The organism is Pseudomonas sp. EL_65y_Pfl1_R83 (assembly GCF_963970695.1).
In the GTDB taxonomy this organism is placed as follows: Bacteria; Pseudomonadota; Gammaproteobacteria; order Pseudomonadales; family Pseudomonadaceae; genus Aquipseudomonas; species Aquipseudomonas tritici.
This window is the reverse complement of record NZ_CAXAQI010000006.1, coordinates 108696-339381: the sequence shown is the minus strand read 5'-3', so window position 1 is coordinate 339381 and position 230686 is coordinate 108696. Positions and strand designations below refer to the sequence as shown.

Below are 230686 nucleotides of genomic sequence, written 5' to 3'. Positions count from 1 at the left end.
ATGCTCTGGGTGGCATAGAGGTTGAGGAACGCCGCGCAGCCACACAGGAACAGGGCAAGGCGGGCACAATGCAGGCGCGGTTTCATGAAACCTCTCGTTTTATTTTGTGAGGTCTTTATAGAATGGCCGGCGGATCTTAAACCAATACCGATTTCGAACCGATCGATACCCAAGGATCAGGATGCTCGATCTACGCAAGCTGCGGTACTTTCTGACGGTAGCTGAAGAATTGCACTTCGGTCGCGCGGCCATTCGCCTGCATCTGGCTCAGCCACCGCTGACCCGGCAGATCTCGGCGCTGGAAACCGAGCTGGGCTTCAAGCTGTTTGATCGCACCAGCCGCAGCGTCACCCTCACGGCTCAAGGGCGGTCATTCCTGCCCTACGCGCGCGGCGTGTTGGAGCAGGTGGAGTTGGCGCAGGTGATTGCCAGCAAACTGGCTACGGGCACCGCCGGACAGTTGGCCTTGGGGTACGTCAGCTCCATCGCCCTGTCGGACCTGTTCAGCCAGACGATCCAGGCGTTTGCGCAGCGTTTTCCCGACGTTCAGCTGACCTTGGTGGAGTGCGCCTCCGGCAGCCTGGGCGCACAAGTGGCGGATGGGCGGCTGGATATCGGGTTGAGTCGCCTGCTGCCGCAAGCCCAAGAGGTGCAAGTGCTGTCGTTGGGTGAAGAAAGGCTGGTCGTAGCAGTGTCCAGTGAAAGCCCTTTGGCCAGTCTGCCAAGCGTCAGCCTGGCGCAGCTCAGCGCCTATCCAGTGATTCTGTTTCCTGCGGATTATGGATCGGGGCTCAACCAGTCCATCGAGCAACTTTACCGACGCCACGGCCAGCCTTTACGGCTTGGACCGACTGGGCGGCAGATCACCTCTATCATCGCGCTGGTGGCGGCTGGGCAAGGTGTGGCGTTGGTGCCGACGTGTACGCAGAGCCTGATGAATAAAGGCGTGACGTACAGGCCGTTGATGGAGGGGGATGCGTATGCACCGTTGTTGGTGCTGACTCGAAAGGAGGAACAGAACTCATCGATCCGAGCCTTTATGAGCGTGATTGATGAGGTGGTGCGGGCTGGATAACGCATCAACTTTCCAAAGCTGATTCACTCGCCGCTATCGGAAAGTTCGTTCAAAACAAATGGGGATCGTGGCGTTGATCACCGAACGTTGGTGGTTACAGTAAGTACCCTTTTGAGGGCTAAACGATGCACTACCCCATCGCAATATCGACCGGCGATGAAAACTCCGCTTGGAGCGTGGAAGTGCTTCAGCAGGGCATTGATTAAGCTCATTCCTACAGGGACGAGAAAGTTCGCCTATCACCATGGGAAACCTTAACCAGAACAGGACACAGCAGGATGCTCGCGTGCGGACAAAAAACGCCAACGCAGGTCTTTAGAAAAGTCGTAGGGCTGGTGCTGATCATCCCACTGCGGCCCCACTGATGCCTATTCCCACGATAGGCCTGGGCCGTTTTGTATTGATAGCGGCAGTTGCCGGGTCTATCTATGGCGCTTGGTACGCCAGGCAGCACGCTGGTCGAGGCCTGGCAATCGGCGCGGCCATCATCGCGCTACTCAATCTTGGCTCACTGGTCGCACTGTCAACGCCCTCGATAGCCTGGTTTGTCTACCTGGTCTCCTGGGTCTATGGGTCGGGCAATTGGATTCACTGGCGCTTTTAGCGGGCCTAAAATTACACCGCAAGAAACAAGGTTCCCCCACGGCTAGCAAGACGGATAATGGCGCCATACAGCATCAAGGATTATGCCCATGCCTTATGAATACAAGCTCATGCCCTCCCCTGTGGGCCAACTGACCCTGGTGGCGCGCAATGGCAAACTCGGCGCCATCCTGTGGGAAACAGAGCGCGCCAACCGTGTGCGCCTGGGTGAGTTGCACGAGGCCAATGACAGCCCGGTGCTGTTGGAAGCCGAACGCCAACTCAAGGAATACTTCGCCGGTAGCCGTAACCGATTCGAGCTGGAACTGGACTTCGATGGCACCGACTTCCAGAAACAAGTCTGGCAAGCGCTGCTGACCATTCCTTTCGGCGAAACCCGCAGCTACAGCCAGATTGCCGAACAGATCGGCAACCCAAAAGCAGTGCGTGCGGTGGGTGCTGCCAATGGCCGGAACCCGATCTCGATCATTGCACCCTGTCATCGCGTCATCGGTGCGTCGGGCGGGCTGACCGGGTTCGCCGGGGGGCTGCAAGCCAAGCAGTATTTGCTGGCACTGGAAGGCACGGGCCAGGCGCAATTAGCCTTCTAAAAACAGCCGCCGACAAAAACGTACAACGTTGTTCACCGGGCTAAATGTAAAAAGAAATTTCAGAGAATTCCTGCGGTCCAGTCTTTCATCACCCCCTACCAAGGAAACCGGTCATGAAATTCTCCACAGTCTCCCAATCCCTGTCCCGCTGGGCGGGCAGCCCACGCACGTTCTACGCGGCGGTGGCGTGGAGCCTGAGCGGGCCGTATTTTCACTACAACGACACCTGACAACAGATCATCAACACCTCGACCACCATCATCACGTTTTTGATGGTGTTCCTGATCCAGAACACGCAGAACCGCGACAACGACATCCTGCATATCAAGATCGATGAACTGCTACGCGTGTCCAAAGATGCTCAAAACGCTGTGCTCCGTCTGGACGGCCTGGACCGAATAAAACTGATTTGAACCAGGCATGAAAAACGGCGGTTGGAGAACATCCAACCGCCGTTTTTCATTTCAAGTGACGGATTCAGCCGTCGCCTTGATGACCTTTAGCATGGGTCGAAGCCAACGCACGGGCTTTATGCAAACGCTCCTCCAACTTAGGCAGCGTCTCGTCCACCAAGGCTTTTATTTCAGGTACATCCGATGCCGCGCCTTCCCGTTTGAACAGGGCGATGGCGTCTTCGTTTTCCTTCACCTGTTGCGCGGTGTACGCCGCATCAAAAGAGTCGCCGTCCTTGAGTTCAGGCATCAGCGTTTCGGCTTTATCGACGATTTTCTCCCGCGGGGCCACAGGCAGATCGAGCTTCTTGGCGATGGCCGCCAGATGCTGGTTGGCCAGGGTGCGCTCGTTGATCACCTCAATGGTGTAGTCCTTGATTTCCTGGGACGACGTTTTGGCGTGGGCCATGCGACTGGTTTCGATATCGGCCATACCTTTGGCCGAAGCCTGCTCAATGAATTCAGCAGGCGACTGGGCGAAAGCATTGCTGGCGCCGAGGCCCAGCAGCATCGCGAAACTGGCGGTGCGTAACCGGATAGCCATGCGGCTCATGATGGGTTCCTCCAGGGCAAGAATAGGTGCGGGAGAACACAGCCCGCCCTTAATTCGAATTTTCAGGGCAGCAAAGGTTTAGAAAAAACTTTTCAGTGCGACGAACGGTCATCTTCGAATCCAGCTGGTTTGCTGCCTGCACGACCTGCCAACACGTGCGCTTAAGCGTTTACGCACGTGCCCGCCCTACGGGTAAAACGTCATTCCGGCATAAGGCTTTTCGCGGCACGCGTGTAGCCGTGAGGCCAGGTCGCCGACATGGGCTTCGAGCTTGTGGCCATCGGGGTCGAGGAAATAGAACGAAGCGCCTTCACTGCGGTTGTCGCGCCACTCTTCAACATCAACCGTTCGCAGGCGCTCGATCAGCGCCGCGAAATCAGCCGCAGCGACGGTAAACGCATAGTGGGTGTAATCGGCGGCTGGATTCGCGTCGCGCAATGGATCCAGCGATAAACACAGCCATAAACCCGGCAGTGAGAGGTAGGCGCCGGCGTCCCATGTGGCGTCGAGCTGAAGGTGCAACAGCTCATGGTAGAAGCGGACGCTGCGATCCAGATCGGTGACGGCCAGGGTCAGGTGGTTAAAGCCTGAGAGCATGTTGTTTTTCCTGTCAGCGGTGATCTTCGGACAATACACCCTGCACCTGCCCAATCAACCACTGCAACCCCGAATCCCCACCCCGCCGCGCATGCCACACCAATTCAAATGCAAACGACGGAATATGAAACGGTGGCAGCACCGCCAGCAAGTGCTGATGATCGATATCGAGCAAGCCTCGGGACGACACCGTAAGGATCAGGTCAGTGCCCCGTATCAACTGCGGCGCCACGCCCCAATGCGGCAGGCTGATCGCCACATGCCGACGCTCACGAATCGCTGTCAGCGCTCGCTCGATTTCCGGCGTGCCGCTGCCGCGCATCTCCAACAACACGTGCGGACGTGACAGGTAGGCGGGCAAATCCAGCGTGCCGCGCTCCGGCAGGCTGCTGCGGTCCACCAGACAGGTGTAGTGCTCTTCGAACAACGGCGTAGTACGCAGTTCGGCGGGCATGTCGGGAAACACGCCGGCGGCCAGGTCGAGGTCGCCATTGAGCACCCCCTCCACCATGCCTTCACGGCTGGCCTGGATGATTTGCAGATCGATACCCGGCGCCTCACTGCGCAGCGTACGCACCAGATCGGGTAGGAAAATCGCCGCACTGTAGTCAGACATTGCCACACGAAACCTGCGCTTGGCCGATGCCGGCTCAAAGCGATTCGGCGCCAGCAGGGCTTGCACCTGAGCCAGGGCTTCAGCCAGTGGCGTGGCCAATTCCAGCGCGCGAGCGGTCGGCACCAAACTACCGCCCTGACGCACCAGCAGCGGATCGCCGAGCAGGTCACGCAAGCGCGCCAGCGCATGGCTGACTGCCGGTTGGCTCAGGTGCAGACGCTCGGCGGCACGGGTGACGTGTTGCTCGCTGAGCAAGGCGTCAAGGATCACCAACAGATTGAGGTCGATGCGGCGCAGATCATTCATCAGCTGCATGTTCACCATAAGAACTTGGAATTTAAATTTGCGTGACGAATAACCTAGAGTCCAGCAAAACCTCTGGGAGAGTCGAAATGACAACGTTGCATTGGGTAGGTTTATTGGCGCTGGCCTTGATTGCCGGGGCCGTGGTGCCGTTTCAGAGTGCGATCAACGCCACGCTCGGGCGCGGGCTCGGCCACCCGTTGTGGGCCACCCTGGCGTCGTTGCTGGTGAGCATCATCGTGTTGCTGCCGGTGATTATGGCGATGCGTCTGCCGCTGCCGAGCCTGACGTTTATCACCCAGGCGCCACTGTAGATGTGGGCGGGTGGCGCGTTCGGCGTGTGCTTTATTTCCCTGGCGTTGATGTTATTGCCTAAGCTCGGCGCCTCGGGGTTTATCGCGTTGGCCATGGCCGGGCAGATTCTTGCGTCGCTGGTCCTTGATCACTTTGCCCTGTTCGGCCTGGCTGAGCGCCAACTGACAACGCCCCGCGTGCTGGGGGCGTTGTTGTTAACCGGCGGCGTGGCGTTGATTCAGTTCAGCGCCACACCCGCCCCCGCTCTGGCAACGACGGGTTGATCAACCCTTATCGAGGGTGCGCAATTTTTGCGGCAGGCCCCACAGCAAGAGCGCCGCCGCCAACAGCGCGCACACGCCGATCACATACAGCGCCGGGGTGGTGCTGCCGGTGAGGTCCTTGATGCGCCCCACCATCACCGGGCTGACAATCCCACCAAACTGTCCGAGGGTGTTGATCACCGCAATACCGCCCGCCGCGCCTGCGCCGGCGCCCGCCAGCAACTTGGGTGGCAGGGTCCAGAAGGTCGGGATCGACGCGATGATGCCAGCGCCCAACATGCCCAGGGCAATGATCAGGAAGGTGGTGTGGTCGGCGAAAAACCCGGCGCTGAAAAAGCCCACCGCACCGAGTACCACCAGGCCGCAGACAAACTTGCGACGCTCGCCGGTAGCGTCCGATAGTCGCCCGATCACCACCATGCTGATGGCGCCGCAAACATAAGGAATCGCCGTAAGCAGGCCGATCATCACCGGGCTCTGGGTGCCCGCGCTGCGGATCAGTTGCGGTGCCCAGAAGTTGAGGCCGTACGACGCCACCTGAATCAAAAAGTAGATAAAGCCGAGCATCAGGAACCCCGGAATACGGATTGCCGACAGCAACGAGCCACCGTGCTGGTTCGGCTCATGCTTGGCGATACGGCTCGACAGCAACGCTTTCTCCGCCGGCGTCAGCCAATGGGCGTCTTCGATACGGTCCTTGAGCAGCGTCAGCACCAGGAACCCCAGGCCGATGCACGGCAAGCCGCCAAGCAGGAACAACCAGTGCCAGCCGCGCATCTGCAACACACCGTCGAGGTGTTCCAGTACCAGGCCGGAAAACGGTGCGCCCACCAGGCCCGCAAAAGCCGAAGCCAGAAATAGCATCGAGGTGATGCGCCCACGGAAATGCTGCGGGAACCACAGGGTCAGGTAATACAGCACGCCAGGTGCGAAACCCGCCTCCATCGCGCCGATGATGAAGCGCAGGCCATAGAACTGCCATTCGGCGGTGACAAACACCATGGCCGCCGTCGCCAGGCCCCACGACATCATGATCCGCGCAATCCAGCGCCGCGCGCCGACCTTGTACAGCATCATGTTGCTCGGCACTTCGAAGATCACATACCCCACCACAAACAAACCGGCGCCCAGGCCGTAGGCGGTGTCGCTCAGGCTCAGGTCTGCTTGCAACTGAAACTTGGCGAAGCTGATGTTGATCCGGTCAAAAAACGCGAACAGGTAGCACACCATGATCAGCGGCATCAGGCGCCAGGCGACCTTGCTGACCAGGGCTTTTTCGGCATCGATTTCAGCAGCCGGGCGCGCGCCGGCCTCCAACGTATTAGTGCTCATGGTTTCTCTCCAGCGGGCTGCTCACAGGCGCCCAATTGTTTTTGTTGTCTGGTGTAGCGTTACAACGTGGCGATGTAGGTCGGCGGCGCGTGCAGGTCGCAATTGCGCCCTGCCTTCGCCACCTGGCCAGGAAGTTCGTGGCCCAACAAGGCCGGCAAGCGGCGGGACATTTGCAGCAGGTGCGGCAGGTCGATACCGGTGTGAATGCCGACTTCCTCGCAGAGGTTGACCAAATCTTCGGTGCAGATATTGCCCGATGCCCCCGGCGCAAACGGGCAACCGCCCAAGCCACCGAGCGCCGCGTCAAAACGACGGGCACCAGCCTCGTAAGCCGCCAGCACATTGCACAAACCCAGGCCGCGGGTGTTGTGAAAATGCAGGGTCAGGTCACTGGCAGCTATGCGCTGCAACACACGCTTGACCAGGCTCGCCACCTGACGCGGGTTGGCCATGCCCGTGGTGTCGGCCAGGCTGATGCCCTTGATGCCCAGCGCTTGATAGGCCTCGATAATCTTCAGCACGCAGTCTTCGTCGATCTTGCCTTCGAACGGGCAACCAAAGGTGGTGGCGATGCTGGCGTTGAGCCTCACCGGGTGGTCGGCGGCAACGCTGACGATATCGCCAAACGCCGCCAACGACGCCTCGCAGCGCATGCGCATATTGGCCAGGTTGTGGGTCTGGCTGGCGGACATCACCAGGTTCAGTTCATCGGCGCTAGACGCGATAGCGCGCTGCGCCCCCTTGAGATTCGGGATCAACGCCACATAGATGACACCTGGCTTGCGCTTGATGCCCTGGAACACTTGCTCGCCATCACGCAATGCCGGGATGGCCTTGGGCGAGACAAATGAACCGGCCTCAATCCGTGAAAAGCCCGCGAGGGAAAGCTGGTCGATCAGGGCGATTTTGTCGGCCGTCTCGACCCAGGTCGGCTCGATTTGCAGGCCGTCGCGCGGGGACACTTCCTGCACAATCAGCGGGTCGGAATAATCAGAAATCATTGCACCACTCCCGTGCTTTTCAGACGTTGGATATCAGCGCCGGCCAGGCCCAGGCTGCCGAGAATTTCGTCAGTGTGTTGCCCCAGGGTCGGGCCCTGCCAATTCACGCCGCCCGGGGTTTGCGAGAGTTTGGGCACGATGCCGGGCATCTTCACTGACACACCGCCGGGCAACTCGGCAGTGAGCAACATGTCACGCGCCTGGTAGTGTGGGTCGCTGACGATGTCCGCCACCGAATAGATACGCCCGGCCGGCACTTCGGCGGCCTCCAGGGCGCTGAGCACTTGGTCGATGGGCAGGCTGCTGGTCCAGTGAGTGATCGCGGCGTCGAGCAAACTGCTCTTGGCGGCGCGGCCATCGTTGTGGGCGAATTCTGGGGCTTCAGCCAGGTCGGCGCGGCCGATGGTGGTCATCAAGCGTTTGTAGATCGGGTCGCTGTTGCCGGCAATCACCACATAGGCACCGTCGGCCGTCAGGTAGGTATTGGAAGGCGCAATGCCCGGCAAGGCGCCGCCGCTGCGTTCACGCACATGGCCGAGCATGTCGTATTCCGGCACCAGGCTTTCCATCAGGTTGAACACGCTTTCGGCCAGGGACACATCGACAATCTGCCCATCGCCCTGCCCCGTCTTGACCCGCAACAACGACATCAGCGCGCCGATCACGCCGTGCAACGAAGCCAGGGAATCACCGAGGCTCACACCGACCCGCGCGGGCGGCGAATCCGGGTTGCCGGTGGTGTAGCGAATGCCGCCCATGGCCTCGCCGATGGCACCGAAGCCAGGGCGGTCGCGATAAGGCCCGGTCTGGCCATAGCCAGAAATACGCACCAGGGTCAGCTTGGGGTTGAGGGCGTGCAGTACACCCCAACCCAGGCCGAGCTTTTCCAGGCCGCCGGGGCGCAGGTTTTCGATGAGGACGTCGGCGTCGCCGAGCAGTTGCTTGATCAAGTCCAGCCCTTCTGGCGACTTGAGATCCAACGCCAGGGACTTCTTGTTACGCGATTGCAGGTACCACCACAGCGACGTGCCTTCGTGCAGCTTTCGCCATTTGCGAAGCGGATCACCCTGGCCCATGGCTTCGATCTTGATCACCTCGGCGCCAAACTCGGCCATCAGCCGGGCGGCGAACGGCGCGGCAATCAGGGTGCCGATCTCGATCACCTTGATACCGTTCAGGGGAGCCGTCATGGGGTGTACCTCTTATTCTTGGAATGTGTCGCCAAGACTAGAGGGCCGGTGCAGAAAAAATCCAACCGTCAGTTGGCAAGGCGCGTTCGCGAAATGCGAACACTGTAGTTCGCTTACACCGGCATCTTGCGCAGATATTCGAACAACAGCCGGCTGACCGGCGACAGCTGTGCCTCATCACGCACCACCAGGATCAGGCTGCGATCCGACCAGTCATCCGTCAACGGCACGGCATGTAACCCCAACGCGCGACCGAAAAGTTCATAGGCCTTTTGCGGCAGGATGCCAATCCCCATATTCGCCTGGACCATCCGGCACATCGCATCAAACCCCGGCACATGAATACGCAGGCGCAGCATCTTGCCCGCCTCGCGCGCGGCGGCGTGGGTGCGCATATTGATGGAGCTGGCGGCGTGCAGGCCGACGTAATCGCTGTCCAGGGTTTGGGCAAATGCCAGGGTTTCTCGGGTTGCCAGCGGATGATCCGCCGGCATCAGCACGACCAATTTGTCGTGCCGATACGTCACGCTCGGCAGGCCCTTGGTGTCGGTGTCAATGGAGCAAATCCCCAGGTCCGCCACGCCATCCAGAACGCCTTGCACCACGCCGTTGCTGGGGCGCTCTTCCAAGTCGGTTTTCACTTCGGGGTGCTGCTCGGAAAAGTCCCGCAAATCTTCAGGAAGGAACTGAATGATCGCCGACAGATTGGCCAGCATCCGCACATAGCCGCGCACGCCGTGGCTGTGTTCGCCCAGTTCCAGGCCCATTTTTTCGACGTTGAACAGCATCTGCCGTGCATGGTGCAACAGGGTTTCGCCGGCTGCGGTCAACTCCATGCCCTTGGCCCGCCGCACAAACAGGCTTACGCCCAGCACCTGTTCCAGTTCCATCAAGCGCTTGCTGGCAGCCGAAACGGCAATGGCTTCACGGTTGGCGGCACGGGTCAGCGTACCTTCCTCAAAGACCGCGACAAACAATTGCAGCGTGATCAGGTCCAGCCGACGCACCAGGCCTTTGTGCATCATCAGCGACGCTCGCTGGCCAACCGATTGATCTCGGCCTGCTCCACCACTGGCTGCGACGCACCATGACTCGCCACCTGCAACATAGCCCGGCCGACGGTCTCGGTGCTTATCACCCAACCCGGTTTTATCCGCCGGACAAACGACAACAACGGCCCAAGCACCGAATAGAAGGTCTGGTACAACGGCGTCTTCGAGCGCACAGCATGCAAGGGCTGGATCACCCCCGGCCGAAACAGATACACCGCCTTGAACGGCAGGCGCAGCAGGGCATTCTCGGTCTTGCCCTTGACCCGCGCCCACATCGACTTACCCGCCTCGGAACTGTCGGTACCGGCGCCGGATACATAGATAAAGGTCATCTGCGGATTGAGCCGCGCCAGGGTGCTGGCCGCGACCAGGGTGAGGTCATAGGTGAGGCGGGTGTACTTGGTTTCATTCATCCCTGCCGACGAAACGCCGAGGCAGAAGAAGCACGCATCAAAACCTTGCAGCAGGTTTTCCAAGGGCTGGAAATCCAGCATGTCGCCGTGCAACACCTGATGCAGCTTGCCGTGTTCCTGGGTCAAGGGCGTGCGGCCCACGGCGATGACTTCCTGAACGTCGGCGGCCAATAGGCACTCGCGTAACACGCCCTGACCGACCATGCCGGTGGCGCCGAATAGCAGAACTCTCATAGGGGGACCTCAGCGGCAAGCCGCAAGCTTCAAGCTCAAGTTGAATGCAGTTCAGCCTGTAGCTTACCGCTTGCAGCTCATAACTACCCCATTCAGAACGCGTTACGAAAGATCTCCTCAATCTGACGCTGATCCGCCCGCCGTGGGTTGGTCAAACCACAGGCATCCTTGAGCGCATTGGTAGCCAGCAGCGGAATGTCCTGCAACTTGGCGCCCAATTCTCGCAGGCCCGCCGGGATTTCAACGTCCGAGGCCAGGCTACGAATCGCGGCGATGGCGGCTTGTGCGCCCTCTTCGTCGGTGATGCCCTTGATGTCGGCGCCCAATGCGCGGCCCACGTCGCTCAGGCGTTTGGCGCTGACGCTGGCGTTGAAGCTTTGTACGTGGGGCAGCAACACCGCGTTGCACACGCCGTGGGGCAGGTCGTAGAAACCACCCAACTGGTGCGCCATGGCGTGGACAAAACCCAGCGATGCATTGTTGAACGCCATCCCGGCGAGGAACTGCGCGTAGGCCATGTTTTCCCGTGCAGCCTTGTCGCTGCCGTCGCGTACGGCCAGGCGCAAGTTGGCGCTGATCAGTTCGATGGCCTTGATCGCGCAGGCGTCGGTGATGGGTGTGGCGGCGGTGGACACGTAGGCTTCGATGGCATGGGTCAACGCGTCCATGCCGGTGGCAGCGGTGAGGCCCTTGGGCATGCCGACCATCAGGCTCGGGTCGTTGACCGACAGCAGCGGTGTGACGTTGCGGTCGACGATGGCCATTTTCACGTGGCGGGTTTCGTCGGTGATGATGCAGAAACGGGTCATCTCGCTGGCGGTGCCGGCGGTGGTGTTGATGGCCACCAGTGGCAGTTGCGGTTTGCTCGACTGATCGACGCCTTCGTAGTCGCCGATATGCCCGCCGTTGGTGGCGCACAGGGCGATACCCTTGGCACAGTCATGGGGCGAGCCGCCGCCCAGGGACACCACGAAGTCGCAGTCGCTCTGTTGCAACAGCGCCAGGCCTTTCTCGACGTTTTCCACGTTGGGGTTGGGCTTGGCGCCGTCGTAGATCACTGAGTCGATGTCCTGCATCGCCAGTTTCTCGGCGATCATGCTCGCGACGCCCGCCTTGGCCAGGCCGGCGTCGGTGACGATCAGTGCCTTGTGAAAGCCGTAGTTGCGAATGGCGATCATGGCTTCGTCGAGGCAGTCGGTGCCCATGATGTTGACGGCGGGAATGAAGAAGGTGCTGCTCATGGCGAATCCTCGGATGACGTTTATGCCTACAGCATCGACCTCAGTTGCCTACGCCATCTTGACCAGGATCAACGCCCGCTCGTGATAAAGTCACCGTCCAGCCGATTTCGAGTAGACCCGCCGCAATGAAGGATTTCCAGGATATTGACGCCCACCTTGAAGACTGGAGCGCACTGCGCAGCAGCACCCACTTCAGCGGGATTCTGATCGGCAACGGCGCAAGCCGAGCGATTTGGGAAGACTTTGCCTACGATTCGCTGTTCGAAAACGCGCGCACCATCGAAGAAAAACCCCTGAGTCCCTCCGAGCTCAGTGTGTTCGATGCCCTGCAAACCCGCAGTTTCGAGCAAGCGCTGGGTGCGTTGAAAACCACCAGTCGAGTCAACAAGGCCCTGGCGGTGAGCTCGGCGGCGCCGCGTAATCGCTATTACGCGATCAAGGAAGCCTTGATCAATACGATCCACACCGTGCATATCCCGTGGAGACTGGTGCAGCCGTCTACGTTGGCGACGATCAACAGCGAACTGGCCAATTACGCCACGGTGTTCACCAGTAACTACGACTTGCTCAACTATTGGGCGATCCTGCACACGCCGGGCATCGACGACTTGTTTCGCAGCGCCGACGCCAGCTTCGACCTGCGCAACACCCGCACCGACGCCACGCGCATCCTCTACCTGCATGGCGGCCTGCACCTGGTGCGCAACCTTGATGGCACCGCGCGCAAATTGCCGACCACCGAGAGCACGTTGCTCAGCAGTTTTGCCATCAACAACACGATCAAGACCCTCGATGATGTGCCGCTGTTTGTCAGCGAAGGCAAGGTTGAGGAGAAGCTCAAGACCATCCGCAGCTCGGACTATCTGTCGTTTTGCTATGAGCAGTTGCTGACGCATGAGGGCGCGCTGTGCATCTTTGGCCATGACTTGGGGTCGCAGGATAAGCATCTGGTGGATGCGATTCGCCAGGCAAAGCTGACGACTTTGGCGATCTCGGTTTCGGGGCGCAGCGATGGGTTTATACGCCAGCAGAAACGGCGGTATTCAGCGTTGTTTGACGGGTCTGGAATTGAACTGAAGTTCTTCGCGGCGCGCACGCATCCATTGGGTAATACGGCGCTGTCAGTGCCTGTCGAACGCTGATCCCCTGAACGAAGAAGATCAACTGTGCGAGCAAGTCGAATCGTCGCACCGCCGCTCCCACATTGGACTGCATTTCAAATCAGGATCGCGTCACTCTTCGGCGCTGTGAACGAACACCAGAACTGCGCCTGCAGGCACTGGTCCAGATGCAAAACACCCTGGCGGATAATACGTGGACCGACCGGCAAAAGCTGGCGCTCACGTGTCGCATCCTGTTCGAAAACGGCCACGACTCCGGCCTGGCCTGGCATATCACCGCGCGCGTACCGACCATCGTCAGCGTCTGCGACCTGACCACCGCGAAGGCCGTACGCCGCGCCCGCTACGCCGAAGCCAATGGCGCCGATGCAGTGATGGTGCTGCCGACGTCTTACTGGAAGCTCAGCGAAGCGGAAATCCTCGCCCACTATGCAGCGATTGGCGACAGCATCGGCGTGCCGATCATGCTCCCACGGGAACGTCTCCAGATTTTTGACTGAGGACATCTGTTACAGGGAGACAAATAACAATAATTCTCGATATCATTCGCGACCTTTCCAAATCGTGCTTCGTCAAGAAGGATATCCATGTCTCGTCCCAAGCCCGACCCGTTGTCGGCCGATGCCTTTCGCGGATTTTATACAAATATCCTGTATTTCCTGCGCAGACGCACGGACAACGCCAGCGACGCGGCGGACATGACGCAGGATGTCTTTACCCAGTGGCTGGACTACCGCGACCGGGCCAAGGTCGAGCAGCCACGGGCGTTTCTGTTCCAGATGGCGCGCAACCTGCTGCGTGATCACTGGCGCAAACAGAAGGTGCGGCACTCCGTTCACGTTGATCAGGCCGCTATGGACGCGGAACCTGTCACCGACGAGCAAAACGACCCCATGGCCGCCGCGCAACGCTTGCAACGACTGGAACAGTTGAAAGAAGTCCTCGCCGGACTCTCGCCCCGCCGGCGAGAAGCCCTTATGCTGCACCGCTTCGAAGGCTTGAGCCAGGCGCAGATCGCCGAGCGCATGGGCATTTCCACCAGCATGGTGGAAAAGCACATCGCTTTTGCCCTGCTGCATTGCAAGCGACGCCTTCAACAAGAACCCGGCACGGAGCAGCCAGAATGAATCGCCTGAGCGACACCGAGCTCTTGGACATCGAAGCCAGCGACGCCATCGATGCCCAAGCCGCCAGCTGGTTTGCCCGCAACCGCAATGACATGGGGCGCGCCGAGCGCAAAGCGTTTGCCGCCTGGCAGGCCGAGCCCGCCCATGCCCGCGCCTATGCCGAATTCGAGCAACTGTGGGCCGACCTGGCCCAGTTACAGCAACTGAACAAGCCCGCGACGCTGCCCAAGCGCAAACCGTCGGTATGGCGCCCTGCCCTGGCCGTGGCCGCCGCCTTGCTGTGCGCGGTGCTGGCGACCCACATCGGCGCGCCCCGCGAGCTGTATCACACCCAGGTAACGGCGCACGCCAAAGGCATGCGCACCCTCAACCTGCCCGACGGCAGCACCTTGTATGTGAATGCCAACACCCGCGTGCGTGTGGACTTCACCGCGCACCAGCGCATCGTGCACCTGGACAAGGGCCAGCTGTACATCGAAGTGGCCGCCGACAGGGAACGACCGTTGTTCGTGCAAGCGGGCGAAGCGAGCGTGCGCGTGGTCGGCACCGGCTTTGACGTGCGCCGCAGCCAACAGCAACTGGTGATCAGCGTCGCCCATGGCCAGGTCGCCTTCGAGCCGGATGCAAAAAGCCCGGTCACGCTGCTTGGCGCCCAGCAACGTGCTATCTACCGCTATGCCAATGGTACGTTGCAGCAGCAAACACTTCCCTTCGAGGAGGTCGCTGACTGGCGCAGTGGACACTTGTCGTTTCGCAACCGCGAACTTGCCAGCCTGATCGACGAGTTGAGCCTGTATCGCCCTCAGGCACCGTTGCAGGTCAGCAGCGCCGTGGCGCACCTGAAGGTCTCGGGCAATCTTGATGTGAATGATCCAGACGCCCTGCTCAACGCCCTGCCCGCCCTGTTACCGGTGAAAACCGTGGCGTCGGCGGACGGCATTATCAAAATCGAACCGAGCAAATAACCGCGCAAATTCTTATTTGAGAATATTTTGCATTCGCAGGTGTGGATTTTTTTATCTGCCCCGTCTTCCTCCGGTCTGCATTCGACACGCACGCCTTTTCGGCCATTGGGCCACACCGGGGGATTTCATGTTTCGCGCGCCTTGCCACGCTTCGCACCTGTTGCTTCGACCGACCCTCATCGCCACCTGCCTGGCATTCAGCCTCAATGCCCAAGCCGAGCCATTCAAGCTGCCCGCCCAGGCGCTGGCGACATCCCTGAGCCAGGTAGCGCAGCAGGCGAAAATCCAGCTGTTATTCGATGAAGCGCTGTTCAGGAATGTGCAGGCGCCGGCACTCGACGGTGACTTCACCGCGGAAGTGGCGCTTCGCACCTTGCTGAAAAATGGTGAATTCACGTTGATCAAAGTCGGCAACACCTATGTGGTAAGGCCCGAAGAGGCGAAAACCACCCAGAGCGGTGCGATTCAGTTGGACGCCCTGAGCGTGATCGGCACCGGTACCGAGGTCGACGCCAGCACCGTAGGCCGCTCCACCTTGAGCCAGGCCGATATTGACCGTTATCAGCCCGACAACATCCCTTCACTGCTGCAGACTCTGCCCGGTGTGTTCATGGGCGGCTCACCCAAGCCAGGTGGCCAGACCATGAACATTCGCGGCATGGGCGATGCAGAAGATGTGCCGATGACCGTGGATGGCGCAACCAAAAGTGGCTTCGAGCGCTATCAACAAGGCACGGTCTTCATCGAGCCCGAGTTGATCAAAAGCATTGAGGTGGAGAAAGGCCCCTACTCGCCGTTCACCGGTAACGGCGGCTTCGGCGGCACGGTCAACATGACCACCAAGGATGCGCCAGACTTGCTCAAGGACGGGCGTAACGCCGGGGCGATGGCCAAGTATGGCTACTCCAGCAACACTCACGAGCAGGTGTACAGCGGCGCGGTATATGGCCGCACCGACGATGGTCGCATGGATGGCCTGATTTACCTGACCAAGCGCGACGGCGACGACTTGAAGCTCGCCGGCACCCCGCCCGACCCGCGCAATCAATACCCGATCAACCCCAAGCGCCTGCCCAACAGTGCACAGGATGTAGAGGGCAAGTTGTTCAAGGTCAATGCCCACTTTACCGACGAACACAGCATGGGCCTGTCCTACTCCAGTGCCAAAAGCGAGCGCATGGCGCCGTTCTCGGCTAAGTCCTACCCGTCACCGCCGATGCAATCGGCGATCGACCGGTATGGCTACAAAGGCGCTCTGACACGTTTCCTGGCCGACCGTGAAACCGTGGACACCACCTGGTCGGGCAAATACCAGTACCAGCCGCTGAACAACCCATTGATCGACTTGAAGCTCAGCTACTCGTTCTCCAAGACCGACCAGACTGACGAACGCGCCGAAAATGCCGTGATGGGTCTGAGCACCGGTGGACGCAAGATGGAAACGTCTTATGCAGACCGCATTTTTGAGCTGCGCAATATCAGCCTGTTGACCTCCGGCCCGCTGGAACACGCAGTGACCACTGGCGTGCAGATCCGCAAGCACGACCGCGAAACCGAAAGCTGGATGCCGGGCGCGACCTACAACACCGCCAGATACAACTATGGGCATTTCCAGCCGTATTTCATGCCCCACGGCAAGGTCGACACAAATTCGCTCTACCTGCAGGACGCGATCACGCTTGGGGATGTGACCCTCACCCCGTCCCTGCGCTATGACCACGTGCGCAACCGCGGCGAAGCCAACGATGCGCCGTACTACAGCAACCCGGACCCGCGCGTCGGCCATGACTACAGCGACCGCACCTACACCGGGTGGTCACCGCGCCTGGCCGCGTTCTGGAACGTGACCCCGGATGTGGCCTTCTTCGCCAGTTGGAACCGCACGTGGCGTGCGCCGGTCATCGATGAACAGTATGAAGTCCAGGGCGCCGCCAGCACGCGCAGCGCCACAAGCCTCAACCTCAAGCCCGAGCGCATTACGGCGATTACCGCGGGCAACGTCACCAACTTCTCGCGCATCTTCACCCGCGATGACAACCTGCAACTGCGCACCACGCTGTTTCACAACCGCATCGAAGACGAGATCATGAAGGCCACCGGCATCGGCTGCGAACGGCAAATGACCGTGCCGGGCAATATCGATTCGGTGTGCACCGACACGGCGTCCAGAACCAACTATCGCAACGTCGGCGGCATGACCATCAAGGGCGTCGAGCTCGAAAGCTACTACGACTCGACATACGTGTTCGCCTCTCTGACTTACTCCTGGGCTACAGGTAAACGCGACAACCCCTACACCAACCCTTGGGCTACCGACCGTCATGTGTGGGCACGCGATATTCCACCGGCCAAATGGGTCGTGGTGCTGGGTACCAAAATCCCGAGCTGGGACGCGCAAGTGGGCTGGCAGGGCCAGTTCGTGCGCAAGACCGATCGCGTGCCCACCGACATTTACCCAGGCGGCTTCAACTCCAGCATCGGCGACTTTATCTACGACCAAACCGAGAACGCCAGCTACGACACCCAGGGTCTGTTCGCCAATTGGAAACCGCAGCAAGCCGGCCTCAAAGGCACCGAGATCAACTTCACCGTCGACAACCTGTTCAACCGCAGCTACCAGCCGGCCCTCAGCGGCGAGGGCGTCTACAGCGAAGGGCGCAACGCCAAGATCAGCATCACGCGCTTCTTCTAAAATGTGGAAGCCGGGCTTGCCCGCGATGCAGACACCTCGTGTGTATCAGGTAGGCCCAAGTGATGCTATCGCAGGCAAGCCAGCTCCCACTCCCCCCCACCTGGGACTCAACTGTACGGATAAATCCTCACCCAGCTGTAGACCCGCAATCAGCGGGGGTTGTGGCTAGATGGGTTTCCCTTGAAACCCTCCAGATTTCGGTTCTTCCCCATGAGCTCGCGCGAAAACACCGGCATGGCCCTCGGCCTGCTGGGCGTCATCATCTTCAGCCTGACCCTGCCCTTCACCCGCATCGTGGTGCAGGAAATGCACCCGTTGCTCAACGGCCTGGGCCGCGCGCTGTTCGCGGCGATCCCGGCGGCAGCGCTGTTGTTGTGGCGGCGCGAACGCTGGCCAAGCTGGCGTCAGGTGCACGGGCTGTGCCTGGTGATCGCGGGCGTGATTCTGGGCTTTCCGGTGCTGTCGGCCTGGGCCATGCAAACCTTGCCAGCGTCCCATGGCGCGCTGGTCAATGGCCTGCAACCGTTGTGCGTAGCGCTGTATGCGGCGTGGCTGTCCCATGAGCGGCCGTCAAAAGCCTTCTGGGCCTGCGCGGCGCTGGGCAGTGCACTGGTGTTGAGTTATGCGCTGATCACCGGAGCCGGCAGTATTCAAGCGGGCGACCTGCTGATGCTTGGCGCGATTGCCGTGGGCGGCCTGGGTTATGCCGAAGGCGGGCGACTGGCCAAGGAGATGGGTGGCTGGCAGGTGATCTGCTGGGCGCTGGTACTGTCGACGCCGGTGTTGATCGGCCCGGTGTGGTACTTGGCGGCGCAGCATCAAGGGGCGATTTCCATGCGCACGTGGTGGGCGTTTGGTTATGTGTCGCTGTTCTCGCAGTTTTTGGGGTTCTTCGCCTGGTATGCCGGGTTGGCCATGGGCGGGATTGCACGGGTCAGTCAAATTCAGCTGTTGCAGATCTTCTTCACCATCGCGTTCTCGGCGCTGTTCTTTGGTGAACACATCGAGCCGATTACCTGGGTGTTTGCGTGTGGGGTGATTGTGACGGTGATGCTGGGGCGCAAGACGGCGGTGCAGCCTGCGCAAGCCCCCAAGCCGAGCGCGGCCTGAATATGGGAGCCCACATTTTGATTCGCATCGTGCTCAGGTCAGGTACCCATCCGCGCGCAGCAGGGTTTCCAGGCAGTGCTCGGTGATGTGGTAGAACGCCTTCAGTTCCTGGATTTTCTCCAGCAACTGCGCGTTGTCCATCGGCTCCGCGCGCTTCACCGCGAGGATCATCTTGTTCTTGTTCGTATGTTCCAGCGAGATGAACTCGAACACCTTCGTCTCATAACCACAGGCCTCCAGGAACAACGCGCGCAAACTGTCGGTGACCATTTCCGCCTGCTGGCCCAGGTGCAGGCCGTATTGCAGCATCGGTTTAAGCAGCGCCGGGCTCTGGATCTGCAGGCGGATCTGTTTGTGGCAGCACGGCGAGCACATGATGATCGACGCGCCGGAGCGGATGCCGGTGTGGATCGCATAGTCAGTGGCAATGTCGCAGGCATGCAGGGCGATCATCACGTCCAGCTCGCTCGGCGCCACGCTGCGCACGTCGCCACATTTGAACACCAGCCCGGGGTGTTCCAGGCGGGCGGCGGCGGTGTTGCACAGGGTCACCATGTCTGCGCGCAGCTCGACGCCCGTCACCTCACCCTCGGCCTTGAGGGTGTTGCGCAGGTAGTCGTGGATGGCGAACGTCAGGTAGCCCTTGCCCGAACCAAAGTCCGCCACGCGTACGGGTTGGTCCAGTTTCAAGGGGGATGAGGTCAGCGCATGGCTGAACACTTCGATGAACTTGTTGATCTGCTTCCATTTGCGCGACATAGACGGGATCAGCGCCTGCTTGGCGTCGGTCACACCCAGGTCGGCGAGAAACGGCCGGCTCAGGTCGAGGAAACGATTTTTCTCGCGGTTATGCTCGGCCGAGGGCGCCTCACGCAATTGCTGCGGCTTGCTTTTGAACAGCGAGCTTTTGTTCTTCTTGCTGTATTCCAACTGGGCTTCGTCGGTCAGCGACAGCAGGTGGGCGTTTTTGAACTGCGCCGGCAGCAGCTCGGCAATCGCCGCCACGGCCTCTGCCAACGGGAAGTTTTTGGTGATGTCGCGGGTCTTGTAGCGGTAGACGAAGGACAGGCATGCCTGCTCCTTGACCACTACCGGCTTGATGATCAGCCGTTGCAATTCGGCTTCTTCACCGACGTATTTGGCCAGCACCAGCTTGATAAAAGCGTTTTGCGCGAGGCTTGCGCTGAGCAGTTCGATGAACTCGGCGTGATGGTCCGGCGCAGGGCGGGCAGGTTGAGCGGTGACAGACATGAACAAAAACGCCTCGGGCTGGGAATGCCGGGCATTTTAGGGCGGATGGCGGTTTAGGGCACGGGGTTATTTGATCAGCGGTCATTGGACTGGATAACACGATCCAATGTGGGAGCACGCCCGCTCCCACATTTTTATTCGAGTACGACCAAGCGATTCGGCAGTTCATTACGGGTTTGGGTGACCGGCACATGCACCTTCAACAATTCACCACAGGCCTCAATGCAACTGATAAACCCGGCCAACGTATGCCCCTGTTTTACCTGCTGGGTAAACGCCTTGACGATGGCGTCCCAACTGCTGTCATCCAGGTGCCTGGAAATCCCGTCATCGACCAGAATCTCCACATAGCGCTCGGCCTCGCTGACAAAAATCAGCACCCCGGTGCTGCCCAGCGTGTGGTGCAGGTTCTGCTCCAGGAACTGCCGCCGCGCCAGGTTGGACGCGCGCCAGTAGCGCACCGAACGCGGAATCAAGCGCGTGGTGACCTTGGGCAAGCGGAACACCAGGCACAACACGATGAATGTCGCCCATTGCGCCAACAGCAAGGTGTACATGCTCAGGTAACCCGACACGTAATGCACCACGCCCGGCACCACCAACGCGATCAGGCTCGCCCACAGCAGCGGGATGTAGGCGTAGTCATCGGCGCGGGCGGCCAGCACGGTCACCAGTTCGGCGTCGGTGGTTTTTTCCACGCGGGCGATCGCTTCGGCGACTTGGCGCTGCTCGTGTTCAGTCAGTAATGCCATGGTTGTAGGTGCTCTCTCATTATTGTCATTACCAGCCGCCCGAGGCCCCGCCGCCGCCGAAGCCGCCGCCGCCGCCCCGGAAACCACCGCCGCCCCCGCCACCACCGCCGCGCCCGCTGCTGCTGAGAATCGACAGCAGGATCGCACCCACCGGCAGCCCCATCCGGTTGCACAGCCACAGCACGCCGATCAGCAGGACAAACAGGCCGATGGAAAGCCCGGGATTATCCTTGGCAAAGTTGCCATCCGCCACATGGGCTGGCACGGCCAAGGGTTCTCCGCCCACCACTTGCACCATCGCAGCCACGCCGTCGCTGATGCCTTTGCTGTAGTTACCGGCCTTGAACGCCGGAGCAATCACCTGATTGATGATCACCCACGACTGCGCATCGGTGAGGACGCCTTCCAGGCCGTAACCGACCTCGATGCGCAATTTGCGCTCATCGCGGGCGACGATCAACAGCGCGCCGTTATCCTTGCCTTTCTGGCCGATACCCCACTGGCGAGCCAATTGATAACCGAAGTCCTCAATCGGTACGCCCTGCAAGTTAGGCACGGTGACCACTACGATCTGGTCGCCGGACGTCTGTTCCAGCGCCTGCAGCTGCTGTGTCAGCTGCTGGCGCGTGGCCGCGTCGATCATATCGGCGTTATCCACCACCCGCCCGGTCAGCGCCGGGAAGGTCAGGGCTGCCTGGGCCACGCCCACACAGGCCAACAGCCACAGCGCCAGGCCTATCCGTAATAAACGCATCGACACCTCAATGCAGCTTTATTTGAACTTCACTTGCGGCGCTTTATCGGCATCGGCACTGGTGGCCTCAAACGTGGCGCGGACCGGCAAGTCGCTGTACATCACGCTGTGCCACAGACGGCCAGGGAAAGTGCGGATCTCGGTGTTGTAGGCCTGCACGGCCTGGATAAAGTCGCGGCGGGCTACGGCAATACGGTTTTCGGTGCCTTCAAGCTGCGATTGCAGGGCCAGGAAGTTCTGGTTGGCCTTCAGGTCCGGGTAGCGCTCGGACACCACCATCAAACGGCTGAGTGCGCCACTCAAGCCATCCTGTGCTTGTTGGAACTGCTTGAGTTTTTCCGGATTGTCGAGGGTGCTGGCATCCACCTGGATCGACGTGGCCTTGGCCCGCGCTTCAATCACGGCGGTGAGCGTGTCCTGTTCATGGGCAGCATAGCCCTTGACCACTTCCACCAGGTTGGGAATCAGGTCGGCGCGGCGTTGGTACTGGTTCTGCACCTGGCCCCAGGCGGCCTTGGCCTGTTCGTCCAGGGTCGGGATGTTGTTGATGCCACAACCGCTCAGCACGCTGCTGATCAATAGCAAAACCGCGGCTTTCAAGCCCCAGCGGTAACCTTGTGCTGCTTGCATGGTGTTTCTCCTGCCCAATCTTGATGGAATGTTACGACTAACCCTATACACCACGCGCTTGGGGCATAATCCGCCACCACTGGAATGCATCGAGCCAATCAGCTACAAAGATGCCCAGCGCGAACAAGAGTTCAGAGTCTGCTGCATTTATCTGAACAACACCCGAACAACAATAGACGCTCCCCACATTTTGGCCGATCAGCATTCACCCCAATGCTGTGCAGTGAGCCGAAAAAGGATATTCATGAAAAAGCTGTGTTTGCTCGGCCTTGTTGCCACTCTGGCCAGTCACCCCGTATGGGCAGAAACAAAGCCTGCTGCGCTTAAAGACAAGGACGCCTTTGTCAGCGACCTGCTCAAGCAGATGTCCCTGGACGAAAAGATCGGCCAATTGCGCCTGATCAGCATCGGCCCCGAGATGCCCCGCGAGCTGATCCGCAAGGAAATCGCCGCCGGCCGTATCGGTGGCACCTTCAACTCCATCACCCGCCCGGAAAACCGTCCGATGCAGGACGCGGCCATGCGCAGCCGGCTGAAGATCCCGATGTTCTTCGCCTACGACGTGATCCACGGCCACCGCACGATCTTCCCGATCAGCCTGGCCCTGGCGTCCAGCTGGGACATGGAGGCCATCGGCCGCTCCGGGCGCATCGCTGCCCAGGAAGCCGCCGCCGACAGCCTCGACATCACCTTCGCGCCGATGGTCGACATCTCCCGCGACCCGCGTTGGGGCCGTACCTCCGAAGGTTTCGGTGAGGACACCTACCTGGTTTCACGCATCGCCGACGTCATGGTCAAGGCGTTCCAGGGCGTGAGCCCCGCGAATGCCGACAGCATCATGGCCAGCGTCAAGCATTTCGCCCTGTATGGCGCGGTGGAAGGCGGTCGCGACTACAACGTGGTCGACATGAGCCCGGTCAAGATGTACCAGGACTACCTGCCGCCGTACCACGCGGCGATCAAGGCCGGTTCGGGCGGCGTGATGGTGGCGTTGAACTCGATCAACGGCGTGCCTGCCACCGCCAACACCTGGCTGATGAACGACCTGCTGCGCCGGGACTGGGGCTTCAAGGGCGTGGCCGTGAGCGACCATGGCGCGATCTTCGAGCTGATCAAGCACGGCGTGGCCAAGGATGGGCGCGAAGCCGCCAAGCTGGCGATCAAGGCCGGCATCGACATGAGCATGAACGACTCGTTGTATGCCAAGGAATTGCCGGGGCTGCTCAAGTCCGGCGAGATCGAACAGAGCGACATCGATAACGCCGTGCGCGAAGTGCTCGGTGCCAAATATGACATGGGCCTGTTCAAGGACCCGTACCTGCGCATCGGCAAGGCCGAGGATGACCCGGCCGACACCTACGCCGAAAGCCGCCTGCACCGTGCCGACGCACGCGACATCGCACGTCGCAGCCTGGTGTTGCTGAAAAACCAGAACAACACCCTGCCGCTGAAAAAATCCGCGACCATCGCCCTGGTCGGCCCGCTGGCCAAGGCGCCTATCGACATGATGGGCAGTTGGGCCGCCGCCGGACGGCCTGCGCAATCGGTGACGCTGCTCGACGGTTTGAACGCGGTGATCGGCGAAAAAGGCAAGATCATCTATGCCCGTGGCGCCAACATCACCAACGACAAGGCCGTGGTCGACTACCTGAACTTCCTCAACTTCGATGCGCCGGAAGTGGTGGACGACACCCGCCCTGCCCACGTGATGATCGACGAGGCCGTGAAGGCCGCCAAGGATGCCGATGTGGTGGTGGCTGCCGTGGGTGAATCCCGTGGCATGTCCCACGAATCCTCGAGCCGCACCGACCTGAACATCCCGCAAAGCCAGCGCGACCTGATCAAGGCCTTGAAAGCCACCGGCAAGCCGCTGGTACTGGTGTTGATGAACGGCCGCCCGCTGTCGATTGTTGAAGAGAACCAACAGGCCGATGCGATCCTGGAAACCTGGTTCGCCGGCACCGAAGGCGGCAACGCCATTGCCGACGTGCTGTTTGGTGACTACAACCCGTCGGGGAAGCTGCCGATCACGTTCCCACGCTCGGTGGGGCAGATTCCGACCTACTACAACCACCTGACCGTCGGCCGGCCGTTCACCCCAGGCAAACCGGGCAACTACACCTCGCAGTACTTCGATGACACCACCGGGCCCCTGTTCCCGTTTGGCTATGGCCTGAGCTACACCACGTTCACCCTGTCGGACATGGCGCTGTCGTCCACCACGCTGAACAAGACCGGCAAGCTCGACGCCAGTGTCACGGTGACCAACACCGGCAAGGTGGATGGCGAAACCGTGGTGCAGTTGTATATCCAGGACGTGGCCGGCTCGATGATCCGCCCGATCAAAGAGTTGAAAAACTTCCAGAAGGTCATGCTCAAGGCGGGTGAGGAGCGCACGCTGCACTTCACCATCACCGAGGAAGACCTGAAGTTCTACAACACCCAGCTCAAGTTCGCCGCGGAGCCGGGTGAGTTCAACGTGCAGATTGGCCTGGACTCCCAGGAGGTGCAGCAGCAGACGTTTGAATTGCTCTGAAGCCTGACACGGTCAAAAAAATGTGGGAGCAAGCCCGCTCCCACATTTGTTTAGCGGTGTTTTTCTTAACCGCGTCTATCGAGCAAATTTACCACCAACCGATCAACCCACCCCCACACCCGTTGTTTCACCCGCCGCCACAATGGCCGCGACTTCCACGCCTCCAGGCTCACCACCTGGCTCTGGGCAAAATCTCGTTCAAAACTCTCTTTAACTGCCAGCGTCAGCTCAGGGTCCAACGCCTCCAGGTTGGCTTCCAGGTTGAGACGCAGGTTCCAGTGATCGAAGTTGCACGACCCAACGCTGACCCAGTCATCCACCAGCACCATTTTGAGGTGCAGAAAGCACGGCTGGTACTCAAAGATCTGTACACCCGAGCGCAGCAAACGCGGGTAATAACGGTGCCCGGCGTAACGCACAGACGGGTGATCGGTGCGCGGGCCGGTGAGCAGCAAACGCACATCCACCCCGCGCCCGGCCGCGCGGCGCAAAGCGCGACGAACGCTCCAGGTCGGCAGAAAATAGGGCGTGGCCAGCCAGATGCGCTGGTGACTGTTATTCAGGGCACGGATCAGCGATTGCAAAATATCGCGATGCTGACGGGCGTCGGCGTAAGCCACACGACCCAGGCCCGGCCCAGTCGCCGGCAACTTGGGCAAACGCGGCAAACCAAAGTGAGTGGAGGGTTTCCACTCCCGGCGCGCTGCGTTGGCGTGCCATTGACGGTCGAACAGCGCCTGCCAGTCCAACACCAGCGGGCCGCTGATTTGCACCATCACTTCATGCCAGTCGGCGGTGTCTTGGCCCGGCGTCCAGAATTCATCCGTCACCCCTGTGCCGCCGACCACGGCAATGCTCTGGTCGATCAGCAACAGCTTGCGGTGGTCGCGGTAAAAGTTACGCATCCAGCGACGCCAGCTCAGGCGGTTGTAGAAACGCAGCGCCACACCGGCGTCGGTCAAGCGTTTGCGCAGCCCGAGGGTGAACGCCAGGCTGCCATAATCATCGAACAGGCAACGCACCTGCACGCCACGCTCGGTCGCCTGCACCAGCGCCTGCACCAGCGCTTCGGCACAGGCCCCGGCTTCCACCAGATAGAGTTCAAGGTCCACTTGCCGCTCGGCGCGGGCGATGCCCACCAGCATCTGCGGGAAGAATTGCGGGCCGTCGATCAGCAACTCGAACCGATTGGCGCTGCGCCATGGAAACACCGCGCCGCTCATGTCAGCGCGCGGTAAAGATCAGCACCGCACCCACCGGTACCGACAAACTGATCGACGCAAGCCCCGCCGCCTTGCGCAACGCCGCCACACCCGGCGCTAGATCGAAATCTTCGGCATGCAGCACCACCGGTTCCAGGGTCACCACTTGGAAACGTCGGTCGTCCAAGCGCGTGGCCAGCAACTCGGCGCTGTAGGTCTGGGTTTTGCCATGCAGGGTCACGGACAGCGGCAGGCGCAATTCCAACTGCGCTCCGGGCGCGAGATCATTGATGGGTTGCAGATTGATCTGTGCGCTGATCAACGCTTCGGGGAAGGTCTTGATCTCGAACAGCTGATTGCGCATGCGCTCATCGCGCAGCGGAATGCCGCTGTTGACCGACTCCACTTCCACTTCCAACTGGGCCGCACCTTTGCTGTCGACCTTGCCGTGCAGGACTAGGAAGCGGTGGACTTCAGCAATCTCGGTGTTTTTGGTGGTAACGAACGATAGGCGCGAGGATTCGTTATCCAGGTACCAGTCGGCGTGGGCAGGCACAGCGGCGGTGGCCAAGAGGGCGAAGGCCAGGGGATTGAAGAGAGAAGCGTTGAACATAAAGACTCGCGGGGGAAAAAACTGAACGAACCTTAAGCGCAATCTCATGAACGGCGCAAATCCAATGTGGGGACGTTTGCGGCGTCAGGGCGTCAGGCGGCAACCCTGGCGGTCCCCCAACCACCGCGCACTGTGCGTACGCCCCAACCCACTCGCCGTCACTTCACTGCGCGCCGGGTTGTCGCTGAATGCGCTGGTCGGCACGTATTGCTTTACATACCCACGGCAATACTCGGCCGGGTTGTTCGCCACATACCGACACGAGCAATACTCCTTGGCGGTGTACGCCGCAATGATGTCGGGAAAGGCTTGCAGGTTGACGCGCTCGTGCCAGAGCCACCCCAGCAGGGCGAGAAGCAGCAGGATAAACAGGCTGGTGAACGGACGACGGCGGATCATGGTTGCACCGCCGCAAGCACGCGCTTGAGCAGTTCGTTGTGGCGGTAGCTGCCGTCGCGGTCGTCGCCATAGCGCACGATCACCAGGCGTTCGTCGGGCATCACGTACAGCGCCTGGCCCCAATGGCCGAGGGCGGCGAAGGTATCGACGGGGGCGTCGGGCCAGGGCCGTGGAGTGCCTTGATTGAGCCACCAATGGCCGCCAGGGACGGCTTCGTCCTGGCCGGCTTTGTATTTATCGAACGGCTGGCGATTGAAGGTCACCCAATCCTTTGGCAGCAACTGTTGATCCCCCCAACGCCCATCCCGCGCCATCAGCAGACCGACGCGCGCCAGGTCGCGGGCGGTGAGGTAGGCGTAGGACGAGGCGACAAAGGTTTCATCGGCGTCGGTTTCCCACGTGGCACTGCGGATACCCAAGGGCTTGAACAGTGCGTCCCAGGGGTAACTCATATAAGCCTTGAGGCCGAGCATGCCTTTGAGGGCGGCGGACAGGATGTTGGTGTCGCCGCTGGAGTAACGAAAGGCCTGGCCGGGTGCGCTGGCCGCCTCCGTGTCCGCGGCAAAGTCAGCCATATCGGCGCGGCCACGGGTGTAGAGCATCGCCACCACAGAAGAGTTCAATGGCGCGTATTCGTAGTCTTCCTGCCAGTCCAGGCCCGAGGCCCAGTGCAGCAAATCGGCCATGGTCACGGTTGGGTGTTGCTTCATCGGCGGGTAGAAGCGCGCGACCGGGTCGGTCAATTTAAAGCGGTTATCGCCATAGGCCACGCCCAGCACGGTGGCCATCAGGCTTTTACTGATGGACCAGGTGAGGTGCGGCGTGCTGGCGGTGGTGGGTGCGGCGTAGCGTTCGTAGATAACCTCGCCGTCGCGGATCACCAGCAACGCGTCGGTGCGAATGCCTTGGCGGGTGGTGTCGTCTCGCGCAGGGAAAGCGTAGGCATCCAAGGCGTCGACGGCAGGACCTGCGAGCGGTGTGCCCTTGGCCCATTCTTTGTCGGGCCAGGTTTCGGCGTGGACGGTAACGGTGACGAGTAGCAAGGCAACGCACAACAGGCCTCTGACCATGGACGCAAACTCAAGGAGGGCATTAAAGCCCGCGAGCCTAGCCGAGGGCGATGACAGATTTGCGACAGCGAGGGCTGTCATTCAACCGTCACCGTAACTTCATGGAGATGACACCGAGCCTACATAGCCTGACTTTGGACAACAAAGTCGACCGGCCGAAACGTGGCCGGCACTCGGAGACTCGCCATGACTCAGATCGCCCGCATCAGCGACACCGGCAATGAACGCCGTCTGCAAGCCGAACGCCTGATCGGCGCACAGGCTTTGCAGGAAGCCCAGGCCTTGCGGTTCAACGTGTTCAGCGGCGAGTTCAACGCCAAGCTGAAAGGCGCGGAACTGGGCCTGGACATGGATGACTATGATGTTCACTGCAGCCACATCGGCGTGCGGGACTTGAACAGCGGTCGATTGGTCGCCACCACCCGTTTGCTCGACCACCAGGCCGCCAGCACCCTGGGCCGGTTCTACAGCGAAGAAGAGTTCAGCCTGCACGGTTTACTGCACTTGCAGGGCCCGATCCTGGAAATCGGCCGCACCTGCGTCGACCCCGCCTACCGTAACGGCGGCACGATTGCCGTGTTGTGGGGCGAGTTGGCCGAAGTGTTGAACCAAGGCGGCTACAGCTACCTGATGGGGTGCGCAAGCATCCCGATGCACGACGGCGGCATTCAGGCTCACGCGATCATGCAGCGTCTGCGCGAACGCTACCTGTGCAACGAACACCTGCGTGCCGAACCGAAGAAACCACTGCCGGCACTGGACCTGCCGTCCAACGTAATCGCCGAGATGCCACCGCTGCTCAAGGCCTATATGCGCCTGGGTGCGAAGATCTGCGGCGAGCCGTGCTGGGATGAAGATTTCCAAGTGGCCGACGTGTTCATCCTGCTCAAGCGCGATGAGCTATGCCCGCGTTACGCCCGCCACTTCAAGGCAGCCATGTGATGAGCCGCCTGCGGATCTACGGGCGCATTGCCCGCGTGTTAGTGGTGGTGGCGCTGGGCTTGAGCATGGCCAGCGTGTTTGGCCTGTTTGAGCGTTTGGGCGTAGCCAACTCGATGGTGCGCCGCCAGCGCTGGTCGCGGTTCTTCATGGCGCGCCTGACCAATGCCCTGCCCTTTCGCGTGACGGTGCATGGCGAGTTGCCAACGCAGCCGATGCTGTGGGTGAGCAACCACGTGTCCTGGACCGATATTCCGCTGCTGGGCGCTGTGGCACCGATGTCGTTCCTGTCCAAGGCCGAAGTGCGCACCTGGCCGGTGGCCGGCTGGTTGGCGGCTAAAGCGGGCAGCCTGTTTATCCGCAGGGGTTCGGGTGACAGCCAGTTGATCCGCAAGCAGATGACCCGTCATCTGGAGCAACAGCACCCGCTGCTGATGTTCCCGGAAGGCACCACCACCGACGGCCGCAGCCTGCGCACGTTCCACGGGCGCTTGCTGGCCAGTGCGATCGATGCGGATGTGTCGCTGCAACCGGTGGCGATCCGGTATTTGCGCGACGGCCAAGTGGACCCACTGGCACCGTTTATTGGCGATGATGATTTGCTGTCGCACCTGATGCGTCTGTTTGGCAATGACCAGGGTGATGTGGAGATTCATGTGCTCAAGCCGATTGCCTGTGCCGGGCAGGAACGCGCGGCGCTGGCTTATCAGGCGCAGCAGGCGGTGCAGAGAGCGTTGTTCGGGCCGCTGCCGGAGGCAGAACAAGTGGACGCTCGACCGGCGTTCGCGGCCTGAGGCGAGCAGGGTCAAAAAAATGTGGGAGCGGGCTTGCTCGCTCCCACATTTAGATCCCAATAGTCAGTTGGGCTTGTGCAAATTTCTGCAGCTCGGGGTAGAACACTCGAAAGTCTTCACTCAACGGCTCATATAACACCTGCAACTCCTGCATGGCATGTCGCAGTTCCTCGGGCTGTGTCAGCCGCCGCGAGATCCCGCGCAACACCTGCTCCATCACCGCAAACTCGCGGTAAGATCCCAACCAATCATCCGCCGCCATATACGGCGCAATCTGCGCCAGCCGCCCCGGCAACTGCGGCTCGGCCGCCAGCACGCGGTACACCTGCGACGTGAAGCGCTCCAGCGGCTGGTCAGCATACAGCGCCCAATCCCGCGCCAGGCAGTGGTCGAAAAAAACATCGAGGACGATCCCGGCATAGCGCCGGCGGGTCAGGCTGAAGCGTGACAACGCCTCCCCCACCAACGGGTGACTGTCGGTAAAACGATCAATGGAGCGGTGCAGCTGGATAGCCGATTCGATTTGCGGGCCGAACTGACCCTGCAGGCGCCCTTTGACGAAATCGCCATACAGGCTACCCAGCAATTGCGCAGGAAGTTGGCCGCCCAAGTGCAGATGTGCGAGATAATTCATGGCGCGCAGTCTATCACTGCCAGCAACGTATCGTTATAACCCGATATACCGATTAAGCTTAGGTTCAGATCAAAATCATATTGGTATATCGGGATAGAGCGATTTAAAGTTCGCCTCATCGCGATATAACGCTTTACGAAACCGAGCACCTGCCATGTCCATCGACCTCGACGAAATAATAAAAGCCCTGGCGCACCCAGTACGACGAGACATCCTCACTTGGCTGAAAGACCCGAAAGTGCAGTTCCCCGAGCAACTGCACAACCACGAATACGGCATCTGTGCCGGTCAGATCGATCAGCGCTGCGGTTTGTCCCAGTCGACCGTGTCGGCCCACCTGGCGACCTTGCAACGCGCAGGGTTGATCAGCAGCCAGAAGGCCGGCCAGTGGCACTTTTTCAAACGCAACGAGGAAACCATCCAGGCCTTCCTCACGGCGCTCATCACTGAACTCAGCGCTGACGAAAACGTAGCGCTGTAACAAGGAAACGATAATGCCCCTCTCGCTACTCATACTGGCCCTCAGCGCCTTCGCCATCGGTACCACCGAGTTCGTCATCATGGGCTTGCTGCCCGATGTAGCGGCGGACCTGGGTGTGTCGATTCCTGGCGCCGGCTGGCTGGTCACCGGCTACGCCTTGGGTGTGGCCATCGGTGCACCGTTCATGGCACTGGCCACCGCCAAGCTGCCACGCAAGGCGGCACTGGTAGCGTTGATGGGTATCTTCATTATCGGCAACCTGCTCTGCGCCCTGGCCAGTGACTACAACGTGCTGATGTTTGCCCGCGTCGTCACCGCGCTGTGCCACGGTGCTTTCTTTGGGATTGGTTCAGTGGTAGCGGCGAACCTGGTGCCGGCCAACAAACGTGCCTCGGCCGTAGCCTTGATGTTCACCGGTTTGACCCTGGCCAACGTGCTTGGCGTACCACTGGGTACCGCACTGGGCCAAGAAGCCGGCTGGCGCTCGACGTTCTGGGCGGTGACGGTGATGGGTGTGGTGGCGTTGATTGGCTTGATCCGTTTCCTGCCCGCCAAGCGTGATGAAGAGAAACTCGACATGCGCGCCGAACTGGCCGCGCTCAAAGGCGTCGGCATCTGGCTGTCGCTGAGCATGACCGCGCTGTTCGCCGCGTCTATGTTCACCCTCTTCACCTACGTTGCGCCGCTGCTCGGCGATGTCACCGGCGTGTCGCCCACAGGCGTGACCTGGACCCTGCTGCTGATCGGCCTGGGCCTCACCGTGGGCAATATCATTGGCGGCAAGCTGGCGGACAAACGCCTGGCGGCCACCCTGATCGGCGTGTTCATCAGTATGGCGGTAGTTTCCACCGCGCTGACCTGGACCAGCGTCGCCATCATCCCGACTGAAATCACCTTGTTCCTGTGGGCCACCGCCTCGTTCGCCGCCGTGCCTGCGTTGCAGATCAACGTGGTGAGCTTTGGCAAGGCCGCACCGAACCTGGTGTCCACCCTGAACATCGGCGCCTTCAACATCGGCAACGCCCTTGGCGCCTGGGTCGGCGGCAGTGTGATAGCCCACGGTTTCGGCCTGACCAGTGTGCCGTTAGCCGCAGCGGCCCTGGCGATCCTCGCGCTGGTGGTGACCCTGATTACTTTCCGTCAGAGCGGCGATGCCGGCCTGGCCCCTGCGACCAACTGATCCACTTCAAAGACAAAGGTATTTTCCCGATGACGACTATTTTCGATCCGATCAAACTGGGCGACCTGGAACTGTCGAACCGCATCATCATGGCGCCGCTGACCCGCTGCCGTGCAGACGACGGTCGCGTACCCAACGCGCTGATGGCCGAGTACTACGTGCAACGCGCTTCCGCCGGGCTGATCCTCAGCGAAGCCACTTCCGTGACGCCGCTGGGCGTGGGCTACCCGGATACCCCGGGCATCTGGTCCAACGACCAGGTACGCGGCTGGGCCAACGTGACCAAGGCGATTCATGGCGCAGGCGGCAAGATCTTCCTGCAGCTGTGGCATGTGGGCCGTATTTCCCACGAGTCGTACTTGAACGGCGAAACTCCGGTTGCACCGAGCGCGATCCAACCTAAAGGACACGTCAGCCTGGTGCGCCCACTGGCCGACTACCCGACCCCTCGCGCGCTGGAAACCGCTGAAATCGCCGACATCGTCGACGCATACCGCACCGGTGCCGAGAACGCCAAGGCCGCCGGTTTTGACGGCGTGGAAATCCACGGTGCCAATGGCTACCTGCTCGACCAATTCCTGCAAAGCAGCACCAACCAGCGTACCGACAACTACGGTGGTTCCCTGGAAAACCGTGCACGCCTGCTGCTGGAAGTGACTGACGCCGCCATCGAAGTCTGGGGCGCCGGTCGCGTGGGTGTGCACTTGGCACCACGCGCCGACTCCCATGACATGGGCGACGACAACCTGGCGCAGACCTTCACCTACGTCGCCAGCGAATTGGGCAAGCGTGGCATCGCCTTCATCTGCTCGCGTGAAAAGGAAGGCGCTGACAGCCTCGGCCCACAACTCAAAAAAGCCTTTGGCGGTATGTACATTGCCAACGAACGCTTCACCAAGGACAGCGCCAACGCCTGGCTGGCTGAAGGCAAGGCGGATGCGGTGGCCTGGGGCGTGCCGTTTATTGCCAACCCGGACTTGCCAGCGCGGCTGAAGGCGGATGCGCCGCTGAATGAGCCACGCCCGGACACCTTCTACAGCAAGGGCCCGGTCGGTTATATCGACTACCCGACGCTGGCGCTCTGACGTAACGTGCTGAAATGAAAAAGCCCCGGCTCGCAGGAACCGGGGCTTTTTTACTCGTACCTTGAACACACCAACTACCCCATGTGTGCAGCCAGGGGTACCACTCCTTCACACCCTTGCAACAAAATCGCTACAAAATACTTAGCCGGCTACCTATCAACCACCCGCCTGCCCGTATATAAAGTCACCCCACCAATCAGGCAAAAGGACGATTGACCATCCTTACGCTTTACTGTTGACACAACCTGATGCAATTACGCATTTTGTCTCAGTTGCGCAGGCTGGGGCTCCAGCGCAGCATGTCCAGCCCTGCGTCCACCCAGCGCTCGGCTTCCTGATGTAGCTGGAAGCTGTCGGGGACCAGCAGCCATTGGCCGATCAGCCCGTTGATGTAGGCGTGGATACACACCGCGCCACGGGTGGTGTCGAGGTTTTCCGGAAGCTGCCCGCGATGGACCGCGTTACGCAACGTCAGGCTGATGCGCAGGTTGCATTCCAGGCTGTGGGTCTGACGCTGACGGCGCATGTCGCACATTTCATCGGTGAATTCGCACTTATGGAACAAGATCTCGTTGATGCGCCGGGTTTTCGGGTCCAAGGCCACTTGATGGAACAAATGAATCAGCAGCTTGCGCATGCAGCCCAGCGGGTCGAGTTCGTCCTCGCTTTCACTGGCCCTGGCCAATTCGTCCAGCGGCTCATGAAGGGTATCGAGCAGCGCCTGCAGCAAATCGGATTTGTTGCTGAAATGCCAGTAGATAGCACCCCGAGTCACACCCGCCAGCGCGGCGATGTCAGCCAGCGTAGTGCGCGCAACGCCGCGCTCATAGAAGGCTTGCTCGGCGGCTTGGAGGATCTGGCTGCGCGTTTCCTGAGCTTCCTCTTTAGTGCGACGAACCATGGCAGTAAAACCTCAATCAGGACACTTGAGACTATCGTTAAGCCAGAATTAATAGCCGGTAACGATCATCTGAATATTTGTGGGACGACACCGTCATGGGTGCCGAACGTAATGGAATCGAGGCTTTGGGCGTTGCTTTGTCAGCATTGCGCAGAACCTGTCAAGAGTTTACAAACAACCATGAACGTAAGTATATTGCGTAGCAAGCTACTTATCCACTCGCCGTTTGCTTTTTACCTTTCCACACTGCTGGTGCGCACTCTGCGCGCCTGACCCGAGGATCTTCATGCAACTTAAGCCAGCTGTTACCGCTCTGGTCACTGCCGTCGCCCTGGCATCGCTGCTCAGCGGATGTAAAAAGGAAGAAGCGGCTCCGCCCGCTCAAACCCCTCAGGTCGGCGTGGTCACCATTCAACCGCAAGCCTTTACCCTGACAACCGAGCTGCCAGGCCGTACTACCGCCTACCGCATCGCGGAAGTTCGCCCGCAGGTCAACGGCATCATTCTCAAGCGCCTGTTCAAGGAAGGCGCGGACGTGAAGGAAGGGCAACAGCTCTACCAGATCGACCCATCGGTGTATGAAGCCACTCTGAAAAGCGCGCAAGCCACGCTGACCCAGACCAAATCCATCACCGACCGCTACAAGCAGTTGGTCGATGAGCAAGCCGTGAGCCGTCAGGAATACGACACCGCCGTCGCCAACCGCATGACCGCAGAAGCAAACGTTCAAACCGCGCAGATCAATGTGCGTTACACCAAGGTGTACGCGCCGATCGCCGGTCGCATCGGCCGTTCTTTGGTCACCGAAGGCGCGCTGGTCAGCAACGGCCAAGCCGACTCCATGGCCGTCATCCAGCAACTCGACCCGATCTACGTCGACGTCACGCAGTCTTCGGTAGAAATGCTGAAACTGCGCCGCGACCTGGAAAGCGGCCAGCTGGAAAAAGCCGGCGCCAATGCCGCCAAGGTCAAGCTGACCCTGGAAGACGGCAGCGACTACGGCCAGGATGGCAAGCTGGAATTCTCCGAAGTGTCGGTTGACCAGACCACCGGTTCCGTGACCCTGCGCGCCGTGTTCCCCAACCCTGACCACACCCTGCTGCCTGGCATGTTCGTACACGCCCAGTTGAAAGCCGGCGTGAACAGCAAGGCGATCCTGGCTCCGCAACAAGGCGTAACCCGCGACCTCAAAGGCATCCCGACGGCCCTGATCGTCAATGCCGACAACAAGGTCGAGCAGCGCGTCCTGGTCGCCAACCGCACCGTCGGCGCCTACTGGCTGGTGGAAAAAGGCTTGAACGCCGGTGACCGTGTGATCACCGAAGGCTTGCAGTACGTCAAGCCTGGCGCCGAAGTCAAGGTTAAGGAGGCGGATAACGCCAAGCCTGCTGGAACGGTTGCTGCTCCTGCTGCCACTACGGGCAAAGGGGAGTAATTCATGTCGAAATTTTTTATCGACCGTCCCATTTTCGCCTGGGTAATTGCCCTGGTGATCATGCTGGTCGGGGCACTGTCGATCCTGAAGTTGCCCATCAACCAATATCCGGCCATCGCGCCAACCGCCATCGACATCCAGGTGACCTACCCAGGCGCGTCCGCACAAACCGTGCAGGACACCGTGGTGCAGGTGATCGAGCAACAGCTCAACGGTATCGACAACCTGCGTTATGTCGCCTCGGACAGTAACTCCGACGGCAGCATGACCATCACCGCGACGTTCAACCAGGGTACCAACCCGGACATCGCCCAGGTTCAGGTGCAGAACAAACTGAACCTGGCGACCCCACTGCTGCCGCAAGAAGTGCAGCAGCAGGGTATCCGCGTGACCAAGTCGGTGAAGAACTTCCTGATGGTGATTGGGCTGGTGTCGGAAGACGGCAGCATGAACAAGGACGACCTGTCCAACTACATCGTGTCCAACATCCAGGACCCGATCTCGCGGACCGCGGGTGTCGGTGACTTCCAGGTGTTCGGTTCGCAGTACGCCATGCGTATCTGGCTGGACCCGGCCAAGCTGAACAACTTCCAGTTGACCCCGGTCGATGTCAGCACGGCCATCTCCGCACAGAACGTCCAGGTCGCCACCGGCCAGTTGGGCGGCCTGCCTGCCCTACCCGGCAACCAGCTGAACGCAACCATCATCGGCAAGACCCGTCTGCAAACCGCAGAGCAATTCGGCAACATCCTGATGAAGGTGAACACCGACGGCTCCCAGGTTCGCCTGCGTGATGTGGCCCGTATCGAACTGGGTGGCCAGAACTACAGCATCAGCGCGCAGTTCAACGGTAATCCGGCTTCCGGTATGGCGATCAAGCTCGCTTCGGGTGCTAACGCCCTCGACACCGCCAAGGCTATCCGCGCCACAGTGGCGTCCCTGGAGCCGTTCTTCCCGCCAGGCATGAAGGCGGTGGTGCCGTATGACACCACGCCTGTAGTGACCGAATCGATCTCCGGCGTGGTGCACACCCTGGTCGAAGCGATCGTGCTGGTGTTCCTGGTGATGTTCCTGTTCCTGCAGAACTTCCGCGCCACCATCATCACCACCATGACGGTGCCGGTGGTATTGCTGGGTACCTTCGGGATCCTCGCGGCGTTCGGCTTCACCATCAACACCCTGACCATGTTCGGCATGATCCTGGCCATCGGCTTGCTGGTGGACGATGCCATCGTGGTGGTGGAAAACGTTGAGCGGGTAATGGCCGAGGAACACCTGTCGCCGAAAGAGGCGACGGTCAAGTCCATGGGCCAGATCCAGGGCGCCCTGGTGGGTATTGCCCTGGTGCTGTCGGCGGTACTGTTGCCGATGGCCTTCTTTGGCGGCTCCACCGGTGTGATCTACAAACAGTTCTCCATCACCATTGTTTCGGCCATGGCGCTGTCGGTACTGGTTGCCCTGATCTTCACCCCGGCCTTGTGCGCCACCTTGCTCAAGCCGATCGACCCTGAAAAACACGGCCAACCCAAGCGCGGTTTCTTCGGCTGGTTCAACCGCACCTTCGACCGTGGCGTACTGAGCTACGAGCGCGGCGTGGGCAACATGATCAAGCACAAGATCCCGGCGTTCCTGGTGTACGCACTGATCTTCGCCGGCATGATCTGGCTGTTCATGCGCATCCCTGCCGCGTTCCTGCCCGATGAGGACCAGGGCGTGATCTTTGCCCAGGTGCAGACGCCTGTGGGTTCTTCGGCTGAACGTACGCAGAAAGTCATCGATGACATGCGTAGATACCTGCTCAATGACAAGGAAGGCGAGCCTGGCGAAGGCAAAGGCGTGAAATCGGTGTTTACCGTAACCGGCTTCAACTTCGCCGGTCGTGGCCAGAGTTCGGGCCTGGCCTTCGTGATGCTCAAGCCGTGGGATGAACGTGATGCGTCCACCTCCGTGTTTGAAATCGCCAAGCGCGCCCAGGGTTACTTCATGCAGACCTTCCAGGACGCCATGGTATTCGCCATTGTGCCGCCGTCTGTTCTGGAGCTGGGTAACGCCACCGGTTTCGACGTGTTCCTGCAAGACCAGGGCGGTGTCGGCCATGAGAAGTTGATGGCGGCCCGTAACCAGTTCCTGGGCATGGCTGCCCAGAGCAAGATCCTCGCGGGTGTGCGCCCCAACGGCGTGAACGATGAGCCGCAGTATGAGCTCACCGTCGACGACGAGAAGGCCAGCGCCCAGGGCATCACGTTGTCGAACATCAATCAGACCCTGGCAATTGCCTTGGGTGGCAGCTACGTCAACGACTTCATCGACCGTGGTCGGGTGAAGAAAGTCTACGTGCAAGGTGAAGCCGCCAGCCGCATGTCGCCTGAAGACCTGAACAAATGGTACGTGCGCAGCGACTCCGGGAAGATGGTGCCGCTGTCGGCCATCGCCTCGGGCAAGTGGATCTACGGCTCGCCGAAGCTCTCGCGCTATAACGGTGTGGCGGCGATGGAAATCCTCGGCACCCCGGCACCGGGCTACAGCACCGGTGACGCCATGACGGAAGTCGAACGCATCGCCAAGCAATTGCCGGCGGGTATCGGCTACGCCTGGACGGGCTTGTCGTACGAAGAACGCTTGTCCGGTTCCCAGGCACCTGCGCTGTACGCTTTGTCGCTGCTCGTGGTGTTCCTGTGCCTGGCGGCACTGTACGAAAGCTGGTCGATCCCGATTGCGGTGGTACTCGTAGTGCCGCTGGGCGTGGTGGGTGCGTTGATCGCCACCAGCATGCGCGGGTTGTCCAACGACGTGTTCTTCCAGGTGGGCCTGTTGGTGACGGTGGGCCTGGCGGCGAAAAACGCCATCCTGATCGTGGAGTTCGCCAAAGAGCTTCACGAACAGGGCAAAGGCATCGTCGAGGCGGCCATCGAGGCGTCCCGTATGCGTCTGCGTCCGATCATCATGACCTCCATGGCGTTCATCCTCGGCGTACTGCCGCTGGCGATCTCCTCAGGCGCAGGTTCAGGCAGCCAGCACGCGATCGGTACCGGTGTAATTGGCGGTATGATCACGGCCACAGTGTTGGCGATCTTCTGGGTGCCGTTGTTCTTTGCAACCGTGTCCGCCATCGGCGACCGTAAACCGAAAGAAACCAAGCAAACTCCTAAAGAGGCTGGCCAATGAGCAAGTCGCTACTTTCCCTAGCCGTCACGGCATTCGTGCTCAGTGGCTGCTCGCTGATACCTGACTATCAGCGCCCCGAAGCGCCAGTGGCCGCGCAGTTCCCGCAGGGGCCAGCGTATTCGTCGGCCCAGGCACCGAGCCAGGCCGCTGCCGAACAAGGCTGGAAGCAGTTTTTCCATGACCCTGCCCTGCAACAGTTGATCCAGACCGCGCTGGTGAACAACCGTGACCTGCGCGTTGCGGCCCTGAACATCGACGCCTACGCGGCGCAGTACAGCATCCAGCGTGCCGACCTGTTCCCGGCCGTATCGGCCAATGGCAGCGGCAGCCGCCAGCGTGTGCCGGCCCGTGCCTCGCAGACCGGCAAAGCGAACATCACCAGCCAATACTCGGCCACCCTCGGGATCAGCTCTTATGAGCTGGACCTGTTCGGTCGCGTACGCAGCCTGAGTGAAGAAGCGCTGCAGAAGTACTTCGCCACTGAAGAAGCACGCCGCAGCACCCAGATCAGCCTGGTGGCCAGCGTGGCCAATGCCTACCTGACCTGGCAAGCCGATAAGGAACTGCTCAAGCTGACCCAGGACACCCTGGGCGCCTTCGAGCAGAGCTTCAAGCTCACCTCGCGCAGCAACGAAGTCGGCGTGACCTCGGCCCTCGACCTGAGCCAGGCACGCACCTCGGTGGAAAACGCCCGCGTGCAGCTTGCCCGGTATACGCGCCAGGTGGCCCAGGACGAAAACAGCCTGACCCTGCTGCTGGGCACTGGCCTGCCGGCGAATATCGCCAGCAAGCCGCTGTCGGATGACCTGCTCAGCGAAGTGCCGGCCGGGTTGCCCTCGGACCTGCTGCAACGTCGTCCAGACATCCTGCAGGCCGAGTACAACCTCAAGGCGGCCAACGCCAACATCGGCGCCGCCCGTGCTGCGTTCTTCCCGAGCATCAGCTTGACGGCCAACGCCGGCACCCTGAGCCCGGACCTCGGCGGCCTGTTCAAAGGCGGCTCGGGCACCTGGTCGTTCGCTCCGCAGATCAACATCCCGATCTTCAACGCCGGCAGCCTGCGCGCCAGCCTGGACTACTCGAAGATCCAGAAAGAGATCAACGTGGCGAACTACGAGAAGGCGATCCAGACCGGCTTCCAGGAAGTCTCCGACGGCCTCGCCGCGCGTGAGACCTACAAGCAGCAACTGGAGGCCCAGCGTGGCTTTGTCGCGGCCAACCAGGATTACTACCGCCTGGCCGAGCGTCGCTACCGCATTGGTGTCGACAGCAACCTGACGTTCCTTGACGCTCAGCGCCAACTGTTCAGTGCCCAGCAGTCGCTGATCACCGACCGCCTGGCGCAGTTGAACAGCGAGGTCAACCTGTACAAGGCCCTCGGCGGCGGCTGGAACGAGCAGAGCGCGAAGAACGAGCCGTTGAAAGAAGAAGCACCGGCACTGAAGTTGTTCTGATGCGGTTGTAAAAAAGTAACGCCGCTGTAAACAAAACCGCTTCCCTCACCGGAAGCGGTTTTTTTATGCCTGATGGGTGGCGTAGTGAGCGGGCTCAAACGCCCATTGCCTTGCTTTTCGCCCAACCTTTCAGGATAAAATTGGTCACAGATTCTTACAGACCACAGAGGGAGCTTGTCGTAATGATCGTAGGAATCGACCTGGGGACCACCAACAGTCTCGCCGCTGTCTGGCGCGGTGATACCGCCGAATTGGTACCCAATGCCCTTGGCCAGTTGCTGACCCCAAGCGTGGTCGGTCTGGATGATCAAGGCCGTGTCCTGGTAGGCCAGGCTGCCAAAGAACGCCTGCACACTCACCCGCACCTGACCACGTCGTTGTTCAAGCGCTACATGGGCAGTGCCACCGAAGTGCGCCTGGGCGGCCGCTCATTCCGTCCGGAAGAACTTTGCGCACTGGTGCTCAAAAGCCTGAAGGAAGACATCGGGCGCACCTACGGCCATACCGTCACCGAAGCCGTGATCAGCGTGCCCGCCTATTTCAGCGACGGCCAACGCAAGGCCACACGCATCGCCGGTGAACTGGCCGGGCTCAACGTCGAAAAACTGATCAACGAACCCACCGCTGCCGCCCTCGCCTATGGCCTGCATCAGCGCGACAAGGAAACCTCGTTCCTGGTCTTTGACCTCGGTGGCGGTACCTTCGACGTGTCGATCATTGAGTTGTTCGACGGCGTGATGGAAGTCCGTGCCAGTGCCGGCGACAACTTCCTCGGCGGCGAAGACTTCGACACCCTGCTGCTGGAACACTTCGTCGACAGCCAGCGCAACGCCCAAGGCTTCCCGCCCACCAGCAGCGTACTGCAAGCCCTGCGCCGCGAAGCTGAACGCGTGCGCAAGGCCCTTGGGCAGGACGACAGCGCCGACTTCGCTCTGCGTGTCGATGGCCAGCAATGGGTAAAAACCATTACCCAACAGGAACTGGCCAAGCTCTACACGCCGCTGCTGGAACGCCTGCGCGCACCGATCGAACGGGCCCTGCGTGATGCGCGGATTCGTGTGGGCGACCTGGATGAAATCCTGCTGGTGGGCGGTACCACGCGCATGCCGCTGGTGCGCAAACTCGCCGCCGGTTTGTTCGGACGTTTCCCGTCCATCAGTCTCGACCCGGACCAAGTGGTCGCCCATGGCGCTGCGATCCAGGCGGCGCTCAAAGCCCGCTCCGCCGCATTGGAAGAAGTGGTGCTGACCGACGTCTGCCCCTACACCCTGGGCATCGAAACCTCTAACCAGTACGGTAGCCATATCGAGAGCGGCCATTACCTGCCGCTGATCGAACGCAACAGCAGCGTGCCGGTGAGCAGGGTCAAAAGCGTGGTCACCCTGTCTGACGACCAGGCCCGCGTACTGCTGAAGATCTACCAAGGCGAAAGCCGCCTGGTCAAAGACAACATCGAGCTGGGCCAACTGGAAATTCCCGTGCCCAAGCGCAAGGCCGGTGAAGTCTCGCTGGACGTGCGCTTCACTTACGACAACAACGGCCTGCTGGAAGCCCAGGTGAGCATTCCGCTGACCGGCGAGCAACATTCGCTGGTGATCGAGAACAACCCTGGCGTGCTCAGCCCCGAAGAGATCCAGCAACGCCTGCAAGCCCTGGCGCAGTTGAAGGTTCACCCGCGCGACCAACAGGTCAATACCGTACTCACCGCGCGGCTCGAGCGGCTCTACCAGGAAAGCCTCGGCGAACTTCGCGAGCAGCTTGGGCACTGGGCCGGGCAGTTCCAACAGGTGCTCGACTCCCAGGATGAACGCCGCATCCGTGAAGCCCGCAGCGAACTGACCCGGCAACTTGAGCAACTCGACAACGGGTTCTGGCGCTGAGGGAACACACCATGGATTGCTGGACCGTGCTGCAACTGTCGGAAGACGCTGACGAGCGCACCATCAAGCGCAGCTATGCGCGGCTGCTGAAAAGCTGCCGGCCGGATGACGATGCCGCAGGCTTCCAGCGATTGCGCGAAGCCTATGAAGAAGCACTGGCCTACGCACGCTGGCGAGCCGACTGCGAAGAACAGCCAAACATCGCCGCAACGCCCGCTGCCGAACAGGCCTACGGTAACCTCAACGACCTCGCCGAGTTGATGGACGTCAGCGTCCTGCACCCAGCCCCTTTCGAAGCGCCCAAGGCCGACCCGGCGCATGCCCTGCTCAGTGGACTCAACGTCAGCAACTTCATCGAACGCTGGAACCTGGCCAATCAGCAGGACTGCACCGACGCTTTCCAGGTTGGCTTGCTGCGCCACTGCTTTGAAGCACCGGGCGAACGCAGTCCTATCGCCCAATGGGCGGTACAAAACCTGGAATGGCTGACCCCGTGGCAGCAGGTGGCAATGACCACTTGGCAATACGATGCGCTGACCAGCGAACTGCTGCAGGACTACCGCCACACCTTGCAGGAACTGCTGGAGCAAAAGGCCGAGCGCGAGTTCATCACCCAGCTCACGCAGTACAACAACCAGCCCTGGCTAAGGGTGTTCGACCTGCAGCAGCAGTGGCAACGCATCATCCTGCACCTGCTCCACGACACCACCTGGAGCGTGCCGCTGTTCGAGCGGGTGTGCCAGGTGTTTGGTTGGGACGACCAGAAAGGCGTCTACCCGGAACCGGCGTGGATGTGGCGCGAATTGGTGTCGCGTTGTGAGCAGGAAAGTTTCTATGTTCACCTGCAAGACAAAGCCCAGGACAAACGACGCACGTCCGCCGATGCCTTCGCCGCGCGCCTGCTGCTGACCCCCATGAGCGCCACCCAACAAAAACGCATGATCGACGGGTTTGGCGAAAACGAGTGGAACGCCTGCCAGCACTTGGCTCAAACCCTGACCTGGCGCTACCCGCAATTGGTTGAACGCCTGCCCCAGGCCGACCTGTTCTTCTGGCGCAAGTACGTGCCCCGCCCCATCTACACCCAGGTGTTTATCCGGCTGTGGGCCGTGTTCGCGCTGGGGTTTGGCCTGAGCATTGCGCACGACAAACCCGACAACCTTGACGGGATGTCGGTGGTCATTTTCATGCTGATGGCATTCGTACCGGCGGCCATTGGCTTCCGCGTCACCCAACTGTGGTCCGGGATGAGCTCAACCTACCGGGTTCAGGATGTGTGGCTGAGCCAGCACCTGATTCCCAAGCGGCTCAACCCCAATGACTACTGGCTGGTGATTCGCCATGGTGTACCACAGGCGATCATGCTGGTGGCATGCGGGTTGATGCTCGGCGTGCTGGGCATGCTCACCTACGCCGGTATGGTCCTGATCAACCTGCAGCACAAAAAACGCATCGGCCACATGAGCCAGAAATTCAGCGAAGGTTACCCGTGGTTGAACGGCTTGCACTGGGCCTTCTGGAGCCCGTTGCAAGCGGTGTTCCTGGTGGTGATGGTCGCATTAATCATTGCTGCGCAGCACTACTTGCCGCCAGTGCCCTGGACCCACTTCGATCTGCCCAAGCGATAACCGGAAATGCCGGGACTGAGCGCCCGCCAACTTGCGTTCGCTCATCGCCCACAACCCGTCCTCCCCCAATTGAATCGCCCCCGCACCGCCCCGCACCATGGCCGCCACCTGCATAAACCCAATAACAACAGGTCCTTACGCCATGAGCACTTTCCGCCCGCGCCAGCTCCTGCTGGCAACCGCTGTCGCCAGCCTTGCCCTGCCCGTTGTCGCCGAAGAACACGGCTTTCTCGAAGACGCCAGCGCCAACCTCAACCTGCGTAACTTTTTCTTCAACCGCAACTTCACCAACCCCACCAAAACACAGGGCGGTGCGCAGGAGTGGACGCAGAGTTTCATCCTCGACGCCAAGTCCGGCTTTACCCAGGGCACCGTGGGGTTTGGCGTGGATGTGCTGGGGCTGTATTCGTTGAAGCTGGACGGTGGGCGCGGTACCGGCGGTACGCAGCTGTTGCCGTTGGACCATGATGGCCGCCCTGCGGATGAATTCGGGCGCCTTGGTGTAGCGTTCAAGGCGCGCATTTCCAAGACCGAAGTGAAGGTCGGCGAATGGATGCCGGTGCTGCCTATCCTGCGCTCGGACGATGGTCGCTCCCTGCCGCAAACCTTGCGCGGCGGGCAGATCACCTCCAGGGAAATCGACGGCCTGACCCTCTACGGCGGCCAGTTCCGCGCCAACAGCCCGCGTGACGACAGCAGCATGACCGACATGTCGATGGCCGGTAAAACCGCGTTCACTTCCGACCGCTTCAACTTCCAGGGCGGCGAGTACGCGTTCAATGACAAACGCACGCAGATCGGCCTGTGGAGCGCGCAGCTCAAGGACATCTACAGCCAGCAGTTCGTTAACCTGACCCACAGCCAGCCGTTGGGCGACTGGACCCTGGGCGCCAACCTTGGCTTTTTCTATGGCAAGGACGACGGCAGCGCCCGCGCAGGCGAGCTGGACAACAAGACCTGGTCCGGCCTGTTCTCGGCCAAGTACGGCGGCAACACCTTCTATGTCGGCCTGCAAAAACTCACCGGCGACAGCGCCTGGATGCGCGTCAACGGCACCAGCGGCGGCACCCTGGCCAACGACAGCTACAACTCGAGCTACGACAACGCCCAAGAGAAATCCTGGCAGGTGCGTCACGACTACAACTTCGCCACCCTCGGCGTGCCCGGGCTGACCCTGATGAATCGCTATATCAGCGGCAGCAATGTGCACACCGGGACGATCACTGATGGCAAGGAATGGGGCCGCGAAAGCGAATTGGGCTACACCGTGCAAAGCGGCGCCGCGAAAAACCTGACAGTGCGCCTGCGCAATTCGAGCATGCGGCGTGACTACAGCAACAATGAGTTTGATGAGAATCGGTTGATCATCAGCTATCCGATCAGTCTGCTGTAAACCCGAATGACATGTATCGGGGAACGATCTGACGTGTCCGACCGATTCCAAGAGACAGGGTCAACACCTGGCTCCGCGAAAAGGACAATACATGGACTGACGCCGATCAACGCTCGCCTGTCAGACTGTAACCTCACACAGCCGATCTTGCTGTATCGTGCGCGCCTGCCGCTGCTGATCCCACCCAACAGCGGCCTTCTATTTGAGCCCGCGCCCGCCATGAAATCCTTCGCCATCGCATCCGCCATGCTAGCCCTGGCCCTGAGCCTCAGCGGCTGCATCGGCGCCCCCATCGCCCTCACACCGCAGACCGAACAACGCCTGCAAGCTCAGGCGCCGATCCGCTTTCTACTGACCTTCGATGACGGCCCCAGCGCATCGGGCTACAACAACCCGAGCCGTTCGGTGGTGGCCGACCTGGCGCAGAACCCGGTATTGCCGGGGATCAAGGCGGTGTTTTTCCTGCAAACCGAAGCAGCCCGCTCCGGTGGCAGTTCGCGGGGCCGCAAGACGATGGAGCGTGAGTACGCGGGCGGGCATATCCTGGCCTTCCACACGGCCACGGCGTTTCATACCAACCATCGTTGGCTGAATGACGCGACACTTGAAAGCACCCTCACCCAGGGCGCCGCCGACATTGCCGCCATCACCGGTGCACCGCCCACACTGGTACGTCCACCGTTCTGGAACTACGACCGCCGCACCTTCGCCGCCTACAAGCGCCATGGCATGCACGTGTTGTTGACCGACCTGAGCGCCAATGACGGCAAGATCTGGGGCTTCAATGGCAGCCCACGGCGCCGGGCGAATGTGTATCGGCAACTGTCGGTGGTGCGCGAGCGCATCGCATTGGGGCAACTGCCGACCGTGGACGGCGTGATACCGGTGGTGGTGACGTTCCACGACATCAACCGCTATACCGCGATCCATATGCAGGAGTACTTGCAGATCCTGCTGGACAGCGCTCGCGTCACTGGCCTGAAGACGGCCGCTGCGCCGTTCTACACCAACACCGCGCAGCTTCAGCGCGCGGCGTTGGCAAGGACCGTGAAGGATGTGAGTGAAGAGGTGCATCTGCCGGGTGTGTGGAACTGGGTGTGGGATGCGGATTCCCACTGATTCCCGGTGCGATGGAGGCCAGCGCCCACATTTGATCGTATTTCAGGTTCAGGCTTGCTCGCGCGACTCCACCCCCAGCTCATCCCACACCGACTCAGCCAAATGGAACGTCGCATTCGCCGCCGGAATCCCGCAGTAGATCGCGCTCTGCATCAGCACTTCCTTGATCTCGGCGCGGGTCACGCCATTGCTGGCCGCGGCGCGCAGGTGCAGCTTGAGTTCTTCGCTGCGGTTCATGCCGATCAGCATGGCGATGGTGATCAGGCTGCGGGTGTGCCGAGGCAGGCCGGGACGGGTCCAGATATCACCCCAGGCATGGCGGGTGATCATTTCCTGGAACTCACTGTTGAACTCGGTCAGGGCATTGAGGCTGCGGTCGACATGGGCATCACCCAGCACTTCGCGACGCACTTGCAGGCCTTCGGCATAACGTTGTTTCTCGTCCACAAAAAACTCCTGATTCACTAGGAAACGCGATCTGTAGTGCGTAAAAATTCGATGACGCGCTCGCTGAACGCAGCACCGGCCTGAACGTTGGACAAATGCGCTGCGTAGAACTCAGCGTACTCGGCACCCTGCACATGGTTCTGGATAAAGTGGCTGCCCGCAGGCGGTGTGACTGCGTCTTCAGTGCCGGTAATCGCCAGGGTCGGCACTTTGATCAAGGCCAGTTGGTCGCGAAAATCCGCATCCCGCACCGCTGCGCAGTTGGCGGCGTAACCCTCAGGCGAGGTCGCCGCAAGCATGTCGGTAATCTGCCGGGCCTGGTGCGGGTTGGCCGCCGCAAAGTCGGCGGTAAACCAGCGCGCAATCGACGCATCGCGCAGGGCCACCATCGCCGCTGCGCCATCGCGCAGCACCCTCTCTATGCGTGGGTTCCAAACGTCGGGCGTGCCGATCTTGGCGGCAGTGTTGCACAGCACCAGGCGGTGCAGGCGGCCGCCCGCGTTGATGCCCAGCCACTGGCCGATCAAGCCGCCCATGGACAAGCCGCAGAAATGTGCGCGTTGGATGGCCAGTGCGTCGAGCAGCGCGATCACGTCGCGACCGAGTTGCTCGATGCTGTAGGGCCCAGGACTGACCAAGGATTTGCCATGGCCACGGGTGTCAAAACGTAGCACGCGAAAATGTTTGGTGAAGACCGGGATCTGGATGTCCCACATGTGCAGGTCGGTGCCCAATGAGTTGGAAAGCACCAACACTGGCGCGTCCACAGGCCCGTCCAATTTGTAATGCAGTTCGCCCTCGGCGAGTTGTAAAAATGCCACGGTGGTCTCCTCAAGCAAAGTGTTCGGCTACAGCGCGGGTGACCCAGGTGCGGGCCTGGCCCAGGTAATGGGCGGGATCAAGCAAGCGGTCCAGTTCAGCCGCTGACAGCTCGGCGGTGACTTGCGGCTCATCCGCCAATACCGCGCGCAGATGCCGGCCTTCTGCGACGGCGCGTTTGCAGCATTGCTCCAGCAGATGGTGTGCAGTTTCACGGCCCAGGCGCTGGGCGAGCACGATGCTGACGGCTTCGGCCAGCACCAGGCCTTGGGTCAGGTCGAGGTTGTGCGCCATGCGTTGCGGGTCGACTTCCAACCCTTCGCTCACCAGCAAGGCCTGTTGCAACGCGCCGGAGACCAACCGGCAAATCTCCGGCAAGGTTTCCCATTCGGCATGCCACAGGCCCAGGCTGCGCTCGTGCTCCTGGGGCATGGCACCGAACATTGTCGCCACCAACCCGGGCACACGGGTCGCGGCGCTGATCAGCACTGCGGCGCCCACCGGGTTGCGCTTGTGCGGCATGGTCGATGAGCCGCCTTTGCCCGGCGCGGAGGGCTCAAAGAGCTCCGCCGCTTCGGTTTGCATCAGCAGGCTGATATCGCGGCCCAGTTTGCCGAGGCTGCCAGCGATCAGGCCAAGCACGCTCGCGAATTCCACCAGACGATCCCGTTGGGTGTGCCAGGGCTGTTCGGGCAAGGTCAGTTGCAGCTCTGTTGCCAGCGCCTCGGCCACCGGCATGGCCTGTTCGCCCAGCGCTGCGAGGGTTCCGGAGGCACCGCCGAATTGCAGCACCAGCAAGCGCGGTTTCAGTTCGGCGAGACGTTGCCGACTGCGCGTGACTGCCCCCAGCCAACCGGCGATTTTCATCCCCAGGGTCACCGGCGTCGCATGCTGCAACCAGGTCCGCCCAGCGAGTGGCAAGGCCGCATAGCGCTGGGCCTGGGTGGCAAGAATGTCGCCCAGGCGCGCCAGGTCCGTTTCGATCAACGCCATGGCCTGGCGCAGTTGCAGCACCAGCCCGGTGTCCATCACATCCTGGCTCGTCGCGCCCAGGTGCACATAACGTTCGGCGCCGGGGTCTTCAGCGGCAATCAACTTGCCCAATGCCTTCACCAACGGAATCGCCGAATTCCCCGCCGTGGCAATCGCCACGCCGAGGGCATCGACGTCATACAGCGACGCCAGGCACGCCTGGGCGATCGGTGCGACCGCGGCCTGGGGGATCAAACCGACCCGAGCCTCGGCCCGGGCCAACCCCGCCTCAAAATCCAGCATGCCCTGCAAACGTCCCCTGTCGCAGAACACCTCGGCCATGCTGTCCGCCGTGAAATAAGCGTCGAACAATTGATTGCTCGTGCGCAGCGTCATAGCTCATCCCTTAAAGATCGTGATGCAAGTACTCCGCCTGTTTAGGCAGGCGCAAGCTGAACAGGAAAGCCACTGCCATCATGCCGGTGACGTACCAGTAAAAAGTGTTTTCCATGCCCATGGATTTCAGGCCCAAGGCCACGTATTCCGCCGAACCGCCGAAGATCGCATTGGCCACCGCATAGGCCAGGCCCACACCCAATGCACGTACGTGCGGTGGGAACATTTCCGCTTTCACCAGGCCGCTGATAGAGGTATAGAAGCTGACAATGGCCAGCGCCAGGGAGATCAGCACAAAAGCCAGGAACGGGCTGGTCACGGTTTTCAGGGTCAGCAGGATCGGTACCGTGCACAGGGTGCCGAGGGCACCGAACCAGAGCATCGAGTTACGCCGGCCGATCTTGTCCGAAAGCATGCCGAACAGTGGCTGCATGCACATGTACACGAACAGCGCGCCGGTCATGATGTAGCTGGCGGTCTTGGCATGCATCCCGGCAGTGTTCACCAGGTACTTCTGCATGTAGGTGGTAAAGGTGTAGAAAATCAGCGAGCCGCCGGCGGTATAGCCGAGCACGGTGATAAACGCCGCCTTATGGTTGCGGAACAGCGCGGCGATGCTGCCGGCGTCCTTGTCCTGGCGCATTTCCTTACTGGCGGTTTCCTTCAGGGTGCGACGCAGCAGCAGCGAGATCATCGCCGCCACCGCGCCGATCACGAACGGAATCCGCCAGCCCCAGGCGCGCAATTCGTCTTCGGTGAGGATCTGTTGCAGGATCACCACCACCAGCACAGCCAGCAATTGCCCGCCGATCAGGGTTACGTACTGGAACGAGGCGAAGAAACCGCGCTGGCCCTTGAGCGCGACTTCACTCATATAGGTCGCGGTGGTGCCGTATTCGCCACCCACTGACAAGCCTTGGAAAAGTCGTGCCGCCAACAGCAACGCCGGGGCCCAGGCGCCGATGTCTTTGTAAGTCGGCAGGAAGGCAATGACCAGCGAGCCGGCGCACATCATCAGCACCGAGATCATCATCGAGTTCTTACGGCCGTGCTTGTCGGCCACCCTACCAAACAGCCAGCCGCCGATCGGCCGCATCAGGAACCCGGCGGCGAACACACCCGCAGTGTTGAGCAGTTGGACCGTGGGGTCGTCCGACGGGAAAAACGCTGGGGCGAAGTAGATGGCGCAGAAGGCGTAGACGTAGAAGTCGAACCATTCGACGAGGTTGCCGGACGAAGCACCGACAATCGCAAAAATCCGTTTGCTGCGTTCTTCTCCGGTGTAGTGACTGGTGGTTGTTGTCATGTTTTTTTCACTCAGTGGGAACGGTTATAGCCTAGACATACTTTGCAACAACCATGTTCCGCATTTGAAGCAGTTACAAGTTTCGAGCGGCAAGCTGCAAGAGAAGAGCGACAGCGATCGCCTGCTTTTCCTTGTAGCTTGCCGCTTGAAACTTGCCGCTGCTACCGATCAATAATCGAAGAACACCGTTTCCTTATTCGTCCCCTGCAACACCACATTCCACTGATGCACACCCGCCGCATCCGGCTTGGCAATCAAGGTGCTACGCCGCTCCGCCGGCACACACGCCAGCAACGGGTCATCCCCATTCATCGGCTCACCGTCAAAATAAATCCGCGTCAGCAGATGCTTCACCAACCCTCGCGCAAACACCAGCACCACCAAATGCGGCGCCTGAGTCGTGCCCTTCAACCCCGGCACGGCGCCCGGCTTGATGGTGGTAAAGCGAAATCGCCCTTCTGCATCCACCGGCACCCGGCCGAAACCTTCGAAGTTCGGGTCCAGCGCTTTGTCCTGCTCATCTTCGGGGTGGTCATATTTGCCGGCGGCGTTGGCCTGCCAGACTTCAAGCATGGCGTCGTTGACGACATCGCCGTTGCCATCCACCACTTGCCCGCTGATCGCCACACGCTCGCCAAGGGTGGCGGCCACGGTCAGGTCTTCGCGGTTCAGCCAGGTCAGGCCAATGTGGTAATAAGGCCCAACGGTGTGGGACGTGGTCGCGTTGAGTGTCATCTTATTTCTCCATCGGCGTGGCGTCGCGGCCGCGAAGGACAATGTCCCAACGGTAGCCGAGGGCGTAGTGCGGGACGGTTTTTTCCAGGTCGAAACGGGCGATCAGGCGTTCCTTGGCCGAGGTATCCGGCACGCAGTTGTAGATCGGGTCGTATTCCAACAGCGGGTCGCCGGGGAAGTACATCTGCGTGACCAGGCGCGTCAGCACACTCGGGCCAAACAGCGAAAAGTGGATATGCGCCGGGCGCCAGGCGTTGTGGTGATTGCCCCATGGGTAGGCACCGGGCTTGATGGTCTGGAACTGGTACCCGCCGTCAGCGTCGGTCACGGTGCGACCGGTGCCGGTGAAATTCGGGTCCAGCGGTGCATCGTGCAGGTCGCGTTTGTGGTTGTAGCGGCCGGCGGCGTTAGCCTGCCAGATTTCCACAAGAATGCCCGGCACCGGCAGGCCATTCTCGTCCAGCACGCGGCCGTGAATGATGATGCGCTCGCCCTGGGGCTCGCCCTCATGCTGGGCAGTGAGGTCATTGTCCTTCTCATTGATCCGCTCGGCGCCGATGGTCGGGCCGGTGATTTCCGACAAAGAGTGTGGCAAGAACACCAACGGCTGGGACGGCGAGCGCAGGTTTGTCGACTGGTAGGCCGGGTGCAGGTAATCAGGTTGGGTGCCCGCTTGCGGGCGTCGGTATCCGGGCTTGTCACTCATGGAACAATCCTCTCGTGTTAGATGCGTTCAATCGCCAGGGCCAAGCCTTGTCCGACGCCCACGCACATGGTCGCCAGGCCTTTGCGGCCGCCGGTTTTTTCGAGTTGATGCAAGGCGGTCAGCACCAGCCGCGCGCCACTCATGCCCAACGGGTGGCCGAGGGCGATGGCACCACCATTCGGGTTGACCTGCGGCGCATCGTCGGCGATGCCCAGTTCACGCAGCACCGCCAGGCCTTGGCTGGCGAAGGCTTCGTTGAGTTCGATCACATCAAAGTCGGTGACCGCCAGGCCCAGCCGCTCCACCAGTTTGCGCACCGCCGGCACCGGGCCGATGCCCATCACGCGCGGTGCGACGCCAGCGCTGGCCATGCCCAACACGCGGGCGCGGGCGGTCAAGCCGTGTTTCTTGACGGCGTCGGCGGAGGCCAGGATCAACGCTGCCGCACCGTCATTCACACCCGAGGCATTGCCAGCGGTGACGGTTTTGTCAGGGCCGTTGACCGGTTTGAGTTTGGCCAGGGTTTCCAGCGTGGTGTCACGTGGATGTTCATCCTGCTCGACAACCGTCTCGCCTTTTTTATGGGCGACCCGCACCGGCACGATTTCTTCGGCGAAGAACCCAGCGGCTTGCGCGGCAGCGGTGCGTTGCTGACTGCGCAGGGCGAAGGCGTCCTGGTCGGCGCGGGATACGTGGTAATCGTCGGCGACGTTATCGGCGGTCTGCGGCATGGCATCCACGCCGTACTGGGCCTTCATCAACGGGTTGATAAAGCGCCAGCCGATGGTGGTGTCTTCCAGCTTCATGTTGCGCGAAAACGCCGCGTCGGCCTTGCCCATCACGAACGGCGCACGGGACATCGACTCGACGCCACCGGCAATCGCCAGCTCCATTTCACCGCTGGCAATGGCGCGGAAGGCCGTGCCGATGGCGTCCATGCCCGAGGCGCACAAGCGGTTGAGCGTCACGCCTGGAATGCTCTCCGGCAGGCCCGCCAGCAACAGCGCCATGCGTGCCACGTTACGATTGTCTTCGCCGGCCTGGTTGGCACAACCGAGGAACACCTCATCAACCGCACTCCAATCCACCGAAGGGTTGCGCTCGATCAGCGCTTTGATCGGCAACGCCGCCAAATCATCGGCACGCACGGTGGACAAGCCACCGCCGAAACGGCCGATGGGGGTACGAATGGCGTCACAGATAAATACGTCGCGCATCAGGCTTCTCCCGGCGCTTGGCCATGGGCCGCCGCGGTACGTGCTTCAAGGTCACGCAAAGCGGTCAGCTCTACATCGGTCGGTTCAGCGGTGGTGTCGACCTTGTCGGCAAATCGAATCGCCCAACCGGTCGCCGCCACTACCTGTTCACGGGTAACACCAGGGTGCAACGCGGTAACCACGAATTCGTGGGTGCCCTCTTCAGGCTCCATAATGCACAGATCGGTAATAATCCCTACCGGTCCCGCGCCTGGCAGGCCCAGGCGTTTGCGCGAGTCGCCGCCTTCGCCGTGGCCGACCGAGGTGATGAAGTCCAGCTTGTCGACAAACGAACGCGCCGACTGTTTGAGGATGATCAGCACGCTCTTGGCGGAACCGGCGATCTCCGGCGCGCCACCGGCACCCGGCAGGCGCACTTTGGGCTGGTGGTAGTCACCGACCACGGTGGTATTGATATTGCCGAAACGGTCGACCTGGGCCGCACCAAGAAAGCCCACGTCAATGCGCCCGCCCTGCAGCCAATAGCGAAAGATCTCACCGGTCGGCACCACGGTGTCAGCGGTTTCCGCCAGCTCGCCGTCGCCGATGGACAGCGGCAATACGCTGGGCTTGGCGCCAATCGGGCCGGACTCGTAGATCAGCACCACATCCGGCGACGAGGTCAGGCGCGCCAGGTTGGCCGCCTTCGACGGCAGGCCGATGCCAACAAAGCAGACGGAGCCGTTCTTAAGGCGCCGCGCGGCGGCGACGGTCATCATTTCATGGGTCGAGTAAGCCATTACTTGGCCTCCTGCGCGGCGGCCAGCTTGGCCTGGAATTCAGTGAAATCGGCGGTGCCATGGATGTATTCGTCAATCCAGGCGGTAAAGGTCCCACGGTCGCGTGCGATTGGGTCCCACGCCTGATAGAAGCGGTTATCCCGCTCGTTGTAACCATGGGCGTAGGAAGGGTGGGCGCCACCGGGTACATGGCACACCGCAGTCAGGGCCCAGGTCGGCAACACGCAGCTGTTCATCGGCGCGTTGAGGTCATCGACGATTTCCTCGACGGTGACGATGCAACGCTTGGCCGCCAGTGCCGCTTCCTTCTGCACGCCAAGAATGCCCCAGAGCAACACGTTGCCCTTGCGGTCGGCTTTTTGCGCATGGATCACGGTGACATCCGGACGCACCGACGGCACCGCAGCGAGCACTTCGCCGGTGAACGGACAGGTCACGGTCTTGATCAGCGGGTTGACCTTGGGCAAGTCGGAACCGGCGTAGGCACGCAGTACCGCGAAGGGTAGGCCGGAAGCACCGGCGACGTAGGCATTGGCCAGGTCGGCGTGGCTGTGCTCTTCGATCTCCAGCGGTTGCGGCCATTGCTTCTCGACCGCATCGCGCAGGCGATGCAGGGAGCCAACGCCCGGGTTGCCGCCCCAGGAAAAAATCAGCTTGCGGGCGCAACCGGCACCGATCAACTGGTCGTAGACCAGGTCAGGCGTCATACGCACCAGCGTCAGGTCTTTCTTACCCTGACGAATGATTTCATGACCCGCTGCCGTAGGGATCAGATGAGTGAAGCCTTCCAGAGCGACGGTGTCGCCGTCGTTCACAAATTGCTTCACCGCGTCACGCAGCGCGAGGATTTCAGCCATGGGGTTCGGGCTCCCAGTGTGGATCGAAAAAGGCGCTGAGGTGGCGCCGAAGTGCTTGAAGATTAAGCTGGGGAAATGGGCCAAACAATCCGATAATCGACTAAGCGTTCGATTATCGAACATATTGTTGCCTTGCTAATCATCTGAAGGGACTCGGTCAATGTGGGAGCTGGCTTGCAACACGCATCAGGTCGCGTCGGCGTGGCTGACCATGCCTTTGATCACCACGGCGGCCGTCGCCAATGCAGCCGGAATCACCAGCGCGGTAAGCACCTGCTCGAAGTTCCAACCCAAGCCAAGCAAGGTGGCGCCCATCCAAGCGCCGAGGATCGCGCCGAAGCGGCCGATGCCGAGCATCCACGACACGCCGGTGGCGCGCCCCTGGGTCGGGTAGAAGCGTGCGGCCAGGGACGGCATTGCCGACTGCGCACCGTTGACGCACATCCCGGCGATCAGCACCAAGGTCGCCAGCACGGTGATATTGCCCAGGCTCTGCCCTACCGCGTAGGCAAACACCCCGGCCAGCAAGTAGAAAATGCCGATGACCTTGTGAGGGTTGAACCGGTCCATCGCCCACCCCACGCCCACCGCGCTCAACACACCACCAAACTGGAACAAGGCGCCGATAAACGCGGCCTGTTCCATGCTGGCGCCGCTGTCGCGCATGAGCGTCGGGAGCCAACTGGTGAGCAGGTACACGATCACCAGGCCCATGAAGTAGGTGAGCCACAGCAATAACGTACCAACGCTGTAGGTGCCGGAAAAAATCACCGCGAACACGTTGCGCGCCTTGACGGTTTTTTGTTCAGGCACGCTGAAGCGGGTGGCCTGGGCAACCATTGAAGGCTCGATGGGTGACAAGGTTTTGCGCACCTTGTCAGAGCCGCGATTGCGCACCACCAGAAAACGCGCCGACTCCGGCAGCCACACGAACAACACCACCGCCAGGATCAACGGCAGGATGCCGCCGATCAGCAGCAGGCTGTGCCAACCGAACGCCGGGATCAGCTTGGCCGAAATAAACCCGCCGCCGGCCATGCCCAGGTTGAAGCCGCAGAACATGCTGGTCACCAGCAGCGACTTAAGGCGTTCCGGGGTGTATTCGGACAGCAGCGTGGTGGCATTCGGCATGCCGGCCCCCAGGCCCAGCCCGGTGAGAAAGCGCAGCACCAGCAACTGATCAACGTTGGCGCTGTAGGCAGACGCCAGGCTGAACGCACCAAACACCAACACCGCGCCAACCAGCACCACCTTGCGCCCGAAGCGATCCGCCAGCGGGCCGGAGCCGAGCGCGCCGAAGACCATTCCGATCAACGCGGCGCTCATCACCGGGCCGAGGCTGGCGCGGTCGATGCCCCAATCCTGGGACAGCGCAGGCGCGATAAAGCCCATGGCGGCCGTGTCGAGGCCATCAAGGAAGACAATCAGGAAACACAGGATCACCACGCGCCACTGATAGCGTGACAGTGGTTGGGTGTTGATGAAGGACTGGACGTCCAGCGTGGTACCGACAGAGGGCTGAGTCATTATTGTTATTTCCACACCGATGGCGGGCTGACGACCTGGGGTCGTCGTTATTATTTGGCGCTGACAGCGCTGCCGCACATTAATAAGCCTGAGGAAACACCGTCAATTGATCAAACCAGGATCTGTGCGGTCACCGAACAGCTTAGGCAAACAGCTGCGCACTCAGCTCGCAGCTGGCACTCAGCATGCTCGGCAAGAAGCGCTGTTCCAGCTCGGCGCGGCTGACCCGTCCGGCGTGGGTGCTGACGTTCAGCGCGGCCAACACTTGGCCCGAGGCGTCATACACCGGCACGGCGATGGAACGCAGGCCTTGCTCAAGCTCTTGGTCGACGATGCACCAGCCCTGTTGACGCACTTGCTGCAAACATTCGAACAAGGCCTGCGGCGTGGTCAAGGTGCGGCTGGTCTTGGTTTGCAGGTCGGCGTGGTCGAGATAATCCTGCAGCGAGGCGTCGTCCAGCGCCGCGAGCAATATGCGGCCCATGGAGGTGCAATAGGCCGGCAACCGCCCACCCACCGACAGGTCCACGGAAATCAGGCGCTGGGTGGTGGCCGAACGGGCGATATAGAGGATGTCGTCGCCTTCGAGGGTGGCCATGTTGCAGGCTTCGTGAAGCTGCTCACTCATGCGGTCCAGGTACGGTTGGGCCGAGACCGCCAGTGGCGTGGACGACAGGTAGGCATGGCCCAGGGTCAGGACTTTGGGCAGCAGCGAATAGGTACGCCCGTCGGTGGTGGCGTAACCGAGCTTGATCAAGGTGTGCAGGCAACGGCGCACGGCGGCGCGGGGGATCTCGGTGCGATGACTGATCTGGGCGATGGTGAGATGGCGCTTGCGCTCCTGGAACGCTTGCACCACCGCCAGGCCACGGGCGAGGGAGGTCATGAAGTCCGGATCACCGGTGAACGCCTGGATACGCTTGGCCGGGGACGCAACGATCGGCGGCGCCACTGACGCGAAAGAGTTGCGCAATTGATCGTTCATGTCGGGGTCCTTACTTTTATTGTCAACCGCAGGGGAGGTTTGGCTGCTATTACAAGTCGCGTCGGCCGCGTGCACAAGGCGGGGCCGAGAACATTGTGCGATTATCGGACAGTCATTCGATTATCGCAATTTGCCGGCTCCCTCCCCTGGCCAGCCAGCGGAGAGCAGTAAAATGAAGTCAGACTTAATAAGGTCTGAAGTTGGGTTAATTTTATGACGCCAGAATTCACGAAATTAGCGACACACCCGTGTAACAAAATGCTCACACAAAGTTGACGCTTTTTAACTTTATGCCGATAGTGTTATTCAAATGCACCGCTATAATGCACCCTCTGTACAGGTCTGCCCGGTTTACTCTCGAAAGCAGCGCTCGCCAGGTGATGCACGCTGTGCATTGACGACCGCAACTACCTGCTTTGAATGACTGCACTAACAGTGTGGCCGCCCGTCCCTATTTCAAACTCGGACATTTTCACGGTTCAACTTGGAAGACGCCAGGAACGGCATTCAGGCATAACGCTGCAACGTATTTACACTCAACTTAATTAGGTAACGATGTGACGAAAGATGAACTGCGCGCGGAACTTGAGCGCCAGGAGCAACGTTACAAGGACGTTTACGGCGGGGAAGTCACCACCTACGCCGCCCAGCCTGAGCCTGAACGCAAACCCTGGCGCAAGCGAGCCAGTCTCCTCGACCAGGCGTTTGCCCAAGAAATCCAAAAGATTGAACAGGAACTCAAAACCGAAGAGCCATAAGCGATTCGGTTTGGCACTCAAGGTTTTGGCCTCGGTTGCTGGCATATAGCTAGCATCCGGCCACCTTGCACTGCACCACCAGCGGTAAAATTTCATACAAATGTTTCAGACGTGACGTTTTTGTGACAGCCCCCTACCCCGCAACCCCTCTGCTTTATGAATCAAAGACTTGCCAAAGCCCCGAAATCCCTGGGATGCGCACCCTAGCGCCGGTTTTTTTCAAGGAAGATTGTTACCGATGAGCAGCTAGTGCATCGATTACTGAGGTTTTCTGGCATAATCGCGCCCCCTTACGACCGGGTCAGAAAACCTTCATGATCGATTTATTCAGCGGACTGGATGCTTGGGTTCTAGTGAGCCTGCTGCTCGCCCTGGCCTTTGTCCTCGCCTTCGAGTTCATCAATGGCTTTCATGACACCGCTAACGCGGTGGCCACAGTCATCTATACCAAAGCCATGCCGCCGCACCTGGCCGTGTTCTTCTCCGGGGTGTTCAACTTCCTCGGCGTGTTGCTCGGTGGTGTCGGTGTCGCCTACGCCATCGTGCATTTGCTGCCGGTGGAGTTGCTGATTAATGTGAACACCGGCCATGGATTGGCGATGGTCTTCTCTTTATTGGCTGCGGCGATCACCTGGAACCTGGGCACCTGGTACTTCGGTATTCCCGCGTCCAGCTCCCACACCCTGATCGGCTCGATCCTTGGTGTCGGCCTGGCCAATGCGCTGATCAACGACATCCCCCTGGCTGACGGTGTGAATTGGCAGAAGGCGATCGATATCGGCGCCTCCCTGGTGTTCTCGCCGATGGCCGGCTTTCTGGTCGCAGCCCTTGTGCTGATTGGCCTGAAGTGGTGGCGCCCGCTGTCGAAGATGCACAAGACCCCGGACCAGCGCCGCAAACTTGATGACAAGAAGCACCCGCCGTTCTGGAACCGCTTGGTATTGGTGATTTCTGCCATGGCGGTGAGCTTCGTGCACGGCTCCAACGACGGTCAGAAAGGTATCGGCCTGATCATGCTGGTGCTGATCGGCATCGTGCCCGCGCAGTTTGTACTCGACCTGGGCAGCACCACTTACCAGATCGAGCGGACCCGCGACGCGACCTTGCACCTGAACCAGTTCTACCAGCGCAACCACGAGACTCTGGGTGAATTCCTGGCCTTGGGTAAAAGCGTGAAGGATGACCTGCCGGGCAAGTTCCGTTGTAACCCGCAGCAGACCGAGCCGACCATCAACGCGCTGCTGGGTACTTTGAAAGGTGTCTCCGACTACCATTCGCTGACCGCCGATCACCGCATTGAAGTGCGCCGCTACCTGCTCTGCCTGGACGATACCGCAAAGAAAGTCGGCAAATTGCCAGGTCTGCCGGCGCGTGAGAAGTCCGACCTCGACAAGCTGCGCAAAGACCTGACCGCCACCACCGAATACGCGCCGTTCTGGGTCATCCTCGCCGTGGCACTGGCCTTGGGCCTGGGCACCATGGTGGGCTGGAAACGTGTGGTACTGACCATCGGCGAGAAGATCGGCAAGCAGGGTATGACCTATGCCCAAGGCATGTCGGCACAGATCACCACCGCGACCATGATTGGCTTTGCCAACATCTTCGCGCTGCCAGTGTCCACTACCCACGTGCTCTCTTCGGGCGTGGCCGGTACCATGGTCGCGAACAAAAGCGGCCTGCAAGGCGGCACCGTCAAAACCATCCTGATGGCCTGGGTATTGACTCTGCCGGCAACCGTGGGCTTGTCGGCCGGGTTGTTCTGGCTGGCCTCCTGGGCACTCGGTAGCTGATAGCCTAGCAGCCATAAAAAAGGTGCGATCCGCGAGGGTCGCACCTTTTTTTATGCCCCGACTCCATACCCACAGTTGATCTTCAGCGATCAAATAACAGGCAAAAAAAGGGCGACCGAAGTCGCCCAAAATGCCTTGCGTGCTCATGTAACCCGGAAAAACCTATGATTTTTTACGCTTGTTCGCGTCTTTCCAGATAAAAAATCCAAACCCTACAAAAAACATCACCATGAGGCTCACTGTCAGCACTCCGGCAAACACCACATTATCGAAAAACATGACCGGCCTCCTGCACTTGCCCTGTTGCGATAGGGCTAAGTTAATGGAGAAGGCGGATTGAAAAATTGACGGGGATCAATGTCGCCCACGACGGGGCGTAAAGAAGGGAAATAACTGACCTGCATCAACGGATGCAGGCTGTTTCAACGCTTTTTGGGCTTGTTCTTAGGTTTCTTCTTCACTTTGCCGAGCGGCATTGCCTGTTCAAACGCTTGGCGTACTTCATTCAAGCGCTTGTCATTGAGGTCGTGCACCCGCTTGGCGCGTTCGGCATTCAGGTCGATCAGTTTGTCGTCTTCACTCATGGCTTGGCTTACGTGGTGGCTAGAATGGCTCAATAATGCGGCCTCCCCCGCCCAACGGCAAATCAGCGGGCGACAAAAGGCAGGTCATCCCACAAAATCGGTACTTTTCCCTATCAGGAGACGCACTCAGGTGGCACTGCACAAGGACCTTCCGCCGTTGCTGGCGCTGCGCGCCTTTGAAGCCGTGGCGCGGCATTTGAGTTTTATCAAGGCCGCGAACGAGTTGTCGGTGACCCAGAGCGCCCTGAGTCATCAAGTACAGAAACTTGAGCAACACTTGAGCAAACCGCTGTTTATCCGACGCACGCGCGCGATTGACCTGACTGCCGACGGCCAACGTTACTACGACGAAATCAGCCCGGCCCTTGGCGCCATTGCCGCCGCTACCCGTGCCCAACGCGTGCCCCCTAGCGCCACGGTATTGCGCATCGGCTTGCTGGCCTCCTTTGCCACCCTGTGGCTGGCACCACGCCTGGCCGGTTTTCTCAACCGCTACGCGCACATCCAAGTGGAGTTGTTGCCGGCGATCCAGCTGGCGAACGTCGCAGCCGCCGAGGTCGACCTTGCCATCCGCTATGGCAAGGGCGATTGGCCCGATGTACAGGCCACGCTACTGATGCCGGAAATCCTCTCCCCGGTGTGCTGCCCGGCGTTCAAGGCCCTGCATGACGGCCCGCTGCTGATGGCCACTTCGCACCGCCCGTTTGAATGGACCGATTGGTCTGAGCATTACCACGTCGACCTCGCCAACCGCCCCCGTGTGATGCTGCACGACTACAACATCGTGGTTGAAGCCGCTGTGGCTGGACAAGGCATCGCCATGGGCCGTCATCGCCTGATCGAGCGCAAGCTCCTGGACGGCAGCCTGGTACAAGCCTTCGATTGGCCGCCCTATCACAGCGACATTGGCTACTGGCTCATCGCCCCGCAGGGCACGACGAGTGAAGCAGCCGCATGTTTCAGCCAGTGGCTGAAGGAAACCTGCGCCGACGCGTGAGTGATTTCGATACGTCGCGTGAGATCTATCCGTTTGTCGCCTATCTGAGCAACCAACATGCTGAAACCTTCTGACTCAAGAGGATTCATCATGAGCGACTCCATCCGCCAACGCGTGCAAGCTCTCGGTCTCACGCTGCCCGTCCCCAGCCAACCGGCTGCCAACTACATCAGCCACGTCATCAGCCAGAACCAGTTGTTCATCTCTGGGCAAATTCCACTGGTGGACGGTAAACCTGCCTACGTGGGCCGGCTGGGTGAATCCTTGAGTGCCGAAGAAGGCGCACAAGCGGCGGAACTCGCCGCGTTGAGCCTGCTGGCTCAGTTGAACGATGCGCTGGGTGATGACCTGTCACGCCTGATGCGCACGCTGCGCCTGGGCGTTTTTATCGCCAGCCACGCTGATTTCACGCAACAGAGCGTGGTCGCCAATGGTGCCTCCAACCTGTTGGTCAACGCCCTCGGCGAAAAAGGTCGGCATGTGCGTACCGCCGTGGGCGTTTCCAGCCTTCCGGCCGGCGTGGCGGTGGAGGTTGATGCGATTTTTGAGTTGCGCCCATGAGCCCGCGCGAAATCCAACAGTTGCGGGATACAACACCAGGCTGCCAGTCCGGCCTCGTGCATTTCAACCATGCCGGCGCCTCGCTGCCCAGCCAGCCGACCCTCGACGCAATCATCGCGCAGCTGCAACGCGAAGCCCGCGACGGTCCGATGGAGGCCGGCGAGCACGGCGAGGTGCTGCTAGAAAAAGCCCGCAGCGCCGCCGGGCAGTTACTCAATGCGCCGGCGTCCTCAATTGCCTTTGCCAGCAGCGGCTCGACCGCCTGGAGCATGGCCTTCCAGGCCTTGGGCCGCTGGCAGCCCGGCGACCGCATTCTGGTGGGCCGTCACGAGTGGGGCGGTAACCTGGCGTGCATGGAACTGGCCGTGCAAGCCGGAGCACGGATCGAAGTCATCCCCTGCGATGACAGTGGCGCGGCCTGCCCAGTGGCGCTGGCATCAATGATCGATGCCCATGTGAAGTTGATCGACCTCACTTGGCTGCCGGCCAATGGTGGACTGATCAACCCCGCCCAGGCCATCGGCGAGGTCGCCAGGCGCCACGCCATCCCCTATTTCATCGACGCCGGCCAAGCCGTCGGCCAGATGCCAGTAGATGTGCAGGCGCTGCAGTGTGATGTGCTCAAGTCGGCCGGTCGAAAACACCTGCGCGGGCCACGTGGTACAGCGCTGTTGTATGTGCGCCCGGCGTTTCTCGAGCGATTGAAGCCTGCTCAGCGCGACGTGTTTTCAGCGCCATGGACCGCCCAGGGGTTCGACCTGCGCAACGATGCCCGCCGCATTGAAACCAGCGAGACGTCGTTTGCGTTGCTGGCCGGGCTGGGCAATGCGTTGCAGGAGATGAATCGACTGGGCATCGAGCGCGTCTGGGAGCAAGTGTCGCAGACCAGTGAGCGAATTCGCGAAGCATTGCGTGAGATGCCGGGCATCTCCCTGCATGACTTGGGCGCCCGTCAATCAGGCTTGATCGCTTTCAACCTGGCCGGTTGGGACGCCTTCGAACTCAAACGGCGCCTGGGCTTGAAGCGCATCAATATCGGCGCTAACGGCGTGGCGTATACCCCGCTGGATATGCAAGCGCGAGGCCTGCAAAGCGTGGCGCGGATTTCAGTCAGCCCGCTCAACAACGAGGACGATATCGTGTTGCTGTCAGCGGCCTTACGCGAGTTGCGCGACTAAACCTCGACATCGACCCACAGGCCCTGGCGCGGCGCGTCTTCGATCAGTGGAATCACCGGCACGGTGTTGTCGGCGTTGAGCACATCCCCCGGAATGGCCAGGTGCTGCTCTGGATCTTCATCGGCTTCACGCCGGCGCTTCTGTTGTTCCTGCTGGCGGCGTTGTTCTTCGCGCAGCAAAAACGCCGAAGTCTCGGCGTCGCCCTTTTTCAGGTCGATGGTGCTCTCATTGGAGCTCGGCTGAACGGGCACCACGGGCGGGATATCCGGCTTCTGGCGCACCGGATCAAGTTGTGACGTCACCGGCACAACGCTGACGGGCAACATGGGTGGCAGCATAATGATTACTCTCCTGATCAACAGGCTGTCGGCGGGTTGCAGGGTGACTTGAGCAGAAGCTCGCCAGGCTGTGACCCAGTCGACACTGGCAAGTGCCCGCCACCCGTCGATTCAGCGCTGAATGCGTCCACCAAACGCAGTAGTTTTTGTCAGAGTCCTTTGGATGAGGGCCTTGTTCCGTTAAGATAGTCGGCTTTTTCACGGCGGGAGTCAGGCAGCATGGCGCAGCAGTATCAACCGGGGCAACGCTGGATTAGTGACAGCGAAGCAGAGCTGGGGTTAGGCACCGTTCTGGCACAGGACGGCCGCTTGTTGACCGTGCTCTATCCGGCCACTGGCGACACTCGCCAGTATGCGCTACGGAATGCGCCCCTCACCCGCGTAAGGTTTTCGCCGGGCGACTCCATCACCCATTTCGAAGGCTGGAAGATGACCGTGCAGGAAGTCGACGATGTCGACGGCTTGCTGGTGTACCACGGCCTCAAAGGGGAGAACGAGCAGGTCACCCTGCCGGAAACCCAACTCTCCAACTTTATCCAGTTCCGCCTGGCCAGCGACCGTCTGTTCGCCGGGCAGATCGACCCGCTGGCCTGGTTCTCGCTGCGCTACCACACCCTGGAACATACCAGCCGCCAATTGCAGTCCTCGCTGTGGGGCCTGGGCGGCGTGCGCGCGCAACCTATCGCGCACCAACTGCACATCGCCCGTGAAGTCGCTGACCGTATCGCGCCTCGGGTATTGCTGGCCGACGAAGTAGGCTTGGGCAAGACCATCGAAGCCGGCCTGGTGATCCATCGCCAACTGCTCTCGGGCCGCGCCAACCGCGTTCTGATCCTCGTCCCGGAAAACCTGCAGCACCAGTGGCTGGTGGAAATGCGCCGGCGCTTCAACCTGCAAGTCGCGCTGTTCGACGAAGAACGCTTTATCGAAAGCGATGCCGCCAACCCGTTCGAAGACACCCAACTGGCGCTGGTCGCGCTGGACTGGCTGGTGGACGACGAGAAGGCCCAGGACGCACTGTTCGCGGCTGGCTGGGACTTGCTGGTCGTCGACGAAGCCCACCACCTGGTGTGGCATGAAGAGAAAGCCAGCCCCGAATACACATTGGTCGAACAGTTGGCTGAAGTGATTCCCGGCGTGCTGCTGCTCACCGCCACCCCGGAACAACTGGGCCAGGACAGCCACTTCGCGCGCCTGCGCCTGCTGGACCCGAACCGTTTCCACGACCTGCACGCCTTCCGCGCCGAAAGCGAAAACTATCGCCCGGTGGCCGAAGCGGTACAAGAGCTGTTGGACAAAGGTCGCCTGTCGCCAAAAGCCCACAAGACCATCCAGGGTTTCCTCGGCAACGAAGGCGAAGCACTGCTCACCGCCGTCAACGATGGCGATACCGAAGCCAGCGCGCGTTTGGTGCGTGAGCTGCTCGACCGCCACGGCACCGGGCGCGTGCTGTTCCGTAACACCCGCGCCGCCGTGCAGGGCTTCCCGGAGCGTAAGCTGCACGCTTACCCGCTGCCGAACCCGGACGAATACCTTGAGCTGCCGCTGGGCGAGCACGCCGAGCTGTACCCGGAAGTCAGCTTCCAGTCGCAGCCGGACATCGAAGAAGAAAACCGCTGGTGGCGCTTCGACCCACGGGTCGAGTGGCTGATCGACCAGCTGAAAATGCTCAAGCGCACCAAGGTCCTGGTGATCTGCGCCCACGCCGAAACCGCGATGGACCTGGAAGACGCCCTGCGAGTGCGCTCCGGCATTCCGGCCACGGTGTTCCACGAGGGCATGAACATCCTCGAGCGTGACCGCGCCGCCGCTTACTTCGCCGATGAAGAGTTTGGCGCCCAGGTGCTGATCTGCTCCGAGATCGGCAGTGAAGGCCGTAACTTCCAGTTCTCCCACCATTTGGTGCTGTTCGACCTGCCGTCCCACCCTGACTTGCTGGAACAACGGATCGGCCGTCTGGACCGGATCGGCCAGAAGCATGTGATCGAACTGCACGTGCCTTACTTGGAAACCAGCCCGCAAGAGCGTCTGTTCCAGTGGTACCACGAAGCGCTGAACGCGTTTCTCAATACCTGCCCGACCGGCAACGCCTTGCAGCACCAGTTCGGCCCGCGCCTGCTGCCGCTGCTGGAAAACGGCGACGACGGCGAGTGGCAAGCCTTGATCGACGAGGCCCGCGCCGAACGCGAGCGCCTGGAGCAGGAGCTGCACACCGGTCGCGACCGCTTGCTGGAGCTCAACTCCGGCGGCGCGGGTGAAGGTGATGCACTGGTGGAAGACATCCTTGAACAAGACGACCAGTTCGCCCTGCCGATCTATATGGAAACCTTGTTCAACGCGTTTGGCATCGACAGCGAAGACCATTCGGAAAACGCGCTGATCCTCAAGCCCAGCGAAAAAATGCTCGACGCCAGCTTCCCCCTGGGCGACGACGAAGGTGTGACCATCACCTACGACCGGAACCAGGCACTGTCGCGCGAAGACATGCAGTTCATCACCTGGGAACACCCGATGGTGCAAGGCGGCATGGACCTGGTGCTGTCCGGCTCCATGGGCAACACCGCCGTGGCGCTGATCAAGAACAAGGCCCTCAAGCCGGGCACCGTGTTGCTGGAGCTGCTTTACGTCAGCGAAGTGGTAGCGCCGCGCGCGCTGCAACTGGGTCGCTACCTGCCGCCGGCGGCACTGCGCTGTCTGCTGGACGCCAATGGCAACGACCTGTCGGGCCGCGTGTCGTTCGAAACCCTCAACGACCAGTTGGAAAGCGTGCCTCGGGCCAGCGCCAACAAGTTTATCCAGGCCCAGCGCGACCATCTGACGCCACGGATCAACGCCGGCGAAGAGAAGATCACCCCGCGCCACGCCGAGCGCGTAGCCGACGCCAAACGTCGCCTGGCGGCGGACACCGACGAAGAGCTGGCGCGCCTGACCGCGTTGCAAGCGGTCAACCCGACCGTGCGTGACAGCGAGCTGGTTGCCCTGCGCAATCAGCGCGAGCAAGGCTTGGCCATGCTGGATAAAGCGGCGCTGCGACTGGAAGCGATTCGGGTATTGGTGGCGGGTTGATTACCGCCCTACTCCGCTAAAAAGAAGGCCCGCGCAATGCGGGCCTTTTTTATTCGCTTGAGCATATTGTTGCCTGTGTGGCCTCTTCGCGAGCAAGTCGAAGCGTCGCACCGCCGCTCCCACAGGGGAACGCATTCCAAATGCGGGCTTGCTCGCGAAAGGATCAACTCGGTCTCAAACCGTAGCCACAGCAGCCGGCACCTCCACCGCCACCAACCCCTCTTTCATCCGCTTGGCATCCCGCACAAAACAGCGCGACGCCTGAAACAAAAACAACATGGTCAAGAACAGCGCCACCGGTATCAGGTACATGGCGTCATGCAACCCCACCGCCTTATAGGCCTCCGTCATCTGTTCCGCCCCCGCCGCATACATCGCCGAATGGGCAAAATGATCGGAAAGCCCACCCACGACGATCGGCCCCATCCCCCCACCCAGCAAGTACAACCCTGCAAAAAACAGCGCCATCGCCGTGGCCCGCAGGCGCGGTTCCACCACGTCCTGAATCGCCGTGTACACGCAGGTGTAGAAGTTATAGGCAAACAACCAGCCCACACTGAACAACGCCACAAATACGCCAATCTCGATGCGCCCGGCGTGCAACGCCCAGGCGGTGGTCACGGTGGAGATGATCAGGCTGAACGCGGCGAACAACAGCCGGCCATTGGCAACGCGTTGATGGATCTTGTCGGCGATCCAGCCGCCGAGGGTCAGGCCCACCAGGCCGGTCAGGCCGACGATCACCCCGGTGGCCACGGCGGCGTCTTGCAGCGGCATCAGGAAGTAACGCTGCAACATCGGCACCAGGAACGAGTTACAGGCGTAGGTGGCAAAGTTAAAGCACAGCCCGGCCAGCACCAGCCACAGGAAGGTGGGCACCGCCAGCACGCGGCGAACCGGGCGATCGACGCGTTCCTGGGAAACCTGCACGGTTTCCGCCGCGCCGCGCTTGGGCTCCTTGATATAGAACATGAACACCGCAAGGATCAGCCCCGGCACTGCCGCGATAAAGAACGGTGCGCGCCAGCTGTCAAACGCCTTGACCATCCAACCGATGGTGAAAAACGCCAGCAATAGCCCCAATGGCAAGCCCAGCATGAAAATGCCCATGGCCCGCGCGCGGCGGTGCGCCGGGAACAGGTCGCCAATCAGCGAGTTGGCCGCTGGCGCATAGCTGGCTTCGCCGATGCCGATGCCCATGCGCACCAGCAAAAACGTCCAAAAACTGCCGACCAGGCCGTTGACCGCCGTCAGCCCGCTCCAGGCGAACAGGCCCCACCCCATCAGCTTGCTGCGCGAGCCGGTGTCGGCCATACGCCCCAGGGGCAAGCCGGCGATGGCGTAGACGAGGGTGAAGGCGGTGCCGATGATGCCGAGCTGGAAGTCGCTCAGGTGCCATTCCATACGGATTGGCTCAATGATGATCGCCGGAATGGTGCGGTCGAAAAAGTTGAACAGATTGGCCAGGAACAGCAGGAACAGAATGCGCCAGGCATTCGCCGCTTGGGTCGAGTTCTGCATGGGTCCGTCTCTTTTATTGTTATGAGAGCTGCGATGCCCGCTGCATCCTGCCCGGTACCTGCAACATAGTCAGGCGGGCGGCGGTTGTCTGTAATGATTCGTAAAGCTGATAGGGCATGATTTCACCCGGTGCTGCGGGACTTTGGCTACGAAAATATAAGTCCGCGCCCCCTTCCCAACCGCCATGGCACGGATAGAATGGCGAGCCTTCCCGTAGTCCCCCCTCTTCTTATCCTATTGATGACGCCCATGTCCGAAGCCAGTCCGTGTCTGAGTTGCGGTGCCTGCTGTTCATACTTTCGTGTGTCTTTCTTCTGGGGAGAGTGCGCCTCATCGGGGGGCACGGTGCCCGACGACCTGGTGGTGCAAATCAACCCAACGCGCGTGGCGATGATCGGTACCGACAAGAAGCCCGTCCGCTGCTGCAGCCTTGAAGGTGAAGTGGGTAAAGGGACGAGTTGCTCGATCTATGAGCAACGCTCAAGCCCCTGCCGCGAGTTTGACGCGTCGTGGAGCCAGGGCGTGCAGAACGTCGATTGCGATGCCGCACGCGCCGCGTTTGGCTTGGCGCCGTTGCAAGCGCCCTTCGAATTGGCGCTGCCCATCAGCGCTTAGCATCAAACGCTATGAGCAGGATGCCAAAATAATTCAGAGCAAAGTGCCATCACCCATGGCAAATTCCGTAAGGCCTCTATACTCGACCTAATTAGGTCATCGCCGTAGGCAGTGACGTGACGCTATGACGGGGCATGCTATGGAATGGCTGGGTCTGCATTTTTTCACCGGGCTTCCAGAAAGCGGGCATTTATTACTCAATTGCAGTCATAACCCCTTTTTGGTGCTGTTGGCCTACCTCGTCGCTTGCGCGGCAGGCTTCGGCACGCTCGACATGGCTGAACGCGTAGGTCATGTCGAGGACCCGACCGCGCAGCGCCATTGGCGCTGGCTCGGCGCCAGTTGCCTGGCTGGCGGGATATGGTCCACCCACTTCATCAGCATGCTGGCCTTCCAGGCGCCTATCGCGATTCACTACGATCTGTTGATGACGTTCGCGTCCTTGCTCATCGCGCTGACCGCCTCGTTGATCGCCATGCAGACCCTCAGCCATCCTCACCTGCGGATGCACCAGTATGGGCTGGCCTCCCTATGGATGGGCGTCAGCATCGCCTTGATGCATTACGTCGGCATGTCGGCCATGCGTTCCCAGGCCCAGCTGTATTTTGAGACAGAGTTGTTCATAGCCTCGGTGGCCATCGCCATGGGCGCAAGCCTGGCTGCGTTGTTGCTGTCGAGCTACCTGCGCACCGGCACCGGCATGTTTCATCAACTGCTCAAATACGCCGCCAGCCTGGTATTGGGCGCGGGAATCCTGAGCATGCATTTTACCGGCATGGCCGCGATGCAATTAATAGTTCCCACCGGGGCTGACCTCTCATTGCCTTCGGGTAACAACCCTATCCAGCTGGGCTTGTCGGTGGCGGTCATCACCCTCCTGGTGATTGGCAGCAGCATCAGTGCTGCCCTGGCGGACAAGAAACTGCAGCATAAGGAACGCGACCTGCGCCGGGTCAATGCGTTGCTCAGCGAACTGGATCAGGCGCGCGCTTCATTGCAACAAGTGGCCCATTACGACGCCCTGACCAGCCTGCTCAATCGCCGGGGTTTCAATCAGATCTTTGCAGAGAAGCTTGCCGAAAAAACCGCCTCCCACGGCATGATGGCGGTGATTTTTCTTGATATCGACCACTTCAAACGCATCAACGACAGCCTCGGGCATGACGCAGGTGACCAGTTGCTCACCGTGCTGGCCGCGCATATCAAGGGCTCGGTGCGCAGCCATGCCGACGTGGTTGCGCGGTTCGGCGGCGATGAGTTCTGCATCCTGATCAGCATCCACCACCGCGACGAAGCCCGGCACCTGGCCCAGCGCATCATGCAACAGATGAAAGAACCCATCGAGCTGGCCGGTCGACGCATGGTAATGACCACCAGCATCGGCATCAGCCTGTTCCCCGATGACGGCCTCACCTGCGAGGAGCTGCTGAAAACTGCCGACCTGGCGCTGTATCAGTCCAAGGACACTGGGCGCAACAACCTGAACTTCTTCAGTTCCAACCTGAAAACTCGCGCCTTTCTCGAGCTGCAATTGGAAGAGGAACTGCGCGGCGCTTTGCGCACCCACGACCAACTGGTGCTGTTCTATCAACCGATCTTTGACATGAAACTGGGCAAAGTTACGCGGCTGGAGGCCCTCGTACGCTGGCAACATCCAAAGCACGGCCTGCTGGCGCCAGATCGGTTTATCGGCATCGCCGAAAACAATGGGCTGATTGCCGAGTTGGACCACTGGGTGTTGCGCCAAGCCTGTCATGACCTAAGAATGCTTTCTGACAGAGGCTATACCGAACTGACGATGTCGGTGAACTGCTCGGCCCTGAACCTGGCCCGTGACGAGCTGGCGGATGAAATCGAAGATGCGCTGCGCTTCAGCGGCGTCGCCGCCAACCGCCTGGAGCTGGAAGTCACCGAAAATGCGCTGATGGGCAATATCAGCAGCACCCTGACGCTGCTGCGGCAAATTCGCGCGCTGGGCGTGTCACTGGCCATCGACGACTTTGGCACCGGCTACTCGTCCCTCGCCTACCTCAAGCGCCTGCCGCTCAATACCTTGAAGATCGACCGCTCGTTTATCCAGGATATTCCCAAGTCCACCACGGATATCGAGATCGTTCAGGCAATTATCGGCATGGCCCACACCCTGCACTTGCAGGTAATCACTGAAGGCGTCGAAACCCAGGCGCAATTCGAGCTGCTGCTCAAGCATGACTGCGATTTCGTCCAGGGTTACCTGCTGAGCCCAGCAGTGGCGGCCAGTGACATCATTGGTGTGATCCAGAGCATCAACATGCGTAACCCGATCTACCCGCGCAGCGTGGTGGGCACCAAAGACAACGGCTCGCCGAAAGAAACGTCCTCAAGCCGCGGCGGCTCAAAGTCCATCGTCAGGCCAATTCGCTGACGCCCAATATTTGGCATTTCGCCATCATTTGCCTAAAGAACGCCGACAAACGGCCGATTCATCAGAGTCCGGCCAGGTTTTCCCTGGAGAAACCAGGGTTATCCCCCTTCGCCCAAGACAAGGACGCACTGCAAAGTCGCGAACACCCATTCCGTGATGGCCCTTTGATTTGTTTCAGCCATCCGTCCAGGCACATGGCGCAAAATGACCTCTAAAAATAACTCTGCCACCGTGGTATCCGACGTGTTGCTCCCAGCTCCTGCGGACACGCCCTCAGGTTCAAAGTCATTGAGCACCGCCCGGCCGCTGGCCACCCAGCAATACCTGTACTTCACCGAAACCAATACCGACCGCATCCTCGACAACCTCGATGGCCTGCGCGACATGGTGTTCCCGCGCCCGCCCCACCAGGAAGGCGACAGCGATCCGCGCAATGAGCAGGAATTCCCCTCGGTGTGCCTGATCGGCCTGGGCCGCTGCGGTTCGAACATTGCGCTGGACGTGGCGGAGTTGGTGTACAACGCGCGCAAGTTCTATTTGAACGAGTTCAGCAACGAAGACAAGTCGCAGGACAAGGGCTACAGCCCGGCCCAGTGGATCCGCAACAACCTGCGCCTGGGCAGCGGCAAGGCGAGCAAACCGGTGTTCCTGGTGGAACCACTGGTGATGCTCGGCGACCTGGACAAGGACATCGCCGGGCGCATCCGCTTCTCGCGCAAGGGCGAAAAAAGCGGCTTCCTGCGCGACTACAGCAAGATGAAAATCATGGACCTCTCGGAAGTCCATGCCGGTGGCGCCGGTAACGCGCCGATCCTCGGCCAGTACCTGGCCAAGATCATCCTCAATAAAGACACCCAGCGTTTTTCCAGCCCCGACTGGAAGATGATCCACTCGTACCTGATCGACTCCTGCGGCATCAAGGCCAACCAGTCGCGCCTGTACTTCTCGATCTTCAGCGCCGGCGGTGGCACCGGCTCGGGCATGGCCTCGGAATTCGGTCTGGCCCAGCAACACTCGTACATGAACAAGACATTCGACACCAAGCCCGCCGACGAGCACGACAGCAAAAGCGGCCACGCCTTTGTGTTCGAGCCGATCTTCACCAGCGGCATCTGCGTGCTGCCCAATATCTCCGACCACCGCAGCGAAATGTCCGAGGCGCTGCACATCAACGCCGGGCGACTGCTGTGCAAATACCTGTCGGAAGAATGGGACTTCTCTTACAACTTCGACAACGAAGACAGCAGCGAAGCCAGTGTGAAGGGCCGCATCCGGCCGTGGAACGCGATGATGCTGATCTCCAACGACATCATGCGCTACGCCGAAGAGAGCGATGACGGCAATATCCAGAACATTGACGTCAATGCCATGGAAAAACACGCCAACCAGTACATTTCCCAGCAGATCTTCAACATCCTCACGGCCCAGGCCGTCACCACCGACTACGACCAGAACTACTTCCGCCGCGCCGGCATCGACATCGGCGAGACCATTCGCCTGGATGCCAACGACCTGTTCATGAGCCTGGCCGGCCCGGTGGCGATTGCCTACGCCGAGTCCGTGGTTCCGGAAACGCCGGCACCGTCGAATGACAAATTCAAGGTATTCGAGAAAGAGCCACAGCGCCTGAACATCGACGACCTGTTCTTCCGCTCCATCGACCTGCCGCACTTCAACAAGGTCACCCAGGCCATCGAAGGCATCAGCCTGTTGCCGATCGAATCCAAACGCTACAAGGCCTCCCTGGAACAGTACAAGAACTCCGGCTACGACGCGGCGGCGCTGCATGACCTGCACTTCTTCAAGAACTGCTCGTCAGTGGTCTCGATCGTGTCCCTGCCCAAGGACTACAAGCTGTCCTACATGGACCTGAACCGGCTCAAGACTCACCTCAACAGCCTGTTCCCCAACACCACCCTCAAGCGCTACGCCTTGGTGATCGGCGCCTCAGCCAACTTGTCGCTGACCACCCTGATCGCGAAAAGCCCGTGCCTGTCGGATGACTTCCTGACGCTGATCGTGGCGTTTATCAAACGCTGCTTTGCGCGCAACCCGTACCGTTTCGATGACACCCTGGACAACTCGATCCTGGACTTCATCATCCACGAGGACTTCGACGAAGACCGTATCGACGAGCTACTCAACGAGTTCGAGAACCCGGCGAAGATCCTCGACACCAACTGGTACGCGATCAAGCCCATGTATGAGAAGAAGTACCGCGAGTTGATTAACGACAAAGACAAGTTCGTGTCGATCAATGACATCCGCCTGTCGCGGGACTGCGTGAAGAAGGCCATCAAGTACTTGCGTGAGATTTATCGTCACCGGATCGGGAAGACCAAGGTTATTTCACTGAATAACCACACCGGTAAGACCGGCTGAGGCATTGCGACGGCGCCGCTGGGCGCCGTCGCTGCCTGACTAGGCTCTTCGTTGTTGCAGGTAATCGACGATGGCTTGTTCGTCTGCAGCCTTGGCAGGTCGTGGCAGTTGCTTCGGCCAACCGGTGTCGTGCGTCCCGAAAAACTTCTTCTGCTCAGCCTCATCCCAACCGCGAATTTCACGCGAAGCCGACTCCCACCAGCCCTGCCGGCACACCTCGTAATACGGGTGCTCAGGTGCCGCGCTGCCGTAGAGTAAGTCGCGACCGACCCTTTTCAAATGTTTACGCTGATTGCGCAGCTTCCATTTAATCAGCAGCCGCTGCCAGGCTGATGGCACGGGCTTGACCTGTGGCACGTCCAGGCAACGCGCGACCAGTTCAGGCCCGAAGGTCTCGCCATGAAGGCTGAAAAAGTGCGCTTGCATGGCATGGAAGAAGCGCTTTTCGGCGTAGTAGTGATGGACCAACTTCTTGGACTCACGCACCGTCTTGCCACGCATCGCAAAGGAAATCGCGACCTGCTCGATGGTGTGGATGTCGAAGGATCCCTGGGTCCACTCGTCGATCCAGCGTATCGCGGCTTCGAGCAGCGGCGCATCGGTGTCACACACACCGCACAGGCCACTGTTGTAAAGCTTGAAGCTGTTGCTGGCAGACACACCATGGGCATGCAGGTGCTTGCCCAGCTTGAGGTAGTCCGGGCGCTTGCAGACGTAGCTCCAGTCGTATTCAAACTCGTCCATCACATACTGGCCAGGCTCGATGAGTTCGAACACACGGTGAGGCGACTTCAGGAACAGCGTATCGGTATCGACGAACAAGGTTTTGTCCGCCAACGTCAACCCTTGGGCGATCGCACACGCCTTGCGTCGATGGAGGTAGCCGTTGTGGCCCTGCCATTGGCTCAGGGTCTGCTCGTCCAACTCGAGGGTCTCCACCGGCCAGCCGGTGAAGTCCTGCGGCCGATCAGTCATGACCCGGATGCACAGCGGCTCTCCAGGCTTGAGCTGCGCCAGGGCAGTAAGAATGCTGAACTTGGCCTCTCGCCGGTAAACCTCTTGTTTACCGTAAATAAGGTATAGCAACTGGTGCGAAGGTTTCGCTGAAGGGGGCAGCGCTGACAGCATGACTAGCTCCAAATAACAAGCGGCGAACTCTACCGGATTTCACCCTTTTCTACCCTGCGATCTCATCGCTGCCGGGTACTTGTTCACACCGAGAAACAATTCTGCAGCCGTTTCGGCCTTTGGAAAACTGTTCCCATGACGTGCGCGTCATCCTGCGCTGTGACCTTTCTTCACGGCAAGATGCCATCACGACGCCAGCGGTTACCCCGCTACACACTTTTAAACGGGCAAAGCGCGCACCGTTTTAGTGCTCACCTTCTAGGCGTTGCCCTTTCCTGGATCAGGATCCAAGGCGAAACCACCACCGCCCACAAGCCTGGATCACGCTCCACCAGGTCCAGCGCCCGCGTCGCAGACACTTCGCCAAGGCTCCCGGCAGCCAGCCAGGCAGCGACTTTGTCGCGGTTATCTTCGGCCATGCCTTCGGCGGCCTCTATCAAATCCAGGCCGGCATCGACCCACAATAGGGCACCCTTGGCAAAGAACGGTTCAAGCTCCTTCCAGGATATTTCGGCGGTTTCGCCGAGCAGCTTGGCATAGAGGGTGCTAGGTTCTTGCGTCATGGGACTTCACCTGAAGAAAAAATCGGCGCAATCATAACGTCACGCATCAGGTAGAAAAACCCAGTTGCAAATGAGTTACCGATTGAAAGTGTCAGGAAAGCCAAGGATTGCCCGTAACTCTGGCATCACCCCGCCGCAATTCTGTCTTTTTCTTTCATTTATGCGACACGCCCGGGTTTTGCCCCCAGCAGCCAGCTTTTCAAGCGATCAACCGGCGCTCTACACTGTACCGGTACAGTTGCCAGGGCACTGCCGGGGGGATATCCGAGATATCTGATCCGGTTCTGCAGCTCACAAGGCCGCTAGAACTATAAAAAATACAACAGTAAGAGTGGAGCACTATGAATAAGGCTACTAAGCAGATTTCCAAACTGTTTGCCGCTATGGTCCTGGCTGGGGTTGCCGGCCATTCGTTCGCAGCCGATACCATCAAGATAGGTATTGCGGGCCCTAAAACCGGCCCAGTGACGCAATACGGCGACATGCAATTCATGGGTGCCAAGCAAGCCATCGCCGACATCAACGCCAAAGGCGGCGTCGATGGCAAAATGCTCGAAGCCAAGGAATACGACGACGCTTGCGATCCTAAACAAGCCGTTGCCGTAGCCAACAAAGTGGTCAACGACGGCGTCAAGTTCGTGGTCGGCCACCTCTGCTCCAGCTCCACTCAGCCCGCTTCCGACATCTATGAAGACGAAGGCGTGATCATGATTACCCCGGCGGCTACCAGCCCGGAAATCACTGCCCGTGGCTACAAGCTGATCTTCCGCACTATCGGCCTGGACAGCGCTCAGGGGCCTGCGGCTGGCAACTACATTGCCGACCACGTGAAGCCGAAAGTCGTTGCTGTGATTCACGACAAACAGCAATACGGTGAAGGCATCGCTACCGCCGTTAAACAGACTCTCGAGAAAAAAGGCGTCAAGGTTGCCCTCTTTGAAGGCATCAACGCTGGCGACAAAGACTTCGGTTCCCTCATCCAGAAGCTCAAGCAAGCCAACGTCGACTTCGTCTACTACGGCGGTTACCACCCTGAGCTGGGCCTGATCCTGCGCCAAGCCAAGGAAAAAGGCGTAAACGCCAAGTTCATGGGCCCTGAAGGTGTCGGTAACGACTCCATCTCGCAAATCGCCCAGGGCGCTTCCGAAGGCCTGCTGGTCACCCTGCCGAAGTCTTTCGACACCGATCCGGCCAACAAGGCAATCGTTGAAGAGTTCGCCAAGAACAAGCAGGACCCAACCGGTCCGTTCGTGTTCCCGGCCTACTCGGCCGTTGAAGTCATCGCCGGCGGTATCGCTGCCGCGAAGTCTGAAGACACTGCCAAAGTGGCTGCAGCCATCCACGCAGGCACTTTCAAGACCCCTACCGGCGAGCTGACGTTTGACGCCAAGGGCGACCTGAAGGACTTCAAATTCGTGGTCTACGAATGGCACTTCGGTAAACCAAAAACCGAAGTTTCCCCTCAGTAAGCCAGGCGTTACTGGTCCAACAAGCCCACTGTGAGAGCAGTGGGCTTTGTTTTACGAGGTTTATGGGCCTGTCACTCGCGATCCGGGTGCTGGCTCACCTGAAAATCTTAAAACCGTCACCAGCGGTTCGCTGGCAAACGCTTTGTGCAACCTGCTCACAGAACAGGGCACGGGCCGGAAATGACTCCACCAGTGAAATGCGTATCGGGTTTTTAGGAGCGCTGTAATGCCTGAGATCTATCATTTTTTCCAAACGCTGGTTAACGGCATGACCGTTGGCAGCACCTATGCCTTGATAGCCATTGGCTACACAATGGTTTACGGCATCATTGGAATGATTAACTTCGCCCATGGCGAGGTGTACATGATTGGTTCCTACGTGGCCTTCATCGCCCTTGCCGGGCTGGCCATGCTGGGTATCCACTCCCTGCCGCTGTTGATGACCGCCGCGTTCCTGGCGTCGATCATCGTGACCAGTGCCTATGGCTACAGTATCGAGCGCGTTGCCTACCGTCCCTTGCGTGGCAGCAACCGTTTGATCCCGCTGATTTCTGCTATCGGCATGTCGATTTTCCTGCAGAACACCGTATTGCTGTCCCAGGACTCCAAGGACAAGTCCATTCCCAACCTGATCCCGGGGAGCTTCTCCTTCGGCCCAGGCGGCGCACAAGAAGTGCTGATTTCGTACATGCAGGTCCTGGTCTTCGTCGTCACCCTGGTGGCCATGCTGGGCCTGACCCTGTTCATCTCCCGTTCCCGTCTGGGGCGCGCCTGCCGGGCCTGTGCCGAAGACATCAAGATGGCCAACCTGTTGGGCATCAACACCAACAACATCATCGCCCTGACCTTCGTGATCGGCGCCGCATTGGCGGCCGTCGCGGCCGTGCTGCTGAGCATGCAGTACGGCGTGATCAACCCCAACGCCGGTTTCCTGGTAGGTCTCAAAGCCTTTACCGCAGCGGTATTGGGCGGCATCGGCAGCATTCCGGGCGCCATGCTCGGTGGCCTGGTGCTGGGTGTGGCCGAAGCCTTTGGTGCCGATATCTTCGGCGACCAGTACAAGGACGTCGTAGCGTTCAGCCTGTTGGTTCTGGTCCTGTTGTTCCGTCCGACCGGCATCCTGGGCCGTCCGGAGGTTGAGAAAGTATGAGCAAATATCTTAAATCGGCGTTTTTCAGCGCTTTGCTGGTATGGGCAGTGGCCTTTCCGGTACTCGGCCTCAAGCTGAGCATTGTCGGCATCAACTTGGAAGTGCATGGCACCGGTCCCGTGACCCTCACCATCATCGCCCTGTGTTCGGTACTGATGTTCCTGCGCGTGCTGTTCACCCAGCAGGTCAGCGCCTTGCTCAAGGGCAACCGTGGTCCGTTGGTGTCGCCTAAGGTCAGTCAATTCCTGACCCTTCCACGCACCCAGCGCTACATCATCATCGGCCTGATCGTGGCCGCGTTGATCTGGCCGTTCTTTGGCTCGCGCGGCGCGGTCGACATCGCCACCCTGATCCTGATCTACGTGTTGCTGGGCCTTGGCCTGAACATCGTGGTGGGCCTGGCCGGCCTGCTCGACCTGGGTTATGTGGGCTTTTACGCAGTGGGTGCCTACACCTACGCGCTGCTCTCGCACTACCTGGGTTGGGGCTTCTGGATCTGCCTGCCGTTGGCGGGCATGGCGGCGGCGACGTTCGGCTTCCTGCTGGGCTTCCCGGTGCTGCGTTTGCGCGGTGACTACCTGGCGATCGTGACCCTGGGCTTCGGTGAAATCATCCGTCTGTTCCTGCGTAACCTCACCGGTATTACCGGCGGCCCCAACGGCATCAGCAGCATCCCCAAGCCCACCTTCTTCGGGCTGTCGTTCGACCGCACCGCAGCCGAGGGCATGCAGACCTTCCACGAATACTTCGGGATCGACTACAACCCGGTGAGCAAAGTGGTGTTCCTGTACCTGGTGGCGCTGTTGCTGGCACTGGCCGCACTGTTCGTGATCAACCGCCTGCTGCGCATGCCGATCGGCCGCGCGTGGGAAGCACTGCGCGAAGATGAAATTGCCTGCCGTGCACTGGGCATGAACCCGACAATCATCAAGCTTTCGGCCTTCACCCTCGGGGCAACATTCGCCGGTTTCGCCGGCAGCTTCTTCGCCGCTCGCCAAGGTCTGGTGACGCCGGAGTCGTTCACCTTTATCGAGTCGGCGATCATCCTCGCCATCGTGGTACTGGGTGGCATGGGCTCGCAACTGGGCGTGATCCTGGCGGCGATCGTGATGATCCTGCTGCCGGAAATGATGCGTGAGTTCAGCGAATACCGCATGTTGATGTTCGGCGCCATGATGGTGCTGATGATGATCTGGCGTCCTCAAGGCCTGCTGCCCATGCAACGTCCACACATGGAGCTGCGCAAATGAGCCGCGAGATCCTGAAAGTCGAAAATCTGAGCATGCGCTTCGGCGGCTTGCTGGCGGTCAACGGCGTGGCCCTGACCGTGAAAGAGAAACAGGTTGTGGCGCTGATAGGCCCGAACGGCGCCGGCAAGACCACGGTGTTCAACTGCCTCACCGGTTTCTACAAGCCGAGTGGTGGCAGCATCCTGCTGGATGGTCAGCCGATCCAGGGTTTGGCCGGTCACGAGATCGCCCGCAAGGGCGTGGTGCGGACCTTCCAGAACGTGCGGTTGTTCAAGGACATGACGGCGGTCGAAAACCTGCTGATTGCCCAGCACCGTCACCTGAACACCAACTTCTTCGCAGGCTTGTTCAAGACCCCGGCGTTCCGCAAAAGCGAGAGCGAGGCCATGGAATACGCCGAGTACTGGCTGGACAAGGTCAACCTCACCGAGTTTGCCAACCGCCCTGCCGGCACCTTGGCTTATGGCCAGCAACGTCGCCTGGAAATCGCCCGCTGCATGATGACCCGCCCGCGGATCCTGATGCTCGACGAACCGGCCGCGGGTCTGAACCCCAAGGAAACCGAAGACCTCAAGGCGCTGATCAGCGTGTTGCGTGAAGAAAACAACGCCACCGTGCTGTTGATCGAACACGACATGAAACTGGTCATGAGCATTTCCGACCACATCGTGGTGATCAACCAGGGCACGCCGTTGGCCAACGGCACGCCGGAGCAGATCCGCGACAATCCTGAAGTGATCAAAGCCTATTTGGGGGAAGCGTAAAATGCTGCAATTCGAAAACGTTTCCACTTTCTACGGCAAGATCCAGGCCCTGCACAGCGTCAACGTGGAAGTGCGCCAAGGCGAGATCGTTACGCTGATCGGCGCCAACGGTGCCGGTAAATCCACGCTGCTGATGACCCTGTGCGGTTCGCCCCAGGCTCACAGCGGCAGCATCCGCTACATGGGTGAGGAACTGGTGGGCCAGGCCTCTTCCGAGATCATGCGCAAGAGCATTGCCGTGGTGCCGGAAGGCCGTCGGGTGTTTGCCCGCCTGACCGTGGAAGAGAACCTCGCAATGGGCGGGTTCTTCACCGACAAGGGCGACTACCAGGAGCAGATGGACAAGGTGCTGCACCTGTTCCCACGACTCAAGGAACGCTTCAGCCAGCGCGGCGGCACCATGTCCGGCGGCGAGCAGCAAATGCTCGCCATCGGCCGGGCGCTGATGAGCAAGCCCAAGCTGTTGCTGCTGGACGAACCTTCGCTTGGCCTGGCGCCGATCATCATCCAGCAGATCTTCGACATCATCGAACAACTGCGCAAGGACGGTGTGACGGTGTTCCTGGTGGAGCAGAACGCCAACCAGGCCCTGAAGATTGCTGACCGGGCCTACGTGCTGGAAAACGGCCGGGTGGTGATGCAGGGTACGGGCGAGCAGTTGTTGACCGATCCGAAGGTGCGCGAGGCCTACCTCGGCGGTTAAAAAACGGTTGCTGGATGAACCGGATCAAAAATGTGGGAGCGGCAGTGCGAGCAAGTCGCATCGCCGCTCCCACATTTGCTTTGTGTGATCCCTGGAATTACGTTGTTTGAAACTATTTTCGGCTGATTTGTAACGAACCCCACGGCCCTCTCTCTAGTGCTACAAGCAGGCATTCAAGCCCGCCAACCCACCCTACTGGAGATACACCATGACCACCAAACTGTCCGCTGCCACCCTCGTCCTGGCCCTCGGTTCCGCGCTGAGCCTGTCTGCCCTGACCACCACCGCCCACGCCGCCGACGACATGCAAAAGTGCTTCGGTGTCGCCGAAGCCGGCAAGAACGATTGCGCCGCAGGCGCTGGCACTTCCTGCGCCGGCACCTCGAAAACCAAGGACCAGGCCAACGCCTGGAAACTGGTTCCAGCCGGCACCTGCCTCAAAACCCCAAGCTCCACCTCGCCGACCGGTTTCGGCCAGGAAGCGGCCTTCACCGCCAAGTCCTGAACCTCATAAAACCTGAGTACTGATGATGACTCTTTCATCCCTGCAAGCCGTCTCCCAGGCTCAGGCGCCCGGCCTCCCACGCCGGGTCGGGCTGGGGCTCAAGCATGAGCACTTCACTGCAGTGCTGGAGACCTCACCCGACATCGGTTTTTTTGAAGTGCACGCCGAAAACTACATGGTGGACGGCGGCCCGTTTCATCACTACCTGGGGTTGATCCGCGAACAGTACCCGCTGTCATTGCACGGCGTAGGCCTGTCCATCGGCGGAGAAGGCCCGCCGGACCGTGAGCACCTGGCGCGGTTGGCAACGCTGATCGAACGCTATCAACCCCACTCTTTTTCTGAACACCTGGCCTGGTCAAGCCACGGCCCGGTGTTTCTCAATGACTTGCTGCCCCTGGCCTATGACAGCGCGACCCTGCAACGGGTGTGCGAACACATTGACCACGTGCAAAATACCCTCAAGCGGCCAATGCTGCTGGAGAACCCGTCGACTTACCTGCAATTCCAGCGCTCAACCCTGGATGAGACCGACTTCATCAGTGAGATCATCCGCCGTACTGGCTGCGGTTTGCTGCTGGACGTGAATAACGTCTATGTGTCGTGCATCAACCATCAACGCGATCAGGTTGCCTACATCGACGGCCTGCCGATGCATGCGGTGGGCGAGATTCATCTGGCCGGTTTTGCCGAAGACACTGACAGCCTCGGTGATCGCTTGTTGATCGACGATCACGGCGCACCTATCGACAACGCCGTGTGGCAGCTCTACGAAAAAGTATTGGCGCACGTAGGCCCGATAGCCACGCTGATCGAACGGGACAACCAAGTGCCGGCGTTCAGCGTATTGCTGGCTGAGGCTCAACAGGCCGAACTGCATCTGTCGCAGGTGAGCCCATGAGCCTTCATGAGGAGTTTGCCGCAGCGCTGCTGGCGCCGGACCAGGCATGCCCCAATGGCCTGTTCAGCAGCAACGGTGCCGACCCGGCCAGCCGTTTTGCGGTGTATCGCAACAATGTGCACAGTTCGTTGATCAACGCACTCGCAACGGCCTACCCCGTGACATTGCAATTGGTGGGCGAGGACTTCTTCCGTGCGATGGCCGGCCTGTTTATCCGGGCTTGCCCACCCACCAGCCCGCTGATCAGCAAGTACGGCAGTGCGCTCGCCGCATTTATCCAGGACTTTGAGCCAGCCGCCAGCGTGCCCTACCTGGCCGATATGGCGCGCTTGGAACGACTGCGTGTGCGCGCCTATCACGCGGCGGACACCCAGCCACTCGACCAACCGACTGTTCTTGAAGCACTGCAAAGCCAAACAGACCTGGGGAAATTGCGCCTGCAACTGCATCCATCCCTTGCCACCTTGAATTCTGCCTACGCGGTGGTGGCGGTATGGGCCGCGCACCAGACCGAAGGCGGCCTGGCCACCCTCAATCCCTGGCACGCCCAGAGTGCGCTGGTAGTACGTCAGGGGCTGGAGGTCAGGGTATTTGCTACCGACAGTGGCTCAGTGGCGTTTATCAACAGCCTGGCCCATGGCAATGCCTTGGAAAAAGCCGTGGAGCATGCGCTTGACGCCGCGGCCGAGTTCGACCTGCACCAATGCCTGACGCTGCTGATCAGCCACAACGCCATTACTCATTTGCATCTAGAACAAAAGGTATCGCCATGAGCACTCGTCCATCAGGCCTGATCAATCGGGCCATCGCGCTTTTCGAACAAATCCCTTACAGCCTGATTGCCTTTGTCGCGCGTTTTTCGATTGCCGCCGTGTTCTGGAAATCCGGGCAAACCAAGGTCGAAGGATTCGTTATTGATTTGGTCAGCGGCACCTTCCAACTGGGCGAACCGAAACTGGCCGCCTCGACATTGCCGTTGTTTCGCAGCGAATACCACGTGCCGCTGCTATCACCGGAGGTGGCGGCGCATATGGCGGCGTTTGCCGAGCACTTCTTCCCGGTGTTGATCCTGGTAGGCTTCGCTACGCGCTTCTCGGCCTTGGCCCTGATCGGCATGACCCTGGTGATTCAGCTGTTCGTCTACCCGGACGCCTACCCGACTCATGGCACCTGGATTGCGCTGCTGTTGATACTTGTAGCCAAAGGACCGGGGCGCCTGTCCATCGATCACTTGATCGCGCGTCGCTACGCTTAGAGTCGGTCGAGGGCCTCCCCGCTGCGCTTGAACCCGTCCACCAAGTAGTCAGCCAGCACCTGGGTGCGACGCGGCAGGCCGCCCTGAAAGGGATGCACGAGGTACATCGGCATGCTTCGCGTCTGATAGTCACGCAGGAGCCAGCGCAAGCGGCCGTCAGCCAATTCTGCGGGCAGAACGTAGGACGGCAAGCGTGCGATACCAGCGCCCACTAACGCAGCCTTTTTCAACAAGTTGTAGTGATTGGAGGCAAAGGTACCGCTCACCCGCACCCGCAGCAGTTCGTGCTGCTGGTGGTACAACCACTCTTCACGGCCGCTGTAGTGGCTGTTGAGCAGGCAGGTGTGGGCGGCCAAGTCGGCCGGTGTCTCCGGCTCGCCATGCCTCTCAAGGTACGCCGGGCTGGCGCAGGTCATTTCATGCCAGGCCAGCAGAGGCTTGACCACCAGGCGCTCGTTTTCAATCGCGCCTGAGCGTACCCCCAAGTCAAAGCCATCCCGCGCCAGGTCCCGGTAACTGTTGTTGAGCTCCAGCTCGATCTGCACCTGCGGGTACTGTTTGGAAAACTCCAGCAACAAGCCATCAAAGAAGGTTTCGCCCAAGGAGACCGGAACCGTCATACGCACCGGCCCGGCCAGATCGTCCTTTAGCCGGGCCAACGCCTGACGGGCGCGATCCACCTGCACCACCAATGCCTGAGCCTGGGGCAGCAGTGCCGCACCGGCTGCAAAAGGTTGCCCATTAGTGCGTTTATCCGCTCTGTTCGAGCAGACCGGCACATTCGATGCCCTGGTCTGCGCAGCCGGCAGCGTGAACTTCGTCGCGCTGGGCGACATGAGCGAAAGCGATTTCGAGCTGGGCCTGCGTGACAAGCTGATGGGCCAGGTCAACCTGCTGTTGATCGGTCGTGAATACGCCAACGATGGCGCCTCGTTTACCTTCACCAGTGGCATTCTGAATCGCGACCCCATCCGCACCGGCGCCTCGGCTGCGCTGGTCAACGGCGCCATTGACGCCTTTGTCAAAGCGACGGCAATTGAATTGCCGCGCGGCCTGCGCATCAACGCCGTGAGCCCGACGGTCCTGCTGGAAGCCATGGACAGTTACGCGCCATATTTGCGCGGCTACAAACCAGCTCCAGCCGCCGACGTGGCGCTGGCCTACGCAAAAAGTGTTGAAGGTTTACAGACAGGTCAGACCTTTATGGTGGGTTGAATCGGATACCTGTCAGATTTGACTGAATCTGGCAGCCGGGGTTGTGGTGCAACGCCGGCGTGCGTAACGTGGCGGCACTTGTCTGGAGACCGATAATGCGCGCCGCCCATACCCTAACTCTACTTGCCTTGCTTCCCCTGTTCGCCGCCTGCCAGATGTTCGACAGCGAACCGGCCAAGCCGTCTCTCGCCGGGCTGACCCGTATGCAGGGCGAACTCACGGCGGTCGGCGACAAACTGCTGTTCCAGCCCTGCAACGACAAACGCAACTACGTGGTCAACGACACCGGCGGCACCAGCATCCTGCAGGAAGCGGCCTCCCTGGCCGGCCAGCAAGGCGCGTTGTTTGCCGACCTGCGCGGCAAGTTCTCGGGGGTTGCCAGCGGCACCCAAGGCAGCGTGGACCTGCAACAGCTGTATCGTGTCGAACGTTCGACCTCGGCCTGCGACGATCCGGACTTCAAGCGCATGATCCTGCGCGCCAACGGCCACAAGCCGGCCTGGGCAATGAACGTGACGGCCAAGGGCATGGTGCTGGAACGCGAAGGCCAGCCGCCACTGGCAGTGCCTTATGTGGAAGAGCAGATCGGTGACGGCCGCTTCAACCTGATGACTGAAGCCAACAACCAGCACGTCGAACTGTGGGTGGCCCCGCAACGTTGCATCGACAGCGTGAGCGGCAGCCTGCAACACATGACCGCCGAGTTGCGCGTCAACGGTCAGGTACAGCGCGGTTGCGCCTCGTTTGGCGGCTCGCGCGACGACTGACTCGGCACTGCGTTGTTTTAACATGACGGGAATCGGCCATTGGGGCTTATAATCGCCGGTTTGCAAAACAGCCGGCCAATCAGCCCGCCGCCTACCGGATCCTGTCATGTTACGAATCACCGAACTCAAGCTGCCTATCGACCATCCCGAAGAAGACCTGCGGCCCGCCATCGTGCAGCGCCTGGGCATCGCCAGTGATGACCTGCTCGATTTCACCCTGTTCAAGCGCAGCTACGACGCCCGGAAGAAATCGTCGGAGCTGTGTTTCATCTACACCATCGACTTGAACGTGAAGGGCGAAGCGGCGCTGTTGCTCAAGTTCGCCGATGACCGCAACGTCAACCCGGCGCCGGATGTCAGCTACACAGTGGTCGGCCAGGCGCCGGAAGGCCTGACAGAACGTCCAATCGTCGTCGGCTTTGGCCCGTGCGGCATTTTCGCCGGGCTGTTGCTGGCGCAGATGGGCTTCAAGCCGATCATCCTCGAACGCGGCAAGGAAGTGCGCCAGCGCACCAAGGACACCTGGGGCCTGTGGCGCAAAAATGTGCTCAACCCCGAATCCAACGTGCAATTCGGTGAAGGCGGCGCCGGGACCTTTTCCGATGGCAAGCTATACAGCCAGATCAAGGACTCGAAATTCCACGGCCGCAAAGTCCTGCACGAGTTCGTCAAGGCCGGTGCGCCGGAAGAAATTCTCTACGTCAGCAAGCCGCATATCGGTACGTTCCGCCTGACCGGCGTGGTGGAGAACATGCGCGAACAGATCATCGCCCTGGGCGGTGAAGTGCGCTTCGAGCAGCGGGTTACCGACGTGCTGATCGAAGACGGTCAGTTGAACGGCGTGGTCGTCGATGGCGGCGAGCAGATCCCATCCAGGCATGTGATCCTGGCCCTCGGCCACAGCGCACGCGATACCTTCCGCATGCTCCACGGCCGTGGGGTTTACATGGAAGCCAAGCCGTTCTCGGTGGGCTTCCGTATTGAACACCCGCAGTCGCTGATCGACGCTGCGCGCCTGGGCAAATACGCCGGGCACCCAAAACTCGGCGCCGCCGACTACAAGCTGGTGTACCACGCCAAGAACGGCCGCTCGGTCTACAGCTTCTGCATGTGCCCAGGCGGTACCGTGGTTGCTGCGACCTCCGAGCCAGGCCGCGTCGTCACCAACGGCATGAGCCAGTACTCGCGTAACGAGCGTAATGCCAACTCCGGCATCGTGGTCGGCATCACGCCTGAAGTGGATTACCCAGGTGGCCCGCTGGCGGGTATCGAGTTGCAGGAACGGCTGGAATCCCACGCCTACATTCTCGGCGGCAGCAACTACGAGGCCCCGGCGCAATTGGTGGGCGATTTCATCGCCGGCAAGCCGTCTACCGCTATCGGCAGTGTGCAACCCTCCTACAAGCCTGGCGTTGCTCTCGGTGACCTGGCCCTGGCGTTGCCGGACTTCGCCATCGAGGCGATCCGCGAAGCGTTGCCAGCGTTCGAGAAACAGATCAAGGGCTATTCGCTGCACGACGCGGTGTTGACCGGTATCGAGACGCGCACCTCGTCGCCGCTGCGGATAACCCGTAACGAATCGATGCAGAGCTTGAACGTAAAAGGCCTGTTCCCGGCCGGTGAAGGCGCCGGTTATGCCGGGGGGATTCTGTCGGCGGGTGTGGATGGGATTCGGATTGCCGAGGCGTTGGCGCGGGATATGTTGGGCAGCCAGGGCTGAAGCTTCGAGTTGTAAGCCTCAAGCTGCAAGCTAAAAGCGGATAGGTGACCTGCTTTTTCTTGTAGCTTGGAGCTTACAACTTGCCGCTGCGACTTAGATATTTGCGCGCAGGATGCTGTCCGGTAACGGCTGACCCCGCTCCACACTGGCCGCAACGGCCGCAATCAGCCCGCCCAATTCATAGCCCTGCCCCGCCAGCCACGCCTGATCGTAATAGGTGGTGGCATACCGCTCCCCCCCATCACACAAGATCGCCACGATCGAGCCCGACTCCCCCGCCGCTTTCATCTGCTGGGCCGCCACCAGCGCGCCAATCAGGTTGGTCCCGCTGGAACCGCCGACCCGCCGTCCAAGCCGTGCAGCAAGGTAATGCATGGCCGCCAGCGAGAGCGCATCCGGCACCTTGACCATCGCATCAATCACCTTTGGCAAAAAGGATGCCTCGACCCGAGGCCGACCAATCCCTTCGATGCGCGAGCCACAGTCCAGGCGCAAACTCGCGTCGCCACTCTGATAGAAATCAAAGAACACGGAGCGCTCGGCATCAGCACACAACACACGGGTGCAATGCTGGCGATAGCGCACATAACGGCCGAGAGTTGCTGTGGTGCCGCCAGTGCCGGGGCTGGAGATCAGCCAGCTCGGTTCCGGATGCTGCTCAAAACGCATCTGCTGGAAGATCGACTCGGCGATGTTGTTGTTCGCACGCCAGTCGGTGGCGCGCTCGGCGTAGGTGAACTGGTCCATGAAATGACCACCGCTTTCCAGTGCCAGGCGCTCGGACTCCGCGTAGATCTGCGTCGGGTCCTGTACCAGGTGGCTTTTACCGCCGTAGAAAGCAATCTGCGCGATTTTTTCCTGGGAGGTGGTGGCCGGCATCACCGCAATAAATGGCAAGCCGAGCAGACGGGCGAAGTAAGCTTCGGAAATCGCCGTCGACCCGCTGGACGCTTCGATCACCGGCGCGCCAGGCTTGAGCCAGCCGTTGCACAGCGCATACAGGAACAGCGAGCGAGCCAGCCGATGCTTGAGGCTGCCCGTGGGGTGGCTGGACTCGTCCTTGAAGTACAACTCGATACCCGGCAACCCCGGCAATGGCAAGGGAATCAGGTGCGTGTCGGCGCTGCGCTGGAAGTCTGCTTCAATGATACGAATGGCTTCGCGGGCCCAGGGACGTTGGTCGCTCATGGAGAGTTTCTCTGAAGGTGTAAGCCCTGATTTTAGGGGGTTTCCTACACACCACACAGGTACAGTACTGGCTCAATTGAGGACACAATTGCGAGGGTTCGACGTAACGTCATCGCGAACCGCCGTTTATAACGAATAAGAATATAAATTTTGTTTTAACAGCTAACGGTACGGGTTAGGGTACCCACCTATTGAACTTGGATTGGAGAGCGTCCCTTGCCTCTGCGTAGCACTTTCACCCGTTTCTTCCAGCTGGAAGCCGCCAGCGGTCTGATGTTGATCGCGGCAGCCGCCCTGGCCCTGATCATCAATAATTCGCCTTTGTCGCACCTGTACAGCGCGTTTCTCGACGTACCGGTAGTGGCGCAGATTGGCGCATTGAAAATCGCCAAGCCCGCCTTGCTTTGGATCAACGATGGCCTGATGGCCTTGTTCTTCCTGCTGATCGGCCTTGAGGTCAAGCGCGAGCTGCTCGACGGCCACCTGTCCAAGCCCTCGCAAGTGGTGCTGCCCGGCGCAGCGGCCATCGGCGGCATGGTGGTGCCAGCGCTGATCTACTGGGCGATCAACAAGGACTATCCCGAGGCCCTTTCGGGTTGGGCGATCCCGATGGCCACCGACATTGCCTTCGCCCTCGGCGTGCTGGCCCTGCTGGGCAAACGTGTGCCGGTGTCGCTGAAGCTGTTCCTGATGACCCTGGCGATTATTGACGACCTGGGCGCGATCATCGTGATCGCCATTTTCTATTCCGCCGACCTGTCCGGTGCCGCCCTGGCAGGTGCAGGTGCCTGCTTGATCGCCTTGATTGCGATGAACCGCTTGGGTGTTATCAAACTCGGACCGTATCTGATTATTGGCCTGATCCTGTGGGTGTGTGTACTCAAGAGCGGCGTGCACGCGACGCTCGCCGGTGTAACGTTGGCATTCTGCATCCCGATGCGCACCAAGAACGCCGAGTCGTCGCCATTGCTCACGCTGGAGCGCGCCCTGCACCCGTGGGTGGCCTACGCTATCCTGCCGCTGTTCGCCTTCGCCAACGCCGGGGTCTCGCTGACGGGTGTCAGCCTGGAAAGCTTCACTCACCATGTGCCTATGGGCATCGCCACGGGCCTGTTGATCGGCAAGACCGTTGGTGTGTTCGGGCTCACTTGGCTGGCCATCAAGACCGGCATCGCTGCCCTGCCCAACGGCGCAAACTGGGGTCAGGTGTTTGGTGTGGCGATCCTGTGCGGCATCGGCTTCACCATGAGTTTGTTTGTGGGCTCGCTGGCATTCGTGCCGGGTGCCAGTGAGTACGCGGGTGAGGACCGCATGGGGATTTTGACCGGTTCGATATTGGCGGCGTGTATTGGTTATGCGGTGACAGCGATGGCGAGTCGCAAGAAGGCCGTCACTCAGGTTTGAACTGACAGCCCCGAAAACCAAAAAGCCGCCTCGGCTTAAACCGAGGCGGCTCCACTTCTCAGACCTTACAGGTCATCGAAGCTGTCCCGCAGAAATACCCACACGTGGTAGACACGCAGGGTATTCACTACGAGGTTCCACGTACGTCGTGCAAACGTCGACAGACTCGGCCCTCCTAAAGTCAGGCCTTTCCTCCAGCGCACTTACCGGAACACATGGGCCTTTGAATGCAGGTCAATGCATCTTTGAAGTCGCAGCCCAGTGAATAATTGGGTTTGCAATAAAAAACCGCCCTACTAAGGCGGTTTTTTATTGCCTGCATTTTTTTCAGTTCAAACCGGCCACCGCCCATAAAACCAAAAAACCCCAACCGGTCACCCGGCTGGGGTTTTGTAGTTCTACAACCAGCGCTTAACGCGTAACGCGGCTAGTACCATCAACGGTCATGATGCGTACACGGTCGCCAATGCGGAAGATTTCATTCTCCTGCACAGCCTGCACATAGGCGCGCATGCTGCCGTCGTCTTCGCGTACGGTGATTTCCACACCCTGGGTGCGGGTCAGGCCCTCTTCGGTGGCCGAGCCCAGCAACCCACCAGCAACGGCACCGATCACGGCAGTCACGATGCTGCCACGACCGCCGCCGATAGCGCTGCCGCCAACGCCGCCGATGACTGCGCCAGCAGCGCCGCCGATTGGGGTCTTGGTGCCTTCGATTTTCACGGGGCGCAGGGATTCGATGGTCCCCATGCGCACGGTCTGAACACGACGCGCTTCGTCGCGGGAGTACGAGTCGCCGGTCAGACTCGAGGCGCAGCCACCCAGCAGCAACGACAGGGTGGTAAAGCAGGCAACCAGTAAAACGGACTTACGCATAGCATCAACTCCAAAGGACAGGTGTTCATTAAACGCTGCAGCTTGACGCCTGTCACGGCAAGCGCCGCAGAAAATTGCTTTCATTCAGCCTGAGTACAGACAGCCCGTACCAGAAAACTCGACGAACGGTAGCACTCCACGCCTAGCCAGGACCTCCATGGATTACTTCATCATTGTAGTCACAACGCTTGCCGGCCTGTATTTTCACGGCTGGCTGTACCTGCGTATCAGGCGATGGATCGACCGTGACCTGGCGCTATCACTGGCTGGCAATGATCTGCACAAGCGCGCATTTATGCTGCGACAGCTGGAACAGGCTCGCGCGCTGAAAATCAGGCGGTCCGACTTGCCGCACTGGTTGAAAAAAGCCGCGCAGCAACACACGCCCGAAGCCTCTGCGATAGAGACTTCGGAGTGATCGGCAACATTCAGGTGAGGTGACGAAAGGTGCGGCTCAGGGCGCCAGGCGTTCGCGGGTCCAGTCGGCCCCTTGCAAGCGATAGTTCAAGCGGTCATGCAAGCGGCTGGAGCGACCTTGCCAGAACTCGATGCGCTCCGGCAGCAAACGATAGCCACCCCAGTGCTCGGGGCAATCGGGTTGGGAATCGCTGAAGCGTTGTTCGGTGGCCTTGAGCAGGTCCTGCAGTTCTTCGCGGTCACGGATGACCTGGCTCTGCGGGGACGCCCAGGCACCCAGGCGGCTGCCCAGCGGGCGGACCTGATAATAAGCGTCCGACTCCTCAGGCGTGACCTTGACCACCCTCCCCTCGATGCGCACTTGGCGTTCGAGGGTCGGCCAGAAAAAGGTCATGGCCGCAAACGGTCGAGCCGCGAGCTGTTCGCCCTTGGCACTCTGATAATTGGTGAAGAAGGTAAAGCCCTGCGCATCCAGGCCCTTGAGCAACAGGATGCGGCAGTGCGGGCGACCGTCCTGGTCGACCGTGGCCAAGGTCATGGCATTGGCTTCCACCGGGGGCTGCTCGGTTGTCACCGCGTCAGCAAACCACTCGTGGAACAACGCAAACGGCTCGCTCGGGGCCTGGGCCTCGCTCAAACCATCCCGTGTGTAGTCACGGCGCATATCGGCCAGTGCCTGGGTCATGCGGCTTTATCCTTCTGGTTCAACAGATCAGTTTTTCGCCTGGTCGTTTGCCGGTGCAGCGGCCTTGGCTTTGGCTGGAGCAGGCTTTTTGGCAGCAGGCTTAGCCGGTGCTTTTTTAGCGGCTGGCTTGGCAGCGGCTTTCTTGGCGGCTGTAGCCTTCTTGGCCGGAGCTTTGGCAGCCGGGGCCGGGGCTGGAACGTTGTGTACTGCAACCATTTCAGCCACCGGTGGAGTCTTGCCCGACTGATACTTGCTCAGCAAAGCCAGCATGGTGGTGCGCTGGGTAAACATGATTTCCATACGACGGTTCAGTGCGCGACCCTGAGTGCTGTCGTTGGCGGCACGTGGCATCATGTCGCCCATGCCGCGCAGCATCAGGCGGTCTTGCTTGAGGCCGCTGAGGCTGAAGATCGAGGCGATGGATTGTGCACGTTCCTTGGTCAGCGCCTGGCTGGCCGGGGCGGTGCCGGTGGCATCGACGTGGCCCAATACCAGTACGGCGGTCTTTGGATCGGCTTCAACGGCCTTGGCAACGCGAGTGAACGGGCCGAGGGTGACGGGCAGCAGCATCGCTGGGCGTTTCGGGTTGTAGGAGCCGTCTACCGGTGCAATCACCACCAGCACATTGTCACGACGCTCCAGTTGCAGGTTGCTGTCCTTGATGGCGGCGCGCAGGCGTGGCTCATAGTCGTCCAGCCAGGCCTGAGTGATTTTCGGGTCGGGCATTGGTACGTTGGTCACGTCGACCTTGGCCAATGGCTTAGGTTTGCTTTCGAAAGGCCACCACCATTTGGTGTCGGTCTTGGCGACGACTGGGGCGGCGGCAGGTGCTGGCTCCGCGGCCTTGAGGTCGGCTTTCAGGTCAGCCTTGGCATCGGCAGCCTTTTCGTCGGCGCTTTTGAACGAGAACGGCCACCAGCTGGAGCCGGTGTCAGCCTTTGCAGTTGGCGCTGGGGCTTGCGCAGCAGCAGCGGCCGCTACCGGTGCTGCAGGCTTGGCGCCCGCAGCGGGCTTGGCATCCGGCTTGACGTCGGTTTGGGTCACTGCGTCCTTGGTAGCGGCCTTATCAGATCCAAATGACCACCAATGCCCGCCCTCGGCATCATTTTGTGGAGTTTGTGCGCAGCCGGTAATAGTGAGGCACAGCGCCAGTGCCAAGGACTTGTTCGATAACATGAGATATCCACAAAATGAGAAAAGAAACGGGGGTCTGGGTGACCCGTTAAACAGACGCTTACAGAACATTAAAGTTACATCATTTCGTTCAGCGTCTTCTTATAGTTGCCTTTGTAACAAAAAAACGTGAAACAGCAAGGGGTTTACAGACAACCGGCCAATATTCCGACCAACTTCTGTGCCCGCGGGTCCATTAGTACATAAGGCCCCAATGTATTAGTCACGAAACCAAACGCTACATCATGCTCGGGATCGGCAAACCCGACCGAGCCACCCGCGCCGGGATGCCCGAAAGCACGCGGGCCAAGGCCGAAGGTGGCGTTGGGCAACTGCGGTTGGTCCAACATGCAGCCCAGGCCAAAACGGGTTTGTGTCAATAATGTTTTATCCGGCCCGATACTGTGTTCACGGGTCAATTGTTCAAGCATGTCGGCTTCCAGCAAACTACCGTCCAACAATCCACTATAAAAACCCGCCAGGCTACGTGCATTACCGTGACCATTTGCCGCTGGCTGCTGCATACGCCGCCATTCGGGTTTATTAGTGCTGGTCAGAATAGACGGAGGATTGGCAAAAGCACGTGTAGTCATGGCCTCAGGTTCACGCATCATTACTTGCAGTAAACGTTGTGCGGCCTCATCGCCCATATTGCCTTTGCTGCGCGCTATATGTGCAACGCGATAAAACTCTTCATCGGCCAAGCCCACATGAAAGTCCAGCCCCAATGGCCGTGCAACCCGCGCCACGATGGACTCTCCCGGCCCGCGCCCATCGGCGCGACGCAGCAATTCACCCACCAACCAGCCGTAGGTGATCGCCTCGTACCCATGGCCTTGGCCCGGCGTCCACCACGGTGCTTCGGCCGCCAGTGTGCCGACCATCAGTTGCCAATCGTACAGGGCTTCAGTAGGCAGCATCTGGCGGATCGCCGGCAACCCCGCCTGGTGGCAGAGCAACTGGCGCAGGGTGATGGCTTCTTTGCCTGACGCCGCAAATTCCGGCCAGTAGTTGGCGACCGGTGCATCCAGTTGCAATTTGCCTTCAGCCACCAGTTGCAGGGCGGTAACGGCGGTAAAGGTCTTGGTGCAGGAAAACAAGTTGACGATCGTATCGCTGTGCCAGGCCTCGCTACCGTCCTTGTCGGCGGTACCGGCCCACAGGTCGACGACGGTTTCACCGCCGATCTGGATGCAGAGCCCGGCCCCGCGCTCTTGCGGGTCATCGAACAACGCGGCAAAGGCTTCACGTACCGCTTCGAACTGGAGTTCGTAATGACCCTGGATCTGCACCTGAACACCCTCGGACAACACAGCAAAAAGTGGCCGACATTGTTCCAGCCCTTGTGGGTTTTGTGAACCCGTCAGCACTCAATCAATGACCATTTCCGGAGTGCCCACCGGCATGCCCGGCGCCCTGCACCGGGCCTTTGCCTTCGTGCCCGGCTCTGCCCCCTTCGCTTTCACGCACGGCGCCGGCCGCCTTGGCCTTTTCTGCCTCTTTGCCGAGTTGATCGACCGCCGCCAGGTTACTTTTGCGCACGCTTTCAACAAAACCCTGGAACGGTACGTCGGTGATACCCACCAGGCCAAAGTGGCCATTTTCACCGTCGAGCAATCGACCGGTCACCGGCTGGTCCAGGTACTGGAACCAATGCACGCCGACAATCGACGGCTCGGCCATGGCCTGCTTCAAGAAGTTGCCGTAAGCCGCGCCACGGTCTTCTTCCTTGGCCAACTGCGTCACGCCGCCCCAGAACGGCCCACGGTCGGCCGAGCCGAAGTTGAATTCGGTGATCAGCACCGGTTTGTCCAGCGCACGCAACGCGGCAAAGTCATAGCCGTCCTGCGGCTTAAGCGTGTACATATTGAAGCTCAGCACATCGCAATACTGCGCGCAGGAGGCCACGGCTTCCGGCGTGCTGACCGCATAACGGCCACCCAACAGCAGTTGGTTGGGGGCGTGCCATTTCAGCGAGTCGGAGATGGTCTTGAAGTAGGCATCCGCAAACGTCTTCTGGAAGTATTGGAAGTCAGCTTCGATTTCCGGGTGCTCAGGGTTGGGAATCGGCGGTTCGAAGCCCGGGTCTTCCATCAATTCCCAGCCCTTCAACTCGATGCCCCAGGCTTTCGACAGGCCTCCTTCGTTACGGTATTTGTCACGCAGTTGTTTGAGGAAGGCGCGCTTGGCCGGTACGTCGGTGGTCATGCGCAAGGTGCCGTAGGCCAAGGCGTAGCGGGATTTAGCATCATCGCCGGGACCGGCCCAGGCCAGTTCGTTGTCGGCAAAGAAACCGACCAACCACGGGTCGTTACGGTGATCGCGGGCGGCGATAGCCACGGCGCGTTCGGTGGCCATGGCGAAACGCGGGTCGAACGGGTCGGGCATGCCACCCCACCAGTCGGTGCCGGTGCTGATGCTGGCGTAGTCACCGACGATCGACAGCGGCAAGGTGTAGGGCACACGATTGGCAGTGGTCAAATCCTCGTCGCTCCAGTTGCCTACGGTGTTGAAACCCCAGGCTTGCAGGCGGTCGAGGGTATGGGTGACCCAGCGTTTTTGGTCGAAACCGTCACCGCCATACGTGCGTTGCAAGTTGGCGCCGTAAAAGTCATACCAACGACCGGCACCAAAGCTACGCCCTTCGCCTGCACCGTTACCGGTACGGTTGTCGCCGCTGCCGTAGTACTTGTCGAAGGGTTCGCCACCTTTAGGCAACGCCGCGAACATCCATTCACGCCCGGCCACATAAGTCTGGCTGTTGTCCGGGGCCACAGTATTGACGCCCAAGGAGTAGAACGGATGCCCCTCCGGCGTCACCAGGTACCAGCGGCCGTCGCGTTTTTCGGTGCGGAAAAACCCGCTGGCGTCGAACGCCGGGCCTTTGTTCCAGCCGCCGTACTGGTCCAGGGCGGACTTATCCCGCGTGGCCAGCCAGCCCTGAAGTTGCTGTTGCTCCTTGGCCGCGGCGGCTTTGAGTTGCCCGTCGCCGCTGACTTTTTCCGGCCAGCGCGCCCGGGTGGATTGACCATAGGCATCCACCAACTCGCTGTAGGCCGCCTTCAACACCGGCTCGCTGTCCTGCACGCCAAAGCGCTCCAGCAAGATGCTCTGGGCGGCGTTAGGCTTGAGCATTGACAAGGTCACCGAAACCACCTGGCTGCGGTCAATTTCACCCACGCTGCTGGCCAGCAATACGCGCTGGCCGTCCACGGTGATCGGCATCGGCGGGCCAGCCTTCATGCCCTGGCTCAACGGCGAATTGGCTTGCAGCGGGATCAGCAAGGTCTGGGCCGGACCGGCTGGCAAGTCAATGCGACTGACCAGGGTGCGGCCATCGCTGCTCTGCACCTTGACATAGAGGGTCAACGCCCAGTCCATCGCACTCTGGATACGCAAGCTCATGGCGCTCGATTGCGACCAGTCCCAGGCGCCGCTTTGCGGGCTGAGCACCAGGCTCGGTTCGACCGCCGGGTTGAAGGTGATGCGGCGCAGCACTTCGCCTTCGGCGGTCTGTTCGGCGTTGTATTGCGGCAGGCTGGCGTCCTGGGTCGCCACCTTGACCACATCGGCAGGCCGGACGAAATTGAACAGCGTTTGTTGCCCCGCAGGCGCAGCCATCAAGGGCGCTGTAAACAGCAGGGCAAAAAGAGCGGGCAGCGTGCGAATCATACGAGCAAGGTTCTCCCAGGCGACCGGTGAATGGCCTGATGACATAATTGAGATAGACCACGAAGTGGGCGAATCCGCCCACGGTGGCTCAAGAAATTTCGCGCCTGAACGGCGGCAAGGCATTAAGGATAGCCTTGCCATAGCGTTGGGTGACCAAACGGCGGTCGAGCAAGGTGATGGTGCCCCGGTCTTCTTCGGTACGCAGCAAACGACCGCAGGCCTGGACCAGCTTCAAGGAAGCATCCGGCACCGAGATTTCCATGAACGGATTACCACCCCGTGCTTCGATCCATTCGGCCAGCGCCGCCTCGACCGGATCATCCGGCACCGAGAACGGGATCTTGGCGATCACCACGTGTTCGCAGTAGGCACCGGGCAAGTCCACACCCTCGGCGAAACTCGCCAGGCCGAACAGCACGCTGGAGTCTCCACCGTCGACCCGCGCCTTGTGCTTGTTCAGGGTTTCCTGCTTGGACAGGTTGCCCTGGATAAACACTTGCTTGCGCCAGTCACGGTCGAGGCCGTCGAACACGTCCTGCATCTGCTTGCGCGACGAGAACAGCACCAGGGTGCCCCGCGAGCCTTCTACCAGCTCCGGCAGGTCGCGGATGATCGCGGCCGTGTGGGCGGGTGCATCCCGCGGGTCGGCCTTGAGGTCCGGCACCCGCAACACACCCGCGTCGGCGTGATGGAACGGGCTTGGCACTACCGCCGTAACCGCTTTTTTTGGCAGGCCGGCACGCATGCGGAAGCGATCAAAAGTACCCAGTGCGGTCAGCGTGGCCGAGGTCACCAGGCAGCCGTAGGCCACGTTCCAGAGGTTGCGCCGCAGCATTTCGGCCGCCAGGATCGGGCTGGCGTTGACCTCGATATCAAACAGTGCCCCGCTTTCGGACAGGGTCAGCCAGCGGGCCATGGGCGGGTTGTCTTCCGGGTCTTCGACGGTGAAGGCGGTCCACAACTCCCAGTTGCCTTGGGAACGGGAAAGCAGACTGCCGAACAGCGGGTACCATTCTTCGGCCTGGTTGCTGGCGATGCCAATGTTGACCTCGCCGTCCATGCCTTCCTTGAGCAGGTCAGTAAGGCGGGTGAACAGGTCGGTCAGGCGCGAGAAGCCCTTCTTTAACTCGATGCCCATTTCACGCATGTGTTCGGGGATCAACCCACCGACGAAACGATGACGGGGTCGCTCACGGCCCTCGACGTCTTCACCGGGCTTGAAGTCAGCCACCTGTTCGCAGGCGCTGAACATGAATTGCTGTTGGGTCTTGATCTCCCTCGCCAGCTCCGGCACTTGTTCGATCAGCTTGCCCAGGTCGCCGGGCAGCGGGTGCTGGGCCAGCAACTTGGTGAGGTTCTTCGCAGTGGTTTCAAGCCAGTCGGCGGTGGAGCGCAGCCGCGTGTAGTGGGCGAAGTGGCCGATGGCCTTGTCGGGCAGGTGATGACCTTCGTCGAACACATAGAGGGTGTCGCGCGGGTCAGGCAGCACGGCGCCACCGCCCAGGGCCAGGTCGGCCAGGACCATGTCGTGGTTAGTGACGATGACATCGACCTTGCCCATGCCTTCGCGCGCTTTGTAGAAAGCGCACTGGCCGAAGTTGGGGCAATGGCGGTTGGTGCACTGGCTGTGGTCGGTGGTCAGGCGTGCCCAGTCGGCGTCTTCCAGCGCGGTGGGCCAGCTGTCGCGGTCGCCGTCCCATTTATTACCGGCCAGCTTCTCGATCATGCTGGTGAACAGCTTCTGGCTGACTTCATCCACTTCGATCTTGAAGCCTTCTTCTTCAAACAGCGACGCCGTGGCGGTTTGCGCGTGGCCTTCCTGCAACAGCACGTCGAGCTTGGACAGGCACATGTAGCGGCCACGGCCCTTGGCCAGGGCGAAGGTGAAGTTCAGGCCGCTGTTGCGCATCAGGTCAGGCAGGTCTTTGTAGACGATCTGCTCTTGCAGGGCGACGGTCGCGGTGGCAATCACCAAGCGTTTGCCGGCAGCCTTGGCGGTAGGAATCGCAGCCAGGCTGTAGGCCACGGTCTTGCCGGTACCGGTGCCGGCCTCGACGGCCACGATCGCCGGGTCGCCACTGCGCCGGCCTTCGTCGTCGGTGTCGATATCCCCGAGGACCTTGGCCACTTCGGCGATCATCAGGCGCTGGCCGTAGCGCGGCTTCAAGCGCTTGGCTTCGAGAAAACGCGTGTAGGCGCCCTGGATCGTAGTTTTGAGTTCAGTGCTGATCATGGATAGTCGGGCGCAAAAAACGCTGGATAAATTTTCAGTGGTTCGGATCGGCCGCTATCATACCCCGCTAATTAATCCCGCGCAGAACGGAGTACCTCAATGACTGTGTTTAGCCTCGTTTATACCCTGCATGTACTGGCTGCCCTGATCTGGGTCGGCGGCATGTTTTTCGCCTGGATGATCCTGCGCCCCGCCGCTGTGGCGGCGCTTGAGGGCCCTGCCCGGCTCAAATTATGGACGAATGTGTTTCAACGTTTTTTCGTGTGGGTGTGGGTCGCGGTGGCGGTTTTGCCGATCAGCGGCGTAGGCCTGTTGCAGTTGCGCTTCAGCGGGTTTGAGACGGCACCGCGCTATGTGCAGGTGATGATGGGGTTGTATCTGGTGATGACGGCGCTGTTTATACGTATCCAGGCGTTGAAGCTTCCGGAATTGCGCACGGCAGTGGCGGCTGAAGATTGGCCCGCAGGTGCGGCGGTACTGGGTCAGATTCGCCGGTTGGTGGGGATTAACTTGATCGTGGGGCTGGTGGTGGTAGCGATTGCTTCGGCTCGGCCAATGTTCTAAGGGTGTGCTTTAGGGCTTCTTCGCGGGCAAGCCCGCTCCCACAGTTGACCGAGTTCCAACATGAGAATGCGGTCGAATGTGGGAGCGGGCTTGCCCGCGAAGACGTCAGCCCAAACGACTCACAGCCGCTGAATAGTCAGAGCGCCAGCAGGCCCCGTCGGCCCAGGCTGCCCTTCCAACCCTGGGCGGCCCTTCTCGCCGCCATCAGCGCGGTACACCACACAGCCTTTGGATTGCCCGCCTTTGCCGGGTTTACCCGCCGTGCCCGCTAAACCACCGGCGCCACCGTCAACCCAGACCTTGATCTGCTCAGCCGGAAAACTCTGCGGCAATTCGACCCGCACCTGTGCACCCGCTGCTCCCGGAAGGCCATCCCCGCCGTTATCACCATTGAAGCCCCGGCCCGCCGAACCCCAGGTGCAACCTGGGTCTTCACCGTTGGCACCGTCCAGCCCGGCATAACCCTGGGCACCGGCGCCACCACGGGCGTCTACCGAGAGTTCTTCAGCGTTCAGCGAATTCATGCGCAAGATCAAATCACGCCCAGCCTTGGCCGGCTTTTCATGGGTACCGGGAGCACCGCGCGAGGTGATCTGGCTGCCGTGATCCAACTGCGCATGGCGCACCTGCAATTGCAACGCGGTGCCGCCGGGCACGATGGCGATACGGGCGTCACGCCCCAGGTGCAGTTCATCCACCGTGACTTGGCTGATGGTGGAAGGAACCAGCAAGGTGCCGTAGTCCGCCACGTCCAGGCGCTCCAGTTGCAACACGCTGGTGCTGCTGGGCAGGCGCATCAACGAGTTGGTTTCAACACTGACGCTTTGCGCCAGGGCAACGGGGCTGACCAACACGGCCAACAGTAAAACCTTACGCATATGAAGCTCCCCGGAATTATTACAAAAGCTATTTCAACTTATTCTTTGGACGCACAGTAACGACTTCTACCGGCGTTTTGCCAGTGAAGGATAAAAAAAGTTAATAAAGGGGAGACTTCAGCGAAAGTTGCCAGCAATGCCCCTGTGGAACCCACAGGGGCAAGAGCCGTCAGCGGTTGATCTGGATTTCCGTACGGCGGTTCAAGGCACGGCCTTCAGCGGTTTTATTGTCAGCCACCGGCTGGCTCTCACCCGCACCCGTCACCGCCACGAAGGCGCTGCGAGGCACACCCGAGCCGACCAGGTAATCCGTCACCGAATGCGCGCGCTTATCCGAGAGCCGTTGGTTGTAGGCGTCTTTGCCCACGCTGTCGGTATGGCCGGTGACACGCAGTTGAGCGCTTGGGGCTTCCTGTTTCAGGCGGGTGGCGATGATGTCGAGCTTGGTTTTATCCGCCGCAGTCAGCCTGGCCGAGTCGAATTCAAAGTGCACATCGCGAATCACGATGGTTTCTTCCTTGACCACCACGACCTCCTCAACCACGGCCGCTGGCGGCGCAGGCGGGCACCCATCGGCATTTACCTGCACGCCTTTTGGCGTGCCCGGGCACTTGTCGCGGCTGTCTGGCACGCCATCGCCGTCTTCGTCCCCATCGCCGTGCACCCAGCAATAGGCGCCGGCCATGCCACCGATCAGCAACGCACCATAGCCTGCATAGGCCGAGCTTTCAGTGGCACCGATCGCCGCGCCGGTCACACCGCCAACGGCGGCGCAGGTGGGCCAGTCGGTTTTTTGCAAACCTGCGCAACCTGTCAATACTCCGGTTAGCAGAACCAAGGGTAGAGCTGTCCGCATGATGCTCATCTGATTTCTCCTGAGGGGATCGGCGGGGGCCGATGGGTGGAGTAAAGACGGCTCTTTTCATCTTCGCCACTGCGCCGCCCCCCTGTATTCATTGAGGTTCGTTGCTACTGTCGGACTTTTCGCTGCCGCCCGCTCTAGGCCCGCACGCTCAGCCGCGCTAGTCTCTACGGTCCTGATGTGAGGATCTCTGATGACCGCTGGTATTTCTGCTCGTACACCCCAGCAAGCCTTGGCCGCCTTGCTTGATCTGCACCCGCCAAAACGCCTGTTGCTGTTGGGCGCCAGCCAGTTCCCGGCGCTGGAGGCTTTTAAAAAGGCGCACCCGGATACCCAGGTGTCTGTCGCGGCACCGGGAGCCTTGCCGGCGGAGCTTGCCGCACAGCGGTTTGACCTGGCGCTGGTGGTGGACTGCCTGGAGCACCTGTCAAAACCACAAGGCCTGACGCTGCTGGGCGGCATCCGCAACCTCAATGCCAGCCGCATTGCGGTACTGGTGGACCTGGGCGCCTGTGACTGGAAGGACACCGACTTCTTCTCCCTGGCCCTGCAGGCTGGTGAGCGTTTCCAGCGTGATGAGCAGGTTCTGACGCTGTTTACCTATGATCTGCTTGACTATAAACAAGTACCGGACTGGCTCAACGCCCGCTTTTGGGCCAACCCGGAAAACTTCGGAAAGTACTGGTGGTAACCCGATGAGCACACCCATTTGCCCCTGCGGCAGTGGCAACCTGCTGGATGCCTGCTGCGGCCATTATCACGCCGGGCACCCGGCACCTTGCGCCAGCGCGCTGATGCGCTCGCGCTACAGCGCCTACGTGCTGGGCCTGGTGGACTATCTGGTCGCCACCACCCTGCCCGCCCAACAGCCGGACCTGGACCGCAATGCCATCGGCGCCTGGAGCGCACAGAGCACCTGGCTCGGCCTTGAAGTGGAAAGCTGCGAGGTGTTTGGCGGCCAGCCGGAACACGCCTTTGTGACCTTCACCGCACGCTGGCATGACAGCACCGGCGAACATAGCCACCGCGAGCAATCCTCTTTCGTACAGAATGACGGGCGCTGGTACTTCATCGACCCGACAGTGCAAGTGAAGGCCGGACGCAACGATCCGTGCCTGTGCGGCAGTGGGCAGAAATTCAAGAAGTGTTGTTCCAGCTATCTCTAGCCACCACAGGACTCACGCCATGCTCCGGATGTACAGCTTGATGCTGGCGTTAACCCTTGGTCTGAGCGGCTGCGCGTCGTGGTTCGAAGACGACTCACCGCCGCCGCACGTGTCCCTGGTGAAAGTCGAAGTGGTGCGCGCCAAGCTGCTGGAGCAGAAGTTCAAGCTGTTCTTTCGCGTGGACAACCGTGACGACGCCGACCTGACCGTGCGCGGCCTGATCTACAAGGTCAGCCTGGGCGACTTCGTGTTGACCGAGGGCGAGTCCGACGAGTGGCTAACCGTACCGCCGCGCAGTCATAAGTTTTTCCGGGTGTCGGTACGCACCAACCTCTGGCCGCAGATCCGTGATGTGGTGCAGATGCTGAAAAACCCCAACAAGCCTGTGCCGTATCGCCTGGAAGGTGAGTTGAAAACCGGATTATTCATCGGTTATGACGTGCAGGTGAACCACAATGGCGAGATAATCCCCGGCGATTTTATTCCGGAGCGACATCGATGACTCAGCAACCCCATGTCCATGGTCCTGACTGCAACCATGATCACGATCACCATGATCACGACCACGGCCATGTCCACGGCCCGAACTGCGGCCACGCTCACCAGGAGCCTGTGCGCAATGCGTTGAAGGACGTGGGTCGCAATGACCCTTGCCCGTGCGGCAGCGAGAAGAAATTCAAGAAGTGCCACGGGGCGTAAGCCACGCTGAAGATCCAAATGTGGGAGCGGCGGTGCGACGATTTGACTTGCGCGCTCCCACATTGGGTGGGTGGATGGGGCCGTATAAATTGCTTCTAAGATTATGCGCAAATGTTTCATTGAATTTTTGCGCACTGAACATCACCTATACCTACAGGCATCCGCTCAAGCATTCCCCTTTTTGGAGAGCTTCATGATCGACCTGTATTACTGGACCACCCCCAACGGTCACAAAATATCGCTGTTCCTGGAAGAAGCCGGTCTCCCCTACGAGGTGCACCCGATCAATATCGGCCAGGGCGAACAGTTCAAGCCTGACTTCCTGAAGATAGCCCCCAACAACCGAATTCCGGCGATCGTCGATCAGAACCCTGCCGACGGCGGCGCGCCGATTTCGCTGTTTGAATCCGGTGCAATCCTGCTGTACCTCGCGGAAAAAACTGGCCGGTTCATTCCAAAAGACCTGCGCGGTCGCCAGGAAGCTTTGCAATGGCTGTTCTGGCAAATGGGCGGATTGGGGCCAATGGCCGGTCAGAATCATCACTTCAGCCAGTTCGCGCCGGAGAAGATTCCCTACGCAATCAAGCGTTATATAGATGAGACCGCCCGGCTTTACGGCGTGCTGGACCGGCGCTTGGCGGATCGGCCGTTCGTGGCAGGCGACGCCTACAGCATCGCGGATATGGCGATCTACCCGTGGATTGTTTCCCACAAGTGGCAGAGCCAGCGGTTGGAAGATTTCCCACACCTGCTGCGCTGGTTCAACAGCATCAAGGAACGGCCGGCGACGGTCCGCGCCTATGAACTGGTGCAGAAGATCAACCCGCCCAAATCCTGATCTTAAGTCGCACTCAATCAAAATGTGTGGGGTTGCTCGCGAAAGCGGTGTATCAGTCGGTACGTGTGTGACTGACCGACCGCCTTCGCGACCAAGTCGAATCGTCACACCGCAGCGCTCACATTGGTCTGCGCAAGACTCAAGATCTCACGCTTTCCCCAAACTCCCGCTTGCGTCGTTTCGCCGCGCTCACTAACGTAGCGCCTTTACTGACGCTACCCCCCGCAGGAGCTTTGCCATGGCCTCGCCAGCCCTCTCACATTTTCTTCCCCGGTTCGGCGTTGCCGCGGCAGTGGCCAGTGCGTTGAGCCTGGCCGGTTGCCAGCTCCAGAACACCCAGGACACCCTGCCGCCAGTCGCCGGTGTGCTGCCGATCAAAGGCCTGGCTCAAAACGTTTCCGTGCGTCGCAATGCCCAGGGCATGCCGCTGATCGAAAGCAATACCTTCCATGACGCGCTGTTCAGCCTCGGTTACGTGCACGCCAGCGATCGCATCACCCAGATGGTCACCCTGCGCCTGCTGGCCCAGGGTCGCTTGGCGGAAATGGCGGGTGCTGAAGTGCTGGACGTCGACCGTTTCATGCGTGCGGTCAACCTGAAAAAAAGTGCCGGCGAGCTGTATAACGCTTCGTCGCCGCGCCTCAAACGCTTCTTTGAAGTGTATGCCCGTGGCGTCAACGCCTACCTGTTCCGCTACCGCGACAAGCTACCGCCAGACCTGGCCCAGACTGGCTACAAGCCGGAATACTGGAAGCCGGAAGATTCGGCGCTGCTGTTCTGCCTGCTGAATTTCAGCGAGTCGGCCAACCTGCAGGAAGAAATTTCATCCCTGGTGCTGGCGCAGAAAGTCGGCGTCGACAAACTCGCCTGGCTGACCCCAAGCGCGCCGGATGAAGCGGTCCCGCTGGCCGAAGCCGAGAAACTCAAGGCTGTGAGCCTGGGCCAGATCACCGGCCTGGCAGGGCTGGACGCGGTCAGCCAGCAACTGAGTCACCTCAACTCACTGGCGGTCACCACCTCGAGCAACTGGGCAATCGGTCCGCAACGCAGCCGCAGCGGCAGAAGCCTGTTGGCCAACGACCTCGCCGCCCAGCCGCAAGCCCCGTCGCCATGGAGCTACGTGCAGATCCGTGCACCTAAATACCAGGCCGTGGGCGCCTCGATTGCCGGCTTGCCGACGCTGCTGTCCGGCTTCAACGGCAAGGTCGCGTGGAGCATGAGCACGGTCAAGGGCGACACTCAGGACCTGTTCCTGGAAAAGGTCAAACGCCAGGGCAACGCGTTGTACTACGAGAACAACGGAAAATGGCTACCGGCAGGTGTGCGTAACGAAACCTTCTTCGTGAAAGGCCAGCGCTCGATTCGTGAAGTGGTGTACGAAACCCGCCACGGTGCCCTGCTCAACAGCAGCCAGGCGCTGACCACCGGCCTGGGCCTGGCCCTGCACACCGCCGACTTCAAGGACGACAAGAGCCTGGATGCGTTCTTCGACCTGTCGCGCGCGCAAAACGCCGCCAAGGCCTCGGACGCAACCCGCGAGATTCGCGCCATTGCGCTGAACATGGTCTTCGCCGACGCCAGCCATATTGGCTGGCAAGTCACCGGCCGCTTCCCCAACCGTCGCGAAGGCGAAGGTTTGCTGCCGTCGCCGGGCTGGGACACGCGTTTCGACTGGGACGGTTACGCCGACGCGATGTTGCACCCCTATGACCAGGACCCGGCCCAAGGCTGGGTCGGCACTGCCAACCAGCGCACCGCGCCACGCGGTTATGGCATGCAGTTGTCCAATTCCTGGGACGCCCCGGAACGTAGCGAGCGCCTGGCGCAGTTGGCCAATGCCGGCAAGCATGACAGCCGCAGCATGATCGCCATGCAATACGACCAGACCACCACGTTTGCTGCCAAGCTAAAGACCATGTTCCAGGCCCCAGGCATGGCCCAGCCACTGAAACAGGCGATCGATGCGTTGCCGGCGGCTGAGCAGGTCAAGGCGCGGGAAGCACTGAATCGCTTGATGGCCTTCGATGGTCGACTGGTAGCAACGTCCGCCGACGCCGCGATCTACGAACTGTTCCTGCAGGAAAGCACCCGTCAGATCTTCCTCGACGAACTCGGCCCGGAAAACAGCACCAGTTGGAAGGCTTTCGTCAGCAATGCCAGCCTGTCCTACGCCGCCCAGGCCGATCACTTGCTGGGCCGCGAAGACAGCCCATTCTGGGACGACGTGCGCACCCCGCAGAAAGAAGACAAACCTTTGATCCTCGCCCGCAGCCTGGCCGCGGCGATCAGCGCCGGTGACAGCCAACTGGGTACCGATCACAAGGCCTGGCAGTGGGGCAAGCTGCACACGACCACCTGGAAAAACACCAATGGCCAGGTGATTCGTGGCCCACTGGCGTCCGGCGGCGACCACAACACCTTGAACCCGGCACCGTACAACTGGGGCCAGGATTTCACCACCACCCAAGTGCCGGCGCTGCGCATGATTGTCGATTTCGGCCAGGTGGAACCGATGATGGGCCAGGGTGGCATCGGCCAGTCCGGCAACCCGGCCAGCCCGAACTATGCCAATGGCATCGACCCGTCGCTCAAGGCGCAATACCTGAGTTTCCCGATGCAGCCGCAGAACTTTGAGAAGGTGTATGGGAAAACAAGGTTGACCCTGACGCCGGGTAAATAACCCGGGGCCTTACTGAAGAACCCGGACCAGAATGTGGGCGCTGGCAAGCCAGCGCCCACATTTGTTCTGTATACATTCCGATAGAACTTCTGCGTTCAGCCCCGCCTCATAAGTAACAAGCCCACTTCCCCGGTCATTCCATGGACCTCGTCATCGCCCGCCCCGAAGGCCTTTATTGCCCCGCCGGAGATTTCTACATCGACCCCTGGCGCCCGGTGGAACGTTCGGTGATCACCCACGCCCACGGCGACCATGCCCGCACCGGCAACCAGCGCTACCTGGCGGCGGCTCCCGGCGAAGGCATCCTGCGCTCGCGGCTGGGCCAGGACATCAACCTGCAAACCCTGGCCTACGGCGAACAACTGGTCCATCACGGCGTCACCCTGAGCTTCCACCCGGCCGGGCATGTATTGGGATCGGCCCAAGTGCGCCTGGAATATCAAGGCAAAGTCTGGGTCGCATCCGGCGATTACAAAGTCGAGCCCGACGGCACCTGCACCCCCTTCGAACCGGTGCGTTGCCATACCTTCATCACCGAATCCACCTTCGGCCTGCCGATCTACCGATGGCAGCCCCAGGCGCAGATTTTTGCCGGGATCAACGATTGGTGGAAGGCGAACATCGCAGCCGGCAAGGCCAGCGTGTTGTTCTGTTATTCCTTTGGCAAAGCCCAGCGAATCCTGCATGGGATCGACGCCAGCATCGGCCCGATCCTCAGCCATGGCGCGGTCGAACCGCTGAACCGGGTGTACCGCGAGGCCGGGATCTACATCCCCGAAACCCTGTATGCCGGTGACTTCAAAAAGACCGACCCGTTGTTGCGCCAGGCCTTGATCATCGCCCCCCCCTCCGCCGGCGGCAGCAGTTGGATAAAGCGCTTTGGCGACTATAGCGATGCCTTCGCCAGCGGCTGGATGCGCCTGCGCGGTACCCGTCGGCGGCGGGGGGTGGATCGAGGTTTTGTGCTGTCAGACCACGCCGACTGGCCCGGCTTGTTGTGGGCCATCGAGCAAACCGGCGCCGAACGGGTGATGGTCACCCACGGCTCTGTCGGTGTATTGGTGCGACATCTGCGGGAAAAAGGTCTGGATGCCCAAGGCTTCACCACTGAATACGGCGATGACGAAGAGGAGGCCAGCGCATGAAGGCCTTCGCCGAGCTGTACGCCAACCTCGACGCCACCACCTCCAGCAACGCCAAGCTTGCTGCACTGCAAGCCTACTTTCTGCAAGCGCCACCGGCCGATGCCGCCTGGGCGGTGTACTTTCTGTCCGGGGGGCGCCCTCGCCAGTTGGTCCCCACGCGCCTACTGCGGGACATGGCCACCGAAGCGTCGGGCATCGAGCCGTGGCTGTTCGAAGAGAGCTACCAGTCGGTGGGTGACTTGGCGGAGACGATTTCCCTGCTGTTACCGGAATCCACCTACACCTCAGAGGATGGCCTCGCAGTGTGGCTGGAGGAAAAACTCCTGCCCCTGCGTGGCTTGCCTCCGTTGGAATTGGCTGAGCGCCTACCGGCGTTATGGGCGCAACTGGATCAGCCCAGCCTGATGGTGTGCATCAAGTTGATCACCGGCAGTTTTCGCGTGGGCGTGTCCAAGTTGCTGGTCACGCGAGCCCTCGCTGCGATGGCCGACCTCGACAGCAAGCGCGTGGCGCAGCGGCTGGTGGGCTACACGGACTTGTCCAACCGTCCTACGCCTGAGGGCTACCTCAAGCTGATCGCCGCTGAATCTTCCGACGAGCATGCGCAAAGGGGTGGGCAGCCCTATCCGTTTTTCCTCGCCCACGGTTTGGCGCAACCGGTGGAGCAGTTCGACACCCTGCTGGGCTCGCCCGCCAACTGGCAGGTGGAATGGAAGTGGGATGGCATCCGTGCGCAACTGGTGAAACGTGAGGGCCGCCTGTGGATCTGGTCCCGGGGTGAAGAACTGGTCACCGAGCGTTTCCCTGAACTTCACAGCCTGGTCAGTGGCTTGCCCGATGGCACCGTAATCGACGGCGAAATCGTGGTATGGAAAGACGCGGTGCAACCCTTCGCCTTGCTGCAACAGCGGATCGGCCGCAAGACCCTGAGCAAAAAAGTACTTGAGGATGCCCCGGTCGCGGTCCTGGCCTACGACCTGCTGGAACATCAGGGCGACGACTGGCGCAACCACACTCAGGCTGAGCGCCGCGCGCAACTTGAGCAGGTGATTGCCCAGTGCAACCAATCCTTGTTGCAGGCATCACCCTTGCTGACTGGGAGCAGTTGGCAGGACCTCGCCGAACAACGCGAAGCCTCTCGCAGCCTGGGCGTGGAAGGCATGATGCTCAAGGATCGCAAAGGTCTCTACGGCGTGGGCCGCACCAAGGATATGGGTCTATGGTGGAAGTGGAAGGTGGACCCGTTCAGCATCGACGCGGTGTTGATCTATGCCCAGCGCGGTCATGGTCGACGCGCCAGCTTGTATAGCGACTACACCTTTGCGGTGTGGGACGGGCCGCCCGGTACCGAACGCACGCTGGTGCCGTTTGCCAAGGCGTATTCAGGGTTGACCGATGAGGAAATGCGCAAGGTCGACGCGATCGTGCGCAAGACCACGGTGGAGAAGTTCGGGCCGGTGAGCAGTGTGACGCCGAGCATGGTGTTTGAGCTGGGGTTTGAGGGGATTGCCCTTTCCAAGCGGCATAAAAGCGGGATTGCGGTGAGATTTCCGCGGATGTTGCGCTGGCGACAGGATAAGCAGGTGGAAGAAGCCGACAACCTCGCCACCCTGCAAGACCTACTGACCTGAACACAAAACCCTGTGGGAGCTGGCTTGCCTGCGATGACGGCGGGTCAGCCAGTCCATCAGTAATGGACCCACCGCTATCGCAGGCAAGCCTGCCCCCACCTTTTTGACCAGCGCCAGTTCCAAGATGGTGCGCGGATTTTTTGGTGCCCATTTCCGGGCATCTCCTACACTAAAACTTCCCTTGTCCCACCTTTTAAAACGCTCATTCGGAACTATGGTGCAGAAATTGCTACCAGTGATCCGTCTGACACCGTTCAGTAACAGTCCTAAACGCGCCACAAGCGCTTATCTTGGTTTCCAGGGATTACATAATGAAAAAAGCATTGCTGACCCTTTCTGCACTGGCTCTGTGCATGGCCGCCGGTACCGCGCTGGCCAAGGAATACAAGGAACTGCGTTTTGGTGTCGATCCGTCCTACGCACCGTTTGAATCCAAGGCCGCCGACGGCAGCCTGGTCGGCTTCGATATCGATCTGGGCAATGCGATCTGCGCCGAGCTGAAAGTGAAATGCAAGTGGGTCGAAAGTGACTTCGACGGCATGATTCCAGGCCTGAAAGCGAAAAAATTCGACGGCGTGATTTCGTCCATGACCGTGACCCCGGTGCGTGAAAAGGCCATCGACTTCTCTAACGAGCTGTTCTCCGGCCCAACCTCGCTGGTGTTCAAGAAGGGGGCTGGCTTCTCGACGCCCGAGTCCCTCAAGGGTAAATCCGTGGGCTACGAGCAAGGCACCATCCAGGAAGCCTACGCCAAGGCTGTATTGGATAAAGCCGGTGTGACCACCAAGGCCTACGCCAACCAGGACCAAGTGTATGCCGACCTGACCTCCGGCCGTCTCGACGCTTCCGTGCAGGACATGCTGCAAGCCGAACTGGGCTTTTTGAAGTCGCCAGCCGGTGCAGGCTACGAAGTCAGCGCCGCCATTGACGACCCACTGCTGCCGTCGAAAACCGCCATCGGTATCAAAAAAGGTAACACTGAACTGAAGGCGCTTTTGGATAAAGGTATCAAAGCGTTACACGATGATGGCACCTACGCCACCATCCAGAAGAAACACTTTGGCGATCTGAACCTGTACAGCGGCAAATAATGCCTGGAGCGCCCTTCCCTGGAAGGGCGCTTTTTTATCGCCATAGGTCCTGATTTATGTTCGAAGAACTGTTGCAAACCCTCGGACTGAGCGCGCTCAGCTTGAAGGGTTTCGGCCCGCTGTTGCTGCAAGGCACGTGGATGACGATCAAGTTGTCGGTGCTGTCCCTGGCCGTCAGTATCGTGCTCGGCTTGCTCGGTGCCAGCGCCAAATTGTCCAGCCTGCCCTTTTTGCGCATCCCCGCCCAGCTTTACACCACGCTGATTCGCGGCGTACCCGACTTGGTCCTGATGCTGCTGGTTTTTTACAGCCTGCAAACCTGGCTCACCGGTTTCACTGACTTCATGGAATGGGAATACATCGAGATCGACCCATTCAGCGCCGGGGTGATCACCCTGGGCTTTATCTACGGTGCTTATTTCACCGAAACCTTTCGCGGCGCGATCCTCGCCGTGCCCCGTGGCCAACTGGAAGCCGCCACGGCCTACGGCCTCAAGCGCGGGCAACGGTTTCGCTACGTGACCTTCCCGCAGATGATGCGCTTTGCGCTGCCGGGTATCGGCAACAACTGGATGGTGATGCTCAAGGCCACGGCGCTGGTGTCGATCATAGGCCTGGCCGACTTGGTCAAGGCTGCCCAGGACGCGGGCAAGAGCACCTATCAGTTGTTCTACTTCCTGGTGCTCGCCGCGTTGATCTACCTGATGATCACCAGCGCGTCCAACTTCGTCTTGCGTCGCCTTGAACGGCGCTACTCCGCAGGCGCCCGGGAGGCAGTGCGATGATCGAACTCTTGCAGGAATACTGGCGCCCCTTCCTTTATAGCGACGGCCAGCACATCACCGGTCTGGCCATGACGATGTGGCTGCTCAGCGCCGCGCTGGTCATCGGCTTTCTGGTGTCGATTCCGCTGTCCATTGCGCGTGTCTCGCGCAATCGTGCCGTGCGTTGGCCGGTGCAGTTCTACACCTACCTGTTCCGGGGCACGCCGCTCTATATCCAGTTGCTGATCTGCTACACCGGCATCTACAGCATCGCCGCCGTGCGCGAGCAACCGCTGCTGGACGCGTTCTTTCGCGATGCGATGAACTGCACCATCCTGGCCTTCGCCCTCAACACCTGCGCCTACACCACGGAGATTTTCGCCGGGGCGATCCGCAGCATGGCCCATGGCGAAGTCGAAGCGGCCAAGGCCTATGGCTTGAGCGGCTGGAAGCTGTACGCCTACGTGATCATGCCGTCCGCGCTGCGTCGCTCGCTGCCTTACTACAGTAATGAAGTGATCCTGATGCTGCACTCGACCACGGTGGCTTTCACCGCGACGATTCCAGACATCCTCAAAGTGGCGCGGGACGCCAACTCGGCCACCTTCATGACCTTTCAATCATTCGGTATCGCTGCGCTGATCTACCTGACCGTGACCTTCGCGCTGGTCGGTCTGTTTCGTCTGGCGGAGCGCCGCTGGCTGGCGTTTCTCGGGCCGAGCCATTAAGGAGTGTGTATGCGTCACCAGGTTCATGAACTGATCGCGCCAGTGCCAGGTACGGCGCGGCAGATTCACAGTTTTCACTTCGGCCCGGAGCAGGCCGAGGGCAAGATTTACATCCAGTCGTCGCTGCACGCCGATGAGCTGCCGGGCATGCTGGTGGCCTGGCACCTCAAAGTGCAATTGGCGAAGCTGGCCGCGGCCGGTCGCCTGCGCAGCGAGATCGTGCTGGTGCCCATCGCCAACCCGGTGGGCCTGGAACAGGTGTTGATGGATATTCCGCTGGGTCGCTATGAGCTGGAGAGCGGGCAGAACTTCAATCGCCTGTTTGTGGACCTCAGTGAAGCCGTCGGCAACCAGGTCGAAGATGTGCTCGGGGATGATCCTCGGCACAACGTCGAACTGATCCGCGCCGCGCTGTCCACCGCCCTCGCCGCGCAAAATGCCGACACCCAGCTGCAATCCCAGCGCCTGGTGCTGCAACGCCTGGCCTGTGACGCCGACATAGTGCTGGACCTGCATTGCGATTTCGAAGCCGTGGCGCACTTGTACACCACGCCCGAGGCCTGGCCGAAGGTGGAACCGCTGGCGCGGTATATCGGTTCGGAGGCCAATTTGCTCGCGACCGACTCCGGTGGGCAATCCTTCGATGAGTGTTTCACCTTGGTCTGGTGGCAATTGCAGCAACGCTTCGGCGAGCGCTTCCCGATCCCCATGGGCAGTTTTTCGGTGACCGTCGAACTGCGCGGGCAAGGCGACGTCAACCACGGCCTGGCCAGCCTCGACTGCCAGGCAATCATCGACTACCTGATTCACTTCGGCGCCATTACCGGTGATGCGGCACCGCTGCCCGACCTGCCCTACCCGGCCACACCGCTGGCCGGCGTTGAACCGGTGGCGACGCCAGTGGGTGGCCTGCTGGTGTTCAGCGCCCTGCCCGGTGAATACCTGGAAGCCGGGCAACTGATCGCCGAAATCATCGACCCCATTTCCGACCGCGTAACGCCGGTGCACTGCCAGAAGGCCGGCCTGCTTTACGCCCGTTCGCTACGCCGCATGGCCACTGCCGGGATGGTCATCGGCCATGTCGCAGGCACCGAGGCCTACCGCAGCGGCTATCTACTTTCGCCTTGAGGATGCACGCCCCATGTACAAATTGACCGTTGAAGGCCTGCATAAAAGCTATGGCGACAATCAGGTGCTCAAAGGTGTTTCGCTCAAGGCCAACACCGGTGACGTGATCAGCCTGATCGGCGCCAGCGGCTCGGGCAAGAGCACCTTTTTGCGCTGCATCAACTTCCTGGAAACCCCCAACGACGGCGCCATGACCCTGGACGGCCAGTCGATTCGCATGGTCAGCGATCGCCACGGCATGCGCGTGGCCGACGACGCCGAACTGCAGCGCCTGCGCACGCGCCTGGCGATGGTGTTCCAGCACTTCAACCTGTGGAGCCACATGAGCGTGCTGGAAAACATCACCATGGCCCCGCGCCGGGTGCTGGGTTGCAGCAAGAAAGACGCCGAAGACCGCGCCCGTCGCTACCTCGACAAGGTAGGGTTGCCGGCGCGTGTGGCCGATCAATACCCGGCGTTCCTGTCCGGCGGCCAGCAGCAACGGGTCGCCATCGCCCGCGCCTTGGCCATGGAACCCGAGGTGATGCTGTTCGACGAACCCACCTCGGCCCTCGATCCGGAACTGGTGGGCGAAGTGCTCAAGGTGATCCAGGGCCTGGCCGAGGAAGGCCGCACCATGATCATGGTGACCCACGAGATGAGCTTTGCACGCAAGGTGTCGAGCCAGGTGCTGTTCCTGCACAAGGGCCTGGTGGAAGAGCAAGGTGCGCCTGAGGATGTGCTGGGCAATCCCAAGAGTGAGCGCTTGCAGCAGTTTCTAAGTGGCAATCTCAAGTGAAGCAGATACGCGCATGAAACGTATGGCGTGTGCGTCGGGTTTCAAGGCGCCAGCCTGCCTGCGTGCAGGCACGCGAGACGATTTCCAGGCCAAAGCCGAACCCCGGCGACACGCGCTGTTCCACACGGTTATTGATGATCACCAGTTGCTGCTCAGTGAGGACAACCCGGACTTTGCCGGCGCCATGCTGAACAGCGTTGCCCAGCAGGTTCTGCACCACACTGCGGGCTATCGCCTCATTGGTCTGCACGCAGATCGTTGATGCTCCAGTCAGCACCCGCGCATCAGCCGCGAGAGGGAAAAGCAGCTGGTATTTTTCGATCTGCTCGGCGACGACGGCGGACAGGTCAATCGCCGCATGGGGCAATTGACGCGGTTCACGGGCCAGGGACAAAAACAGCTCAATGGTCATTTTCATTCCGGACAACGCGCCTTCCATGCGTAGCAGGCTGCGTGCCGATTTTTCGGCGTTGCAGCCGGGCAAACGCAGGATCGCCAGGCTGTTGTTCAAGATACCCAAGGGGGTGCGTAGCTCGTGGCTCACGTGCCGGGTAAATGCCTGCTCGCGCAGCAGCGCGGCATTTTGCTGGGTCACCAGAGCCGACAGCGTACGGCTCAACGTGCCGATTTCATCCTGGCGCTCGAACCCGCTGAATCTGCACGGCCCACGCGGTTCAGAGGCCACGTCCTCCACCAATTGGCTGACGGGTCGGGCAATGGCCCGGGCAATCGCGATGGCCAGGATCGTACCCAGGATCAGGATCAATCCGGCCACCGCGCACAACAGCCCGAAAATCCGAGCGCCGTAGCCTTCGGTCTGGCTGAGTTCAGACTCGTTCAGCACCAGTATCAGCCACTGTGACGCACCCGGTACGACACTTACGAACACATGGACATCCTCTCCCTCCAGTTCATGGTGACCGGCTGGCAATTGGCGCATGACGGCCGGAACTTCAGCGTCCCCTGACCAGTAGCCTTGCAGGTAAATGCTGTTGGGCATCGCTGTCGCTGCCCCCTGCAGGCTATGCCGTTCCTTGAACGCCTGTGCCTCAAGCTTCAAATAGCTGGCAATGATGTTGTCCTCTGTCACGTTGACAGTGGCCCAGATCAGCACGCTGTAGAACAACGTGATGGTTGCCATGAACGGCAGCAGTGCAGAGAGGATTCGCGCAAAAAAGGAATCAGTAAGGAATCGCAAGACGATAGCCCTTACCGTGAACCGTGCGGATCAGTTCGTTACCGTATGGCTTGCCCAGGGCTTGGCGCAGCCGGTAGATATACGTGCGCAGTGCATCACTGTCTGGCGGATCACCCTCTGGCCACAACGCGGCCTCCAGTTTGCGCCGGCTGACGGGCTCCGGTGCCCCATCGGCAAGCAGGTTCAGCAAGGTGAATTGGAGGGCGGGCAACACCGTCATGACGCCGTTGTGACGCAACGCCTGCGAGACCGGATCAATCACCAGGTCGCCCAGTTGTTTGACACCGCGTGGCTGGCGCGGGGAGCCCCGGCGGATCAGCGCGCGGATACGCCATAGCAACTCTTGAGGCTCAAAGGGTTTGACCAGGTAATCGTCGCCGCCTGCGTCGTAACCCTCTTGTTTATCGGGCAGTGCGTCGCGTGCCGTCAGGAATATAACGGGCGTGTGGTTCTGCTCGCACCGCAACTGGCGACAGGTGTCAAAACCACTCATGCGAGGCATTGCCACATCCATGACGATGAGGTCGTATTCATGGTGCTGGACACGCTCCAGGCAACTTCGCCCATCGCGGGCGAAATCTACATCGAAACCAAATTCACCGAGATAATCCCCCAACGAACCCGCCAACGCATGATCATCTTCAACTAGTAATATTTCCATCAGGACAAACTCCAAATTCTTACAAGCAACTAAGAACATCCCTTCAGCAAACAGATAAAACCCGACAGCAAATATCGTTTCGCGACGTTACATTTGATTCACACTTCATCTTATACATTCTTGTCATGCAAAAATTACTTCGATTGTTCATCCGTTATCTGGGCGCAGGCTTCTTCGCGACACTGGTGCATTTGGTAGTGTTCGTCTGCGTGCTGCCTTACTACGGCCCAACACCATCCGCTTTTTATGCAGCCGTTGCGGGGGCGCTGGTCGCCTATTGCCTGTCCAGGCATTGGGTATTTGGACAGCGAGACTGCAATAGAGGGCGATTTTTCATAACGGCCACCCGTCAGGTTTTATCTAGCACGCTTATTGTCACGCTACTGATCCACTGGGGCGTACCTGCACAACTTTCACAGCTCATGACAATGGTAGCCGTGACCCTTCAAGGTTTTACGATTAATTACCTCTGGGTATTCAAACATGACAGCAAACGCGAACCTCTTCAGTGAGCCCTTGCCTGCCACGAAACTTACAATACTGGTGCCTTGCTTTAACGAGCAGTGCGTAATAATTCAATTCCATTCGCGCCTGATGGCCATCATTGACCGCGTAAAAATCCGCACTGAAGTGTTCTACATCAATGACGGCAGTCAAGACCAGACAGCGGCTATGATCGATCAATTTTCTCAGGACCCGCGTGTCAGGTGTCTGCACTTGAGTCGCAACTTCGGCAAAGAAGCGGCCATGCGCGCAGGCATCAACGACATAGACGGCGGCGCAGTAATCATCATGGACTGCGACCTGCAAGACCCACCGGAGTTGATCCCGCTCATGGTGCAGGAATGGCACAAGGGCTATGAGGTCGTGAACATGCAGCGACGTTCGCGGCACTGCGATTCCTGGATAAAACGCACGGCCGCAAGGCTCTATTACGCCACGCTGGACCAACTGATCGACGATTTCGAAGTCCCCCAGCAAGTCAGTGATTTCAGACTGATAGGGCCCAACGCTCTCGCAGCCATTCGCGCCATGGACGACAACGCCGGCGTATTGAAACTGCTGGTCAGTTGGCTCGGCTACCCAAGTACCGAAGTGAACTACGACCGCAAGCCACGCCAAGCGGGCACAGCCAAGTGGACGCCGTTGTCATTGCTGGACCTGTGTGCGGACTCGATTCTTGCTTTCTCTACTCGCCCGCTGCGCCTGTACAGCTACTTGAGTGCCATGAGCTTTCTGGTTGGCTCATTGTGGGTTGCAGTCACCGCGACATTCGGTGAACTGACCCATGCGCATCTGCTGGTGCAATCGATTCTGTTGTTGTGCCTGGGTACCGCCGTGGTCGGCGAGTATGTCGGTCGGGTGCTGACGGTGGTGAGCCCCAGGCCCCACTCCCTGCATAAGCGCGATCAATCTTGAATCCCTTCATAAAGGCTGACGGCATGAATCATTCCGCGTCCATGCGTTTGCTCTGGGGCATCCTGTTCACGGTGCTGCTGGCGCGCCTGGTCACACTCGGGCTCTATCCAATCATGGATACCTCGGAGGCCCGCTATGCCGAAATCGCCCGAAAAATGCTCGTTTCCAATGACTGGATCACGCCGATGTTCGATCACGGTGTGCCGTTCTGGGGCAAGCCGCCTTTGTCATTCTGGCTACAGGCCCTGAGCATGAAAGTGTTCGGCATCAACGAGTTCTCCAGCCGTTTTTCAACCTGGCTGCTGCATGTCGCCAGCTGCGCGCTGATCGTGCACTTCGCCTGCCGCGAGCGCAGCCTGCGAGTCGGGCTGACGGCAGCGATTATCTACTCGACTTGCACACTCGGGTTCCTTTCCAGCGGTGCTGTGTTGACCGACGGCGCATTGGCGTTCGCCCTTTTGCTCGCCCACCTGGGCGTGTGGCGCGGTTTGATGCACGGTGACCGCAGGTGGGCCATGGCGGGATTTCTCGGGATTGGCCTGGGCCTGCTCGCAAAAGGCCCGCTGGCGCTTGTGTTGCTGGCGATGCCCGCGTCAATCTGGCTGGCGCTTACCGGCCATTGGCGGCGATTGCTGGGGCTGCCATGGTTGCCGGGGTTGGCACTGATGCTCGCCGTGGCCATGCCCTGGTATTGGCTGGCCGAACTGAAAACCCCGGGTTTTCTGGAGTACTTCATCGTCGGCGAACATTTCAGTCGCTACGTCATCAGCAAATGGCAAGGCGATCTATACGGCAGCCCGCATGCGCAACCCTTGGCGATGATTTGGGGGCACCTGCTGGGCGGGCTTTTGCCCTGGGCGCTGTTTTTACCGATGCTGGTCAAGCTGCGCGGGCAATTTGAAGGTCAGCGGGAGTACTTGATCTTTGTACTGGGGTGGGCTGTTTCAGCGCCCTTGTTCTTTACCATGTCCACCAACATTCTCTGGACCTACGTACTGCCCGCGCTGCCAGCCTGGGCGTTATTACTGGCTGAGGTGCTGTGCCGCAAAATACGCGGTACCGTCATCGCAGCCATGGCGTTGGCCTTGCCACTACTGGGCTACATCTTGATCATCAGCGGCGAGGTTGCCGACCGCCCACAAAACCAGAAAAACATGGTTGCGCTCTGGAAAGCGCAACAAGCCGCTGCGCCCGGCGACTTGATCTACCTGGGCTCACGCTCCTATTCGGCCGAGTTCTATAGCCGCGGCTGGGCACGGCACACCAAAAGCCCACAACAACTGCCGCTGTCGAAAGACTTTTACCTGGTCCGACGCAAAAACAACCAGCAACCGCTGCCGCCTACCTTGACCTGCAACGCAGTGGCCCAGGCCAATACCTACCAATTGCATTACTGTCGTGCTGCACCCGGTTAAACCTTTGGCAGGCGTTAAGGGTCTGTGCAATAAGCCCTTCAGAGCGTCAGCGCCCGCATGGCAAAACCTCTCGACTTCGCCCGGCAATGGTTCACCGCCAAAGGCTGGAAGCCGTTCGCCTTTCAAAAAGAAGTCTGGGCGGCGGTCAAGGAAGGCCGATCGGGTTTGCTGCACGCCAGCACCGGCGCCGGTAAAACCTATGCACTGTGGTTTGCCGCGCTCAATCGCTTCGCCATCACGCGCCCAGCGGCAACCGGTAAACGCAAACCGCCGGTTGAACCGCTGACGGTGCTGTGGATCACGCCCATGCGTGCGTTGGCCGCCGACACCGCCCGCGCTCTTGAAGCGCCGCTCGAGGCGTTACAGATTCCCTGGCGTGTCGGCCTGCGCACCGGCGATACCAGCAGCAGCGAACGCGCACGGCAGACCCGCCGCTTGCCCACCGCACTGGTCACCACTCCGGAAAGCCTGACGTTAATGCTCGCCCGCGCCGATAGCGAAGCCAGCCTGGGAAGCCTGCGTATGGTGGTCGTGGATGAGTGGCACGAACTGATCGGTAATAAACGCGGCGTGCAACTGCAACTGGCGCTGGCACGCTTGCGGCGCTGGCATCCAGAGTTGATGGTGTGGGGTATTTCGGCAACTTTGGGTAATCAGTCTCACGCGTTGGAAGTACTGGTCCCACAGGGTGACGGGATCAATGTGCAGGGGCTAACGACCAAGCAGTTGATCATCGACACGTTATTGCCACCCGTTACAGAACGTTTTCCCTGGGCCGGGCATATCGGCTTGAAGATGCTGCCCCAAGTGGTGGCCGAGGTGGAAAGCAGCAGCAGTTGCCTGGTCTTTACCAACACGCGAGCGCAATCGGAAATCTGGTACCAGGCATTGCTTGATGCCCGTCCCGATTGGGCCGGGGTGATTGCCCTGCACCATGGTTCGCTGTCGCGAGAGACCCGTGACTGGGTGGAGCGGGCGTTGAAAGACGGCCAGCTCAAGGCGGTAGTGTGTACGTCAAGCCTGGACCTGGGGGTGGATTTCCTGCCGGTGGAGCGCGTACTGCAGATCGGCTCGGCCAAAGGCGTGGCCCGCCTGATGCAACGCGCGGGTCGCTCGGGACACGCGCCGGGGCGGCCCTCGCGGGTGACATTGGTGCCGACTCATAGCCTGGAGTTGGTGGAGGCCGCAGCGGCGCAGGATGCGATTGCGCAGCGGCGCATTGAAGCGCGCGAGTCGCCGCACAAATCGTTGGATGTACTCGTCCAGCATCTTGTCAGCATGGCATTGGGCGGTGGCTTTACACCGCAAGCGCTGCTGGCCGAGGTACGCGGCGCCTGGGCTTATCGCGATCTGACGGATGAAGACTGGGCCTGGGCGCTGGGATTTGTGCGCCATGGTGGCCTTTCGTTGACGGCTTATCCGGATTACCGTCGTGTCGAGCCGGACGAGCACGGCATCTGGCGCGTCCCGGACGCAAGGCTGGCACGTCGGCATCGCATGAGCGTCGGCACCATCGTCAGTGACGCGAGCATCCAATTGAAGTTCTGGAGCAAGGGCGGCGGCGGCAAAAACCTCGGCAGCGTCGAGGAAGGTTTTATTGCGCGGCTCAAGCCGGGTGATGGTTTCCTGTTCGCCGGGCGCTTGCTGGAGCTGGTGCGGGTCGAAAACATGACCGCCTATGTACGCCGCAGCACCGCGAAAAAAGCCGCTGTGCCGCGCTGGAATGGTGGGCGCATGCCGCTTTCCAATGAGCTGGCCCAGGCCGTCGTCGTGCGCTTGGATGAAGCGGCACAGGGACACTTCGAAGGGCCGGAGATGCAGGCGGTGCAAACCCTCTTGCAAACACAGTTGCGCTGGTCCGGCTTGCCGACGCGCGCGCATTTGCTGGCTGAAGCCCTGAAATCGAGGGAGGGATGGCACCTGTTCCTCTACCCCTTCGCCGGACGCCAGGTGCACCTGGGGCTGGCGAGTGTGTTGGCGTGGCGGGTCAGCCGAGGGCAGCCGGTCACCTTCTCCATTGCGGTGAATGATTACGGGCTGGAGTTGTTGAGCGCCACCCAATTGGATTGGCCGGCGCTGTTGAACGACGCGCTGCTGAGTTCTGAAAACCTGCTGGATGATGTGGTGGCCAGCCTGAATGCCGGGGAGCTGGCCCTGCGCCGTTTCCGTGAAATCGCACGGATCGCCGGGCTGGTGTTCGCCGGTTACCCTGGCGCGCCGAAAAGTACCCGACAGGTGCAGGCGTCCAGCGGGTTGTTCTTTGAGGTGTTCAAGCAATATGACCCGCAGAACCTGCTGCTGACCCAGGCGGGGGAAGAAGTCCTGCGTGATGAGTTGGATATTCGCCGGCTAGAAGAGACATTACGTCATCTGTCGGCGCTGAAACTGGACCTGCATGAGATCGAACGGCCTACGCCGCTGGCCTTTCCCCTGCTGGTTGAGCGGATGCGCGAAAGCATGAGTTCGGAAAAACTCTCTGAGCGCATTGCGCGGATGGTCAAGGACCTGGAAAAAGTCGCGGATAACGGGAAGCGCTGATGGTTTGTTCGGTAATGCTAGAGGGAGAAGATTTGTGGTTGCTGGCAGACAAGGCCGTCTATTGGCCTGCGCGTCAGTGCCTGTTGATTGCAGATGCGCATTTCGGCAAGGCGTCGGCGTATCGAAGCCTGGGGCAACCGGTGCCGCAGGGAACCACGACCGAGAATTTGCAACGACTGGATCGGTTGCTATCGACGCTACCGTGTGCACAGATGATCTTTCTAGGTGATTTCCTGCACGGTCCAGGCTCTCATGCCAGCGGCACGCTGAGCGCACTGAGAACCTGGCGAGCACGCCATCCTGACCTGCCTATGACCTTGATTCGAGGCAATCACGATAAACGTGCGGGTGACCCGCCTGCGGATCTGAGGATAGAGGTTGTTGCGCAGCCGCTGCTGATGGCCCCGTTTGCACTCCAACACGAACCGGATGCCCATGCGACCCACCATGTATTGGCAGGGCACGTGCATCCTGTGTATCGCTTGCGCGGCAAGGGACGGCAAAGTTTGCGCCTACCGTGCTTTCAGATCGGGACGCAGGTCAGCTTGCTGCCGGCGTTTGGCGCGTTTACCGGTGGCTTTGCCGTGGAACAGGCCAATGACCGCCGAATATTTGTCATCGGCGACCATCAAGTTTGGCCAGTACATTGACTGGCTGACGAGGTGTCAGGCTACAGGCGCGGGAGGCGGCTCATCTGGAACAGTGGGCGAGCCCGGTTCTTCAATGGGCTGCGGGGAATCCGGGTCTGGCTGGCCGGGAATACCACCCGCATACGCAGGGTCGGCCATCAGGGACCAGGCCAGAACGCCAATCTGGTTGGGTTCAAGCCGGGCAATTTCTGCGCTGATTCGCGGGTCGATCTTCATAAAGTACTCCTCAAGCGTGGCTCGACGCGTTTTACACGCGCCGAGGCAGTACACCTAGATAGAGTCACTTTCTTCAGACTAATTCCCTTTACGCGTAAGACCTTTCTATCAAGCGCGTGGGAGAGTGACGCCGCGCTGGCCCTGATACTTGCCCGCCCGGTCTTTATAGGACACTTCACAGGCCTCGTCAGACTGCAGGAACAGCATCTGCGCCACGCCTTCGTTGGCGTAGATTTTCGCCGGTAGCGTCGTGGTGTTGGAGAATTCCAGGGTCACGTGGCCTTCCCACTCAGGCTCAAGCGGAGTCACGTTGACGATAATGCCGCAGCGCGCGTAGGTACTTTTACCCAGGCAGATGGTCAGCACGTCGCGGGGGATACGGAAGAACTCCACGGTGCGCGCCAGGGCGAAGGAGTTCGGAGGGATGATGCACACGTCGCTCTTGACGTCGACGAAGCTCTTTTCGTCGAAGTTCTTTGGATCGACGATGGCCGAGTTGATGTTGGTGAACACCTTGAATTCATCGGCACAACGCACGTCGTATCCATAGCTGGAAACGCCGTAGGAAATCACCGGGGCATCGCCTTGGCCGCGGATCTGCCGCTCGACGAACGGTTCGATCATGCCGTGCTCTTGCGCCATGCGGCGAATCCACTTATCCGATTTGATGCTCATGGCGGTGTCCTGAATAGCGAGGTGAAAAATCTGTTGGGCATCTTACCGGGGCCGGCGTTGGGGTTCAAAGGCCACGGGACTTTTCTTAAAAAAAACGCCGGTTGCTTACACGTCGTAGCCAACGGCGCCGGGCCCCCTATAGCTGTGGGAGGCGAATAGAAATACCACCACCAGTCACGAAAATAGAGAAACCTTCGGAAATATCATTGGCACGTCCGAGAAAAACAGTTAAGGTGACGTCACTGTGTTGCTTGTGTCACTGAGAATCTCTACACGATATGTTGAATTTCGATCCAACCATCTCCAAGAATTTTTCCTGCTCTTTGCACTCAGTCTCGGCCAGGGCTTTTCCTGAGTCGCAGTTAACTTTGTTCAAGGAGTTACACCATGTCTAATCGCCAAACTGGTACCGTTAAGTGGTTCAACGATGAAAAAGGCTTCGGCTTCATCACTCCACAATCCGGTGACGACCTGTTCGTTCACTTCAAAGCTATCCAATCCGACGGCTTCAAAAGCCTGAAAGAAGGCCAACAGGTTTCTTTCATCGCTACCCGCGGTCAGAAAGGCATGCAAGCTGAAGAAGTTCAAGTTATCTAACTTGTACTGACTTAGTCAAAAAGACCTCGCCCTTAAAAGCGGGGTTTTTTTATGCCTGGGATTTCATGCTCATGACTCTGCGTGAAGTAGCAGCTGTCGAGCCTTCGCGAGGTAGCGTTAACGGTACCTCGCGAAGGCTCGGCAGCTGCTACGGCAGCAGAAAGCAAAACGCCCGGCGCACTCTCATGCACCGGGCGCTTTAATAGCTGCATTAGGCGTCGTTACTGGAACAACGACTCACTCGACAGGCCATTCTTCTCCAGGATCTCGCGCAAGCGCTTGAGCCCTTCCACCTGGATCTGCCGCACCCGCTCACGGGTCAGACCGATCTCCAGACCTACGTCTTCCAGGGTGCTGCTCTCATGGCCACGCAGGCCGAAGCGGCGAATCACCACTTCACGCTGCTTGTCCGTGAGCTCAGACAGCCACTGGTCAATGCTCTGGGAAAGATCATCGTCCTGCAACAGCTCACAAGGATCCGTAGGGCGATCATCCGTCAGGGTGTCCAGCAGGGTTTTATCCGAATCCGGACCCAACGAGACGTCGACCGAAGACACGCGCTCGTTAAGACCAAGCATGCGCTTGACCTCCCCTACCGGTTTTTCCAGCAGGTTGGCGATTTCTTCAGGCGAAGGTTCATGATCGAGTTTTTGGGTAAGCTCACGCGCTGCCCGCAGGTAGACGTTGAGCTCCTTGACCACATGGATCGGCAACCGGATCGTGCGAGTCTGATTCATGATCGCCCGTTCGATGGTCTGACGAATCCACCAAGTGGCATAGGTCGAAAAGCGGAAGCCCCGCTCAGGGTCGAATTTCTCTACCGCCCGGATCAAGCCAAGGTTGCCCTCCTCGATCAAGTCCAGCAAGGACAGCCCACGATTGACATAGCGTCGGGCGATTTTCACCACCAGGCGCAGGTTGCTTTCAATCATGCGCTTGCGCCCAGCCGGATCGCCCTTTTGCGACAAGCGCGCAAAATGGACTTCTTCTTCGGGGGTAAGCAGAGGGGAAAAGCCGATTTCATTGAGATACAACTGGGTCGCATCGAGCGCCCGCGTGTAGTCAATGTATTTGTGTTGCTTTAACGCGGTGGAGTTCTTGGATTTGGTGCGAACTGAAGGTACAGCAGGTCCCTCATTCGACATCGATTCCGTAGCAATGCCGGTCTCCATAAGGAGAACCTCATCGTCGATGTCAAACTCCGGCGCTTCTTTACTGAGAGCCATTGTTATAGTCCTTTGGTGAGTTCGACCTCAAGCTCAAGCGGCGCCTTTATCCTTGGCAACGCTGGAGCCTGTTCCTTCTACGTGAGGGAACAGGCTGTGCAACATATCAACGACGGGGTAAGAATTGCAGCGGATCTACAGGCTTCCCTTGTCGGCGAATCTCAAAGTGCAGTTTCACCCGGTCCGTACCAGTTGACCCCATTTCGGCAATTGTCTGTCCGACTTTGACCTGCTGCCCCTCCCGAACCAACAGCCTACGGTTATGACCGTAAGCACTAACGTAGGTATCGCTGTGCTTGATGATGATCAGCTCGCCGTAGCCCCGTAAACCACTCCCGGCGTATACAACCGTCCCATCAGACGCAGCTAAAACAGGCTGTCCCAAATCTCCGGCGATATCAATGCCTTTATTCAAACTACCGTTTGAAGAGAATTTTCCAATCAACACGCCGTTTGAAGGCCATCCCCAACCGGTCGGCGAAGGCCCTGCAGGTGGCAACGGCGCGGGTGCCGGCTTGTTCGCAGAGGCAGGCGCCGCAGTACCGGCAGGCCGGGTGAAGACGGTAGTTTTGCTTGAGGACGACGGCGAAGAACCACTCTTTGTCACGACTGCCGTAGGCGTTGAACCCGTGCGACCGTCGAAGCGAATCGTCTGACCCGGATGTATCGTGTAAGGCACAGGAATATTGTTACGCGCTGCGAGGGCCTTGTAGTCCCAACCATAACGGAAGGCGATCGAAAACATCGTATCGCCCTTTCGCACCACATATTGCCCGGTGGTTACCGTCGGCCTTTGCGGTGCCGCATTATTACGATCAACCACCCGCGCGCCGCCGCTTGGCGAGCTGGAGCACCCTACCAACACAGAACTGAAGACGAGGCCAAGCACCAGTCGATGAAAGCTTGTTTTACTCATACGCTGCGCAAGACCTGTGAGACTCACCCGCCGCTCCCTTTGTGCTGGCTGAACATGAACGCCTGTATCAGGCTTGAAATATGACGCAAGTATAACTGGGCATTGGAGTTTTACCGGCACACGCCTGAAACGAATCGTCCAGCGTGTTGAATCGTCGCGCCAGTGATATTGATTCAATAGACCCCGCCGTAAGACACATCCCCGCCAGCAGAATTCACCGCCGGAAAAAATTGATCAGGCCAGCGGGCCATTGAGCAGCGGTACAAAACGAACAGCGCCCAGTACATGCCGTGAAAAACCTTCGTCCTCACGGATAATGAGCATCAATTGTTGCACTTCACCGGAGCCGACCGGAATCACCAGGCGCCCACCGGGGGCGAGTTGATCGAGCAGCGCTTGCGGAACATCGGTGGCCACTGCAGTAACAATGATGCCGTTGTACGGTGCCAGCGCCGGCCAACCTTCCCAGCCATCGCCCCAGCGAAACACCACGTTGCGCAGGTTCAACTCCACCAGGCGCTCCTTGGCGCGGTCTTGCAGCACCTTGATGCGCTCCACCGAGAACACCCGCTCCACCAACTGCGCCAGCACGGCGGTCTGGTAGCCGGAGCCCGTACCGATTTCCAGCACCTTGTCCAACGGCCCCGCGGCCAGCAGCAGCTCGCTCATGCGCGCCACCATGTAAGGCTGGGAAATGGTCTGGTTATGGCCGATGGGCAGCGCCGTGTCTTCATAGGCACGGTGGGCCAGGGCTTCATCGACAAACAGATGGCGAGGCGTGCGCCGGATCACTTCCAGCACCTGGGCGTTGGACAAGCCCTCTTCGTACAGGCGCTGTATCAGGCGTTCGCGGGTACGCTGGGAAGTCATCCCGATGCCCCGGCGCAGCAAGTCGTCTTGTTCACGGCCCATCAGCGCAGCCCCTCCAGCCAGCCATCGAGACCACTGAAGGCATCACTGAAGGTGCGATCAAATTGCAATGGGGTAATCGATACATAACCTTGCATCACCGCATGAAAGTCCGTGCTCGGGCCGCCATCTTCGGCGTCACCCGCTGCAGCGATCCAATAGCCTTCCTTGCCGCGCGGATCAATTACCTTCAACGGCGCCGCCGCGCGGGCGCGATGGCCCAGGCGCGTGAGCTGGATGCCGCGAATATGATCAAGGGGCAAGTTGGGAATATTGACGTTGAGCACCGTGCGCGGCGGCAAGTCCAGGGAGCCATGGGCCTCTACCAGCTTGCGCGCGAAATAGGCCGCGGTCGGCAGGTTATCCAATTGGCGCGAGGCAAACGAAAAGGCGAACGCGGTTTGCCCCAGGAAACGCCCTTCAAGGGCTGCCGCCACGGTACCGGAATACAGCACGTCATCCCCCAGGTTCGCGCCAAGATTGATGCCCGACACCACCAGGTCCGGCTGCGGATCCAACAGGCTGTTGATCGCCAGGTGGACGCAGTCGGTAGGCGTGCCGTTCACGCTGATAAAGCCATTGGCCAGGACCTGCGGGTGCAGCGGACGGTCGAGCGTCAACGAACTGCTGGCGCCGCTCTTGTCCTGGTCGGGGGCAACCACCACGCACTCGGCATAATCTTCCAGCGCAGCATAGAGCGCGGCAAGACCGGGTGCGGTGGCACCGTCATCGTTTGATATCAGAATACGCATGGGTTGTCCGTCTGCCCCACCGGCACCAGATCAACAAGCTCGCGCACCAAGACAGTGGCGAAACATCCGGCCGGCAGGACGAATTCCAATTGCAGAATGTCCAGCGAGGGATAATGCCACGTCAAACCGCCAATGGGCAGTCGCAGAATGCGACGTTCCTGGCCCATGCCGGCATTCACCAGCCAATCGCGCAGGTCGGCTTCACCGGCGGCGACCGCCTGTTCCAGCTCGAAGGTTGCGCCACTGGCGGGCGAGTCACCTTCCCCCCACTGCGGCCCGGTCGGGTGCAGGTCCAGAATGGCCAGGCGCGGGTCGCTGCATTCCGCCTCCCCCGCCGGGAAAAAGCTGCGGCTGTCAGTAAACGCCAACAGGTCGCCGACCTGCGCGCGCTGCCAGGAACCGTCGGCCACACGCGCCGCCAGCACCTTGTTGAACAGGTAGCTGCGCGCCGTCGACAGCAGCCGTGAACGCACGTTGCGCTGTTCCGGCAAAGCCTTGCGTGCGGCCCACTCGCGGGCGTCAACCACGTTGCCACCATTGTGACCAAAACGCTGGGCACCGAAATAGTTGGGGATGCCCTGCTGTGCAATCACTTGCAAACGCGCGTCGATGGCGGCGGTATCACCGGCCAGTTGGGTCAGGCGCAAGGTGAAACCATTGGCCGAATGTGCGCCGCGCTGCAATTTGCGTTTATGACGGGCGGTCTTGAGAACCTTGAGGCTGTCGTTTTCCGCAGCGCTCATGTCCGGATCGGCTTTGCCTGGCAACTGCACGCTGAACCATTGGCGGGTCAACGCCTGGCGATCCTTGAGCCCGGCATAGCTGACAGTGCGCAACGGCACGCCGGCCGCCTTGGCGATACGCCGCGCGGCTTCTTCTGTGTTGAGGCCACGCTTCTCAACCCACAACCACAGGTGCTCACCCTCGCCGGTCAGCGGGATATCCAGCACCTCATCAACCTGGAAGTCTTCAGCGGTCGCCTTCAGGACCGCGCTGCCCAAGGCCTCGCCATAGGCCCGTGGGCCCAGCAATTGCAGATCATTCATGCGCGCAGCAACAAGGCAACGGAGTGCACGGCGATGCCCTCTTCACGACCGGTGAACCCGAGCTTTTCGGTGGTGGTAGCTTTCACGTTCACTTGATCCAATTCAATGTGCAGGTCTGCGGCAATCAGTGCGCGCATCGATTCAATATGGGGCGCCATTTTTGGCGCCTGGGCCACAATGGTGTTGTCGACGTTGCCGACCTTCCAGCCTTTGGCATGGATCAGGCCAACCACATGGCGCAGCAATACACGGCTGTCCGCGCCCTTGAAGGTCGGGTCGGTGTCCGGAAAGTGCTTGCCGATATCGCCCAACGCCGCCGCGCCGAGCAAGGCATCGCTCAAGGCATGCAACACAACGTCGCCGTCGGAATGAGCCAGCAACCCATGGTGGTGCGCAATGCGCACGCCGCCCAGGGTGATGAAATCGCCTTCAGCGAAACGGTGCACATCGTAGCCGTGGCCAATACGCATATAAAAACGCCCCGATTTAATTCAGGGCGTGATTCTACCTACTTTTGCCTCACATTAACCGAGCAAAGCACGACCATGGTGTCGCAAATGGTCTTCGATGAAGCTGGCGATAAAGAAGTAACTGTGGTCGTAGCCAGGTTGCAGCCGCAGTTCCAACGGATGGTTGGCTGCCTTGGCCGCTTGCTGCAGGGTTTCAGGCTTGAGTTGCACGGCAAGGAAATCGTCGCGATCACCTTGGTCCACCAGCAGTGGCAGCTTTTCCGCGGCCTCGCTGATCAGCACACAGGCATCCCACTCGCGCCATTTCGAACGCTCTTCGCCCAGGTAGCGGGAAAAAGCCTTCTGGCCCCATGGGCAGTCCATCGGGTTGCTGATCGGCGAAAACGCCGACACCGACAGGTAACGCCCAGGATTGCGCAACGCACACACCAGTGCACCGTGGCCACCCATGGAGTGACCGCTGATGCCACGCTTATCTGACGCCGGGAAATGCGCTTCAACCAACGCAGGCAATTCCTTCACCACGTAGTCATGCATCCGATAGTGCTTGGCCCAGGGTTCCTGCGTGGCATTCAGATAGAAGCCGGCGCCAAGGCCAAAATCCCAGGCGTTATCGGGATCACCCGGAACACCCGACCCACGAGGGCTGGTGTCCGGCGCCACGATGATCAACCCCAGCTCGGCGGCCATGCGCTGCGCGCCGGCCTTCTGCATGAAGTTCTCATCGGTGCAGGTGAGACCGGACAGCCAGTACAGCACCGGCAACTTACCGCCCTGCTCCGCTTGCGGCGGCAGGTAGACGGCGAAGGTCATGTCGCAGCCGAGCACGTGGGAGCTGTGTTTGTAGCGTTTATGCCAGCCACCAAAACTCTTCTGGCAGGAAATATTTTCCAAGGTCATGGGAATGCTCCCAGCTAGAAGCTACAAGCTCCAAGCTGCAAGTAAGGCGCGCTCACTTGCAGCGTGTGGCTTGTCGCTTGCCGCTGCTTCAAAAATGAATGACGGTACGAATGCTCTTGCCTTCATGCATCAGGTCAAACGCTTTGTTGATGTCTTCCAGGCCCATGGTATGGGTGATGAAGGTGTCCAGCGGGATCTCGCCGGTCTGGGCCATTTCCACGTAGCTTGGCAGCTCAGTACGACCGCGCACGCCACCGAAGGCCGAACCGCGCCAGACGCGACCGGTCACCAGTTGGAAGGGACGCGTGGCGATTTCCTGACCCGCACCGGCCACGCCGATGATCACCGACTCACCCCAACCTTTGTGGCAGCACTCGAGGGCAGCGCGCATCAGTTGAACGTTGCCGATGCATTCAAAGGAGAAGTCCACGCCGCCATCGGTCAGGTCGACAATCACGTCCTGGATCGGGCGGTCGTAGTCTTTCGGGTTGATGCAGTCGGTCGCACCCAACTGTTTGGCGATCTCAAACTTGGCCGGGTTGATGTCAATGGCGATGATGCGGCCAGCCTTGGCCTTGACTGCACCGATGACGGCCGACAGGCCGATACCGCCAAGACCGAAGATGGCCACGGTGTCGCCCGGCTTGACCTTGGCGGTGTTGATCACCGCGCCGATGCCGGTGGTGACGCCGCAACCCAACAGGCAGACTTTTTCCAGTGGCGCTTCTTTAGGAATCTTGGCCACGGAAATTTCCGGCAACACGGTGTACTCGGAGAAAGTCGAGGTGCCCATGTAGTGGAAAATCGGCTGGCCCTTGTAGGAAAACCGCGTGGTGCCATCCGGCATCAAGCCTTTGCCCTGAGTGGAGCGAATGGCCTGGCAAAGATTGGTCTTGCCCGACAGGCAGAATTTGCACTGGCCGCATTCCGGGGTGTACAGCGGGATCACGTGATCGCCGACGGCTACGGAGGTCACGCCTTCGCCGATCGCTTCAACCACTGCACCACCTTCATGGCCGAGGATCGACGGGAAGATACCTTCCGGGTCGGCGCCCGACAGCGTGTAGGCGTCGGTATGGCATACACCGGACGCGACCACGCGCAACAGCACCTCGCCAGCCTTGGGCATGGCGACATCCACTTCAACAATCTCAAGGGGCTTCTTGGCTTCGAAGGCTACGGCGGCGCGGGACTTGATCATCCGGGTTTCTCCATGGAGTTGAATACTGAGACGGTGAGTGTAAAACATGGCTAGCTGATTAATAATCCAAGCGAAAGCAAAACTTTATTGCTGTACAGGGATAATCACCGTGCTTGAAAACCGCTGGGAAGGCATCGATGAATTTGTCGCAGTGGCCGAATGCAGCCAATTCACTGCGGCAGCGGAACGCCTGGGCGTCTCTTCGTCGCATATCAGCCGGCAGGTGGCGCGCCTGGAAGAACGCCTGCAAACGCGGTTGCTGTATCGCAGCACGCGCAAGGTCACCTTGACGGAAGCCGGCCAGACCTTTCTGCAACATTGCCAACGTTTGCAGGACGGGCGCGAAGAAGCCCTGCGTGCGGTGGGTGACCTCACCAGCGAACCCAAAGGCATGTTGCGCATGACCTGCGCCGTGGCCTACGGCGAGCGGTTTATCGTGCCGTTGGTAACGCGGTTCATGGGCCTCTACCCGCAGTTGCGCGTGGATATCGAGCTGAGCAACCGTCAACTAGACCTAGTGCACGAGGGCCTGGATCTGGCGATTCGCCTGGGCCGTTTGCAGGATTCGCGCATGGTCGCCAGCAGGCTGGCACCGAGGCGCATGTACCTGTGCGCGTCGCCGTCCTACCTGGCGCGGTATGGTCGGCCACATAGCTTGTCGGAATTGAGTCGGCATAACTGCTTGATTGGTAGCTCGGATATCTGGCAACTGGCCCAGGACGGGCGCGAATTTTCCCAGCGGGTGCAGGGAAACTGGCGCTGCAACAGTGGGCAAGCGGTATTGGATGCGGCGTTACAGGGCGTCGGGTTGTGCCAGTTGCCGGATTATTACGCACTGGAGCACTTGCACAGTGGCGCGCTGGTGTCGCTGCTGGAGGCGCATCAGCCGCCGAATACAGCGGTGTGGGCGCTGTATCCGCAGCAGCGGCATTTGTCGCCGAAGGTCAGGAAGTTGGTGGATTACTTGAAGGAAGGGTTGGCTGAGAGGCCGGAGTACAGCCCGTAATTATTGGCTGTTTGTGCCGGTCTCTTCGCAGGCAAGCCAGCGCCTACATTTGACCGCGTTTATCCTGTTGGAACGCGGCAAATGTGGGCTTGCTCGCGAAAGGGTCGACTCGGTGCAACTGACTACCGGCGATTAGCCCACCTCAACCTGAGCCACTCCAGATCTTCCGGCCGCGTCACCTTGATATTGTCCGACCGCCCTTCGATCAGCCGCGGCGCCTGGCCGGACCATTCCATGGCAGAGGCTTCATCGGTGATGACGGCGTCCGCCACCAGGCTGTCAGCCAAAGCACGATGCAGCGGACCCAGACGGAACATCTGCGGCGTGTAGGCTTGCCAGATCAGGCTACGGTCGACGGTTTCGACGACACGCCCATGCTTATCGACTCGCTTGAGGGTGTCACGTGCTGGCACGGCCAGCAGACCGCCCACCGGGTCGTCCGCCAGTTCAATCAGCAGTTTGTCGAGGTCATCGCGACTCAGGTTCGGCCGCGCCGCATCGTGCACCAGCACCCAATCATCATCACTGGCCCCCAAAGCGTTCAGCTGCAACAGCGCGTTGAGCACCGAACCGGAACGCTCCAAATCGCCGTCCGCACGGTGAATTCGCGGGTCCATGGCACACGCCAGGGTAGGCCAATACGGATCATCAACAGCTAGACTGACCATCAGCCCCTTGAGCGAAGGATGGTCGAGAAAACAGCCAAGGCTGTGTTCGAGAATGGTGCGTCCGCCCAGTTGCAGGTACTGCTTGGGACGGTCCGCGGCCATGCGGGCACCGATGCCCGCGGCAGGAATCACGGCCCAGAAGGCCGGCAAGCTGTTGGTCATTGGGCCAACTGGTAGAGGGTTTCGCCCTCCTTGACCATGCCCAACTCATGACGAGCCCGCTCTTCAACGGTCTCGGTACCCTTTTTCAGCTCAAGCACTTCCGCATAAAGGACACGGTTGCGCTCCAGCAGGACTTCGTTTTCGGCGCGCTGTGCAGCGATTTGCTCGGCCAGGTCTTTTACCTGCGCAAAGCTGCCATTACCGACCCATAGGCGGTACTGCAGGCCAGCCAGCAACAAGAGCAAGACGAGAAACAACCAATTGGGACTGCGCATCGAAATCCGGGTATCCAGTGAAAAAAGACAGCCATGCAAACTTTTAAAGTAACTGATAGCACGAAGCCTGGAAAAACCAGGCTTGTGCTTGATAGCCATCAGATTAGCGTCGAAACCCACACTGTCGTGAGTTTTCCGACGCAATCCGTCAGCTTTTTACCATGCTTTACCATCAAGAGCGATCAGCCGCGAAACTCGCCGCGACCGTTGTACTTGGCTTTGCCGGCCAGTTGCTCTTCGATACGCAGCAATTGGTTGTACTTGGAAACGCGGTCGGAACGGCACAGAGAACCGGTCTTGATCTGGCCCGCCGAGGTGCCCACGGCCAGGTCGGCAATGGTCGAATCTTCGGTTTCGCCGGAGCGGTGCGAGATCACGGCAGTGTAGCCCGCTGCCTTGGCCATCTGGATGGCTTCCAGGGTTTCGGTCAGGGTGCCGATCTGGTTGAACTTGATCAGGATCGAGTTGGCGATCTTTTTATCGATGCCCTCTTTCAGGATCTTGGTGTTGGTGACGAACAGGTCGTCGCCCACCAGCTGGGTTTTCTCGCCGATCTTGTCGGTGAGGATTTTCCAGCCATCCCAGTCGGACTCGTCCAGGCCATCTTCGATCGAGATGATCGGGTAACGCTCGGTCAACCCTTTGAGGTAGTCAGCAAAACCTTCGGAGTTGAACACCTGGCCTTCGCCGGACAGGTTGTATTTACCGTCCTCGTAGAACTCACTGGCCGCGCAATCCAGCGCCAGGGTCACGTCGGTGCCCAGCTTGTAGCCAGCGTTGGCTACCGCTTCGGAGATCACTTTGAGTGCATCTTCGTTGGACGCCAGGTTCGGTGCAAAACCACCTTCGTCACCCACGGCAGTGCTCAGGCCACGGGCCTTCAGCACAGCTTTGAGGTGATGGAAAATCTCGGTGCCCATGCGCAGGCCTTCGGAGAAGGTCTTGGCGCCGACCGGCTGCACCATGAATTCCTGAATGTCGACGTTGTTATCGGCGTGCTCGCCACCGTTGATGATGTTCATCATCGGTACCGGCATCGAGTAAACGCCCGGGGTGCCGTTCAAGTTGGCAATGTGTGCGTACAGCGGCAGGTCCTGGTCCTGGGCAGCAGCCTTGGCAGCAGCCAGGGACACAGCGAGGATGGCGTTGGCGCCCAGGCTGCCTTTATTTTCGGTGCCGTCGAGCTTGATCATCGCGTGGTCCAGGGCTTTCTGGTCCAGCGGGTCTTTGCCCAGTAACAGGTCACGGATCGGGCCGTTGATGTTGGCTACAGCCTTGAGTACACCCTTGCCCAGGTAACGGCTCTTGTCGCCATCACGCAGTTCCAGCGCTTCGCGCGAACCGGTGGAAGCACCGGACGGCGCGCAGGCGCTGCCGATGATGCCGTTATCGAGAAGCACGTCGGCTTCGACGGTGGGGTTGCCACGGGAGTCGAGAACTTCACGACCTTTGATGTCGACGATTTTTGCCATTGTTGTAAACACTCCAAAGTTGACGAAAACGACGCAGCTGAAGGAAATCTTTTGACCGACCGCAAGGGTGGAACAACGGGGCAGGCTTGCAGGCGACATGGCTCAGGCCCGCAGGCCTGAGCGTAAAGCGTGGGAAAGTCTACCGGAGAAATGGCGCTTATGCGGTCTCTACCGTCGGAAAACTCTTGACCAGTTCGTCCAGCTGCTTGAGCTGGGCCAGGAATGGCTCCAGTTTGTCCAGGCGCAGGGCGCACGGACCGTCGCATTTGGCGTTGTCCGGGTCCGGGTGGGCTTCGAGGAACAGGCCCGCCAAAGACTGGCTGATGCCAGCCTTGGCCAGGTCCAGCACCTGGGCACGACGCCCGCCCGCGGAATCAGCGCGACCACCGGGCATTTGCAGCGCGTGGGTCACGTCGAAGAACACCGGGTATTCGAACTGTTTCATGATGCCGAAACCGAGCATGTCCACCACGAGGTTGTTGTAGCCGAAGCTCGAACCGCGCTCGCAGAGGATCAACTGGTCGTTACCCGCCTCAACGCACTTGCTCAGGATGTGTTTCATTTCCTGGGGCGCGAGGAACTGGGCTTTCTTGATATTGATCACAGCACCGGTCTTGGCCATCGCGACAACCAAGTCGGTCTGGCGCGACAGGAAGGCCGGCAACTGGATGATGTCGCACACCTCGGCGACCACGGCAGCCTGTTCAGGCTCGTGGACGTCAGTGATGATCGGTACGCCGAAGGCTTGCTTGATGTCCTGGAAGATCCGCATGCCTTCTTCAAGGCCCGGGCCGCGATAGGAGGTCACGGACGAACGGTTGGCCTTGTCGAAGCTGGCTTTGAACACGTAAGGGATACCCAGTTTTTGGGTCACCTTCACGTACTCTTCACAGACCTGCATCGCCATGTCGCGGCTTTCCAGCACGTTCATGCCGCCAAACAGCACCATGGGCTTGTCGTTGGCAATCTCGATGTCGCCTACGCGAATGATCTTCTGGGCCATCAGGGTTACGCCTTCTTCTGATGTTGCGTCAGTGCTGCTTTAACGAAACCACTGAACAACGGGTGACCGTCGCGCGGCGTCGAGGTGAACTCCGGGTGGAACTGGCACGCCACGAACCATGGATGATCCGGTGCCTCGACCACTTCAACCAGCGCGCCATCACCGGAGCGACCGGAGATTTTCAGGCCGGCCTCTTTGATTTGTGGCAGCAGGTTGTTGTTCACTTCGTAGCGGTGGCGGTGACGCTCGACGATCACATCCTTGCCGTAGCAATCGTGAACCAGCGAACCCGGCTCCAGCAGGCAGTCTTGCGCGCCAAGGCGCATGGTGCCACCAAGGTCGGAGGCTTCGGTACGGGTCTCGACGGCACCTGTGGCATCTTCCCACTCGGTGATCAGGCCCACGACCGGGTGACCGCTCTTGCTGTCGAACTCGGTGGAGTTGGCGTCTTTCCAGCCCAACACGTTACGGGCGAACTCGATAACGGCCACTTGCATGCCCAGGCAGATACCCAGGTACGGCACCTTGTTTTCACGAGCGTATTGCACGGCAGTGATCTTGCCTTCCACGCCGCGCAGGCCGAAACCGCCCGGTACGAGGATCGCGTCGACACCTTCGAGCAGCGCAGTGCCCTGGTTCTCGATGTCTTCGGAATCGATGTAGCGCAGGTTGACCTTGGTACGGTTGCTGATGCCGGCGTGACTCATCGCTTCGATCAGCGACTTGTACGCGTCCAGCAGCTCCATATACTTGCCGACCATGGCGATGGTGACTTCGTGCTCAGGGTTGAGCTTGGCGTCGACCACGGCTTCCCACTCGGACAGGTCCGCGCTGTTGCATTGCAGGCCGAAACGCTCGACCACAAAATCGTCCAGGCCTTGCGAGTGCAGGATGCCCGGGATCTTGTAGATGGTGTCGGCGTCTTCCAGCGCGATCACCGCACGTTCTTCAACGTTGGTGAATTGCGCGATCTTGCGACGCGAGGAAATGTCGATCGGGTGATCGGAGCGGCACACCAGCACATCCGGCTGCAGGCCGATGGAACGCAGTTCCTTGACCGAGTGCTGGGTAGGCTTGGTTTTGGTTTCGCCGGCGGTAGCGATGTACGGCACCAGGGTCAGGTGCATCAGCATCGCGCGCTTGGCGCCGACTTCGAAACGCAGCTGGCGGATGGCTTCGAGGAACGGTTGGGACTCGATGTCACCGACGGTGCCACCAATCTCGACCATCGCCACGTCGGCATCGCCTGCACCTTTGATGATGCGACGCTTGATTTCGTCGGTGATGTGCGGGATCACCTGGATGGTTGCACCCAGGTAGTCACCACGGCGCTCCTTGCGCAGCACGTGCTCGTAGACACGGCCGGTGGTGAAGTTGTTGTTCTGGGTCATGGTCGTGCGGATGAACCGCTCGTAGTGGCCCAGGTCCAGGTCGGTCTCGGCGCCGTCGTGAGTGACGAACACTTCACCGTGCTGGAACGGGCTCATGGTGCCCGGGTCGACGTTGATGTACGGGTCCAGCTTGAGCATGGTGACCTTAAGTCCCCGCGCCTCCAGGATGGCCGCCAATGAAGCGGAGGCAATGCCTTTCCCCAATGAAGAAACAACACCGCCCGTGACGAATATGTAGCGCGTCATGAAAAACCCTAGAAGTCTGCGTTAAAGCGGTCCGAACCGCCGGGGAGAGCGAAGAGAGGCCGAAGCCCCCGATCACCTGCATTAATCACAGTGCACCTTTCAAAAAAACCGCCGCGTGATGACAGACCGGCAATGAAACACCAGTACGTTGATCGCTACACATTTTTTGGAATCGCCCAGCAAAGACTGCTTGGTAATCGGCAACTGCTGCGATTCAGGCGAATCCACAGAAGTTGTATCAAGAAGGGAGCGTAGTCTACCGGAAAGGCGCTATCAGCTCAAACCTTGATCGCAGGTCTGTGGCATCCAATGTAATTGCCAGTCGCCCGGCCCTGTGTTCCACAATCCCGCCAGGCTAGGCACCCCGAGCAATTGCTCCCCCTGATACAGCAGCGGCAATCTGCCACGGACGAAGCTCGGAAGCCCACTTTCATTAAGCAGGCGCTTCAAGTCACGCCGCCCGCGACGTGGCACGTCGATGATTTCGCCGCCATGACGGTAGCGAACCTCCAGCGGGCCTTCAGGCGCCTTGCCGGTGAGCTTCAGCTGGCCATTGCCGGGTAACTCTAGTGGATTTCGCGGATCGGGCCAGCGCAGCGATGCGTCGGAAAACTCCGACCATGTGGAGGGCAGCCACCATAGGCGTTCGCCGCTACGGTGCAGTTCGCCGTCGGCCAGGCGCCATAGAGGCTGTGCGTCGCCCTTGGCATCACGCAGTGAATGCCAACTGGCCCAGTGGTCGCTGTCGGGTAGACGGGTCAGCGGGGCCAGCCAATGGCGCAGGGCGTTACGCTGGCGGGCGTCGGAAAGTTCGCGCAGCGGCGCAAGTGCCAAAGATGGCAGGTGCAACCAGGGAAAAGGTGCAGGCTGGTCGGCGGCTTGCAGGTCCATTTGCGCCAATTCATCGAGCAGGCCCTGGGCTTCACCTAGGTGCTCGGCAGTGCGGGCAAGGCTGATGACAGCTTGAGGCCAGCGCTTCGTGAGCGCCGGTACCACGTGATGGCGCAGATAATTGCGTGAGAACCGCGGGTCGGCGTTGGACGGGTCTTCGACCCATTTGAGTTGATGCTCGTGGGCGTAGGCCTCCAACTCACCCCTCGCTACATCCAATAAAGGCCGAACCAGATAACCAGCCGCCAGCGGGCGCTGTGCAGGCATTGCCGACAGCCCGCGCACGCCTGCGCCGCGCAACAGGCGGAATAACAGGGTTTCGGCCTGATCATCGCGATGCTGGCCTGTCAGCAGCACCTCCCCTGCTCCAATCGCCTCGGTAAACGCCTGGTAACGCGCGTCACGGGCGGCACGCTCAAGACTGGCGCCGGGTGGTACCTGCACGCGCATGACGCGCAGGGGGATGCCCACGCTGTCGCATATCGACTGGCAATGGTTTGGCCAGGCGTCGGCGGCGGCTTGCAGGCCATGGTGGACATGGATTGCGTTGAGGGGTGGGAGTGTTTCGGTTTCTGGCAGGGAGGCCAGGAGATGGAGCAGGACGGTGGAATCAAGGCCGCCAGAGAAAGCGATATGCCAGGCCGGGGCATTTTGCCAGGGACCCAGGGCTTGCAGCAGTTTGGCGGTCAGCGTTCGTTTCATCACACATTGTCGCCGCATACTTGGAACACGATAGCCCAGCATACACAAAGCAAATGTGGGAGCGGGCTTGCTCGCGAAAGCGTGGTGTCAGTCACCGGATATATTGACTGATTTACCGCTTTCGTGAGCAAGCCCGCTCCCACATCAGTACAGCAATGTCTGCCAGATCAGTAGTTGATCAGAGACCGTAGCTCATCAGACGCTCATAACGACGGGCCAACAGCGCTTCGTTATCCAGCTTCTTGAGCATCGCCAGTTGCGAACCCAGCTCGGCACGAATAGTCGCGGCAGCAGCGGCCGGATCACGATGAGCGCCGCCCAATGGCTCGGCGATCACTTTGTCGACAATGCCCAGGCCCTTGAGGCGATCAGCGGTGATACCCATCGCTTCAGCCGCGTCCGGCGCTTTTTCAGCGGTTTTCCACAGAATCGAAGCGCAACCTTCCGGTGAGATCACCGCGTAGGTCGAGTATTGCAGCATGTTCAGCTGATCGCACACGCCAATGGCCAGTGCGCCACCGGAACCACCTTCACCAATCACGGTAGCGATGATCGGGGTTTTGAGGCGCGACATGACGCGCAGGTTCCAGGCGATTGCTTCGCTCTGGTTGCGCTCTTCAGCGTCGATACCCGGATAAGCACCCGGCGTGTCGATGAAGGTCAGGATCGGCATTTTGAAACGCTCGGCCATTTCCATCAGGCGGCACGCCTTGCGGTAGCCTTCCGGACGCGGCATGCCGAAGTTGCGACGCACTTTCTCGCGCACTTCACGGCCTTTCTGGTGACCGATCACCATCACCGGCTGGTCGTCCAGGCGAGCGATACCGCCCACGATGGCCGCGTCGTCGGAGAAGTGGCGGTCGCCGTGCAGCTCGTCGAACTCGGTGAAGATGTGCTGAATGTAGTCCAGGGTGTACGGACGACGCGGGTGGCGGGCCAAACGCGCGATCTGCCAGCTGGTCAGCTTGCCGAAGATATCTTCGGTGAGCGTGCTGCTCTTGTCTTGCAGGCGAGCGATCTCATCGCCGATATTCAGCGAATTGTCATTGCCGACCAGGCGCAGTTCTTCAATCTTGGCTTGCAGGTCAGCGATCGGCTGTTCGAAATCAAGAAAATTCGGGTTCATAAGCGTCCGTCTTGGGTCGACGGCCAAGGAGTGCCTGGCCAGCCGGTTGTCTATTCGCGCCCTACCTTAAGGGAGAGGCGCGTCTAGGTCGAGATTAAATGTTTCGCCGAGATCAGGCTAAGTATTAATGCCTGACCGTCAACGGTATTGGAGAAAGACGTTGTCACGGCCGAACTGGTCACGCAATGCTTGAATCAAGCCATCCGCAGGATCAATTCGCCAGGTCTCGCCAAACTGCAACATGGCCTTGGCGTCATTGCCGGTGTACTCCATGGTCACCGGGCACGCGCCACGGTGGCGTTTGAGCAGGTCGCCCAACCAGCGTAGCTGATCGCCCTTGAGCGCTTCGGTTTTCACCTTCAAGCGCAAGCTCTCGGCCAAATTGGTGCGCGCATCTTCCATGCTCATCACGCGCTTGATCCGCAGCCGCAGGCCGCCGGAGAAGTCATCGTTGCTGACCTCCCCTTCCACCACCACCATGGCGTCAGTCTGCAGCAGCGACTGCGCGGAGTGGAACGCATCGGCAAACAGCGACGCTTCGATGCGGCCCGAACGGTCGTCGAGCGTGATAAAGCCCATCTTGTCGCCCTTTTTGTTTTTCATCACCCGCAGGGCGATGATCATACCGGCGACGGTCTGCGTATCCCGTGCCGGTTTCAGGTCGATGATGCGCTGGCGGGCGAACCGCCGGATTTCACCTTCGTACTCATCAATCGGGTGACCGGTAAGGTAAAGGCCCAAGGTGTCTTTCTCACCCTTGAGGCGCTCCTTCAGGGTCAGGTCCTTGGCCTTGCGGTGGTTGGCGTACACATCCGCGTCTTCCTCGACGAACAATCCGCCAAACAGGTCGGCGTGGCCACTGTCATGAGTGCGGGCGGTCTGCTCGGCAGCCTTGATCGCCTCTTCCATCGCAGTGAGCAACACGGCGCGGTTACGGTCGATATTCGCCTGGTAAGCCTTCGGCTCATCATGGAAATAGGGGCCGAGGCGGTCGAGTGCACCACTACGGATCAGCCCATCGAGGGTTCGCTTGTTGATGCGTTTGAGGTCAACCCGTGCACAGAAGTCGAACAAGTCCTTGAAAGGCCCGTCCTGGCGCGCTTCGGTGATGGCTTCCACCGGGCCTTCGCCCACGCCTTTGATCGCGCCCAGGCCATAGATGATGCGACCTTCGTCGTTCACCGTGAACTTGAACTCCGAGGCGTTCACGTCCGGTGCGTCGAGGCGCAGTTTCATGGTGCGCACTTCCTCGATCAAGGTCACAACCTTGTCGGTGTTGTGCATATCCGCCGAAAGTACCGCAGCCATGAACGGCGCCGGGTAGTGAGCCTTCAGCCAGGCAGTCTGGTACGACACCAGGCCGTAGGCGGCGGAGTGGGATTTGTTAAAGCCATAACCGGCGAATTTTTCTACCAGGTCGAAAATGTTACCGGCCAGGTCAGCGTCAATATTGTTGGTGGCGCAACCTTCAATGAAACCGCCGCGCTGCTTGGCCATTTCCTCGGGTTTTTTCTTACCCATGGCACGACGCAGCATGTCCGCACCACCGAGGGTATAACCGGCCATCACCTGGGCGATCTGCATCACCTGTTCCTGATACAGGATGATGCCGTAGGTCGGCGCCAATACCGGCTTGAGGCCTTCGTATTGGTAGTCGGAGTGCGGATATGCCAGCTCGGCGCGACCGTGCTTACGGTTGATGAAGTCGTCCACCATCCCCGATTGCAGCGGGCCTGGACGGAACAGCGCCACCAGTGCGATCAAGTCTTCCAGGCAGTCGGGCTTGAGCTTTTTGATCAGCTCTTTCATACCGCGCGACTCAAGCTGGAACACCGCCGTGGTTTCGGCCTTTTGCAGCAACTGGTAGGTCGGCTTGTCGTCCAGCGGGATAAACGCAATATCCAGCGGCTCTTCGTCGACCTTGGCACGCTCACGGTTGATCGTCTTGAGCGCCCAATCGATGATCGTCAGCGTGCGCAGGCCGAGGAAGTCGAACTTCACCAGGCCGGCCGCCTCGACGTCGTCCTTGTCGAACTGGGTGACCAGGCCGCCGCCTTCTTCATCGCAATAGATCGGCGAAAAGTCGGTGAGCTTTGTAGGCGCGATAACCACACCACCGGCGTGTTTACCGACGTTACGCACCACGCCTTCGAGCTTGCGCGCCATGTCCCAGATTTCGGCAGCTTCTTCATCGATCTTGATGAAGTCACGCAGGATCTCTTCCTGCTCGTAGGCCTTTTCCAGGGTCATGCCGACTTCGAACGGAATCATCTTCGACAGGCGATCCGCCAGGCCGTAGGACTTGCCCTGCACCCGCGCAACGTCGCGGATTACAGCCTTGGCGGCCATGGAACCGAAGGTGATGATCTGGCTTACCGCGTTGCGGCCGTATTTCTCGGCCACGTATTCAATGACGCGGTCGCGACCGTCCATGCAGAAGTCGACGTCGAAGTCGGGCATGGAAACCCGTTCCGGGTTCAGGAACCGTTCGAACAGCAGGTCATATTCCAGCGGGTCGAGATCGGTAATCTTCTGTACGTAAGCAACCAGCGAGCCAGCACCCGACCCCCGGCCCGGGCCTACCGGCACACCGTTGCTTTTGGCCCACTGGATAAAGTCCATTACGATCAGGAAGTAACCGGGGAACCCCATCTGGATGATGATATCCAGCTCGAAATTCAGCCGGTCGACATAGACCTGGCGCTTGGCCTCGTAATCCTCAGTGGTGTCCTTGGGCAACAGCAGACTGAGGCGCTCTTCCAAGCCGTCGAACGACACCTTGCGGAAGTACTCATCGATGGTCATGCCATCGGGAATCGGGAAGTTGGGCAGGAAGTGCTTGCCCAGCTTCACTTCAATGTTGCAACGCTTGGCAATTTCGACAGAGTTTTCCAGGGCCTCGGGCAGGTCGCTGAACAGCTCGGCCATCTCGTCGGCACTTTTGAGGTATTGCTCTTCGCTGTAGTTCTTCGAGCGACGCGGGTCATCCAGGGCCCGGCCTTCGCCGATGCACACGCGGGTTTCGTGGGCTTCGAAATCTTCTTTCTTGATGAAGCGCACATCGTTGGTCGCTACCAACGGCGCGCCCAGCTTGTCGGCCAGGGCCACGGCGGCGTGCAGGTGCTCTTCGTCGTTGGGGCGGTTGGTGCGCTGGACTTCCAGGTAGAAACGGTCGGGAAAAACCTGCATCCACTCGCGGGCCAGCACTTCAGCTTCTTGAGGATTGCCGCCGAGTAGTGCGAGACCGACCTCACCCTCTTTAGCGGCCGACAGCATGATCAGCCCTTCGCTGGCCTCGGCGACCCACTCGCGCTCTATGATGATCGAGCCGTTGCGCTGGCCGTCGATAAAGCCACGGGAAATCAGTTCGGTGAGGTTGCGATAACCCACGCCGTTCATCGCCAGCAGACTGATACGGCTAAGGACGTTATCCGGATCTTTGTTGGACAACCACAGGTCGGCGCCGCAGATCGGCTTGATGCCGGCGCCCATGGCGTTTTTATAGAATTTGACCAGGGAACACATGTTGTTCTGATCGGTAACCGCCACGGCAGGCATGTTCATGCCCACCAGGGTTTTGACCAGCGGTTTGATCCGTACCAGGCCGTCAACCAGGGAGTATTCAGTGTGCAGGCGCAAGTGAACGAATGAAGCCGGCATAGTGATCCTGTCTTAAACGTAGAAACAACAAGGCCCGGGATTGTACCGGGCCTTGGCAAAAACATCAGCCTCGCGACTACACCTCGCTGAGACTCTCTCGCAGCTCATAAGCCTGGCGTACGGGGGCGAACGAGCGGCGGTGGATCGGCGTCGGGCCGAGGCGAGCCAGGGCTTCCAGATGAACGGGGGTCGGGTAGCCTTTATGGCCGCCGATGCCGTAGCCGGGGTAGATCAATTCGAAAGCGGCCATTTCACGATCGCGGCTGACTTTAGCCAGGATTGACGCTGCCGCAATCGCAGGCACCTTGCTATCGCCCTTCACCACCGCTTCCGCCGGCATGGCCAATTTTGGGCAGCGGTTGCCGTCGATCATCGCCATTTTGGGCGTGATGTGCAGGCCTTCTACTGCACGCTGCATGGCAAGCATGGTGGCGTGAAGGATGTTCAACGCGTCGATTTCCTCGACTTCGGCCCGAGCAATATGCCAGCTGAGGGCCTTCTCAATAATCTCGTCGTAGAGCTTTTCGCGGCGCGCTTCGGTGAGTTTCTTCGAGTCGTTGAGGCCGAGAATCGGGCGGTTCGGATCGAGAATCACCGCCGCCGTGACGACAGCGCCACACAAAGGCCCGCGCCCGACCTCGTCAACACCGGCCACCAATTCGTGGGCTTCGGCAACCAGGCTGAAATCCAGGCCGATTTGCTTGGTCATAAAGCTTCCTGTTTCTTACCGATCAAGGTCAACACGGCGTCCGCCGCCTGGTTCGAGGCATCACGGCGCAAGGTGCGGTGAATGTCATCAAAACCACGGGTCTGCTCTTCGCCGCCGTCGATCAAGGGTAGTAGAGTTTGTGCCAAGGCCTCAGGCGTTGCATCGTCCTGCAACAACTCCGGCACCAACAGGCGCTGGGCCAGCAGGTTGGGCAGGGAGATGTAAGGGCTTTTGACCATGCGCTTGAGAATCCAGAAGGTCAGCGGCGCCAGGCGATAGGCCACGACCATCGGACGCTTGTACAGCAAGGCCTCAAGGGTGGCCGTACCCGAGGCGATCAGCACGGCATTACAGGCCGCCAGGGCCAGGTGCGATTGGCCGTCGAGCAAGGTCACCGGCAGGTTGCGACCGTCCAATAGGGTCTCGATCTGCGCACGCCGCTGCGGGCTCGCGCAGGGCAGCACGAAACGTACGCCTGGCTTCAAGGCTTGCAGGCGCTCGGCAGCATCGAAGAACACCGCAGCCAGGCGGCCGACTTCGCTGCCACGGCTGCCCGGCATCAGCGCCACCAGCGGACCGTCAGGCAGACCCAGCTCGGCGCGCGCGGCTGTGCGGTCAGCGTGCAAAGGGATGGTGTCGGCCAGGGTGTGCCCGACAAATCGCACCGGCACGCCCTTTTCTTCGTAGAACCTGGCTTCGAACGGCAGCAGGGTCAGCATCAAGTCACAGCCTTCGCGGATCTTCAGTACGCGCTTCTGACGCCATGCCCACACGGAGGGGCTGACGTAGTGCACGGTCTTGATCCCGGCCTGACGTAACTTGAGCTCGATATTAAGGGTGAAGTCCGGTGCGTCGATCCCGATGAAAACATCGGGTTTCTCTTCGATGAGGGTCTGGATCAGCAGCTTGCGGCGAGCCAGCAGCTCACGCAGACGGCCAAGCACTTCCACCAACCCCATGACCGATAGCCGCTCCATGGGGAAGTAGGACGTGAGCCCTTCGGCCTGCATCAGCGGGCCGCCGACACCCATAAATTCCACCGCAGGATGCTGGGCCTTGAGGGCCCGCATAAGACCCGCGCCCAGAATGTCACCGGAAGCTTCTCCGGCCACCAGCGCAATACGCAGATTAGCCATGATTAGCGGGTGATGCCGCGAGTCGACGCCTGGATCGAGTCACGGAACACCGCGACTTCCGGGAACAACGCCGATGGCTCGGCCAATTGCGTCAACGCCTGATCCACGGTAAGCCCCTGGCGATAAACCACCTTGTAGGCACGGCGCAGGGCGTGGATGGCCTCTTCGCTGAAACCACGACGACGCATGCCTTCGAAGTTCATGCTGCGAGCTTCGGCCGGGTTGCCAAATACTGTGACGAACGCCGGAACATCCTTGCCGATGGCGGTACCCATGCCTGAAAAGCTGTGTGCGCCAATATGGCAGTACTGATGCACCAGGGTGAATCCGGAGAGGATCGCCCAATCGTCGACGTGCACATGGCCGGCTAACGCCGTGTTGTTGACCAGGATGCAGTGGTTGCCGATGACGCTGTCGTGGCCAATGTGCGCGTAGGCCATGACCAGGTTGTGATCACCCAGGGTGGTCTCGGCCCGATCTTGCACGGTGCCACGGTGAATGGTCACGCCTTCACGAATGATGTTGTGATCACCGATTACCAGGCGTGTTTCTTCACCCTTGTACTTCATGTCCGGGGTGTCTTCGCCTACCGAGGAAAACTGGTAGATACGATTGTGTTTGCCAATACGGGTCGGACCTTTAAGGATCACGTGCGGCCCGATGACAGTCCCCTCGCCGATTTCCACACCTGCGCCGATGATCGACCAGGGGCCGACCTCAACGTCGGCGGCCAGTACGGCCGACGGATCGATGATTGCGCGAGGGTCAATCAAACTCATAGTTTGCGTTCCGCACAGATGATTTCGGCGGAGCACACAGGCTTGCCGTCCACCGAAGCCTGGCATTCGAACTTCCAGATCTGGCGTTTGCAGCTGATGAACTTGGCTTCCAGGATCAACTGGTCACCCGGGGTGACCGGGTTGCGAAAACGCAACTTATCGGAGCCCACGAAATAGTAGAGTGTGCCGTCGGCAGGCTTGAGGTCGAGCATTTTGAAACCAAGGATACCGGCAGCCTGGGCCATCGCTTCGATGATCAACACGCCCGGCATGATTGGATGCGCGGGAAAGTGACCGTTGAAGAACGGTTCGTTGATGCTGACATTCTTGTAGGCACGAATGCGCTTTTCCTCGACGTTGAGGTCCACTACGCGGTCCACCAGCAGGAACGGGTAACGGTGAGGCAGGTATTCGCGAATCTCGTTGATGTCCATCATTTCGGGGGGAAGCCTGTAATAAAGATTGGGGGCGGGCGAACTAAACGCACGCCCCGCTAGCAAATCAAGGAGGCAGTCTAGCGGCTGTGCACACTTGATATGGAAATGGTATCAGCCTTCTGATGAAGCATTACCGCCAGGGGTCACGTCCCCAACACGCTTTTCCAGCTGTTTGAGACGTCGAGCCATGTCGTCGAGCTGCCTCAACCGTGCTGCGCTCTTGCGCCATTCAGCCGCAGGCTGCATGGCGGTACCGGATGAGTAGGCCCCTGGCTCGGTAATCGAGTGGGTAACCATGGTCATGCCGGTGATGAAGACGTTGTCGCAAATATCGATATGCCCCACCAGCCCTACGCCACCGGCGAGCATGCAATGCTTGCCGATCCTGGTGCTGCCGGAAATACCCACACACGCCGCCATGGCAGTGTGATCACCAATCTGCACGTTGTGGGCGATCTGAATCTGGTTGTCGAGCTTCACGCCGTTGCCGATCACGGTATCGGCCAGGGCCCCGCGATCAACAGCAGTGTTGACGCCAATTTCCACGTCGTCGCCGATCAATACGCCGCCGACCTGGGCAATCTTGTTCCAGATACCCTTGGCGTTGGCGAAGCCGAAGCCTTCCCCCCCGATCACCGCACCCGATTGGATGACCACACGCTCACCGATACGCACATCGTGGTACAGGGTTACGCGCGGTGCGAGCCAACCGTCCGCGCCGATCTCGCAGCGCGCGCCGATAAAGCAATGGGCACCAATGGTCACACCTGCTGCAATGCGCGCACCGCTCTCGATCACCGCAAAGGCGCCAATGCTGGCCGCAGGATCAACCTGAGCATCATCGGCGATGACCGCAGACGGATGAATACCGGCTGCGGCCCTGGGTTTCGGATCGAACAGGTGTGACACCCGGGCATAAGCCAGGTACGGGTCGGACACCACCAGCGAATCCCCGGCAAACCCTTCGGCGTCAGCAGCTTTCAGCAACACGGCGGCGGCTTGGCTGTCGACCAGGTACTTACGGTATTGAGGGTTTGCGAGGAAGCTCAACTGAGCTGGGCCAGCCTCCTGCAAGGTGGCTAGCCCAGTGATTTCTTTCTCCGGGGAGCCATTTAAGGTGGCCCCCAGGAACTCGGCCAACTCGCCGAGCTTGATAGTCGCGGTCATGGCTTACTTCAGCTGGTTCATGCGCTCGATCACCTGGCGGGTGATGTCATATTGAGGCTTGACGTCGATAACCGCGCCACGCTCGAACACCAGGTCAAAGGCACCTTTCTTGATGACTTCTTCCACGGCGCTGTCGAGTTTCGGCTTCAGCTGTTTCAGCATTTCACGGTCAGCAACCGCTTTGGCTTCGTTCAGCTCCTTGGACTGGAACTGGTAGTCACGGGCCTTTTGCTTGAATTCAAGCTCCAGACGCTCGCGCTCGCCTTGCTGCATCTTGTCGCCACCGGCTACCAGACGATCCTGGATGCCCTTGGCGCTGCTTTCCAGCGTCTTGAGTTTGGTCAGTTGCGGACCGAATTTCTTCTCGGCATCCACGGCATAACGCTTGGCCGCATCGGATTCCAACAGCGCCATCTGATAGTTCAGGACGGCGATTTTCATTTCGGCGAAGGCCGGGGTGGTTACCAGCACAGTGGCCAGCAAAACCAATTGAGTCAACTTACGCACGATGTACTCCTACAGAATCCGTTGTCGTTATCTTAGGTCAGACGCTTAGAACGTCTGGCCGAGGGAGAATTGGAAAATCTGGGTTTCAGCGTTATCCGGTTTCTTGATCGGCATGGCCAGCGCGAAGCTCAACGGGCCCAGCGCAGTCACCCAGGTCACACCCACACCCACGGAGCTCGCCAAGTTACTGAGGCTCACGTCGTTGCACTGGGTGTTGGACTTCACGCCGCTCGGGTTACGGATCTGCTCGCACTTGGAGTCGAACACGTTACCCACGTCCCAGAAGACCGAGGTCCGCAGGGAACGCTGATCTTTTACGAACGGCAGCGGGAACAGGATTTCCGCACCACCTTGGATCAACACGTTACCACCGAACGGCAGCGGATCGTTGTCGGAGTCAGCCACAGTGCCTTGGTTACCGGTTACGCCAACACCACGGCTTGGGGTACCACGTGGGCCCAAGGTGCTGTCTTTGAACCCACGTACGGAGTTGAAGCCACCCGCGTAGTAGTTCTCGTAGAACGGCAAGCCATTGGTCGAACCATAACCGTCGCCATAACCGAGCTCTGTGTGCAGACGCATGGTGTAGTTATCGCTCAACGGCTGGAACAACTGACCACGGTAGTCGAGCTTGAAGAACGACAGGTCGCTGCCCGGAGTAGTGACTTCCGCAGTCAGGCTCTGGGAATGGCCACGGGTTGCCAGCACCCCTTTGTTCAGGGTCGACTCGGACCAGCCGGCAGACGCCTTGAAGTTCAGGAACTTGTCACCTTCACGACGGGTGAAGTCAAAGATTTCATCCACGGTGTAGACACCGGTCTTGATCTCATCCTGTTGCGCAGTCAGGCCGAAGGTCAGGCGCGACGTCTCGCTGATCGGGTAACCAACGTTGACACCGGCACCGAGGCTGTCGATCGCATAGCTTGCAACGTCAACGTCGAGGTCTTTGTAGTCGGTGGTGCGGTAGAAGGCGTTGTAGCCCAGGCTCACACCATCAGCAGTCCAGTAGGGGTCGGTATAACCGAAGTTATATCGGCTCTGGTATTCGCTTCGGGTCAGGCCGATAGACACGCGGTTACCGGTACCCAGGAAGTTGTTCTGGGTGATGGAGCCACCAAGGATCAGACCGGCGCTTTGTGCGAAGCCGACACTGGCGGTGATCGAGCCCGAGGCTTGTTCTTCCACGGCGTAGTTCACGTCAACCTGGTCATCCACACCCGGTACGGCCGGGGTTTCGACGTTGACTTCCTTGAAGAAGCCCAGGCGCTCAAGACGGGTCTTGGACTGGTCGATCAGGTAAGTCGACGCCCAGCCACCTTCCATCTGACGCATTTCACGGCGCAGCACTTCGTCCGCCGACTTGGTGTTGCCACGGAAGTTGATGCGGTTCACGTAGGCACGTTTGCCGGGATCGACGACGAAAGTGATGTCCACGGTGTGGTCATCATCATGCGGAGTCGGCACGCCGTTGACGTTGGCGAAGGTATAGCCTTCGTTACCCAGGCGGCGAGTGATCAGCTCTGACGTGGTGGTCATCAGCTTGCGGGAGAACACCTGGTCTTTCTGCACCAGCAGCAGCGCCTTGACCTGGTCTTCAGGCACTTTCAGGTCGCCGCTCAGCTTGACGTCACGAACCTTGTACTTCTCGCCCTCGTTGACGTTGACTGTGATGTAGACGTGTTTCTTGTCCGGGGTGATGGACACCTGGGTCGAGGCGATATCCATGTTGATATAGCCACGGTCCAGGTAGTAGGAACGCAGGCGCTCCAAGTCACCAGACAGTTTCTCGCGGGCGTACTTGTCATCGTTCTTGAAGAACGACAGCCAGTTGGTGGTCTTGAGCTCGAACAGGTCGATCAGATCTTCATCAGCGAACTTGGTATTACCCACCACGTTGATGTGCTGGATCGCCGCCACGGTGCCTTCGTTGATGTTGACCTTGAGGCCCACACGGTTACGCGGCTGCGGCACCACTTCCGTTTCCACGGTGGCGGAGTAGCGGCCTTGGGCAACGTACTGGCGTTGCAGCTCGTTACGCACACCTTCAAGGGTGGCGCGTTGGAAGATCTCGCCTTCGGCCAGGCCGGATTGCTTCAGACCTTTCATCAAGTCTTCAGTAGAGATCGCCTTGTTGCCTTCGATCTCGATACTGGCGACGGAAGGTCGCTCGACAACGGTGATGACCAGGACGTTGCCTTCACGCCCCAGTTGGATGTCTTGAAAGAAACCGGTTTTGAACAGCGCACGAGTGGACTCCACCAGGCGACGGTCATCAGCCTGTTCACCGACGTTCAACGGTAACGCACCAAAGACGCTACCGGCGGAAACCCGCTGGAGGCCGTTGACGCGAATATCGGAGATGGTGAAGGACTCGGCGTGAACTTCGGCGATCATCAATACGGTGAGAACCGCAGTTAGCAGCAGACGTTTCATGAAGTCCTTTCTTATTCCAACTGGCAATAAACAAACTGCCGCAAAATGCGGCAGATTCGCAATTCAGCGAAGCGTTACAGTCGACCCAGATCGTTGACCAAGGCTAATAACATCACCCCGACCACCAAACTGATACCGATCTGTATCCCCCAACCCTGCACCCGATCCGACAAGGGGCGACCACGCACCCACTCGACCAGATAAAACAACAGATGCCCCCCATCCAATACTGGAATGGGCAACAAATTCAGAACACCCAGGCTAATACTCAGATAAGCCAGGAAATTCAGGAAATCCGCGACACCCGACTGGGCAGAAGCGCCCGCCACTTTAGCAATGGTTATCGGTCCACTCAAGTTTTTTACCGAGAGCTCGCCGAACAACATTTTCTTGAGGGATTCCAGGGTCAGCACACTCATGGTCCAAGTGCGTTTTGCACCCTCGCCAATTGCTGCCAACGGCCCGAAGCTGACCTCACGCACCATCGATGGCGGCCAGTCGACACCTTTGACCCCGGCACCGAGGTAACCCCCGGCCGCCTTGGCTTCCCCGCGAACAGACAAGGTCACAGGGACGTCGATTTGAGCACCGTCGCGCTCAACTTTCAGCAGAATTTTAGTATCAGGACGTACACGGACCAGGTCGACTACTTGCTGCCAGTCGCCCAGCGCCTGTCCATCGAGGGCCAACAGCCTATCGCCTGTTTTCAGGCCAGCGGCCTGGGCCGGACCTTTCGGATCGAGCTCCGCCAGGACTGGCGGCAAGGCCGGACGCCATGGACGTATGCCCAGGGACTTGATCGGATCAGGTTCATCAGCGCCCTTGAGCCAGTGGTCGAGGGTCAGATCACGCGGGGTTTCGGTAGTCGAGTCCTGCTCACGCACCACCACATTGACGATGCCGCTTTCGCCCAGGCGGCGCACCAACTGCAGATTGACCGCGCCCCAACCTGTGGTGGGCTCGCCATCAATGGAAACAATTTCCTGCCCGGCAACCAGGCCGGCTTTGGCGGCAATACTGTCCGACTCGACCGCACCGATGACCGGACGCACCTGCTGGCTGCCCAGCATGGCGAGGACCCAGAAGAACACCATCGCCAACAGGAAGTTGGCGATCGGGCCAGCGGCAACAATGGCAATACGCTGACGAACGGTCTTGCGGTTGAAGGATTGGTCCAATTGATCTGCCGGCACTTCGCCTTCGCGCTCATCGAGCATCTTGACGTAGCCACCCAGCGGGATCGCGGCGATCACGAATTCGGTGCCTTGGCGGTCACGCCAGCGCAACAGCGGCATGCCGAAACCGACGGAAAAGCGCAGTACCTTGACGCCGCAACGACGCGCGACCCAGAAATGGCCGAATTCGTGGAAGGTAACCAGCACACCCAGAGCAACCAGGGTGCCGACGATCATGTAAAGCGCACTCATCTAATTTCTCCGCATTCCAATCCAGTGCCTAAAGGCTCAAACCCGCCCAAAGACTAACGCGCGTTCCGACTCAACCATTGCTCAGCCAGGGCTCGAGCCTTGGCATCAGCCTCGAATACCGCCCCCAGATCATTCACCGCCACCACAGGTTCAAGCGCCAGGACGCCCTCGATGATACTCGCGATCTGCGGAAAGCGGATGCGCCGTTCGAGAAACGCTGCCACAGCCACTTCATTCGCGGCATTCAGCATCGCCGGCGCGCTGTTACCCGCTTCGGCAGCTTGCCGCGCCAGGCGCAGGCAAGGAAAGCGCTGCTCGTCCGGCGCCTCGAAGTCCAGACGGGCCACGGCAAACAGGTCCAACGGCGCCACACCGGAGTCAATCCGCTCCGGCCAGGCCAAGGCATTGGCGATGGGTGTGCGCATATCGGGATTGCCCAACTGCGCCAATACCGAACCGTCCACGTAATCAACCAGCGAATGAATCACACTTTGCGGGTGAATCACCACCTCGACCTGATCCGGGCGCGCATCGAACAGCCAGCACGCCTCGATCAACTCAAGCCCCTTGTTCATCATGCTCGCCGAATCAACCGAGATCTTGCGCCCCATGGACCAGTTCGGATGAGCGCACGCCTGGTCAGGCGACACATCCTCCAACTCAGCCAACGGAGTTTGCCGGAAAGGACCACCAGACGCCGTCAGCAGAATCCGACGCACGCCAACCTGACTCAAGCCCCGGGCGTAGTCACCCGGCATGCATTGGAAAATCGCATTGTGCTCGCTATCGAGGGGCAGCAACACGGCGCCGCTTTTGCGCACCGCCTGCATAAAGAGTGCACCAGACATCACCAGCGCTTCTTTATTGGCCAGCAGGATCTTCTTGCCGGCATCGACAGCAGCCAGGGTCGGACGCAAACCGGCCGCACCGACAATAGCGGCAACCACGGTATCCACGTCAGCGTCAGCCGAGACCTGGCACAACCCCTCCTCCCCGACCAACACCTGAGTGGCAAGCCCGGCAGCTCGCAGATCATCCTGCAGGCCACGAGCCGCGGCCGCTTCAGGCACCACGGCAAAGCGCGGCGAATGACGCACGCACAAAGCCAGCAGCTCGCTCAAGCGGGTAAACCCGGTGAGGGCGAAGACCTGATAGCGATCAGGATGACGCGCAATCACGTCAAGGGTACTCAGCCCTACCGACCCCGTCGCACCCAGCACGGTTATTTGTTGCAGGCGGCTCACGAAGCCGTCATCCACAACAGCACGGCGAAGATCGGAATGGCCGCGGTCAAGCTGTCGATGCGGTCCAGCACGCCGCCATGGCCCGGCAGCAGGTTGCTGCTGTCCTTGATCCCGGCCTGGCGCTTAAACATGCTTTCAGTGAGGTCACCCACCACCGAAATGAACACCACGATGGCCGTGGCCAACAGCGCCAGGAAGATTTCCTTCACCGACCAGCCACGCACGACACCCACTACCAGCGTGATCACCAGCGTTAGTGCCAGGCCGCCGTAAACGCCTTCCCAGCTCTTGCCCGGACTGACCGCCGGCGCCAGCTTGCGCTTGCCGAAGGCCCGGCCGGAAAAGTAGGCACCGATATCAGCGCCCCAGACCAGCACCATCACAGCCAGAATCAACCAGTTACCCATTGGGTAACGCTTGATTTCCACCAGCCCTTGCCACGCAGGCAAGAGGATCAACAAACCAATCACCAACTTGCAGGCAACGGTGGACCATTGGCCACTGGTACGCGGATAGGTCAACACCAGGAACGTCGCCAGCGCCCACCACAACACTGCCGCCCCCAACACCCAAGGCGCAAGGTCCGGCAGGATGTACAAGAGAAACGCCAGGGCAGCCACGACAGTGGCATACACCACACGCGGCAATTGCGCGCTGAAACCCGCCAGGCGCGCCCACTCCCAGGCACCCAGGGTGACGACCAGGCCGATAAACAGCGCAAAGCCGGAACCCTCGAGCAGGAAAAACCCACACAAGGCAATCGGCAACAGGATCAGTGCTGTGATGATTCGTTGTTTAAGCATTTAAACCCGGGCTCCAGCTTCGATCTGCTCGCTCGTTTTACCGAAGCGACGCTGACGGGAAGCGAAATCGGCCAGTGCTTTACGCATGGCATCGTGTTTGAAGTCCGGCCAGAACAGGTCGGAGAAGTACAGCTCGGTATAGGCCAACTGCCACAACAGGAAATTGCTGATGCGGTGCTCACCACCGGTACGGATGCACAAGTCAGGCAACGGCAGGTCGCCGGTGACCAGGCAGGTTTGCAACAGTTCGGGCGTAATGTCGTCGGGACGCAGATGGCCGGCCTGCACTTCGCGGGCCAGCCGTTGCGCGGCCTGGGCGATATCCCACTGGCCACCGTAATTGGCTGCGATCTGCAGCACAAAACGCTCGGCGCCAGCGGTAATGGCCTCGGCTTCGCGCATGGCGGCTTGCAGTTCCGGATGGAAGCGCGAGCGATCACCAATGATACGCAGGCTGATGTTGTTGTCGTTGAGGCGCTTGGCCTCACGACGCAAGGCCTTGAAGAACAGGTCCATCAAGGCACTGACTTCTTCGGCGGGCCGCTGCCAGTTCTCACTGGAGAAGGCGAATAAAGTCAACACTTCGACCTTGGCCTCGGCACACACTTCAATCACAGCCCGTACCGCATCGACACCCGCTTTATGCCCGGCGACACCCGGCATAAAGCGCTTTTTCGCCCAGCGATTATTCCCATCCATGATGATCGCGACATGGCGCGGCACCACGGAGGGTACAGTCTGCTTGGTCTTTTCCATGAAGGCGTCCTGACCCCTTATACGGCCATCAGGTCCTTTTCTTTTTCTTCCGTGGCCTTGGTGATCTGGGCCTCGGCATCTTTGGTCAGCTTGTCGATATCAGCAACGGCACGGCGCTCTTCGTCTTCGCTGATTTCCTTGTCCTTGACCAATTTCTTCAGATCACCCAAGGCATCACGACGAATGTTGCGCACGGCAACCCGCGCATCTTCAGCTGCGCTACGCGCCTGCTTGGTGAAGCCCTTGCGGGTTTCTTCAGTCAGGGCTGGCATGGAAATCAGCAGCAACTCGCCCAGATTGGTCGGGTTGAGGTTCAGACCGGCGCTCTGGATAGCCTTGTCGACGGCGCCGAGCATGTTGCGCTCAAAGGCGACGACTTGCAGGGTGCGCGAGTCTTTTACGGTGATGTTGGCCACTTGGGTGATGGAGGTATCTGCGCCGTAATACGGCACCATCACGCTGCCCAGAATGCTTGGGTGAGCCTTGCCTGTACGAATCTGACCAAATGCATGGTTCAGGGAGTCCAGGGATTTCTGCATACGCTCTTGAGCGTCTTTTTTGATTTCGTTGATCATTGTTGGCCTTCCTCGATCAGAGTCCCTTCTGCGCCGCCATGTACGATATTCAGCAGGGCACCGGGTTTGTTCATGTTAAATACGCGTAGTGGCATCTTGTGGTCGCGGCACAGGCAAATAGCAGTCAGGTCCATCACACCCAATTTGCGATCCAGCACTTCATCGTAGGTCAGATGATCGAACTTCTCGGCATGCGGGTCTTTGAATGGATCTGCGGTGTACACGCCGTCTACCTTGGTCGCCTTGAGCACCACGTCAGCATCGATCTCGATGGCGCGCAGGCACGCTGCCGAGTCGGTGGTGAAGAACGGGTTACCTGTGCCAGCGGCGAAGATCACCACTTCCTTGGCGTTCAGGTGGCGCATGGCTTTGCGGCGGTCATAGTGATCGGTCACGCCGACCATGGAAATAGCCGACATCACGATAGCCGAGATATTGGCGCGCTCCAGGGCGTCGCGCATGGCCAAGGCATTCATCACAGTGGCCAGCATGCCCATGTGGTCGCCTGTGACCCGATCCATGCCGGCCGCACTCAGTGCCGCGCCGCGGAACAGGTTACCGCCGCCGATCACCAGGCCGACCTGAACGCCGATACCGACCAGTTGGCCGACTTCCAGCGCCATGCGGTCGAGCACTTTGGGATCGATCCCGAACTCTTCCGAGCCCATGAGGGCCTCGCCGCTAAGCTTGAGTAGAATGCGTTTATAGCGAGCCTGATAACCACTGCCCTGCTGAGCCATTGCGAATCTCTCCTGCGGCGTATTTTCAAAAATTCTTGGCGAGCCGTTTACGGCTTGCGTTCACTCTAGCTGGACGCTGCTACAGCGCCATCGGAACACGGCTTTGTAAGCCAGTTCCGAAGGGATGCCAATTAAAATCGGCCTTCCCATTTGAAAAGAGGCTGCGCGCGTGAGCGGGCAGCCTCTTTCGGGCGACAGTTGAAAACTGTCTTATTGCTTGGCGGCAGCCAGCTGGGCAGCAACTTCTTCAGCGAAGTTGTCGACCGGCTTCTCGATGCCTTCGCCTACTTTAAAGTAGGTGAAGGAAACGATTTCAGCACCGGCTTTCTTAGCCAGTTCGCCAACCTTGATTTCAGGGTTCTTGACGAACGCCTGCTCAACCAGGCTCGCTTCAGCCAGGAACTTGCTGATACGGCCTTTAATCATGTTTTCAACGATGTTTTCTGGCTTGCCGGCGATCTTGTCAGCATTGAGGCTCAGGAACACAGCTTTTTCGCGTTCGATGGCGTCAGCGGACACTTCCGATGGCAGCAGGAATTCAGGGTTGCTGGCCGCTACGTGCATAGCGATGTCTTTGGCCAGTTCAACGTTGCCGCCTTTCAGGACAACAGCTACGCCGATTTTGTTGCCGTGCAGGTAACCACCCACAACATCACCTTCAACGCGAACCAGGCGACGGATGTTGACGTTTTCGCCAACCTTGCCGACCAGTACCAGGCGAGCAGCTTCTTGAGCTTCGATCAGCGGCTCAACGGTGGTCAGCTTGTCGTCGAATGCTTTCTGGACGCTGGCAGCAACGAATGCCTTGAAGTCGTCTTGCAGAGCGAGGAAGTCGGTCTGCGAGTTCACTTCCAGCAGAACGGCGGCTTTACCGTCTTCAACCAGAGCGATAGCGCCTTCGGCAGCCACGTTGCCGGCTTTCTTGGCAGCCTTGATGGCGCCCGAGGCACGCATGTCGTCGATGGCTTTTTCGATGTCGCCGCCGGCCTTGGTCAAGGCCTTTTTGCAATCCATCATGCCTTCGCCGGTACGCTCACGCAGTTCTTTAACCAACGCTGCAGTAATCTCTGCCATTTCAAAATCCTCTTGGATAGGTTTTCAACCATTCCACCCGATCAAACGGGCGATCAATTCTTCCCGAATCACCCTTGTAGGCCGCTGCACGTTACAGTCGCTAGGTTGCGCTGCCACAAATGGGCGCCGACAAATGGTTTTCAAGGTGGCAAAAAGGGGGCCAAGCCCCCTTTTTGCTTACTGAGTCAACGCCAGGGCGTCAATTACTCAGCTGCGGCTACCGGAGCTTCTTCAACGAACTGCTCGGCACCACCAGCAACGTGGTTGCGACCACGGATTACAGCGTCAGCCATCGAACCCATGTACAACTGGATAGCGCGGATTGCGTCATCGTTGCCTGGGATGATGTAGTCAACGCCTTCCGGGCTGCTGTTGGTATCGACTACGCCGATAACAGGGATGCCCAGCTTGTTGGCTTCGGTGATCGCGATGCGCTCGTGATCAACGTCGATAACGAACAGTGCGTCAGGCAGACCGCCCATGTCCTTGATACCACCCAGGGAACGATCGAGCTTTTCCAGGTCGCGAGTGCGCATCAGCGCCTCTTTCTTGGTCAGCTTGGCGAAAGTACCGTCTTCGGCTTGCACTTCAAGGTCACGCAGACGCTTGATGGAAGCACGGATGGTTTTGAAGTTGGTGAGCATGCCGCCCAACCAGCGGTGATCGACGTACGGCGAACCGCAACGTGCTGCTTCTTCAGCAACGATCTTGCCAGCGGAACGCTTGGTGCCGACGAACAGAATCTTGTTTTTGCCCTGAGCCAGGCGCTCTACGAAAGTCAAAGCTTCGTTGAACATAGGCAGGGTTTTTTCAAGGTTGATAATGTGGATCTTGTTACGCGCGCCGAAAATGTATTTACCCATTTTCGGGTTCCAGTAACGGGTCTGGTGACCGAAGTGCACACCGGCCTTCAGCATATCGCGCATGTTGACTTGGGACATGATAGTTCCTTAATAAGTCGGGTTTGGCCTCCACGTATCCCAATGACCAACCAGCGGCATCAAAGCCTCCGGCACCCAGGTCATCGTGTCGACACGTGTGTGGATTTAAGCTCTGCGGGGCATCCCCGGAAAGCGGCGCATTTTATACCACAGCATCGGCAAAAACGGAACACGCAATCACATTTGCCGCCGGTCGCTTTCGTGTAACCCCTTGAATAGAGCCAACATCGCCCTACCTTATAGAAAGAAGCGATCATCAGAGGCTCATGATTTGACGCCATCGTCTGTTAGAATCGCGTTTTTTGTGGCTTGTGCGAATTCTGTAACCTCTTGTCGCACGCCCGTAAACCGTATTGATTTCAGCGCGTCGCGCTAGAGAGAGCCTGTATGACCGTTAGTTTGAAAACCGCCGAAGACATCGCCGGCATGCGCATCGCCGGCAAACTGGCTGCCGACGTGCTGGAAATGATCGCCGAGCACGTCAAGCCCGGCGTTACCACCGAGACCCTCAACCAAATCTGCCATGACTATATCGTCAACGTGCAGGGTGCTATCCCTGCGCCGTTGAACTACAAAGGCTTCCCCAAGTCGATCTGCACCTCGGTCAACCACGTGGTCTGCCATGGGATTCCCGGTGACAAACCATTGAAGGACGGCGACACCCTGAACATCGACGTTACCGTGATCAAGGACCGCTACTTCGGCGACACCAGCCGCATGTTCCACGTCGGCACCGTGCCGGTCTGGGCCGAGCGCCTGTCCCAGGTGACCCAGGAATGCATGTACAAGGCCATCGAAATCGTCAAACCGGGTTGCCGCCTGGGCGACATCGGCGAAGTGATCCAGAAGCACGCTGAAAAGAACGGCTTCTCGGTGGTGCGCGAATTCTGCGGCCACGGTATCGGCACCGTGTTCCACGAAGAGCCACAGATCCTGCACTACGGCCGCGCCGGCACTGGCATGGAGCTCAAGGCAGGCATGACCTTCACCATCGAGCCGATGATCAACCAGGGCAAGGCCGATACCAAAGTGCTGGGCGACGGCTGGACCGCCATCACCAAGGACCGCAAGCTCTCGGCCCAGTGGGAACACACCCTGCTGGTCACCGAAACCGGCTATGAAATCTTCACCCTGCGCGCCGACGACACAATCCCGCGCACTTCAGGTGCTGCTTCGGCGTAACGGTTGCTTAGGTTTTCCCCCACTGTGTTGTGACTGACTGATTAATAGAAAGGAAAGCCGATCGATGCCCCAGGTGGATCCCGAACTCTTCGACCGTGGCCAGTTCCAGGCCGAACTGGCCCTGAAGGCGAGCCCCATCGCCGCGTTCAAGAAAGCTATCCGCCAGGCCCGCGAGGTGCTCGATGCGCGCTTTCGCAGCGGCCGGGACATCCGTCGGTTGATCGAAGACCGCGCCTGGTTTGTCGATAACATCCTGCAAAAGGCTTGGGAGCAGTTCAGCTGGAGCGAAGACGCCGACATCGCCCTGGTGGCGGTCGGCGGCTACGGCCGTGGCGAACTGCACCCCTACTCCGACATCGACCTGCTGATCCTGCTGGACAGCGCCGATCATGAGATCTTTCGCGATTCCATCGAGCGTTTTCTGACGCTGTTGTGGGACATCGGCCTGGAAGTCGGCCAGAGCGTACGCTCGGTCGACGAATGCGCCGAAGAGGCCCGCGCCGACCTCACGGTGATCACCAACCTGATGGAAAGCCGCACCATCGCCGGCCCCGAGCGCCTGCGCCAGCGCATGCTCGAAGTCACAAGCACCGCGCACATGTGGCCGAGCAAGGAGTTCTTCCTGGCCAAGCGCGCCGAGCAAAAGGCCAGGCACCACAAGTACAACGACACCGAATACAACCTGGAACCCAACGTCAAAGGCTCACCGGGCGGGCTGCGGGATATCCAGACGATTTTGTGGGTTGCCCGTCGCCAATACGGCACCTTGAACCTGCGGGCACTGGCCGGTGAAGGCTTCCTGGTGGAAAGCGAGAACGCCCTGCTGGCCTCGTCCCAGGATTTTCTGTGGAAGGTGCGCTACGCCCTGCACATGCTCGCGGGGCGCTCCGAAGACCGCCTGCTGTTCGACCATCAGCGCTCCATCGCCACCCTGCTGGGGTTTGAAGGCGAAGACGCAAAGACCAGCATCGAAAGCTTCATGCAGCAGTATTACCGGGTGGTCATGAGCATTGCCCAGCTCAGCGACCTGATCATCCAGCACTTCGAAGAGGTGATCCTGGCCCCTGAAGACGAAGCGCCGCCGCAACCGATCAACGCGCGTTTCCAACTGCACGACGGCTATATCGAAGCGCGCAACGACAATGTGTTTCGCCGCACGCCGTTCGCCATGCTGGAAATCTTCGTGCTGATGGCCCAGCAGCCGGAAATAAAAGGCGTGCGCGCCGACACCATTCGCCTGCTGCGGGAAAACCGTCACCTGATCGACGACGATTTCCGCAACGACATCCGCAACACCAGCCTGTTTATCGAGCTGTTCAAGTGCAAAATCGGCATCCACCGCAACCTGCGGCGCATGAACCGTTACGGCATCCTCGGGCGCTACCTGCCGGAGTTCGGCTTTATCGTCGGGCAAATGCAGCACGACCTGTTCCACATTTATACCGTGGATGCGCACACCCTGAACCTGATCAAGCACCTGCGTAAGGTGCAGTACACCCAGGTGTCAGAGAAATTCCCTTTGGCCAGTAAGCTGATGGCCAAGTTGCCCAAGCCCGAGCTGATCTACCTGGCCGGCTTGTACCACGACATAGGCAAGGGCCGGCATGGCGACCACTCCGAGATCGGTGCGGTGGATGCCGAGGCGTTCTGCCAGCGCCACCAGTTGCCGCTGTGGGACAGCCGCCTGATCGTCTGGCTGGTGCAGAACCATTTGGTGATGTCCACCACCGCCCAACGCAAGGACCTGTCCGACCCACAGGTGATCCACGACTTCGCACAGATCGTCGGCGATGAAACCCACCTCGACTACCTGTACGTCTTGACCGTCTCCGACATCAACGCCACCAACCCGACGCTGTGGAACTCCTGGCGCGCCAGCCTGTTGCGCCAGCTGTACACCGAGACCAAGCGCGCCCTGCGCCGCGGCCTGGAAAACCCGGTGGACCGCGAAGAGCAGATCCGCCGCACCCAAAGCGCGGCGCTGGATATATTGGTGCGCGGCGGCAACGACCCAGACGACGTCGAACAACTGTGGTCGCAACTGGGCGACGATTACTTCCTGCGCCACACCGCTGGCGACGTGGCCTGGCACACTGACGCGATCTTGCAGCAGCCAGCCGATGGCGGCCCGCTGGTATTGGTCAAGGAAACCACCCAGCGCGAATTCGAGGGCGGTACGCAGATATTCATTTATGCGCCGGACCAGCACGACTTCTTTGCTGTGACGGTAGCCGCCATGGACCAGCTCAACCTCAACATCCATGACGCCCGGGTCATCACCTCCAGCAGCCAGTTCACCCTCGACACTTATATCGTGCTCGACACCGATGGCGACTCAATTGGTGACAACCCAGCACGCGTGAAAAAGATCCGCGAAGGCCTGACCGAGGCCCTGCACAACCCTGACGACTACCCGACCATCATCCAGCGCCGGGTGCCGCGTCAGCTCAAGCATTTTGCGTTTGCCCCCCAGGTGACCATCTCCAACGACGCCCAGCGCCCGGTGACGGTGCTGGAACTCAGCGCCCCGGACCGCCCGGGCCTGCTGGCGCGGATCGGTGGGATTTTCCTGGAGTTCGACCTGTCGTTGCAGAATGCCAAGATCGCGACCCTCGGCGAGCGCGTGGAAGACGTGTTCTTCATCACCGACGCCGACAACCAGCCGCTGTCCGACCCGGAACTGTGCCGCCGCTTGCAGAAAGCCATCGAGCAGCAATTAAGCGTGACTCAGGAACCGAGCGTCGAACTGACGCGCCTGACTATATGAATTTTTAACTTTGTAAACACGATCCCTGTGGAAGCTGGCTTGCCTGCGATGGCATCGCTGCGGAGTCTCTGGTGTACCGCGGCGTCCCCATCGCAGGCAAGCCAGCTCCCACAGAGTCTGTGCTCACCGTGATAGAGGCTTACATGAACAACGCCCTGAACCAGCTGCAGCCCTACCCGTTCGAGAAACTGCGCGCCCTGCTGGGCAGTGTCACGCCGAACCCGGACAAACGCCCGATCGCGCTGTCCATCGGCGAGCCGAAGCACAAATCCCCGACCTTCGTGGCCGAAGCGCTGAGCAATAACCTTGACCAGATGGCCGTGTACCCGACCACCCTGGGCATTCCCGCACTGCGCGAGGCCATCGGCGCCTGGTGCGAGCGCCGCTTCAATGTGCCCAAGGGCTGGCTCGACCCGGCGCGCAACATCTTGCCGGTCAACGGCACGCGTGAAGCGCTGTTCGCCTTCACCCAAACCGTGGTCAATCGCGGCGACGATGCGCTGGTGGTGAGCCCGAACCCGTTCTACCAGATCTACGAAGGCGCCGCGTTCCTGGCCGGGGCCAAGCCGCATTACCTGCCGTGCCTGGCCGCCAATGGCTTCAACCCGGATTTCGATGCCGTGACGCCGGACGTCTGGAAACGCTGCCAGATCCTGTTCCTGTGCTCCCCTGGCAACCCGACCGGCGCGCTGATACCGGTCGACACCCTGAAAAAACTCATCGCCCTGGCCGACGAATACGACTTCGTGATCGCTGCCGACGAATGCTACAGCGAACTCTACTTCGACGAGCAAACCCCGCCGCCGGGCCTGTTGAGTGCCTGCGTCGAGCTGGGTCGCCAGGACTTCAAGCGTTGCGTGGTGTTCCACAGCCTGTCCAAGCGCTCCAACCTGCCGGGCCTGCGCTCCGGTTTTGTGGCCGGCGACGCCGACATTCTCAAGGCTTTCCTGCTATACCGCACCTACCACGGTTGCGCGATGCCGGTGCAAACCCAACTGGCGAGCATTGCTGCCTGGCAGGACGAAGCCCACGTGCAGGCCAATCGTGATCTGTACCGCGAGAAATTCGATGCGGTGCTGGCGATCCTCAAGCCAGTACTGGACGTGCAAAACCCCGACGGCGGTTTCTACCTGTGGCCGAATGTCGAAGGTGATGACGCCGCTTTCTGCCGGGATCTGTTCGTAGAGGAACACGTCACTGTGGTGCCAGGCTCGTACCTGTCGCGGGAAGTCGACGGTTTCAACCCCGGCGCCGGGCGTGTGCGCATGGCGTTGGTTGCCCCCTTGGCGGAGTGTGTGGAAGCGGCGGAGCGGATTCGCGATTTTATTCAGCGTCGCCGCTAACGGCCATCTGGGTCATTTCACATGACCCAGATGAGCCTCACTCATATCCAACTCGGCCAACACTTCCCTCAAGACGTCGTCACCAATCTGGTGATGACGGCTCAAGCTGTACAACTCCAAGCGCTGCGCGCGCAGGGCCTTCAGACGCAACTTGCGCTCAAGCAGGTCCATCTGCCGCGCCAGCGCCTGGGCTTCGGCTGAGTCGTTGAACACGTTCAACTGATGGCGATACTCCGACATCAGGCGAGCCTTGAGTTCGGTCGCGAGCGCAGCCTGGGCGGCGTCCTGGGTTTCGCTTTCCGCCGGTTCTTCAGACTCCAGCGCATGGATTGCAGCCACTGCGGTCTTTTTCCAGGCCTCGCGCACTTCGTTATGGCGCTTTTCATCGGGGCTCTTTTCGATCCCGCGCAACAGCAGGGGCAAGGCGATGCATGCGGCGATCAGCGACAGCAGGATCACCCCGGCAGCAATGAAGATCAGCAAATCGCGCTCGGGGAAATCCTGGCCCGGCGCCAGCAGCAACGGCACTGACATCACACCCGCCAGCGTCACCGCACCGCGCACACCACCGACGGTCAGCAGCCAGCAAGAGCGTGCAGTCGGCACCAGCGTCAATTCACTTTTCCCACGAATCCGGCGCAATAAACCCGACAGCCGCCAGATGCTCTGCACCCAGATGAAACGCAGCACCACCAGCACCAGAAAGATCGCGACCACATCCAGGCAGCGATAAAACAATGTCGGCCACAAAGTCGGCTCGTGACTGACCACGGCCTTAATGATGTCCGGCAGTTGCAGGCCCAGCAGCAGGAAAATCAAGCCGTTGAAGGCAAACTCCAGCAACGACCACACACTGCGATTGAGCAAGCGGGTGCTGGTTTGGCGGGGTAGCAGGTCGAGCCAGCTTTGCATCATGCCCGCCGCCACCGCCGACAAAATGCCCGATGCGCCCAAGCGCTCAGCCAGCACATAGGCGGCGAACGGTAGCAGCAACATAAACACCACGTGAGTCGCCGGGTCGTCCCAGCCTCGCGCGATCATCCACGCACGCAGTCGCCCGACCAGCCAGCTCAATGCCACCCCCACGGCCAGGCCGCCCAGGGCGACCAACACAAATGTCAGGCTGGCATCCGCCAGGGAAAACACGCCAGTCAACGCCGCCGCCAGGGCAAACTTGAAGGTCACCAAGCCCGACGCATCGTTCATCAGGGCCTCGCCCTGGAGCATGTGCATCAGCGGCGTGGGCAGACGGTTCTGGGAAATGGCCGACACCGCAACGGCGTCCGTCGGTGACAACACAGCCGCCAGGGCGAAGGCCACGGGCAGCGGGATCGTAGGCAAAATCCAGTGAATGAAGTAACCGGCGCCCACCACGGTGAACAGCACCAGCCCCACCGCCAACGTCAGGATTGGCCCACGCAGGCGCCACAACTCACGCTTGGGCATGCGCCAGCCATCCGAGAACAGCAGCGGCGGCAGGAACAGAAACAGGAACAACTCCGGGTCCAGCGCCACGTGCAGCCCCAACGTGGGCCAGGCCAGCAAAGCGCCCGCTGCGATCTGCACCAAGGGTAACGGCAGGGGGATGACACGCCCGACCAGACGCGAAACGCTGACCAACATCAGTAGGATAAGAACGGTGTAGGCGGTTTGCATAACGCGGGTTTCCCGGACAATCGACTCGCAACGACACATGAGGCAACAACTCGCCGTTGAAGTGCCATATTACCCACCTATGCTGCCGGCTGGCATTTGCACATAAGTCTCACGCCAGCATGACGAGGGGCACCAGAGGCCGCTGGTCGTGGCATAATCCGTAACCTTTCCATTTCATTCGCTCAAAGGGGGCAATTCCTTGACCGCTTCAAGCAAAACGTTGCACCTTTTCGGCATCAAAGCCTGCGACACCATGAAAAAGGCCCGCACCTGGCTCGATGAGCACGCTGTGAGCTATGAGTTCCACGACTATAAAACGGCCGGTATCGACCGCGAGCACTTGACCCAATGGTGCAACGAGCACGGTTGGCAGGTGGTTTTGAACCGTGCGGGCACCACCTTTCGCAAACTCGAAGACGAACGCAAAGCCGATCTCGATCAGTCGAAAGCCATTGAATTGATGCTCGCACAACCCTCGATGATCAAGCGCCCGGTGCTCGATCTCGGTGACAGAACCCTGATTGGCTTCAAGCCAGAAAGTTATTCGGCGGCCCTCAAGTAGGCCAGCCTTCCATTTTTTGTAGAGGTAACACCATGTCCCATTCCCTGTTCAGCCTGGGCTTCGGCGTCGGCACTCAGAACCGCCAAGGTGCTTGGCTGGAAGTGTTTTACGCACAACCGTTGCTCAACCCATCGGCTGAAATCGTCGCGGCGATCGCGCCGATCATCGGCTACACCGAAGGCAACCAGGCAATCACCTTCACCGTCACCCAGGCCCTGCAAATGGCTGACGCGCTCAAAGGCGTCGACGCTACCCAAGCTGCCCTGATCAGCCGCCTGGCTGAAAGCCACACGCCGCTCGTGGCCACCTTGCTGGCCGAAGACGCTGCACTGACCTCCACGCCTGAGGCTTACCTCAAGCTGCACCTGCTGTCTCACCGCCTGGTCAAGCCACACGGCCTGAGCCTGGCCGGTGTGTTCCCGCAGCTGCCGAACGTAGCCTGGACCAGCCAAGGTGCGATCGACATCAATGAGCTGGCCGAACGCCAGCTGGAAGCGCGCCTGCGTGGCGATCTGCTGGAAGTGTTCTCGGTAGACAAGTTCCCGAAAATGACCGACTACGTAGTGCCGAGCGGTGTGCGTATCGCTGATGCGGCGCGTATCCGCCTGGGCGCCTACGTGGGCGAAGGCACCACCGTGATGCACGAAGGTTTCGTCAACTTCAACGCCGGCACCGAAGGCCCGGGCATGATCGAAGGCCGTGTATCGGCGGGCGTGTTCGTCGGCAAGGGCTCTGACCTGGGCGGCGGTTGCTCCACCATGGGCACCCTGTCGGGTGGCGGCAACATCGTGATCAAGGTCGGCGAAGGCTGCTTGATCGGCGCCAACGCCGGTATTGGTATCCCGTTGGGCGACCGCAACACCGTCGAATCGGGCCTGTACGTGACGGCCGGGACCAAGGTTGCGCTGCTGGACGAGCAGAACCAACTGGTCAAAGTGGTCAAGGCGCGCGAGCTGGCCGGCCAGCCGGACCTGCTGTTCCGCCGTAACTCCGAGACCGGTGCCGTGGAGTGCAAAACCCACAAATCGGCTATCGAACTGAACGAAGCGCTGCACGCTCACAACTAAGCAGCCACTCGATGCCACTAGCGGGCCCCTCCCCTGGGGCTCGCTTATACGAGTCTTGATCACCATGCTTGTGCCCTCCCCCTGGCGCGCCGATTTCCCGGCCATCGCCACCCTGCAACGGCAAGACCAGACTTACCTGGACAACGCCGCCACCACGCAAAAACCCCAAGCCTTGTTGGATGCCATCAGCCATTACTACGCCAATGGCGCAGCCAATGTGCACCGCGCCCAGCATTTGCCGGGAGCCCATGCGACACAGGCGTTCGAAGACAGTCGCAGCAAGGTCGCGCAATGGTTGAATGCAGGTGACAGCGGGCAGATTGTGTTTACCCACGGCGCGACCTCTGCGCTGAACCTCCTGGCTTATGGCCTGGAGCATTTATTCAATGCGGGCGATGAGATTGTCATCAGCGCCCTCGAGCACCACGCCAACCTGTTGCCGTGGCAGCAGTTGGCCAAACGTCGCGCGCTGACGCTGGTGGTATTGCCACTTGGCGAGGACGGCGTGATCGACCTGCAAGCCGCCGCCGAGCTGATCGGCTCGCGCACACGCCTGCTGGCGGTGAGCCAGCTGTCCAACGTGCTCGGCGCGTGGCAGCCGCTGGAGGCCCTTCTCGCGCTGGCCCAGCCCCACGGTGCCCTGACCGTGGTCGACGGCGCCCAAGGCATCGTCCATGGCCGCCACGACGTGCAGGCCCTGGGTTGCGACTTCTACGTATTTTCCAGCCACAAACTGTACGGCCCGGACGGCGTCGGCGTGCTGTTTGGGCGCAATGACGCCCTGCATCACCTGCGCCACTGGCAGTTTGGAGGAGAAATGGTGCAAAAAGCCGACTACCACAGCGCCAGTTTCCGTCCCGCGCCGCTGGGTTTCGAGGCCGGCACACCGCCGATTGCCAGCGTGATTGGCCTGGGCGCCAGCCTGGATTACTTGAGCTCGCTGGATCAGCCAGCGGTGGTCGCCCATGAAGCAGCCCTGCATGACTACCTGTTGCGTGGGCTCAAGGCGCGCAATGGCGTGCGCGTGCTGGGTTCGCCACAGGTGGCGTTGGTCAGTTTTGTGGTCGACGGCGTGCATAACGCCGACCTTGCGCACCTGCTGACCGAGCAAGGTATTGCCGTGCGCGCGGGTCATCACTGCGCGATGCCGTTGCTCAAGGCAATGCACCTGTCGGGGGCGATCCGCGTATCCCTGGCGCTGTATAACGACTCCGATGACCTGGAACGCTTTTTTGAAGCGCTGGACCAGGCCCTGGATATGTTGCGATGAGTGTGCCGGTGGATGCGGTCAGCGCGCTTGAAGCCTTTCAAGCCGTCGGTAGCTGGGAGCAACGCGCGCGGATGTTGATGCAGTGGGGCGAGCGTATGCCGGCCCTGGCGGATGAAGATAAGGTCGACGCCAACCTGGTCCAGGGCTGCGAAAGCCTGGTGTGGTTGGTGGGGCGTTTGCAGGATGGGCATTGGCAGTTTGCGGCGAGCAGCGATGCGCGGCTGATTCGCGGGCTGGTGGCGTTGCTGCTGGCACGGGTCAATGGGTTGTCGGCGGCTGAGTTGCAAGGGGTGGATCTGCCTGACTGGTTCAACCAGTTGGGCCTTTCCCGTCAACTGTCACCGTCGCGCAGCAATGGCCTGAACGCGGTCCTCAAGCGCATGCGAGAACTAAGCCCTACACAAAACTAAATGTGGGAGCGGGCTTGTGTGGGAGCTGGCTTGCCTGCGATACAGGCACCTCGGTCTATCCGGCACACCTCGGTGATGCTATCGCAGGCAAGCCAGCTCCCACATTTTGAGCGGTGCACGGCATTAAGTTTTAAGCAGACTTGACCCGTTCCGACGGCCGCCGCACCCCAGCCACAATCTTGTCCACTGCCTTGGTCGCCGCCACCATGCCGAACGTGGCCGTGACCATCATCACCGCGCCAAACCCACCGGCGCAGTCCAGCTTCACGCCATCCCCGACAAAACTCTTCTGCAAACATATACTGCCATCCGGCTTGGGATAGCGCAGTTGCTCGGTGGAAAACACGCACGGCACGCTGTAATGGCGGGTCACGGTGCGTGAGAAACCATAGTCGCGACGCAGCGTGGAGCGCACTTTCGACGCCAGCGGGTCATTGAAGGTGCGGTTCAGGTCGCAGACCTGGATCAGCGTCGGGTCGATCTGGCCGCCGGCGCCGCCGGTGGTGATGATCTGGATCTTGCGGCGCTTGCACCAGGCAATCAATGCAGCCTTGGCGTTAACGGCGTCAATGCAGTCGATCACGCAGTCGATATCCGGCGTGATGTACTCGGCCATGGTGTCGCGGGTCACAAAGTCCGCCACCGCATGCACGGTGCAATCCGGGTTGATGCCCTTCAGGCGCTCGGCCATCACCTCGACCTTGGGCTTGCCCACGGTGCTGTCCAGCGCGTGCAACTGGCGGTTGCTGTTGCTGACGCAGACATCGTCCAGATCAAACAGCGAAATCTCGCCCACCCCGCAACGGGCCATGGCTTCCGCCGCCCACGAGCCCACGCCGCCGACGCCGACGATTGCCACGTGGGCCGCTTTCAAGCGTTCCAGGCCTTCAATGCCATACAAACGGGCGACGCCTGCAAACCGTGGATCTTCTGTGCTCATGACCATTACCCCAAAAACCGGCGCGCATTATGGACTACGCAGCGACAAGTTCGAAGCGACAAGCTACAAGTAAAGAACTTAGATGGCCTTTCGCTGAATAATGTCCAGTTTTTCTCTGCTTGCTGTACGGTCAGGGAAGGGCCGGTGTAGGATGCGCGCCGTTCGGCGCAGGCCGACACCTCTTTTCGTTCCACACCTTTTGGAACCTGACATAACCATGGCATCGCGTAAATTTGGACTCAACCTGGTGATCGTGCTGGCAATTGCCGCACTGTTCACCGGTTTCTGGGCGCTGATCAACCGCCCGGTCACTGCTCCCAACTGGCCTGAGCAGATCTCCGGTTTTTCCTACTCGCCGTTCCAGCAAGGTCAGTACCCACAGAAAAACCAGTTCCCGACCGACGATCAGATGCGTCGCGACCTTGAGATCATGAGCAAGCTGACGGACAACATCCGTACCTACTCGGTCGACGGCACCCTGAGCGACATCCCCAAGTTGGCGGAAGAATTCGGCCTGCGCGTGACATTGGGGATCTGGATCAGCCCGGACCTTGAACGTAACGAGCGGGAAATCCAGCGCGCCATCGAAATCGCCAACACCTCGCGCAGTGTGGTGCGGGTGGTGGTCGGCAACGAGGCGGTGTTCCGTAAGGACATCACGCCAGAAGCGTTGATCGTGCTGCTGGATCGAGTGCGCGCCGCTGTGAAAGTGCCGGTGACGACATCCGAGCAATGGGACATCTGGGAGAAGAACCCACAACTGGCCAAGCACGTCGACCTGATCGCCGCGCACATCCTGCCGTTCTGGGAATACATTCCAATGGACAAGGCCGGCCAGTACGTACTCGACCGCGCCAAGGATCTGAAGAAACTGTTCCCGAAAAAGCCGCTGCTGCTGTCGGAGGTTGGCTGGCCGAGCAACGGGCGCATGCGCGGCGGCAATGAAACGTCGCCGGCCGACCAGGCGATTTACCTGCGTACGCTGGTGAACAAGCTGAACCGTCAGGGCTACAACTACTTCGTGATCGAGGCGTTCGATCAGCCGTGGAAAGTCAGCGACGAAGGCTCGGCCGGCGCTTACTGGGGTGTGTTCAACGGCGCACGCCAGCAGAAATTCAACTTTGAAGGGCCGGTGGTCGCGATCCCGCAATGGCGCGTACTGGCCATCGGCTCGGTCATACTTGCGCTGCTGTCCTTGACCCTGTTAATGATCGACGGCTCGGCCCTGCGCCAACGCGGCCGGACCTTCCTGACGTTTATCGCGTTCTTGTGCGGTTCAGTGCTGGTGTGGATCGGTTACGACTACAGCCAGCAATACAGCACGTGGTTCAGTGTCACCGTGGGCATCCTCTTGGCCCTCGGCGCCCTGGGCGTGTTTATCGTGTTGCTGACCGAAGCCCACGAACTGGCGGAAGCGGTATGGACTCACAAGCGCCGGCGTGAATTCCTGCCGGTGGAGGGGGAGTCGGACTACCGCCCGAAAGTGTCGATCCATGTGCCGTGCTACAACGAGCCGCCTGAGATGGTCAAACAGACCCTCGACGCCCTGGCCGCCCTCGATTACCCGGACTACGAAGTCCTGATCATCGACAACAACACCAAGGACCCGGCCGTTTGGGAGCCGGTGCGCGACTACTGCGAAACCCTGGGCCCGCGCTTCAAGTTCTTCCACGTCGCGCCCCTGGCAGGTTTCAAGGGCGGCGCACTGAACTACCTGATCCCGCACACCGCCAAGGATGCCGAAGTGATCGCGGTGATCGACTCCGACTACTGCGTGTCGCCAAACTGGCTCAAGCACATGGTGCCGCACTTCGCCGACCCGAAAATCGCCGTGGTGCAGTCGCCGCAGGATTATCGCGACCAGAACGAAAGCACCTTCAAGAAGCTCTGCTACGCGGAATACAAGGGCTTCTTCCATATCGGCATGGTCACCCGCAACGACCGCGACGCGATCATCCAGCACGGCACCATGACCATGACCCGTCGCTCGGTGCTTGAAGAACTGGGCTGGGCCGACTGGTGCATCTGCGAAGACGCCGAACTGGGCCTACGTGTATTCGAGAAAGGCCTGTCGGCGGCGTATTACCACGACAGCTACGGTAAGGGCCTGATGCCGGATACCTTTATCGACTTCAAGAAACAGCGTTTCCGCTGGGCCTACGGTGCGATACAGATCATCAAGCGTCACACCGCAAGCCTGTTGCGCGGCAAAGGCACAGAGCTGACCCGTGGCCAGCGCTACCACTTCCTCGCGGGCTGGTTGCCGTGGGTGGCGGACGGCATGAACATCTTCTTCACCGTTGGCGCGCTGTTGTGGTCGGCGGCGATGATCATCGTGCCGACGCGGGTCGACCCGCCGTTGCTGATTTTCGCGATCCCGCCGTTGGCGCTGTTTGTGTTCAAAGTCGGCAAGATCATCTTCCTGTACCGCCGCGCCGTGGGTGTGAACCTCAAGGATGCGTTCTGCGCAGCCCTGGCCGGCCTGGCGTTGTCACACACCATCGCCAAAGCGGTGCTGTACGGATTCTTCACCACCAGTATTCCGTTCTTTCGTACACCGAAAAACGCGGATAACCACGGCTTCTGGGTGGCGATTTCCGAAGCCCGCGAAGAGATGTTCATCATGCTGCTGTTGTGGGGCGCGGCGCTCGGGATTTACCTGGTGCAGGGCCTGCCAAGCAATGACATCCGCTTCTGGGTGGTGATGCTGCTGGTGCAGTCGCTGCCGTATGTGGCGGCGCTGATCATGGCGTTCCTGTCTTCCCTGCCGAAACCTTCGGTGAAGGCTGAGCCTGTCACAGCCGTGTAAAAACTTGCGCAATGCACTAAACGGCGGCCTCTGGCCGCCGTTTTGCTATAAGATAACGGCCGTTTTGCAAGACTTGGCATAGCCCCGGCTCTGTGTGGGAGCTGGCTTGCCTGCGATGCAGACGCCGCGGTCTGGCAGGTACACCGTGGCGATGCTATCGCAGGCAAGCCAGCTCCCACATTGGATCTGCACCGCTTCAAGTCCACATTCGTCCTGCGCCCATTACACGCTTCCGGAGTTTTTCATGACGGCCCATGCCGACCTTTCGCCGACCCTTCAACTTGCCATCGACCTGATCCGTCGCCCCTCGGTGACGCCGATCGACGCCGATTGCCAGAAGCTGATGATGCAGCGCCTGGGCGACGCAGGTTTTGCGCTGGAACCGATGCGCATCGAAGACGTGGACAATTTCTGGGCCACTCACGGCAAGCATGACGGCCCGGTGCTGTGCTTTGCCGGCCATACCGACGTGGTGCCGACCGGTCCGGTGCAGGCGTGGCAGAACGACCCGTTCGACGCGCTGATCGACGAAAACGGCATGCTCTGCGGGCGTGGCGCGGCAGACATGAAAGGCAGCCTGGCAGCCATGTTGGTGGCGGCGGAACGTTTCGTCACCGATTACCCGGACCACAAGGGTTCGGTCGCTTTCCTGATCACCAGCGATGAAGAAGGCCCCGCGCACCACGGCACCAAGGCGGTCATCGAACGCCTGGCCGCGCGCAAGGAGCGCCTGGACTGGTGCATCGTCGGTGAACCGTCAAGCACCACACTGGTGGGCGATGTGGTCAAGAACGGCCGTCGTGGCTCACTCGGCGCCACCCTGACCGTACGCGGTGTGCAAGGTCACGTGGCCTACCCGCACCTGGCGAAAAACCCGATCCATCTGGCCGCTCCGGCACTGGCCGAACTGGCCGCTGAGCATTGGGATGACGGCAACACGTTCTTCCCGCCGACCAGCTTCCAGATCTCCAACCTCAACTCGGGCACTGGCGCGACCAACGTGATCCCCGGTGAGCTGACAGCGGTGTTCAACTTCCGCTTCTCCACCGAGTCCACCGTGGAAGGCCTGCAGCAACGGGTTGCGGCGATTCTCGACAAGCATGGCCTGGACTGGCACGTGGAATGGGCGCTGTCGGGCCTGCCGTTCCTGACCGAGCCGGGCGCTTTGCTGGATGCGGTATCGGCGAGCATCAAGGCGATCACCGGTCGCGAGACCAAGGCGTCCACCAGTGGCGGCACCTCCGACGGGCGCTTCATTGCGACCCTCGGCACTCAAGTGGTAGAGCTGGGCCCGGTCAACGCAACGATCCACCAGGTCAACGAACGCATCCTCGCCAGCGACCTCGATGTGCTGACCGAAATCTATTACCAGACCCTGATCAAGTTGCTCGCCTGATGCTCGCGTGCCCCATTTGCAGCGCACCGCTCAACGCGGTCGACAATGGCGTGGCCTGCCCGGCCGGGCACCGTTTCGACCGTGCGCGCCAGGGTTACCTGAACCTGTTGCCGGTGCAGCACAAGAACAGCCGCGACCCCGGCGATAACCTGGCGATGGTGGAAGCGCGCCGCGACTTCCTCAACGCCGGCCACTACGCTCCCGTGGCAAAACGCTTGGCCGAGTTGGCCGCTGAACGCGCCCCGGCGCGCTGGGTCGACATCGGTTGCGGCGAGGGTTATTACACCGCGCAAATAGCCGACGCCCTGCCCCACGCCGATGGCTACGCGCTGGATATCTCCAAAGAAGCGGTCAAGCGCGCGTGCAAGCGCAACCCGACGCTGACCTGGTTGATCGCCAGCATGGCCCGTGTGCCCTTGGCCGATGCCAGTTGCCAGTTCCTCGCCAGTGTGTTCAGCCCATTGGACTGGCAGGAGGCCAAGCGCCTGCTCAGCACTGGCGGCGGCTTGATGAAGGTCGGTCCTACCAGCGGCCACCTGATGGAACTGCGCGAACGCCTGTACGACGAAGTGCGCGAATACACCGACGACAAGCATCTGGCCCTGGTGCCAGACGGCATGAGCCTGGCGCACAGCGAGACGCTGGAATTCACGCTGAGCCTGGCCGAGCCCCTGGACCGCGCCAACCTGCTGGCCATGACACCCCACGGCTGGCGCGCCAGTGCCGAGCGCCGCGCGCAAGTGATCGAGGCGGCCGAGCCGCTGCTGGTCACTGTGTCGATGCGCTACGATTATTTCGTGCTTAACTAACCGACTTTCCGCGAATGGATTTTCGAATCCCGCAACGAGGAACATCCATGCGCCAACCCGATATCGAGATTTACCTGAAGGACGCTGACGTCGACTACAAGGCCATTGCCGCCTGGCTGGGCGCCGCCCTGGGCCCGTGCACCGACTGGGTCCAACGGGGTCAAACCTACAAGTGCAAGGCCGGCGATGTGCCGGTAACGTGGCTGCCGAAAGCTGTAGGCAAATGGAACAGCCTGTTCCTGGAAAGCGACCAGACCCCGTGGGATGACGACATCGCCTGCGCCCGCGCCGCGTTTGCCGCGCTGAAGGTGGAAGTGCGTTGTGCGCCGGGTACTTGGGTTGAAGAGGAAGGTGAGGAAAGCGCTGACACCTGGATTCGTATCAGTGAAGACGGTGAAGAGCAGATCACCTGGAAGACAGCTTAAAGCAGTTACAAGCTACAAGCCTCAAGCTGAAGCCAACCCGCTTGCAGCTTGAAGCTTGCAACTTGCAGCTCGGCCTTACAGGCCGACCACATCCTCCGCCTGCAACCCCTTCTCGCCGGTCACCACGGCGTACTCCACCTGCTGGCCTTCGGCCAAAGAACGGTGACCATCACCGCGAATGGCGCGGTAGTGCACAAACACATCCTTGCCGTCCTCGCGTTGAATAAACCCATAGCCCTTTGCATCGTTGAACCACTTCACATTGCCGGTTTCGCGCGTTGCCATCTGTCTTACTCCCACATGCATTTTTATTGTTGAGTTGCTCGCATTGAACTGCCGAGTATAAGACAGGCTCAAAAACGATCAACTCAAGTTTACATCGCTGCTTTTTTGCCGATTTTCGACGAATACGGCACACTACCCGCCCGAGCGTCTGCTCGGTTTTTCCCACTCAAAGCAGAAGCCGTATGACCCGCTCCCCGTTTCGCCGTCTGGTATTTGGCACCTTGCGCCGACTGTTGTACCTCTGGGTTCGCTCGGAGACGATCAACCAGTCGTCCTTAACCCTCAACCTGGACCGCAGCCGGCCGGTGTTATACGTCCTGCAATCACCCTCCCTCAGCGAATTGGCCGTGGTCGATGCCGAGTGCACCAAGGCCGGCTTGCCGCGCCCGGTGCTGCCGGTAGCGGTCGGCCCGCTAATGGAAGCGGCGGCGTTCTTCTACCTCACGCCAGAGCCCGACTGGCTCGGCCGCCAAGACAAGCGCGGCGCGCCGCCGACCCTGACCCGCCTGGTCAACACCCTCAGCGAGCACGCCGAGGAGAATGCACAAATCATTCCGGTCAGCGTGTTCTGGGGCCAATCCCCCGAAAGCGAGTCCAGTCCGTGGAAATTGTTATTCGCCGACAGTTGGGCGGTCACCGGGCGTCTGCGTCGGTTCTTGAGCATCCTGATCCTCGGTCGCAAGACCCGTGTGCAATTCTCTGCGCCTATCAACCTGCGTGAATTGATCGAGCACAATAAAGGCCACGAACGCACGGTGCGGATGGCCCAGCGCATCCTGCGTGTGCACTTTCGTAACCTGAAGACCGCCGTGATCGGCCCCGACCTGTCCCACCGCCGCAATCTGGTGAAAGGCCTGGTCAATATGCCGCTGGTGCGCCAAGCCATTGCCGACGAGGCTGAGCGGGAAAAAATCTCCCCGGAAAAAGCCAAGGCCCAGGCCTTGCGCTACGGCAACGAGATCGCCTCGGACTACACCTACACCGCGATCCGCTTTCTGGAAGTGGTGCTGAGCTGGTTCTGGAACAAGATCTACGACGGGATCAAGGTCAATAACATCGAAGGTGTGCAAAAGGTTGCCCAGGGTTACGAGGTGATCTACGTACCTTGCCACCGCAGCCATATCGACTACCTGTTGCTGTCTTACCTGTTGTTCAAAAATGGCCTGACCCCGCCGCATATCGCCGCCGGGATCAACCTGAACATGCCCGTCATCGGCAGCCTGCTGCGCCGTGGCGGTGCGTTTTTCATGCGCCGCACCTTCAAGGGCAACCCGCTGTACACCTCGGTGTTCAACGAATACCTGCATACCCTGTTCACCAAGGGTTTCCCGGTGGAGTACTTCGTCGAAGGCGGGCGCTCGCGCACCGGTCGCATGCTGCAACCGAAGACCGGGATGCTGGCGATTACCCTGCGCAGTTTCTTGCGCTCCTCGCGTATGCCGATCGTGTTTGTGCCGGTGTACATCGGCTACGAACGCGTGCTCGAAGGCCGCACCTACCTCGGCGAGCTGCGCGGCGCGACCAAGAAGAAAGAATCGATCTTCGATATTTTCAAGGTGGTTGGCGCGCTCAAGCAGCGCTTTGGCCAGGTCGCGGTCAACTTCGGCGAGCCGATCAAGCTGGCCGAATTCCTCGACAGCGAACAGCCGGATTGGCGCTCCCAGGAACTGGCCCCGAACTACAAACCAGCCTGGCTCAACGAAACCACTAACCGCCTTGGCGAACAGGTGGCGCGCCACCTGAACGAAGCTGCGGCAGTGAACCCAGTGAACCTGGTAGCGTTGGCACTGCTGTCCACCACTCGCCTAGCGCTCGACGAACAAGCCATGGCGCGCCAGTTGGACCTGTACCTGGCGCTGCTGCGCCGTGTGCCGTACTCGCCTCACACCACGTTGCCTGAGGGCGATGGCCTGGCGCTGATCAAGCACGTCAAGGACATGGACCTGCTATCGGAACAGAGCGACGCCCTCGGTAAGATTCTGTACCTGGACGAGCAAAACGCCGTCCTGATGACCTACTATCGCAATAACGTTCTGCACATTTTTGCCCTGCCGGCGCTGCTGGCGAGCTTCTTCCAGAGCAGCTCGCGCATGAGCCGCGACCAGATCCTGCGCTACACCCACGCGCTGTATCCGTACCTGCAATCGGAGCTGTTTATCCGCTGGTCGCTGGAAGAGCTGGACACGGTGGTTGACCAATGGCTGGAGGCTTTTGTCGAACAGGGCCTACTGCGTTTCGAGAAAGACGTGTTCCTGCGCCCGGCCCCCAGTTCGCGGCACTTCGTACTGCTCACGCTGCTGTCCAAGAGCATCGCCCAGACCCTGCAACGCTTCTACATGGCGATTTCGCTGCTGCTCAACAGTGGCCAAAGCAGCATCAGCGCCGAAGAGCTGGAAGACCTGTGCACGATCATGGCCCAGCGCCTGTCGATCCTGCATGGCCTCAATGCTCCAGAGTTCTTCGACAAGAGCCTTTTCCGACATTTCATCCAGACCTTGTTGGAGCAAGATGTGCTGCGTCGCAATGAAGCCGGCAAGCTGAGCTACCACGACCTGCTGGGTGAGCTGGCTGAAGGCGCAGCCAAGCGCGTGTTGCCGGCGGATATTCGCCTGTCGATCCGTCAGGTGGCCCTGCATCGTGTGGATGGCGCTGCTGAAGCGTCCGGCGAACCCGAAGCACCGACACCTGAAGAAACCCGCTAGATTTAAACAGGCGCCGGTTGGATGCCGGCGCCGTTGAAAAGGAGCTGTACCATGAAAAAGATCATTCTCCTGGGCCTCACCGCCTTGCTTGGAGCCTGCCAATCCATGAGCCCCACTTCCAAGGCCAGCCTTGATGGCGAAGTGTTCTATCTGCAACGCATTGCCCTGCCGCCAACCGCGACCTTGCGCGTCAGCCTGCAAGACGTGTCGTTGATGGACGCCCCGGCCGTCACCCTGGCCGAACAGAAAGGCCCGGTCAAAGGCCAAGTGCCGTTGCCCTTTCACCTGAGCTACGACCCGGCGCACGTCAAGCCTGGCCGCAGTTACGCGGTGAGCGCTCGCATCGAGCTGGATGGCAAGCTACTGTTTATCACCACCGAACGGCATTCTGTGCAGCTCAACGGCCAGGACCCACAACCGTTGCGTCTGCGGGTTGATGCTGTCGCCCACTGAATTCGAACTTCATAAGGAAGCGCCCATGCTCCGTAACTCCCTTCGTTTTACTGCCCTGTGTGCCGGATTGCTGCTCGGTGCCAATGCCATGGCCCTGGATCTTGGCAGCCTGTCCCAAGGTGATGCCGCCGGTGGACTCAAGGATGCACTGACCCAAGGCGCGCAGATCGCCGTGAAGCAACTGGGCGTCCCCGGTGGTTTCAGCGATAACCCCGAAGTGAAGATCGGCCTGCCGGGCAAGCTGGGCAAAGTCGCCGACAAACTGAAAATGTTCGGCATGGGTGATCAAGTCACTCAGTTGGAAACCAGCATGAACAAGGCCGCCGAAACCGCCGTGACCCAGGCCCAACCGATCCTGGTCAACGCCGTGAAAAACATGAGCGTGAGTGACGCCAAGGGCATCCTCAGTGGGGGTCAGGATTCGGCAACCCAGTACCTGAACAAAAGCAGCCGCGAACAAATCCGCGCCAAGTTCCTGCCGATCGTCAAGGCGGCTACCGACAAGGTCGGCGTGGCCCAACAGTACAACGCCCTGGCCGGCAAGGCTGCGGCCTTTGGCGCGTTGGACGCCAAGAGCGCCAACGTCGAAAACTACGTGACCGAGCAAGCGCTGGATGGGCTGTTCAAGATGATTGCCAAGCAGGAAGAAACCATTCGCGAGAACCCTGCAGCTGCCGCGACCAGCCTGGCGAAGAAAGTCTTCGGCGCCCTGTAAGCCCAGGCAGAAGCCCGGGCAGGTGTGGGGAGCTCACCTGCCCGGATCTGGAAGTCTTCGCGTAATTAGAAGATCTTCCCTAAAAGACCAATACCCCCAAAAGCGATCGCGCCCAACGGCATGACACCGAAGCCTATCGCAAAACTCTTGCGGGGCTTGCAAGCGTCTTTGCAAGGGTCGTTTGGCTTGGCAGGTTCAGGCTTGCCAGGCCCGCATGGGTTGCTGCTGCAGGCGGGTTTGAAAGCGCTGACATTGATATCAATTTTCATAAACACTCCTTGAATCATCAGATTTAAGCTTCTACCAGCAGCGGTGAAGCCTGCTGGTAGAAGACCTGGCAATCAGGTAATTCATGTGTGGCCCCGCGTCTCTGAAACGTTCCCGCCTGCGTATTGCCTTTGTGAAAATCCCTACGACAAGCTTTTACACGGACTGTGGTTTGACTCGGAACCATGCCGCGTACAACGCTGGCAAGAATAACAACGTCAACGCCGTCGCCACGATCAAGCCACCCATGATCGCCACGGCCATTGGTCCGAAGAACACACTGCGCGACAGTGGAATCATTGCCAGCACGGCCGCCAGGGCTGTCAGCACAATCGGGCGGAAACGTCGCACGGTGGCTTCGATGATTGCCTGCCAGGGTGCCAGGCCCGCCTTGATGTCCTGTTCGATCTGATCTACCAGGATCACAGAGTTGCGCATGATCATCCCGGACAGTGCGATGGTCCCCAGCATGGCCACAAAGCCAAACGGCTGGCGGAATACCAGCAGGAATAACGTCACACCGATCAACCCCAGCGGCGCTGTCAGAAACACCATAGCCGTGCGCGAGAAGCTGCGCAGTTGCAGCATCAGCAGAGTCAGCACCACCACGATAAACAGCGGCACGCCTGCCTTGACCGAGTTCTGGCCACGGGCCGAGTCCTCGACCGTACCGCCGACGTCCAGCAGGTAGCCATCCGGCAGTTCGGCCCGCACGCCTGCAAGGGTTGGCAAGATCTGCTGGACCAATGTCGCCGGCTGCTCCTTGCCATAGATGTCAGCGCGGATGGTCACCGTCGGCAGACGGTTGCGGTGCCAGATAATGCCTTCCTCGAAGCCGTATTCGAGGGTGGCGATTTGCGACAGCGCTACGCTTTTACCGTTGTCGGTGGGCACCGCCAGGCTTGGTAGCAATGACAGCTCGGTGCGTTCATGCACCGTGCCGCGCAGAAGGATCTCGATCAACTCGTTGTCCTCGCGGTACTGACTGACGCTGGAACCGGTCAACGAACTCTGCAGGAACTTCGACAGGTTGGCCGTGCTCACGCCAAGGGCGCGGGCGCGGTCCTGGTCGATATTGAGGTAGACGATCTTGCTCGGTTCTTCCCAGTCCAGGTGCACATTGACCACATGGGTATTTTCGCGAACCTTGGCCGCGACTTTGCGTGCCAGGGCGCGGACTTCTTCGATGTGCTCACCGGTCACGCGGAACTGCACCGGGTAGCCCACGGGCGGACCGTTTTCCAGGCGTGTGACGCGTGAGCGCAGATCCGGGAAGTGTTCGTTGAGGGTTTCGATCAGCCAGGTGCGCAGGCTTTCACGTTCTTCAATGGTTCTGGCCAGCACCACAAACTGCGCGAAGCTGGCGGCCGGTAGTTGCTGATCCAGGGGCAAGTAGAAGCGCGGCGAGCCCGTACCGACATAGGCCACGTAATTGTCGATGCTTTCATGCTCCTTGAGCAGCGCCTCCAAGCGTTTGACCTGGTCAGCGGTGTTGCTCAAAGAGGCACCTTCGGCCAGCTTCAGATCGACCATCAGCTCCAATCGGCCAGAAGCTGGGAAGAACTGTTGAGGCACAAAACGGAATAACGCCACCGAGCCGATAAACAGCAACAGGGTCAGCACGATCACGGTCTTGCGCCGACGCACACACCATTCCACCAAACGCCTTACACGTTGATAGAACGGCGTGCCGTAGGGATCTGGGCCATCGGTGCCGTGCTTGGCTGCGTGAATCTTCGCCAGGTCCGGCAGGAGTTTTTCCCCCAGGTAGGGCACAAACACCACGGCGGCCACCCACGAGGCGAGCAACGCAATGGTCACCACCTGGAAAATCGAACGGGTGTATTCGCCGGTGCTCGATTGCGCCGTGGCGATCGGCAGGAAGCCCGCCGCCGTGATCAGCGTACCGGTGAGCATCGGGAATGCGGTGCTGGTCCAGGCAAAGCTGGCGGCCTTGAGCCGGTCATAGCCCTGCTCCATTTTGATCGCCATCATTTCTACCGCGATGATCGCGTCATCCACCAGCAAACCCAAGGCAAGCACCAGGGCACCGAGGGAAATCTTGTGCAGGCCGATGCCGAGGTAATACATGGTGGCAAAGGTCATCGCCAGCACCAGCGGAATCGCCAGGGCCACCACCATGCCCGTGCGCACGCCAAGGGAAAAGAAGCTCACCAGCAACACGATGGCCAGCGCTTCGGCCAGCACCTGCACGAATTCGCCGACGCTGGTTTTCACCGCCGCCGGTTGGTCCGACACCTTGCGCAGTTCCATGCCTGCCGGAAGATTCTTCTGCAGGCGTGAGAATTCGCTCTCCAAGGCTTTGCCCAATACCAGAATATCGCCGCCGTCACGCATGGCCACGGCCAGGCCAATGGCATCTTCGCCCATGAAGCGCATACGCGGTGCCGGTGGATCGTTGAAGCCGCGGTGGATGTCGGCTACATCGCCGATGCGGAAGGTCCGGTCACCCACGCGAATCGGGAAGTTGCGGATCTCTTCCACGCTCTTGAAGTTGCCCGACACCCGCAGTTGCACGCGCTCGCTAGGGGTTTCAAAGAAGCCCGCAGTGGACACCGCATTTTGCTCCTGCAATGCCTGCTGCACCGCCGCCAATGGCAGGCCGAGCGTGGCCAGCTTGAGGTTGGACAGTTCGATCCAGATCTTTTCATCCTGCAGGCCGAGCAGCTCGACCTTGCCCACATCCGCCACCCGCTGCAGTTGAATCTGGATGCGGTCGGCGTAGTCCTTGAGCAGGGCGTAGTCAAAACCATCGCCGGTCAGCGCGTAGATATTGCCAAAGGTGGTGCCGAACTCATCGTTGAAAAACGGCCCCTGGATATCCGGCGGCAAGGTCTGACGGATGTCGCTGATCTTCTTGCGCACCTGGTACCACAGGTCGGGGATCTGCGCCGAATGCATGGAATCACGGGCAATGAAAGTGACCTGGGATTCGCCGGGCCGCGAGAAGGAGACGATGCGCTCGTACTCACCCGTCTCCATGAGTTTTTTCTCGATACGCTCGGTGACTTGCCGCGAAACTTCCTGGGCCGTGGCCCCCGGCCAGTTGGTCTTGATCACCATGGCCTTGAACGTGAACGGCGGGTCTTCACTTTGTCCCAGCTTGGAGTAGGACAAGGTGCCAACCACCGCCAGCAGTATCATCAGGAACAGTACGATCTGGCGATTACGCAGCGCCCATTCGGAAAGATTGAAACCCATTGGGGGACTACTCCTTGGCCGCCAGATTCACCACACGGTTGGCACGATCCACCGGGCGCACTTGCTGGCCCTCGTGGAGCACATGGACACCGGCGGCGATCACCCAATCGGTCGGGGTCAGGCCTTCCAGTATCGGGACGGTTTTTTCACCAAAGGCGCCGATGCGCACCGGTGTGCGCTTGAGCGTGTTGTCGGGCTGCACACGCCAGACGTAGGACTCACCGTTCTGCGCACTGAGGGCAGACAGCGGCACCGACAACGGAATCACACCGTCAGCCTGTATGAAAACGCGGGCGCTTTGGCCCAGCTCGGCCGGTATCTTGCCACCCGTGAACGCCACGCGGGCCGCGAACGTACGCGACTTCGGATCGGCCGCCGGTGACAGCTCACGAATACGCCCGGTGAAGCGTTGATCGGGCTGGCTCCAGAGCTCCACCGACACCGGCTGGCCGATCTTGAAACGGGCAAAACCCTGCTCCGGCAGGCTTATCAGCACTTCGCGCTCGCCATCGGTGGCGAGGGTGAACACGGTCTGGCCGGCGGACACCACTTGGCCAACTTCCACTGCGCGCTTGGCGACCACACCGTCTTGTGGCGCACGCAGCACGGCATAGCCGGCCTGGTTGCTGGCCACGTCGAACTCAGCCTTGATCTGCTTGAGGCGGGCAACACCGGCCCGGTAGAGATTTTCGGCATTGTCATACTGAGAACGGCTGACCATCTGACGGTCCATCAAGGTCTTGTAGCGATCGCGCTCGGCACGCACCAGGCTCAGGTTGGCCTCGGCGGCGGCGACTTGGGCACGGGTGGCTTCCAGTTGCAGGCGCACGTCCTGTGGGTCGAGCTCTGCCAGCGGTTGGTTGGCCTTGACTCGCTCGCCCTCCTCCACCAGCCGCTTGCTGATTTTGCCGCCGATGCGGAATGCCAGGTCTGGCTCATAGCGCGCACGCACTTCGCCGGGGTAACTGCCCATCGACTGCGACGAAGGCAGTGGCTGCACCACCATGGCCGGGCGGATGGTGGCCTGGGTCGCTTCCTCATGGCCGCAAGCGGTCAACAGGACGACCAGACTGACAGGCAACGCAAAGGGCAGGAAAGTGCTGCGCATGCTGTAGGACCTTTCGCAAATGAAGCTAAGAATAATTATACTGGCCGGTATGTTATTAATACCAAACTCGCCAGTCCAGTATTAAAGGTGAAAATGTCCGACAATCCTGTAAACACCAATAGCCCCGGGCGCCCCAAGGACATGGCAAAACGCCAGGCTATCCTCGAAGCAGCGAAATTCCTGTTTTTGAGCAATGGTTACGCCAGTACCAGCATGGACGCCGTGGCCCTTGAGGCGGGCGTCTCAAAACTGACCGTCTACAGCCACTTCAATGACAAAGAAACCCTGTTCACCGCCGCCGTGGTGGCCAAGTGTGAGGAACAGCTGCCGGTGATGTACTTCGAGCTGCCCGAAGGCGTGCCCGTGGAGACTGTGTTGTTGAACATCGCGAGGGGGTTCCATCGCCTGATCAACAGCGAAGAATCGATAAACCTGCATCGCCTGATGATGACCACCGGCAACCAGGACGTGAAACTCTCGCAGATCTTCTTCGAGGCCGGCCCCATGCGCATGCTGCAAGGCATGGAGCGTCTGCTCGGCAAGATCGACCAGGGTGGCGCCCTGAGCATCGATAAACCCTTCACGGCAGCCGAGCACTTTTTTTGCCTGCTCAAGGGCACGGCGAATTTTTGCCTGCTGTATGGCTGCGGCGGACAACAGAGCGAAGAAGCCGCCGAAGCGCATGTGCAGGAAGTGGTGGGGTTGTTTATGCGGGCTTATGGGAGAGGAGCAGTTGCAAGGGGTTAGCTACAAGCGGCAAGTGTACAGCGCGTTTGCTTGCAGCTTGCAGCTTAGAGCTTCAGCGCTTTTTTAGCATAAATATCATACCGGCTGGACTTACCCTCCAGCGCGTGGCTCGGCTTGGGCCCTTCAATGCACGGCGCCTTGCGCGCACGCTTGACCACCACGCGGTGGCTGGCCAGGGCCAGGGCGGCGGCCAGCAGGGCCGGTGCGTCCGGATCATCGCCCACCAGCGGGCGGAACAGGCGCATTTCCTTCTTCACCAATGCCGTCTTCTCACGGTGCGGGAACATCGGGTCGAGGTAGATCACCTGCGGCGGCTCGCCTTCCCAGTTGCACATTACGTCAATGGAGTTGCCCTTGAGCAACTTCATGCGCGCCACGATCGGCGCCACCTCACAATCATCCGCGCCGCGCGCCAGGCCGTCTTCGAGCAGGGCGCCGATCAGCGGCTGGCGCTCGATCAGGCTCATTTCGCAGCCCAGGCTGGCAAGCACGAAGGCGTCCTTACCCAGGCCCGCCGTGGCGTCCAGCACCCGTGGGCGGACGCCTTGGGCGACACCCACGGCCTTGGCAATCATCTGCCCGCTGCCACCGCCGTACAGGCGTCGATGCGCCGCGCCGCCCTCGACAAAGTCCACCCGCACCGGCCCTGGCGCGTCAGGCCCAAGCTGTTGTAGCTGTAGGCCATGCTCCCCGAACTGCAGGGAAAAGTCCGCATCCGCCAGGTGTAACGGCAAACCCAGCAGTGAAGCCCACTGCTCGGCACGGTCCTGGAAGCCTTCGCCCAAGGCCTCGACCCTGATGCGGCTGGCCGCTGGTTGTTCGCTCATCAATCGCTACGCTCAAAAATATTAAGGATCGGCCAAAACCGGCCGATAAAAACAACAGTCAGGTATTTTGCCAGAGCTGAGCGTCGACCGAGAAAAATGTCAGACATTCTTCCCCTAACCATCGGTGTACTGCCGACCCATAACCACTACGGCCTGCGCAATACTCAAGCGCTGGCCGGGGTGAGTCATGTGTGGCAGGACTTCTTCGCCCGGGCATTGGCCGAGCAGCTCGGCGATACGCCTGGCGCGCTGGCGGTCCAGGCGCCTGCACCTGCGGACCCAGCGGTAGAACCCAACGCCGGCGCCGACCTGTTGTCGCAGATCCTCACCCAGCGTGAGTGTGACGTGAAGGACACCGAGATCGCCCCTCCAGAGCCGCTGTTCCTGCCGATCGCCGAGTTCGAAACCGAACTGCTGCCACCCGCCGCCGAGCCATTCCCGGAAGAAGAAATCGTCGCCCAGCAACGCCAGCAGAATTTCGAAAGTGGCTGGGTGCGCCCGATCGTGCTGACAGCCGGCCAGCCGCTGCCGGAGCCAGGCCCGGTGCCGGCACCACGCCCACTGCACCTGCCCATTGCCGAATTCGAGCTGGACCTGCTGCCACCGGCCGCCACGCCTTACCCTACCGAAGAACTGGTCGCGCAACAAAAGGCCCTGGACTTCGATTACTACTGGGCACGTCCGTTGATCGCCAACAACCTGCGCCTGGCCGCTTAAACCCTAGCGACACACCCACCAACGCCCCATGTCCAGATGGAAATGGTTGCGGTGCGCGGCGTTGTAGTCCGGGCTCAACACCACATTGAAATCATCGCAGGCGCTATCGCGCACCCGACGCAGGAACCGAGCATCAGCGCCCTCCCCCGGCCAACCTTTGAGCACACTGATGCGGCGCCCATCCGCCAGGCGAAAGCCGGCAATATCCAACGCATTGGCGGAGGCATGCTCGCTGAGTCGCCCTACAGAACGGTTATACATGTTACGGCAGGCAAAGCTGCCCAGGTGATCGACCCGCGTCACCGCCTGGCCAAACACCGCCTGCGCCGCCGGCTGCAAACTGTGCCGCTCGAACAACGCGAACGCCACCGCCAGTGGGCAACTGGCGAGAAAGCTACTGCTGAGCCCAACCGCAGCGCCCTGTACACGCAAGGTATTGCGTAAAGGGCAGGCGGCGTCGACGGGCGTATCGGCCTGATGGCTGACGCGCAGGCCGGAGGTTTCCAGCACGCTGTCGCACAGCGCTGGATCATCCTGCAGACGTCCCAATTTATAACGGGTCAAAAAGTTGGGGCTGGCGCGCACATCCAACGGCGCCCAAGGGTTCCAATCAGCCGGCAACGGCAGCCAGCCACGCCAGACACCAACGGCAAACACCCCGCCCAGAACCAGCAGTACGCAGATGATTTTGAAGAAACGCACCGCTTAGTCCTTAAAGAACTGGTTGGCCTGACTGAACGGCATTTTGCGGTCGGTGAAGGTGAACGAGCCCAGCTCATAGACCTCCTGGGCCGCGCGGTAGAACTCACCATAGGCAGCCAACGCCAGCGCCGAGCCGACGCTGATACGCCGCACGCCCATCTCGCCCAATTGCGCCACACTGAGGTTCAAGCCGCCGGACATCAACACATTCACCGGTTTGGGCGCCACCGCTTTGACCACCGCCAGCACTTCCTCGGCAGTGCGCAGAGCCGGTGCATACAGCACGTCGGCACCGGCTTCGGCGTAGGCTTGCAGGCGGCGGATGGTGTCAGGCAAATCCAGACGACCATGCAGGAGGTTTTCCGCGCGGGCAGTCAGGGTGAAGGGGAATGGCAGGCTGCGCGCGGCGGCAACGGCAGCTTCCACGCGCTCGACGGAGAGGTCGAAGGGATAGATCGGGTCAGCGGCAATACCGGTGGCATCTTCGATGGAACCGCCAACGATACCCGTGGCCGCGGCACGCAGGATCGTCTGGACGCAGCCTTCGGGGGTGTCACTGAAGCCGTTTTCCAGATCGGCCGCTACCGGCAACGCGGTGGCTTTGACGATCATACTGGCGTTGATCAAGGTGTCATCCAGGGACAGCGCCCCTTCCGCATCCGGGCGCCCCAGGCTGAACGCATACCCCGCACTGGTGGTGGCCAGCGCTTCAAACCCCAGGCTGGCGAGCATCACAGCGGAACCAGCATCCCACGGGTTGGGCATGACAAACGCACGGTCTCGCTCATGCAAGGCCTTGAAGGTTTCGGCGCGAAGGGTTTGGGCATCCATGTCTGGCTCCAGGCGGAAAAAGGTGCCCTAGAGTAACCCCAGTTGCTCCGCTGCGGGAGCTCGATCCAAGGTTGCCAGCGCTGGCAGGCCAGGCAGACGCACCATCAACTGGTCGTGAAAACGCAGCGCCAATTGCGCGGCGAGGCGGTTGTCCGAGGTGTGCAGGAACACGTAGGGCGTACGGCCTTCTTCAATCCAACCGGCGACTTTCTCCACCCATGGGACCAGGAACGGGTCATTGGCTTCCAATTCGGGATGGCCGATAAAACGCACTTGGGGAAACAGCGTCAGCGCCGCCGGACGCGGCGGCACCTTGGGCTTTTTGGATTGCGCGTGCAGCACGGCCGCCGAGGTGGACGTGCAACTGAACAAGGCCCGCGGGTCAAGGCAGACCCGCTCGACCCCGCGATCACGCAACAAACGGTTGAGCGTTCGCTCGGCCTCGCCCTTGGCGAAAAACTCAAGATGCCGCACTTCGACAGCCATCGGACGCTCGAGCCCATCAATGAAACCTGCCAACTCACCCAGCCGCTGCGGCGTGAACGTCGCGGGCAGCTGCAACCACAACGGCGATACCCGCTCACCCAGCGGGCTCATCAAGCCAACAAAGCTTTCTGCCGCCGGCAGTTGTTCGATCAGGTTGCCGCTGTGGCTGATATCACCGGGAAATTTGGCCGTGAAGCGGAAATCGTCAGGCATGATTTCGGCCCAGCGTTGCACCGTGGCAGCTGAAGGGCGGGCATAAAAGGTGGTGTTGCCTTCAACGGCGTTGAAGACCTGGGAATAGAGCGCAAGGTAGTCGCTGGAACGGGCATCGGCGGGGTACAGGTACTCGCGCCAAGCGTTTTCGCTCCAGGACGGGCAACCGAGGTAGTAAGGCAGACGCATCAGATGTGGATGTCGAGGCCCAGCACTTCCATATCCCATTCGACAAAACCGGCGGTGGTCATGTAGCTGGCCAGGGCGGTGGCGACGCTTTTGCTCATGGAGCGCGGGAAGACCATGTCTTGCTGACGGGCTGGAAGACCGCTGATACGAGCGCCTGCGGAACCCTGGGCATTTTGCTGTGCTTCGGACTGGACTTCGATGAAGTCCGGCGAATCTTCGACGGACTCGTCTACCGTAACGTTTGCCTTGCGTGGCTTACGCTTGATGGGGTAGGACGGTGAGGAAAATCCATCTATACGCATGTATGCGAACTCGAAATCGGTGATGGCATTTTAGTGGCGCAATCCATAACGCGCAAATGCTCTGGTGATAACTAGAACACATAATTTGAAAAAGGTTTAAAAGCGGGGGCAAATTCTGACGATTGGTGAATTTAGCCCCAAAGTGCCACCATTTTTGGCGTCAAATAATCCCGCGTTCAGCTTTAGTCTGCGCAACCTTATCGCGCAGATAAACCGGAGCAGCTTGGTCCGCCGGAATCGCTTCACCCCGTTCGAACGCGAAGCGCGCAAGGGTCAATAAGTCTTCGGCATGAGGCAACATCGCAGCGTCCTGGCCGGCCAACGACACGCCAATACGTTCGCCATAACCCCAGCCGGTGCCGGCGCCGAACCAATCACCGCTGGCATCCAACGGCAACGCAGACGACGCCGGCGGCTGCACCGCTTCCACGCCCACCAGGCGCATCTCGCCCGCCGTTGCGCGATAGCAACCCCAATACACTTCATCCATCCGCGCATCGATAGCGGCCGCCACCTGCTGCGCGCCGTGTTCACGCAAGGCACGCTGGGCCAGAACCGCCAGGTTGGACACCGGCAACACTGGGCGCTCCAACGCGAACGCCAGCCCCTGCACCACGCCGATGGCGATGCGCACACCGGTAAACGCGCCCGGGCCACGGCCGAAGGCGATGGCATCGACCGCAGCCAACGTCGTGCCTGCGTCTTCAAGCAGTTGCTTGATCATTGGCAGCAGCTTCTGCGCATGCAGGCGCGGGATCACCTCGTAGTGGCTCGTTACCTTGCCATCGTGCAGCAAGGCAACGGAGCAAGCTTCAGTCGCGGTGTCCAGGGCCAGCAGGGTGCTCATCGTTGTGGGTGTCCAAGTCGAAAAAAAGTGCGCCAGTATAAACAACAACGGCCCGCAAGCGGGCCGTTATCCGTGAAGCCAGTCGAGGGATCAGCTCAGTGCTTGCAGCACTTTGGCAGTGATCGCTTCAACCGAGCCGACGCCAGGAATGTGGCTGTACTTCGGCTTGCCGTTAGCGGCGGACAGCTTCTGGTAAAAATCCACCAGCGGCTTGGTCTGGGAATGGTAGACCGACAGGCGATGACGCACGGTTTCTTCGGTGTCGTCTTTACGCTGCACCAGGTCTTCACCCGTCACATCGTCCTTGCCTTCAACCTTTGGCGGGTTGTAGACGGTGTGGTACACGCGGCCAGAAGCTTCGTGAACGCGACGACCAGCAATGCGCTGGACGATTTCTTCGTCTTCAACCGCGATTTCGACGACGGCATCCAGCTCGACGCCGGCCTTCACCAGGGCTTCGGCCTGGGGAATGGTGCGCGGGAAGCCGTCGAACAGGAAACCGTTCTTGCAGTCTTCCTGGCTGATGCGTTCCTTGACCAGGTTGATGATCAGGTCATCAGAAACCAGGCCACCGCTGTCCATCACGCTCTTGGCGATCAGGCCCAGCTCGGTGCCGGCCTTGACGGCCGCACGCAGCATGTCGCCGGTGGAGATTTGTGGAATACCGAATTTTTCAGTGATGAACTTTGCCTGAGTACCTTTACCGGCCCCCGGAGCTCCCAGCAGAATGACGCGCATTGATGTGCTCCTCAATTTTTTATAGAGATGACGCTCGGATTCGCCGCGTGGGGCCAATCTCGTAAAATAGGGTTTGTAACTGTATGAGCCCAGCCGTCCAAAACGGCCAAAGGCTGATCAAGATACACAGCAGGCCCTAACCACACAAGCCGCCGAAAGTCGCAGGAACCGTGCCCGGCTTACGTCATAGGTAGGGGTGTGCCTGAGTGCAACCCAGCCGCATAAACGCCAGCCGCCCTTTTCAGGACGGGCGACGTGGTTTATCTGCAAGCCATTGAGAATACGCAAAAAACCTTAACCGGTGTTACGCAAACCAGCGGCAATACCGGCCACAGACACCAGCAGCGCCTGTTCCAGAGGGCTGTCTTGCGCCGCTTCCTGCTGGCGCGAGCGTGCCAGCAGCTCGGCTTGCAGCAAGTGCAAGGGATCGAGGTAGGTGTTGCGCAGGCGGATGAACTCAAGGGTGTCTGGGCTGTGGGCGAGCAGTTGCGACTGACCGGTCAGGCCAAGCACCACGCCGCACGCCTGCGACAATAGGTCGCGCAGGTGCACGCCCAATGGCAGCAGGTCTGGCTGCACCAGCCGCTCGTCATACAGACGGGCGATATCGGCATCGGCCTTGGCCAGCACCATTTCCAGCATGTCGATGCGGGTACGGAAGAACGGCCATTGCTCACGCATCTGCCCCAGCAGTTCGCCTTCGCCGCGCTCCAGCGCCTTGCTCAGCGCCGCTTCCCAACCAAGCCAGGCCGGTAGCATCAGGCGGGTCTGGGTCCAACCGAAGATCCATGGGATCGCGCGCAGGCTTTCAATCCCGCCCGCACGGCGCTTGGCCGGGCGACTGCCCAATGGCAAACGGCCCAGTTCCTGTTCCGGCGTGGACTGGCGGAAATACTCAACGAACTGCGGATTTTCCCGCACGACGGCGCGGTAAGCGCTGACACCGTCTGCCGCCAATTCATCCATCAAATGGCGCCAGGCCGGTTCAGGCGGCGGCGGTGGCAACAGCGTGGCTTCGAGTACCGCCGCCAGGTACAGATTGAGGTTCTGTTCGGCGATATCCGGCAAGCCGAATTTGAAGCGAATCATTTCGCCCTGCTCAGTGGTACGGAACCGCCCCGCCACCGAACCCGGTGGCTGCGACAGGATCGCCGCGTGCGCCGGGCCGCCGCCACGGCCGACCGTGCCGCCACGACCGTGGAACAACAGCAATTCCACTTGTTGTTCGCGGCAGATATCCACCAGCCGTTCCTGTGCCCGGTACTGCGCCCAGGCAGCGGCGGTGGTGCCGGCATCCTTGGCTGAGTCCGAGTAGCCAATCATCACTTCCTGCGGGCCCTGCAAACGCGCGCGATAGCCCGGCAACAGCAACAGTTGCTCGATCACAGGACCGGCGTTATCCAGGTCGGTCAGGGTTTCGAACAGCGGCACCACGCGCATCGGTCGTTGCACGCCTGACTCTTTAAGCAGCAGTTGCACTGCCAGCACGTCCGACGCCGCGCCCGCCATGGAGATGACATACGAACCCAAGGAGGCGGCCGGTGCGGCGGCGACTTCCTTGCAGGTGTTGAGCACCTCGGCCGTATCGGCCGACGGCTTGAAATAACTCGGCAATAGCGGTCGACGGTTGGCCAACTCCTTCATCAGGAAGCTGATGCGTGCGTCTTCGTCCCAGTCTTCGTAACGTCCCAGCCCAAGATAATCGGTGATCTCGGTCATCGCCGCCGAATGGCGACTGGAGTCCTGGCGCACGTCCAGGCGTACAAGGAATAAGCCAAAGGTCACGGCCCGACGCAGGCAGTCGAGCAGTGGGCCATCGGCGATCACGCCCATGCCGCACTCATGCAGCGACTGGTAGCACAATTCCAGCGGCTCCAGCAGGTCACGGTTGTTCTGCAACACCTCGGCCGGCGCCGGGGTGCTGCTGCTCAACGCCGTGTGTGCCCATTGGCGCGTGGCGCGCAGGCGTTCGCGCAGTTGCTTGAGCAATGCGCGATAAGGCTCCACGCTGTCACCGACCTTGGCCTGCAACGCCGGGCTGGCCTGTTGCATCGACAGCTCCGAGGCTAGGTGATCGATATCACGCAGGTACAAGTCGGCCGCCATCCAGCGCGCCAACAGCAACACTTCGCGGGTGACCGGCGCAGTGACATTCGGGTTGCCGTCACGGTCGCCGCCCATCCAGGACGCAAAGCGGATTGGCGCCGCTTCCAGGGGCAGGCGCAGGCCGGTGGCGGCGTGCAACGCCTGGTCAGCCTTACGCAGGTAATTAGGGATGGCGTGCCACAGCGAATGCTCGATCACCGCAAAGCCCCACTTGGCCTCGTCCACCGGGGTGGGCCGGGTACGGCGGATTTCTTCGGTGTGCCAGGCTTCAGCGATCAGCCGTTGCAGGCGCTGGCGGATCTGCTCGCGCTCGGCGGTAGTGAGGTCGCGGTGATCCTGCAGGGCCAGTTGGGCAGCAATAGCATCGTATTTCTGGATCAGGGTACGGCGCGCCACTTCAGTAGGATGAGCGGTGAGGACCAGTTCAATCTCCAGGCGCCCCAACTGGCGGGCCAGGGATTCGTTGCTATGACCTTCACTTTGCAGGCGGGCAAGCAACTCCGGCAATACGCGGGATTCAAACGGCGCGGCTTGCGACTCATCGCGTCGGTGAATCAGTTGGTATTGCTCAGCGATGTTGGCGAGGTTGAGGAATTGATTGAACGCACGGGCCACCGGCAACAGTTCATTTTCCTGCAACTGATTCACGCGGGTACTCAGTTCATCGCCAGCGCCGCGGCGATCAGCCTTAGCGCCTTTGCGGATCTGCTCGATCTTGTCGAGGAAATCATCGCCGTACTGCTCTCGAATCGTGTTGCCCAACAGCTCACCCAGCAGGTGAACATCCTCACGCAAGCGTGCATCGATATCACTCATCAGCCAATCTCCAGCCAGAAATCCGGGACGCGCAGGTCTGTCAGAGTGCCGCCAGCGTCCATTTATGACAAGACTTTAAACCTTGTGAGTTGTAGCGAGTCTCAAGGTTGAGTCGTCGCGTTCACCTACGCAGACGACTGGTTGCTCATCACCGCCTGCCAACGCGCGCTTTATTGAGGTTGCCATGAAAATCCGAGAATTGGCCCAGCACTGGGAAGAGAACGCCAAGGGTCGCCTGACCAAAACCGAGTACGCGATTCATCTGGATGTAGAGGCCGCCGCGAGGCTGGCGGCCATCGCCGAAATGTACCCCAAGCGTCAGACCGAGGAATTACTTGGCGAGTTGATCGGCGCGGCCCTAGAAGAGCTTGAAGAGAGCTTTCCCTACGTCAAGGGCGAGCATGTGATTGCCACCGACGAAGAAGGCGACCCCCTTTACGAAGATGTCGGTGCTACCCCTCGCTTCCTGTCACTTTCGCGGCGTTTTCTGCACGACCAGTCTGCCAGCGACGAAGACCCACAACGCTGACCTCCCTCTTCAAAACTTCCTTTTCACCCAATTATTTCGGGCTTTTATCAAGCCCGGCATACCGTTCGTGCAGCTGAAAGTTCCAACTTTTTGACCTGACCAATCAGTCAGAAATTTTTTTAGGCAATTCGCCATCTTCGCTGAACTATTCAAAAAAGCCTCGGGTCACACCGAGTAAGCCATCACTTGGAACAGCCGTTTGAATAGGCGTCCGCAGCTTTACCGCTAGCCCGCCGCCGCTGACCACCTGAGATGGATTTTGATGTTATTAGGAGCTATCTAATGGAGTTGAAGACGATGAAGACCAGCACTGCCAAATCCTCGTTTAACCCTCTGCGCGGGCTCAAGTTGGCCGCGCTGGCAATCGGCACAAGCTTCGTTTTGGCTGGCTGCGCCGGCAACCCTCCGACCGAGCAATATGCGGTCACCCAGTCTGCGGTGAACAGCGCTGTCAGCGCCGGCGGCACCGAGTACGCGGCTGTAGAAATGAAGTCGGCCCAGGACAAGCTCAAGCAAGCTGAGATTGCCATGCACGACAAAAATTACGAGGAAGCCCGTCGCCTGGCCGAACAAGCCGAGTGGGACGCTCGCGTTGCAGAGCGCAAATCCCAGGCTGCCAAGGCTGAACAGGCTTTGAAGGATTCCCAGAAGGCTGTTGATGAGTTGCGTAAGGAAGGCATGCGCCCGGCTGCTATCCAGCAGAAGTAAGACGCTTCCTGTGACCGAATCGCACCCGATAAAGAATTGAAAGGACGACACGACTATGCGTAAACAATTGATGATCCCTGCCCTGCTGGCGATGAGCGTTGCACTGGCGGCTTGCTCCACCCCGCCGAACGCGAACCTGGAAAATGCACGGACCAACTTCTCGTCCCTGCAAACCAACCCGCAAGCGACCAAGCTCGCGGCGCTGGAAACCAAGGACGCCAGCGAATGGCTGGACAAGGCTGACAAGGCTTACCGCGACAAGGAAGACCAGAAGAAAGTCGACCAACTGGCCTACCTGACTAACCAGCGTGTTGAAGTGGCCAAAGACACCATCTTGCTGCGCGAATCCGAAGCCAAGCTGAAAAACGCCGGCGACGAACGCGCCCGCGCTTTGCTGGAGGCTCGTGATGCGCAGATCAAGCAGCTGCAAGACAGCTTGAACGCCAAGCAGACCGATCGCGGCACCCTGGTGACCTTCGGTGACGTGCTGTTCGCCACCAACAAATCTGATCTGAAATCCAGCGGCCTGGTTAACATCACCAAGCTGGCTCAGTTCCTGCGCGACAACCCGGACCGTAAGGTGATCGTAGAAGGCTACACCGACAGCACCGGTTCAGACTCTTACAACCAGAGCCTGTCGGAGCGCCGTGCAGCCTCCGTGCAACGCGCACTGGCTCAGCAAGGCGTGGACATCTCGCGCATCGTGACCCAGGGCTATGGCAAGGAATACCCGGTTGCCGACAACGCCAGCGTGTCGGGCCGTGCCATGAACCGCCGCGTTGAAGTGACCATCTCCAACGACAACCAGCCGGTCAAGCCACGGTCTTCCGTTGCTAACTGATTGATTGGCGTCGCATAAGAAAACCCACCTCACGGTGGGTTTTTTTTCGGCTCGTCAAACTGAATGGTGCGATTCGTATCCTCGGCTGGCATTTCAATCTTTGCGCTGGCCGGCTCATCCATCCGTTGATCGCGCTTGTACCTGCGGGCGGCTTCCTGTTCCAGCGCCACATGCTGTCTTGCCATGGCCAACATGTTTTCCAATACAGGAATATGTATTTTCATCCTCGACCCAATCTGAGTAGGTTGCACCATTTTATGTGGGAGTTTGAGTCGAAACGGTTCCAGACATTTCCTCTGCGAATGTCCCATGCAGCTACATGACTTGCGTGTGCCACGCGTGACACCGCCCGCTCCGTTGCTGGTTGTCGGTTTGAATCAACATGAAAAAACCGCCCGATAGAGGCGGTTTTTTGAGGGAGCGTGAATTAAACGCCGACCTTGCCTGAGCCCTGTGTCTGCGGCATTTGGATTTGGCCCTGACTGCCAGCCTGACCATCTTGTGCGCCTTGATCGCCTTGCGCGCCCTGGGCCCCCTGAGACTTTTGGGCCAGCAGCTTCTCCAGCAGTTTCATCAGTTCATCGAGGCCACCTCCGCCCTCGCTACCCTGACCGCCTTTAGCACCTTGTGCCTGCATGTCTTTGATTTTGTTTTGAACGTCTCGAATCTGCTGATCGAGGCCTTGGTTTGATTGGGCGCCCCCGGCAACATTGGCACCAGCGCCCATGCTCCCTACGCCCGACACTCCGTTTATACCCGCCATATATGCTCACTCCAGACTAATGAAAAAATGGGCCGATTAGCATTGCCAATCAGCCCATAATCTGTGGTGAGCGCGCCAGACTGGTTCCGGCCGGCTGAACGCCTGACAGGCGTTAAATCATTAATCGGTACGTAAAATGGAGCTTTCCCACAGCGCTGAAAACAGCGTTCACTGCTGCAATTGCGGGGTTTCTTGCCCCATGCATCGCACGGCCTGCTTCTTGTTGTTCACCAGCACACCGCTGAGGCCTTTCTGCTCGGTGTCGAACATCACCAGCACGCCATCCACGCATTGCGCCACTTGCGCGGCCGGGGTCAGGGAGATCTTGTAGTCCTCGCCGGGCACGGTCTTGAGCATGGTGAAATCGCTGAGCAGCAGCGCATCTTCGGGTTTGGCAAAGTGCAGGTAACCGTAGAACCACAGGCAACCGACGGTACCGATGATAGTGCCAATACCGGTGAGGATCAGCGGGATCATATTGCGTTCTTCGCTCATTGCGGGCTCTCTGATGAATCCACTTTTGGAGTGGGATAGTTCGGAATTTCGCCCAGGCGGCGTAGGCCGTTGAAGTGCCGCGGGTCGTCCAGGTAGCGCAGCATCACGGTTTGCCAGGTTTTGTCGGCAAAGGTTTGCACATGGCCGCCCCGGGTTAACTGCAGCACCCTTGGCGGCGGCGCGGCCTGGTACAGGCGGATGCCATTGGCCACTGGCACAACCGGGTCATCCAGACTGTGAAACAACAGTTTCGGCACACCCGTCAACTGAGGCATGGCGCGGATAGCACTGTCGGCGTCCGGTACCAGCCAGGACAGGGGCACTTGAAACGGCCATGTTAACCAGGAGGTACTTAGGGCGAATTGTCCTACGTCACGATAACTGGCGGGCACGCCGTCCAGCACCAGCGCCTTGAGCCGGGATTGGCGTTCCGGGTGGGCTGCCAGGTAGTGAACCGCCAGCGCGCCACCCAGGCTTTGGCCCAGAACGATCAGCGGCTGGCCCTGGGTTTCGGGTGCCTTGTCGATCCAGCGGAACGCCGCATCAACATCCTGATAGACCGCGGGTAAAGATGGCTTGCCTTCCGACAGCCCATAACCGCGATAGTCCAGCAGCAGCACTTGGTAACCCTGCTCAGGCAACCACCAACTGCCGCCCAGGTGCCAGGCCAGGTTGCCGCCGTTGCCGTGCAAATGCAGCACCGTACCCTTGAGCGGCACACCGGGCTTGGCCGGTAGCCACCAGGCGTGCAGCTTCACGCCGTCGGCGGTGGTCAAGGTGACGTCGCGGTATTGCAGGTGGGCTTTTTCCGGTGTGAAAGGCAGGCCGGGCTCGGGGTAGAACAGCAGGGAGCTGCAGCCGTTCAAAGTGAGTAGCAGGCACAAAATGCCGAGGATTCTCATCCGTTGAAGCCTCGCTGGAAGGTTGTACTCATTTCTCAAGAACAAATGAGATCAAATGTGGGTGCTGGGTTGCCTGCGATAACGGTGTATCAGTCACAGGTGTTTTCACTGAATGACCGCCATCGCAGGCAACCCAGCTCGCACATGTTTGGTGCGGTTCCTTCAAAGGATATTCGAATAATCCGCCTCAATCCGATCCAGGCTCAAATGGTTGAGGAAGTTGGAAAAGCACATCCATGCCGCCAGTGCATTCATGTCGCGGAACTGCTCCGGCAGGTACTTGGGCGGCACCACGAGGCCTTCGTCGACCAGCTGACGCAGGGTGCGCATGTCTTCCAGGGTGGTCTTGCCGCAGAACAGCAGCGGCACTTGCTCCAGCTTGCCTTTACGCACGGCGAGCTGAATGTAGTTGTAGACCATGATAAAGCCCTTGAGGTAGGACAGATCCTTGGTAAACGGCAGACCGTTCGGCACCGAGCCACGGAATACGCGACTGGCGTTGCCATAGCTTTCGCCCATCTCAAAGCCTTGCTCGCGGAAGAACTCAAACACCTGCAGGAAGTCGGCGCCCTCCTCCACCATGTGAATGGCGCGGGTGCGGTTGGTCAGTTTGCGCAGGCGGCTCGGGTAGGAGGCAAAGGTGATGATTTCCATCAGGATCGCCAGGCCTTCCTGGGTCACGGTGGAGGACGGCGGGCCCTTGGACAGGAACGTGCAGATCGGTTGGTTCTGACCGTTTAGCGTGGTGCCAACATGCACCAGGCCTTCGTGCACTTCCAGGGCCCGCACGTCGCGGTCATTGAACATCGCGTCGGCGCGGATCTTGATGTAGTCGGCGCCCGCCGCGGCGTCAGCGACAATACCGTCGGACTCAAACACGCGGATAGTCTCTTCGGCCTCGCCAAATACCTTGTTCAGGCGTGTTTGCAGCAGCGCCACGGCGTCCTTGGCGGTGAGGGTCTTGGCTTCATCCTTCAAATCGCCACGGCCGTCGATGTTGTTCAGATAGTCAGAAAGCATCAGGCCCAGGTCCGCCAGGGTAGGGTCGCCCGCGTGGAACGCATCGGAGGCGGCGCCGTACAGTTCCTGGGATATCAGGCCGAAATCCTCGGTACCGCGCGCTTCAAGCATGCGCACCACCATGCGATATTCCCGGCACATGCGGCGCATAATCTGCCCCACGGGGCTGAACTGGCCGAGGCGACGGGTAATGTCGCGCTCGATGTTCTGGAACTCCAGCTTTACCGCGCTGGAGTCGAACGTCAGTGGCCGATTCAGGTAATAGTCGCGGTCCACGGCGGGCATTTCCTTGCCCTTGGCCTTGAGGAATCCCTGACGAATGTTGTCGTCCCACTTCACGGCGTCGAGGACGCGAATCGGTGTCTGCGCCAGCACAATGCGATCAGACAAGGTGCGTATCGTCTGCTGGTAATCGTCCACCCGGTGCTTCCTCTTTAAACGTTATTTGCCCGTGCGCTGGTAGCGCACGGCTTCCACGAATACATCGGCGTTGGCCGGGTCATCCAGGTAGGCAAACACTTGGTCCATGGGGCTGTCGACCAATACGCCATCGCCTTCGACGGTTTCCACAGTACTGCCGTGCAACGTCTTTTGGCCTATCGCTTGGTGGATCTGCTCAAGGTCCAGGTTATAGACCACCAATTCATGTTTTTCGCCGCTCTTACCCTCAAAGTCAAACCCCGCCAGGATGAAATGCCCGCCCAGTTTGGCCGGCAACGGCGCCGACAAGTACCAGCGGCTACCATGCCGGGACACAGTAAACAGGTACTCATCACGCAGGCCCGGCTTGGCTGTAGGGTAGCTCACGGCTTTATAACGGTGGTCACCCACGCGAGTGATGTGCAGGTTGAGCGGCTCGCCCCAGGCGTTTTTGCTCGACCATTTCCCCAGCAGGGCCGGCGGCGCGGCCTCATGGGCCGGCAGCGGGTCCTTGAATGTCACCAGGCAACCGCTGAGCAGCAGGAACGACAAGGCAATTACCGCGATTCGCCAGGCTTTCATCGTGTACTCCACTGAATATCGTGCATGGCACCCGTTTATGTGGGAGCTGGCTTGCCTGCAATGGCATCAACCAACCGTGCCTGATTTACCGAGTTGTCTGCAGCGCAGGCAAGCCAGCGCCCACATAAAGCAGCGTCGACTTATGACTACACCGAGGCCAACACCAAATGCATGTAACGCTTGAGAATTTCAAGCATCTCTTCACCGGTCAGAGGCTCTGCGCCGCTCAGCAGGCCCTGATATTCCATCCGACTGATTATCGCCGTCAACACTTTGGCATCCTGTTGCGGCTCGCGGGAGCCCAGTACCTGGAAAAACTGCTCAGTGCCCTGCAACAGAATCTGCTGATGGGAACGCACCAGCTCTGCCAGCCGCGGATTCAGCAGCGCTTCCTGGCGAAAGGCCTGCTCGGCCATCAGGTGCTCACGGCGGTTGGTCAGTTGGCGCAACACGTAGTCAGCGGTCAAACGCGCAATATCATCGGCCAGCTGCGAGCGCGACTGTGGGCTGCCATCGCCATAGGCGACCATTTCGCGCAGCAGGCCCTCGTTACGTACCCACAGCTTGCCCATGAACGCGGCACTGCGTTCGACGTATTGAGCGAAGGTATCGGTGAGCAAGTCGTCGATATCCTTGAAATAGTAGGTGGTGGCCGACAACGGCACCCCCGCCTCTGCCGCGACTGCACGATGGCGCACGGCCCGTACGCCATCACGCACCACGATGCGCATCGCCGCATCGAGAATGTCTTGCCTGCGTTGCTCACTGCCTCGGCGACTGGCCTTACGGCCCTGGTACTGGACACTTTCAGCCACGGCAGCAGCAATGCCGGCGGCGCCTTCTTGAGCCATTACGCGGTTCACGACACACATCCTTGAATAGATCAAAACCTGGCGCTGTTTGCTTGACGCTTATAAACGCCGCATAAAAAAGCCGCCTTATAAAAGGCGGCTCTGGATTTCGCTAAGGTTACGCTTGTGGCCGCATGTGCGGGAACAGGATCACATCGCGGATCGACGGCGAGTTAGTCAACAGCATCACCAGGCGGTCGATGCCGATCCCTTCACCGGCGGTTGGCGGCATGCCGTATTCCAGGGCGCGCACGAAGTCGGCATCGTAGTGCATGGCTTCGTCGTCGCCGGCGTCCTTGTCGGCCACCTGGGCCATGAAACGCTCGGCCTGGTCTTCCGCGTCGTTCAACTCGGAGTAGGCGTTGGCGATTTCGCGGCCGCCGATGAACAATTCGAAACGGTCGGTGACGTTCGGGTTGTCATCGTTGCGACGGGCGAGCGGCGATACTTCGAACGGGTACTGGGTAATGAAGTGCGGCTGTTCCAGCTTGTGCTCCACCAACTCTTCGAAAATCATCACCTGCAATTTGCCCAGGCCTTCGAAGCCCAACACTTTTGCGCCGGCTTTCTTGGCAATGGCGCGGGCCTTGTCGATGTCGGTCAGGTCGTCAGCGGTCAACTCGGGGTTGTACTTGAGGATCGAATCGAACACCGACAGGCGCACGAACGGTTCGCCAAAGTGGAACACCTTGTCGCCGTACGGCACGTCAGTGCTGCCCAGGACCAACTGCGCCAGTTCGCGGAACAGTTCTTCAGTCAGGTCCATGTTGTCTTCGTAATCGGCGTAGGCCTGGTAGAACTCCAACATGGTGAATTCTGGGTTGTGACGCGTCGAAACGCCTTCGTTACGGAAGTTGCGGTTGATCTCGAACACTTTCTCAAACCCGCCAACCACAAGGCGCTTGAGGTATAGCTCAGGCGCGATACGCAGGAACATTTCCAGGTCCAGCGCGTTGTGGTGGGTTTCAAACGGCTTGGCTGCAGCACCACCGGGGATGGTTTGCAGCATCGGGGTTTCCACTTCCAGGAAGTCACGCTGCATCAAGAAGCTGCGGATGTGCGCGATGACTTGCGAACGCACGCGGAAGGTGTGGCGCACGTCTTCGTTGACGATCAGGTCAACATAGCGCTGGCGGTAGCGCTGCTCGGTGTCGGTGAGGCCGTGGTGCTTGTCCGGCAGCGGGCGCAGGGATTTGGTCAGCAGGCGTACGCTGGTCATTTCAACGTACAGGTCGCCCTTACCGGAACGGGCCAGGGTACCTTCGGCGGCGATGATGTCGCCCATGTCCCAGGTTTTCACCGAGGCCAGGGTATCTTCAGGCAGGGTCTTGCGGTTGACGTAGACCTGGATGCGACCGGTCATGTCCTGGATCACCATGAACGAGCCGCGGTTGAGCATGATGCGACCTGCCACCTTGACCGGGATCGCCGCTTCCGCCAGCTCTTCCTTGGTCTTGTCCGCGTATTGCTTCTGCAAGGCATCGCAGTAGTTTTCGCGGCGGAAGTCGTTGGGGAAGGCATTGCCCTTGGCGCGCTCGGCAGCCAGCTTTTCCTTGCGCAGGGCGATCAGGGAGTTTTCTTCCTGTTGCAGGGCTTGGTCGAGTTGTTGGTCGCTCATGTCTTTAAATATTCCATCAGGTTCGTTGCCCCCGGCCTGCGGCCGGGGATCGCCGGCGTGCCGGCTCCTAAAAAGGGGTTACAGGCCTGACTTCAGGCTGGCTTCCAGGTATTCGTCGATATCACCGTCGAGCACCTTGTCGCAGTCGCTGCGTTCGATGTTAGTGCGCAAATCCTTGATCCGCGACGCATCAAGCACATAAGAACGGATCTGGTGACCCCAGCCGATATCCGACTTGGTGTCTTCCAGCGCCTGGGAAGCGGCGTTGCGCTTCTGCATTTCCTGCTCGTACAACTTGGCCCGCAGCATTTTCATGGCGGTGTCCTTGTTCGCGTGCTGGGAGCGTTCGTTCTGGCAGCTGACCACGGTGTTGGTCGGTACGTGGGTAATACGTACGGCCGAGTCGGTGGTGTTCACGTGCTGGCCACCGGCACCGGAGGAGCGGTAGGTATCGATGCGCAGGTCGGCCGGGTTGATCTCGATTTCGACCTTGTCGTCGATCTCTGGCGAGACGAAAACAGCAGAGAACGAGGTGTGGCGACGGTTGCCGGAGTCAAACGGGCTCTTGCGCACCAGGCGGTGGACGCCGATCTCGGTCCGCAGCCAGCCAAAGGCGTATTCGCCCTTGATGTGTACGGTCGCGCCCTTGATACCAGCGACTTCACCGGCGGACAGTTCCATGATGGTCGCTTCGAAACCGCGCTTGTCAGCCCAGCGCAGGTACATGCGCAGCAGGATGTTGGCCCAGTCCTGTGCCTCGGTGCCGCCGGAACCGGCCTGGATGTCCAGGTAGGCGTTGTTCGGGTCCATTTCGTGGCTGAACATGCGACGGAATTCAAGCTTGGCGAGGTTGTCCTCGAGACGGGCCAGCTCGGCGACGACATCGCCCACTGCGCCTTCGTCGTTTTCTTCGACGGCCATGTCCAGCAGGTCACGGCAATCGGCCAGACCGGTGTTCAGCTCGTCGAGGGTATCGACGATCTGCGCCAGCGCAGCGCGCTCGCGGCCCAGTTCCTGGGCGTATTCAGGTTTGTTCCAGACAGCAGGATCTTCAAGCTCGCGATTGACTTCGGTCAGACGCTCATGCTTTTGATCGTAGTCAAAGATACCCCCGAATAGTTTCGGAGCGCTCGGACAGGTCCTTGATGGTGTTAAGGATCGGGTTGATTTCCATGGCGGGCAGCACTCGTTGGCGAACTTTTGAAAGCCGGCGAGTATAACGGCAAACGTCCGGAAACGGCAGTCCGCTTGGCCGAAAAGGCGGGGTTTGTAGGCTATCGACAGAACAATGGAGATCAAATGTGGGAGCTGGCTTGCCTGCGATTGCGGTTCGTCAGTTACCACATCTGTATCTGATACACCGCTATCGCAGGCAAGCCAGCTCCCACAGGGGTTTTACGGTGCTTCGAATTATTCAATCCCCACCTGATTGCGCCCATTATGCTTGGCCGTATACAACCCCTTGTCCGCCGCCATGATCAACTGTCGGCAGTCCGTGCCCTGCACCGGTGTCATGGTCGACAGGCCGATGCTGATGGTCAGGCTCGCCCCCTCAGCCGGCGCTATGTGTGGGATTTTCAGCGCAGCAACGGCCATGCGTAGCTTTTCAGCCACCAGGCGTGCGCCGCCCGGCGAGGTGTTCGGCAGTACCAAGGCGAACTCTTCACCGCCGTAGCGCGCCGGCAGGTCCGAGGGGCGACTGCTGGCTTCGCGGATGGTGTCGGCGACCTTGCGCAAGGCTTCGTCGCCTTCGACGTGGCCGAAGCTGTCGTTGTAGGTCTTGAAAAAATCCACGTCGATCATCAGCAGCGACAGTTGGGTCTGGTCGCGCATGGCACGACGCCATTCCAGTTCCAGGTATTCGTCGAAGTGGCGGCGGTTGGACAGCCCGGTGAGGCCGTCGGAGTTCATCAAGCGTTGCAGCACCAGATTGGTGTCCAGCAGTTGCTGCTGGCTGACTCGCAGGGCTCGATAAGCAGCGTCCCGTTGCAACAAGGTCATGTAGGAGCGCGAGTGATAGCGGATGCGCGCAACCAGTTCGATATTGTCCGGCAGCTTGACCAGGTAGTCGTTGGCCCCGGCCGAAAACGCCGCGCTCTTGATCAGCGGGTCTTCCTTGGTGGAAAGCACGATGATCGGAATGTTTTGCGTGGCCGGGTGGTTGCGGTATTCGCGCACCAGCGTCAGGCCGTCGAGGCCAGGCATCACCAAGTCTTGCAGGATGACGGTCGGTTTGATGCGGATCGCTTGGGCAATCGCCTGGTGCGGGTCGGCGCAGAAGTGGAAGTCGATGTTTTCTTCATGAGCCAGGCCACGTCGCACGGCTTCGCCGATCATGGCCTGGTCGTCGACAAGCAACACCATGGCTGCATTTTCATCGGTCTTGATGTCGTCGATCTGTAAATCATTCATGTGCAATCACCTGAATTACTTTCCTGCTGGCCAGCACCCTGGAGGGTCTTGATCATTTTGCGAAGACCTCCAGTAATCGGGGCGCAATTGTGTCCAGTGGGCGAATTTCAACAGCAGCATCAATCGCCGCCGCCGCTTTGGGCATGCCATACACCGCCGAGCTCTGCTGATCCTGGGCGATGGTTAGATAACCTTGTTCACGCAGCAACTTGAGGCCTTGGGCCCCGTCGCGCCCCATACCAGTCAGCAATACGCCAACGGCGTCACCATTCCAGTGGCTAGCCACGCTTTCGAAAAACACGTCGATCGACGGCCGGTAAATCTCGTTCACTGGCTCTGCGGTATAGGCTAGCGTGCCATTCTTCAACAGACGAATATGGTGGTTGGTGCCGGCCAGCAGCACGACACCGCTTTGCGGTGGCTCACCCTCGCGGGCCAGGCGCACCGGCAGGCCAGAGGCGCTGCTCAGCCACTCGGCCATGCCGGCGGCAAACACCTGGTCAACATGCTGCACCAGTACGATGGCGGCGGGAAAGTCTTGAGGCAAACCCTTGAGCAGGATTTCCAGGGCCGCCGGGCCACCTGCCGAGGACCCGATAGCCACCAGACTCTGGCGCGTGCCGGTGGCGCGCGGTGGGGCGGCGTCGGCACGCAGGCGGCTACCACGCTGGCCGATCAACCAGCCGATATTGAAGATCTTGCGCAGCAGCGGCGCTGCGGCATCCTTGGGGTTGCCTACGCCCAGCGGCGGCGTGTCCACCACATCCAGGGCGCCATGGCCCATGGCTTCGAACACGCGGCTGACATTGGCCTGGCGGTCGACGGTGACGATAACGATGGCACACGGGGTCTCGGCCATGATCTGCCGAGTGGCTTCCACACCGTCCATTACGGGCATGATCAAGTCCATCAGGATCAGATCCGGGGTCAGCTCAGCGCAGCGCTGCACCGCTTCCAGGCCATTGGCTGCCACCCACACAACCTGGTGAGCAGGTTCGAAACTCAAGGCACGGCGAAGGGCCTCAACCGCGAGGGGCATGTCATTGACGATTGCGATCCTCATGCGCGCGCGCCTCCGATCAGTTCCACCACCGCGTCCAGCAACGCGTCATCATGGAAACTGGCTTTGGCTAAATAATAGTCGGCGCCGGCATCCAGTCCACGACGCCGGTCTTCTTCGCGATCCTTGTAGGACACCACCATCACCGGCAACGATTGCAGGCGACTGTCACGGCGCAAGAGTGTGACCAATTCAATACCGTCCATGCGAGGCATATCAATGTCTGTGATCAGCAGGTCGAAGTCTTCGGAACGCAGGGCATTCCAGCCGTCCATGCCATCGACCGCGACGGCCACTTCATAACCACGATTAAGTAACAATTTGCGTTGCAGCTCACGCACGGTCAGCGAGTCATCCACCACCAGCACCCGTTTACGCGGCGCCTCGGTGGTTTGTTGGCTGCGCCGGGCAATACGTTCCAAACGCCCGGTGTTGAGCAACTTGTCCACCGAACGCAGCATGTCTTCAACGTCGACGATCAACACCACCGAGCCGTCGTCGAGCAAGGCGCCGGCGGAGATGTCCTGGACCTTGCCCAGGCGATCATCCAGCGGCAACACCACCAGCGTACGCTCGCCGATAAAACGCTCCACGGCAATCCCGTACACGGCATCGCGCTCGCGGATCACCACCACTTTCAACGTGTCTGACTGACTCTGCCCCGCCGGGCGCTGCAACAACTGGCTGGCGGCGACCAGGCCGACATGCCGGCCCTCGTGCCAGAAATGCTGGCGGCCTTCGAGTTGCACAATATCGTCGGGCGCCAGGTCGCACATGCGCTCGATATGGGCCAGCGGGAACGCGTAGGCTTCTTCGCCGACCTCCACCACCAGGCTGCGCACCACCGACAAGGTCAACGGCACTTCCAGGTGGAAACGACTGCCCCGCCCCGCCGCCTGCTCCAGCACCACCGCACCCCGCAGTTGGCGGACCAGGTGTTGCACCGCATCCAGGCCGACCCCGCGCCCGGACACTTCGGTGACCTTGTCGCGCAGGCTGAACCCCGGCAGGAACAGGAACGTCAGCAGCTCTTCTTCGCTCAGGCGCAGGGCGGTTTCAACAGGCGACAGATGGCGGTCGACGATGGTGCCGCGCAAGCGCTCCAGGTCGACGCCATTGCCGTCGTCGCTCAACTCCAGTACCAACAAACCGGCCTGATGGGACGCGCGCAGGCGGATCAGGCCTTCAGCCGGCTTGCCCGCGAGCAGGCGTTGCTCAGGCATTTCGATGCCGTGGTCAACGGCATTGCGCAACAAATGGGTGAGTGGCGCTTCGAGCTTTTCCAGCACGTCGCGGTCGACCTGAGTCTTTTCACCCTCGATCTCCAGGCGCACCTGCTTGCCCAGGCTGCGGCCAAGGTCGCGCACCATGCGCACCTGCCCAGCGAGGACATCGGCAAACGGTCGCATACGGCAGGCCAGGGCGGTGTCATACAGCACTTGGGCACGCTGCCCGGCCTGCCAGCCGAACTCGTCCAGCTCGGCATGTTTTTCCGCCAGCAAGGCCTGGGCTTCGCTCAACAAGCGGCGGGTGTCGGCCAAGGCTTCCTGGGCTTCGAGGTTAAAACCCACGGTTTTGAGCTGGCCGTCCAACGTGTCGAGGGCGCGCACGCTTTGGCTTTGAATGCGTTTGAGGCGCTGCAGGCTGGCCAGGTAGGGCTTGAGCCGCTGGGTTTCCACTAGGGATTTGCTCGACAGGTCGAGCAAGCTGTTCAAGCGCTCGGCGGTCACCCGCAGTACGCGCTCGCCGCCTTCGGTCATGCGTTTGTTCTGGCGCGGCGACTCGGCGGCAATCGGCGGAGCGGGCTCGGGTTCCGGCGGCAGTTCTTCAACGAGCGGCTCCGGCGCTGGCGGCGGCGTAGCCTTGACCGGCGCCTGGGACGGGTCCAGCAGGCGCTCCATCAACGCCACATAAGCTTCGATGTCGGCCGGCCCCACGTCATTGCCCGGCGTGGCGATGCGCATCAGCAGATCAGTGCCTTGCAGCAGCGCATCAATATGTTCGGGTTGCAGGTACAGACGGCTTTCCTGGGCGCTGACCAGGCAATCCTCCATGACGTGGGACACGCTGACCCCGGCGTCCACCCCAACGATGCGCGCGGCGCCCTTGAGCGAGTGCGCCGCGCGCATGCACGCTTCAAGCTGGTCAGCCTGGGTCGGGTTGCGTTCCAGGGCCAGCAGGCCCGCACTGAGTACCTGGGTCTGCGCATCAGCTTCCAGGCTGAACAGTTCCAGCAGCGAGGCGTCGCGCATCTGGTCGGGGGTCATGTGAGGCTCCGGGTCACGGCGGACAACAATTGCGCCTCGTCCAGCCAACGCAGGCTGCGGCCTTTCCACTGCAACACTCCCTGGGTAAAGCGGCCGCTCGCCTGGGTGCCGGAGGCCGATGCGGCCTTCAGGGTGCGCTCATCGATAGCATGGATACCGTCGACTTCATCCACCGGCACCACCACCGGGCCATCCTGGGCGGCGATGATCAACATGCGCGGCATGATGCGCCCACCGCTGGCGCTCTGGGTGGTGGCGTCCAGGCCCAGCAACTCCACCAGCGACAGGCACGCCACCAGCGCGCCGCGCACGTTGGCCACGCCAAGCAAGGCGCGGGAGCGTTGGTGTGGCAGGGAGTGAATCGGTTGCAACGGCGCCACTTCCACCAGGCAACGGGTGGCAATGCCCAGCCATTCTTCGCCGAGGCGGAACATCAGCAGGGAATGCGTGACCACCTCCTCGCCCAATTCGACCGCGTTGTACGCGCGATGCGCGTCCTGCTGCAATGCGTAGCGATCCAGCAATCGCGTGGCTGCCGCCGAATACACCGAGCAATTGCGGCAATGGATATGGTCCGCCAGCAACGGGCAGGACTTGTCGCCATGGATGCCGATGCGGTTCCAACAGTCATCGATGGCCTGGGTGTCAGCCAGGGTCAGGTCCAGGCCTGCGGTGTCGAGCGCCTCGGTGTTATTCATCGCTTGGACTCACTGTCAGCTCGCTCGCTCCGCGCGGCGCGCGCCTGCAAGCGGCGCGCCCCCGCGCTGTCACCCTGGGACTCAAGCAACGCGGCCAGGTGCATCAAGGCCTGCGGGTGCTGGGGTTCCAGGTACAAGGCTTTTCGATAATAGCCCTGGGCCTCCAGGGCACTGCCGGCCACGTCGCTGAGCAGCCCCAGCCAGTAGAACACTTGGGCGGCCGGCGGGTGGTTGTTCAGGTATTGCTCGCAAGCGGCGCGGGCATCAAGACTTTTGCCTTCGTTGGCCAACGTGGCGATCCGACTGAGCAGATCAGCCGCGTCGGGATGCGCCATCTTGATTGGCATCACTTGGGCGCTGACCGTGCTGAACGGCCGCGGTTTGGTAGGAATCGGTGCGGCACTGCGCCGCGGGATGGGCACGGCGATAGGCACAAACACCGGCTCCGGCGTGACCGGCGCAGCCTGCCGACTGAACGCAAAGGACTGCGGCACACCAATCGAACGCATGCCATGGCGCCCCAGCAGGCTGCCCTCGGCCGGGCCGATAAACAGCACGCCGTCCTCATGGGTCAGGCCCTTGAGTACAGCAAACACTTGCTTCTGGGTCGGCTGGTCGAAATAGATCAGCAGGTTGCGACAGAACACAAAGTCGTAGCTCGCCTCATTGACCAGCAGCGCCGGGTCAAGCAGGTTGCCGACTTGCAGGCGCACCTGTTCGCGCACGCGGTCGGCGATGTGGTAGCCGTCGCCGAATTCGGTGAAATGTCGGTCGCGAAACGCCAGATCGCCGCCGCGAAACGAGTTCTTGCCATACACCCCGCGTCGCGCGCGCTCAACCGACAGTGGGCTGACATCCAAGCCCAGCACCTTGAACTGGTGCGGCGCCAAACCGGCATCCAGCAGCGCCATGGCAATCGAATAAGGTTCTTCGCCGGTGGAGCACGGCAGGCTGAGGATGCGCAGTGCGCGCATTTGCTTGATGTCGAGCAGGCGGGCCTTGGCCAGGCGGGCCAGGGTTGCAAAGGATTCGGGGTAACGGAAAAACCAGGTCTCGGGGACGATTACCGCCTCGATCAGCGCCTGCTTTTCATCCTCGCAGCTTTGCAGGTGCTGCCAGTATTCGCCGGCCCCTTGGGCATTGACGGCCTGGCTGCGTTGGCGCACCGCACGCTCGATAATGGCTTCGCCCACAGACGCGACGTCCAGGCCGATGCGCTCTTTCAGGAAGGCAAAAAAACGCGGGTCGTGGCTCATACGCTCGGCTCTGCAGAAAACAGCAAGGCGCGCACTTCGTCGGTGAGCAATTCGTTAACCCCAATCCACTGCATCAAACCCAAGGTGTCTTCACGCACCAGCCCCAGGTACGGCGCCTCGCGGTTATCCAGGCCATAAGGTTTGAAGTCGCCAAGGTCGCAACGCAGGGTGTCGGTGGCTTGTTCCAGGATCAGCCCCAGCCAACGCGCTTGAACCCAAGACTGCGGTTGATAATTGACCAGCACCAGGCGCGTGCTGGTGCGCGCCTGGGCCGGCGTGCCGAAGGCCAGGGCGCTGAGGTCGATGACCGGCACCAGCGCGCCACGATGGGCAAAAATGCCCGACACCCACTGCGGTGCATGGGCAATCGGTTTGAGTGGCAGGCGCGGCAGTACCTCGGCGACTTCCGTGGCCCTGAGGGCAAAACGCTCGTCGCCGATGTGGAACACCAGGAACAACGCCTTTTTCGCTGCCGGGACGGCACCGTGTTTAGCCGCGTGATCGCTCATCAGACTTTGAAACGCGACACGCCGCTGCGCAGACCGACCGCAACCTGGCTCAGCTCATCAATGGCAAAGCTGGCCTGGCGCAGCGAGTCGACAGTCTGGCTGCTGGCATCGCCCAGTTGCACCAGCGCGTGGTTGATCTGCTCGGCACCGGTAGCCTGGGCCTGCATGCCTTCGTTGACCATCAACACCCGCGGCGCCAGCGCCTGTACCTGATGGATGATCTGCGACAGCTGCTCGCCCACTTGCTGCACTTCAAACATGCCGCGACGTACTTCTTCGGAGAACTTGTCCATGCCCATCACACCTGCGGACACCGCCGACTGGATCTCGCGCACCATCTGCTCGATGTCGTAGGTGGCCACGGCGGTCTGATCGGCAAGGCGGCGAACTTCGGTGGCAACCACGGCAAAACCGCGACCGTATTCACCGGCCTTCTCGGCCTCGATGGCCGCGTTGAGCGACAGCAGGTTGGTCTGGTCAGCGACCTTGACGATGGTCACCACCACCTGATTGATGTTGCCGGCCTTCTCATTGAGGATCGCCAGCTTGGCGTTCACCAGGTCGGCGGCGCCCATCACCGAGTGCATGGTTTCTTCCATGCGCGCCAGGCCTTGCTGGCCGGACCCGGCGGCGACCGACGCCTGGTCGGCAGCGGTGGACACTTCGGTCATGGTGCGCACCAGGTCCTTGGACGTGGCAGCGATTTCGCGGGACGTGGCGCCGATCTCAGTGGTAGTCGCAGCGGTTTCAGTGGCGGTGGCCTGTTGCTGCTTGGACGTGGCGGCAATCTCGGTGACCGAGGTGGTCACCTGCACCGACGAGCGCTGGGCCTGGGACACGAGGCCGGTGAGCTCGGTCATCATGTCGTTAAAGCCAGTCTCTACCGCACCGAATTCGTCCTTGCGCTCCAGGTTCAGGCGTTTGCTCAGGTCACCGGTGCGCATGGTTTCAAGGATCTCGACGATGCGCTGCATCGGCGCCATGATCGCGCGCATCAGCAGCAGGCCACACAGGCCAGCGGCAAGGATGGCGATTAGCAGCGACACGGCCATGCTGATCTTGGCCGACAGGACTGCCTCGTCGATCGCCGCCGTGGCACGGTCAGACACGTTCTTGTTTTCAGTGATGATGTCGTTGAGTTTCATGCGCCCTTCAGTCCAGATAGGCGTCAATTGCTCCTCGACCAATACGCTCGCCCCTGGCAGGTCGTTGGCTTCGATGCGCGCCAGCACCTGGGCGAGGACTTTGTTGTACGTCGTGTGCGCCGCCTTGAAGTTATCGAATTCCATGCGGTCAGCCTGGTTATGAATGGTTTTTTCATAGTTGGCCATCTGCTGTTCGATACGCGCTTCGAAGGACTTGTAGTGCGACCTATCGTTGTTGCTGAGCGTTTTTCCGTCGCGCAGACCAATGATATCGACGGTTTCAAGGTAGCTGTCGACCCACGCGCTGCGGATCATCGAGCTGAGGTAAACGCCCGGTACCGCGTCGTCACGCACCACCTCCTGGCTGGTTTCGATCTTCAGCAACCGTGAGTAGGAGACCACAACCATTAACAGCATGATGGCGATAATGACCGCAAAGCTTGCCAAGATCCGTTGGCGCAAGGTCCAGTTCTTCACAGTAATTCCTCGAAGGGCCATTCAAATGGGGTGAGTATAGCTGAGCAGGTGCCCTCATTTATCAATGGGTTTTTATGCAGCGCGCACGGAATGCAAAAACACCCCGGGCTGCCAAGGCAGCCGGGGTGATTGTATTAACAAGCGCGTTTAAAGTGTGGCCTGGCGCACCTGTTTTTCCGGCGCCAACTTCATGCCAGGCTCGAGTTTAAGCTGACGGGCCAGTTCATCGAGGTAGGACTTCTCCATGAAGTTCTCCGCATCCACCCGCATCACACTGGCGATGTACATTTCGCCAGCCATTTCCGCAGTGCCGGCCGCGCGCCACATCGGCCGGGTCCAGGGGGTTGTTCAGTTCGGCATGCAGCCAGCTTTGCAGCTCGCGGTCGTTATCCAGCTTGGTGAACTCGCCTTCGATCAGCGCGCGCTCGCGCTCGTCCACATGGCCGTCAGCCCTTAGAGTGCTTCCAGATGTAACGCGGCCACCCTTCGTTTAAATCGATATACACTTGAGCAAATCTATAAAAACACCCCACTGGTAATTCCAGCATGATGACCTTGCGTCAAATCCGGCACTTTATTGCCGTGGCCGAGACCGGCTCGATCTCCGCCGCCGCGCAAACTGCGTTCATTTCCCAGTCCACACTGACCCTGGCGATCCAGCAACTGGAGCAGGAAATCGGCGTAAACCTGTTCAACCGTCACGCCAAGGGCATGACACTCACGCATCAAGGCCATCAATTCCTGCGCCAGGCGCACCTTATCCTCGCCACCGTCGACAACGCCAAGCGCAGCCTGCAACAGAGCACCGACCAAGTCGCCGGGCAGTTGGTCATCGGCGTGACCAGCCTGGTGGCCGGCTATTACCTCGCAGATTTGCTGACACGATTCCAGCGCGCCTACCCCAACGTGGAAATCCGCGTGATGGAGGATGAGCGCCCGTATATCGAGCATTTGCTGGTCAGCGGCGAGATCGACGTGGGCGTGCTTATCCTGTCCAACCTCGAAGACCGTTACGCCCTGCAAACCGAAGTACTGACTCATTCGCCTCACCGGTTGTGGCTGCCGGCGCAACATCCGTTGCTGGAACACGACAGCATCAACCTGGCCGATGTGGCGCGCGAGCCTTTGATTCAGTTGAACGTCGACGAAATGGGCCATAACGCCCAGCGCATGTGGACCGGTGCGGGCCTGCAGCCGCATGTGACTCTGCGTACCGCCTCCACCGAAGCCGTGCGGAGCCTGGTAGCGGCCGGCCTGGGCGTGTCGATCCAGCCGGACATGACCTACCGCCCCTGGTCCCTTGAAGGCGACATTATCGAAGCGCGGCCGATTGCCGACCTCAGCCAAACCCTCGATGTAGGCCTGGCTTGGCGCCGCGGCACGGCGCGACCGGCACTGGTCGACCCGTTCCTGACGGTTGCGCGCGAACAGCCGCACCCACGCAAGCCATCTATTTAATCGAATGCTGCATTCAGTATTTAGTATTTGTTGACCTCGCACCTGCCCTCTACTCTCAGCTAATCCATAAGAGAAAGGTCAGGTGCCTCGTAAGAGAACGCCCATGGCCATCCAAGAAAAGAGATCGCGAAAAATGTCCGGCGCGCCCACCCCGCTGCTCACTGCGTTGCTGATCGACGGCGAACTGGTCCAGGGCCAGGGTGTTGTCGAGCCGATCCTCAACCCGGCCACCGGTGACGTACTCACCCAGATCGCCGAAGCCAGCACCGAGCAGGTGGAGGCTGCGATACTCGCCGCCCACCGCGCCTTTACCGGCTGGTCACGCACCACGCCGCAGCAACGTTCGAACATCTTGCTGGGCATCGCCGATGCCATCGAAAAACAAGCCGACTACCTGGCCCGCCTGGAATCCCTGAACTGCGGCAAGCCCTTGCACCTGGCGCGCCAGGATGACTTGAGCGCCACTGTCGATGTGTTCCGCTTCTTCGCCGGCGCCGTGCGCTGCCAGACCGGGCAACTGAGCGGCGAATACCTGCCGGGCTACACCAGCATGGTGCGCCGCGACCCCATCGGCGTCGTGGCCTCGATTGCACCGTGGAACTACCCGCTGATGATGGCCGCGTGGAAAATCGCTCCAGCCCTGGCCGCCGGTAATACGCTGGTGTTCAAACCATCGGAGCACACGCCGCTGTCGATCCTGGCGCTGGCCCCTGTGCTTAAAGAGCGCTTGCCACGCGGAGTGATCAACATTCTGTGTGGCGGCGGCGAAGGCGTCGGCAGTCATCTGGTCAGCCACCCCAAGGTGCGTATGGTGTCGCTGACCGGCGATATCGTCACCGGGCAGAAAATCCTGCAAGCGGCCTCCAAAACCCTTAAACGCACGCACCTGGAACTGGGCGGCAAAGCGCCGGTGATCGTGTGCAACGATGCTGACCTGCAAGCCGTGGTCGAGGGCGTGCGTGCCTATGGTTATTACAACGCAGGCCAGGACTGCACTGCCGCGTGCCGCCTCTACGCCCAGGCCGGCATTCACGACAAGTTGGTTGCCGAGCTTGGCGCAGCGGTCAGCAGCCTGCGCTTTGCCGGTAAACGCGACGCGGACAATGAACTGGGCCCGTTGATCAGCACGCGCCAGCGCGACCGTGTGGCCAGTTTCGTCGAACGCGCCCTCGGCCAGCCGCATATCGAACGCATCACCGGCGCGGCTGTGCATTCCGGCGCGGGCTTCTATTACCAGCCCACCCTGCTCGCCGGCTGTAAACAGAACGATGAAATCGTGCAGCGCGAAGTGTTCGGTCCGGTAGTGACCGTGACCCGCTTTGACGAACTGGAACAGGCGGTGGACTGGGCCAACGACTCCGAATACGGCCTGGCGTCCTCTGTGTGGACCCAGAACCTGGACAAGGCCATGCAAGTGGCGGCGCGCCTGCAATACGGCTGCACCTGGATCAACAGCCATTTCATGCTGGTCAGCGAAATGCCCCACGGCGGCTTGAAGCGCTCGGGGTATGGAAAAGACCTCTCGAGTGATTCATTGCAGGACTATAGCGTTGTCAGGCACATCATGGCCCGGCACGGAAATGCACTTTAGCCGCAAGGTTCAGGCTGCAAGCTCCAAGTAAATACGGATGGGTTTTTCTTGCGGCTTGCAGCTTGAAGCCAAGGGCTACGCTAAAACAAAAAAAAACACGTACAACTGCTTTTACTGCCCCGACCATAATTAAAGAAGAGGGAACCCCCATGTCCGCGCATAAGACCGCACTGCTCAGTGCCCTGACCACCGCGCTGCTGGCCAGTGCCAGCCTACAGGCCGCCGAACCGCTCAAGGCCGTTGGCGCGGGTGAAGGCCAACTGGATATCGTCGCCTGGCCCGGCTATATCGAGCGTGGCGAAAGCGACAAGGCCTACGACTGGGTCACAGGTTTCGAGAAGGAAACCGGCTGCAAGGTGAATGTGAAAACCGCCGCCACCTCTGACGAAATGGTCAGCCTGATGGCCAAGGGCGGGTATGACCTGGTCACCGCGTCGGGCGATGCCTCGCTGCGGCTGATCGTCGGCAAGCGGGTGCAGCCGATCAACACCGCGCTGATCCCCAACTGGAAGAACATTGACCCGCGCCTCAAGGATGCGCCGTGGTATGTGGTCGGCCAACAGACCTTCGGCACCCCGTACCAATGGGGCCCGAACGTGTTGATGTACAACACCACTGTATTCAAGACCGCCCCCACCAGCTGGAACGTGCTGTTCAACGCCCAGAACCTGCCAGACGGCAAGCCGAACAAAGGCCGCGTGCAGGCGTATGACGGCCCGATCTATATCGCCGATGCGGCGCTGTACCTCAAGTCGACCAAGCCAGAGCTGGGTATTCAAAGCCCGTATGAACTGACCGAAACCCAGTACAAGGCCGTGCTCGAAGTGTTGCGCGCCCAGCAACCGCTGATCCACCGCTACTGGCACGACACCACCGTGCAAATGAGTGACTTCAAGAACGAAGGCGTGGTCGCCTCCAGCGCCTGGCCGTACCAGGTCAACGGTTTGCAGAACGAGAAACAGCCGATCGCCTCGACCATTCCCAAGGAAGGCGCCACCGGCTGGGCGGACACCACCATGCTGCACACCGAGGCCAAGCACCCGAACTGCGCCTACAAGTGGATGGACTGGTCGCTGCAGCCCAAGGTCCAGGGCGATGTCGCCGCGTGGTTCGGCTCGTTGCCGGCGGTGCCGGCGGCCTGCAAGGAAAGCGAACTGCTCGGCGCCGAGGGCTGCAAGACCAATGGGTTCGACCAGTTCGAAAAGATCGCTTTCTGGAAAACCCCGCAGTCTGAAGGCGGCAAGTTCGTGCCGTACAGCCGCTGGACCCAGGATTACATTGCGATCATGGGCGGGCGGTAATTTCTACCAAACGACATAGAACCAATGTGGGAGCGGGCTTGCCCGCGAATGCGGTTGAACAGTGACAGACATGTTGACTGACACACCGCATTCGCGAGCACGCCCGCTCCCACAGATGCTTTTTTGGAGCACCGCACCATGACACTTGCAGTCCAATTCACCCACGTTTCCCGTCAGTTCGGCGAAGTGAAAGCCGTTGACCGGGTTTCCATCGATATCCAGGACGGCGAGTTCTTTTCCATGCTCGGCCCTTCCGGCTCGGGCAAGACTACCTGCCTGCGCCTGATCGCCGGGTTCGAGCAACCGAGCGCAGGCTCGATCCGTATCCACGGCGAGGAAGCCGCCGGCTTGCCGCCGTATCAGCGCGATGTAAACACTGTGTTCCAGGACTACGCGCTGTTCCCGCATATGAATGTGCGCGACAACGTCGCCTACGGCCTCAAGGTCAAGGGCGTGGGCAAGGCCGAACGCCTCAATCGCGCCGAAGAAGCCTTGGCCATGGTCGCCCTCGACGGTTATGGCGAGCGCAAGCCGGTGCAGCTTTCCGGTGGGCAGCGTCAGCGCGTCGCCCTGGCCCGCGCCCTGGTCAATCGCCCACGCGTATTGCTGCTGGATGAGCCGCTGGGCGCACTCGACCTCAAGCTGCGTGAGCAGATGCAGAGCGAGCTGAAAAAGCTGCAACGCCAGCTCGGCATCACCTTTATTTTCGTGACTCACGACCAGACCGAAGCGCTGTCGATGTCTGACCGTGTGGCGGTGTTCAACAAGGGTCGCATCGAGCAGGTCGACACCCCGCGCAGCCTGTACATGAAGCCCGCCACGGCCTTTGTCGCCGAGTTTGTCGGCACGTCCAACGTGATTCGCGGCGAACTGGCCCAGCGGCTCAGCGGCAACCCTCAGCCCTTCTCGATCCGCCCGGAGCACGTGCGTTTTGCCGAAGGCCCGCTGGGTGCCGGTGACGTGGAAGTCAGCGGTTTGCTGCACGATATCCAGTACCAGGGCAGCGCCACGCGCTATGAGCTGAAGCTGGAAAACGGCCAGACGTTGAACATCAGCCAGGCCAACAACCAGTGGCTGGACATCAGCAGTGGCCATCAGGTCGGCCAGTCCATCACCGCCCGCTGGGCGCGGGAAGCCATGACACCGCTGACAGATATCGCAGGCGAGGTGTGACATGAGCCTGGCCCTAACCCAACCACCGATGCGCAGGTTTTCCAACCTGCTGTACCGCAAGCCCAATCTCTACCTGGCGATGCTGCTGGTGCCGCCGCTGATCTGGTTCGGCGCGATCTACCTGGGTTCGTTGCTGACCCTGCTGTGGCAAGGTTTCTATACGTTTGACGACTTCACCATGGCGGTCACGCCGGACCTGACCCTGACCAACTTCGCCGCGCTGTTCCAGCCGTCGAACTTCGACATCATTGTGCGCACCTTGAGCATGGCGATTGTGGTGTCGATTGCCAGTGCGGTGATCGCGTTCCCGATTGCTTATTACATGGCGCGCTACACCACGGGCAAGACCAAAGCGTTTTTCTACGTCGCGGTAATGATGCCGATGTGGGCCAGCTACATCGTCAAGGCATATGCCTGGACCTTGCTACTGGCCAAAGGTGGCGTGGCGCAGTGGTTCGTGCAGCACTTGGGGCTGGAGCCCGTGTTGCAGCTCGTGCTGGGCATTCCCGGCGTGGGCGGCAGCACCTTGAGCACCTCGCACCTGGGGCGGTTCATGGTCTTCGTTTATATCTGGCTGCCGTTCATGATCCTGCCGATCCAGGCGTCCCTGGAGCGTTTGCCGCCGTCGCTATTGCAAGCCTCGGCTGACCTTGGGGCCAAACCGCGCCAAACGTTTATGCAGGTGATATTGCCGCTGTCGATTCCGGGGATTGCCGCCGGTTCCATCTTCACGTTCTCGCTGACCCTGGGCGATTTCATCGTGCCGCAACTGGTGGGCCCACCGGGTTACTTCGTCGGCGGCATGGTTTACGCCCAGCAAGGCGCCATCGGCAATATGCCCATGGCCGCAGCGTTCACGCTGGTGCCCATCGTGCTGATCGCGGTTTACCTGTCCATCGTCAAACGCCTGGGGGCCTTCGATGCACTCTGAAAAATCCAGTTTGAGTTTGAAGATCGCAGCCTGGGGCGGGTTGGTGTTTTTGCACTTCCCGATCATGATCATCTTCCTCTATGCCTTCAACACCGAAGAAGCCGCGTTCAGCTTTCCGCCCCAAGGCTTTACCTTGAAGTGGTTCAGCGTGGCCTTCGCCCGGCCTGACGTGCTGGAGTCGATCAAGCTGTCCTTGCAGATCGCCGCCATCGCCACCCTGATTGCGATGGTGCTCGGCACGTTGGCGTCGGCCGCGTTGTATCGCCGCGAGTTCTTCGGCAAGCAAGGCGTGTCGTTGATGTTGATCCTGCCGATTGCGCTGCCGGGGATCATCACCGGTATCGCGCTGCTGGCGACGTTCAAGACGTTGGGCATTGAGCCGGGGATGTTCACCATTATCATCGGCCACGCGACGTTCTGCGTGGTGATTGTCTACAACAACGTCATCGCCCGCTTGCGCCGCACCTCCCACAGCCTGATCGAAGCCTCGATGGACCTGGGCGCCGACGGCTGGCAGACCTTTCGCTACATCATCATGCCCAACCTCGGCTCGGCGCTGCTGGCTGGCGGCATGCTCGCGTTTGCGCTGTCGTTCGACGAAATCATCGTCACCACCTTCACCGCCGGCCACGAGCGCACCTTGCCGCTGTGGCTGCTCAACCAGCTCAGCCGCCCACGCGATGTGCCGGTGACAAACGTGGTGGCGATGCTGGTGATGCTGGTGACGATGGTGCCTATTCTCGGGGCTTATTACCTGACGCGCGGTGGTGAAAGCGTGGCGGGGAGTGGCGGTAAATAACTGACAAGACCCTGCCACTGAAGAAACACGGTCAATGTGGGAGCTGGCTTGCCTGCGATAGCGGTCTGTCAGTTGATGAATCGGCTGGCTGATCCATCGCTATCGCAGGCAAGCCAACTCCCACATTTGAATCGCATTTGTTCAGGGGTAAACACTCGTTTTAGGAGAGCTGAACCATGCAGACCAAGCTACTGATCAACGGCCAACTGGTAGAGGGCGAAGGCCCGGCCCAGGCCGTGTTCAACCCGGCACTCGGCCGCGTACTGGTGGAGATCAAGGAAGCCAGCGAAGCCCAGGTCGACGCCGCCGTGCGCGCAGCGGATGCCGCCTTTGAAGGCTGGTCACAAACCGCGCCCAAGGATCGCTCGCTGTTGCTGCTGAAGCTGGCGGACGTGATCGAAGCCCATGGCGAAGAGCTGGCCAAGCTGGAATCGGACAACTGCGGCAAGCCTTACAGCGCCGCGCTGAACGATGAAATCCCGGCGATTGCCGACGTATTCCGCTTCTTTGCCGGCGCCAGCCGTTGCATGAGCGGCTCGGCCGGCGGTGAGTACTTGCCCGGGCACACCTCGATGATCCGCCGCGACCCGGTGGGCGTGATTGCCTCCATCGCACCGTGGAACTACCCACTGATGATGGTCGCCTGGAAAATCGCCCCGGCCCTCGCCGCCGGTAATACCGTGGTGCTCAAGCCGTCGGAACAAACCCCGCTGACCGCGTTGCGCATGGTCGAACTGGCCGCTGAAATCTTCCCGGCCGGTGTACTCAACTTGGTGTTCGGCCGTGGGCCAACCGTCGGCAGTCCACTGGTGAATCATCCGAAAGTGCGCATGGTCTCGCTGACCGGCTCCATCGCCACCGGTGCAAACATCATTTCCAGCACCGCCGACAGCGTGAAGCGCATGCACATGGAGCTGGGCGGCAAGGCGCCGGTGATCATCTTCAACGACGCCGATATCGATGCTGCCGTGGAAGGCATTCGCACCTTTGGCTTCTACAACGCCGGCCAGGATTGCACCGCTGCATGCCGGATTTATGCGCAAGCAGACATCTACGATGCGTTCGTCGAAAAGCTGGGCGCCGCGGTCGCCAGCATCAAGTACGGTTTGCAGGGTGATCCGGCTACCGAACTGGGGCCGCTGATTACCGCGCAACACCGCGATCGTGTCGCCGGGTTTGTCGAACGCGCCGTGGCACAACCGCACATTCGCCTGGTCACCGGCGGCAAGGCGGTGGAAGGCAATGGTTTCTTCTTTGAGCCGACCGTGCTGGCCGACGCGCAGCAGGACGACGAAATCGTGCGTCGCGAGGTATTCGGGCCGGTGGTGTCGGTGACCAAGTTCACCGATGAAGCCCAAGTGCTGGGCTGGGCCAACGATTCGGATTACGGCCTGGCGTCATCCGTGTGGACCGCCGATGTAGGGCGTGCCCATCGTTTGGCCGCGCGCTTGCAGTACGGCTGCACCTGGGTGAACACCCACTTCATGCTGGTCAGCGAAATGCCCCACGGCGGTCAGAAACTGTCCGGCTACGGCAAGGACATGTCCATGTACGGGTTGGAGGACTACACCACAGTTCGCCATGTGATGTTCAAGCACTGAGGCTTTTACCCCTGCGAATGCGGTGAATCAGTCGGTAGATCCTGTCACTGACACACCGCATTCGCGAGCAAGCCCGCACACATTTGATCTTCATAATGATCAAGTACTGTGTTGGCATCAGAGCCGGAAATGTCTTGTCGCACTTGCAACTCAATCACCCCGCTATCAATCAATTTTCCTACGTCATCGAACCGCTTAAGCTATCCGGCGTCTGTTTAATGTCCGTTGCGTTTGGCCGAAGGCATGTCCGAACCGTAATTTCTGATCCGCTACGTGCCAGGAACGGCGCGGGATTTGCTCACGACAGGTTGTCTCTATGCACCGTAGGAATTTGCTCAAAGCGTCCATGGCCATTGCGGCTTACACTGGTTTGTCGGCCAGCGGCCTGCTAGCCGCCCAGGCTTGGGCCGGGACCCGTGCCGCCGATGGCAAGGCCGTGGCGTTCGATTTCGAATCGCTGAAGGCCCAGGCCAAGCAACTCGCCGGGACCGCTTACAAAGACACCAAACAAGTGCTGCCGCCCACCCTGGGGACCATGACCCCGCAGAATTTCAACGCCATCGGCTACGACGGCAACCACTCGTTGTGGAAGGAATTGAACGGCCAACTCGACGTGCAGTTCTTCCACGTCGGCATGGGGTTCAAGACGCCGGTGCGTATGCACAGCGTCGACCCCAATACCCGCGAAGCTCGCGAGGTGCATTTCCGCCCTTCGCTGTTTAACTATGAAAAAACCACGGTCGACACCAAACAGCTGACCGGCGACCTGGGTTTCTCCGGCTTCAAGCTGTTCAAGGCGCCAGAACTGGGCCGCCATGATGTACTGTCGTTTCTCGGCGCCAGCTACTTCCGCGCAGTGGATTCCAGCGGCCAGTACGGCCTCTCCGCCCGTGGCCTGGCCATCGACACCTACGCGAAAAAACGCGAGGAATTCCCTGATTTCACGCAGTTCTGGTTCGAAACCCCGGACAAGAACGCCACCCGCTTCGTGGTCTACGCCCTGCTCGACTCGCCGAGCGCCACCGGCGCCTACCGCTTTGATATCGACTGCCAGGCCAACCAGGTGGTGATGGCGATCGATGCACACATCAACGCGCGTACCGCTATCGAACAACTGGGTATCGCGCCAATGACCAGCATGTTCAGCTGCGGTACCCATGAGCGCCGCATGTGCGACACCATCCACCCGCAAATCCACGACTCGGACCGCCTGGCGATGTGGCGCGGCAATGGCGAATGGATCTGCCGCCCGCTGAACAACCCGGCCAAGCTGCAGTTCAACGCGTTTGCCGACACCGACCCCAAAGGCTTTGGCCTGGTGCAGACCGACCATGAGTTCGCCAGTTACCAGGACACCGTGGACTGGTACAGCAAACGCCCGAGCCTATGGGTCGAACCCACTACGGCCTGGGGTGAAGGCTCCATCGACCTGCTGGAAATTCCTACAACCGGCGAGACCCTCGATAACATCGTGGCCTTCTGGACCCCGAAAAAACCCGTGGCAGCCGGCGAATCACTGAACTACGGCTACAAGCTGTACTGGAGCGCCCTGCCACCGGTGAGCACGCCGTTGGCCCAGGTAGACGCGACCCGCTCAGGCATGGGTGGCTTTATCGAAGGTTGGGCGCCGGGAGAGCACTACCCTGAGGTGTGGGCGCGCCGTTTCGCCGTGGACTTCAAGGGCGGTGGCCTGGACCGCCTGCCACCCGGCACGGGGATTGAGCCCGTGGTGACGTGCTCCCATGGCCAGGTCAAGGATTTCAGCGTGCTGGTGCTGGATAACATCAAGGGCTACCGCATCCTGTTCGACTGGTACCCGACCAGCGACAGCGTAGAGCCGGTGGAACTGCGCCTGTTTATCCGTACCCAGGACCGCACCTTGAGTGAAACCTGGTTGTATCAGTACTTCCCGCCGGCACCGGACCAGCGCAAGTACAGCTGATACCGGTGGGAGCTGGCTTGCCAGCTCCCACCTTGTTTAACGACGATCCTCAGAACCGCGACACACTCTTCATCGCCCCAATCAAATAGCGCATTGCCATCTGATCGCTCTCGGTCAGGGCGCGGTACTGCGCCAGCAATTCCATTTCATCTGAGCTCAACCTTCGGCCCCGCAACGACATCCTGCGGGTCAGAAAAGACGTCACCATACCCGCTACACCATCGGACTTGGCCATGGACTGGTTCTCCTGATATCCATCGAATACTCCTGTTGCCCATTACCCGCCTCCCATGAAGCGCAATGCCTCAGTGAGCAAACCCACTGACTTCCTGGGCCAGAAATCAGGCTTACCCTAAGCGTAGAAAAAAACTGCTCTCGTGTGGGATTTTTTTAGAGTATTAACTTAAATAAATTGCTTAGGTAACAAATACCTACAGACATATCCGACACCTGCGCGCGTAAAAAAACCCACCGGGTCAGGGTGGGTTTCAGTCAGCGCCAACAGCGGATTAGTCGCGCAGATCCGACTCATGAATCGGCTGGTCGCGATGGGTCGCCCTTTGATACTGCGCCGGCCAGATCGCCTTGCGCCCGCCCAGGTCGTCGTCGGCATGCAGCGGCCAATAAGGGTCACGCAGCAGCTCGCGTGCCAGGAAGATGATATCGGCCTGGCAGGTGCGCAGGATGTGCTCGGCCTGGGCCGGCTCGGTGATCATGCCAACGGTGCCGGTAGCCATGCCCGACTCTTGGCGCACCCGCTCGGCGAAACGGGTCTGGTAGCCGGGGCCGGTGGGGATCTCGGCATTAGCGGCCGTGCCACCGGACGATACGTCAATCAGGTCCACGCCAAGGGTTTTCAGGCGACGCGCCAGTTCCACGGTTTCGTCGGGGTTCCAGCCATCTTCCACCCAGTCGGTGGCCGACACCCGCACAAACAACGGCAGCTCCTGAGGCCAGGCTTCACGCACGGCCTCTGTGACCTGCAGCACCAGGCGGATACGGTTTTCAAACGATCCGCCGTACTTGTCCTGACGCTGATTGCTGATCGGCGACAGGAATTGATGCAACAGGTAACCATGCGCCGCGTGGATTTCCACCACTTCAAAACCCGCGGTCAACGCACGCTTGGCGGCGGCGACAAAATCGGCGATGACTTGTTGGATCTGCCCCTCATCCAACTGTGTGGGTTGAGTGTGCTGAGGGTCGAAGGCAATCGGCGAGGGCCCTACCGGCACCCAGCCGCCCTCCTCCGCCTTGACACTGCCATGCTTGCCGATCCAGGGCCGATGGGTGCTGGCCTTGCGCCCGGCGTGAGCCAGTTGAATGCCGGCCACCGCGCCTTGGGCTGCAATAAAACGCGTGATGCGTCGCAGCGGTTCGATCTGCGCGTCGTTCCACAAGCCCAGGTCCTGGGCGGTGATGCGGCCATCAGCGGTGACAGCGGTGGCTTCGGTAAAAATCAGCCCCGCACCGCCGACCGCACGGCTACCAAGATGCACCAGGTGCCAGTCGTTGGCCAGGCCGTCGACCGCCGAATACTGGCACATCGGCGAAACCGCGATGCGATTGAGCAGGGTTAATTGGCGCAGGGTATAGGGTTCGAGCAGCTGACTCATGGCGCACCTCTTCTGGGTTCTATGGGCACTGTTCAACAGTGCTTAGAGCCTAGTCGACAACGCTGGATTGCACAGGGTTCAGAAAGAGAAGCGGGAGCCGATTACCGACTCCCGCGTTGCAAAAGCTTACATTTCGACCTGGGTGCCCAGCTCGATCACTCGGTTTACCGGGAGTTTGAAGAAGCGCAGGTTGCCGTTGGCATTCTTCAACATGAACGCGAACAACGCCTCGCGCCAGCGCGCCATGCCCTTGATGCGAGAGGCGATCACCGTCTCGCGGCTGAGGAAGTACGTGGTGCGCATCGGGCTGAAATCCAGGTCATCCAAGTGACACAACTTCAGCGCTTCGGGCACGTCCGGCTCGTCGGTAAAACCAAAGTGCAGGATCACGCGGAAGAAGCCTTCGCCGTAGGCATCCACTTCGAAGCGCCGTGCCGCCGGCACGCGAGGAATGTCTTCGTAGACCACCGTCAGCAACACCACTTGTTCATGCAACACCTGGTTATGCAGCAGGTTGTGCAACAGCGCGTGGGGCACAGCGTCCGGGCGTGCGGTGAGAAACACGGCGGTACCCTGCACCCGGTGGGGCGGCTGGACGCGAATGCTGCTGATAAAAATCGGCAATGGCAGGCCGCCTTCGTCGAGGCGCTCCACCAGCAATTGTTTGCCGCGCTTCCAGGTGGTCATCAGCACGAACAACACAATCCCCGCCAAAACCGGGAAGGCACCGCCCTGGATGATCTTCGGCACGTTGGCAGCGAAGTAGAGCCCGTCCACCAGCAGGCAGCAGACCAAGACCGGCACGGCCAGAATCGGAGGCCATTTCCACAGCAGCAACATCACCGCCGACACCAGGATCGTGGTCATCAGCATGGTGCCGGTTACCGCCACGCCGTAAGCCGACGCCAGTGCGTTGGAGGATTCGAAACCCAGCACCAGCAGGATCACACCCACCATCAGCGACCAGTTCACCGCGCCGATGTAGATCTGGCCCTGCTCGGCACTGGAGGTGTGCTGGATATGCATGCGCGGGATGTACCCCAACTGGATCGCCTGGCGCGTCAACGAGAACGCACCGGAAATCACTGCCTGGGACGCAATCACCGTGGCCAGGGTGGACAACACCACCAGCGGGATCAACGCCCAGCTGGGTGCCAGCAGGTAGAACGGGTTACGCGCGGCTTCCGGGTCACCCAGCAGCATCGCGCCCTGGCCGAAATAATTGAGTACCAGCGCCGGCAGCACCAGCATGAACCAGGCGCGGGCAATGGGTTTGCGGCCGAAGTGGCCCATGTCGGCGTACAGTGCTTCGGCGCCGGTCAGTGCCAGCACCACCGCGCCAAGGATAGCCACGCCAATGCCCGGGTGAGCCTCGAAGAATCGCACCGCCCACATCGGGTTCATGGCACTGAGCACCTCAGGATGCAGGGTGATGCCATACACACCGAGACCGCCCAGGACCAGGAACCAGGTCACCATCACAGGCCCAAACAGCTTGCCGATGTGGTCAGTGCCGTGCTTTTGGATCAGGAACAAGGCCACCAGCACAACAAGGGCGATGGGCACGACCCATTTTTCCAAGCCGTCGAACGCCAGCTCCAGGCCTTCAATCGCCGATAACACGGAAATCGCCGGGGTGATCATGCTGTCGCCGTAGAACAGCGCCGCGCCGCACAGGCCACACACCACCAGGAAGCTGCGCAGCTTCTTGCGCTCCCCCGCCGCCCGTCGCGCCAGTGCAGTCAGGGCCATGATGCCGCCCTCGCCCTGGTTGTCGGCGCGCAGCACAAACAGCATGTATTTGATCGAGACTACCCAGATCAGCGACCAGAAGATCAGCGCCAGGATCCCCAACACACCGTCATGGTTGACCTGAACCCCATAGCCGCCGCTGAACACCTCTTTAAGGGTGTAGAGCGGGCTGGTCCCGATATCACCGTAAACCACCCCGACCGCTGCCACCAGCATGCCAATCGGCTTTGCGGTGGAATGCTCGGCACCTGCCGCCGGACTACTTGCCTGACCCATCAACCACTCCTGCCCTTCTGACCTGCGGTCTTTATAAACAACGCCTCTAAGCTGACCCTAGCATGCGCTGTTTTACTTCTCGTAACAGACGTTTTGTTGACCTTAGGATTTTACCTACGCGCAACGGCGCGAAGCATAGCGCAGCACTCGTCGCTTTTCGCTGCATAAAGCTGGTCAAGTGCGCTGCCCGTCGCTAGAATTGCGCACTTTTTGATCAGAGGCACACTTCAAGTGCCCATCCGTTGTCTCGTCGTGCACGACCGGCAGCGTCATTCAATACCGAGGTTAGACATGTCCACCACCATCGCAAAAGCCAACCCCAAGGTTGGCTTTGTTTCCCTGGGTTGCCCGAAGGCTCTGGTTGACTCCGAGCGCATCCTCACGCAACTGCGCATGGAAGGCTATGACGTCGTGTCCACCTACCAGGACGCTGACGTGGTGGTGGTCAACACCTGCGGCTTCATTGACTCGGCCAAGGCAGAGTCGCTGGAAGTGATCGGCGAAGCGATCAAGGAAAACGGCAAGGTCATCGTGACCGGCTGCATGGGTGTGGAAGAAGGCAATATCCGTAATGTGCACCCAAGCGTGCTCGCGGTGACCGGCCCGCAGCAGTACGAGCAGGTGGTCAACGCCGTGCACCAGGTGGTGCCGCCACGCCAGGACCACAACCCGCTGATCGACCTGGTGCCGCCGCAAGGCATCAAGCTGACCCCGCGCCACTACGCGTACCTGAAGATTTCCGAAGGCTGCAACCACAGCTGCAGCTTCTGCATCATCCCGTCGATGCGCGGCAAGCTGGTCAGCCGTCCGGTGGGTGACGTACTGGACGAAGCCCAGCGCCTGGTCAAATCCGGTGTGAAAGAGCTGCTGGTGATCTCCCAGGACACCAGTGCCTACGGCGTCGACGTGAAATACCGCACCGGTTTCTGGAACGGCGCGCCGGTCAAAACCCGCATGACCGAACTCTGCGAAGCCTTGAGCAGCCTGGGTGTGTGGGTGCGCCTGCACTACGTTTACCCCTACCCGCACGTGGACGAGCTGATCCCGCTGATGGCCGCCGGCAAGATCCTGCCGTACCTGGACATCCCGTTCCAGCACGCCAGCCCGAAAGTGCTCAAGGCCATGAAGCGCCCGGCGTTCGAGGACAAGACCCTGGCGCGCATCAAGAACTGGCGCGAGATCTGCCCGGAGCTGATCATCCGTTCGACCTTCATCGTCGGCTTCCCCGGCGAAACCGAAGAAGACTTCCAGTACCTGCTGGACTGGCTGACAGAAGCCCAACTGGATCGCGTCGGCTGCTTCCAGTATTCGCCGGTTGAAGGCGCCCCGGCGAACCTGCTGGACCTGGCCGTAGTGCCGGACGACGTCAAGCAGGACCGTTGGGAGCGTTTCATGGCTCACCAGCAAGCTATCAGCTCGGCGCGCCTGCAAATGCGCATCGGCAAGGAAATCGAAGTGCTGATCGACGAAGTCGACGAGCAAGGCGCGGTTGGCCGCTGCTTCTTCGATGCGCCGGAAATCGATGGTAACGTGTTTATCGACGATGCCAGCGGTTTGAAGCCGGGTGACAAGGTCTGGTGCACCGTGACGGACGCCGACGAGTACGATTTGTGGGCTGAAAAGCGCGACTGATAGGCGACAAAATCAAAAGCCCTGCATCTGATCAAGATGTGGGGCTTTTTTAGGTCTATCGTTTGCCCATCGCCCATCACTGGCAGGAAGCAGCGGCATGCGTCAGCATTCGGTTATCCATACCCCCAAAACCAGCGATTATCAAAAACTGACTGAAATCTGGGAGTCCTCAGTGCGGGCCACCCACGATTTTTTGCCGGACAGCTACATCGAGCGGCTGAGGCATCTGGTGCTGACCCATTATCTGGACACGGTGATGCTGATCTGCACCAAGGACTCGCACCAATGCATCACCGGGTTCGCTGGCGTGGCCGCGGGCAAGGTCGAAATGCTGTTTATCGACCCGCAGCGCCGCGGCCAGGGCCTTGGCCGGCAATTGCTGCGCTATGCCATTGAACGCATGAACGCCGACGAACTCGAGGTAAACGAACAGAACCCCCAGGCCCTGGGCTTTTACCTCAAGCAAGGCTTCGAGGTAGTCGGACGCACGGAGCATGATGGCCTCGGCCAGCCTTATCCGTTGCTGCGTCTGCGTTTGCGCCAGGCGCAACAACAGGCCCGCCAGGGTTAAATGAAATAGGGCCGGGATTAACCGGCTCCAGGCAGGTACAATAGCCGCCCCCTTTTGTTACGGCCCTTGTCATGACTGACCCCATACGCCTCTCCAAACGTCTAATCGAACTGGTCGGTTGCTCCCGTCGGGAGGCTGAGCTGTTCATTGAAGGCGGCTGGGTCTCGGTGGACGGTGAAGTGATTGACGAGCCGCAGTTCAAGGTCACCACCCAGACGGTCGAACTCGACCCCGAGGCCAAGGCCACCGTGCCTGAGCCGGTGACCATCCTGCTGCACGCCCCTGTGGGCGTGGATGCCGAAACGGCCATGGCGTCGATCAGCGCCGAAACACTCTCGGAAGAACACCGCTTTAGCAAGCGCCCGCTCAAGGGCCATTTCCTGCGCCTGACCGCCAGCGCCGACCTGCAAGCCAAGGCCAGCGGCCTTCTGGTGTTTACCCAGGATTGGAAGATCCTGCGCAAGCTGACCGCCGATGCCGCCAAGATCGAGCAGGAATACGTGGTGGAAGTCGAGGGTGACATGGTTGCCCACGGCCTCAACCGCCTGAACCACGGCCTGACATACAAAGGCAAGGAACTGCCGGCCGTCAAAGCCAGCTGGCAGAACGAAAACCGCCTGCGCTTTGCAATGAAAAACCCGCAGCCGGGTGTAATCGCGCTGTTTTGCGAAGCGGTTGGCCTCAAGGTCATCGCCATTCGTCGTATCCGCATCGGCGGCGTGTCCATCGGCAAAGTGCCGGTTGGCCAATGGCGTTACCTGTCCGGCAAAGAGAAGTTCTAAGCCGCTCCCCTATTATCGACACCGCCTGCCTGGGCGGTGTCCACCGTTGAAAACCAGGATTGCCCACCATGATTCACAATGACGTACTGCGCAGCGTGCGCTACATGCTCGACATCAGCGACAACAAGATGGTCGAGATCACCAAGCTCGGCGGCATGGACGTAACCAAGGAAGACCTGCTGACCTACCTCAAGAAAGATGAGGAAGAAGGTTTCGTGTTCTGCCCGGATGAAGTCATGGCGCACTTCCTTGATGGCCTGGTGATCTTCAAGCGCGGCAAGGACGAAAGCCGTCCGCCGCAGCCGATTGAAACCCCGATCACCAACAACATCATCCTCAAGAAGCTGCGCGTGGCCTTTGAACTGAAGGAAGACGACATGCACGCCATCCTCAAGGCGGCCGAGTTCCCGGTGTCCAAGCCTGAGTTGAGCGCACTGTTCCGCAAGTTCGGCCACACCAACTACCGGACCTGCGGTGACCAGTTGCTGCGCAACTTCCTCAAGGGCCTGACCCTGCGGGTTCGTGCGTAAGCCATGAATTACCACGTCTCGCCCGTCGGTTTCGTGCGCTCCTGCTTCAAGGAGAAGTTCGCGATCCCGCGCCAACCTCAGCTGGCACCCGCCGCGCGGGGCGTGCTGGAATTGGTGGCGCCGTTCGACGGGGGTGAGGCGGTGCAGGGCCTGGAGCAGGTCAGCCATGTGTGGCTGTTGTTTCTGTTCCACCAGGCCCTGGAAGACAAGCCACGCCTGAAAGTGCGCCCGCCGCGCTTGGGTGGCAACACCTCCATGGGCGTGTTTGCTACCCGCGCGACTCATCGCCCCAATGGTATTGGCCAGTCGGTGGTGAAACTGGACAGGGTCGAGCCAGGGCGATTGTGGATTTCCGGGATAGACCTGCTTGATGGCACGCCGGTACTGGATATCAAACCGTATGTGCCGTATGCCGACATTGTCGACACGGCCACCAACGGGATCGCCAGCGCTGCGCCGCAGCTGATTCCCGTGCAATGGCTGAAGACTGCGCTGCATCAGGCGCAGAGCCACGCTCAGCGCTTGGATGAGCCGCTGGTGGCGTTGATTGAACAGTGCCTGGCGCAGGACCCACGGCCGGCGTATCAGACGCCGGGGCCGGAGCGAGAGTATGGCGCGCAGTTCTGGGATGTGGATGTGCGTTGGCACTATCCCGAGGCTGGGCTGATTTGTGTGTTGGAAGTGCTTCCAGCCAGCTGAAGAAACCGGAAGCATTTTTTGGTCTGTATTTTTACTAACCCAGCATCACTTCTCGACGAACGCGCGCTCGATCAGGTAATCACCTGGCTCACGCATGCGTGGCGACACTTTCAGGCCGAAGCTGTTCAACACCTCACTGGTTTCATCCAGCATGCTCGGGCTGCCGCACAGCATGGCGCGGTCGTCCTCGGGGTTGATCGGTGGCAGGCCGATGTCGCTGAACAACTTACCGCTGCGCATCAGGTCGGTCAGGCGGCCTTCGTTTTCGAAGGGCTCGCGGGTTACGGTTGGGTAGTAGATCAACTTGTCACGCAAGGCCTCGCCGAAGAATTCGTTCTGCGGCAGGTGCTCGGTGATGAATTCGCGGTAAGCGACTTCGTTGACGTAACGCACGCCGTGGCACAGGATCACTTTTTCAAAGCGCTCGTAGGTTTCCGGGTCCTGGATCACGCTCATGAACGGAGCAAGGCCGGTACCGGTGCTGAGCAGGTACAGGTGTTTGCCCGGCTTCAAATCGTCAAGCACGAGGGTGCCTGTCGGTTTTTTGCTGATGATGATCTCGTCGCCTTCCTTCAAGTGCTGCAATTGGGAAGTCAGCGGGCCATCTGGCACCTTGATACTGAAGAACTCCAGATGCTCTTCCCAGTTCGGGCTGGCAATGGAGTAAGCGCGCATGAGCGGGCGGCCGTTGGGCTGTTGCAGGCCGATCATCACGAACTGACCGTTCTCGAAGCGCAGGCCCGGATCACGGGTGCACTTGAAGCTGAACAGAGTGTCGTTCCAGTGATGAACACTGAGGACACGCTCGTGGTTCATGTTGCTCATGTACGGGGGACTCCTGGAAATGGGTCTGCGCCAAAGGTGTAGATGCGCAATTGCACAGCATTCTAATGGCGGCGACAATATCTGTTAACTGGATTATTAAGATAAGGGTTATCGGTTATATCGATATGCGATTTACTCTCCGTCAACTGCAAGTCTTCGTCGCCGTCGCCCAGCAGGAAAGCGTCTCCCGCGCTGCTGGCCTTCTGGCTTTATCTCAATCCGCCGCCAGCACCTCGATCACCGAGCTGGAGCGTCAATCCAGCTGCCAATTATTCGACCGTGCGGGCAAGCGCCTGAGCCTCAACGCCCTCGGTCATCAGCTGTTGCCCCAGGCCGTGGCGCTTTTGGACCAGGCCAAGGAGATCGAGGATCTGCTTAACGGCAAGTCCGGTTTTGGCTCCCTGGCGGTCGGCGCCACCCTGACCATTGGAAATTACCTCGCCACGCTGCTGATCGGCAGCTTCATGCAGCAACATCCCGAGAGCCAGGTGAAGCTGCATGTGCAGAACACTGCACATATCGTGCACCAAGTCGCGCACTACGAAATTGACTTGGG

General features: G+C 60.2%; 211 protein-coding genes and 6 pseudogenes (2 of these 217 only partly in view). 100 read left to right on the top strand and 117 right to left on the bottom strand.

Annotated features, from left to right (window positions below; translation table 11 throughout):
• Positions 1-86: the 5' portion of an MFS transporter gene (locus tag AACY08_RS11875; protein ID WP_339469577.1), read on the bottom strand. It extends 1078 nt beyond the left edge of the window; 86 of the gene's 1164 nt are visible here — the first part of the coding sequence; its start codon is at positions 84-86; its stop codon lies off the left edge, out of view.
• Between the two features lie 95 nt (positions 87-181).
• On the opposite strand from AACY08_RS11875, the gene AACY08_RS11870 reads away from it, so the two are divergent.
• The 3 genes and pseudogenes from AACY08_RS11870 to AACY08_RS11860 all read left to right on the top strand — a co-directional run.
• A complete protein-coding gene (locus AACY08_RS11870; protein ID WP_339469576.1) occupies positions 182-1075 on the top strand; it encodes a LysR family transcriptional regulator in 894 nt (297 codons plus the stop codon).
• Between the two features lie 692 nt (positions 1076-1767).
• Positions 1768-2268, top strand: a complete 501-nt coding sequence (locus AACY08_RS11865; protein ID WP_339469575.1) for a methylated-DNA--[protein]-cysteine S-methyltransferase — start codon at positions 1768-1770, stop codon at positions 2266-2268.
• Between the two features lie 113 nt (positions 2269-2381).
• A pseudogene (locus AACY08_RS11860) lies at positions 2382-2675 on the top strand (low affinity iron permease family protein); the annotation flags it as partial.
• Positions 2676-2745: 70 nt separating this feature from the next.
• Here AACY08_RS11860 and AACY08_RS11855 read toward each other — a convergent pair.
• From AACY08_RS11855 to AACY08_RS11845, 3 genes are all read right to left on the bottom strand, one after another.
• Positions 2746-3273, bottom strand: coding sequence for a DUF4142 domain-containing protein (locus tag AACY08_RS11855; protein WP_339469574.1), 528 nt, complete (start codon positions 3271-3273; stop codon positions 2746-2748).
• A gap of 186 nt (positions 3274-3459) precedes the next feature.
• Positions 3460-3870, bottom strand: coding sequence for a fosfomycin resistance glutathione transferase (gene fos / locus AACY08_RS11850; RefSeq protein WP_339469573.1), 411 nt, complete (start codon positions 3868-3870; stop codon positions 3460-3462).
• A gap of 13 nt (positions 3871-3883) precedes the next feature.
• On the bottom strand, positions 3884-4801 hold the full coding sequence (locus tag AACY08_RS11845) for a LysR substrate-binding domain-containing protein (protein WP_445261426.1): 918 nt from the start codon (positions 4799-4801) through the stop codon (positions 3884-3886).
• Between the two features lie 77 nt (positions 4802-4878).
• Here AACY08_RS11845 and AACY08_RS11840 point away from each other — a divergent pair.
• Positions 4879-5367 (top strand): annotated as a pseudogene (locus tag AACY08_RS11840) (DMT family transporter).
• On the opposite strand, the gene AACY08_RS11835 reads toward AACY08_RS11840, so the two are convergent.
• The 6 genes from AACY08_RS11835 to yiaY form a co-directional block, all read right to left on the bottom strand.
• Positions 5368-6699, bottom strand: a complete 1332-nt coding sequence (locus AACY08_RS11835; protein ID WP_339469571.1) for an MFS transporter — start codon at positions 6697-6699, stop codon at positions 5368-5370.
• A gap of 59 nt (positions 6700-6758) precedes the next feature.
• The gene (locus AACY08_RS11830) at positions 6759-7700 is read right to left on the bottom strand and encodes a hydroxymethylglutaryl-CoA lyase (protein ID WP_339469570.1); all 942 of its coding nucleotides are present in this window, start codon (positions 7698-7700) and stop codon (positions 6759-6761) included.
• Positions 7697-8890 carry a CaiB/BaiF CoA transferase family protein gene (locus AACY08_RS11825; RefSeq protein WP_339469569.1) on the bottom strand — a complete coding sequence of 398 codons (1194 nt, stop codon included), beginning with the start codon at positions 8888-8890 and terminating at the stop codon, positions 7697-7699. The genes AACY08_RS11830 and AACY08_RS11825 overlap by 4 nt, the downstream gene beginning before the upstream one ends.
• Before the next feature lie 113 nt (positions 8891-9003).
• The gene (locus AACY08_RS11820) at positions 9004-9915 is read right to left on the bottom strand and encodes a LysR family transcriptional regulator (protein WP_339469567.1); all 912 of its coding nucleotides are present in this window, start codon (positions 9913-9915) and stop codon (positions 9004-9006) included.
• Positions 9915-10589, bottom strand: coding sequence for an NAD(P)H-binding protein (locus AACY08_RS11815; protein ID WP_339469566.1), 675 nt, complete (start codon positions 10587-10589; stop codon positions 9915-9917). Before AACY08_RS11815 ends, AACY08_RS11820 begins: the two co-directional genes overlap by 1 nt.
• Positions 10590-10681: 92 nt before the next feature.
• Complete coding sequence (gene yiaY / locus AACY08_RS11810) at positions 10682-11830, bottom strand: L-threonine dehydrogenase (protein WP_049709553.1); 1149 nt, start codon at positions 11828-11830, stop codon at positions 10682-10684.
• Positions 11831-11955: 125 nt separating this feature from the next.
• Between yiaY and AACY08_RS11805 the strand changes: the two genes are divergently transcribed.
• The 6 genes and pseudogenes from AACY08_RS11805 to AACY08_RS11780 all read left to right on the top strand — a co-directional run bounded on the left by AACY08_RS11805 (position 11956) and on the right by AACY08_RS11780 (position 18845).
• Positions 11956-12972: a DUF4917 family protein gene (locus AACY08_RS11805; RefSeq protein ID WP_339469564.1), complete on the top strand. Its 1017-nt coding sequence runs from the start codon at positions 11956-11958 to the stop codon at positions 12970-12972.
• A gap of 248 nt (positions 12973-13220) precedes the next feature.
• Positions 13221-13421, top strand: a pseudogene (locus tag AACY08_RS11800) (dihydrodipicolinate synthase family protein); the annotation flags it as partial.
• A gap of 117 nt (positions 13422-13538) precedes the next feature.
• Positions 13539-14078, top strand: coding sequence for an RNA polymerase sigma factor (locus AACY08_RS11795; protein ID WP_339469563.1), 540 nt, complete (start codon positions 13539-13541; stop codon positions 14076-14078).
• Positions 14075-15043, top strand: coding sequence for a FecR family protein (locus tag AACY08_RS11790; protein ID WP_339469562.1), 969 nt, complete (start codon positions 14075-14077; stop codon positions 15041-15043). Before AACY08_RS11795 ends, AACY08_RS11790 begins: the two co-directional genes overlap by 4 nt.
• A 127-nt stretch (positions 15044-15170) precedes the next feature.
• Positions 15171-17735 carry a TonB-dependent receptor gene (locus tag AACY08_RS11785; RefSeq protein ID WP_339469561.1) on the top strand — a complete coding sequence of 855 codons (2565 nt, stop codon included), beginning with the start codon at positions 15171-15173 and terminating at the stop codon, positions 17733-17735.
• Positions 17736-17945: 210 nt separating this feature from the next.
• Positions 17946-18845 (top strand): DMT family transporter, encoded by a 900-nt coding sequence (locus AACY08_RS11780; protein WP_339469560.1) that lies wholly within the window; start codon positions 17946-17948, stop codon positions 18843-18845.
• A 33-nt stretch (positions 18846-18878) separates the two neighbouring features.
• Here AACY08_RS11780 and AACY08_RS11775 read toward each other — a convergent pair whose 3' ends face one another.
• The 4 genes from AACY08_RS11775 to AACY08_RS11760 form a co-directional block, all read right to left on the bottom strand.
• Complete coding sequence (locus AACY08_RS11775) at positions 18879-20096, bottom strand: class I SAM-dependent methyltransferase (RefSeq protein ID WP_339469559.1); 1218 nt, start codon at positions 20094-20096, stop codon at positions 18879-18881.
• Between the two features lie 134 nt (positions 20097-20230).
• Positions 20231-20848, bottom strand: a complete 618-nt coding sequence (locus AACY08_RS11770; RefSeq protein WP_339455686.1) for a TPM domain-containing protein — start codon at positions 20846-20848, stop codon at positions 20231-20233.
• Between the two features lie 28 nt (positions 20849-20876).
• Positions 20877-21602 (bottom strand): TPM domain-containing protein, encoded by a 726-nt coding sequence (locus AACY08_RS11765; RefSeq protein WP_339469557.1) that lies wholly within the window; start codon positions 21600-21602, stop codon positions 20877-20879.
• A gap of 18 nt (positions 21603-21620) precedes the next feature.
• Positions 21621-22232: a LemA family protein gene (locus AACY08_RS11760; protein ID WP_049709565.1), complete on the bottom strand. Its 612-nt coding sequence runs from the start codon at positions 22230-22232 to the stop codon at positions 21621-21623.
• 244 nt (positions 22233-22476) lie between these two features.
• Between AACY08_RS11760 and bglX the strand changes: the two genes are divergently transcribed.
• Positions 22477-24768, top strand: coding sequence for a beta-glucosidase BglX (gene bglX, locus AACY08_RS11755; protein WP_339469555.1), 2292 nt, complete (start codon positions 22477-22479; stop codon positions 24766-24768).
• Between the two features lie 65 nt (positions 24769-24833).
• Here the strand turns inward: bglX and AACY08_RS11750 are convergent, their stop codons facing one another.
• From AACY08_RS11750 to AACY08_RS11735, 4 genes are all read right to left on the bottom strand, one after another.
• Positions 24834-25991: a phospholipase D-like domain-containing protein gene (locus tag AACY08_RS11750; protein ID WP_339414984.1), complete on the bottom strand. Its 1158-nt coding sequence runs from the start codon at positions 25989-25991 to the stop codon at positions 24834-24836.
• A 1-nt stretch (position 25992) separates the two neighbouring features.
• On the bottom strand, positions 25993-26583 hold the full coding sequence (locus AACY08_RS11745) for a YceI family protein (protein ID WP_339469554.1): 591 nt from the start codon (positions 26581-26583) through the stop codon (positions 25993-25995).
• Between the two features lie 84 nt (positions 26584-26667).
• Positions 26668-26982 carry an amidase gene (locus AACY08_RS11740; protein WP_339469553.1) on the bottom strand — a complete coding sequence of 105 codons (315 nt, stop codon included), beginning with the start codon at positions 26980-26982 and terminating at the stop codon, positions 26668-26670.
• Entirely contained in the window at positions 26979-28052 is a 1074-nt protein-coding gene (locus AACY08_RS11735) for a serine hydrolase domain-containing protein (RefSeq protein WP_339469552.1), read from the bottom strand. Before AACY08_RS11735 ends, AACY08_RS11740 begins: the two co-directional genes overlap by 4 nt.
• A 186-nt stretch (positions 28053-28238) precedes the next feature.
• On the opposite strand from AACY08_RS11735, the gene olsB reads away from it, so the two are divergent.
• Positions 28239-28994, top strand: coding sequence for an L-ornithine N(alpha)-acyltransferase (gene olsB / locus AACY08_RS11730; RefSeq protein WP_049709576.1), 756 nt, complete (start codon positions 28239-28241; stop codon positions 28992-28994).
• Complete coding sequence (locus AACY08_RS11725) at positions 28994-29785, top strand: lysophospholipid acyltransferase family protein (RefSeq protein ID WP_339469551.1); 792 nt, start codon at positions 28994-28996, stop codon at positions 29783-29785. The genes olsB and AACY08_RS11725 overlap by 1 nt, the downstream gene beginning before the upstream one ends.
• A 49-nt stretch (positions 29786-29834) precedes the next feature.
• Here the strand turns inward: AACY08_RS11725 and AACY08_RS11720 are convergent, their stop codons facing one another.
• Positions 29835-30419: an acyl carrier protein phosphodiesterase gene (locus AACY08_RS11720; protein WP_339414990.1), complete on the bottom strand. Its 585-nt coding sequence runs from the start codon at positions 30417-30419 to the stop codon at positions 29835-29837.
• 154 nt (positions 30420-30573) lie between these two features.
• Between AACY08_RS11720 and AACY08_RS11715 the strand changes: the two genes are divergently transcribed.
• From AACY08_RS11715 to AACY08_RS11705, 3 genes are read left to right on the top strand one after another with little or no spacing between them, the layout of a single operon-like run.
• On the top strand, positions 30574-30900 hold the full coding sequence (locus tag AACY08_RS11715; RefSeq protein WP_339469549.1) for an ArsR/SmtB family transcription factor: 327 nt from the start codon (positions 30574-30576) through the stop codon (positions 30898-30900).
• 13 nt (positions 30901-30913) lie between these two features.
• Positions 30914-32080, top strand: a complete 1167-nt coding sequence (locus tag AACY08_RS11710; protein ID WP_339469548.1) for an MFS transporter — start codon at positions 30914-30916, stop codon at positions 32078-32080.
• Positions 32081-32109: 29 nt separating this feature from the next.
• Positions 32110-33165: an alkene reductase gene (locus tag AACY08_RS11705; protein WP_339414993.1), complete on the top strand. Its 1056-nt coding sequence runs from the start codon at positions 32110-32112 to the stop codon at positions 33163-33165.
• 268 nt (positions 33166-33433) lie between these two features.
• Here AACY08_RS11705 and AACY08_RS11700 read toward each other — a convergent pair whose 3' ends face one another.
• Positions 33434-34066, bottom strand: coding sequence for a TetR family transcriptional regulator (locus AACY08_RS11700; RefSeq protein ID WP_339414994.1), 633 nt, complete (start codon positions 34064-34066; stop codon positions 33434-33436).
• Positions 34067-34352: 286 nt separating this feature from the next.
• On the opposite strand from AACY08_RS11700, the gene AACY08_RS11695 reads away from it, so the two are divergent.
• The 7 genes from AACY08_RS11695 to AACY08_RS11665 all read left to right on the top strand — a co-directional run bounded on the left by AACY08_RS11695 (position 34353) and on the right by AACY08_RS11665 (position 46140).
• Positions 34353-35501: an efflux RND transporter periplasmic adaptor subunit gene (locus AACY08_RS11695; RefSeq protein ID WP_339469547.1), complete on the top strand. Its 1149-nt coding sequence runs from the start codon at positions 34353-34355 to the stop codon at positions 35499-35501.
• Between the two features lie 3 nt (positions 35502-35504).
• Positions 35505-38666, top strand: a complete 3162-nt coding sequence (locus AACY08_RS11690; RefSeq protein ID WP_339469546.1) for an efflux RND transporter permease subunit — start codon at positions 35505-35507, stop codon at positions 38664-38666.
• A complete protein-coding gene (gene adeC, locus AACY08_RS11685; protein WP_339469545.1) occupies positions 38663-40120 on the top strand; it encodes an AdeC/AdeK/OprM family multidrug efflux complex outer membrane factor in 1458 nt (485 codons plus the stop codon). The genes AACY08_RS11690 and adeC overlap by 4 nt, the downstream gene beginning before the upstream one ends.
• A 182-nt stretch (positions 40121-40302) precedes the next feature.
• Positions 40303-42000, top strand: coding sequence for a molecular chaperone HscC (locus tag AACY08_RS11680; protein WP_339469543.1), 1698 nt, complete (start codon positions 40303-40305; stop codon positions 41998-42000).
• Positions 42001-42011: 11 nt separating this feature from the next.
• A complete protein-coding gene (locus AACY08_RS11675) occupies positions 42012-43628 on the top strand; it encodes a J domain-containing protein (protein ID WP_339469541.1) in 1617 nt (538 codons plus the stop codon).
• Positions 43629-43770: 142 nt separating this feature from the next.
• Positions 43771-45021 (top strand): OprD family porin, encoded by a 1251-nt coding sequence (locus tag AACY08_RS11670; RefSeq protein WP_339469539.1) that lies wholly within the window; start codon positions 43771-43773, stop codon positions 45019-45021.
• 219 nt (positions 45022-45240) lie between these two features.
• Complete coding sequence (locus AACY08_RS11665; protein ID WP_339469594.1) at positions 45241-46140, top strand: polysaccharide deacetylase family protein; 900 nt, start codon at positions 45241-45243, stop codon at positions 46138-46140.
• A gap of 48 nt (positions 46141-46188) precedes the next feature.
• Here AACY08_RS11665 and pcaC read toward each other — a convergent pair whose 3' ends face one another.
• The 11 genes from pcaC to pcaR form a co-directional block, all read right to left on the bottom strand.
• Positions 46189-46587: a 4-carboxymuconolactone decarboxylase gene (gene pcaC / locus AACY08_RS11660; RefSeq protein WP_339469538.1), complete on the bottom strand. Its 399-nt coding sequence runs from the start codon at positions 46585-46587 to the stop codon at positions 46189-46191.
• Positions 46588-46604: 17 nt separating this feature from the next.
• Positions 46605-47408: a 3-oxoadipate enol-lactonase gene (gene pcaD / locus AACY08_RS11655; RefSeq protein WP_339469537.1), complete on the bottom strand. Its 804-nt coding sequence runs from the start codon at positions 47406-47408 to the stop codon at positions 46605-46607.
• A gap of 10 nt (positions 47409-47418) precedes the next feature.
• The gene (locus AACY08_RS11650) at positions 47419-48774 is read right to left on the bottom strand and encodes a 3-carboxy-cis,cis-muconate cycloisomerase (RefSeq protein ID WP_339469536.1); all 1356 of its coding nucleotides are present in this window, start codon (positions 48772-48774) and stop codon (positions 47419-47421) included.
• A 10-nt stretch (positions 48775-48784) separates the two neighbouring features.
• Positions 48785-50080 (bottom strand): MFS family transporter, encoded by a 1296-nt coding sequence (locus AACY08_RS11645; RefSeq protein ID WP_339415005.1) that lies wholly within the window; start codon positions 50078-50080, stop codon positions 48785-48787.
• Between the two features lie 168 nt (positions 50081-50248).
• Positions 50249-50815, bottom strand: a complete 567-nt coding sequence (gene pcaG / locus AACY08_RS11640; protein ID WP_339469534.1) for a protocatechuate 3,4-dioxygenase subunit alpha — start codon at positions 50813-50815, stop codon at positions 50249-50251.
• 1 nt (position 50816) lies between these two features.
• Positions 50817-51521, bottom strand: a complete 705-nt coding sequence (gene pcaH, locus AACY08_RS11635; RefSeq protein ID WP_339469532.1) for a protocatechuate 3,4-dioxygenase subunit beta — start codon at positions 51519-51521, stop codon at positions 50817-50819.
• A 17-nt stretch (positions 51522-51538) separates the two neighbouring features.
• Positions 51539-52741, bottom strand: a complete 1203-nt coding sequence (gene pcaF / locus AACY08_RS11630; protein ID WP_339469593.1) for a 3-oxoadipyl-CoA thiolase — start codon at positions 52739-52741, stop codon at positions 51539-51541.
• Complete coding sequence (locus tag AACY08_RS11625) at positions 52738-53517, bottom strand: CoA-transferase subunit beta (RefSeq protein WP_339415008.1); 780 nt, start codon at positions 53515-53517, stop codon at positions 52738-52740. Before AACY08_RS11625 ends, pcaF begins: the two co-directional genes overlap by 4 nt.
• A complete protein-coding gene (locus tag AACY08_RS11620; RefSeq protein ID WP_339415009.1) occupies positions 53517-54374 on the bottom strand; it encodes a CoA transferase subunit A in 858 nt (285 codons plus the stop codon). The genes AACY08_RS11625 and AACY08_RS11620 overlap by 1 nt, the downstream gene beginning before the upstream one ends.
• A gap of 186 nt (positions 54375-54560) precedes the next feature.
• Positions 54561-55901: an MFS transporter gene (locus AACY08_RS11615; RefSeq protein ID WP_339469531.1), complete on the bottom strand. Its 1341-nt coding sequence runs from the start codon at positions 55899-55901 to the stop codon at positions 54561-54563.
• 142 nt (positions 55902-56043) lie between these two features.
• Positions 56044-56886, bottom strand: a complete 843-nt coding sequence (gene pcaR / locus AACY08_RS11610) for a pca regulon transcriptional regulator PcaR (protein WP_314564805.1) — start codon at positions 56884-56886, stop codon at positions 56044-56046.
• Between the two features lie 557 nt (positions 56887-57443).
• On the opposite strand from pcaR, the gene AACY08_RS11605 reads away from it, so the two are divergent.
• Positions 57444-57644 (top strand): hypothetical protein, encoded by a 201-nt coding sequence (locus tag AACY08_RS11605; RefSeq protein ID WP_003189295.1) that lies wholly within the window; start codon positions 57444-57446, stop codon positions 57642-57644.
• Between the two features lie 314 nt (positions 57645-57958).
• The gene (locus tag AACY08_RS11600) at positions 57959-59434 is read left to right on the top strand and encodes an inorganic phosphate transporter (protein WP_049709598.1); all 1476 of its coding nucleotides are present in this window, start codon (positions 57959-57961) and stop codon (positions 59432-59434) included.
• A gap of 162 nt (positions 59435-59596) precedes the next feature.
• Here the strand turns inward: AACY08_RS11600 and ccoM are convergent, their stop codons facing one another.
• Complete coding sequence (ccoM, locus tag AACY08_RS11595) at positions 59597-59713, bottom strand: cytochrome c oxidase subunit CcoM (RefSeq protein ID WP_305884516.1); 117 nt, start codon at positions 59711-59713, stop codon at positions 59597-59599.
• A 143-nt stretch (positions 59714-59856) separates the two neighbouring features.
• Entirely contained in the window at positions 59857-60018 is a 162-nt protein-coding gene (locus AACY08_RS11590; protein WP_017137225.1) for a hypothetical protein, read from the bottom strand.
• Positions 60019-60148: 130 nt separating this feature from the next.
• Here AACY08_RS11590 and AACY08_RS11585 point away from each other — a divergent pair, with 130 nt between their 5' ends.
• The 3 genes from AACY08_RS11585 to AACY08_RS11575 all read left to right on the top strand — a co-directional run bounded on the left by AACY08_RS11585 (position 60149) and on the right by AACY08_RS11575 (position 62754).
• Positions 60149-61015, top strand: coding sequence for a LysR substrate-binding domain-containing protein (locus AACY08_RS11585; RefSeq protein ID WP_339469529.1), 867 nt, complete (start codon positions 60149-60151; stop codon positions 61013-61015).
• Between the two features lie 90 nt (positions 61016-61105).
• Positions 61106-61576, top strand: coding sequence for a RidA family protein (locus AACY08_RS11580; RefSeq protein WP_339469528.1), 471 nt, complete (start codon positions 61106-61108; stop codon positions 61574-61576).
• Positions 61573-62754: an aminotransferase class V-fold PLP-dependent enzyme gene (locus AACY08_RS11575; protein ID WP_339469527.1), complete on the top strand. Its 1182-nt coding sequence runs from the start codon at positions 61573-61575 to the stop codon at positions 62752-62754. The genes AACY08_RS11580 and AACY08_RS11575 overlap by 4 nt, the downstream gene beginning before the upstream one ends.
• Here the strand turns inward: AACY08_RS11575 and AACY08_RS11570 are convergent.
• Entirely contained in the window at positions 62751-63092 is a 342-nt protein-coding gene (locus AACY08_RS11570; RefSeq protein WP_339435920.1) for an aspartate-semialdehyde dehydrogenase, read from the bottom strand. The two genes, AACY08_RS11575 and AACY08_RS11570, sit on opposite strands and share 4 nt — an antisense overlap.
• Positions 63093-63311: 219 nt before the next feature.
• Here AACY08_RS11570 and rapA point away from each other — a divergent pair, with 219 nt between their 5' ends.
• A complete protein-coding gene (rapA, locus tag AACY08_RS11565; protein WP_339469526.1) occupies positions 63312-66158 on the top strand; it encodes an RNA polymerase-associated protein RapA in 2847 nt (948 codons plus the stop codon).
• Positions 66159-66332: 174 nt separating this feature from the next.
• Here the strand turns inward: rapA and AACY08_RS11560 are convergent, their stop codons facing one another.
• On the bottom strand, positions 66333-67679 hold the full coding sequence (locus tag AACY08_RS11560; protein ID WP_339469525.1) for a spinster family MFS transporter: 1347 nt from the start codon (positions 67677-67679) through the stop codon (positions 66333-66335).
• Between the two features lie 249 nt (positions 67680-67928).
• On the opposite strand from AACY08_RS11560, the gene AACY08_RS11555 reads away from it, so the two are divergent.
• From AACY08_RS11555 to AACY08_RS11545, 3 genes are all read left to right on the top strand, one after another.
• The gene (locus AACY08_RS11555) at positions 67929-68294 is read left to right on the top strand and encodes a YkgJ family cysteine cluster protein (RefSeq protein ID WP_339469523.1); all 366 of its coding nucleotides are present in this window, start codon (positions 67929-67931) and stop codon (positions 68292-68294) included.
• Between the two features lie 139 nt (positions 68295-68433).
• A complete protein-coding gene (locus tag AACY08_RS11550; protein ID WP_339469522.1) occupies positions 68434-70698 on the top strand; it encodes a putative bifunctional diguanylate cyclase/phosphodiesterase in 2265 nt (754 codons plus the stop codon).
• A 204-nt stretch (positions 70699-70902) separates the two neighbouring features.
• Positions 70903-73080 (top strand): hypothetical protein, encoded by a 2178-nt coding sequence (locus tag AACY08_RS11545; RefSeq protein WP_339469520.1) that lies wholly within the window; start codon positions 70903-70905, stop codon positions 73078-73080.
• Positions 73081-73119: 39 nt separating this feature from the next.
• On the opposite strand, the gene AACY08_RS11540 is transcribed toward AACY08_RS11545, so the two are convergent.
• Together AACY08_RS11540 and AACY08_RS11535 are read right to left on the bottom strand one after the other, a co-directional pair.
• Positions 73120-74208, bottom strand: coding sequence for a hypothetical protein (locus AACY08_RS11540; RefSeq protein WP_339469519.1), 1089 nt, complete (start codon positions 74206-74208; stop codon positions 73120-73122).
• 251 nt (positions 74209-74459) lie between these two features.
• The gene (locus AACY08_RS11535) at positions 74460-74771 is read right to left on the bottom strand and encodes a DUF2288 domain-containing protein (protein ID WP_339469518.1); all 312 of its coding nucleotides are present in this window, start codon (positions 74769-74771) and stop codon (positions 74460-74462) included.
• 341 nt (positions 74772-75112) lie between these two features.
• On the opposite strand from AACY08_RS11535, the gene AACY08_RS11530 reads away from it, so the two are divergent.
• From AACY08_RS11530 to AACY08_RS11490, 9 genes are all read left to right on the top strand, one after another.
• Positions 75113-76240: a branched-chain amino acid ABC transporter substrate-binding protein gene (locus AACY08_RS11530; protein ID WP_339415021.1), complete on the top strand. Its 1128-nt coding sequence runs from the start codon at positions 75113-75115 to the stop codon at positions 76238-76240.
• Between the two features lie 226 nt (positions 76241-76466).
• A complete protein-coding gene (gene livH, locus AACY08_RS11525) occupies positions 76467-77390 on the top strand; it encodes a high-affinity branched-chain amino acid ABC transporter permease LivH (RefSeq protein ID WP_339469517.1) in 924 nt (307 codons plus the stop codon).
• A complete protein-coding gene (locus AACY08_RS11520; RefSeq protein ID WP_339469516.1) occupies positions 77387-78640 on the top strand; it encodes a high-affinity branched-chain amino acid ABC transporter permease LivM in 1254 nt (417 codons plus the stop codon). The genes livH and AACY08_RS11520 overlap by 4 nt, the downstream gene beginning before the upstream one ends.
• A complete protein-coding gene (livG, locus tag AACY08_RS11515) occupies positions 78637-79404 on the top strand; it encodes a high-affinity branched-chain amino acid ABC transporter ATP-binding protein LivG (protein WP_339415024.1) in 768 nt (255 codons plus the stop codon). Before AACY08_RS11520 ends, livG begins: the two co-directional genes overlap by 4 nt.
• 1 nt (position 79405) lies before the next feature.
• The gene (locus AACY08_RS11510) at positions 79406-80107 is read left to right on the top strand and encodes an ATP-binding cassette domain-containing protein (RefSeq protein ID WP_122540346.1); all 702 of its coding nucleotides are present in this window, start codon (positions 79406-79408) and stop codon (positions 80105-80107) included.
• 208 nt (positions 80108-80315) lie between these two features.
• Positions 80316-80612 (top strand): BufA1 family periplasmic bufferin-type metallophore, encoded by a 297-nt coding sequence (locus AACY08_RS11505; protein ID WP_012722651.1) that lies wholly within the window; start codon positions 80316-80318, stop codon positions 80610-80612.
• 22 nt (positions 80613-80634) lie between these two features.
• On the top strand, positions 80635-81513 hold the full coding sequence (gene bufB / locus AACY08_RS11500; RefSeq protein WP_339469515.1) for an MNIO family bufferin maturase: 879 nt from the start codon (positions 80635-80637) through the stop codon (positions 81511-81513).
• Positions 81510-82286, top strand: a complete 777-nt coding sequence (locus tag AACY08_RS11495; protein WP_339469514.1) for a DNA-binding domain-containing protein — start codon at positions 81510-81512, stop codon at positions 82284-82286. The genes bufB and AACY08_RS11495 overlap by 4 nt, the downstream gene beginning before the upstream one ends.
• A complete protein-coding gene (locus AACY08_RS11490; protein WP_339469513.1) occupies positions 82283-82768 on the top strand; it encodes a DoxX family protein in 486 nt (161 codons plus the stop codon). Before AACY08_RS11495 ends, AACY08_RS11490 begins: the two co-directional genes overlap by 4 nt.
• Here the strand turns inward: AACY08_RS11490 and AACY08_RS11485 are convergent.
• Positions 82765-83496 (bottom strand): annotated as a pseudogene (locus AACY08_RS11485) (substrate binding domain-containing protein); the annotation flags it as partial. The gene AACY08_RS11490 and the pseudogene AACY08_RS11485 overlap by 4 nt on opposite strands.
• Positions 83497-83527: 31 nt before the next feature.
• On the opposite strand from AACY08_RS11485, the pseudogene AACY08_RS11480 reads away from it, so the two are divergent.
• From AACY08_RS11480 to AACY08_RS11470, 3 genes and pseudogenes are all read left to right on the top strand, one after another.
• Positions 83528-83983: pseudogene (locus tag AACY08_RS11480) on the top strand (short chain dehydrogenase); the annotation flags it as partial.
• Positions 83984-84078: 95 nt separating this feature from the next.
• Positions 84079-84750: a COG3650 family protein gene (locus AACY08_RS11475; protein ID WP_339469512.1), complete on the top strand. Its 672-nt coding sequence runs from the start codon at positions 84079-84081 to the stop codon at positions 84748-84750.
• 106 nt (positions 84751-84856) lie between these two features.
• A complete protein-coding gene (locus AACY08_RS11470) occupies positions 84857-86470 on the top strand; it encodes an NAD(P)/FAD-dependent oxidoreductase (protein WP_339469511.1) in 1614 nt (537 codons plus the stop codon).
• 93 nt (positions 86471-86563) lie between these two features.
• Here the strand turns inward: AACY08_RS11470 and AACY08_RS11465 are convergent, their stop codons facing one another.
• Positions 86564-87658 (bottom strand): PLP-dependent cysteine synthase family protein, encoded by a 1095-nt coding sequence (locus tag AACY08_RS11465; protein WP_339469509.1) that lies wholly within the window; start codon positions 87656-87658, stop codon positions 86564-86566.
• 216 nt (positions 87659-87874) lie between these two features.
• On the opposite strand from AACY08_RS11465, the gene nhaA reads away from it, so the two are divergent.
• Complete coding sequence (gene nhaA / locus AACY08_RS11460) at positions 87875-89062, top strand: Na+/H+ antiporter NhaA (protein ID WP_339469508.1); 1188 nt, start codon at positions 87875-87877, stop codon at positions 89060-89062.
• A 411-nt stretch (positions 89063-89473) separates the two neighbouring features.
• Here the strand turns inward: nhaA and AACY08_RS11455 are convergent, their stop codons facing one another.
• A complete protein-coding gene (locus AACY08_RS11455; protein ID WP_003189251.1) occupies positions 89474-89938 on the bottom strand; it encodes an outer membrane lipoprotein in 465 nt (154 codons plus the stop codon).
• A gap of 157 nt (positions 89939-90095) precedes the next feature.
• Here AACY08_RS11455 and AACY08_RS11450 point away from each other — a divergent pair, with 157 nt between their 5' ends.
• Positions 90096-90356, top strand: coding sequence for a hypothetical protein (locus AACY08_RS11450; protein WP_339469506.1), 261 nt, complete (start codon positions 90096-90098; stop codon positions 90354-90356).
• A 36-nt stretch (positions 90357-90392) separates the two neighbouring features.
• Here AACY08_RS11450 and pdxH read toward each other — a convergent pair whose 3' ends face one another.
• From pdxH to dinG, 5 genes are all read right to left on the bottom strand, one after another.
• The gene (gene pdxH / locus AACY08_RS11445) at positions 90393-91040 is read right to left on the bottom strand and encodes a pyridoxamine 5'-phosphate oxidase (protein ID WP_339469505.1); all 648 of its coding nucleotides are present in this window, start codon (positions 91038-91040) and stop codon (positions 90393-90395) included.
• Between the two features lie 27 nt (positions 91041-91067).
• Entirely contained in the window at positions 91068-92216 is a 1149-nt protein-coding gene (locus tag AACY08_RS11440; protein WP_339469504.1) for an OmpA family protein, read from the bottom strand.
• 143 nt (positions 92217-92359) lie between these two features.
• A complete protein-coding gene (locus AACY08_RS11435) occupies positions 92360-93505 on the bottom strand; it encodes a serine hydrolase domain-containing protein (RefSeq protein ID WP_339469503.1) in 1146 nt (381 codons plus the stop codon).
• An 82-nt stretch (positions 93506-93587) separates the two neighbouring features.
• Positions 93588-95885, bottom strand: a complete 2298-nt coding sequence (locus AACY08_RS11430; protein WP_339469501.1) for a beta-galactosidase — start codon at positions 95883-95885, stop codon at positions 93588-93590.
• Positions 95886-95973: 88 nt separating this feature from the next.
• Positions 95974-98118 (bottom strand): ATP-dependent DNA helicase DinG, encoded by a 2145-nt coding sequence (gene dinG / locus AACY08_RS11425; protein WP_339418082.1) that lies wholly within the window; start codon positions 98116-98118, stop codon positions 95974-95976.
• A gap of 99 nt (positions 98119-98217) precedes the next feature.
• On the opposite strand from dinG, the gene AACY08_RS11420 reads away from it, so the two are divergent.
• A complete protein-coding gene (locus AACY08_RS11420; protein ID WP_339469499.1) occupies positions 98218-98682 on the top strand; it encodes a CopD family protein in 465 nt (154 codons plus the stop codon).
• Between the two features lie 119 nt (positions 98683-98801).
• Here the strand turns inward: AACY08_RS11420 and AACY08_RS11415 are convergent, their stop codons facing one another.
• A complete protein-coding gene (locus AACY08_RS11415; RefSeq protein ID WP_339469498.1) occupies positions 98802-99560 on the bottom strand; it encodes a collagen-like protein in 759 nt (252 codons plus the stop codon).
• Between the two features lie 169 nt (positions 99561-99729).
• Complete coding sequence (locus AACY08_RS11410; RefSeq protein WP_065872411.1) at positions 99730-100425, bottom strand: OmpA family protein; 696 nt, start codon at positions 100423-100425, stop codon at positions 99730-99732.
• Between the two features lie 190 nt (positions 100426-100615).
• On the opposite strand from AACY08_RS11410, the gene AACY08_RS11405 reads away from it, so the two are divergent.
• The 13 genes from AACY08_RS11405 (at position 100616) to AACY08_RS11345 (ending at position 113070) form a co-directional block, all read left to right on the top strand.
• Positions 100616-101113: a DUF6231 family protein gene (locus AACY08_RS11405; RefSeq protein ID WP_339469496.1), complete on the top strand. Its 498-nt coding sequence runs from the start codon at positions 100616-100618 to the stop codon at positions 101111-101113.
• Positions 101114-101117: 4 nt separating this feature from the next.
• On the top strand, positions 101118-101588 hold the full coding sequence (locus AACY08_RS11400) for a YchJ family protein (protein WP_339418090.1): 471 nt from the start codon (positions 101118-101120) through the stop codon (positions 101586-101588).
• Between the two features lie 19 nt (positions 101589-101607).
• Positions 101608-102090 (top strand): LEA type 2 family protein, encoded by a 483-nt coding sequence (locus tag AACY08_RS11395; RefSeq protein ID WP_339469495.1) that lies wholly within the window; start codon positions 101608-101610, stop codon positions 102088-102090.
• Positions 102087-102287, top strand: coding sequence for an SEC-C metal-binding domain-containing protein (locus AACY08_RS11390; RefSeq protein ID WP_003189235.1), 201 nt, complete (start codon positions 102087-102089; stop codon positions 102285-102287). The genes AACY08_RS11395 and AACY08_RS11390 overlap by 4 nt, the downstream gene beginning before the upstream one ends.
• Positions 102288-102480: 193 nt before the next feature.
• On the top strand, positions 102481-103125 hold the full coding sequence (locus AACY08_RS11385) for a glutathione S-transferase N-terminal domain-containing protein (protein ID WP_339469493.1): 645 nt from the start codon (positions 102481-102483) through the stop codon (positions 103123-103125).
• A 238-nt stretch (positions 103126-103363) separates the two neighbouring features.
• On the top strand, positions 103364-105805 hold the full coding sequence (locus AACY08_RS11380) for a penicillin acylase family protein (RefSeq protein ID WP_339469491.1): 2442 nt from the start codon (positions 103364-103366) through the stop codon (positions 105803-105805).
• A 140-nt stretch (positions 105806-105945) separates the two neighbouring features.
• Complete coding sequence (locus tag AACY08_RS11375; RefSeq protein ID WP_339469490.1) at positions 105946-106950, top strand: ligase-associated DNA damage response exonuclease; 1005 nt, start codon at positions 105946-105948, stop codon at positions 106948-106950.
• On the top strand, positions 106947-108581 hold the full coding sequence (locus AACY08_RS11370) for an ATP-dependent DNA ligase (RefSeq protein WP_339469489.1): 1635 nt from the start codon (positions 106947-106949) through the stop codon (positions 108579-108581). Before AACY08_RS11375 ends, AACY08_RS11370 begins: the two co-directional genes overlap by 4 nt.
• Positions 108582-108892: 311 nt before the next feature.
• Entirely contained in the window at positions 108893-109672 is a 780-nt protein-coding gene (locus AACY08_RS11365; RefSeq protein WP_339469488.1) for a transporter substrate-binding domain-containing protein, read from the top strand.
• Between the two features lie 56 nt (positions 109673-109728).
• Entirely contained in the window at positions 109729-110457 is a 729-nt protein-coding gene (locus AACY08_RS11360) for an ABC transporter permease (RefSeq protein WP_339435899.1), read from the top strand.
• Complete coding sequence (locus AACY08_RS11355) at positions 110454-111164, top strand: ABC transporter permease (RefSeq protein WP_065872420.1); 711 nt, start codon at positions 110454-110456, stop codon at positions 111162-111164. Before AACY08_RS11360 ends, AACY08_RS11355 begins: the two co-directional genes overlap by 4 nt.
• A gap of 9 nt (positions 111165-111173) precedes the next feature.
• A complete protein-coding gene (locus AACY08_RS11350; RefSeq protein WP_339469487.1) occupies positions 111174-112292 on the top strand; it encodes a succinylglutamate desuccinylase/aspartoacylase family protein in 1119 nt (372 codons plus the stop codon).
• A 13-nt stretch (positions 112293-112305) separates the two neighbouring features.
• Entirely contained in the window at positions 112306-113070 is a 765-nt protein-coding gene (locus AACY08_RS11345; protein WP_339418106.1) for an ABC transporter ATP-binding protein, read from the top strand.
• On the opposite strand, the gene AACY08_RS11340 is transcribed toward AACY08_RS11345, so the two are convergent.
• Together AACY08_RS11340 and AACY08_RS11335 are read right to left on the bottom strand one after the other, a co-directional pair.
• A complete protein-coding gene (locus AACY08_RS11340; RefSeq protein ID WP_339469486.1) occupies positions 113063-114211 on the bottom strand; it encodes a sensor histidine kinase in 1149 nt (382 codons plus the stop codon). The two genes, AACY08_RS11345 and AACY08_RS11340, sit on opposite strands and share 8 nt — an antisense overlap.
• A gap of 40 nt (positions 114212-114251) precedes the next feature.
• Entirely contained in the window at positions 114252-114929 is a 678-nt protein-coding gene (locus AACY08_RS11335; protein ID WP_339418109.1) for a response regulator transcription factor, read from the bottom strand.
• 125 nt (positions 114930-115054) lie between these two features.
• Here AACY08_RS11335 and AACY08_RS11330 point away from each other — a divergent pair, with 125 nt between their 5' ends.
• Genes AACY08_RS11330 through pdeM form a run of 5 tightly spaced genes read left to right on the top strand, consistent with a single transcriptional unit; the run spans position 115055 to position 120951 of the window.
• Positions 115055-115441, top strand: a complete 387-nt coding sequence (locus AACY08_RS11330) for a GtrA family protein (RefSeq protein WP_339469484.1) — start codon at positions 115055-115057, stop codon at positions 115439-115441.
• Positions 115413-116348: a glycosyltransferase family 2 protein gene (locus AACY08_RS11325; RefSeq protein ID WP_339469483.1), complete on the top strand. Its 936-nt coding sequence runs from the start codon at positions 115413-115415 to the stop codon at positions 116346-116348. The genes AACY08_RS11330 and AACY08_RS11325 overlap by 29 nt, the downstream gene beginning before the upstream one ends.
• A gap of 23 nt (positions 116349-116371) precedes the next feature.
• The gene (locus AACY08_RS11320; protein WP_339469482.1) at positions 116372-117763 is read left to right on the top strand and encodes an ArnT family glycosyltransferase; all 1392 of its coding nucleotides are present in this window, start codon (positions 116372-116374) and stop codon (positions 117761-117763) included.
• A gap of 57 nt (positions 117764-117820) precedes the next feature.
• Positions 117821-120301, top strand: coding sequence for a ligase-associated DNA damage response DEXH box helicase (locus AACY08_RS11315; RefSeq protein WP_339469481.1), 2481 nt, complete (start codon positions 117821-117823; stop codon positions 120299-120301).
• Positions 120301-120951: a ligase-associated DNA damage response endonuclease PdeM gene (pdeM, locus tag AACY08_RS11310; RefSeq protein ID WP_339469480.1), complete on the top strand. Its 651-nt coding sequence runs from the start codon at positions 120301-120303 to the stop codon at positions 120949-120951. Before AACY08_RS11315 ends, pdeM begins: the two co-directional genes overlap by 1 nt.
• A gap of 15 nt (positions 120952-120966) precedes the next feature.
• On the opposite strand, the gene AACY08_RS11305 is transcribed toward pdeM, so the two are convergent.
• Positions 120967-121167, bottom strand: coding sequence for a hypothetical protein (locus AACY08_RS11305; protein WP_049709645.1), 201 nt, complete (start codon positions 121165-121167; stop codon positions 120967-120969).
• Between the two features lie 108 nt (positions 121168-121275).
• The gene (dcd, locus tag AACY08_RS11300; RefSeq protein ID WP_010212421.1) at positions 121276-121842 is read right to left on the bottom strand and encodes a dCTP deaminase; all 567 of its coding nucleotides are present in this window, start codon (positions 121840-121842) and stop codon (positions 121276-121278) included.
• Between the two features lie 387 nt (positions 121843-122229).
• Between dcd and AACY08_RS11295 the strand changes: the two genes are divergently transcribed.
• Positions 122230-122439 carry a cold-shock protein gene (locus AACY08_RS11295; protein WP_002554837.1) on the top strand — a complete coding sequence of 70 codons (210 nt, stop codon included), beginning with the start codon at positions 122230-122232 and terminating at the stop codon, positions 122437-122439.
• 221 nt (positions 122440-122660) lie between these two features.
• Here AACY08_RS11295 and rpoS read toward each other — a convergent pair whose 3' ends face one another.
• From rpoS to AACY08_RS11255, 8 genes are all read right to left on the bottom strand, one after another.
• Positions 122661-123665 carry an RNA polymerase sigma factor RpoS gene (rpoS, locus tag AACY08_RS11290; RefSeq protein WP_025855149.1) on the bottom strand — a complete coding sequence of 335 codons (1005 nt, stop codon included), beginning with the start codon at positions 123663-123665 and terminating at the stop codon, positions 122661-122663.
• A 106-nt stretch (positions 123666-123771) separates the two neighbouring features.
• Positions 123772-124608, bottom strand: a complete 837-nt coding sequence (locus AACY08_RS11285; protein WP_339418297.1) for a peptidoglycan DD-metalloendopeptidase family protein — start codon at positions 124606-124608, stop codon at positions 123772-123774.
• Positions 124609-124815: 207 nt separating this feature from the next.
• On the bottom strand, positions 124816-125451 hold the full coding sequence (locus tag AACY08_RS11280) for a protein-L-isoaspartate(D-aspartate) O-methyltransferase (RefSeq protein WP_010563544.1): 636 nt from the start codon (positions 125449-125451) through the stop codon (positions 124816-124818).
• A gap of 41 nt (positions 125452-125492) precedes the next feature.
• Positions 125493-126242 carry a 5'/3'-nucleotidase SurE gene (surE, locus tag AACY08_RS11275; RefSeq protein ID WP_339469479.1) on the bottom strand — a complete coding sequence of 250 codons (750 nt, stop codon included), beginning with the start codon at positions 126240-126242 and terminating at the stop codon, positions 125493-125495.
• A complete protein-coding gene (gene truD / locus AACY08_RS11270) occupies positions 126230-127288 on the bottom strand; it encodes a tRNA pseudouridine(13) synthase TruD (protein ID WP_339469478.1) in 1059 nt (352 codons plus the stop codon). The genes surE and truD overlap by 13 nt, the downstream gene beginning before the upstream one ends.
• Positions 127285-127758 carry a 2-C-methyl-D-erythritol 2,4-cyclodiphosphate synthase gene (gene ispF / locus AACY08_RS11265; protein WP_025855145.1) on the bottom strand — a complete coding sequence of 158 codons (474 nt, stop codon included), beginning with the start codon at positions 127756-127758 and terminating at the stop codon, positions 127285-127287. The genes truD and ispF overlap by 4 nt, the downstream gene beginning before the upstream one ends.
• A 54-nt stretch (positions 127759-127812) precedes the next feature.
• Positions 127813-128658 (bottom strand): S-formylglutathione hydrolase, encoded by an 846-nt coding sequence (fghA, locus tag AACY08_RS11260; protein ID WP_445262025.1) that lies wholly within the window; start codon positions 128656-128658, stop codon positions 127813-127815.
• A gap of 88 nt (positions 128659-128746) precedes the next feature.
• Positions 128747-129859, bottom strand: a complete 1113-nt coding sequence (locus AACY08_RS11255; protein ID WP_065880066.1) for an S-(hydroxymethyl)glutathione dehydrogenase/class III alcohol dehydrogenase — start codon at positions 129857-129859, stop codon at positions 128747-128749.
• 109 nt (positions 129860-129968) lie between these two features.
• On the opposite strand from AACY08_RS11255, the gene AACY08_RS11250 reads away from it, so the two are divergent.
• Positions 129969-130865 carry a LysR substrate-binding domain-containing protein gene (locus AACY08_RS11250; RefSeq protein WP_339469476.1) on the top strand — a complete coding sequence of 299 codons (897 nt, stop codon included), beginning with the start codon at positions 129969-129971 and terminating at the stop codon, positions 130863-130865.
• Positions 130866-130987: 122 nt separating this feature from the next.
• Here the strand turns inward: AACY08_RS11250 and ispD are convergent, their stop codons facing one another.
• From ispD to rpsB, 23 genes are all read right to left on the bottom strand, one after another.
• On the bottom strand, positions 130988-131695 hold the full coding sequence (gene ispD / locus AACY08_RS11245; protein ID WP_339435892.1) for a 2-C-methyl-D-erythritol 4-phosphate cytidylyltransferase: 708 nt from the start codon (positions 131693-131695) through the stop codon (positions 130988-130990).
• A complete protein-coding gene (ftsB, locus tag AACY08_RS11240) occupies positions 131692-131970 on the bottom strand; it encodes a cell division protein FtsB (RefSeq protein ID WP_339418126.1) in 279 nt (92 codons plus the stop codon). The genes ispD and ftsB overlap by 4 nt, the downstream gene beginning before the upstream one ends.
• A 182-nt stretch (positions 131971-132152) precedes the next feature.
• The gene (gene eno, locus AACY08_RS11235) at positions 132153-133442 is read right to left on the bottom strand and encodes a phosphopyruvate hydratase (RefSeq protein WP_065872435.1); all 1290 of its coding nucleotides are present in this window, start codon (positions 133440-133442) and stop codon (positions 132153-132155) included.
• A 157-nt stretch (positions 133443-133599) separates the two neighbouring features.
• Positions 133600-134445 carry a 3-deoxy-8-phosphooctulonate synthase gene (kdsA, locus tag AACY08_RS11230; RefSeq protein ID WP_048719919.1) on the bottom strand — a complete coding sequence of 282 codons (846 nt, stop codon included), beginning with the start codon at positions 134443-134445 and terminating at the stop codon, positions 133600-133602.
• A 5-nt stretch (positions 134446-134450) separates the two neighbouring features.
• The gene (locus AACY08_RS11225; RefSeq protein ID WP_339427097.1) at positions 134451-136082 is read right to left on the bottom strand and encodes a CTP synthase; all 1632 of its coding nucleotides are present in this window, start codon (positions 136080-136082) and stop codon (positions 134451-134453) included.
• 273 nt (positions 136083-136355) lie between these two features.
• A complete protein-coding gene (gene tilS / locus AACY08_RS11220; protein WP_339469475.1) occupies positions 136356-137675 on the bottom strand; it encodes a tRNA lysidine(34) synthetase TilS in 1320 nt (439 codons plus the stop codon).
• A gap of 178 nt (positions 137676-137853) precedes the next feature.
• Complete coding sequence (locus AACY08_RS11215) at positions 137854-138801, bottom strand: acetyl-CoA carboxylase carboxyltransferase subunit alpha (protein ID WP_003172288.1); 948 nt, start codon at positions 138799-138801, stop codon at positions 137854-137856.
• Positions 138802-138939: 138 nt separating this feature from the next.
• Entirely contained in the window at positions 138940-142461 is a 3522-nt protein-coding gene (gene dnaE / locus AACY08_RS11210) for a DNA polymerase III subunit alpha (RefSeq protein ID WP_339469473.1), read from the bottom strand.
• A 76-nt stretch (positions 142462-142537) separates the two neighbouring features.
• Positions 142538-143170, bottom strand: a complete 633-nt coding sequence (gene rnhB, locus AACY08_RS11205; protein WP_339469472.1) for a ribonuclease HII — start codon at positions 143168-143170, stop codon at positions 142538-142540.
• Positions 143167-144306, bottom strand: a complete 1140-nt coding sequence (gene lpxB / locus AACY08_RS11200) for a lipid-A-disaccharide synthase (RefSeq protein WP_339469471.1) — start codon at positions 144304-144306, stop codon at positions 143167-143169. Before lpxB ends, rnhB begins: the two co-directional genes overlap by 4 nt.
• A 2-nt stretch (positions 144307-144308) precedes the next feature.
• The gene (gene lpxA, locus AACY08_RS11195; protein ID WP_065872440.1) at positions 144309-145085 is read right to left on the bottom strand and encodes an acyl-ACP--UDP-N-acetylglucosamine O-acyltransferase; all 777 of its coding nucleotides are present in this window, start codon (positions 145083-145085) and stop codon (positions 144309-144311) included.
• Positions 145082-145522 carry a 3-hydroxyacyl-ACP dehydratase FabZ gene (gene fabZ, locus AACY08_RS11190; RefSeq protein WP_003172281.1) on the bottom strand — a complete coding sequence of 147 codons (441 nt, stop codon included), beginning with the start codon at positions 145520-145522 and terminating at the stop codon, positions 145082-145084. Before fabZ ends, lpxA begins: the two co-directional genes overlap by 4 nt.
• 111 nt (positions 145523-145633) lie before the next feature.
• The gene (gene lpxD, locus AACY08_RS11185) at positions 145634-146689 is read right to left on the bottom strand and encodes a UDP-3-O-(3-hydroxymyristoyl)glucosamine N-acyltransferase (RefSeq protein WP_339469470.1); all 1056 of its coding nucleotides are present in this window, start codon (positions 146687-146689) and stop codon (positions 145634-145636) included.
• Between the two features lie 3 nt (positions 146690-146692).
• Positions 146693-147196 carry an OmpH family outer membrane protein gene (locus tag AACY08_RS11180; RefSeq protein WP_003189173.1) on the bottom strand — a complete coding sequence of 168 codons (504 nt, stop codon included), beginning with the start codon at positions 147194-147196 and terminating at the stop codon, positions 146693-146695.
• A 45-nt stretch (positions 147197-147241) separates the two neighbouring features.
• On the bottom strand, positions 147242-149629 hold the full coding sequence (gene bamA, locus AACY08_RS11175) for an outer membrane protein assembly factor BamA (protein WP_339469469.1): 2388 nt from the start codon (positions 149627-149629) through the stop codon (positions 147242-147244).
• Positions 149630-149703: 74 nt separating this feature from the next.
• The gene (rseP, locus tag AACY08_RS11170; RefSeq protein ID WP_339427100.1) at positions 149704-151056 is read right to left on the bottom strand and encodes a sigma E protease regulator RseP; all 1353 of its coding nucleotides are present in this window, start codon (positions 151054-151056) and stop codon (positions 149704-149706) included.
• 53 nt (positions 151057-151109) lie between these two features.
• Positions 151110-152300, bottom strand: a complete 1191-nt coding sequence (gene ispC, locus AACY08_RS11165; protein WP_339418147.1) for a 1-deoxy-D-xylulose-5-phosphate reductoisomerase — start codon at positions 152298-152300, stop codon at positions 151110-151112.
• Positions 152297-153103 (bottom strand): phosphatidate cytidylyltransferase, encoded by an 807-nt coding sequence (locus tag AACY08_RS11160; protein ID WP_339418148.1) that lies wholly within the window; start codon positions 153101-153103, stop codon positions 152297-152299. The genes ispC and AACY08_RS11160 overlap by 4 nt, the downstream gene beginning before the upstream one ends.
• Entirely contained in the window at positions 153104-153859 is a 756-nt protein-coding gene (gene uppS, locus AACY08_RS11155; protein ID WP_339418149.1) for a polyprenyl diphosphate synthase, read from the bottom strand. It lies immediately after the preceding gene.
• Positions 153860-153876: 17 nt separating this feature from the next.
• On the bottom strand, positions 153877-154434 hold the full coding sequence (gene frr, locus AACY08_RS11150; RefSeq protein WP_049709667.1) for a ribosome recycling factor: 558 nt from the start codon (positions 154432-154434) through the stop codon (positions 153877-153879).
• Positions 154431-155174, bottom strand: a complete 744-nt coding sequence (gene pyrH, locus AACY08_RS11145; protein ID WP_003172271.1) for a UMP kinase — start codon at positions 155172-155174, stop codon at positions 154431-154433. Before pyrH ends, frr begins: the two co-directional genes overlap by 4 nt.
• A gap of 210 nt (positions 155175-155384) precedes the next feature.
• Complete coding sequence (gene tsf, locus AACY08_RS11140) at positions 155385-156248, bottom strand: translation elongation factor Ts (RefSeq protein WP_314563261.1); 864 nt, start codon at positions 156246-156248, stop codon at positions 155385-155387.
• A gap of 203 nt (positions 156249-156451) precedes the next feature.
• Complete coding sequence (rpsB, locus tag AACY08_RS11135; RefSeq protein ID WP_049709669.1) at positions 156452-157189, bottom strand: 30S ribosomal protein S2; 738 nt, start codon at positions 157187-157189, stop codon at positions 156452-156454.
• 387 nt (positions 157190-157576) lie between these two features.
• Here rpsB and map point away from each other — a divergent pair, with 387 nt between their 5' ends.
• The 3 genes from map to dapC all read left to right on the top strand — a co-directional run bounded on the left by map (position 157577) and on the right by dapC (position 162481).
• The gene (gene map / locus AACY08_RS11130; protein ID WP_065872446.1) at positions 157577-158371 is read left to right on the top strand and encodes a type I methionyl aminopeptidase; all 795 of its coding nucleotides are present in this window, start codon (positions 157577-157579) and stop codon (positions 158369-158371) included.
• Positions 158372-158435: 64 nt separating this feature from the next.
• On the top strand, positions 158436-161138 hold the full coding sequence (locus AACY08_RS11125; RefSeq protein WP_339469468.1) for a [protein-PII] uridylyltransferase: 2703 nt from the start codon (positions 158436-158438) through the stop codon (positions 161136-161138).
• 143 nt (positions 161139-161281) lie between these two features.
• Positions 161282-162481 carry a succinyldiaminopimelate transaminase gene (gene dapC, locus AACY08_RS11120; protein ID WP_339469467.1) on the top strand — a complete coding sequence of 400 codons (1200 nt, stop codon included), beginning with the start codon at positions 161282-161284 and terminating at the stop codon, positions 162479-162481.
• A 12-nt stretch (positions 162482-162493) separates the two neighbouring features.
• Here dapC and AACY08_RS11115 read toward each other — a convergent pair whose 3' ends face one another.
• Positions 162494-164137 carry a Na+/H+ antiporter gene (locus AACY08_RS11115; protein WP_339469466.1) on the bottom strand — a complete coding sequence of 548 codons (1644 nt, stop codon included), beginning with the start codon at positions 164135-164137 and terminating at the stop codon, positions 162494-162496.
• A 253-nt stretch (positions 164138-164390) separates the two neighbouring features.
• Between AACY08_RS11115 and AACY08_RS11110 the strand changes: the two genes are divergently transcribed.
• The 4 genes from AACY08_RS11110 (at position 164391) to AACY08_RS11095 (ending at position 167446) form a co-directional block, all read left to right on the top strand.
• Positions 164391-164699: an arsenate reductase gene (locus tag AACY08_RS11110; RefSeq protein ID WP_231984831.1), complete on the top strand. Its 309-nt coding sequence runs from the start codon at positions 164391-164393 to the stop codon at positions 164697-164699.
• A 32-nt stretch (positions 164700-164731) separates the two neighbouring features.
• Complete coding sequence (dapD, locus tag AACY08_RS11105; protein WP_339469465.1) at positions 164732-165766, top strand: 2,3,4,5-tetrahydropyridine-2,6-dicarboxylate N-succinyltransferase; 1035 nt, start codon at positions 164732-164734, stop codon at positions 165764-165766.
• 64 nt (positions 165767-165830) lie between these two features.
• A complete protein-coding gene (locus tag AACY08_RS11100; protein ID WP_339418161.1) occupies positions 165831-167036 on the top strand; it encodes an aminotransferase class V-fold PLP-dependent enzyme in 1206 nt (401 codons plus the stop codon).
• A complete protein-coding gene (locus AACY08_RS11095; protein WP_339418162.1) occupies positions 167033-167446 on the top strand; it encodes a SufE family protein in 414 nt (137 codons plus the stop codon). The genes AACY08_RS11100 and AACY08_RS11095 overlap by 4 nt, the downstream gene beginning before the upstream one ends.
• Before the next feature lie 130 nt (positions 167447-167576).
• On the opposite strand, the gene tcdA is transcribed toward AACY08_RS11095, so the two are convergent.
• On the bottom strand, positions 167577-168386 hold the full coding sequence (gene tcdA / locus AACY08_RS11090; RefSeq protein ID WP_370467832.1) for a tRNA cyclic N6-threonylcarbamoyladenosine(37) synthase TcdA: 810 nt from the start codon (positions 168384-168386) through the stop codon (positions 167577-167579).
• Positions 168387-168603: 217 nt separating this feature from the next.
• Between tcdA and AACY08_RS11085 the strand changes: the two genes are divergently transcribed.
• The 4 genes from AACY08_RS11085 (at position 168604) to AACY08_RS11070 (ending at position 173825) form a co-directional block, all read left to right on the top strand.
• Complete coding sequence (locus AACY08_RS11085; RefSeq protein WP_339435883.1) at positions 168604-171195, top strand: glycosyltransferase; 2592 nt, start codon at positions 168604-168606, stop codon at positions 171193-171195.
• Positions 171196-171439: 244 nt separating this feature from the next.
• Positions 171440-172591, top strand: coding sequence for a succinyl-diaminopimelate desuccinylase (dapE, locus tag AACY08_RS11080; protein WP_065872455.1), 1152 nt, complete (start codon positions 171440-171442; stop codon positions 172589-172591).
• A complete protein-coding gene (locus AACY08_RS11075; RefSeq protein WP_339469464.1) occupies positions 172591-173400 on the top strand; it encodes a putative RNA methyltransferase in 810 nt (269 codons plus the stop codon). The genes dapE and AACY08_RS11075 overlap by 1 nt, the downstream gene beginning before the upstream one ends.
• Positions 173401-173447: 47 nt before the next feature.
• On the top strand, positions 173448-173825 hold the full coding sequence (locus AACY08_RS11070) for a hypothetical protein (protein ID WP_339418166.1): 378 nt from the start codon (positions 173448-173450) through the stop codon (positions 173823-173825).
• Positions 173826-173900: 75 nt separating this feature from the next.
• Here AACY08_RS11070 and AACY08_RS11065 read toward each other — a convergent pair whose 3' ends face one another.
• Positions 173901-174110: a cold-shock protein gene (locus tag AACY08_RS11065; RefSeq protein WP_032891681.1), complete on the bottom strand. Its 210-nt coding sequence runs from the start codon at positions 174108-174110 to the stop codon at positions 173901-173903.
• 182 nt (positions 174111-174292) lie between these two features.
• On the opposite strand from AACY08_RS11065, the gene plsB reads away from it, so the two are divergent.
• Genes plsB through AACY08_RS11050 form a run of 3 tightly spaced genes read left to right on the top strand, consistent with a single transcriptional unit; the run spans position 174293 to position 177980 of the window.
• Positions 174293-176812, top strand: coding sequence for a glycerol-3-phosphate 1-O-acyltransferase PlsB (plsB, locus tag AACY08_RS11060; protein WP_339469463.1), 2520 nt, complete (start codon positions 174293-174295; stop codon positions 176810-176812).
• 51 nt (positions 176813-176863) lie between these two features.
• Positions 176864-177265 (top strand): YbaY family lipoprotein, encoded by a 402-nt coding sequence (locus AACY08_RS11055; protein ID WP_339469462.1) that lies wholly within the window; start codon positions 176864-176866, stop codon positions 177263-177265.
• A 25-nt stretch (positions 177266-177290) separates the two neighbouring features.
• A complete protein-coding gene (locus AACY08_RS11050) occupies positions 177291-177980 on the top strand; it encodes a DUF4197 domain-containing protein (RefSeq protein WP_339418169.1) in 690 nt (229 codons plus the stop codon).
• Between the two features lie 65 nt (positions 177981-178045).
• Here the strand turns inward: AACY08_RS11050 and AACY08_RS11045 are convergent, their stop codons facing one another.
• The 3 genes from AACY08_RS11045 to AACY08_RS11035 all read right to left on the bottom strand — a co-directional run bounded on the left by AACY08_RS11045 (position 178046) and on the right by AACY08_RS11035 (position 182577).
• Positions 178046-178249, bottom strand: coding sequence for a hypothetical protein (locus tag AACY08_RS11045; protein ID WP_339469461.1), 204 nt, complete (start codon positions 178247-178249; stop codon positions 178046-178048).
• A 154-nt stretch (positions 178250-178403) separates the two neighbouring features.
• Positions 178404-181469: an efflux RND transporter permease subunit gene (locus AACY08_RS11040; RefSeq protein ID WP_339469460.1), complete on the bottom strand. Its 3066-nt coding sequence runs from the start codon at positions 181467-181469 to the stop codon at positions 178404-178406.
• A 7-nt stretch (positions 181470-181476) separates the two neighbouring features.
• On the bottom strand, positions 181477-182577 hold the full coding sequence (locus AACY08_RS11035) for an efflux RND transporter periplasmic adaptor subunit (RefSeq protein ID WP_339469459.1): 1101 nt from the start codon (positions 182575-182577) through the stop codon (positions 181477-181479).
• 93 nt (positions 182578-182670) lie between these two features.
• On the opposite strand from AACY08_RS11035, the gene AACY08_RS11030 reads away from it, so the two are divergent.
• Entirely contained in the window at positions 182671-183324 is a 654-nt protein-coding gene (locus AACY08_RS11030) for a TetR/AcrR family transcriptional regulator (RefSeq protein ID WP_339469458.1), read from the top strand.
• Between the two features lie 44 nt (positions 183325-183368).
• On the opposite strand, the gene AACY08_RS11025 is transcribed toward AACY08_RS11030, so the two are convergent.
• Positions 183369-184151, bottom strand: a complete 783-nt coding sequence (locus AACY08_RS11025; protein ID WP_339469457.1) for a class I SAM-dependent methyltransferase — start codon at positions 184149-184151, stop codon at positions 183369-183371.
• Between the two features lie 96 nt (positions 184152-184247).
• On the opposite strand from AACY08_RS11025, the gene AACY08_RS11020 reads away from it, so the two are divergent.
• The gene (locus AACY08_RS11020) at positions 184248-184868 is read left to right on the top strand and encodes an energy transducer TonB (RefSeq protein WP_339418175.1); all 621 of its coding nucleotides are present in this window, start codon (positions 184248-184250) and stop codon (positions 184866-184868) included.
• A gap of 3 nt (positions 184869-184871) precedes the next feature.
• Here the strand turns inward: AACY08_RS11020 and AACY08_RS11015 are convergent, their stop codons facing one another.
• The 7 genes from AACY08_RS11015 to ppc all read right to left on the bottom strand — a co-directional run bounded on the left by AACY08_RS11015 (position 184872) and on the right by ppc (position 192098).
• Positions 184872-185570: an extensin-like domain-containing protein gene (locus AACY08_RS11015; RefSeq protein WP_339469456.1), complete on the bottom strand. Its 699-nt coding sequence runs from the start codon at positions 185568-185570 to the stop codon at positions 184872-184874.
• Between the two features lie 3 nt (positions 185571-185573).
• Positions 185574-186401, bottom strand: a complete 828-nt coding sequence (locus AACY08_RS11010; RefSeq protein WP_339469455.1) for an isocitrate lyase/PEP mutase family protein — start codon at positions 186399-186401, stop codon at positions 185574-185576.
• A 27-nt stretch (positions 186402-186428) separates the two neighbouring features.
• The gene (locus AACY08_RS11005) at positions 186429-187289 is read right to left on the bottom strand and encodes a DUF72 domain-containing protein (protein ID WP_339437953.1); all 861 of its coding nucleotides are present in this window, start codon (positions 187287-187289) and stop codon (positions 186429-186431) included.
• Positions 187289-187591, bottom strand: a complete 303-nt coding sequence (locus AACY08_RS11000; protein ID WP_339469454.1) for a hypothetical protein — start codon at positions 187589-187591, stop codon at positions 187289-187291. Before AACY08_RS11000 ends, AACY08_RS11005 begins: the two co-directional genes overlap by 1 nt.
• 160 nt (positions 187592-187751) lie before the next feature.
• On the bottom strand, positions 187752-188438 hold the full coding sequence (gene tsaB / locus AACY08_RS10995) for a tRNA (adenosine(37)-N6)-threonylcarbamoyltransferase complex dimerization subunit type 1 TsaB (protein ID WP_339469453.1): 687 nt from the start codon (positions 188436-188438) through the stop codon (positions 187752-187754).
• A 90-nt stretch (positions 188439-188528) separates the two neighbouring features.
• The gene (gene adk, locus AACY08_RS10990; RefSeq protein ID WP_049709696.1) at positions 188529-189176 is read right to left on the bottom strand and encodes an adenylate kinase; all 648 of its coding nucleotides are present in this window, start codon (positions 189174-189176) and stop codon (positions 188529-188531) included.
• Positions 189177-189470: 294 nt separating this feature from the next.
• Positions 189471-192098 (bottom strand): phosphoenolpyruvate carboxylase, encoded by a 2628-nt coding sequence (ppc, locus tag AACY08_RS10985; RefSeq protein ID WP_339469451.1) that lies wholly within the window; start codon positions 192096-192098, stop codon positions 189471-189473.
• Positions 192099-192282: 184 nt separating this feature from the next.
• Between ppc and AACY08_RS10980 the strand changes: the two genes are divergently transcribed.
• The 3 genes from AACY08_RS10980 to AACY08_RS10970 all read left to right on the top strand — a co-directional run bounded on the left by AACY08_RS10980 (position 192283) and on the right by AACY08_RS10970 (position 194176).
• A complete protein-coding gene (locus AACY08_RS10980; RefSeq protein ID WP_339418182.1) occupies positions 192283-192627 on the top strand; it encodes a pilin assembly protein in 345 nt (114 codons plus the stop codon).
• Positions 192628-192909: 282 nt separating this feature from the next.
• Complete coding sequence (locus AACY08_RS10975) at positions 192910-193335, top strand: DUF4398 domain-containing protein (protein WP_339469449.1); 426 nt, start codon at positions 192910-192912, stop codon at positions 193333-193335.
• 55 nt (positions 193336-193390) lie between these two features.
• The gene (locus AACY08_RS10970; protein WP_339469448.1) at positions 193391-194176 is read left to right on the top strand and encodes an OmpA family protein; all 786 of its coding nucleotides are present in this window, start codon (positions 193391-193393) and stop codon (positions 194174-194176) included.
• Positions 194177-194205: 29 nt separating this feature from the next.
• On the opposite strand, the gene AACY08_RS10965 is transcribed toward AACY08_RS10970, so the two are convergent.
• The 17 genes and pseudogenes from AACY08_RS10965 to AACY08_RS10885 all read right to left on the bottom strand — a co-directional run.
• Complete coding sequence (locus AACY08_RS10965) at positions 194206-194400, bottom strand: hypothetical protein (RefSeq protein WP_339418185.1); 195 nt, start codon at positions 194398-194400, stop codon at positions 194206-194208.
• A 203-nt stretch (positions 194401-194603) separates the two neighbouring features.
• Positions 194604-194903, bottom strand: a complete 300-nt coding sequence (locus AACY08_RS10960) for a hypothetical protein (RefSeq protein WP_339469446.1) — start codon at positions 194901-194903, stop codon at positions 194604-194606.
• 204 nt (positions 194904-195107) lie between these two features.
• A complete protein-coding gene (locus tag AACY08_RS10955; RefSeq protein ID WP_017738324.1) occupies positions 195108-195434 on the bottom strand; it encodes a hypothetical protein in 327 nt (108 codons plus the stop codon).
• Positions 195431-196336: an alpha/beta hydrolase gene (locus AACY08_RS10950; RefSeq protein WP_339469445.1), complete on the bottom strand. Its 906-nt coding sequence runs from the start codon at positions 196334-196336 to the stop codon at positions 195431-195433. The genes AACY08_RS10955 and AACY08_RS10950 overlap by 4 nt, the downstream gene beginning before the upstream one ends.
• A 162-nt stretch (positions 196337-196498) precedes the next feature.
• A complete protein-coding gene (locus AACY08_RS10945; RefSeq protein WP_339469444.1) occupies positions 196499-197776 on the bottom strand; it encodes a flavohemoglobin expression-modulating QEGLA motif protein in 1278 nt (425 codons plus the stop codon).
• A gap of 21 nt (positions 197777-197797) precedes the next feature.
• Positions 197798-198358 (bottom strand): hypothetical protein, encoded by a 561-nt coding sequence (locus AACY08_RS10940; RefSeq protein WP_339469443.1) that lies wholly within the window; start codon positions 198356-198358, stop codon positions 197798-197800.
• Positions 198359-198504: 146 nt separating this feature from the next.
• Complete coding sequence (locus tag AACY08_RS10935) at positions 198505-199221, bottom strand: TetR/AcrR family transcriptional regulator (protein WP_339469442.1); 717 nt, start codon at positions 199219-199221, stop codon at positions 198505-198507.
• 106 nt (positions 199222-199327) lie between these two features.
• On the bottom strand, positions 199328-200827 hold the full coding sequence (lysS, locus tag AACY08_RS10930) for a lysine--tRNA ligase (RefSeq protein WP_339418191.1): 1500 nt from the start codon (positions 200825-200827) through the stop codon (positions 199328-199330).
• Positions 200828-200905: 78 nt separating this feature from the next.
• Positions 200906-202001, bottom strand: a protein-coding gene (prfB, locus tag AACY08_RS10925; RefSeq protein WP_139113184.1) for a peptide chain release factor 2 whose coding sequence is annotated in 2 segments (ribosomal slippage) — positions 200906-201928 and positions 201930-202001 — 1095 coding nt in all. Because the reading frame shifts where the segments join, the coding sequence is not laid out codon by codon here.
• A 236-nt stretch (positions 202002-202237) separates the two neighbouring features.
• Positions 202238-203239 carry a PleD family two-component system response regulator gene (locus AACY08_RS10920; protein ID WP_339418193.1) on the bottom strand — a complete coding sequence of 334 codons (1002 nt, stop codon included), beginning with the start codon at positions 203237-203239 and terminating at the stop codon, positions 202238-202240.
• 52 nt (positions 203240-203291) lie between these two features.
• Complete coding sequence (locus AACY08_RS10915) at positions 203292-204302, bottom strand: chemotaxis response regulator protein-glutamate methylesterase (protein ID WP_339469439.1); 1011 nt, start codon at positions 204300-204302, stop codon at positions 203292-203294.
• Entirely contained in the window at positions 204299-206566 is a 2268-nt protein-coding gene (locus tag AACY08_RS10910; RefSeq protein ID WP_339469438.1) for a hybrid sensor histidine kinase/response regulator, read from the bottom strand. The genes AACY08_RS10915 and AACY08_RS10910 overlap by 4 nt, the downstream gene beginning before the upstream one ends.
• Positions 206563-207264, bottom strand: a complete 702-nt coding sequence (locus tag AACY08_RS10905; protein ID WP_339469437.1) for a chemotaxis protein CheW — start codon at positions 207262-207264, stop codon at positions 206563-206565. The genes AACY08_RS10910 and AACY08_RS10905 overlap by 4 nt, the downstream gene beginning before the upstream one ends.
• On the bottom strand, positions 207261-208520 hold the full coding sequence (locus AACY08_RS10900) for a CheR family methyltransferase (protein ID WP_339469435.1): 1260 nt from the start codon (positions 208518-208520) through the stop codon (positions 207261-207263). The genes AACY08_RS10905 and AACY08_RS10900 overlap by 4 nt, the downstream gene beginning before the upstream one ends.
• On the bottom strand, positions 208517-209029 hold the full coding sequence (locus tag AACY08_RS10895) for a chemotaxis protein CheW (protein ID WP_339469434.1): 513 nt from the start codon (positions 209027-209029) through the stop codon (positions 208517-208519). Before AACY08_RS10895 ends, AACY08_RS10900 begins: the two co-directional genes overlap by 4 nt.
• The gene (locus AACY08_RS10890; RefSeq protein ID WP_339469433.1) at positions 209029-210651 is read right to left on the bottom strand and encodes a methyl-accepting chemotaxis protein; all 1623 of its coding nucleotides are present in this window, start codon (positions 210649-210651) and stop codon (positions 209029-209031) included. Before AACY08_RS10890 ends, AACY08_RS10895 begins: the two co-directional genes overlap by 1 nt.
• Before the next feature lie 147 nt (positions 210652-210798).
• Positions 210799-211105, bottom strand: a pseudogene (locus AACY08_RS10885) (tellurite resistance TerB family protein); the annotation flags it as partial.
• Positions 211106-211197: 92 nt separating this feature from the next.
• Here AACY08_RS10885 and AACY08_RS10880 point away from each other — a divergent pair.
• The 8 genes from AACY08_RS10880 (at position 211198) to AACY08_RS10845 (ending at position 221447) form a co-directional block, all read left to right on the top strand.
• Positions 211198-212109 carry a LysR family transcriptional regulator gene (locus AACY08_RS10880; RefSeq protein WP_339469432.1) on the top strand — a complete coding sequence of 304 codons (912 nt, stop codon included), beginning with the start codon at positions 211198-211200 and terminating at the stop codon, positions 212107-212109.
• Between the two features lie 133 nt (positions 212110-212242).
• A complete protein-coding gene (locus AACY08_RS10875) occupies positions 212243-213700 on the top strand; it encodes a gamma-aminobutyraldehyde dehydrogenase (protein WP_339469431.1) in 1458 nt (485 codons plus the stop codon).
• A 149-nt stretch (positions 213701-213849) separates the two neighbouring features.
• On the top strand, positions 213850-215001 hold the full coding sequence (ydcS, locus tag AACY08_RS10870) for a putative ABC transporter substrate-binding protein YdcS (RefSeq protein WP_339469430.1): 1152 nt from the start codon (positions 213850-213852) through the stop codon (positions 214999-215001).
• A gap of 138 nt (positions 215002-215139) precedes the next feature.
• Positions 215140-216174 carry an ABC transporter ATP-binding protein gene (locus tag AACY08_RS10865; RefSeq protein WP_339469429.1) on the top strand — a complete coding sequence of 345 codons (1035 nt, stop codon included), beginning with the start codon at positions 215140-215142 and terminating at the stop codon, positions 216172-216174.
• A gap of 1 nt (position 216175) precedes the next feature.
• On the top strand, positions 216176-217105 hold the full coding sequence (locus AACY08_RS10860; RefSeq protein ID WP_339418209.1) for an ABC transporter permease: 930 nt from the start codon (positions 216176-216178) through the stop codon (positions 217103-217105).
• A complete protein-coding gene (locus AACY08_RS10855; protein ID WP_339469428.1) occupies positions 217095-217904 on the top strand; it encodes an ABC transporter permease in 810 nt (269 codons plus the stop codon). Before AACY08_RS10860 ends, AACY08_RS10855 begins: the two co-directional genes overlap by 11 nt.
• Before the next feature lie 176 nt (positions 217905-218080).
• Entirely contained in the window at positions 218081-219505 is a 1425-nt protein-coding gene (locus AACY08_RS10850; protein ID WP_339469427.1) for a gamma-aminobutyraldehyde dehydrogenase, read from the top strand.
• Between the two features lie 316 nt (positions 219506-219821).
• Positions 219822-221447 carry a glucan biosynthesis protein D gene (locus AACY08_RS10845; RefSeq protein WP_339469426.1) on the top strand — a complete coding sequence of 542 codons (1626 nt, stop codon included), beginning with the start codon at positions 219822-219824 and terminating at the stop codon, positions 221445-221447.
• A gap of 49 nt (positions 221448-221496) precedes the next feature.
• Here AACY08_RS10845 and AACY08_RS10840 read toward each other — a convergent pair whose 3' ends face one another.
• The 3 genes from AACY08_RS10840 to AACY08_RS10830 all read right to left on the bottom strand — a co-directional run bounded on the left by AACY08_RS10840 (position 221497) and on the right by AACY08_RS10830 (position 225091).
• Complete coding sequence (locus tag AACY08_RS10840; RefSeq protein WP_339469425.1) at positions 221497-221682, bottom strand: hypothetical protein; 186 nt, start codon at positions 221680-221682, stop codon at positions 221497-221499.
• Positions 221683-221956: 274 nt separating this feature from the next.
• The gene (locus AACY08_RS10835) at positions 221957-223063 is read right to left on the bottom strand and encodes an NADH:flavin oxidoreductase/NADH oxidase (protein ID WP_339469424.1); all 1107 of its coding nucleotides are present in this window, start codon (positions 223061-223063) and stop codon (positions 221957-221959) included.
• 126 nt (positions 223064-223189) lie between these two features.
• Positions 223190-225091, bottom strand: coding sequence for a potassium transporter Kup (locus AACY08_RS10830; protein ID WP_339469423.1), 1902 nt, complete (start codon positions 225089-225091; stop codon positions 223190-223192).
• A gap of 291 nt (positions 225092-225382) precedes the next feature.
• Here AACY08_RS10830 and rimO point away from each other — a divergent pair, with 291 nt between their 5' ends.
• From rimO to tsaA, 5 genes are all read left to right on the top strand, one after another.
• Positions 225383-226723: a 30S ribosomal protein S12 methylthiotransferase RimO gene (gene rimO, locus AACY08_RS10825; RefSeq protein ID WP_104903822.1), complete on the top strand. Its 1341-nt coding sequence runs from the start codon at positions 225383-225385 to the stop codon at positions 226721-226723.
• Between the two features lie 97 nt (positions 226724-226820).
• Positions 226821-227294, top strand: coding sequence for a GNAT family N-acetyltransferase (locus AACY08_RS10820; protein ID WP_339418222.1), 474 nt, complete (start codon positions 226821-226823; stop codon positions 227292-227294).
• 71 nt (positions 227295-227365) lie between these two features.
• The gene (locus AACY08_RS10815; RefSeq protein WP_339469421.1) at positions 227366-228076 is read left to right on the top strand and encodes an rRNA pseudouridine synthase; all 711 of its coding nucleotides are present in this window, start codon (positions 227366-227368) and stop codon (positions 228074-228076) included.
• 68 nt (positions 228077-228144) lie between these two features.
• On the top strand, positions 228145-228606 hold the full coding sequence (locus tag AACY08_RS10810) for a YehS family protein (RefSeq protein WP_049709728.1): 462 nt from the start codon (positions 228145-228147) through the stop codon (positions 228604-228606).
• Positions 228607-228609: 3 nt separating this feature from the next.
• Positions 228610-229305 (top strand): tRNA (N6-threonylcarbamoyladenosine(37)-N6)-methyltransferase TrmO, encoded by a 696-nt coding sequence (gene tsaA / locus AACY08_RS10805; RefSeq protein ID WP_339469420.1) that lies wholly within the window; start codon positions 228610-228612, stop codon positions 229303-229305.
• 45 nt (positions 229306-229350) lie between these two features.
• On the opposite strand, the gene fpr is transcribed toward tsaA, so the two are convergent.
• The gene (gene fpr, locus AACY08_RS10800; RefSeq protein WP_003189055.1) at positions 229351-230130 is read right to left on the bottom strand and encodes a ferredoxin-NADP reductase; all 780 of its coding nucleotides are present in this window, start codon (positions 230128-230130) and stop codon (positions 229351-229353) included.
• 125 nt (positions 230131-230255) lie between these two features.
• On the opposite strand from fpr, the gene AACY08_RS10795 reads away from it, so the two are divergent.
• Positions 230256-230686, top strand: partial view of a LysR family transcriptional regulator gene (locus AACY08_RS10795; protein WP_339469419.1) — the 5' end (the start) only. The gene runs 496 nt beyond the window's last position; 431 of the gene's 927 nt are visible here — the first part of the coding sequence; its start codon is at positions 230256-230258; its stop codon lies beyond the right edge, outside the window.

Bases quoted from the DNA above. Each gene is read 5' to 3' on its own strand.
- AACY08_RS11795 (WP_339469563.1), top strand. From the start codon at position 13,539: ATGTCTCGTCCCAAGCCCGACCCGTTGTCGGCCGATGCCTTTCGCGGA.
- AACY08_RS11385 (WP_339469493.1), top strand. From the start codon at position 102,481: ATGATCGACCTGTATTACTGGACCACCCCCAACGGTCACAAAATATCG.
- AACY08_RS11065 (WP_032891681.1), bottom strand. From the start codon at position 174,110: ATGGCAACGCGCGAAACCGGCAATGTGAAGTGGTTCAACGATGCAAAG.
- AACY08_RS11420 (WP_339469499.1), top strand. From the start codon at position 98,218: ATGACTGTGTTTAGCCTCGTTTATACCCTGCATGTACTGGCTGCCCTG.
- AACY08_RS11315 (WP_339469481.1), top strand. From the start codon at position 117,821: ATGGCAAAACCTCTCGACTTCGCCCGGCAATGGTTCACCGCCAAAGGC.
- AACY08_RS11530 (WP_339415021.1), top strand. From the start codon at position 75,113: ATGAATAAGGCTACTAAGCAGATTTCCAAACTGTTTGCCGCTATGGTC.
- AACY08_RS11125 (WP_339469468.1), top strand. From the start codon at position 158,436: ATGCCCCAGGTGGATCCCGAACTCTTCGACCGTGGCCAGTTCCAGGCC.
- bamA (WP_339469469.1), bottom strand. From the start codon at position 149,629: ATGAAACGTCTGCTGCTAACTGCGGTTCTCACCGTATTGATGATCGCC.
- rpsB (WP_049709669.1), bottom strand. From the start codon at position 157,189: ATGTCCCAAGTCAACATGCGCGATATGCTGAAGGCCGGTGTGCACTTC.
- AACY08_RS11815 (WP_339469566.1), bottom strand. From the start codon at position 10,589: ATGAGAGTTCTGCTATTCGGCGCCACCGGCATGGTCGGTCAGGGCGTG.
- AACY08_RS11615 (WP_339469531.1), bottom strand. From the start codon at position 55,901: ATGACTCAGCCCTCTGTCGGTACCACGCTGGACGTCCAGTCCTTCATC.
- AACY08_RS11160 (WP_339418148.1), bottom strand. From the start codon at position 153,103: ATGCTTAAACAACGAATCATCACAGCACTGATCCTGTTGCCGATTGCC.
- AACY08_RS11430 (WP_339469501.1), bottom strand. From the start codon at position 95,885: ATGATTCGCACGCTGCCCGCTCTTTTTGCCCTGCTGTTTACAGCGCCC.
- AACY08_RS10840 (WP_339469425.1), bottom strand. From the start codon at position 221,682: ATGGCCAAGTCCGATGGTGTAGCGGGTATGGTGACGTCTTTTCTGACC.
- livG (WP_339415024.1), top strand. From the start codon at position 78,637: ATGAGCCGCGAGATCCTGAAAGTCGAAAATCTGAGCATGCGCTTCGGC.
- AACY08_RS11045 (WP_339469461.1), bottom strand. From the start codon at position 178,249: ATGAAAATTGATATCAATGTCAGCGCTTTCAAACCCGCCTGCAGCAGC.
- pdeM (WP_339469480.1), top strand. From the start codon at position 120,301: ATGGTTTGTTCGGTAATGCTAGAGGGAGAAGATTTGTGGTTGCTGGCA.
- AACY08_RS11745 (WP_339469554.1), bottom strand. From the start codon at position 26,583: ATGTTCAACGCTTCTCTCTTCAATCCCCTGGCCTTCGCCCTCTTGGCC.
- AACY08_RS11650 (WP_339469536.1), bottom strand. From the start codon at position 48,774: ATGACGCTGCGCACGAGCAATCAATTGTTCGACGCTTATTTCACGGCG.
- AACY08_RS11835 (WP_339469571.1), bottom strand. From the start codon at position 6,699: ATGAGCACTAATACGTTGGAGGCCGGCGCGCGCCCGGCTGCTGAAATC.
- AACY08_RS11000 (WP_339469454.1), bottom strand. From the start codon at position 187,591: ATGCGTATAGATGGATTTTCCTCACCGTCCTACCCCATCAAGCGTAAG.
- ydcS (WP_339469430.1), top strand. From the start codon at position 213,850: ATGTCCGCGCATAAGACCGCACTGCTCAGTGCCCTGACCACCGCGCTG.
- fabZ (WP_003172281.1), bottom strand. From the start codon at position 145,522: ATGATGGACATCAACGAGATTCGCGAATACCTGCCTCACCGTTACCCG.
- AACY08_RS11025 (WP_339469457.1), bottom strand. From the start codon at position 184,151: ATGAGCGAACAACCAGCGGCCAGCCGCATCAGGGTCGAGGCCTTGGGC.
- rimO (WP_104903822.1), top strand. From the start codon at position 225,383: ATGTCCACCACCATCGCAAAAGCCAACCCCAAGGTTGGCTTTGTTTCC.
- AACY08_RS11645 (WP_339415005.1), bottom strand. From the start codon at position 50,080: ATGACAACAACCACCAGTCACTACACCGGAGAAGAACGCAGCAAACGG.
- AACY08_RS11560 (WP_339469525.1), bottom strand. From the start codon at position 67,679: ATGCAGAACTCGACCCAAGCGGCGAATGCCTGGCGCATTCTGTTCCTG.
- AACY08_RS11625 (WP_339415008.1), bottom strand. From the start codon at position 53,517: ATGGCTTACTCGACCCATGAAATGATGACCGTCGCCGCCGCGCGGCGC.
- fghA (WP_445262025.1), bottom strand. From the start codon at position 128,658: ATGACCTTGGAAAATATTTCCTGCCAGAAGAGTTTTGGTGGCTGGCAT.
- tsaA (WP_339469420.1), top strand. From the start codon at position 228,610: ATGAATTACCACGTCTCGCCCGTCGGTTTCGTGCGCTCCTGCTTCAAG.
- ftsB (WP_339418126.1), bottom strand. From the start codon at position 131,970: ATGCGCAGTCCCAATTGGTTGTTTCTCGTCTTGCTCTTGTTGCTGGCT.
- AACY08_RS11725 (WP_339469551.1), top strand. From the start codon at position 28,994: ATGAGCCGCCTGCGGATCTACGGGCGCATTGCCCGCGTGTTAGTGGTG.
- uppS (WP_339418149.1), bottom strand. From the start codon at position 153,859: ATGGAAAAGACCAAGCAGACTGTACCCTCCGTGGTGCCGCGCCATGTC.
- AACY08_RS10850 (WP_339469427.1), top strand. From the start codon at position 218,081: ATGCAGACCAAGCTACTGATCAACGGCCAACTGGTAGAGGGCGAAGGC.
- AACY08_RS11465 (WP_339469509.1), bottom strand. From the start codon at position 87,658: ATGAGCGACCAACGTCCCTGGGCCCGCGAAGCCATTCGTATCATTGAA.
- AACY08_RS11495 (WP_339469514.1), top strand. From the start codon at position 81,510: ATGAGCCTTCATGAGGAGTTTGCCGCAGCGCTGCTGGCGCCGGACCAG.
- plsB (WP_339469463.1), top strand. From the start codon at position 174,293: ATGACCCGCTCCCCGTTTCGCCGTCTGGTATTTGGCACCTTGCGCCGA.
- AACY08_RS11845 (WP_445261426.1), bottom strand. From the start codon at position 4,801: ATGCAGCTGATGAATGATCTGCGCCGCATCGACCTCAATCTGTTGGTG.
- tsaB (WP_339469453.1), bottom strand. From the start codon at position 188,438: ATGAGCACCCTGCTGGCCCTGGACACCGCGACTGAAGCTTGCTCCGTT.
- lysS (WP_339418191.1), bottom strand. From the start codon at position 200,827: ATGAGCGACCAACAACTCGACCAAGCCCTGCAACAGGAAGAAAACTCC.
- AACY08_RS11475 (WP_339469512.1), top strand. From the start codon at position 84,079: ATGCGCGCCGCCCATACCCTAACTCTACTTGCCTTGCTTCCCCTGTTC.
- AACY08_RS11825 (WP_339469569.1), bottom strand. From the start codon at position 8,890: ATGACGGCTCCCCTGAACGGTATCAAGGTGATCGAGATCGGCACCCTG.
- AACY08_RS10820 (WP_339418222.1), top strand. From the start codon at position 226,821: ATGCGTCAGCATTCGGTTATCCATACCCCCAAAACCAGCGATTATCAA.
- AACY08_RS10975 (WP_339469449.1), top strand. From the start codon at position 192,910: ATGGAGTTGAAGACGATGAAGACCAGCACTGCCAAATCCTCGTTTAAC.
- AACY08_RS11550 (WP_339469522.1), top strand. From the start codon at position 68,434: ATGGAATGGCTGGGTCTGCATTTTTTCACCGGGCTTCCAGAAAGCGGG.
- AACY08_RS11665 (WP_339469594.1), top strand. From the start codon at position 45,241: ATGAAATCCTTCGCCATCGCATCCGCCATGCTAGCCCTGGCCCTGAGC.
- AACY08_RS11535 (WP_339469518.1), bottom strand. From the start codon at position 74,771: ATGACGCAAGAACCTAGCACCCTCTATGCCAAGCTGCTCGGCGAAACC.
- AACY08_RS11030 (WP_339469458.1), top strand. From the start codon at position 182,671: ATGTCCGACAATCCTGTAAACACCAATAGCCCCGGGCGCCCCAAGGAC.
- AACY08_RS11510 (WP_122540346.1), top strand. From the start codon at position 79,406: ATGCTGCAATTCGAAAACGTTTCCACTTTCTACGGCAAGATCCAGGCC.
- adk (WP_049709696.1), bottom strand. From the start codon at position 189,176: ATGCGCGTCATTCTGCTGGGAGCTCCGGGGGCCGGTAAAGGTACTCAG.
- AACY08_RS11215 (WP_003172288.1), bottom strand. From the start codon at position 138,801: ATGAACCCGAATTTTCTTGATTTCGAACAGCCGATCGCTGACCTGCAA.
- AACY08_RS10915 (WP_339469439.1), bottom strand. From the start codon at position 204,302: ATGAGGATCGCAATCGTCAATGACATGCCCCTCGCGGTTGAGGCCCTT.
- AACY08_RS11740 (WP_339469553.1), bottom strand. From the start codon at position 26,982: ATGATCCGCCGTCGTCCGTTCACCAGCCTGTTTATCCTGCTGCTTCTC.
- AACY08_RS11255 (WP_065880066.1), bottom strand. From the start codon at position 129,859: ATGATCAAGTCCCGCGCCGCCGTAGCCTTCGAAGCCAAGAAGCCCCTT.
- AACY08_RS10955 (WP_017738324.1), bottom strand. From the start codon at position 195,434: ATGAGCGAAGAACGCAATATGATCCCGCTGATCCTCACCGGTATTGGC.
- AACY08_RS11765 (WP_339469557.1), bottom strand. From the start codon at position 21,602: ATGCGTTTATTACGGATAGGCCTGGCGCTGTGGCTGTTGGCCTGTGTG.
- AACY08_RS11100 (WP_339418161.1), top strand. From the start codon at position 165,831: ATGCTTGTGCCCTCCCCCTGGCGCGCCGATTTCCCGGCCATCGCCACC.
- AACY08_RS11820 (WP_339469567.1), bottom strand. From the start codon at position 9,915: ATGATGCACAAAGGCCTGGTGCGTCGGCTGGACCTGATCACGCTGCAA.
- AACY08_RS11830 (WP_339469570.1), bottom strand. From the start codon at position 7,700: ATGATTTCTGATTATTCCGACCCGCTGATTGTGCAGGAAGTGTCCCCG.
- AACY08_RS11225 (WP_339427097.1), bottom strand. From the start codon at position 136,082: ATGACGCGCTACATATTCGTCACGGGCGGTGTTGTTTCTTCATTGGGG.
- AACY08_RS11785 (WP_339469561.1), top strand. From the start codon at position 15,171: ATGTTTCGCGCGCCTTGCCACGCTTCGCACCTGTTGCTTCGACCGACC.
- AACY08_RS11675 (WP_339469541.1), top strand. From the start codon at position 42,012: ATGGATTGCTGGACCGTGCTGCAACTGTCGGAAGACGCTGACGAGCGC.
- AACY08_RS10835 (WP_339469424.1), bottom strand. From the start codon at position 223,063: ATGAGTCAGCTGCTCGAACCCTATACCCTGCGCCAATTAACCCTGCTC.
- AACY08_RS11710 (WP_339469548.1), top strand. From the start codon at position 30,914: ATGCCCCTCTCGCTACTCATACTGGCCCTCAGCGCCTTCGCCATCGGT.
- lpxA (WP_065872440.1), bottom strand. From the start codon at position 145,085: ATGAGTTTGATTGACCCTCGCGCAATCATCGATCCGTCGGCCGTACTG.
- AACY08_RS11780 (WP_339469560.1), top strand. From the start codon at position 17,946: ATGAGCTCGCGCGAAAACACCGGCATGGCCCTCGGCCTGCTGGGCGTC.
- AACY08_RS11490 (WP_339469513.1), top strand. From the start codon at position 82,283: ATGAGCACTCGTCCATCAGGCCTGATCAATCGGGCCATCGCGCTTTTC.
- AACY08_RS10905 (WP_339469437.1), bottom strand. From the start codon at position 207,264: ATGAATAACACCGAGGCGCTCGACACCGCAGGCCTGGACCTGACCCTG.
- olsB (WP_049709576.1), top strand. From the start codon at position 28,239: ATGACTCAGATCGCCCGCATCAGCGACACCGGCAATGAACGCCGTCTG.
- AACY08_RS11775 (WP_339469559.1), bottom strand. From the start codon at position 20,096: ATGTCTGTCACCGCTCAACCTGCCCGCCCTGCGCCGGACCATCACGCC.
- AACY08_RS10865 (WP_339469429.1), top strand. From the start codon at position 215,140: ATGACACTTGCAGTCCAATTCACCCACGTTTCCCGTCAGTTCGGCGAA.
- ppc (WP_339469451.1), bottom strand. From the start codon at position 192,098: ATGAGTGATATCGATGCACGCTTGCGTGAGGATGTTCACCTGCTGGGT.
- AACY08_RS10920 (WP_339418193.1), bottom strand. From the start codon at position 203,239: ATGAATGATTTACAGATCGACGACATCAAGACCGATGAAAATGCAGCC.
- AACY08_RS11680 (WP_339469543.1), top strand. From the start codon at position 40,303: ATGATCGTAGGAATCGACCTGGGGACCACCAACAGTCTCGCCGCTGTC.
- kdsA (WP_048719919.1), bottom strand. From the start codon at position 134,445: ATGGCCCAGAAGATCATTCGCGTAGGCGACATCGAGATTGCCAACGAC.
- AACY08_RS11520 (WP_339469516.1), top strand. From the start codon at position 77,387: ATGAGCAAATATCTTAAATCGGCGTTTTTCAGCGCTTTGCTGGTATGG.
- AACY08_RS11345 (WP_339418106.1), top strand. From the start codon at position 112,306: ATGTACAAATTGACCGTTGAAGGCCTGCATAAAAGCTATGGCGACAAT.
- AACY08_RS11365 (WP_339469488.1), top strand. From the start codon at position 108,893: ATGAAAAAAGCATTGCTGACCCTTTCTGCACTGGCTCTGTGCATGGCC.
- AACY08_RS11075 (WP_339469464.1), top strand. From the start codon at position 172,591: ATGCTCGCGTGCCCCATTTGCAGCGCACCGCTCAACGCGGTCGACAAT.
- frr (WP_049709667.1), bottom strand. From the start codon at position 154,434: ATGATCAACGAAATCAAAAAAGACGCTCAAGAGCGTATGCAGAAATCC.
- AACY08_RS11340 (WP_339469486.1), bottom strand. From the start codon at position 114,211: ATGGCAACCATCACGTTGTTCTACAGCGTGCTGATCTGGGCCACTGTC.
- rapA (WP_339469526.1), top strand. From the start codon at position 63,312: ATGGCGCAGCAGTATCAACCGGGGCAACGCTGGATTAGTGACAGCGAA.
- pcaH (WP_339469532.1), bottom strand. From the start codon at position 51,521: ATGAGTGACAAGCCCGGATACCGACGCCCGCAAGCGGGCACCCAACCT.
- bglX (WP_339469555.1), top strand. From the start codon at position 22,477: ATGAAAAAGCTGTGTTTGCTCGGCCTTGTTGCCACTCTGGCCAGTCAC.
- AACY08_RS11575 (WP_339469527.1), top strand. From the start codon at position 61,573: ATGAGCCCGCGCGAAATCCAACAGTTGCGGGATACAACACCAGGCTGC.
- ccoM (WP_305884516.1), bottom strand. From the start codon at position 59,713: ATGTTTTTCGATAATGTGGTGTTTGCCGGAGTGCTGACAGTGAGCCTC.
- rpoS (WP_025855149.1), bottom strand. From the start codon at position 123,665: ATGGCTCTCAGTAAAGAAGCGCCGGAGTTTGACATCGACGATGAGGTT.
- AACY08_RS11790 (WP_339469562.1), top strand. From the start codon at position 14,075: ATGAATCGCCTGAGCGACACCGAGCTCTTGGACATCGAAGCCAGCGAC.
- AACY08_RS11545 (WP_339469520.1), top strand. From the start codon at position 70,903: ATGACCTCTAAAAATAACTCTGCCACCGTGGTATCCGACGTGTTGCTC.
- ispD (WP_339435892.1), bottom strand. From the start codon at position 131,695: ATGACCAACAGCTTGCCGGCCTTCTGGGCCGTGATTCCTGCCGCGGGC.
- dinG (WP_339418082.1), bottom strand. From the start codon at position 98,118: ATGATCAGCACTGAACTCAAAACTACGATCCAGGGCGCCTACACGCGT.
- AACY08_RS11580 (WP_339469528.1), top strand. From the start codon at position 61,106: ATGAGCGACTCCATCCGCCAACGCGTGCAAGCTCTCGGTCTCACGCTG.
- AACY08_RS11350 (WP_339469487.1), top strand. From the start codon at position 111,174: ATGCGTCACCAGGTTCATGAACTGATCGCGCCAGTGCCAGGTACGGCG.
- map (WP_065872446.1), top strand. From the start codon at position 157,577: ATGACCGTTAGTTTGAAAACCGCCGAAGACATCGCCGGCATGCGCATC.
- AACY08_RS10875 (WP_339469431.1), top strand. From the start codon at position 212,243: ATGTCCGGCGCGCCCACCCCGCTGCTCACTGCGTTGCTGATCGACGGC.
- AACY08_RS11450 (WP_339469506.1), top strand. From the start codon at position 90,096: ATGGATTACTTCATCATTGTAGTCACAACGCTTGCCGGCCTGTATTTT.
- AACY08_RS11620 (WP_339415009.1), bottom strand. From the start codon at position 54,374: ATGGCTGAAATCCTCGCGCTGCGTGACGCGGTGAAGCAATTTGTGAAC.
- bufB (WP_339469515.1), top strand. From the start codon at position 80,635: ATGATGACTCTTTCATCCCTGCAAGCCGTCTCCCAGGCTCAGGCGCCC.
- livH (WP_339469517.1), top strand. From the start codon at position 76,467: ATGCCTGAGATCTATCATTTTTTCCAAACGCTGGTTAACGGCATGACC.
- AACY08_RS11355 (WP_065872420.1), top strand. From the start codon at position 110,454: ATGATCGAACTCTTGCAGGAATACTGGCGCCCCTTCCTTTATAGCGAC.
- AACY08_RS11570 (WP_339435920.1), bottom strand. From the start codon at position 63,092: ATGCTGCCACCCATGTTGCCCGTCAGCGTTGTGCCGGTGACGTCACAA.
- adeC (WP_339469545.1), top strand. From the start codon at position 38,663: ATGAGCAAGTCGCTACTTTCCCTAGCCGTCACGGCATTCGTGCTCAGT.
- lpxB (WP_339469471.1), bottom strand. From the start codon at position 144,306: ATGGCTAATCTGCGTATTGCGCTGGTGGCCGGAGAAGCTTCCGGTGAC.
- AACY08_RS11370 (WP_339469489.1), top strand. From the start codon at position 106,947: ATGAAGGCCTTCGCCGAGCTGTACGCCAACCTCGACGCCACCACCTCC.
- AACY08_RS11750 (WP_339414984.1), bottom strand. From the start codon at position 25,991: ATGAGCGGCGCGGTGTTTCCATGGCGCAGCGCCAATCGGTTCGAGTTG.
- AACY08_RS11690 (WP_339469546.1), top strand. From the start codon at position 35,505: ATGTCGAAATTTTTTATCGACCGTCCCATTTTCGCCTGGGTAATTGCC.
- AACY08_RS11735 (WP_339469552.1), bottom strand. From the start codon at position 28,052: ATGGTCAGAGGCCTGTTGTGCGTTGCCTTGCTACTCGTCACCGTTACC.
- AACY08_RS11325 (WP_339469483.1), top strand. From the start codon at position 115,413: ATGACAGCAAACGCGAACCTCTTCAGTGAGCCCTTGCCTGCCACGAAA.
- AACY08_RS10810 (WP_049709728.1), top strand. From the start codon at position 228,145: ATGATTCACAATGACGTACTGCGCAGCGTGCGCTACATGCTCGACATC.
- AACY08_RS11085 (WP_339435883.1), top strand. From the start codon at position 168,604: ATGGCATCGCGTAAATTTGGACTCAACCTGGTGATCGTGCTGGCAATT.
- AACY08_RS11415 (WP_339469498.1), bottom strand. From the start codon at position 99,560: ATGCGTAAGGTTTTACTGTTGGCCGTGTTGGTCAGCCCCGTTGCCCTG.
- AACY08_RS11590 (WP_017137225.1), bottom strand. From the start codon at position 60,018: ATGAGTGAAGACGACAAACTGATCGACCTGAATGCCGAACGCGCCAAG.
- AACY08_RS11280 (WP_010563544.1), bottom strand. From the start codon at position 125,451: ATGACTTCCCAGCGTACCCGCGAACGCCTGATACAGCGCCTGTACGAA.
- dcd (WP_010212421.1), bottom strand. From the start codon at position 121,842: ATGAGCATCAAATCGGATAAGTGGATTCGCCGCATGGCGCAAGAGCAC.
- pcaR (WP_314564805.1), bottom strand. From the start codon at position 56,886: ATGAACGATCAATTGCGCAACTCTTTCGCGTCAGTGGCGCCGCCGATC.
- AACY08_RS11055 (WP_339469462.1), top strand. From the start codon at position 176,864: ATGAAAAAGATCATTCTCCTGGGCCTCACCGCCTTGCTTGGAGCCTGC.
- AACY08_RS10950 (WP_339469445.1), bottom strand. From the start codon at position 196,336: ATGAGAATCCTCGGCATTTTGTGCCTGCTACTCACTTTGAACGGCTGC.
- AACY08_RS10880 (WP_339469432.1), top strand. From the start codon at position 211,198: ATGATGACCTTGCGTCAAATCCGGCACTTTATTGCCGTGGCCGAGACC.
- AACY08_RS11855 (WP_339469574.1), bottom strand. From the start codon at position 3,273: ATGAGCCGCATGGCTATCCGGTTACGCACCGCCAGTTTCGCGATGCTG.
- AACY08_RS11380 (WP_339469491.1), top strand. From the start codon at position 103,364: ATGGCCTCGCCAGCCCTCTCACATTTTCTTCCCCGGTTCGGCGTTGCC.
- AACY08_RS11330 (WP_339469484.1), top strand. From the start codon at position 115,055: ATGCAAAAATTACTTCGATTGTTCATCCGTTATCTGGGCGCAGGCTTC.
- AACY08_RS11020 (WP_339418175.1), top strand. From the start codon at position 184,248: ATGTCAGACATTCTTCCCCTAACCATCGGTGTACTGCCGACCCATAAC.
- tsf (WP_314563261.1), bottom strand. From the start codon at position 156,248: ATGGCAGAGATTACTGCAGCGTTGGTTAAAGAACTGCGTGAGCGTACC.
- AACY08_RS10830 (WP_339469423.1), bottom strand. From the start codon at position 225,091: ATGGGTCAGGCAAGTAGTCCGGCGGCAGGTGCCGAGCATTCCACCGCA.
- AACY08_RS10845 (WP_339469426.1), top strand. From the start codon at position 219,822: ATGCACCGTAGGAATTTGCTCAAAGCGTCCATGGCCATTGCGGCTTAC.
- ispF (WP_025855145.1), bottom strand. From the start codon at position 127,758: ATGCGTATTGGCCACGGCTACGATGTGCACCGTTTCGCTGAAGGCGAT.
- AACY08_RS10940 (WP_339469443.1), bottom strand. From the start codon at position 198,358: ATGAAAGCCTGGCGAATCGCGGTAATTGCCTTGTCGTTCCTGCTGCTC.
- AACY08_RS11440 (WP_339469504.1), bottom strand. From the start codon at position 92,216: ATGTTATCGAACAAGTCCTTGGCACTGGCGCTGTGCCTCACTATTACC.
- AACY08_RS11555 (WP_339469523.1), top strand. From the start codon at position 67,929: ATGTCCGAAGCCAGTCCGTGTCTGAGTTGCGGTGCCTGCTGTTCATAC.
- tilS (WP_339469475.1), bottom strand. From the start codon at position 137,675: ATGAAACGAACGCTGACCGCCAAACTGCTGCAAGCCCTGGGTCCCTGG.
- AACY08_RS11305 (WP_049709645.1), bottom strand. From the start codon at position 121,167: ATGAAGATCGACCCGCGAATCAGCGCAGAAATTGCCCGGCTTGAACCC.
- AACY08_RS11400 (WP_339418090.1), top strand. From the start codon at position 101,118: ATGAGCACACCCATTTGCCCCTGCGGCAGTGGCAACCTGCTGGATGCC.
- dapE (WP_065872455.1), top strand. From the start codon at position 171,440: ATGACGGCCCATGCCGACCTTTCGCCGACCCTTCAACTTGCCATCGAC.
- AACY08_RS11335 (WP_339418109.1), bottom strand. From the start codon at position 114,929: ATGGAAATATTACTAGTTGAAGATGATCATGCGTTGGCGGGTTCGTTG.
- surE (WP_339469479.1), bottom strand. From the start codon at position 126,242: ATGCGTATTCTGATATCAAACGATGACGGTGCCACCGCACCCGGTCTT.
- AACY08_RS11295 (WP_002554837.1), top strand. From the start codon at position 122,230: ATGTCTAATCGCCAAACTGGTACCGTTAAGTGGTTCAACGATGAAAAA.
- AACY08_RS10900 (WP_339469435.1), bottom strand. From the start codon at position 208,520: ATGAGCCACGACCCGCGTTTTTTTGCCTTCCTGAAAGAGCGCATCGGC.
- pyrH (WP_003172271.1), bottom strand. From the start codon at position 155,174: ATGGCTCAGCAGGGCAGTGGTTATCAGGCTCGCTATAAACGCATTCTA.
- AACY08_RS10965 (WP_339418185.1), bottom strand. From the start codon at position 194,400: ATGAAAATACATATTCCTGTATTGGAAAACATGTTGGCCATGGCAAGA.
- pdxH (WP_339469505.1), bottom strand. From the start codon at position 91,040: ATGACCCAGGCACTGGCCGATATGCGCCGTGACTACACACGGGATGGT.
- fpr (WP_003189055.1), bottom strand. From the start codon at position 230,130: ATGAGCAACATGAACCACGAGCGTGTCCTCAGTGTTCATCACTGGAAC.
- AACY08_RS11505 (WP_012722651.1), top strand. From the start codon at position 80,316: ATGACCACCAAACTGTCCGCTGCCACCCTCGTCCTGGCCCTCGGTTCC.
- AACY08_RS11455 (WP_003189251.1), bottom strand. From the start codon at position 89,938: ATGCGTAAGTCCGTTTTACTGGTTGCCTGCTTTACCACCCTGTCGTTG.
- AACY08_RS10855 (WP_339469428.1), top strand. From the start codon at position 217,095: ATGCACTCTGAAAAATCCAGTTTGAGTTTGAAGATCGCAGCCTGGGGC.
- AACY08_RS10895 (WP_339469434.1), bottom strand. From the start codon at position 209,029: ATGAGCGATCACGCGGCTAAACACGGTGCCGTCCCGGCAGCGAAAAAG.
- AACY08_RS11720 (WP_339414990.1), bottom strand. From the start codon at position 30,419: ATGAATTATCTCGCACATCTGCACTTGGGCGGCCAACTTCCTGCGCAA.
- AACY08_RS11040 (WP_339469460.1), bottom strand. From the start codon at position 181,469: ATGGGTTTCAATCTTTCCGAATGGGCGCTGCGTAATCGCCAGATCGTA.
- AACY08_RS11470 (WP_339469511.1), top strand. From the start codon at position 84,857: ATGTTACGAATCACCGAACTCAAGCTGCCTATCGACCATCCCGAAGAA.
- AACY08_RS11760 (WP_049709565.1), bottom strand. From the start codon at position 22,232: ATGCAAGCAGCACAAGGTTACCGCTGGGGCTTGAAAGCCGCGGTTTTG.
- AACY08_RS10815 (WP_339469421.1), top strand. From the start codon at position 227,366: ATGACTGACCCCATACGCCTCTCCAAACGTCTAATCGAACTGGTCGGT.
- AACY08_RS11110 (WP_231984831.1), top strand. From the start codon at position 164,391: ATGAAAAAGGCCCGCACCTGGCTCGATGAGCACGCTGTGAGCTATGAG.
- AACY08_RS11715 (WP_339469549.1), top strand. From the start codon at position 30,574: ATGTCCATCGACCTCGACGAAATAATAAAAGCCCTGGCGCACCCAGTA.
- AACY08_RS11115 (WP_339469466.1), bottom strand. From the start codon at position 164,137: ATGCAAACCGCCTACACCGTTCTTATCCTACTGATGTTGGTCAGCGTT.
- AACY08_RS10910 (WP_339469438.1), bottom strand. From the start codon at position 206,566: ATGACCCCCGACCAGATGCGCGACGCCTCGCTGCTGGAACTGTTCAGC.
- AACY08_RS11865 (WP_339469575.1), top strand. From the start codon at position 1,768: ATGCCTTATGAATACAAGCTCATGCCCTCCCCTGTGGGCCAACTGACC.
- pcaG (WP_339469534.1), bottom strand. From the start codon at position 50,815: ATGACACTCAACGCGACCACGTCCCACACCGTTGGGCCTTATTACCAC.
- dnaE (WP_339469473.1), bottom strand. From the start codon at position 142,461: ATGCCGGCTTCATTCGTTCACTTGCGCCTGCACACTGAATACTCCCTG.
- dapC (WP_339469467.1), top strand. From the start codon at position 161,282: ATGAACAACGCCCTGAACCAGCTGCAGCCCTACCCGTTCGAGAAACTG.
- AACY08_RS11805 (WP_339469564.1), top strand. From the start codon at position 11,956: ATGAAGGATTTCCAGGATATTGACGCCCACCTTGAAGACTGGAGCGCA.
- AACY08_RS11670 (WP_339469539.1), top strand. From the start codon at position 43,771: ATGAGCACTTTCCGCCCGCGCCAGCTCCTGCTGGCAACCGCTGTCGCC.
- AACY08_RS11770 (WP_339455686.1), bottom strand. From the start codon at position 20,848: ATGGCATTACTGACTGAACACGAGCAGCGCCAAGTCGCCGAAGCGATC.
- AACY08_RS11375 (WP_339469490.1), top strand. From the start codon at position 105,946: ATGGACCTCGTCATCGCCCGCCCCGAAGGCCTTTATTGCCCCGCCGGA.
- dapD (WP_339469465.1), top strand. From the start codon at position 164,732: ATGTCCCATTCCCTGTTCAGCCTGGGCTTCGGCGTCGGCACTCAGAAC.
- AACY08_RS10860 (WP_339418209.1), top strand. From the start codon at position 216,176: ATGAGCCTGGCCCTAACCCAACCACCGATGCGCAGGTTTTCCAACCTG.
- AACY08_RS11705 (WP_339414993.1), top strand. From the start codon at position 32,110: ATGACGACTATTTTCGATCCGATCAAACTGGGCGACCTGGAACTGTCG.
- AACY08_RS10970 (WP_339469448.1), top strand. From the start codon at position 193,391: ATGCGTAAACAATTGATGATCCCTGCCCTGCTGGCGATGAGCGTTGCA.
- AACY08_RS11360 (WP_339435899.1), top strand. From the start codon at position 109,729: ATGTTCGAAGAACTGTTGCAAACCCTCGGACTGAGCGCGCTCAGCTTG.
- AACY08_RS10960 (WP_339469446.1), bottom strand. From the start codon at position 194,903: ATGGGCGCTGGTGCCAATGTTGCCGGGGGCGCCCAATCAAACCAAGGC.
- AACY08_RS11070 (WP_339418166.1), top strand. From the start codon at position 173,448: ATGCGCCAACCCGATATCGAGATTTACCTGAAGGACGCTGACGTCGAC.
- eno (WP_065872435.1), bottom strand. From the start codon at position 133,442: ATGGCAAAAATCGTCGACATCAAAGGTCGTGAAGTTCTCGACTCCCGT.
- truD (WP_339469478.1), bottom strand. From the start codon at position 127,288: ATGAATGATCTGCAATTGCTGGGCCCACGGGCCTATGGCGAGGCCTTG.
- AACY08_RS11010 (WP_339469455.1), bottom strand. From the start codon at position 186,401: ATGGATGCCCAAACCCTTCGCGCCGAAACCTTCAAGGCCTTGCATGAG.
- AACY08_RS11600 (WP_049709598.1), top strand. From the start codon at position 57,959: ATGATCGATTTATTCAGCGGACTGGATGCTTGGGTTCTAGTGAGCCTG.
- AACY08_RS11390 (WP_003189235.1), top strand. From the start codon at position 102,087: ATGACTCAGCAACCCCATGTCCATGGTCCTGACTGCAACCATGATCAC.
- AACY08_RS11410 (WP_065872411.1), bottom strand. From the start codon at position 100,425: ATGAGCATCATGCGGACAGCTCTACCCTTGGTTCTGCTAACCGGAGTA.
- AACY08_RS10980 (WP_339418182.1), top strand. From the start codon at position 192,283: ATGAAAATCCGAGAATTGGCCCAGCACTGGGAAGAGAACGCCAAGGGT.
- tcdA (WP_370467832.1), bottom strand. From the start codon at position 168,386: ATGAGCACAGAAGATCCACGGTTTGCAGGCGTCGCCCGTTTGTATGGC.
- AACY08_RS11540 (WP_339469519.1), bottom strand. From the start codon at position 74,208: ATGCTGTCAGCGCTGCCCCCTTCAGCGAAACCTTCGCACCAGTTGCTA.
- AACY08_RS11005 (WP_339437953.1), bottom strand. From the start codon at position 187,289: ATGCGTCTGCCTTACTACCTCGGTTGCCCGTCCTGGAGCGAAAACGCT.
- rseP (WP_339427100.1), bottom strand. From the start codon at position 151,056: ATGAGTGCGCTTTACATGATCGTCGGCACCCTGGTTGCTCTGGGTGTG.
- AACY08_RS11700 (WP_339414994.1), bottom strand. From the start codon at position 34,066: ATGGTTCGTCGCACTAAAGAGGAAGCTCAGGAAACGCGCAGCCAGATC.
- AACY08_RS11035 (WP_339469459.1), bottom strand. From the start codon at position 182,577: ATGCGCAGCACTTTCCTGCCCTTTGCGTTGCCTGTCAGTCTGGTCGTC.
- AACY08_RS11320 (WP_339469482.1), top strand. From the start codon at position 116,372: ATGAATCATTCCGCGTCCATGCGTTTGCTCTGGGGCATCCTGTTCACG.
- rnhB (WP_339469472.1), bottom strand. From the start codon at position 143,170: ATGACCAAGCAAATCGGCCTGGATTTCAGCCTGGTTGCCGAAGCCCAC.
- yiaY (WP_049709553.1), bottom strand. From the start codon at position 11,830: ATGAGCAGCACCTTCTTCATTCCCGCCGTCAACATCATGGGCACCGAC.
- AACY08_RS11095 (WP_339418162.1), top strand. From the start codon at position 167,033: ATGAGTGTGCCGGTGGATGCGGTCAGCGCGCTTGAAGCCTTTCAAGCC.
- AACY08_RS11695 (WP_339469547.1), top strand. From the start codon at position 34,353: ATGCAACTTAAGCCAGCTGTTACCGCTCTGGTCACTGCCGTCGCCCTG.
- AACY08_RS11050 (WP_339418169.1), top strand. From the start codon at position 177,291: ATGCTCCGTAACTCCCTTCGTTTTACTGCCCTGTGTGCCGGATTGCTG.
- AACY08_RS11405 (WP_339469496.1), top strand. From the start codon at position 100,616: ATGACCGCTGGTATTTCTGCTCGTACACCCCAGCAAGCCTTGGCCGCC.
- AACY08_RS11395 (WP_339469495.1), top strand. From the start codon at position 101,608: ATGCTCCGGATGTACAGCTTGATGCTGGCGTTAACCCTTGGTCTGAGC.
- lpxD (WP_339469470.1), bottom strand. From the start codon at position 146,689: ATGACCGCGACTATCAAGCTCGGCGAGTTGGCCGAGTTCCTGGGGGCC.
- AACY08_RS11870 (WP_339469576.1), top strand. From the start codon at position 182: ATGCTCGATCTACGCAAGCTGCGGTACTTTCTGACGGTAGCTGAAGAA.
- fos (WP_339469573.1), bottom strand. From the start codon at position 3,870: ATGCTCTCAGGCTTTAACCACCTGACCCTGGCCGTCACCGATCTGGAT.